We start from the raw sequence: 230,686 nt of genomic DNA on the forward strand, positions 1-230,686 counted from the left end.
TCCAGGCCAGCAGCAGAAAGAGAAGCAGCGTGACCAGAAACATATAAAAAAACTGCTTCGTGGCGATTCCCAAATGGCTAAACCGGGCAATGAGCTTCATAATCGGTTCTCCCTCTCGCAAACGCTTCATTCGGCCCGGCTACCCAGACGCTTCACGTCCGTCGGCGCAGCCCCCGCCCAGGTGCGGAACGTAGACGTGAAGTAGCGGTAGTTCGGAATGCCGACGGCTTCCGCCACTTCATAGACCTTCATGTCGGTCTCCCGCAGCAGCTTCATCGCCTTCTCCATCCGCAGCCGAAGCACGAGCTGATGCACCGACTCCCCGGTCTCTTCCTTGAACAGCCTGCCGAAATACTCGGGTCCGAGGCCAATTTGCGCAGCGACGATCGGCAGCGACATCGGCTCCTGCAGATGCGCCTCGATCCAGGCCCGCGCTTCCACGATCTCGCGGCGCGGCCCGGCTGCGGGGACGGCGCGCACGATACCGGCCCATCGCGCCTCCAGCTCTCCCCAATCCGAAGCGCCGACAAGCTCGGCATGCGGATCGGGAGAGCCAGGACGCGAGCGCGACAGCCACTCGGACGTCCACCCGGCGAGCCAGCGCTTGAGGGCGGCAGGGCGAAAACGGCGATCGGCGCACCACGGCCCGATCTCGTCCTGCATCGTCCGCAAGAGACGGTCGGCGTTCGCCCCGGCCTGGCCGAGCAAGCCGGACAGATGACGCCGATGCGCGGGCTCCAGCTCGGAGAGCGGTTTAGGCGAGCCTATTTTTATTCTTGGCGCGGAGACGGCATCGTAAAAATCCGCCTCCCGCCACCAGGACGCTGCCGCAAGAAGCGCCCAAACGTCCGCTCGGCTCACGGCCAAGCCGCCCACCGTCGCCGATAGCCCGATGCCACGCTTCCCGACCGGCGCCCCCTCCTTGCCTTCTGCTTCGGCCGGCAGCGATCCGAGCAGTCGTTCCAGGCGCAGCCCGACCGCCTCGGGCTCCTCGGCTTCCGAGAACCACAAGGCGTATTCGCCGCCTCTCATCGGAAACCAGGTTTTGCAAGACGGCGTACGCCGTTCGAAATCGAGCAGCGCCTCCTGAACGGACTCCTGCGCACTCGGGAGCTCGTCCTCCGTAGCCGTCAGCCAGAGCAGGACGAACCGCAAAGATTGCCGCTCGTCGGAGAAGCCTAAAAGCGTCCAATCTTCGGGCGCGATGTCGGCCTGCGCCGTCCGACGCTCTCTGCCGTTTGCGTCGGGGCGCTCCTTCAACCGCATCTCAAATCCTTTCGCCGCCTTCAGCTTGCGGAGCATCATTTCTCTGCCCAAGTGTATCCGCTCCCGCTGCAGTTTCTCGCCGGCCTTTCGAATCGCCCGCTTCAGCTCTTCCTCGTCCAGCGACACCTTCAGGATGTAATCCGACGCGCCGAGCGCGATCGCTTCCCTCGCATATCCGAAGTCGCTATGGCACGTCAGCAGTATGATCTGCGTGACGGGATGGCTTTTGCGCAGCTCCCGGATAAAGGTTAAGCCGTCCATAATCGGCATCGTAATATCGGTCACGACAATGTCCGGCGAATGCTTCTCGCATAGAGACAGCGCCTCCTCGCCATTTTCCGCCTCGCCGATCAGCGTCGCGCCGCAGGACTCCCACGGAAACGCGCGCAGCTCCTCGCGGATCGGATATTCGTCGTCCACAATCAATACGCCAATCGGTCTCATCGTCATATTCGCTCGAAGCCTCCCGCCCTCTCTCCTGTTTATATTTTTATGCGGGATATCTCCCGAAATGGCAAAACAAACAGGACGACGCAGACTTTTGTCCGCTTCGTCCCGATTGCGAGTGAGATTGCGAGTGAGATTGCGAGTGAGATTGCGAGTGAGATTAAGATCGAGATTGAAATTGTAATTTCCTTACTTATGGCGCCTTGCTTCCAGCGGGTGTCCGATCACTGGAAATTCTCCGATTCTCAGCTTGGCGCTTCCATAAGGAACAAGTTCCAGCTCCGTGATCGGTTGACCCTCCGCATTCGGGTGCAGCGGCGGCGTACCCGCGCTGTTGCCCTCCATCTTCCAATCGCGGATCAGCTGTCCATTCGTCTTGAGACGGACGGGCGATTGGCCGGCGCCGAACGGCTGATAGGCGATATCGGCCGTTTCGACCGCGAACTCGCTGCCGGACAACAAGCCGTATTTCCAAGGAGAACCGGGGTAAATCTCCCAGTCGTGGAACCTCTCCCGTTTCGTAATGAGCTGCCAGTTCTCCTGGATCGGCAGCGCGTAGACGAGCGGCCCCCTTTCGACGCTTGCCGCATACAAATTGCGCCCCGCGGTCTTAACCGTCATCGGCAGGCTCAGCGTCAGCCGGTCGCCGCTCTCCCAATGACGCGTCACCGTGGCATAGCCGTTCTCGATCTTGAGCTCGACGCGTTCGCCGTTCACCGTCAGCGCAGGATTCGCGCACCAGGCGGGAATGCGAAGCGAGAGACCGAACGCGACCGGCTCGCTCAGCTTGATCGAGATTGCGACCGAGTCGCGGAACGGGTAGTTGCCGGAAACCTCGAGCTCCGCTGCGGCGGCGCGCCCCTCACCTACCTGCGCTTTCACCGCGCAAGGCGCGTACGATACCGCCGCCAGGCCGCCCGCGCGGTCTGTCATCCACAGATGCGAGACGAATTTCGGCCAGCCTTGGTGCATATTCGACGTGCAGCAGCCGAAGTGCGGCTCAAGTCCGAACACATTCGCGTCTGCCCCGTTGCTCCAAGCGCGCGGCGCGACGTTGCACATAATCTGGTTCACCTGCTGATCGTACTGGTGGGACGTCCAATCGCCGGAGATCGCCGCGGGCAGGGCGTTAAACGCAACCTTCTCCAGAATGTCCCCGAACCGGCCTTCCCCGAACACGCGGGTCAGCTGTTCCATGGAGAACATATACTCCACGACGGCGCACAACTCGACGCCTTGGCTCGGATGCGTACCGGACAGCCACTCGTCGCCCGAAAACATGCCGTGGGCCTGCCCGTGGTAAGTCATCAGGCTGTCGATGCCGCGGTGCACGGCCTCTTTTTCCCTCGCGTCTCCCGTAAGTTCGAAGCGCACCGCCGGCGCCTTGATGCCCATCGCGACGTTAACCACGTGCGTCTTCAAATCCCACTGCTCGACCTTCCGCCAGAACGGAAAATCGTGGAACACATCGGTCCATCCTGTCGTCTGCCCGGCGACGAGCTCGGCAAGTTCGAGAAGAAAGGCGTCCTGCGTTTTCCGATGCAGCCACTGGATGCTCAGCAGCATCTCCATGCCGCGGGCCTCCGCCCACTCCAGCAAGGGTTGACCTTCGATCGTCTTGTGCGCGTAACGGAAAAACGACGTCATAAACGGGATGACCCGCGTATCCTCGGTTGCTTCCGCGTATTGCGTCATGACCTTGAGCATGATCATATAAGGCCACCAGTCATGATTTTTGTCTACGCCGCTAGCCATTTCCTTCATCCGCGGACCGAACGAGCCGTCCTCCCGCTGACTGGCGAGCGACCATTCGATCCAGCGCTTCGCCTTGGCGATGAGCCGCTCGTCCTCGAGCAGGTAAGCCAGCGGAAGCAGCCCGTCGACGTAGTAAGGACCCCGTTCCCAGCTTTCTCCTTTGCCGCCGAGCCAGCCGTTGTCGTCGCCGACGTCCGCCCAATGCTCGTCGAGATGGCCGGTCAATCCGTCCGCTTGAATGCGCAATTGATCGCGGAGCCACTCGCGGGGTTTTATCGCGCCGAGCGGCAGCGCTTCGAATGCCGTATGGTTTGCTGTCAAGAGTCTCGCACCTCGCTTGTTCGGTATGCGTGCCTGTTTTTCTAGATTCGACGCTTATGAATATAGCACGCAGTTCCCAAGCCCGCCGATAGCCTAACGCACACAAAAATTGTCCGATTGCAACCTCGCGCATTTTGTATGCAGACTTGCCACATCGTTTTCTTTATACTATAGAAAAGGCAAAACAGATGAGATACGTTCATCACTGGAGGCTGCCGGATGTTCCAATTCATCTCTCCGCCGTTGCCGCACTTTATCTACTGCGGGGAAGACACGTATCCCGCGGGAGGACGGCACTCCGACCGCTCGGGCATCGGCGTATTCGATCTGCTGCTCGTGACGCGCGGGTGTCTCTACTTGGCCGAGGAGTCGGCAGCGCTCGAGATCCCGGCGGGCTCGTTCGCCCTTCTCCGGCCGGACCGCGCGCATCGGTCGACGGCGCCTTGCCGGGAGGAAACCCATTTCTATTGGGCCCACTTCCAGACGCTCGGGAGCTGGCACGAGACGGATCGGGCGCTTACGCACGCCGAGCTTCGCCCGGACGACGAGCTCCACGAGATTCATCGGTTCGCGTATTACTTGCCGCGATCCGGGAAGCTGGCATCGCCGGAAGCCGCATACGCCTGGCTGCGCCGGTTGCTGTCCTTGCAGGCCGATACCTCCTCGTCTTCGCAATGGCGACAGCAGCTCGTCTTCCAGGAGCTGCTGCTGCGCCTGCAAGAAGATACGACGATGCCCGAGCGCGATTCCTACCTGACGATCGCCGAAGAGGCCGCGGCTTTCCTGCGAAGGAATTACCGGGATGCGTTTACGTACAAATCGATGTCGGAGACGCTTCACTTTCATGCCAACTATGTATCCCTCTGCATGAAGCGCGCCTTCGGCTATACGCCGCTCCAGTATTTGACGCGTTATCGCGTCGAACAAGCCAAGCGGCTGCTGATCGATACGAACGAACCCGTCGGCCGCATCGCCGAGGAGACCGGCTTCGGCTCGTTTCCATACTTCGTCCGCTGCTTCGCCAGGCAGGTCGGCACGACGCCCAAGTCCTTTAGGATGCGTTTTCGGCAAGGCTGATTTTGTCCAAGCAAAAGGCTCCGGAGAAGGAACGCTCCGGAGCCTTTTGCTTATCTCCCGTAAAACTTCTGATAACGCCGGATTTTCCTGAAGACCGCCCGATTGGGATGCTTGAGGAAAATATAAGGGTCAGGGCTCGTATTGACCTCGAGAATCCAAGGCTTCAGCGTTTTATCCATTGCGATATCCAGCCCGATCTCCGAAATGCCCGGGAATGATTTTCGGAGCGCCCGCCCGGTATGCACGCCAAGCCTTCCCAACGACTTCAGCTTGGCGTCTACGTCCCTGATATGGGGTTTTAGCAGCGCCTCTGCGGAATGTACGGTTCCTCCGTTGTGATAGTTCGTCACGATCTTGCCTTTGGCGGCCGCTCTTCCGATGATGCCTGTCGTTTCCCACCGTTTCTTCGGCGAATATTGGGTCATCACGCGCAGATCGAACCGGTTGCCGCGATGCTTCAGCAGATGAATGCCCCGCTGAACCAGATAGGCTTTTTTCCGGGTTTCTTTGCGAAGCGCATCGTACAGGGCCTCGAAGCTGGCATAGCGGGCAACCTTGCGTCCCGCCTGGTAGCGATAGCCGTCTCTGCCCTTCTCAACGCGCATGACGCCATTTCCGTAAGATCCGTGCACAGGCTTCACGTATACCATCCCGTAGCGGTTCAGCATGCGCTTTAACGTTCCGCCGGTCATTTTTGCCGTGGCAGGCAAAAAGCCCGATACTTGCTTATCCCGTTGAAGCGCGATCGTTTTCGCCCACTTGCTGGATATGCGACGGATCATCGTTTCGCCCCTCACTGTGTCGATTGAGTATCTCCACATCCTATTCGGACTCCCGCGTGCCGCATCGGACCGCTGTCCCTGAAAGTCATGAATGGGCAAAGACACGCCAACAGACCGCCGACTTCCTCCTCATGAAATGAAATGCTACGCACCGCCGTTTATTGTTAAATAAACGAAGAACACGATGGCCAATGCGAAACGATAATAGGCAAACGGCACAAGCTTAAATCGTTCAAGCAGCTTCAGGAACGTGAGGACAGCCAGAAAAGCGACTGCGAACGCGACGATGAAGCCGACCGCGAAAAAGCCGAAATCCGATGACGTCAAAGTGGAGTAGCTTTTCAACAATTCGTAGCCGCTCGCAGCGAACATCATCGGTATAGCGATCAGAAAAGAAAAATTCGTAGCCGCACGATAGCTTGTTCCCGTAAGCAGTCCGCCCGCGATCGTCGCCCCCGACCGTGAAAATCCCGGCCACAGCGCCAGGCACTGATACAAACCAATGATCGCGGCTTGTCTGTAGGTCAATTGATCCATCCCTTCGGCTTGAACCGCCGGTTGTCGTTTTTGGCCGAATATCATGAATACCCCGCCGAGAACGAGCCCGACCAGCACCGTGTAGGGCGAGAATAAATACGATTTGATAAACGAATGCAGGAGTAATCCAAGAACCATTGCCGGCAAGCAAGCCAGGATGACATGAATAAGATTTAGTCTGGACGACGTATTCGGCTGAGATTCGATCGAGGATCCGGTCCGGGCTAATCCGAATAAATTCAAGATGCGCCGCCAATAGATGACGGCCACTGCAAGAATCGCCCCCAATTGAATGATAATTTCGAACGTATCGGCTTTATCTCCCGCAAATCCGAGCAATTTCCCCGTCAATATAAGATGCCCCGTCGAAGAAACCGGCAGAAACTCCGTCAATCCCTCTACGATGCCCTGAATAACCGCATTCCCGATATTTTGCATGAACAGAATTCGCTCCTTTGCTTAATTGACGATGAAGTATCTATTCGCTATCTTAGAATCCGGGCCTCATGCATTCGCCTGATTCAGCGAGTCAAGCGAGTCTTGCAATGCGCTCTGACACTTGCCTTCGTTCGGCTGTTTTGCCCGCGTCGCAGCCAGGACGTCGTCGATCGTCCCGTCGATCCGGGTCCACGTTTTTCGATCGATTTTTCTTAACTTGGGTTCCGCTTTATCCCAATCATGCTCCAATTGATTCGCGTCGCTTTTCCCCGTAGCGAAATCGCCTGTGTTAACGGCCTGAAGCATCTCATTCTCGGTCGCGATGAAATTCGCCAATTGCCCGCTCAAACTCGTTTGGGACGCATCGACTTTCGGAACGATATGTTGAGCGCACCATTCGTATCCTCCGATTCCGGCAGCCAGGAATACGACCAGTGCCACAGCGGTTTGCAGGAACACGCTCTTAGAACTTTGATTGCCAGTCTTAGGCGTGTCCGTTTCCTTATTCGAGATGACGTCGACTTTCGATACGCCCAGGAATACGATAACCGCCACAATGGCGATCGAGAAAATGACGCTGGTGAGGGTAGCTCCGAGCGCAAGGCCGCCGTTCACTTTGGATTGCGACAAATAATCCCCCAGCGAGGCGCCAAGCGGACGGGTAAGAATATAGACGATCCAGAACGCCAAAATCTCGTTGAGCCTTGCCTTCCAGGCGGCAAAGACGATGGCGATCACAACGACGACGGCGATCCCCGTTTTCAGATAGCCCAGGCCGAGCTGTTCGGAGAACAAGTCGCCGACCGCGGTTCCAAGCGCGAACGTAAACAAGATCGTCAACCAATAGAAGGCTTCTCTTCTTACCGTGAAGATCGAATGAATCGAGAGCGTCTTTTCGCTCAAGTACCACAAGAGCAACGTTAGCGCCAACAATCCGCTAAATACGATCGTGCTCGTCTCGAGCGGCACGCCAAGCGCGTCCGTTAGATTATCCGTGACCAAAGTGCCGAAGACGCTGATCAGAACGACGGTAAGCCAATATAGAATCGGAACGTATCTCGTCGCTTTGAATTGAAGAAAAAGAACGACGAGAAACGCGACTCCCATCAAAACCGTCGTGAGCGTCAAACCCAGTCCCGCGTTTACGCTCAAAAAGTCGGAAAAAGTCTCTCCCACCGTCGTACATAAAACTTTGATGATCCAAAAGAAAATCGTAACTTCCGGTACTTTGCTAAGCCAGCTTTTGGACTCATTTCGATTAAGCGTCATATTATTTCCTCCTTCAGCTCAGGCACGTGTCCTATGTTAAAGGTAAAAAATAAACAATTTCTTAACTGCGGATTATTTTTAAGATTATTTCTCGACTTCGTACAAGTAGATTTTCCATGCGGCGGCAACGATAAAAAAGGCGTTGTCTCAAAAGGGTCATCAATCGTCCCCAGAGAAAGCCCCAGTTTTTTGAAAAAGAAAAAAGAAACCATTCTTTGGAAAATGGAAGTGTCGTGCAACCATTTACGAAAAGGAACGGTTTCTTTGGACGTTCAATCATGCATGGATCAACTTTATCTGCCAATGGATCTACTAGCTGCTTCACTTTAGAAGGGCTTTTGGGACAGCCCCAGGATCTCGCCGCTAAACGTGGAAAAAGAAACGCTGCACAGCGCCACTTGGCGGGACTTCGCCGCCAACCGCGGCCAAGAGACGCTGTACAGCGCCACTTGGCGGAACTTCGGCGCCAGCCGCGGCAAAGAGACGCTGTACAGCGCCACAAGACGGGACTTCGCCGCCAGCCGTGGCAAAGCAAGCTTTGGAGATAGCGCATTCCTGGGAGCTGGACTCTTACAGCCGGAAACGGTATCCCGCTCCCCACACCGTCTCGATGTAAGCCGGAGCCGAAGCGTCCTTCTCGATTTTCTCCCGCAGCTTGCGAATGTGGACGGTGACCGTCTGGGTGTCGCCCATCGCATCGATGCCCCAGAGACGGTCGAACAGATGATCCTTGCTGAACACCTGGTTCGGGTGCTGCGCGAGGAAATACAGCAGGTCGAACTCCTTGGTCGTCAACGCGACCTCTTCCTCCCGGATAAAAGCCTGCCTGGTGTTCGCATTGATACGGAGCTCGCCGATCTCCATATCCCCGGTCCTCGCATTGCGTCCGGTCAGCCTGTCGTAGCGGGCAAGATGCGACTTGACGCGCGCCACCAGCTCGGCCGGCTTAAAGGGCTTGCTCACATAATCGTCCGCGCCGAGACCCAATCCGCGAATGACATCGATGTCTTCCCTGCGCGCAGTCACCATCAGAATCGGGACATCGGACACCTCCCTGAGCGCTTTGCACACTTCGAAGCCGCTGAGCTTCGGCAGCATCACATCCAGCACGATCAGGTCGAACTTCCCCGTCATTCCTAGCTGCAGCCCTTTTTCGCCGTTATCGGCCAACACCGTTTGATAGCCGCTCATCTCCAGATAATCCCGCTGCAGCTCGGCGATGCTCGGCTCGTCTTCTACGATGAGGATCGTCTTACTCAGCGCCATCTGCCCCACCTCCTTCGATCGGAACCGTCAGGATCACCCGCGTTCCTTCACCTTCCACGCTCATTGCCCGTATATCTCCTTCATGCGCCAGCATGATCTGCATGGCGATGGCCAGTCCCAACCCGCTTCCGCCCGTACGCGAATTCCGCGACCATTCGGCGCGATAGAACCGATCGAATATGTGGGGCAGCGCATCCGCCGGAATACCGCTTCCGTTGTCCTCGATGACGATCGTCGCTTGACCGTTTTCCGTATAGGCGGACAGCCGAATCGACGGTCTCTCTTTGTCCATGTACTTCAAGCTGTTTTGGATGATGTTGCCTAGGACGCGCTTGAAGGAATCTGGGTCGATCTGGACGAGGACGGACGCCTGTACATTAAAGTCCGTCTGCAGTTCAACGCCGTTTTTTTCGAGTTCGAATCGAAGATCGTCCGACCAGTCGTTCAGCAGGCTGCGGACGGACATCGGCTGCATGCGGAAGGGAACCTTTTGCATGTCCAGCTTGGAATACAAAAACAGCTCGTCAATGAGCTTGTCCAGCTCGTCCGCCTTGGAAGCGATCGTTTTCATATATCGGTCATGCTTCTCCCGGGTATCGGCGATGCCTTCCATGATGCCGTCGACATAACCTTTAATGGCGGTAATGGGCGTTTTGAGGTCATGCGATATATTCGTGATGAGTTCTTTGCGATTTTTTTCGTATTGCATCTGCAGCAGGATCGACTCCTTCAACCTTACCCGCATCGTTTCGAAAGTGATCCCCAGCTGTCCAATCTCGTCCTTTCCCTTCACATCGATCGGCATGTCGAGCTCCCCCTCCGAGAATCGGCCTGCTGCCTGTCGCAGCGCGAGCAGGGGACGAATGATTCGGGTGGACATGTAATAGGTCAAGGCGATGTTCGTCAAAAGCAAGGCGGCGATGGCCGCGATGAATAAAATCGGAAACCACTTCTTGGCAAAATGAACGAGCGGATCGATCTTCGTAAGCAGGAACAAACTGACCGGCTTGTCGTCGGCCGCTTTAAGATCGTACTGCACGATCTGATACCATTCGCTGTTGTTTATTTTCACAGTTATTTCCTTGTGGAAATCGAAATGTTCATAGGGAGGCAGGCCCGACACTAAAGCAGGATCGTCCTCGATTTCGCTTGAAGCGAAGATCGCCCGATTGTCCTCGCGGACATAAATGGAAATTTGCCGCGAAGCGAGTCCGTCGGACAAATCCTGCAAATAAGAGGCGTCCGTCAGCAGCTGCGGATTTTGCGTCAGCGTTTGCTTGACCAGGCGATGATAATCGGCTTCCTCGATGCCCTCGATTTTGGATTCGTAAAACAATTTGATATTTTGAGCGTCTCCCCGGAAAACGATCAGCAGCAGTCCCGAGACGAGCACGAGAAACAAAAGCGGAAAAATGAGCATCGCCGCATAAGACCAGAGCAGTTTCCAACGGATCGACATAACGGCTCCTGCCTCCTTCTTCCTCCGACGATACCTCATAAATCTAAAGCCGCGATTTCGCTTTTATTAAGAAATGATTAATCGATTTCATTGAAACCTTCCGGCGCTTACCGACAACTTAGCATCCAGGTTTCCGAAACGCAACTATTAGATGCCGGATGCTCTTAACGGCTTCCGCAGCGGCTTATGAAGAGAGGATGATCAAACTTCGTCCGTCCGCATTGTATGCTTTGGCCATTTGTCGACTTTTTTGTGATAAAATAAAAAAATACGCGCGCAGGTAACGGATAGGATTGGGTTAATTTCGATCCGTACGGGGTAATTACCCTATGCTTATTTTTCCTGGCAGGAGAAAGGAGGTGTTGGTCGTGAAGCGCAACGAAGAAGACGTGCTTCTTCTCCAGGCGATGAAGGATACGCAGGACAAACGAATGTTTCAACGCTATCAGGCCGTTTTTATGTACAAGAGCGGGTATTCGGTCAAAGATATTCAAGGCGTCTCCCAGCTAAGCGAGAAGACGATATACACGTATATACGCTCTTACGAGCAATCCGGCCTGGAGGGACTGGCCATCGGAAGCTCGCCCGGCGCGCCTCGCAAACTGACTGCAGAGCAAGAGACGCGCTTGATCCAATTGATCACGTCCAAGCAGCCCAGCGAACTCGCGCTTGCCGAGCAGGCCCGGTGGACGCTTAGGCTCGTATCGACTTTGATCGAGCGCGAGTTCAACCAAACCTATACGCCCCGAGGAACGTCAAGACTTTTGCAGGATTTGGGGCTCATTCATTCGGAACCCAGAACGCCTCAGGCGCTCGGCGACAAGAAGAAAAGCCGCCCCCACCGCACGATTCGCATCCCGACGATTTTTCTGGTGCACAAGCCCCAAATGGACAGCGACTCGCATCTGCGGTTCATCGAGAACACGCTGCAGTTGCATCCGACGGGAAGAATCGCGCTGATGCTCGGTCCGGAGGAGCGGACGGAGCCGGTCGCCGAGGAAGATCTGTATGAGCTTATGTATTACCATCCGATAGGCAGACCGTGAACCGGAAGCGATCCGGTCCCTGACCCCTCGACAAGAGGTTGCCCCCGGTCGGCTTCGCGACTGCGGGACAGCCTCTTTTGATTCGCCGGTCTCTTAGGGGAGCCGGCCCGCGTCGAACAGCACTTCGAGCGATTGAACGCTGTCCCACGTTTTCTGAAGCATCTCGATCGATTCCGTATCGACGGGAATCGCGCTGCCGCGCTCCCGTTCCTCCAGCGCTTCGTCGGCAGGATTGCTTCTTGTATAAAAAATGATATGGTCCGCGTCCTCTCCCTTCTCCAGGAAAATCGACTCGACCACAATATTTTCGCTTCTCATCGTCTCGTAGACGAACTCCATTTTATTTACCTGCATATCTTTGACGAAATCTATGAATTCCTGGGTCATTCCCGGCTTGATTTTTACCTTCAGACATTGGACTTCCATGTGAATCCCACCTCTCTTCATGAATGGCGAGCGCTTAAGCGAGGTCAATCTGGTGTATTTAATTTTAGAATTAACCTTTCGCCTGCGGGATGAAACCGATGCCTTGCGGTCGGCGATATGTGCCGTTCCCTGCCAGCATTTTCTATCCAGCCGGTGTCCGTCACTTTTTTGCGACAATATTTTGCATATTTTTGAACAAATGCCTTACTTAATTCAAAAATGCTTTTTTCCTTATCGTGAAGGCTTTATTTAACCTTTTTACGGTCATTAGCGGCAAACCTTTTCGTTCACTAAAACAAACGGGGCGTTCCGTCCGCCTCAATTCTCGCCTTGACGCCGAGCTCCCTGTCCGGGCATCGCGTTCCATGGCCAGTATCGGACTGCCGAACGCTTGGCGTCCGCTCCATCAATCAGGAGCAAATTGAAGGCGCTTCGTCCGTAAGCTTCCGCCAGCCCTGGACCGCAGCGTTCGCCTACAGAAACTTCGCATCGTGTTTGCCGACGCGCACCGAAAAAACGAAAACCGTGCCGGGGTCGCCGGACGGTTCTACACGAATGCTGCCCTCCATGAGCTCGCACAAGGTTTTGGAAATCGCCAGTCCCAATCCGCTGCCGCCATACTTGCGGGGAGTCGAGGCGCTCGCTTGCGAGAACGGCAGAAACAGCCGATCGATCTCATCTGCGGGAATGCCGATGCCGGAATCCTTCACGGCGAATTCGAGCGTGAGCCGATCGTCCGTCTCCTCGAGCAGGCCCACCTGGATGCCGATGCCGCCCTGTTCCGTAAATTTGACCGCATTGCCGATCAGATTGATGAGAATCTGCTGCAGACGAGACCGGTCCCCCCTCAGAAGCGCGGGAACGCCGGGCTCGACGGCAACCGTATAGGCGAGTCGTTTTTCTCGTAGTTGGGCTGCGAACAGCTCCCCGACTTGATCGAGACAGTCCTCCAGCAAAAAGAGCTCCTGCTCCAGCTCCATTCGGCCCGCCTCGATCCGGGATAAATCCAGCACGTCGTTGACGATTTGCATGAGCGTATTCCCGTTTTTCGCCATGAGTCCGGCCAGCTCGGCTTGCTCGGGCGTCAGTCCCGACTCCCGCAGCAGGTCCAGCACGCCGATGACACCGTTCAGCGGCGTGCGGACCTCATGGCTCATATACGTTAAAAATTCCATTCTCGCCTGGGAACTGCGTTCGGCCGCTTCCTTCGCTTCGATTAACGCCCGCTCCGCTTCTTTGCGGCTCGTAATATCGCGCACCGCACATGCCAGCAATCCGGAACTGTCGACGGCGATGCCCCATTGAACCTCGCCGGGAAACGACGTGCCGTTCTTGCGACGCGTCTCCATCTCCGACAGCTGCCCGAACGGCGGAGCCCATGGCTCGCGCCCGTCGACGGCCGAGGGAAGGAGCAGCGATACATTCAGTCCTTTCAGCTCTTCCTTGTCGTACCCCGTTAAGCGCGCGACAGCGGGATTCGACTCCAGAATGACGCCCGACGCATCGAGCACCAGCATCGCATCGAGCGAGGTATCGGTCATGACGCGAGCCCGCGCCTCCGCCTTCACGAGCTGCCCGTTTATGCGCGAGAGCTGCCGGTTCATGCGCTCGAGCTCCCGTAATCTCGTTTTTTTCCGTGCATCGTGCAGACTGACAAAGTCCCGAACCTTAGCTTTGAGGACATCCGGGAAGATCGGTTTCATTAAATACGCAATGTCGTCCGCGGGGCAGTCTGGCGCCACATCCCCGTCATCCGCGCCGGTTCCGGACATGAATATAACCGGAATTTGTTTAAATCTGCGATATGATTTCATCTTGCCGGCCGTCTCGCATCTCTTCATTCCGTACGTCAGAACGTACGTCTGAACGTCGGTCAGGACGACGTCAATCTCCTCGCGCAGCAAACAGCGCAGCGCAGCGGTCCCGGAGCGAGCGTGTACGAAACGGTACGGCTCGCCGTCGAGAGCGGCTTCGATCGCGAGCAAATGCGCCGGATGTTCGACGACGACCAGGATGTTCGCTGAATAGCCCCTTTTCACCTGTTCCCCTCCCCTGCTGCGTAATGGATATTTGATATGCCGGGTTCCCTCGCCTTCATCCTTGCAGCGGCTTGCCGGTGAGCCGGACATTCTGTAGCAACGCGCAAGCGTCATTGTAGAATTAATTCCCAATTACTTATTATACGGGGTTAAGAATATAGGTTCAATGCGATATTCAATTCAGATTAAAAAGAATTGTGTATTTAATATTTACCTATCAGGAATAAAAGAATGGGTAGTTTCATAAGGAGTGGATAAATGCACCTCGAAAAAGCTAAAGACCTTTAAATACGCAAAAAAAATGCTTGCCATTAAAAACGTATGGCAAGCATTACGTGTCGAGGTTTAAACGCCTAACTGAATCTTAACCAATTCAATACGACGACGGCCGGAAGCAGCACGTACAGCGCCTTTGTCATCATTCCGTGCTTGCGGAACGGCACGGCGGACAGCATGAGCAGACCGCATATGGCGAAGGCTCCCGCTATAGCTGCCTCCCGTCCCTGAAAGTCGCCCGCCAGCATGAACGGACTCAGCAGCAGGAGCCAGCTGGCCGCAATCGTCGTCGGCACGCCCGTGTAGTAAGCATGGCGCCCGTCCTCCTCCAAGCCGCTGACGTTGAAATAGGCCAGCCGCCACAACCCGGCTGCGAGGTACAAAACGAGCGCCGCGATGCCTAAAGGAGACGTCACGCCGAGCGCATAGCCGGCGAACGCCGGAAGCACGCAGAAGCCGATCGCATCGGCCAGACTGTCGAGCTCCTGGCCGAAGTCCGACGATTGCTTGAGCTTGCGGGCGACGATCCCGTCCGCATAATCGCCCAAAATCGCCGCTCCATAAAGCGTAAACGCCAGCGGATACTGGCCCCTTGCAAAGAACGCCATCGCCAAGAGTCCGCAGACGGATACGCCGGTCGTTATGGCGTTCGCCAGATTCCAGTACCGCAGCGCCGGAAACCATTTTCCAATCAATGTTATCCCTCCTCGTTGCTCGGACTAAGCGGCAATGAAAGAGATGAGGACTTCAAGGCAGCAGCCCCCATAGCAAAGCAAAGAGCGGCGCGCCGAATAAAATATTGTCGTATCGGTCGAGAATGCCGCCATGCCCGGGCAGCAAGCTGCCGAAATCCTTGATGCCGAGCTTGCGCTTGAGCGCAGAAAACAGCAGGTCTCCCATATTGCCAAGCACCAGAATAAAACAGACGATGAGCAGCTGTCTGCCGACCGTAACGCCGGCCAGGGCCGGTATCCACCCGTTTAGCATCAGGACGCCCGCCAGCACGCCGGCCGCGCCCCCGATGTAGCCTTCGAGCGATTTGCCCGGACTGATCCTGGGGAACAGCTTCGTGCGGCCGAACTTCTTGCCGGCGAGCAGCCCGAAAGCATCGTTCATTTGCAGCAGCAGCAGGAAGGTCATGATGGCGGCCGCTCCGTCTTTGGACAACAGGGCCAGGCAGCCTGCACCGAGGGCGAGGACAAGGACGGCAAACGATGCGCCGAACGCCTGGCTCCGCACTTGGCGAGCCGGGGCCCAAAACGTGTATAGGGCAAGCGCAAGTCCGGTCGGCAGCACATAAACGCCGACCTGCGCCGCCTCGAGGAAAAGCGCTGCCGAAACTGCCGTTACAAGCGCGAGGAGCGGTATCGCCGCACTTGGTCGCCAGCCGCCGGCGGCCCGGTAATGCCGGGTCAGCTCGAGCAAACCGGCGAGCAGCACCAGGGCGGCGTACAAACGAAAGACCGGGTAGCCGGCCCAGAGAGCGAGACAGGTCGCATTTTGCAGCGCGATCAGCGTCAGCCCGCGCACGACGACCTCGCGCTTGCGTCCGAGCCATGCGGTTAAGGTGAAGAAGCCGATCATGGAAAGCGTCACAACGTAAAACGTTAGCAGCAATTTACATGCCTCCGATTAAAGCTGGAACGGCCGCGGCCGGTAATCGAACGCTTGAGCCGGAACCGGAAGACCGTAGCTTCTCAGCTGCTGCGCTCTCGTGACGACGGCCGCTCCCTCCAGCAGGTTGCAAGCGATTTGGACAACCGTGCGGTTTTGCGGCTGTTCGAGGAAGGAGCCTGCCGCCCAGGCGTTGAACGAACCCATCGCCGGCCCGCACCAGATCTGGTAATCGAGCTTGCGCTCCTGCGTCCCGTCGATCGCCCAGCGGCTCGCCTTGCCCAGATACCAGCGGAAAATCAAAGCCATCTTGTGCTTCGGATCGCGCGCCGCCCGCTCGAGCTGCCCCGGCTCGCGCTTTTCGAAAAACCGGGCGGTGTCCGCCCAGATTGAATCGAGCGGCGCCTGGAACACTTCCTTCTCCAGCTTCAGGCTCACGCTCTCCGGTATGTCCTCGATCCGGTTATAGCTGCGGTACAGGTCGAGCAGATGGAAGCCGCGGGCGCTGAATAAAGTGCCGCGCTTGAGCACCTGCACCTTGACGCCTTGCTCGAACATGTCGGCGGCCGGCGCCATGACGACGTCGGCCAGTCCCGCCGTGGCTAACATGGCGCGGCCCTCGTCCGACAAGCCCGACTCCACCGCCGATTGGTTGACGGAGCCGGTCATGACGTAGGCCGCGCCGAGCGCGAAGGCGGCAGCCACGGCCGCCGGCGTACCGAGCCCGCCCGAAGCGCCGACGCGAATCGGGGTTGCGTACTTGTATGCCTGCTGCAGATCGTCACGAAGACGCATAATGGCGGGGAACAGCGCCGTCAGCGGACGGTTGTCGGTATGTCCGCCGGAATCGGCTTCGACCGTAATGTCCTCGGCCAGCGGCACGTAGGCGGCCAGCCGCGCCTCCTCGGCAGTCAGCAGGCCTTGGCGGACGAGGTCCGCGAGCATTTTGTCCGGCGCCGGCGACATGAACGGACCGGCGACCTCGGGCCGCGAGATTTTCGCGAAGAGACGGTTGCGGCGGCGAATCGCGCCGGATGCGTCGAGCGCAAGTCCGCTGCAGGCGTAGCGGACGATGCTCGGCGTAAGCCCCATAAACGCGGAGGCCGACACCCGCGTGACGCCCCGGCGGAGATACAGATCGACGATTTGCGCCTCCATCGCCGGCTCGTTGGGCGTATGGATCAGATTGATGCCCCAGGGCAGCCCTAACGGATCCAGCTCGCTTTGGATCACATCGAGATTTTCCTGGACGCGCCCAGGCGGAAGGCCCGCCGCGCCGAAAAAGCCGAGCATGCCGGCCTTCGCCATGGCGATGACCATCCGCGCGGTCGCGATGCCGTTCGCCATCTCGCCCGCGATGTAGGCAAAGCGCACCCCGTGCGCTTGCGCGAACGCGCCTCCGCCCAGCCACTCGGGATAGAGCGCGGGCAGCATCGCGGCGAGCGGATACTTCGCCGTCTCCGCGTCGCTAGCGGGCGCAACGCTCCCGCCGAGCCCTACGCCTAAAGCGCCGTTCTCGCCGTAACGGACGACGTAGGCCGGCTCGCGCACGCGAGCGGCCAGCTGCGCAAGCTCCTCTCCGGCAAAAGCCGGCCCCGTATCGCCGGGCATCCATTTAAGCGTTGTCTGCATGCGTGTTTTTCCTCCGTTTCGTCACTTGCACCTTCGGCCCGGCTTGGCCGTACAACCAACCTGCAATCGAAGCGAGCCATTGTCCTGCGGGATCGTCCCGAACGCGAAGCTTCCCTGCCGACACGCCTTGCAGCAATGCCGCGGCTTCATCGCTGCACGCCGAGAGGCGCGCAAGCGACGCCAGCAGCACCGCTTGCTCATAAGGCACATGCGCAAGCTCCGTCAGTAAGCGGATTTGCTCGATCAACGCCGGGTCGCCGCCGTTTGCGCCCGGCGCGTCGCCCTTCTGCGCAGGCGTTCTTCCCGTACCGTTTAGCGCCTCCAGAATCACCTGCTTGCGTGCCGGCAAGGGCAGCGCCCGCAGCTCATCCGGAAAGATCGGACGTCCGATATTGTAATGCTGCCTGCCATATCCGACGGGGAACTCCAGCCGCGTCTCCGATTCTTCAGTCGGCAAGCCGCCCGCGAACCGGACAGGCACGATCGGAAGGTTGCCCTGCAGCGCCAGGTCCGTCCAGATGCCGCTTACGACCGTAACCTCTTTATTCTCGGCCCGTGCGCGCGTCCCCTCGACATGCACGAGAATCGATTCGTTTCCTTCCGTCATGCGGACGGCCAGGTCCTTCAACGTTTGCAGCATCGCCATTTGGTCTTCGCGGTCGACATGAACGATCGGAATCGTGAACCGCGCATTCGGATTCGCGCCCAAATGCGCGAGCATCCGGCCGATCCACGAGTCGCGGTGCTCCTTCTTGGCGATCGCCGCCACGGGACTTTGCGTCAGCCCTTCCGCCAGGCAAGCGAACAGCAGCGATTCTACGGCCGTCTGATGGTTCGCGAGATACAACACCGGTCCCCGGCTCGCTTGCGCGAACCGTACGGGATCTTCGACGACGAACCGGCCGACAAAGCTTGCGATCAGCGCCCGGTACAGGTCTTCGCCGAGCCAGGGGCCGCTGCCGAGCTTCCGCCTCCAGTAGCCCATCGCCCGCTCGATATCCCGGGCAGGCGCTTGAGAGGCGACCCGGATTTCCCGATCCTTTTCCTCCACCGCGATGGGATGGCGTTCATATGGATATACGGCGCTAACGGCGGAGATTGCGTTCTCGTCCACGTTTACGGTCGAAGGATGAACGCCGGCGATAAGTCCCACGTGGTCTTTGATTGCCACGAGCCGCGTCTGCTCCTTATAGCTCACCGAAGCGTCAATGCCGTATACGGCCGCCACCGTGCCCGCGAGCCAGTCCGATCCCCGCACCTCGGCCTCGGTCAGCTTTGTGACGCCCCCCTCGCTACGGGACAGCGCTATATTTTCCACATAAACCCGTTCTTGTAAAAATGCTTTCCGGCTCCGGCCGTCGCCGCGTCCGATCCGTCCCTTGGGCATCAGCACCTCGACGAGCCGCAGCTCCGCCCATAGCCGTTCGCCCCGATAGAGGCGGATCCGGAAAGCCGGGAAACGCGCGTCTCCTTCGAAGCCGTCGAAGCGAACCTCGCAGCGGACTTCGCCGTCGGTCGGCGTATCTCCGTAAAACCGGCATGCCGTCATCCGGTACGGATAAGCGACCAGATCGTCCCCAATCTCGGGCGCCCACAAGGTCAGCTCGTCATGCGGAATCGCGTGGGTCGCTCCGTCGAGCAGAAGCGGATTGAGGCACCCGATCGGAACGGACGCCGCACCGGCACCGGCTCGGTTTCCCTCCGCCGACAGGAGGGCGAAAGCCCCGTTCGTGCCGCGTACGATCGCGCTCGCGATTTGAAAGGCAGGTCCGTGGAATACCCGTCCGGATTCGTACGGATCGGCGACAGGCTTCGGCGCTTTAAGCGGCTCCAAAGGCCGGGAAGCCGCTTCGTCCGCAGCCGGATAGCGATCTGCCAGCTCGTACCGGCCTGACGCGATTTCCTCGAACCGGGACAACCGGGAATCCGGCGCATCCCGCCAGGCGTACAGCGTTACGTCGTAAAAGACGCTATTTTCGCGCGCATCCCGGTTCTCCGCCCGGCGCACTTCCGTTCGCAGCAGGCGGGGCCGGTCGAAGATGAGCCATCGCTTGAACTGCACGTCCGCCGCGCCTGCAAGGAAGCGATTCGGCTCGCGATTGCGCGCGGCCGTCGCCATGGCGTCCAGAATAAAGGTCGAAGGCATCGCCGGCGCGGTATACGTCGGGCAATGATCCCGAATCCACGGCTGCGCCTCCGGGTCGAACAGCGTTTCTACGACGACGAAATCCGTTTGCTCGCCGTTCGTCTCCTGCGCCGCCGCGCCGGTTCCGCCGTCGTCCACCAGCCGCATGCCCATGAGCGGAACATAGTAAATTTGCAGACCGTCCACCCAAAGCGACGCTTCGGCCTTCACATAGACGCCCCGCTCGTCGCGGCCCGTCTCCAGCACGTCGAGGTCCACGACAATCCTTTCCTTCTGGGGCGTCACCTGGCCTCTGTACTTCCAGACGATCTCCATGCCTGTGCCGAGCGCTTCAAAGCGCGGCTGCTTCATGCCAAGGTCCATGCCCTCCCGGAGCATATGGAACTGCAGCAGCTGAACCATCGCTTCGACGCCCAGGGAGCCCGGCTGCACCGGGTCCTGGTAGAAGTGCGCCTTGAAAAACCAATCGCCCGCATCGACCTTTTTCTCCGCTCTCGACCGGCCCAGGCCATGCTTGCCGCCTCGGCTCCAGTGGCCGGTCACGCGATCGATCATCAGCAGCTTGCCGCTCGCCAGACGCGCCCGCTGACTTTGGGGGCCGGCGTGGAATACGGCTGCGTCGCCGCGCAGATCCACCTCGAAGCCCGACGGCTCCTGCATTCGCGCAAGTTCGGCCTCTCCCGCGCCGAGACCGACCTGATTGGACAAGTCCTCAAGCGTGAAGTGGCCGAATACGGTCGACATGGTGAACACCGGCGCATCGGGCGCGTCCGCCAGGAAACAGTCCACCTGGAACGATTCGATATACGTATGGCCCATCCGCGACAGGCTCGTCAGGCTCACCCTTGTCCGCAGCGTGCCGGCGTCGGGGAGCACCTCGCGATGCATGGTCGCTTTGCCGTCCAGATTGCGGAAATAGGCGTCCCGCTCCGGCGATTCGGGAATGCCCAGATAAGACACCAGCCACCCGCAAGGCTGCAGCGCAGCCTCCAGCAGCACGCAGAAGGGCATCGTGCGGGAACCGTTTTCGGCAAAATACCACGCGTCCGGCGGGACGTCGTATTCGGCCACGATGACCGTGCCGGTCTTGGGCACGCCGAGCTGTCCGCCGGCCTCCGTCACGCGCGTCATGAAATGATAGGGCGGCCCCGGCAAACGGGGCACATGCTTGCCCTCGTCGTAAACGGCGTACCGGCTGCCGAACGCATGCGACGGCTTGCCGAAGGCGCAGGCGAGCAATGAGTAATAATCGAACGTGACGCCGCCTGACGTGGCTGCCCGCGGGTCGTTGCGAGTGCCGTCCGCCAGATGCCGAAGCTCGGTGTGCAGCGGAAAATCGGACACCAGCCGCACTGCAAGCCGGCTGCAGTGGAACGCCTTGCGTCCGTCCACCGTCAGCAGCACGTCTGCAATGACCGTCGGTTCAGGACCGTCCATGACCTCCTGGACGAACACCTCGTACACGAGGCTGCGGGATTCGGGCGTGACCTGGCCGCGGCAGATCATTTTGTACGGCAGCTCCGGCACCGGCTCGAAGCGCCAGCCGTCCTTGCGCAGCGTATAGCCGAGGCCTGCCAGATAGAAGGACATCGCCTGCACGCAGCCTTCGAGCATGAGCGTGCCCGGCATCGCCGGGTCGTTCTTGAAGTGCCCGGCAAAAAACCATTCGTCCCCGCTTAAGGCCGTCTCCGCACGGAGGTAGCCGCGGCGAAGCGGCCCGCCGCCTTGCTCGAACGCCGTCACCTCGCCGAGCAGCAGCATGCGGCCGCTCTGGATCGAAGGCGAGCAGGTATGCGTCTGCGCGAACGCAAAGCCTTCGCCGAAGCAGCCGTACAGGTCGCCGGCCGCGAAGGCGCGCACTTCTTCCGGCGTATATCGCGTTTTGACTTTACTTACGCGGGGCGCGTCAAGCCGCGCTTCCCGCCCGATTTCTACTTTGGCCGGATCCCAGATGACCCCCGCAGAATCGCGCAGTTCTTCTTTTGTGAAAAAGCCCGCCTGCCCCTGACGCATCGTCATCCTTCGGCGCCCTTGGCCGTCCGTGCAGTCGTAATTAAAAAAGAAAAGCCGGATATCCCCGTGCTTGGCATGCGAATCGACGCGAATGTCGTAGCTCAGCGTTTCGCCCGGCGCAGGGAGCGAGCCGTGGAACGTCAACTCGCAGCCGAGCAGCCGGTATGCGCGTTCTCCCCGGTTTAACATGTCGATGCCGAGCCATGAGATGAGCAGCAAATCCGCCTGCCCCGATTCGATCATGATGCCGAAGGGCATGCGCCCCTTGTGCAGGTACCAGGAATCGCTTTGCACGTCGGTTTCGGTTCGAATGGTGCCCCGGCCCATCGAGAGCGGCTCCCCCGAGAGCGCGACGACCCGGTCCGCGAGCAGCAGCGGCGGTTCCGGCATGCGCACCTGCACCGCATAGCCGTCCTGCCCGGCGAAGCCGGGACCGAAGACGTCGGATATGCGCCCGGACGCCAAAATTTCGAGCTGCTCGCGGGTGAAACGGATGGGCTGCGCTTCTGCGGACGGAGCCTCTGCGGACGGGGCCTCTGCGGACAGCGCCTCCGGGAGGTGCGACGCCGGCGCGTGCGCAGACGACGCGGCAGGATGGGCCGGTTTGGCAGGCGTTTGCGCGGATGAAGCGGCAGGATGGGCCGATTCGGCAGGCGCTTGCCCGAAGAAACCGGACGGTGTCGCCGCGGCAGCTGTCGCAGGTATCGCAATCATGGATGCAGGCGCATCCGTCAGCGACGCAGGCGTGCCGCGCGCCGGCTGCGGGCTGCTGTTATTCAGCAGTTGCATCAGCCGAAGCTGCATGCCGTTCTGCAGCAGGATGTATTGACGATGCGCGGACGCCATTCTGGCGTAATCCCCGGCGGGCGCGGGAATCGCGGTCGCAGCTGCCGGCTTAACGGCAGGCGCGAGAATCGCAGCCGCAGTTGCCGCCCCTACGGCAGGGGTTTCAGGCATCGCCGCCGGCGCCGTTTCGTGAATGATTTTCAATGGCTTAACCTCTTCCTGTCCGATTGCATGTCCCACATCCGGCATTATTGTCACTATATTCGGCAGGACAACCGGCGGAAGATGCGCAGAGAACGTCATGGCGGCGGTTTTCCCGTTCCTGCTCCGGTCCATGCTCCGTTCGGCCAACCGCGATTGCAGCCGCTCGATATTTACATCGACGCCGTGCGCGAACAGGCGCGCAGCCGCCGTCGTCGCCTGCTCCAGCGAATCGGCGCCGGGCTGATCCAGCCCGATGCACAGATGCTCGCGGCCCGCCAATATTCGGCCGATCCAGTCCGAGCATAGACTGCGGGGACCGTGCTCGACGAATACGCGCACGCCGTCTTCCCAAGCCTTCAGAATCGTTTTCGGAAAGTCGACGATGCCGGTCGCCATCTCCAGAAGCGCATCGGCCGCCCGGTCGGCGTCCGGCTCGTAGTGCGTCGCCGACACGCCCGAATAGAAACGCACGCCGGGCACCGGCCATGTCGGGCGACGGTGAATCTCCCGCCAGAGCGGCGCGATGACCGCCAGCTCCGGGCAATGCACGACCATGTCGTAGCCGAGCGGATAGGCAGGCGCCGGCCTCAGCTTGTCCAGCACGCGTCGGCAGGCGGCCGGCTCGCCGCCGATGATGCAATCTTCCGGCGCGTTGTGCATCGTAAGCCGGACGCGCGCCTCAGACGCAATCGCTTCGCGAATGGCGTCAGGCGATGCCATTACGCGCCAATTCTCCCATTCCGGCCGCGTCTCCCCCCATGCCTCCTGCAGAACGCGGTAGGTTCCGGCGAGCTCGCGGCTATAGATTCCGTGCTTCTGCAAGTCGCGGAATAATCCGTCCAGATTGTCCCAGGCGCCCATCGCCGCCAGCGCGTTCGTCTCTCCCGAAGACAGTCCGATGGCGGCCTGCGGTCTCAGCCCGAGCCACTGCTGCGTGAACGCCGCATGAATTTGCGTCAAATAGGAAGCTCCGCCAAGCATGGCGAGCGGGTCGGGCGCCCGGTCGGCCTGCTCCCCATAGACCCAGCCGGCAGCCTCGGCCGCCGTACGGAACCGGCCCTGGATCGCGACGCCCAATTCGGGAATCGCCGCCAGCAGCCCGCTCCCCATGCCCCCGTAAGCGGACGCCGCGCCCGAGAATACGAATGCAAGCTCGCCTCCCACGGGCGTCTCCGCGTAATGGATGCCCGGCCCCGCTCGAAACGGTCCGGATCCGGGAGCCGCGATCAGCCGCTCAAGCTCCCGCGCAGCCGATTCTCTTGCTGCCGACAGCTCCATGTCTCCGCGCGCGACGATCGCCAGACGAACGGCGCCTTGCGCCGATTCCGTTCCGTCGCGAAGCGATTGCAGCAGCGACCGGCGGTCATCGGCTGCATACGCATGCAGCATTGGCGCAAGGGAACCGCGAGGCACGAGCGGAGCGCAGCCGTCTCCTTCCGCAAGGAACACGGAGCCCGACGCGCCGCCGAACGCATGGACATCTACCCGTACGGTGCGTCCCTCATCTCCTCGCAGCCAAGGGCGCGGTCCTCGCCTGCTTCCGTACGGCAGCAAGCCGTGGTGCAGGGCAAGCGCGCCTGCCGCCACGTGCAGCAGCCCGGAAGCCGCGTGCGAATGGCCGAAGCGCGATGCAAGACTCACCGCGTCCCCGTCATCCGAACCAAGCAAAAGCCCCGGCTTCGCGGCGCCGCCGCCAGCTGCGGGCAGCACGGCATAGACCGTGTTGCCGTCGCGCCGGGCATCGTCCAGCCGCTTGACCGCCAACGCGACCGAAGCATCGCCCGGCCGCTGTTTTCCGCCCTCAAGCATGGCCGCAGCCGCTGCCCGGTGCACACTTTCGCAGCTGAGATCGACAGCCCCGACCAGGGCCGCGTCCAGCTCGCCGCTTCTTAAGGCGCGGGAAGCCAGCTCGAGCGCCGTAATTCCCGACAGCTCTTCGCTGGATACGGTAAAGCCCGGACCGGAAATTTTGAAATGCTTGTTCAGCCGGTTGGCGGGCACATTCGGCAGCAGTCCGACGACAGTAGAGGATTCCAAAGGTCCGTAGAAAGCATTTTGCAACGAGGCGACGTCAGCCCCCGACACCTGAAACCCGGACAGTGCCGCCCGCTTGCCGGCCCACTCCCCGATTCGCACCCGCGCGATATGCCGGGAGATCTCGGCATCGCACTGCATGCCGACGTATACGCCGACGCGGTCGCCCGTCAATCCGCCCGCTTCCGCCGCTGCATCGGCCGCCGTCCGCAGCAGCGTCACCTGCTGCGGCAACGCCTGCTTCAGGTCGACGGGCGGCACCGAAATGTCCTGCAAGTCGAGCGAGATGTCGCCGGAGCGGAAAGCCTCCGTTCCTTTTTGTCCGCGATCGCGATCGTCCGCCCCGAATAAGGCTGCCGCCCATTCCAAGGCTGTCCTGCTGCTGCCCGCGCTTACGCCGATGCCGACGATGGCCAGGTCAGCCTCCATGGGGCTTGCAGCTTCTTTTTCACGGGCGCGCTTCGTCGTCGCCGCTCTGCCTCCGGGCTCGTAACGTTCCACGATCAAGTGCGCATTGTTGCCTCCGAAGCCGAAGCCGCTCAGCGCCGCCCGCCGCGGGGCTTCCGACTGCCAAGTCTCTCCCGGCTGCGGCAGCCGAAAGGGCGTACCCTCCAGCAGCTTAACGGGTTCCTCCGTATGCAAGTGCAGGGTGGCGGGGTAGACGCCCTCCTCCATCGCGCGGAGCAGCTTCATCAAGCCCGCCATGCCCGCCGCCGTCACCGGGTGTCCGATATTGCCTTTGATCGAACCGATCGGAATGCCGCTTCGTCCGGCAAACACTTCGCTCATGCTCTGAATTTCTACCGCATCGCCAAGCGGCGTGCCGGTCGCATGGCATTCGATCAGCGATATGTCCTGCGGCTCGAGACCCGACATGGCATAAGCCTGGCGCATCGCGCGAATTTGGCCGTCCCTGGCAGGAGCGAGCATGCCGCCCTGCCCGCCGTCGTTCGAGAGACCGATGCCCCGAATGACTCCAAGAATACGGTCGCCTGCCTGCTCGGCATCGGCCAATCGCTTCAGGGCGATGAAGCCGCTGCCCTCGGAAGGCACAAGACCGTCCGCTTCCGGATGGAAGGGCCTGCTCTGTCCGCTCCGGCTAATCGCCTTCAGCGCACGAAAGCCCGTATGCAGAAATAACGCGTCCGTTCCGTTCACGGCGCCCGCGAGCATCAGGTCCGCGCTGCCGTCATGCAGCCGGTCGCAGGCAAGCTTGATCGCATAAAGCGACGAAGCGCAGGCCGCATCGAGGCAGAACGCGCCGGCGCCGAGGCCGAACGCCTGCGCAAGAAAATGCGCGGGATAGCCGGACATGAACCGGTTGACCGCATCCGGCGGTTCGCCGATCTCCTGCGCGAAAAGCGGCCTCGAAGCCTCCTCTTGCTGCGCCTGCAGCCATACATGCTCCGCATACCGCGACATCGATTCGGTCGGCAGCGAGAGATTGCCGATGACCGCGCCTGTCCTTTTATGTTTGCCGGGGCCGGCCGCCGGATCGGGGAGCGCCTGCGCGGCCGCATGAAGCATCCATTGGACCATCCGGTCCATTGCGCCGATCCGCTCCGCATCGACCTGTAGACCAAGCCGATCCCATTCCGCCCGGAAGCCGTTGATGTAGCCGCCGCGTGTCGACCACTCGGTCGCGTCCGAGCCGCGCCGGGAGGCTGCGCGGGACAGACGCCATCGGCCTTCTTCAGGCTCCGTCAGCGTCTCCCGCCGCTCGGCGACGATGCGCCATAATTCCTCCGGGTTCGCCGCGCCGGGGAACACGCAGCCCTGCCCGACGATCGCAATCGGCTCGAATCTCATGCTGCAATCTTCCTCTCACTCTTGTACTTGCTCCTGGTTTGGCACGATATGCATCTCAACGTCCCGAAGCTCGGCTGCCACTTCGCCTTGTTCATTCAGCCAGGTCAACTGCGAAACGGTCTTGTATCTCCCCCGACGCTCGCTCTGAAGGCGGCAGACGACAGGTTGATTAAGCGGTATGGGCCGGTAAGCCGCATACGACCCGATCTTGGTTGGAAGGGTCAGTTCGCCGAACGTGCGAATGCCCCATAGCCGCGAGAGCTGCAGCCCGCCGTCGATCATCGCCGGGTCGATCCCGCCATCCCGATCCGACCACGCCGTCATTGCATCATGCCCGAGCTTCGCTTCCGCGCCTTCGCTGCCTGACAGCGTCAGCTCGCGAATGACCTGGAAGGCCGGACCGTGAAAAAGCTTGCTGCCGTCGTAGACGTCGGACGGCTGCCAGTCCCATGGCTCGATTCCCGCATGAGGAAGCGGCAGCGGCTCAGTCGGGATCGCATCCCGCTCCATGCCCATTTCGACGTCGGCCGCATAGTGAACGCGGCCTCCCTCTCCCCGAAGTTCGAAGCTCAGCCAAGCTTGCGCCAGGCCGTCCGTCCGGTCGCTGCACGTCAAGGTCAGCCGCTTGCGCGCGCCGTCCTCCGCCGCAACGACGATCCCTTTCTTAACATTCAGGTTTGAACACCGCTTGACGTCAAGGTACGGATATGCGGCCTTGGCGGCGCGCACGAACCAGTCCATGGCCATCGCGGCCGGCACGACGGCGCTGCCGCCGATGCGATGGTCGTTCAGCCACGGCGCAAGCGACGCTTCCGGCAGAAACAATTCCGCGGTCCACGTTTTTTCCGACGCGCCTTCGATCAAGGTCGGCCTGTCCGCCGAGCGGCCGCCGATGACGACCTCCACAGGTCCGCCTGCGTCCGCCGTTTCCGCCACGAAAGCGGCGGTCCCCGCTTCCAGCGGAATCAGGTTGACGCCGCGCTGTTCAAAATGTTTCTTGAGCAGCGGACTGACCATCCCGCCGTCCCAAGGTCCCCAGTTGATCGACTTCACGATGCAGCCGGGGCCGCGCCGGATCGCCTCCGCTTGGGCGCACTTGTTCAGCACCTCGTTCGCCATGGCATAATCCGCTTGCCCGGCGTTGCCGCTACGCGCGGATACCGAGGAGAACAGGCAGATCAGCGTGAGCGGATCATTCTCCGTGACGGCCAGCAGCGTCCGCAGGCCCCCGACTTTCGTATCGAATACATAGTCGAATTGCTCGATCGTCTTGTCCGCGATCGCTTTGTCGGCCAGCACCCCTGCGCCGTGCACGATGCCGGTGACCGGCCCCCACTTCGCACGGATCGGCCGCAGCGCTTCCCGCAGCGCCTCCGCATTCTGCACGTCGACCGGTACATAGACGACCTCGGCGCCCAGTTCCCTCAGCGTCTGCAGATTGCCGGCAATCTCGCGGTTCATCACAATGCGCTGCACGCGCCGGCCGAGCTCTGCGAGACCGATGACGGCGCCCTCCGCCTTCGCCTGTTCGAGCAGCGCGCGCTTCATCCCCGCATCGTCGGCGATCCCCCTGCATACGGCGGGCTCCTCTTCGAGCGGCGTTCTGCCGAGCAGGATGAGGCGCGGGCGCTCCTTCCGCGCCAGCGCCGCGATCGCCGCGGCCGTAACGCCTCTTGCCCCGCCGGATACGAGCAGCACCGCGCGTTCTTCCGCGCCGCTATTGCCGCCGCTTGCCCGTGCGGCGAGCGCCGGATCCAGCTCCAGCACCGGCGTCACTCTCGATCCGCCGCGCTGCAGGCCGACCTCGACTTCGGGGCCGCCTTCGGCCAGCTCCCGAAAAATGCGATCCGCGGCCGTCTCTGCCGTAAGCCCTGTCCGGTCCAGATCGATCGCTTTGACGGCCGCCTTCGGCCATTCGCGCGCCGCCGTCTTAACGAGCCCCGTCAAGCCGGCCGTCCATACGCTCCGCGAAGCCGGCGCATCCGCCAGGCCGAACGAGCCGCCGGTGTCCTGCACCGTGACGAAGACGCCGCCCTGCTGTGCCATTTTCGCGGCCACCATTTTCGCCGCCTCGAAGGCACGGCGGTTGACCGAGAGCGCCTCTTCATCCGTGCTGATCGTCTTTAGCGCATCCAGCCATATGACAGCATCGGCTTCTGCGGATATTGCCGTTACCGCGCGTGCCTGCGCCCCTGCCGCCTGCATGCGCCCGGCAAGCGCCGAGGCAATTCCGGTTCCGTCGTCCATGATCTCAACGGCCGCGCCGTCCCACAGGCCCGGCATCGCGAGGCCTGCCGCCGGCGCCGGGGCGGCCTTCACCCCGTAACGCGCGACCGCGGGCCGATTGAGATCATGGATTACTACTTTTTTCCCGCGGACGCTCCGCCCTTGCCGAGCGCACGGTTCATGTAGTCGACGATTTCGCCAAGCGTGTTGAGCGCCGCCAATTCGCCCGGCTGCACGTCAGGCAGCGCCGGCAGCTGCTCCTGCACGGCGGACAAAATCTCGACGCGCTTGATCGAGTCGATTCCGAGTCCCGCTTCGAGCTCGATATCGAAATCCAGCATTTCGACCGGATAGCCGGTCTTCTCGGCCACCACCTCGAGCATGACCGACCGTACGTCGCTTGCCTGCGCCTGCGGTGCTGCCACAGCCGCAACCGGCGCCGCCGGCGAAGGAATCGGGGTCGGAGCCGGCGGCACGTAAGCCGGAGGCGCAGCAACGACCGGCGCCGGCGGCATGTAGGCCGGAGGCGCGGCAACGGCCGGCGCCGGCGGCACGTAAGCCGGAGGCGCGGCAACGGCCGGCGCTGGCGGCACGTAAGCCGGAGGCGCGGCAACGGCCGGCGCCGGCGGCATGTAGGCCGGAGGCGCAGCAACGGCCGGCGCAGGCGGCACGTAAGCCGGAGCAGGCACATACGGACTGGCTGCCGGCACGGCTGTCTGTGCGGGAACCGCAGCAGCGGCCGCCGCTTCAGGCATGGCCGCAAAAGCGCCGAAGCCGCCGGCTGCCAAGGCGCTCAGTCCGGCCAGCGAAGCTTCTACCGTGCGCAGGAAAGCGACGTGTCCGTCCGCCATCGCGCGTTGATAGGCGGCATGCGCCTCGACCGTCTGGCGCTGCATTTCGGTGATCGCACCCAGCAGAATGGATTGCGTAGTCGGGTAGGTAGACAATGTATTTTCCTCCTGATTATCGTAAGTTCGGGCTATCGTTGTATGTGAAACATCATGCTGTACGTGGGCTTCTATTTCGATTCCGAAGGCGTGACCGGTGGCAATCTCATGGCGACCGGCTGCATCGGCGAATATCGGACCCGGCGCTTCCCTCATCGGAGGCACGATAGCCGCAGTCGGCTCAGTCATCCGCAGCGCCGCGGCAGCGACCGGTGCAGTGACCGGCGCAGCGACTGGCGCAGCGACCGGCGCAGCGTCGGGCAACCTTGCCTCATTCGGCTTTGGAAGCGCCGGCGTACCGCCCTTAGGCGGATAAGGCCTTCCGCTGTTGACCCCGCTGATCGGTATCGTAAAGGCCGGCTTCGGACGGCTGCGCGGATCTTCCTCCTGTTTGTATTCGTCCCAGAACGGCGCAAGATCGACCGGAACGCCTGTGGCTGCAAGCCGACCGAGCGCATGCCACAACGCGTTCACGCCATGCTGTCCCTTGCGGTCGGTCGCTACGGCCACAATGTCCTTGTCCGGCAGACATTGCTCGACGAGCCCGGTGAGTACGGCGCTCGGCCCGACCTCAATAAACGTACGGACGCCGCGCGCATAAAGCGCCTCTACCGTCTCCGCGAACAGGACCGGCTGCGCGATTTGTTCGGCGAGCCGATCCCGCAAGCCGTCCGGCGACGAAGGGAATGGCTCGCCGTCCGCGTTGGACAAGACGACAGCCTCTCCCTCGCCGATCGGAACGTTCGTCATAAACGCGCGGAATTCGGGGACGGAGGAAGCGACGAGCGGCGAATGGAACGCCGTAGACACAGGAAGCCTTCTCGACCCGATGCCTTCGGCCGACAGCTTGTCCTCCAGGCGGCCGACTTCCGCCGCTTCGCCGGACACGACAACCTGGCTTGGACTGTTATGGTTCGCGCATGCGACCGCTGCGCCGCTCTCCGCAATGAGCTCGCGAACCCGCCCGACGGGCGCGAACACCGCGCTCATCGCGCCGCTTCCGGCAGATGCCGCAGCTGCCGCCGCCATGAGCTCGCCGCGCTTTCTCGCCGCCTGCAGCATGTCTTTCTCTTCCAGAATTCCCGCTGCGCTTAAGGCGGCAAGTTCGCCGAAGCTGTGACCGGCTGCGTATGCGGCCTGCACGCCCGCCTTGCGCAGCACCTGCAGAAGGGACTGGCTCATGGCGCCGATGGCCGGCTGCGCCCACTGCGTCTCCTGCAGCCGGCCGCGCTGCGCTTCGAGCTCTTCTTTGGCGAAGACGGGCCGCGGGTAGACGATCTCTTGCAGGCCGACGCTTGCGTCCATGTCCAGATCGGCCGCCTTGTCCCACACGGTCCGGGCTTCGTCGAACGCCAGCAGCAGCTCCGCTCCCATGTTCAAATACTGGCTGCCTTGACCGGGAAACAGCATCGCGACTTCGCCGGGATTCGCGTCATAGGCATAATAGATTCCGCCGTTGTCGTCGATCCGCCGCTCCGGATGGCGGTCGAGCTCCGCAATGGTCTTCTCGAGCTTCATGCGAAGCCCGCCCAGGTCGGAAGCTACGAGCGCCAGCCTTGCCGGCAGCTTCGAATCGTAATCGGATTGCGTCCGACGAGCCAGATAAGCAAGCAGCCCGTCATCCTCAGTCAGGCCGGATAGCAGCTCTTCGCACTGCGCAAGCAGCGACGACGGATCGCCTGCGCTCAGCAGGAGCAGCTCGGACGGCATGCTCCGCAGCTTCCAAGCTTGGCGGCCCGGACCGTTATACTCCTCCAGGGTCACGTGAAAATTGCTTCCCCCGAAGCCGAAAGCGCTGACCGATGCCCGTCTCGGATGCGAAGCACCTCTGATCCAGGGCCGGACTTTCGTATTCAAATAAAACGGACTCCCCGCAATATCCAGGTTCGGATTGGGCCGCTCGACCTTGATCGTCGGCGGCAGCACCTTGTGCCGGAGCGCCATGACGGCCTTGAACAAGCCTGCGGCGCCCGCCGTGCCCTTCGTATGGCCGATCTGCGACTTGACGGAACCGAGCGCGCACCATTGCCGGTCTTCTCTCTCGCCGTCGTTGAATACCGAAGCCAGTCCTTCGAACTCCGCCGCATCGCCGGCCTTCGTTCCTGTTCCGTGCGCTTCCATCAGCTCTACGGTAGCCGGCGAATAGCCCGCCATGTCGTAGGCGCGGCGAAGTGCCTTGGCCTGTCCTTTGGAGACGGGCGCGTACACGCTTTTGGACTTGCCGTCGGAGGATGTGCCGAAGCCTCTCAGCACGGCATAGATCCGGTCGCCGTCCCGTTCGGCGTCCTTGAGGCGACGCAGGGCGAACATGCACAGCCCCTCGCCGAGCATCGTGCCGTCGGCCTGATCCGAGAACGGTCGGCAATCGCCCGTCGGCGAGAGCGCCGGCGTCTGGCTGAAGCACATGAACATGAAAATATCGTTCAGCGTATCGACCCCGCCCGTAATGACGAGATCGGACTTTCCGGCCAGCAGCTCCATCGCCCCCATCGAGATCGAGGTCAGCGAGCTGGCGCAAGCCGCATCCACGATGCAATTCGTGCCCCCGAGGTTAAAATGGTTGGCGATTCTGCCCGCGATGACATTGCCGAGCAGGCCCGGGAAGGAGCTTTCCTTCCAGGGCACGTACTCGGCGGCGATGCGGTCGCTGATCTCCTGCACCTGATCCTCCGGCACGCCGCTTTCCCGCAGCGCCTTGACCCAGACCGGCCGCTGAATGCGGCTGCCGAGCTCGACAGTGAGCTCCGAAGCGGAGGCCGTGCCGAGAATGACGCTGATGCGATCCTTGTCGATCGCGCTGAACGGGCCGGAAGCGGCGTCCTCCAGCACGCTTTTGGCCACCATCAGGCCGAGGAGCTGGCTTGTGTCGGTAGCGGGGATGTTGCTCGGCGGCATCGAAAATTCCTTCGGATCGAACTGGACCTGCGGAATGAAGGCCCCCCGCTTGGCATAGGTTTTGTCCGGCGTCATGGGGGTAGGATCGTAATAATCCTCAATGAGCCAGTGCGTAGGAGGGATATCGGTCATGAGATCCCGGCCCGCCATAATGTCGTTCCAGAATCCCCGGTTGTCGGTCGATCCGGGCAGCAGCGCGCTTACGCCGACGATCGCGATCGCTCCGGATCCTTTTGCATCGTTCACTGGCAGTCCTCCTTAATCACGTTCGCGCAAGCATGAAATCGCCAGCTCATCGCTGGTCAAAACAACAGGTTCATCCGGAAATTGGGCCCCTTCCTCCGCGCAGACCGCCATAACGGCGCTGCCCATGCCGTACAGCCGCAGCGAACGGGGCATGGAGGCCATCGAGCCCGGATACGCGGGGTAAGCGTGCGCGAAGCCGCCTTGAATGACCACGTAAAAATCGCGCAGCGGCAGCGACATGCCTAGCCCCTCCGCTTTCATATAGCTCTCTTTGCAGGTCCACAGCTCATAGAAGCGGCGAAGCCGCTCCGGTTCGGGCAGCCCGAACAGCTGCTCTTGCTCCCGATCGGCAAAATAACGGCTTGCAATTGCGTTCGTATCGATCGGAGCCATCTGCTCGACGTCGATGCCGGCCGGCCGGTTGTGAAGGATGCACGCGACCCATTCGCCGCTATGGGACAAATTAAAATGAAAATCCGTCGCTTCCTTTATGTACGGCTTGCCGTATTCGTTCCTGGCAAATACGACGCCGCTTATCTGTCGCCCTAGTCGCTTGCGGAGCAAATACCGGATCAGCGACTCTGCGAGCAGCTTCCGGTCGCGATCAGCCTGCAGCCGGTAACGGCCGAGCCGGCTTCTCGTTTCTTCCGGCAGCTCCGATGCAAGGCCATCCGCGACTTCGGACGACAACGGTCCGGCGATGCGCACCGCAAAGATGTCGGGCATGGCCATTCTCCCTTGGCATATTAGATAAACTTTAGTAATCCGGGGACAAAACACGGTTATGTGCCCCTGAAACAACGACTTCCGTCAGACGAGCCGCGAGTCGTGGTTATCATGCATGCATTTTCTATTATAAGGGAATAATCCTCTATCGGGAACGATAAACATGTCGAAATGATAAGATAATTGTCACTTTGCGGAAGAAAAAACTACTCAAATAGTCTTATTTCACCCCGTCTGCATCCATGGGCTTTTAACCGCAATCACGATTTGCTAAGGGTCTAAAGCTTCAATTCAAAAAAACCGATCCCGGTCGCTTGACCGAGATCGGTTTTATTTCGTTTACAAGCATCCAGGTTCGTTATTTCTCTTTTAAAACTAACTTACCGTGACAGTGATTTTCGCTTCTTCGCCTTTATACACCGCTATAAGGTCCGTCGTTCCGGCATTTAAGCCTTGCACGATTGCGCTTGCTCCGCGCGACTGTAATAGCCGCGAGATATATCCGTCTTTGCTGTACCAAATGATACTGTCGGGATCTGTCACCGGATTGTTGTTGCCGTCCAGCACCTGCGCGCTGACCGTGCTGCTGCCGTATAAACCTAATGAAAGGTTGCCCGAGTTGATCTGAACCGTGTACGGCGTGTTGTTCGGGCCCGGATACGTATAACCTTTCGTATTGCCGAATGCTTGGCTGTTGAAATCGCTGCTGCCGCCTTCCCAGGCTGAATTGCTTCCGTTTACCAATTGAGGGTCCGTCCCCTGCACGCCAAGCACATATGCATCCGAGTTGATGACGTTCAATTGCCCGCCGGATAAATTATACAGAGACGTTCCGTTATTTTTGCCGATAATCGAATCGATGATATTGACCGTATCCGCGTCTTCGAGTCCGATCTCCGAGTTTTGACTGTTCCAGAACGTGCTGAAGTAAGCATCGACTTTACCGTCGCCGGTCACATGCAGATTGAGTGCGTCTCCGCTTCCGCCCCGCTTGAACGAATACCCGCCGATGGCACGGATCAGAGTCGCTTTTTCGGCCGACCACAACCGGTAGTTCCGCTTGTTGCCGAAAGAGATCGTATCGATATACACCGGATTTCTCGATTTATCGTCATAGCCGCCGTCCGTGCTGTCGAACGCCTTGCTGCGCAAATAAGTCAAATTGTACGACGCGCGCTCGGCCGTGAATCCGTCGCCGTTCCAATAGTTAGTGCCGTCCTGGTGCCAGCTGTTGCGGGCGGTCACGTCCTGGAACAAAATATCATGATCGAAAATGTAGGGGGACTCCGCCGGCGAATTCCCGACACTAAAGCCGAACGGGAAATTGCCCGAATACCAATTCGCCTTGCCTCCCGCGTCGGCATTGACGCCAATGACGCTCGCCAAATAATTTCCGTTGCGGAAACGAACGGCCCTTTTCGTATAATTGGTATAATTGCCGCCTTTCACGACGATATCGTGGGTACCCGCATTCAAGTTAGAACGTGTCGCTTTGCCCCAGAAGTATATGCCGTCGCTCATGTCATGAACGCTCACGTTATAGATGCGGATTCCTTCGCTCTGCCCGTTGACATAGATGCCGTAAAAATAGTTGCCGATGACGATATCCTGAATCTGCCAATAGCTGACGCCAAGCGGTACGTCTATGAATTTTCGCGAGCCCTGGCTGGCCAGCGTAAAATCGCCGATGAATTCAGGCAGCCCGCCGCCCGTATTCATGCCGAGCAGCTTCTTCATATGCAGGACATCCGTACCTCCGTTGGACAAGCTTAACGTCTGCGGCACCGTATACGTTCCGCTGCCAACGAAAAGCGTATTGGTAACGCCTGTCGCATTCCATGCAGCCTGCAGCCCGCCGGCTTGGTCGCCCTTGAATGCGTTGGCCCAGCTGCTCCCGTCTTTCGTCCCCGCCCCTTGCGGCGTCACATAGCGGTTGACCGGCTGCGGCGTCGTTGGCGGCGTCGGCGGCGTTCCGACCGTCGTCGCGGACAGAATCAAGTCACCGAATTCCGAGGTATTGTTCCAGTTACCCGCAGTGCCCGCCCATACGAGCTGCCCGTCACGGACGCCTCCGTTATCGTCATCGTTGACACCGATGTCGAAGCCGATGACGGTCTGCGCCGAAGGCGAGACGCCTAAGTTGATCCACGGGATGGCCAGCTCGATGCTATAACCGCCTGTTATCGCCGACCACCCATGCTTCACGCCGACGTTTTCGCTCAATTTCTCGAACAGACCAGTGTCGTTGTACCTTTTGCGGAACTGCCAGTCTTTTAAATCGTAAGTAGTGCCTCGATTATGATCGGCGTCGATAAATAGTTCAACCGAATCATCGTCGAAGGAGTCCGTCGACGAATCGTTGTACAGATTGCCGTCGAGCACCTTTACGCCTACATACAAATACTTGTCGTCCCACAGCGTCCCGTAGGTTACGGTATTGTCAGTCGTGCTTTGAACTACCTTGGATGCGCTTTGGGCGATCGTCCAGACAGACTCGTCCAGAACCCCGTTTACAGTAATCGGACTTAACGTTTTTTTGGCGGTAACGGTAGCGGCATTCGTAGTAAGAGCGTCAGAAACGGTGACATTGTCGAGCGTGAACGTGGAAGACGTTCCTCTCGTGCCGATTTTCCCTGCGGAAAAGGCGGTATCGGAAGCGCTGATTTTTTGTACACCATCCACAAATCCGGTTAAGTTAGCGCCATCTACCGATAATTTTAGGGTATATGCCGTGTTCAGATTAAGGGTCATCGCCGTTTCGGCGATAAGCGCAAAGGTTCCGTTTACTTTTTTACTCAGCTGTACGTTATCGTTCGAGCTGTCGATTCTTAAAATGTAAAAGTTATTATCATCGATGTATCTTGCGATAATACCCGCATTGCTGCCCGACAGCAGTTTTACTTTCGCTTCCACGGCATAATTCGTCCATCCGGCGTTTCCGGCAACGGCCATTTTCTCCGTAATGCCTCCGCTCGAATATTGCGCCTTGTAAACCATTGTGCTGTCCGATATGACGCTAAAATTAGTAGCTCCCCCTTTCACAACGGACCAACCGGCCGCATCTCCGTCTTCGAAATCGTCGGAAAACAATACGGCTGCGGATGCCGCTTTCGGTTGAACCAACCCACCCGAAAACGCGAAGCTGAACACCAATAAAACCGCCAACATCCTGTTGAACCCTTTATTCGACCTCATCAATTACACGACTCCCTTCGGATTTGAAATCATGGAAGCGATTACATTTTCTTGATTCCGATGACTCCTCCTGGTTCGGGAGCAGACCAAGGGGACTCCATTATCCCCAGTTGGCCGTGCAGCGGAACCGGAATACAAAAGCCGCCTGCTCGGGCACCTTGTCGGCATACAGACGAATGCGGTGAATGACGCGGGTGCGAACCGGGTTGGCGTCATTTCGGAGCACCTCATGCTTCGCAGTCAACAAGTCTGCCTCGTAGTCCATCACCGCCTTTCCCTGCCGCCCTTCCCAGATGATACAGCCCTGCTCGATGCGCGGCTCCGTCAGGCTGATAAAGGTTTCGGCGAGCCGGTTGTCGGACGCCCGGAAGACGAAAGCATCCGTCAGCGTCAGCTCGGCCTCCCCGCGTTCGGGATCGCAAGCCCATTGGAATGTCCGGCAGAAGGAACCCAGACCTGCTCCCTCCGGGTACGCTTCGGTCAGATCCAGCTTGACGGTCAGCGTCCGTTCGCGAATATCCGTTTCTCTGATCACCCCCTTGTAGGATTCCCCCGTCCCCTGAACGCAGCCGTTAATGAACGGTACAGTGTGACCATCCGAGGAAGCATGCAACTGCTCATATCGCTTCTCTCCAAAATAATCGCGGGTGTATGCGCCTTGTCCCAGGTCCACAAGCAGCGTCTCGCCTCCTGCATGCAGGAGGAAGTGCCCCAGATCGTTATGATTATGCGGCTCGTCGTTGTGCCCTCCCTTCGCAGCGAAAGCGAACAAGGTCCCGCCGAGCCTCCGTTTGTCTACAACCCAGCCCGCATCGGCGAATAGGTACGTGCCTGTCGTGCCAGGACGGTGGAAATGGGCCGGATCCGTCCAGAGCAGATTGCGGACCATCTGCGGAAACCGGTATGTCGAGTTCTCATGGAACCGGGCTGCCCTGGTCATCTCCGGAAGCGGTGCTTGGATGCGTTCGTACAGCCTGCTGTGCAGACCGGTGCTCAGGAACGGCTGCTCTACGCTATCCGAAAAGTTGACGGATTGCGGCGAAGTCAGCTCCACGGCAGCCGGGAAGCGAGCGATGGCGGCGATCTTGTCCTCCTGGAGCAGATCCAGCTCTCCTCCGGTATACGCCCTCAGCATCTCGGCGAAATAAACATAATATCCGAACCCGTATTCCCAGTAGCTGATTCCTTCTGTGCAGCAGCCGTCCGCCCCGAACCCTTCCAGGAAGCATGCCATCGCGCCGGCAAGCCGACCGATCATGCCTGCCAGACGCTCACGGTCGTCAACCAGGAGCAGCGCGGCCATTCCTACCGCTCCGGCACAGACGGAAGCCCAGTTGCTTGTGCGCCACTCCCAGCGGAAGGTGTATGCGGAGCTGAATACCGGCCCGAATACCCGGCGCTCGAGCTCCTCCTTAACCCGGTGCACGACCCAAGGATTGAGCCGGTCCTCGAGAAGATACAGCGTCTCGGCCAATGCATGCGCCGTCTCCGCCGCGAACAAGTCAACCGTCTGCGCCATCGGGACGCGCGATTCGACCAGCTGCTCGTAGGACCATGGCAGATGTGCGGGCAGCGCCCACGACTGCTCCTCGCAGATCGCCCAGATCAGATCCTCCAGCGTTTCGAGCACCGCTTCTTCCGGCAACAACCAAGCCGCAAGCGCCAGGGCAAGCAGCCGGCCCCGGCGGTCATAATAGGCCTGCTGGTATTCCGCACGCGTACCTTGCTTCACGAACAGATGAAACTTGGAAAACAGAAGCGCCGGAATCGGTTCCTGCCTTGCTCTGGCCGACGCCATCCGAATGTCCTCCATGAGCGGGGCGAAGATCTCGGACTGAACGATAGACTTCTTCCGTTCGTCGGTGAGCGGCACGCCCAGCAGGCGATCCCGGTCGTACGCCGCCGATCGTATCGCCGAATGGATACGATTGAAGCTGATCATGGATCCACTCCCTCCTCCGTATAGTTGTCTCCTTCGACGAATTCAGTTTGATTTTCTTCCGATATCGCGTCGCAGTCTATATTCATGAACTAACTAGCTGACCGCAAAGGCTGTTTAGCCAACGCTTATTCCGCAGGTCATACGAGGCTATTCATTCCTTCACATCGCTCCCTGCGCAAAAAACAGCGCCGCCTTTTTACAGGCCAGCGCTGAGCTTGAGTTTGCATCTATTCAATTATTGATATGCTCCCGGCATTTCTCTCCCGATACTGCCCGGGCGTAATGCCTTCAATTTTGCGGAAGTAGCGAATGAAGTTGGTCGGGCTCGTATACTTGAGCTTCTCGGCAATTTCCGTCACGGTCATGCCCGTCTCTGTCAACCAGCCCTTCGCCATCTCAAGCCGATGCTTCAGCAAGTATTCGCTGAAGTTCACGCCGGTCTCCTGACGGAACACCTTGCTCACATAATGAGGATGATAATGAATCCGGGAAGCGCATAGCTCCAGCGTGAGAAGCGTATCGAACTCCTCGTGGATCATCTGAATGACGGCATCGGATATATTTTGAAACTGGGAGCTGCGGCGCTCTTCCAGAACAGTGATGACCGGCGCGATCAGCTTCTGCAGAAACCACGCCTCCATCTCCTCCACCGTTCGGAGCTGGGACATCTGTTCAATGAGCGGTGCCTCTCCAACCGCCAGCTCGCTGAACGGAACCCCCTCCGCCTGCAGCAGGCCGGTAATCTCGGTCAGCAAACGGAATACGCTCAGCTGGTATTCCTGGAAGTGGAACGGCGGCCGCACCAGCTCCTGCATGAAATGACGCAGCTTCTCTTCGGCCTGCAGCCGGTACCCGCTTTTGATCGACGCAAGCAGCTCCTGCTCCAGCTTCAGCGGGTAATGAACCGTCTCGGCCGGTCCGGATACAACATCCTCACTATAAATAATGGCCTCGTTGCCGAGCCGTACCCGGTAGTTCAGCGCCTCCTCCGCCTCCTTGTAGGCGCGCGGCACGTCCGTCCACTGCGCTGCCGGCTTGCTCAAGGCAACGCTGACCGTCACGTCCAGATAGTTGGACGCCGCCTTCTGAATCGCTTCCGCCCACCGCTGCAGTTCGGCGCTCCATGCCTCCGGGTCGTCCTGCACCGTGCCCAGCACATTCAACTGGCTGCTGCCGGAGACGATCGGCGCCAGCCGGTTCGTCTGCGGGACGATCTCGCTGACCATATTGCTGATCGCGAACAGCAGCAAGTCCTGATCGTTGCGGCTGTACCGCGTTCCTTCCAGCGTATCGATCTCCACCGCCATCACCGTCATTTGACGCCAACCGGCCGCATAGCCGAACATGTCCAGCTTCTCGTCAATTTCACGCTTGCGCACATCGCCCAGAATGAGCTTCTGTACGAAAAACGCCTCAAGCTGTGCCGTGTAGCCTTCGATCTGGCTGGACATTCTCTTCTCCCGGTCGAGCAGCTTCGTCACATGCTGGCCGATCTGCTGAATATGATCCTCCTTGCGGTCGCCCGGATCCCCCGACTTGTCCCCCGATCCGACAAGCGCACTGTGGAGCATGCGGATCGGCCGGTACATATTGTTGGACCCGAACCAGGCGGCAAATAAGATCAAAAACAGAATGCCGGCGCTGATCCACCAGGTGAACTGCCCGATCGACCGGGATTCTTTGGTAATCTCGTCGATCGAAGCGGCTGCGACATAATACCATCCCGAGAAGGCGGAGTGGACGTAGGTCACCCCGTACGATTCGCCTCCCCGCTTCACGACCAGCTTCCCTTCAGGGGCGTCGCCGGACAACTTCTTCTCCAGCTCCGCATGGCCGAGCAGCTGCTGTACGGAGCCTTGATCCTGACCGAGCAACAATTCCATATGGCTGTCCAGAATTGCCGTGCTTCCAAGCGGGTTCGCCTGGAGCAGCAGTTTGCTAAGGTGCGAGTAGGGGATATCCACCACGACGAGCATGGCCGGGTTGGCTACGTAGAGCGGACTCTTTTTCAGAAACCGGATGCCGTGCTCATTTTTAATCCAAGTGGAATTCATGGAGGATTTCAGAAAGTTCTCGTAGGGCTGCAGTTCCTCTTCTTTATTGTCAAACGTGGCAATCCCCGCATTGTTAACACGCCAAAGGTATTGCATGTTGTACAACGTCACGTCGAATACGCCAGTCTCATAGATTTGCAGTTGGCGCATGCTGGATTCGAGCTCGCTGAACGGCCCGTACTTATTATAATCAAGCGGGATATTATACAGATCCGTGCCTTGCGGGCTGTTGAGGAACGCCACCAGGGCAGTCTCGACCGTCTTCATATTTTGCTCGACAGCAAGCTGGCTGTGCTTTAGAATCTGCAGATTCCCCGCTTCCACATACTTCTGAATCGTCGTGGAAGCGCGGAAATAAGACAGGAACCCAAGGATTGCGAGAGGTACGACGCCAAGGAGGAACCCATACACCAGCAATTTATTCAGATAAGTCATCTGGCGAAAGCTCATGGTCGTTCCTCCCTGTTACTGCGGCCTTATCGTTTACTTGCCTTGCGCCTTCTTATATTCTTCGGTGAGCTCTACGATGACCTGATCGCCGCCCGCCTTCTTCCAATCTTCAATCGCCTTCTGATAGCCGGCTTCGTCGAGTTGCCCCATAACGAACTTCACGATCGCATCCGTCTTCAGCTTGTCCAGCTCCGGCCCCTTCTCGTTTTTCGTATTCGAGATCAGGGGGCCGGCTACGTCATAGACGGCGATCTTCTCATTGGCTGCGACCATGCTGACGATCATTTCGGTGAACGGATTCTGCTTCAGAGGCGCGCCTACTTTCACGTGTGCGACAGCCAGCTCGCTGAACGCGGCGATTCCTGCTTTGGCATCTTCCGACTGCATTTCGTTAGGTACGACGAAGCCGTCTTCCATCTTATAATCTACATCTTTCATACCGCGATAGGCAATGGTCATCGCTTCGGGAGAGGACAGCTTGTCGAAGAAGCCAAGAATTCGGAGCAGCTCCTCTTCTGTTTTAATCGAGCTTTTGGAAAACAGGTACCCGCCGAGCGAGCCGCCTGTCGATGAGGCCCTTAAGCCATTAGGCCCCGGAAGGCCTTGAATGACGCCAATCTCACTCTTTGGATCTACCAGCTGCAGATCTTTCGGATAGTTCTTCACATTGCTATCGACAGAGATGATGATGCCGGCCTTGCCTTTCTTGAACAGATCCGCTTGCTGCGCGCCGTTGAGCAAAGCAAAATCCTGGTTAATCGCTTTGGCCGCGTACAGATCGCGATACCACTTCATACCTTCGAAAAATGCCGGCGTCAAGAAGTTAGGCACGACCTGATCGTTCATCATGCCGTTGTTCATAGGTCCGCCGAGATAAACGGAGATATCGCGGGACAACGCGTCAAGCGAGGCGGGTTCCGCATAGCCGATCGTGTCATTTTTACCGTTCTTATCCGGATCATTGTCCGTAAACGCTTTTGCCATGTTGGCCAAATCGTCAAGCGTCTTCGGCTCGGCGATTCCCAGATTGTTCGCCCAATCCTTGCGATAAGCGATAAGGTGTCTGGCCCCGTCACGGGACCGCGGAAGCAAGTAGATCTTGCCGTCATAACTTGTAAAATTCAACATCTCTTTGTTCAATTCACTCAGATTCGGGAACCGATCCAGGTAAGGTCCAATCTCCCAGAAAGCGCCGGCCCTCACCGCATTCACCACGTTCGTCACGCGGGCTGTATTCGTCAGCATCACCTGCGGCAGCTCGCCGGAGGCCAGGGTCGCGTTAAATTTATCGTTGTAGGCCGTTGCCGGAACCCATGTGAACTCCAGCTTCGTATTCGTCATCTTCTCCAGCTCGAGCTTCATCGGATTGTCGTCCTTAATCGGATCTGTGACCGTCTGGGACATAATCTTGATCGTCGTAGGCGATGCATCGGACGATGCAATCGGCGATGCACTCGCTGTGGACGGCTTGCCGCTGGCCGCGCCCGTCGAGGAGCCGGCATTGTCATTGTCGTTGCCGCATCCTGCCAGAAGTGTTCCTGTCAATGCCGTTGCCGCAGCGGCAACCGTAATCTTTCTCATCGTCGATCGTTTCATGAACGAATAGACCTCCCGATTGATATTTTTGTGGAATTGCCTGCTTACGAACTAACCTTTTACGGAACCGAGCATCACCCCTTTAGCAAAATGCTTTTGCAGAAACGGATACACGCACAAGATGGGAAGCGTAGCCACCGTAATGACGGCCATCTTGACCGTTTCCGGCGAAACCGCCTGTTCGGCTGCCGCCTCGGGGTTGTCGAGCCAGCCCTGCGATAGCATCACGATGTTGCGGAGCAGCACTTGAATCGGCCATTTGTCCGGATCGTTAATATAGAGCACCGCAGGCATGAACGTATTCCAGTGCCCTACCGCATAGAACAAGCTAAAGGTGGCGAGAGCAGGCAGGGAGAGCGGCAGCACGAGCCGGAACAAGATGACGAGGTCGTTCGCGCCGTCAATCTTGGCGGATTCCTCAAGCCCGTCGGGCATCTGCTGGAAAAAATTTTTCAGAATAATGAGATTGAACACGCTGATCGCCCCTGGCAGCAGCAAGGACCAGTAGGAATTCATCAGTCCCAGCACCTTGATGAGCAGGAACGTAGGGATCATACCCCCGCCGAACAGCATGGTGAACAAGATCATCATCATGAGCGGCTTGCGTCCGATCAGGTCCTTGCGGGACAACGGATATGCCATGATGGAGGTCGCGACGATGTTGATGAGCGTCCCGGCCGCCGTGATGAATGCCGTGACGAGCAAGCTGTGCACGATCCGGTCGTTCGCGAAGATGATCTGGTAGGCGTTCAGCGAGAAATCAGTCGGAAACAGGACAAAATCCTTCGTTAGAATCTCTCGTTCGGATGCAAACGAGGTCGCTACGATATGGACGAACGGAATGGTCGCAGCGAGCGCGAACAAGGACAGGACTGTAATGTTCAAATAGTCGAATATCCGGCCGGGGAATGTGTGGCGATGCTTCATAGCAGACGGCTTCCTCCCTTCTTATATAATTCCTTCCTCGCCGAACTTCTTGGACAGCTTGTTCGCAGCCAGCACAAGCACGAGTCCGACGAAGGACTTGAACAGCCCGACGGCTGTCGAATAGCTGAAGGCGCCTTGAACGATGCCTGACGTATACACGTACGTATCGAATATTTCGGCCACCCCCCTGTTCAAGGGATTTAACAACAAGAACATATGCTCGAAGCCAAGCTCCAGAATGTCGCCGATCTTTAAGATCAACAATATGATGATCGTACTGCGGATACAGGGCAGGGTAATGTGCCAAACCTGACGCATCCGGCTGGCCCCGTCCATCCTTGCCGCCTCGTAGAGCTGGGGATCGACCCCCGCCAGCGCAGCCAGGTAGATGATCGTCCCCCAGCCCGTATCCTTCCAGATCGACTGCAGGACGTACATCGGGCGGAGCAGGTCCGGATCCATCATAATGGTGAACTTCTGCAGTCCGATGGAAGCCATGACTTCCTGGAAAACCCCGTCCTGCATCTCGAAGATCACGTAGAATATGCCGACGATGATGACCCAGGACATGAAGTGCGGAATATAGATGAGCGTCTGAATGATTCGTTTGAACTTCGCCGTTCGCACCTCATTCAGCATGAGCGCAAATATAATCGGCATCGGAAATACGAGGGCGATGTTCAAGAGCGATAGCAGAAGCGTATTTTTCAGCAGCATGAAAAAGGTCGGATCGGTAAACAGACGGTGGAAGTGCTTCATGCCTACCCACTCGCTGCCCGTCATCCCCAGGAAGGGCGAATAATCCTGGAAGGCGATGACGATCCCCCACATCGGACCGTACTTAAATAATAGAAAGAAGATCACGCCCGGCAGCAGCATCAAGTAAAGCCAGCGGTCCATCATCATCTTGCGCAGCAGATTTTTCTTCCTCACAGCACCAGCAGCTCCAGCGCTTATCCGGTTCAACTCGGTATCGGCCGATTGATTGTAGACAGCCAAGATGATTCACTCCCTCATGTAACTTGCCTCTTCATGGTAGGAGGTAAATATCCTGACAGTCGATATTCATTTGTTCAAGCGTTTGGGAAAAACCGATAAAATCGGGCTTTTCACCGCATAAGTAATCATTTTTTCACCCGGCATGCACATCTGTTGACATCGGCTGCAAAGAAAGACACGGAAATGTCGGAAGCGTTCGCATAAAAGTGAATCTTTGTAAAAAAAGACCTGTGCTCATTATTACCTGAACACAAGCCACCATTTTCTCCTGATTCACGCTAAGAAACCGTTTCTTCACTGAACGTCGTTCCAGTGATCCGTATAAGTAGCGATACTCCCCTCGATATCAAATTCATTCGCATACATCAAGAAACGCACAAGCGACTGGGCGTCATCCGGCTCCTTGAAGCCCCCTCTCACGCTGCTAATGTCCGTCAATACGATAACGCGTGATTTTACTTTGTCTAGGAATGGCATGGTAATCCTTCTCCTTGCTTAAAGAATGGCCTGAATCGGCCGGTAATTGCTTCGTGGAGAACCCCATCCAGATCTTGCCACGTGCAATGGTCAAGATTGCAAGCGAGATTCAGAAGTAAGATAATAGAGAGAATTGCCTTCCTCGGATACATCTCCCGCTTCCTGCTTCAGCAAAGCGCGATTCGCGCCGTCTCAAGCAGGCTGATATTGGACTCCGTCGCACGAGATCAACCGTTTGATATCTATCCTGCGGCTTGATGCTAGCCCCCACGCCATGCTTGTCCTCTCCCTCGATGACACGAATAACTGTAAAGGAACTATTTTCAAAATACAACCCAGTGTTTGGGAAAAGGGGAGTCGGTATGACTTTCTACGATGTACTGCGAGAGCACCAGTTCGTTTACGAGCGGAAGACGAATCTGGATTATCCCAAAGTGTTCAACTCGCATCTGGGGTACGAGATCGTATGGGTGACGAGCGGCGTACTTGAAGTCATTCTGAAAAATCACCTGTATCACGTCAAACCCGGCCATATTCTAGTCTTCAATGCCTTGACGATGCACAAGTTTCATGTGCTGGAGCCGCCGTACGAGCGGCATCTGATCCATTTTCTTCCCAGTATCGTTCCGGAAGGCGCACGCGCCTTGCTGGAACCGCTCGAGCGGCTGGCCTATCCGAACCATATGCTTGATTTGCCCGGCGAGCAGGAGCGGCTCGCGGAGCTGTTCGGCAGGATCGGCCGCGAGTACGCGGCCGACGAGTGGCAGCGCAAAGCCGCGCTGCAGCTTTATTTGCAGGAGCTGCTCCTGCTGATCTCCCGGCAGCTTCGCAAATCTCCCGGGCGTCAGTTGGCAGCCGTGCCGCAAACGGCACGCGACAAGCTGGTCGGCCAAATCCTGCTGCTGCTCCACGAACGATACCGGGAACCGCTTTCGCTTGATCTCATGGCGGAGGCGCTGCATGTCAGCAAATATTATTTGTGCCACTTCTTCAAACGGGAGATGGGCACGACGGTGCAAGCGTATATGAAGCAAATTCGCGTCAATGAAGCCAAATCGCTGCTGCTGCACACGGCGTACCCGATTCACCTCATTGGCGATCAGGTCGGCTACCAGACGTCATCGCATTTCATCCGCAGCTTCAAGGCGCTTACCGGACTTACGCCTGAGCAGTTTCGGCGACGGTAGATGAGACAGCAATTCTGGACGATGAACGCCGCAACGGTGGATGACCGGAAGTGCACGTACTCGGATACAATGGGAGCGATATCACCGACGATCCGGAGGGTGCGCTGCTATGACATTATCTTATTCCACATTATCGACGTTGGCCGACCGCGTATTTACGTTTATGATCGCCGATCACGGCGGACATGCCGACCCTGTCATCCGCAATGCCGCAGATTGCCATGCCGGCGATTGGGGCATGGATATTCATCATTGGGACTGGAACCCCGGCGTCGGTCTGATCGCCATGTCGGCCTATTACGGCGCCGGTCGCGATGAGAAAGTGCAGGCTTGCTTGCGGGAATGGGTGCGCAACAACGCGCATAAACGCAACGACATTCAAGCCGTGAATGCGACCGCTCCTTTCTGTATTTTGCCTGATCTGTACTGGTGGACGGAGGATCCCGCTTACAAAGACATGGCCCTGGCATGGGGGGATTGGGTATTGGACCATGCCCACCGGACGCAAGCCGGAGCGCTGCAGCATACGGTCAATTCCGCAGCGAGCTATGACAAGCTAAAGGACCAGGTGTGGGCCGATACGATCTTCATGGCGGTGTTGTTCTTGGCGAAGCTAACCCGCCTGACCGGCAACACCGCTTATGTCAGGGAAGCGCTCCGGCAGCTCGAACTGCATCTAGAGGTGCTGCAAGATGCCGAAACCGGAGTGCTGTTCCACGGCTATGACTGCGCTACGGGCGATCATCTGTCCGGAGCCAGATGGACACGCGGCAATGCCTGGCTTGCGGTCGCTACCCCTATGATCGTAGAGGAAGCGCGGAAGGCCGGCGTGTCCGCATCCGCCGCCGTGCTGGATCGTTATGATACGCTCGTGCGCAGTATCGTCAAATACCAAGCGACCAACGGCCTGTGGCACACCGTGATGGATCGTCCTTCGTTCTATCAGGAATCGTCCGGCAGCGCGGGGATCGCCTGCGGCATCGCCAAAGCGGTGAAGCTCGGTCTTGTGGAGGCTTCTTATATGCGGTACGCGGAGCTGGGACTGCAAGGCGTCGTCAGCCAAATCGCCGACACCGGCGAAGTGCTGTCCGTGTCCGGAGGCACCCCCATTATGGACACCATTGAAGATTACAACGAGTTGACTTGTTATGCGACCCTTTACGGTCAAGGACTGACCCTCATGCTGCTTGCCGAATTTATGCAGGAAAGGAGCGAACAACGCCATGCCCTCTGACGCCAAGCTGCGCAAGCAAGCTTATCTTGCCGCTTCCGCCAAGGCCGATCATGCCGGCCACCGCTACAAAGTGGCGACTTCCGCCCTCAGCCGGCTTGCCCTCGGACTTCCTGCGGACGAAGAAGCATTCGTCCGGATGCTGGATACGGTCGATCGGCGCGAAGATTGCAGCGATTTTACCGTGAATGTGATCTTGCGAATGCTGGTTTTGTACGGCGACAGCGCGTTGCTCGGCGAAGCGCTGCTGGAGCGGATTCGGTCCACCCTTACCGGATTCGAATACTGGTACGATGCCAAAAGGAGCGAGCATTCCGGATCGCAATTTTTTGTCACGGAAAATCATGTCATGCTGTACCGGACTTGCCAGCTGCTCGCAGCTCAGCTCTACCCGGACGACTGGTTTGCGGCGCATGACCGGTACGGACATGAATTGGCCAAGCCGGCGGCGGTCTTTATCGCCGATTGGATTCGGGTGAAGGCGATGGTCGGGTTCAGCGAATGGGATTCGCATTGCTACATGTCTGAAAACTACTTGTCCGTTCTGAACGTATACGATCTGGCTCATGATGCCGAATTGCGTCTGATGGCCAGTCAATTGCTGGACCTCATGTCGTTCGGGATGGCGGTCAACTCCTATAAGGGCGCTTATAGCTGCACGCAGGGTCGGACTTATTCGGAAATGATTCTGGAGCCCGCCAACCAGTCGACGCAGCCGCTGCAATATTTGCTGTGGGGCACGGGCGAGCACGCGCGTCATCTTTTGCACTTAAGCGCTACTGCGCTTTCCACCAGCGGTTACGAGGCGCCCGAAGCTGTCGCTGCCGCTGCTTTGGACACTGCCACAATTGAAAGCCGTGAACAGCAAAGCTTCGATGTCGAGGATGGCGCGAAGCTGGGAAAAGGCGTTGCGACGGAGGAAGACACGTCCTTCTACTGGCAGAACATGGGCTACACGCACAAGGACTTAATCCGGACCAATATCGACATGGCGCGTAAATACGGCATTCCCGTCAATCACCAGTTGGAACAGGAAGCCGCTTATTTCGCGCAGTGCCAAGCGGCCGACATCGAGCCGAAGCCGTGCCGGGGCAGCACCTACTTAAGCCGCGTCAACAAAATCACCCGCCGCACGGGCGATTATATGCTGAGCTGCGCGCAAGATTTCCGTAAAGGGGAGAACGGGTTTCAGCAGCATATATGGCAAGCTTCGTTGGACGGGGGCGTGGTCGTGTTCACGAATCATCCGGGTACCGAAAGCGTGCGGACCGGCAGACCCGACTTGTGGACGGGCAATGACGTGATGCCTCGATCGATCCAACATGGATCCGTTGTCATTTCCATCTATCGGCTGCCTTCCGATGTGCGCTTGCCGTACACGCATGCCTTCTTCCCCAAGCGCCGGTTCGATGAAGTGCTGGAGCGGGGCGGCTGGCTGTTCGGTCGAAAAGGAGACGGTTATGTGGCGCTCTACTCCCAGCGCGGGTATCATTGGACGGAACGCTTGCCCGAAGAAGAGGTGCGCTGCGACGTGTTGGATAATGTATGGCTGTGCCGGGCGGGGCGCCTGGCGGAAGACGGCTCCTTCGAGACGTTCGTGGAACGGTTGCTGCAAGCTGAGCTGAGCGTGAGTGCACAGTCTACTGTGACGTGGCAGGATCCAGCCTACGGAGCAATCGCCTTCGGCTGGGAAGGCCCGCTGCAAGTGAAAGGCAGCGCCATTCCGTTCGACAATTATCCGCGGTTCGACAATCCGTATTGCCGGGCGGAGCGATATAGCGGGACGTACGCGATCCGTGCGGACGGACACGAGACGACGTTGCGATTTTAATCATACAGTCTCTCTTAACCATAACTAAAGGGGTAAAGCGTACGGGATTGCAGGTCAGAGCCTGCGTATTCGATGTGGACACTGCATTATTTTGCGGCCTGTTTCCTGGCAAACAACGCCAGTTTGGCATACATGTCTTCAAGCGTAAATCGGACGTCGACATTTCGGTAAACTCTGATCAGACGTTCTGCTTGATGATGAACATAATGCATCTCGGGCGTGATTCGCGGCGCGGGCATCGTAACGAAACCATCCGAGAATTCCAGATCGTCGAGAATGAGACTGACGGCAGGAGAGTCGCCGAGGCCCCAGCACTCGCCTCTTGGCCACCCGTGCGCGTTGTCGTCATTAAATTGAATGAGCTGCTCGAACAAGTACTTCCCGATCTCGCCGTGCGGACTCACTCTATCTTCCAATTCCGCCAGACTGACTCTCATCGAGCTGTACACATTTTGCGGTACTTGCCAAAGCGGGATAGGGGAGGCCATCACCACGTTAGCCGCGTGAACGTCATTGCTCAGGTTGAATTCGTGTCTTCCGTGCGGGTAGGGCCCTCCGCCGATCCATATGGCCGTCAATCGGTCCGCGATGCGAGGCTCCATCAGGTAGGCGGAAGCCAGGTCGGTCAACGGCCCAAGGAATACGACGAACAGCCGGTGAAGATCGTCCGAGAGCGCCTCGCGGATAATTGCCTCCGCGCCTTCCGAGACGACGGGCGTAAGCTCTTCCTTCAGCGCGTTTGGCGCCCCTTTATAGACCGGCACTTCTCCGGCATCCCCCATCAGACGAAGAACATGTTTGACTTCGGCGTAGCTTTCCTCCATCGATTCGGTTGTCCGCCCGGTACCGAAATGCGCCGCGATAATCCCCTTGTGAATGAACATCGGCGTGAGCAACGCATGCACGATCGCGTACTGGTCGTCCGCCTCATTTTTGGCGTCCGTGTTCATGAGCAGTCTTACTCGTTTCGGTTCCGGCACTTTGAAATTCATATCGATCCTGCTCCCGCTTTTGCTTATTATTGAATGGAAAACGCTCGTCGTTCATTGATTGGACAGATTAACGGTGTCGGCCGGCTGTCTTCTCAGCGCTGTCGGCGAGCACCCTTCGATTTTTTTGAACACCTGCGTGAAGTAAGAATAGTCCGAGAAACCCACCTGTTCGCTGATTTCATAGATGAGCTCATTCGTGCCCAGGATGAGTTCCTTCGCTTTTTCGATGCGCAAGCGATTGATATAATCTTTGAACGCGATACCGAATTCACGTTTGAAGAGGTGACTGAAATAGTTCGGCGTTTTACCGACATGCGCCGCAAGGGTCTCGACCGTGAGCTCCCGCGTATAGTTTTGGCGGATGAACGCGTCCGCGCGAGCCATATGCGGACTTAGTCCCTTGGACAGGCGCGAGGCCGACTCCTCGAACAACGATACGACGCAGGCTTTGAACTCATCGATGAGCAGCCAGCGCTCCTGGCTTTCGATGAACGCGATTCGCTTCTGAATCTGCTCGATGAGATCGGCCGGCAGATGGCGTGCCGTTACCTTCAGCATCTGCAGCAAGCTGCAGGCGTAAGCGGATACGCTTTTTCTGGCATACGCGCGCTCCTGCTTGAGCCGGTCGAACGCCAGGCTCACCGACGCCGCCGCCTCGGCCAGTTCTCCCCGCGACAGCTGCGCTAAAAATGCCGGATTGTCCAGCAATCCGACGATCGCCTTGTCCTCGACGGACGAGGTCGCATCGTAAATGTGCGCAGCGCTATTCCCCGCGTACAATCTCTTGGCTAACGCCAGACCGGCTTCGCGGTACAGCCGTCCCAGATCCGCCGCACTGCCGGGACCGCTGATGCCTGCCGAAAAGGAACTCCGGCATAAGGAATGGGCTTCCAGGTTCCACGCCCGGATCAGACCCGCGAGCTCGTTCGCAAAATGCGAATAGAACAAATAAGAATTCGTTTTCGTCTGAATGACAAAAACCATCGTCCCCTCTTTGGCGCGTAGGCAAATCCCGCGTTGCGCCAGCTCGCTGGATTGGAAGAGACGATCGAGTGTATCCATGGCGGCCCTGGTCGCATCCGCGTCGATCGTCCAATTCCCGTCGAGCTCGACGATCAGGCAGACGACTGAATCCGCCACTTCGAGTCCGAAGTATTGCTTCAACCCTTCAAGGACGACCGTCCGGTCCGTCAGAACGCCCGAGAGCAATTCGTCCGCAAAATTGGCTTTGTACGACGCCAGGTATTTGTTAAACTCTCGTTCAGACACGCGCTCCCGAATGATCTCCTCCTTGATCCGCTGGATCAAGGCGACTAAATGGCGCGCCCGGATGGGCTTCATCTCATAATCTACGGCGTCCAGCTGAATCGCCTTCTTCATGTATTCGAAGTCGCTGTAGCCGCTCAGAATGATGACTCGCGTTTCCGATCTGATCTCCTTGATTCGCTTCAATAGCTCGATCCCGTCGATACCGGGCATGCGGACGTCCGTCAGTACAATCTCCGGCAGCCGCTCGTGAAATAGTCGCAGCGCTTCCAGCCCGTTTGAAGCCGTCATCACCTCTTGAATCCCCAAGGAGGTCCAGTCGATTCCTTGCTCGATCCCCGAACGGATCTGCTCGTCGTCATCTGCGATCAACAGCTTCATCCTTGCTCACCTGCCATTTGTCGATTCATCGATCTGAGGGATGCGTACTTCTACTCGGGTACCGATCCCGATTTTACTCGTAAACGTGAGCCCGTAGGATTGTCCGTAGCTCAGTTTGATACGATCGTCGATATTTTTTAACGCGAATACATGTTTGGCTTCATATTCGCGTTCCATCCGATATCGGATTTGCATTTCGTCCGCGCCCGCCCCATTATCGGCTACGATAAAGCGAATTCCATCCGGAATTCGGGTCAGCTCCACCTCGATAAGACCGCCTTCGACCACCTGCTCCAAGCCGTGAACGATCGCGTTCTCCACCAACGGCTGCAGAATCAGCTTCGGCATTTTGCAGCTCATCAGGCTCGCGTCCATCTCGATGCGGAGCTGGATTCGGCTGCCGTACTTGTGTTTTTGAATAAACATATAGCTTTCCAGAAAGTCGAGCTCCTGGCGTATCGTAACCAGCGGCTCGCCATTGTTCAGGACATGCCTGAAGATCTCCGACAGCGCTTCGATTTGTTCGCTGACATCGTAGTTCTTCTTTTTGATCGCCAGCCAATGAATGGAATCCAGCGTATTGTACAAAAAGTGGGGGTTGATCTGCGATTGCAGCGCGGTGATCTCCGCTTCTCTTTGCTTGATTTTTCCTACGTAGACATCATTGATCGTTTCTTTTAATTGCTCGACCATCCGCAAAAATCCGTTGCCGATTTCCCCGATCTCATCCTTGGAGTCGATCGCCAGCGAAATATTGAAATTACCGGTCTTCAGTTTTGCCATTTCTTTACGCAGCTTTTGTAACGGCTTAATCAAGTACTTATGCTGGATGAGCGAGAACAAGAGGCCGAACAGGATGCATAACGAGATGACAACCAGCAGAACCGTATTAATCGTCGTAATCAATGTAGAGAAGGACTTCTGCGGAATGGCTTGCACAAGCGTCAAGTTCATTTCTTGTATCGTATAAAATAGAATGATTAAATTCTGACCCTGGATTCGGGTTGTAAAATAGCCGTCTTTAAGCCGCAACGCCTGCTGGATCGGTTCTACTTTACCGATATCATGGTGAAGAAGCTCCCTCTCCGATGCCGACAGAATGAAGCCATTCCGATCGATCAGGTAAATAAAAGAGCCGGCAACCGCGTTCATATTCCTATAAAAATCGTACAGTGTATTTTCGTTGAGCGAAAATTTCTCGTACCCGATCGTTCTGCCCAGCTTGTCGAAGTCCATGATCGCCCGATAATAGGAAATCTCGCCTGAAGATGTGGCCCAGAAGCCTTGCCCCTGCAGCTCCATCGCGCCGCGCTTGTCCGATGGGCTCATCTCGGGCACGTCGATTCCTCGTTTATAAACGAGTTCCCGATCGGCATATAAATGGATGGCATCGTAATAACGCTTCGAACCGACGACGTCGCCCACGAACGAATCGACGTCTAAATAGCCTTTCTCGTACTCGGACGAGCTCTTGTACCCGCTTTTTACAAATTGCTGGACCAGGTCATTGGACAAAATACGGACCGAAATGTCGTCCGTATCTTCAGCCAGCATCTCAAAGCTCTGTTTCGTCTGCTTCAGGGTTTGGAGCGCGCCTTCGCTTGCCTTGTTTAAGGTTAATTCGGCAAATCGGTTATTTAAATAAAATCCGACCAAGATCAAAGGCAGAACGATAAATGTCGCGATACATAGGTACAGCTTGACGATGATGGGCATGTCTTTGAACTTCACGGGCATCGCGACCTCGCTCGGGATTTCGCTCTAAAGATACGAATAAAACGGCACCGGACCGCCGAAGCCGCTTACTCATGATCAGATTAACAACATTCGCTCCCTTCCACAAGCTTACCCCTTAACGGCTCCGGCAGTCAGCCCCTGTACGAAATACTTCTGCAACGCGATAAAGAGAACGATCAACGGCAGCAGCGTCAAGCTGATCCCAGCGGCCATCAACGGCCAGTTGGTCGTGAACTGCCCTTGAAAATTGATGAGCCCGACGGACAGGGGAACCCCGCGTTCTGTCGTTAACGTGCTAATTTGCGCCCACATCAGTTCTCCCCAGGCAAAGCCGAAGTTAAATACCGTGATGGTGGCGACCGCGGCACCCGCAAGCGGGAATACGATACGGAACATGGTGCTCAATTCTCCGCAACCGTCCATTCTTGCCGATTCGAGCAACTCATTCGGGATCGACATAAAAAAGTTGCGCAGAATGACAATCGAGCCCGGCAGCATCCATCCCACGTATGCAACGACGATAGGCATATACACGACGTCGAACATTTTGAGCTTTGCCATGATCATATAGAGCGGAATAATCATGGATTCCCCTGGCAGGATCATCAGGATAAACAGGATACCGACGATCGCTCCCGAGAATGGCACGCGCAGCCGCGCAAGGGCATATGCCGCGAAGGTACCGAGTATGGTGGAGAAAGCCAGCGACAATACCGCGATCACGACGCTGTTGAAGAAGTGATCTCCGAATCGCCCCACCCTGAACGCTTCTGCATAATTTTCAAAACGAAATGCCTTAGGAAAGGACCATAAATTCGAGAACAATTCGTCGCTTGTCTTTAAGGAAGTGAAAATCGTGAATAGTAAAGGGTAGACATAGGCGATCGATATAAGAACGAGCACCAGGCGAGCGATCCACTTAGAACTCCGATTACTAGTACTCATATACGTCACCTCTGGCCAATTTCCGCATGACGAAAATAATGATGGCTACAAGAATGGTAAATACGACGCCGATCGCGGCGGCATAACCGAATTCATTGTAGAAGAACGCGACATCCAGCATCTGCTTGGGGACGGTCTTCGAATAGTCGCCCGGCCCGCCCTTCGTCATCGTCGCGATAATGTCGTAGGATTTAAAGGAACCGATCAGCACCAGCATCGATACCAAGCGGATAGTCGGCATAATAAGCGGCAGAACGATCAAACGAACTTGCTGAAAAAAGTTAGCCCCTTCCAGACGAGCCGCCTCGAACATCGAAGCCGGGATCGCGACCATCGCCGTATAGAGCAGCATCATGACGCCCCCCGAACCTTTCCAACCGCTGACGACGGACAAGGTGACCAGCACCAAGCCGGGCTCGCCCAGCCAAGCGCGGTCTAAACTTTCCAATCCCATCGCCCTAAAAATTTGATTGAAAAGCCCCATATCCGGGCTTAAAAGAAAAGCGAACAACAAACCGATGACGATAAAAGGCATCATATTCGGAGCGAAAAAAATTAACCGGAATACCGATCCTTCCTTTTTGCCCGTCTGATACACCAGCAAAGCAAGGATGAAGCCTAACAGGAGCGTAATCGCAGAGGAGAGCAGCGCGATAATGACCGAATATTTAAAGCCGTTCAACGTCGTGGTATCTTGGAACAGCTCTTTATAGTTGTCCAGACCGAGCATCTTCATGCTCGAAAAGCCGTCCCATTTGGCGAATGACAAGACCAGATTCCAGCCGATCGGAATGATCATCGTATAGGCGATGAATAAGATTGCGGGGATCACCAACGCAATCCCGAGTATCCGCGTCTTGTCATGCAAGGACTGTTTTTTTGCTAGCCGCTGCACCCGTATGTCCCCCTTCTGCCGGAACGATAACAGGGCATAAGCACGCGTGCCTTATGCCCGCTACCGTATATCGTGTTTATGGCTTGTTTATTTCTTATCCTTGATGGCTTCCAACCTCAATTTCTCAAGTTCCGCCAACGCGCTCTTCGGATTGAAAACGTAATTCGCCGGCATTTTCTGGTCGAGATATTCGTTTAATTTCGGCGAAAGCGTGAGTATTTCTTTTTCGGTATAAAGTTTGCTGGCATCCCTGCCGAACTTCGAAATATTCGGATCGGCGGCCGTCACACCTTTGATCGACACCGGGGAGCCGTTATCTACCCGGTGCTGCGCGACTTCAAGACTCGTCAAGTATTTCAGGATTTCGATCGACGCTTCCGGATGTTTGGCGTTAGCCGGAATCATGTACCCGTTGGAATCGCCCGGGATTTTCACGCGCGGACCCATATGCGGCCAGCTGACGACTTGTACGTTTTTCAAACCCGAGTTTTTGATCGCTTGATCGGAGAGGAAGTTGATCCACGCGACAATCGCGACTTTCCCGGACTTGAATCCGCTTAACACTTGATCCTGGGTCACGGTGAGCGCGCCTTTGCCCGGATACATATAACCGTCGTCGTACAGCGTTTTCACTTCGTCGAACGCTTTTACGACCGCCGGATCGGTAAACGGAATTTGACCTTGCGACCATTCATGCTCTTTGGCATCGTCCGGCCATATGGACTGCAAAAAGCTTCGATGCGTCCAGCTCGCCCAGGAATTCCCGAAAGGCGCGATGCCGAGCTTTTCCTTAATCGTCGTCAGCGCAGTCTTGAATTCATCCCAAGTCGGATAATCCGGCAAGGTGACGCCGGCTTGATCCAACAGGTCTTTGTTGGCCAGCATCGAGTAATAGACAGGGGTGATCGGCACGGCATAAACTTTGTCGTTATAGATGCCCTTCGTCAGAGCGCCGTCTACGAAAGCGTTCTTCCATTCGCCGTTATTGGCTTCCAGATACGGCGTGAGGTCCAGTGCCATATCGGCATTGACGAAGGTGTCCATCTGGCCGGGCCAATAGAAAGCAAGATCGACCGGATTGCCTGAGGCAATCGTGGTTTTAATCGTTTTTTCAGGATCGGAGACCGGTTTGAAGGTGATGTCGTATTTGTCTTTGAAATGCTCGGCAACCAACTTTTCTTCCGATTGTCCGATGGAGTCTCCCGGCCAGGCGATCATCAGCGTCAATTTCTGCTTTGCGCCTGCAGGCGCGGCGGCGGACGACGATGCCGGCGACGATGCCGACGGGCTCACATTGCCGGACGCCGAGGCAGATGGCGAACCGGAGGCTGAATTGCCGTTCGAATTACTTCCGCAAGCGCTTACGGCCAGTGCCATGCTCATTAACGAAGTCAGAAGAATGCCCTTTTTCTTTAAAGCAAGCATCGTTGACCCTCCCTGATTGATGAATGAATAGAATGCGCGCGCTTTCTAAATTGAATTATAAGTACCGCCGACTTCGACATACATGGCGTAAATCTACAATAACTTTAGATTTTCTTCGATTACATCCTTTAATCCGAGCCTTTCGCTCATCCGATGATTCTCTTCAGGCGAATCGCCGTCCATGCGCTGATCGGCAACAGGGACCCTTTCCTCACGATCTTCTTCTCCTTCGCTACGCAATTCCATACGTCGTAAATCTCGGCTTCATATTCAGGTTCCGATCCATCGTAAGGTCCGAACCAGAAGCTCTTGCCCGGCAAATCGTAGCGGCAAAAAAACAAATATTCGTCGATCCCTTTATGCAGCGCGAAATAATGGTGACCATCGGTATTTTTCGGATCCCTTTTCATTTCCTGAAAGGGACAAGACTCTATAATTTGCTTCATGAATTTCAAACGAGAACCGCTGTCTCCAACAAGTATTCCCCCGTAGGACCAAAAGAGATCCTGATCGTTGCCTTCCGTTTTAAATACCTCGCCATGAGAGGCATATCCGCCCGCCAAAGCCGATAGCCAATGACGCAGTACCGTCGTTTGCGCGTCGCTATTTCCCCACTCGTCTCTGATGTTTCCTTCGTATTGATATTCATCGTTGATGACAGGTTTACGATAGGCATTTTTTAATTCAATCATCAAGGTATAGGTGTCCGGATGTTGATACGACACATGGGTCAGCCAGTGCCTGTCCGGATAAATGTAGCCCAAAGGAAAGTTATGATTGGAAATCGGATGCCGGTAAGGGTCATTGGCGTAAATATAAGCCCCAAGCAGATCCCACTGCTTGCGATCCGTTCCGACGCAAAACTTCCCGTCCTCGGTCTCATCGATGTCATACTCGTTCGCAAGCGACCACCACACGTTCCGATAGGCGGCAAGACGCGAAATCAGATATTTAACGTAACGGACGTCATCCTCTTGCCGCATGCCTCGGTCGATCCCCCAACGATCGTAGGGGTGGAATAAAATCACGTCCGCTTCTATGCCAAGCTTCATGAGATCCTTCACGCGCTCCTCGAAATTTTGAAAATATGCCGGGAGCAGGGTCTGAAAATCGAATGCGTTCGAGGCGCCGGCGAACGGAAAAACCGGCGGGTCGTAGGATACGTTGACGTCGTTATCCCCTCCCCGATAGTACTTGGGAAACACGAGCATGCGAATCTTGTTAAAGCCATGACGGGAGAAGGATTCCAGCGTCTGCCGCCGGACCGCTTCCGGTCGGTAGGTCCAAGCGTACGCCGTCGTTCCCATCGCGAAAAACGGCGTTCCGTCCGCATAGTTAAAATGCATCCCGTTTACCCGGACTGGACCGTGATTGCCTTCCTGTGCCCCCGTACACGCGAAGGTTCCTGTTAATCCGTTAAATGCCTCCAGGTTGGACGACAGCCGGAAGCTGTAAATGCCTTCTTCTTCCGGCATGAAACGGACTTTCCAGCTCGATCCGCCATCATAGAACCCGGAAACTTTTTTTCGTTTTCCTTCCTTCTGAAAAGTAGCTTCCAGCCATACTTCGAGAAAGGGATTCGCGAACGCCTCAACAGATTGCAACGCAACCTCGAAAGCGCACCATCGTTCAACAATCGGCGAATAATCCATTGATCGGCACCTTCCTTTATAGCGCGCTATAAATAGCAGCCCTGAGCTTGTGGCCGCGAATTTCATCGTATTCCTTCGGCAAAAGCCCTTGCATATAGACGACCGACAGCTCTTCCTCAAGGTCAGCCGCCATCCAGGAGCCCGCCGCTCCCGCCCAGCCGAACTCTCCTGCCGTGCTGTTGCTTCCGCCCTTCGCCCGATCCGTCATCACCCGAACGCCAAGACCGTAGCCGTATCCCGGCCATGTCCCCGGCAGCGCCATGTCCGCCCGCTGCCTTGCATCCAGATGGTCGGTCGCCATGAGCTCGATCGTCTTGCGCCCCAGGATCCGGGCCCCATCAAGCTCGCCGCCGCGAGCCAGCATTTGCGTGAACCTTCCGTAATCTCGCAGCGTCGACAGAAGCCCATGCCCGCCGAATTCGATTGTCGTATCCTGCCGATTAAGCCATTCATTTTCCATATTCGGGGTTGGACCCTCCTCCGATGGCGCATACAGCGTCGTCAACCGGTCCTTCTTGTCTTCCGGAATCCGAAAGAACGTATCGTGCATGCCGAGCGGCTCGAAGATCTCTTCCTTCAGAAACTGACCGAACGGCTTGCCGGACAGCACTTCGATCAGCGCGCCAAGCATGTCGTGGCTGAAGCCGTAATGCCACCGGGTACCCGGGTCAAAGGCGAGCGGGATGTCCGCCAGTCGCTTGGCGAATGACCGCAAGTCAGGAATCTCCTTTAAAGACAGCTTTGAAACCTGGCGCTCGGTCTCCGTACGGTCCCCATACATGGTCAATCCGGAAGCCATCATGAACAAGTGCTTGACTTGAATCGGCGCAACGGCGGGCGAAGTGTACAACGTACCGTTCTCTCCCTGACGATAAACCGACGGATGCCGGAATTCGGACAAATACTCGGATAAGGGATCGTTCAGCAGGTAGAATCCTCGTTCATAAAGCATCAATGCAGCCGTGCACGTGATGACCTTGGTCATGGAAAAGAGCCGGAATATCGTATCGGGACCGATCGGACGCCGCGTTGCCAGATCGGCATAACCTGCGAAGCCTTCATAAACGGTCTCTCCCCGGCGGACAACCGAGCAAGAGCAGCCCGGCAGTCCCTGATCCACGAATCGCTTAAGAAGCGCATCCACGTGGCGAAAGGTATAGGTGCTCATTTTCTTCCCTCCATCGATTTAGCGTTTAGCTGTATGGACTCGCGAAATGCGCCGCCATTTGGATAATAACGGTCAATCTTGTCGCCCCATCTTACATGGAATGGGATGCCGTCCGGCACTTTGCCGGAGACCTCAAACGAAGTGTCCGTTCGAAGCCAGGCAATCGATACAATGCCGCTCGGCGTCGATAACTCGCCGCTCATCTCCCGAACATCCAGGGTATGAGGTTCGATCCGAAGCGCTTGCCAGCCAGGCCGCGTATTTTGAACGCCTAGCATACAGTGCGTGAACTCGTACAGCGGCAGCGCGCTCCAGGCATGGCAGTCGCTTCGCGGCTCCGTCGGCGTCTCGGGAAGCGTCGTCAAATGAAGCGATAACAATCCGACCCAAGACTGAAGCAGCTCGGCGGTCCGTTCATACAGACCGGCTTTCTCCAGCGCACGGAAAAGATAGAAGGCCATCGAGAACGAGCACTGCAGCGCCTTCGGATCGTCAAGCGCCCGGTTGAGCACTTGTTTCGCTCGGTCGCCGTCGCAAAGACCGGAGAGAACCGCCCAGACTTGCGCATGCTGGCTGTATTGCTCAAATGCCGGTCCCTCGCGGTACATCCCCCGTTCCTCCGACCAGCAGAGCCGTTCGATCCGGGACATCAGCCGTTTTGCGCGTTCCTCGTACTCCTCGCCGACTTGACTGCGACCTGTCGCAGCGCTGATTTTCGCCGCCGTGCGCAAGGCGCTGGCGTACATTAAATTATGGATGGCGGAAGGGCCTTCCTTGCCGGCTGTCGGCATCCCTCCCTCCCACTCCGCGACCCAATCGATGTATTCCCAGTAACCGATCTGCTCGACCAAGCCCGAATCGCCGATCTTGCGGTCGAACCAGTCCAGAATGGCGTCAACCGTGGGGCGATATCTTCTAACCGTATCGGCATCGCCTGTCTGCCAGTAGTAATCGTAGAGCATGTCGATATAATGCAGGGAGAACGAAGGGATAATCTGAACCATCGCGCTGGGATATCGGTTCTGCGTGATTCCTTCGGGAAGCAGCGCGTTGTGGAATTCCTCCAGCGCCTTTCGAACCAATCCGATATCTCCGCCGACACTGTAAGTGAACAAAGCCTGGAGCCGCGTATCCATGATAAACTGCATTTGCTCATAATAAGGACAGTCCTCATAAGTCTCGTGCATGCACATCTGCAGCGTCCTGAGACTGACCTTCCATAACGGCTCCACCCAAGATTCCGGCGAGGCGACGACCGACTTCGCCTCAAGCGGATAGGCGCTCTCCCTGTACCAGGGGCGCCGAAGCCGAAGCGGCTGCGCGCCTGTCCGCACCTCGATCCGGATGAACCGGAACGTTCTCAGCCAGAAAGGTTCGTATATCTCTGCCCTGCCGGACGGATCGTAGACATCCTCCATGCCCAAAATAACGCCGTTTGCGGCATCGTCGCGAACGGCATTCGCTTTGATGTCGTCGCGTTGAAAATACCTTTCGGCATACCTAAATACGATCCGCGAGCCTTCGCCCAGGTTTAACGGGTAGAAAAGGTAGCCGGTCGTAAGCTCGCCCGCGTCCAATTCAACGACTGCATGCGTGTGCGGCGGAATCTGTACCTCATCGTCCGCCGCGCTCAAGCTCGGAAAACAAAACGGCTGCAAATCGTCTTGGCGAATGGGCATCTCTCGCACGAATGGCCGATTTTCCTCGTACAACAAAGGAACGGGCCTTTCCAAGAGGGGAAGCTGCGGAACAATGTAGTAGGGGTACGGATCGGACCTGCCCAAGCAGGGATCGCCTTTCTCTGCCGCAAACCAGGTTCCGCCCGGCTCCTCCGCATGCTTCCAGCCTTCCGGGAGCTGCATCGCCATCACGCGTTCTGCGATCGCCCCCATAAAGATGGTATAGGAATCGTCGGAATAGAAAGAAACGGCATCGTCCGCCATCACTTGCCAATCCGCTTTGCCAGTGGTAAGGTCCGCCAGCGTCTCGCCGGCTTCGTTCAGACAGGTGCCGGCAACCGCCAGTCTCGGTCCGATCGGCAGCGAGGTCATCGAATAGAGGGGCTGATCCGAACTAGTCGAATCGTTCACCATATACGTATTGAGCGACCATACCTGTACGGCGAAGATGTTCGTCCCTGCACGAAGACTTGAGCTGACGTCCAGCGTCTCGTAATAATGCCTCCATCGATCTCCTTTGAGCGGCCCGGAGCCGATGGGCTGGCCGTTAATCCATAAGCGATAACGGGTATTGGCGCTGATCGATAGCCGCAAGGAAGAAGGCTCGTCCAGTCTAACGGCCAACCGGTAATAGTAAAATCGATTTTCCTTGGCATCCGGTGCGATTCCTTTCGCCTCGTAAGCTACTCTCGGCGGCTTCAACCAATATGCGCCTCGCAGCTTGTTCGCCGTATCGGGTTGCATGATAGCGTCCTCCTTCATGAAGCGCGTAAAAAGGTTTGAAACACTTAGATACTCAATATACAAGGCCTTTACCGGGATACCCATTCTAAAAATCTACAATTTCTTTTGTTTTTCTTTGGTACATGGATTTCGAAAAAGGATGAACGCTGGGAAGTATGAAAAGACTAAACTTTTTGTAGTTTTTTAAATATGGCGGTTTATGGGGTCTACCTATAATTGAAAGCGCATCCATTAAAAAAGACGCAGGAGGAGAACCATGAAATTTTTGCAGAAATCGAAAATGGCGGGCGTCCTCGGCCCGCGAAGCAGGCTGTTCGGGAATCTGACGCTTGCCGCTGCTATGTTGAGCACCTTATTCGCCCCAGTTTTGAGCGCTTCGGCCGAAACGGCGCCGCCCCCGTGCGAGGTCAAAGCGACGGGCGGGCCGATGTGGATCACCGGAGAATGCGTCGACCCGCAGTACGACAATCCCGTAATCGACAGCGAGACCGATCTGACTTCTCCGGTACCGGTTCATAAAGTCTCCGGCCACTTCGAGGGCACTGCCAAGAAATTCAATTTTTACTTCCCGCCGAAAAGCCAGTGGCAAGGCCGATTCTTTCAGTACGTGTACCCGCTGAGCAATGAAGAAGCCGAGGATAAGATCATCAGCTTCGGGGCGGACAGCGGGGCCTACACGGTGCAGACGAACGGCGGCAGCGGGTACCGCGTCGACGCAGCGGCAGCCAAGTTCTCCAAGATCGTAGCGGCAGCGTACTATGGAACGCACGAGCCCATCTATGGCTACATCTGGGGCGGAAGTGGCGGTTCCTACATGACGATCGGCGCCATCGAGAACGCCTCCGGCGTTTGGGATGGAGCCGTCCCCTTCATCCCTGCTGCCCCGACCTCCCTACCGAACAACTTCCTCATGCGGGCTTTTGCGCGCTTCGCGCTCGCGGACAAAGCACCGCAGATCGCGGACGCGGTAAGTCCGGGCGGGAGCGGCGATCCCTACGCCGGATTAGATGATGTAGAGCGATCGGTGCTTCAGGAGGTGACGAATCTCGGCTTGCCGCTGCGCGCCTGGATGGACAACCGATATATTCTCGCGCTGGACGATCCGAACGGCCTCCTTGGTTACGCAAGCATGATCAAGGCCTTTGATCCGACTTATGCCGACGACTTCTGGAGCAAACCCGGTTATCTGGGTACTGAGGAATCCGGTCTCGGCGATCGATTCCGCGCGGCTAGAATCGAGCAAACGGTGTCGGTTACGCAGGTTACTTATAATGCGGAGAACGTTCCGACAAGCTTTGCCGTGGATGAAGTTCCGGCAAAGCTGGATTATCCGAATCCCGATTTTACCCTTTATGCAGCCGACGGTTCGCTGATCGGAACGTTGAACGGTTCTCTGAATTCGGCCACGAAACGATTCACCCTTGTTGCCGGAAATCCAGACAACGTGTTGAAGGCTATCGCCGCCGGCGATAAGCTCAAGGTCGATAATAAGTGGTCCCTTGCGGTGCTCGCGTACCATCGTCACCAAGTTCCCAAGTCATCCGACTTCAAAGCGTGGGATCAATTTAAATCTGCCGACGGTACGCCCATCTATCCCCAACGATCTATCGAGGTCGGTCCGACCGTTGCCCAAAGCGTGACCGGCGGCGGTACCTACACCGGCGCGATTAACGGCAAAGTCATCATGGTCAGCAACCTGCTCGATGTCGACGCCTATCCTTGGGACGGGGACTTTTACAGCAAGCGGGTCCATGCGGCGCTTGGCGCCGGTTACGATGACCATTTCCGGCTCTGGTACAACGATTACGCGGATCACGTCGAGCCGCATAATCCGTTTCTCGTTAGTTATTGGGGTATCCTAGAGCAAGCTCTGCGGGATGTAAGCGCATGGGCGGAAAGAGATGTGCCGCCCCCGAATTCAAGCAGCTATGAGGTGGTCGACAATCAGGTTCGTTTGCCGGCGAACGCAGCGCAGCGGCAAGGGATACAGCCTGTCGTCGATCTTGCCGCAAATGGGTCTGCGATGGCGGAAATCGCTACCGGTCAAACTGTAGCCTTCACGGCCAAGGTCGAGCTCCCTCCCATGTCCGGCGAAATGGTATCGACGGAATGGGATTTCGAGGGCAACGGCAGTTTCACGACAGTTCCTGCGGGAGATTCTGCGATGTCTGTCGGTTCCTCAACCTATACCATTACATCCGCTTACGCCTACGCCAAGCCTGGCACCTTCTTCCCGTCGCTTCGGGTAACCACTCAGCGGGAGGGCGATAAAGACACAAGCTTCGCCAGGGTTCAGAACCTCGGCCGCGCCCGCGTCGTCGTCCAGAACGCGGGCAGCGATCAGGGCTCGGCTCCAGTCACGGCGAATCCGCCGATTCTGATCGGGGAACCGAATAAAATCAAGGCTAACGTACCCATGCTTAACGCTTCGGGTATTGCCTCAACGATTGTTGACGCTGAAGTCATGGCCAAAGCCTTAGCGGCCGCAGACGACATTCATGTCACGGTTCCGGGCGTGAAAGACGCTGCAGGCTATGCCGTCACCCTTCCGGCGAGCGCCCTAACGGAAGAAACTGGCGCGCACACCATTGAAGTAGAGACAGAGCTGGGGAGCGTCAAGCTGTCTTCAGCGATGTTCGCTGCCGCGCAGCTGAAAGGAGCAACGGAGGTCACCCTGTCCCTAAAAAAAGCCGATACGGATGGGTTAACCGATTCTGTGCGGGCCCAGATCGGCGATCGGCCTGTCTTGGAGGTCACGCTTACAGCCGGGGGCATCGTCGTGCCTTGGATTAATCCGGACGAACCTGTGACCGTGTTTATTCCTTATACGCCGAATGCGTCGGAATTAACGGATCCCGAGCATATCGTCGTATGGTTCATCGATAGTCACGGCGGCGCCACCGCAGTTCCATCCGGGCGATACGATGCCAAACGGGGCGGGATCACGTTCATGACCACCCGTCTCGGCAAGTACGCGGCGGCTTTTGTAACCAAGTCGTTCGGCGATATAACCAAGCAGCCGTGGGCCAGACAAGCGATCGAAGTCATGGCGTCCAAGGGGATTATTACCGGCACCTCGGCATCCGCGTTCGCTCCTGAAGCACAGATCCAGCGGGCGGACTTTATGCTCATTCTGGTCCGCGCGCTGGGTCTTACCGCGCGAACGGAAGACTCGTTCACGGACGTAAGCGCTGACGCATACTATGCTGAAGCATTATCGATCGCCAAACGACTCGGTGTCGCACAAGGCGTTGGCGGCAATCGGTTTAATCCGGAGGCCCCTATCACGAGACAGGACATGATGGTACTCGTCGACAAAGCATTGACTGCCGCAAACATACCGGCGACGCGAGGCACGTCAACGGATCTGGATGCGTTCGCCGACAAGTTCTCGGTTGCAGCCTATGCACAGTCAAGCGCAGCAACACTGTACAAGAACGGCATCATCAAAGGTGACGGCTCTAAAGTAAATCCGACCGGGTTTGCGACAAGGGCTGAAGCCGCCGTGCTTGCATACCGCATCTACAATTTGGGACTCAACTAAAAGAAAATCCCGCTCTTCCGCGCAAAGAGACTCACTAGCAGCCCAGCTTTGGCGATACTGACATTGCATTGATCGGAAATGAAAGGCAATAGCCCAACGAGCCCCATTTCCCGTGTCGTTTTCGCAATTCCCGATCCCAATTGTCGCCGTGTTAGCCTTGGCTATGCGCGAAAATGGAAAAGGCAGAGGGCGGCGTCCACGCGGCGCCCCTCTGCCTTTTTAATCGCCTTGACCGCCCGGCGCCGCCGTGCTCTGCCGAACGATGAGCCTGGGCTCGAGCGGCGTGAGCTTCCTCGCCGCGGCGCCTCCCATCAGCTCGCGGAGCACGCGCACGGCGGTTCGCCCTAGCTCCCCCGCTTGCTGCGACACCGTCGTCAGCTCGGGGATGACGTGGCGCGCCAGCAAAATGTCGTCGAAGCCGACGACGGACATGTCCGCCGGCACGTTCAGCCCTTGCTCGGCCGCCGTCTTGATCGCACCGATCGCGGTGAAGTCGTTTACGCAGCATACCGCCGTGGGCAGGTCGCGAAGCGACAGCAGCCGATTCATCTGCTCGCGGCCGGCATCGGCGGAGAAGCCGCCGGGAATCGTCCAGGCGTCGCGCACGGCCAGCCCCGCTTCCTTCATGGTCCGGCGGAAGGCACGAACCTTCACCGCCGTCGTCGACATGTGCCGGGCGCCGCCAAGAAACCCGATGCGCGTATGCCCGAGCCCGATCAGATGGCGCACGGCCAGCGTCGTGCCTGACGCCTCGTCCGTGGCGACGCGGGTCAAGCCGGCATCCTTGACGTCTCCGTTCAACAATACGAGCGGAATGCTGCGCGCATGCTCGGCGAGCTCACGGGCGAGCGCAGGATCGCATACTCTGAGATTCACGCGGCCGCCCATGAACAGGATGCCGTCCACCCGTTTTTCCCGCATCAAGTTGAGAAAATGCGATTCCTTGCCGTAATCCCCAAGCGTGTTGCAAAGAAAAAACGTATGTCCGGACGCAAGTCCCTCCTGCTCGATCCCGGAAAATACCTCGGGGAAAAACGGATTCGTGATATCGGGCAATATAACGCCGATGATGCCCGTCTCTTTTTTCGTCAGACTGCGCGCCACGGCGTTGGGCTGGAATTGATGCTTGTGCATGATCGCCTCGATCTTCGCGCGCGTCGTCCGGCTGACGGGCGCCGAACCGTTCAAGACGCGGGACACGGTCGCCACGGACACCTGGGCTTCTTCGGCGATATCGTACACCGTCACTTGCTGCTTCATTGAACCTTTCCTTTCCTCCGGCGAATCTTCGCGCACGTTTCTACGCAGCTCCTCTTTCGGATCATTCCTTTTGGCGGAAGGCCGTTACCGTCTCTCCCGTAACCTCCTTGAACACTTTGCAAAAATAAGAAGCGTCGTGATAGCCCACCTTGCCGGCAACTTCATACACCTTCAGCTGCATATCCCTCAGCAGGCGCTTCGCTACCTCCATGCGGACCCGATTCACATACTCGGTCACGCGCAGCCCGGTCTCGCTGCGGAACAGATTGGACAAATAATTTGCGCTGAAGCCCAATTGACCTGACAGGCCGGCGACGGAAATGTCCTCCGCGTAGTGACTTCGGATATACGCGATCGCCTGCCGAATCTCTTTGCGGTTTGCCGGCACCGCCTCGGACTCGGGGAATCGTTCGCGGCAGAACGCGACGAAATCCGCCTCCATGCGCCGGATCGGATCGAGCCGGTCAATGCTGCCCGAGAGCACGGACCACCAGTCCGGCACGGCATGCGGGGCCGGATCGGCGTGGTGATAGAGCGAAGCGTACAGATCGACGAGATGCCGCTGAAGTACCGCCTTCGCGGGCTTCGCGCGGGACAGCAGACCGAATTGGCAAACCGCAGCCGCCGCCATGTCTTCGCCCGAGCCCGACCGCACCGCGGCTTGCCAGCGCCGGGCCGCCTCCTCCGCCTCCGCTACTTGATTCGCGGGGGCCGGCGGCTTCGGCTCCGCTTCGAATAAGCGGCCCCAGCCTTCGTACACGGCAAGGAACAGCGCCCGCTCCGCTTCCTCGTACGCCTCGCGAAGTCCGTACAGACCGGCGCTGCCCCGGCCCGCGGCGATCGCGGCCGCCCTCGAGCAGCGGTCTTCGCCCTGACCGAGCCAACGTCCCGCCAGCTCCCTCGCCGCCCTGCCGCTCCCGCAGCCTCTCGCGCCGTCATCTGGCATGCCTACCACGAGCGCCAGCCTGCCGGATCGAATCGGGATCGCAAGCGTCGTTCCGCATTCGAGCTCGGCAGCCCCGTCCTGGGCGGCCTGCCGGATCCTATCGCCGTCCATCTCCTCGCATTCCCGCGACGCCAGAAGGATGAGCCTGTATTCGGCTGCGGGCAGCAGTTCGGCCAAGCCTTCATCCGGAGCGGGATGGGCATTCGCCTCTCCGGTCATCCACTGCTTCAGACGTGCCGCCTGCGCTTCCGACCGGTTTGCCCGCTCCTTTTCCCTGCTGGTCTGGAGCCTGCTCAGCTTCTCTTTGACTTGGCCCAACATCGCGACCATCGTATCCGGCTCCATCTCCTGCTTGAGCAAGTAGTCATCGGCGCCGAGCTTCAGCGAATCCTTCACGAATTGAAAATCGTCGTAGGAGCTGAGCATGACGATCACCGTGTCCTCGCCTCTTTCGTTAACGGCCTTCACTAAGTCGATGCCGTTCATCTCCGGCATGCTGACGTCGGTCAGAATCAGATCAAACCGCTGCGCCGCCATCCTCTCCAGCGCTTGCTTGCCGTTGACCGCCTCCGCCGCGATCCTGAAGCCGCTGCGCTCCCAATCGACCAGCGTCCTTATCGCGTGCCGATAGACGGCGTTGTCTTCTACGATCATCGCTTGGTAACGGCTCAAACAGCATCCTCCTCCCGCCGGTAGGGCAATGTCAGATAGATCGTCGTGCCGCGGCCTGGCGCCGTGTCGAACGACAGCCCGTAGCGCTCGCCGCACAGCGTGCGGATGCGCTCGTGCACATGGCGGACGCCGATGCCGTTGAGGCCCGGGTACCGCCGCTCCCTATCCGCTAAGAGCAAGGTCGCCGCGTAGTCCGGCTCCATGCCTATACCGTTGTCCGCGACCGCGATCCGCAGATCCGGTCCGACGCGCTCCGCGGCGATGCGGATGCGTCCGGCGCCCTTCGATATTTCCAGACCGTGCATGATCGCGTTCTCCACCAGCGGCTGCAGAATGAAACCGGGCACGAGCGCGTCCAGCAGGGCGCCGTCGGCGTCATAGCGGATCTCGAACGCATCGCCAAGCCCGATCTTCTGCAGATGCACGTAATCCCGTACGTTGGCCAGCTCCATCTCTAGACGCTCCAGTCCGCCGGAATGGCGGATCGACGACTTCAGCAGCCCGGTCAGCGCGCTCACCATCGACTCGATCTCCTCCTGGCCCCGGCTGCGGGCGAACCAGCGGATCGTCCCGAGTGCGTTGTACAGAAAATGCGGGTTGATCCTGGACAGCAGTACCGTGTATTCAGCCCGCTGCGTGGCGAGCCGCTCCTCGGACACGCGGACGACCAGCTCGTTGATCCGCGACACCATCATATTGAATCTCACGGCGAGCATGCCGATCTCGTCTCTCCCGGCGGGCTTCGCCTTGACGCTCAGATCGCCGTCCTCTACCTTCCTCATCGTGCGCTCCAGCAGCTTGATGTCTCTCGTCGTGCCTGCGGAAAACCAGAACGCGACCGCCATCGCGATAAAGATGAACAATACGCAGATGAAGACGATGATCGTTTCCAGAATGCGCGTCCCCTCCAGTAGCCGGGAGAGCGGGATGAAGCACAGGACGCTCCATCCGGTGTCCGAGGATTGAAACCGCATGAGCAGCGACTGCATGCCGCCGATCCTGACCGTTTGCCCATCCGCAAACCCGTAGCGCGAACCTTCGTCCGGCACCCTCAGCGCCTCGGATTCCGCGTTCGGGCTGCCCTTGTAGAGCGGCTCCCCGTTTTCGTTCAGAATGAACAGATTGTCCGCCTGGATGATGGAGCCGTCGGAGAGCAGACTTTTGAAGTAGGCTTTGTCGAGATGGAATACGATGACCCCGAAGCTTCGGTTGATCTGGTTGATGTCGAGATAATATCTGGAGAGCGCCACTTCGTCCGTGCCGTGCAGCGAAGCGGACCAATAGATGCCCGTCCGCGCATCCGCAAGCTTTTTTCGCGCGGATTCGGCGATCGCCCTCGCGTTCCTCTCGTTCAGGTCTCCGGTGACGGCGGCCGATCGCTGCCACCAATATAGCCGCCCTTGCTCGTTCATGATCGTAATGGAATTGATAAAAGGATTGTTGTTCCCGTACTGATAGAGCAGTCCGGCGACCCGGTTGAAGTCGAGCGCGTACCGGTCCTCTCCGGCCTGCGCTTCCTGCTCCGACACGATGTGCGTGAGCAGTTTGTCGTTCAAGAGGAACAGCGTCGAGGAGACGAAGTCCTTCACGTGGTTATCCACGTTTTTGGAATATTGGTCGATCACGTGTCGGGTCAGCTCCCGCGTATTCGCTTCGATAAAGTAGCGCGAGGCAAGCGTGGCCGCGGTGCCGATCGACAGCGCCAGCATCAGAATGATGACCATATTGGAGAGCAGAATCTTCCTGCGAATGCGCATATCGCGCAGTCGCCTCATCGGATTCAGCCGTTCATGAAGACGTCGCATCGCCGCCGATCATTCTCCCTTCGCGCCCGCCCGCGGGCGGATCCGGTCGAACGCCGCGTCGAGCTGGGCGATGCATCGGTCGACGTCGTGCCGCGGGTCGCCCAGCAGGCCGATCAGTTCGTTGCGGAACGCTTCGACGAGCTCAACGTTCACGAATTCGGGGTAAAAGGCGGAATAATCGAGCACGCGACCGGTCTGAATGTATTCGCGATCCAGTTCCTCGTACGCCGGATCGAAGTCGAGCTTCGCGTTCGGCGCGATCGATATCCCTTTCTTGTTGTCCTGCATGACCGCGGCCATCTCTGCCGAAGAGAAGTACCGCACGAGCGAGATCGCTTCATCCGCATGCCGGGATTTGGGATTGACGACGAAGCCGCCGGTCGTCTTCATCGCGACCTTTGACGAAGACGCGTCGTTCGTCGAAGGGAACGCGAACATGCCGATATCCGCATCCGGCTTGAACGATCGGACGCCGTCCACCGTCCAGCTTCCGTTCAGGATCATGGCTGCTTCGCCGCCGGCGAGCAGCTCGAGCGCTTCGTTCCAGTTCGTGCCGAACGGGTCGTCGCCGGTATAGGGGAACCGCTCCGCCAGCCTCCGAAGGACGTTCTTGAAGTTGCCCTTGTCGTCGGCGAACGAAGCCCTGCCGGCTTCGACATCCTCGATCCAGGTCGGCGCGCGGATGCCGGACGCGATCATGTCCGGCTGAATGTCCAGATTTAGCGTCCACATGTCCTGGTAACCGGCCGCGATCGGCTGGATGCCGGCCTGCTCGAGCTTGCGGCAGGCCGCGAGGAACGCGTCCCACGTCCGCGGGATGTCGCTGACGCCCGCCTTGGCGAACGCGGCGCGGTTGTAGAACACGCCGACGCCGTTGCGGTCGAACGGCACGGCCCACACTTTGCCGTCCTTCCCCTCCACGCCGCCGAGCAGCGTCGGATCGATCCCGGTCAATGCCGGATTCCCCGTCATGTCCATCGCGTATCCCGCATCGATGAACTCCTGAAGCATCTGGATGTTGTCCGTCATGTAGATGTCGGGCATCCGCTCGACGGCCGCCAGGTTGTGCAGCGTATTGGCGTACGTATTCCCGTCTTCCGATATCACCTCGACCGTTACGTTTGGATGCGCTTCCATATATTTGCGCGTGCCGATCTCAAGCCACTTGCGTGCCCCTTCTTCGCGAAAATGATGGTACCACGTCAGCTTGACGGCCGGCTCCGCGGCACCGGCCACGGTCCGCTGTTCGGACCGGGCGATATAGCTCCATATCGCCCAGATGAACGCACCTGCCGACAACAGCACGCACAATGCGGCGAGCCATCCTCTCGATCTCATCCGATATACCGGCCTCCTTTTCGCAGCAGATGCGCCCAGTATAGCACAAGCCGGCCGTCTTCAAATACGTCCCAAGCGGAAAATGCCGCCCTGGAAATCAAGCGGCATTTCCCCCGTCGGCTCTCGCCGCGGTCAGCCTTGCATTTGCTGCTTATAGGCGTCCAGCTGCTTTTGCAGCTCGGCCTTGACCTTGTCGTAGCCGGCCGCCTTCAGCTTGGACTTGAACGCCTCCACCGCCTTGGCCGGATCGCCGGCTTTGCCGAACGCGATCGACGGACCCATCTCGCCCGTGACCTGCGAGATCGCGGTCAGCTCGGCGTCGACCGGCGTTTTGTCGAAGACGAATTGGCCGTACGGGTAAGGATGCTTGATCTTGTCGTACTCGGCGTACAGCGTCGTCGGCAGTTGATCCCATACCGTGCTGCTCGGGATCTCCAGCTTGTCGTTGCGGCCGCCCCAGAAGTCGGAGTAGAATTCGTTTTTCTTCGGATCGTAGCCGGCCGGCAGCACGCGTTTGCCGTCCTTGATCTCGTACTGGACGCCTTCGATGCCGTAATTCAGCAGACGGTAGATTTGCTCGTCGTTGCGGATCAGGTCGTACGCCATGAGCGCGCGTTCCGGATTTTTGCTGTGGGCGCCGAGCGACGTGCCGCCGTGCGTGATCGACAGCTCCAGCAGGTTGCCATTCGTCCGCGCGAACGGATACATCTGCAGCTCGGAGCCCGGCTGCTCGCGGTCCATGTCGACGCGAAGCGTGCCGAACGTCTGCGTATGGTGCTGATCCAGCCCCGTTAGTCCGCCCTTCAGCAGCGTGCGCGTGTCTCCCTTGTAGTTGAGCACGTCCTCACGCCAGAAGCCTTTGTCCGCCCAAGACTTCATCTTGGTCGCGTAGTTCAGCATCGTATCCTCGTCGAAGATCGGGCTGACGACCGTGTACGGATCGTCGACGCTCTTGGTGGTGAATACCGGCAGCCATCCGGTCGAGATCGGCAGCTCCAGCTCCTGCGTATACGAATTGACCCATCCGCCGAACGTGCTGACCCCGGCCGTGGCGTCCCAAGGGATGACATTCTTTTTGTTGTCCTTGATGTATTGCAGGTACTTCTCGATGCCGTCCCAATCCTTGACCGGCTCGGTAATGCCCGCCTCCTTGGCCCAATCGCCGCGGTAGAAGAAGCCGTGGTTGACCCATTGCGTGTATGCGTTTTCTGGAATGAGCACGATCTTGCCCTTGTACTTGCTCTCGGCCCAATCTTCCTGCGGGATCGATTCCCACGTCTGCGGCGCGTACTTCGGCAGCAGGTCGTCCAGGTTCATGAACGCGCCCCGCTGCGCGTTGCCCCACGTGTCGAGCCAGTCGGTGCCGATCGTGATCAAGTCGACCGGGTCTCCGGAAGCCAGCAGCAGATTGTACTTCGTCTGCCAGTCCGCCCACTCGACCCATTTCCATTCCAGCTCCGCGTTGATCTTCTGCTTCATGAGCTTGTTGATCTCGGCGAGCGCGGCGTCGAACTGGCCGTTCTTCGGCTTGTCGCCTAATATGACGTAGCTGATCTTGACGAACTTGGACGTGTCCGCCGCGCCTGCGGCCTGGGATGCCGATGCCGAAGCTGTTGTCGTTGCGCCTGCGTTATTGCCGTCTGCGCCGGGACTCGCTTCCTTGCCATTGCCGTTCCCCCCGCTGCACGCCGCCAGGCCCGCAGCTAGCGTTAGCGCCGGTACGATAGCGCCGAGCTTTTTAACTTTGATCATGGTATTGCCTCCCCTTCGTTATAAATGGACGGCTTGCGAATCGCTGCTATGTGAAGGACGCGCTGCTTGCCGCCTCCCGGCACATCATTATCCTTTGACCGCGCCTACCGTGATGCCCTGTATGAAGAAACGCTGTACCAACGGATACAGCAGGATGACTGGGCCCGTCGCGACGACGGCCGTTGCCATTTTCATCGATTCAAGCGGCAGATCCCTCAGATCCACGTTGGAGGCCGCGGACGAATTTTTGATGAAGTCCGCGCTCGTCACGACGCCGTACAGAAACAGCTGCAGCGTGCGGTACTTCATGTCGGGCGACAGGAACAGCATCGCGTTGTACCATTCGTTCCAATAGCCGATCGCGATGAACAGACCGATCGTCGCGAGCGCGGGCGTCGTCATCGGCAGGATGAGCCGCAGGAAGATGGTGAAGTCCCCTGCGCCGTCGATCTTGGCCGACTCCGTGATGGCGTGCGGAATGGATCGGACAAAGCTTTTCATCATGATGATGAGGAAGGGAGACAGCAGACCCGGCAGCAGTACGGCAAGATAATTGTCCTTGAGCGCCAGGTACTGGTTGACGAGAAGGTAGAACGGGACGAGGCCGCCGGAGAACAGCGTGGTGAAATAGATGAAAAAGGAAATCCGGTTGCGGTAGTGGAAGTCGGGCCGCTGCAGCGCGTAACCGGTCATGGCGACGATGAACAGCCCGACAGCCGTGCCGACGACGGTGATGCCGATCGTGACCCAATAGGACCCGATGATAAGGTCGGGGTTCTCGAAGACGATCTTGTAGGCGAAGGTGCTGAACACGCGGGGCCAGAAATTGAACCCGTGCCTCGCGATCGAGCTCTCGCTCGTGAACGACGTGCCCACGACGAGCATAAACGGAAGGAAACAGGCCAGGGCAAACGCCCCGATGAACCCGTATCCGAAGATGCGGACCAGCAAGGTCGAGCCGTCCACCTTGATGGCCGTTCGCTGTGCCGACATGGCCGATCACTCCTTTCGCGTTTCTAGAAGAGCGAGTTGTCCGGGGACACTCGCTTGACTAGCCAGTTGGCGCTCAGCACGACGAAAAATCCGAACACCGACTGATACAGGCTCACCGCGCTGCCCATGGAGAAGTTAAAGTTGGTCATGAGCGAGCGGAATACGTAAGTCTCGATAATATCCGTGGTGGCGTACAGCGACGAGTTGTTGGCGCCGACAAGGTTGTAGAACAGTCCGAAGTTGCCCCGCAGCACGCCGCCGAGAGAAAACAGCAGCAGGATGATGAACGTCGGCTTGAGCCAGGGCAGGATGATGTAGCGGATCCGCTGGATCGCGTTCGCGCCGTCGATCTCCGCGGCCTCCACGATCTCCGAATCGAGCCCCATGACGGCGGCGAAGTAGACGATCGAGCCGTAGCCGGTCGACTGCCACAAATACGTGATGACGATGATGAACGGCCACAGGTGCGGATTGGAATACGTCTTCACGGGGTCGGCGCCGATCATCTTCAGGAAGCCGTTAAGCAGGCCGTAATCGTAGCTCAGGATGTTGTAGGCGATCAGGCCGATCAGCACGAAGGATATGAAATAAGGCAGGAACATGAGCGATTGCGACACCTTCTTGAACCACTTGCTGCGCAGCTCGTTCAGGAAGATCGCGACCGTAATCTGGAGCGCGTTGCCCAGCAGGATGAACATGACGTTGTACGCGATCGTGTTGAACGTCAGCCGCCACAGGTCGCCCGTCATAACGAGGAAGCGGAAGTTGTCCCACCAGACGAACGGGCTCTTGAAGATGCCGGCCGTGTAGTTGTACTGGATAAAGGCGAGATACAGGCCGGGCATGGGCAAATAGGAGAAAATCAGAAAGAAGGCGATGGCCGGCAGGCACATGAGCAGCAGCGTGCGGTTGGCGAGCAGCGTGCGCAAGGACGAGCGCCGCTTGGTCTTGGGCGCAGGCATTGCCGTTCCGGCGGCCGGACCGGGATCGTTCGCCGCCGCGGCGGTCGATACGTTCATGTGAATCCACTCCTTTTGTCGGCGATTAACGGATCATACGGCCGCGAACCTGAGCGCGCGCAGCACTCCCGGCTGACCCGGAACGACCGCTTCGACGAGCAGCCGCAAGCGCCGGTCCGCAGATTCTTGCAGCCACGCCCCGGGAACATAGAAGCTGTCCGGGCTGCCGCCGCTCATCGCAGGGCGCTCCTCGCCGCCCGGCAGCCACAGCCTGCCGACGAGGCGGTCTCCGGCGAACGCGGTCAGCTTGAGACAGGCGCCGTCCGCGGTCGCGCGCCAGCCGCCGCGGGGGCCTTCATCGGGCAGCGAAGCATACAGCCAGGCGACGCCGCCGGCTTTGAGCGCGTACGGGAATTCCGCGTGCGCGGCATCCGGCTCCGCGAGCGACGCGGAAGCGAGCAGCTCCCGCTCCCCGGCCGACCAGAGGCTGCCGAGGACGGCCTTGCCGCCCTCGAGCAGCACCGGCTTGCCGGCCGCGACGCCGAGGCGCCGTTCCAGCGCGAGCGTCAGCTGGCGCGCGCCTCCTTCCGCTCCGATCCACGGCGCGAGCGATAGCCATGGATCACCCGGCTCCACCGTGCCCGCTTCCGCGCCGTCGACGAATACGGTCAGACGGCTCTCCAGCCCAGGCACCCAGAGCGTCCGGCTGTCCAAGCCGGGCTCGAACGTCACCGTGCGGCGATAGTACTCGAGGGTACGCGTATCGTTCGGATGCCAGCCGCCGAAGCCGGCCATCGGCCAGCGTTCGTCGTCCGCGTCCGCCGCGACCCGTGCCGGATCGGGCGAAGGGTCGGTCGTCCGGCGATAGCGCCAGCCCTTGGACAGATCGCGCTCCGACGTTACCGCCGTCAAGCCCCGGATCCCCTTGGTCGCATGCAGCCGGAGCGCCGGCAGGCGCGGGTCGTCGAAGTTGGAATGTCCCCAGATCTCGACCCGGGCGGCGAGCTCGACCGGCGACCGACCTGCAGGCAGCGGCAGGTAGCGGCTTGCGCCGGCCGGCACGACCGTGCTCGCGTAGTCGCCATCCGCGTAGAGCGACACGATATCGCTGGCGCCTGCGGCGAGGAGTCCCGCAAGCGGCCGAGGCGATATCGAATCCTCTCCGCGCGTCATGCCGCCACCGGCAGCGGTGTATGAATACCAGGCGAATCCGCGATAAATGCCGCTCTTTTCCAAGCATTCATAACCTTCGGTCATTGCGGCGCTCGCCGCAGGCAGCGGCAGATGCGATTCGATCCCGCTCGCATGCCACGGCAGCTCAAGCGCCGGCGAGCCTCCTGGATCAACGGGCGGCGTCCCGAACGTCAGCCGACGCCGATCGGCATCGATCCCCTCGAGCAGGAGCGCGTCCCGCCTCGGAATGCCGAATACGTTCAGCCGCCGGCCGTCATCCCATGCGAGTTCGCAAGACGCTCGGATATGGCCGCCGAAGACGATCATACATCCGGTATCCGTCATGGATACGTCGGCCCCTTCGGCCGATACGACCGTCGGTTGCTCGGCGAACTTCAGCGACACCTTCCCGTCCGCGTCCTCAGCCGTATGGAAGACAAGTACGCAGCCATCCTCTCCGCCTGCTGCCTCGCACAACTCGGCCGTCGAGGAAGAGATCGCGCCTTCCACGCCCCATGGGGCCAGGCTCACCGCTTCGGGCAGCATGAGACACAGCTCCCGCGTCGTGTCCGACACGAAGACGAGCCTTCCGCCGCCTCGAAGGCCCAGTCGGTAAGGTCCCGCATCGAAGCCGCGTTCCCGCCATTCAAGGCGATCCGCCGCGTCCGAAGTCTCGTCGGCGTCAAGCGGCGCTGCTTCGGCGAGATCCTCGCCATAGAGGCGAAGCACCCGGCTGAGCAGCCTCCCCTCGTAGGCCTCCTCCCGCACATGGCCCTCCGGCGAGATCATGCCGCCGAAGTCGTAGTCGGACGTCATGAAGGCCATCGGCTTGCCCCAATTGTTGATCGAATTCGTGAAACCGAAGTCCGTCCCCGAAGCTTGAAGATAGGGACCGAGCAGCTTGACGCCGCAAGACAGCAGCCTTCTCAGCAGAAAGTGGCTCCGGTTCGTCTCGGTGACGAGCAGCGGCAATCCGCGCAGCGTCAGTTCGCGCTTATACGCCAGCGCGAGCGTCTCGAATTCGGGATCTCGGTTGTCCGGATAGAAGTTGCAGGTGGGCAAGATGTCTTCCGCATCGCCGCCGGCCTCGGTTAGCCCGCCTTGCCCCGCGCAGGCGATGAGCGGTACCCGGATGCCGTGGCCGAGCGCCAGATCGCGCAGTGCCGAGATATAGCCGGTTGGGTCCGCGCAGCTGTAAAAGTCGAGCTCGTTGTCCAGCTGCACGGCGACGACCGTACCGCTCGCGCCGAGCTCGAAGCGCTTCAGCAGCGGCAGGATCTTGTCGTACCAGCGGGCAACGTGCAACAGAAACACCGGATCGTTGTCTCTCAGACGGATGCCGTCCTTCGCCAGCAGGTATGCCGGCAGCGCGCCGCCGTCCCATTCAGAGCAGATATAGGGCCCGGGTCTTGCGACGACCCGCAATCCCGCATCCGAGGCAAGCGCGAGGAAGGCGGCGACGTCCCGCTCGCCGGTGAAATCCCAGATGCCCTCCTCCCGCTCATGATGGTTCCAAGGAAAATAAACGTCGATCGCGTTATAGCCGAACGCTTTTAGCTGCTCCATCCGCTCACGCCAAAGCGGGCTCGGAATACGGAAGTAAAACAACGATGCGCATAACAAGATTTCGCTTCTCCCGTTGATCGCCACACGGTCCGGCCCGAGCCTTACCTGCGATTCGCTCTGCGTTTGCGCCGTCATAAGATCCTCCTTCCGAAGTGTAATCGCTATCATGTAACCGGTTTCTATTTCAAATATTAAACGCTTACAATTTACGATTCATTAAACAAAACACCGATTTGCTGTAAAAAACTATCGACTTTGACAGCGCAAATTTTTATTTTTTTCCAAAAATCATTTATTAAATTACATTTTTAATAAAAATTCATGAGCGTATAGTAGGCGAAGACAGCTTCTAGGAGGTGGTCCATGTGTATCGATTGATTCAATAGGTGATTCAGTCATGTACCATCCAAATTGCATGAATTTGTAATCGCTTTCTCGCAAGAAGAGAGTACGCTGTCGACTACAGAAGGAGGTTGTATGATGAAAAAAATTAAAAAATCTAATTATGTAATGTTTTGCGTTTCGATTGTATTTTGCTTGATTGTAGCTTTACCGGGACTAGCCAATGCTGCTCCCATTCACGCCGGTCCACAATTTGTGGACGGCTATTATGCAGATCCTGACGTACAGATATATAATGGCACCTATTGGGTGTATCCGACTCGTTCGACGCAAGTTGGCGAATCCGACACTGGCGCAAAATCCGTTGATCTCTTTTCTTCCACAGATATGGTCAATTGGACAAAATACTCGAATGTCATAAGTTCGGCCAATATATCATGGTTGCAACATTCATTGTGGGCGCCGAGCGGGGCTTATCGCAATGGGAAGTACTACCTCTATTTTGCCGCTAACGCAATCAACGGCGATGGACAATTAGGCGGAATCGGCGTGGCAGTCGCTGATAACCCACAAGGTCCATATACCGATGCGATTGGCGCCCCCCTTATCAATGTTGTACGAAACGGTGCAGGCCCCATGGATCAAGATGTATTTATAGATGATGACGGTCAAGCGTACATGTATTACGGCAGCTGGGGCGAGTGTAATGTTGTAAAGCTTAACGCGGACATGAAGTCTTTGGGAACATGGTCTGACGGAACCGTCTATAAGAAAGTTACGCCCGCTAAAACTGGCGATAATGATTATTTTGAGGCGCCTAAAGTGTTCAAGAGAAACGGGATCTACTATTTGACTTATGCTGCGGGCGTTTGGGCGGATTCCTCTTATAAGGTCATGTATGCAACGTCCAGCTCTGTAACAGGACCGTTTGTACCGCAAGGGATTATGCTGCATACCGATACGACAACAGCAGATGGACCTGGTCATAACGGTATTGTTCAATCACCTGCAACAAATGATTGGTACATTTTTTACCATAAGCGTTATCTGAGCAGTTCACAACGCGTACTGGCATTTGATAAGTTTGAGTTTAATGCTGACAATACGATCAAACCAGTCGAAATGGCAGAAGAAGATACCTTCGATGACAGTACGGATACGGGATGGACCAAATATGGCGGCACATGGACCGTATCTGGCGGCCAGTATAGCGTAGCATCAAATCCGGGTGCCAAGGCACTTTTGGACACCAATTTCTCGGATGTGATCTATGAAGCTGATGTGACTCCGGGATCTACCGGCAATGCGGGTCTGATATTCAGAGTATCCAATCCTGGAACGGGTGCGGATGCTTACCAAGGCTACTATGCCGGACTCGATGTTCCCAATCAGAAGGTTTTGATCGGGAAGGCCAACAACAATTGGACATCGCTTTCCACTGCTTCTATGAGCTTAACGGCTAATACCAAGTATCATGTTAAAATTGTCGCACAAGATGCTTCCATTAAGGTCTATGTGGATGATATGGCGATACCTAAGATTAGTGTAACCGATTCAACCTATATGTCGGGCAGTGTAGGTGTTAGAACCTATGATTCAGCTGTCAAATTCGATAATATTTCAGTTCAAAGCAGCCGCTATGAAACAGAAAATTTATTGGTAAGCGCAACCTCAGGCGACAAACACGCCATGTTTGGGAATGGAACCGGCCGAGACCTCTATTTGAGCGGTGGATTTGGAACTGCACTGGACGCCAATGCAATCAACGACTTTGTGACATACACGGTGAATGTGCCCGAAGCGCGCAGCTACAGTGTAAGGATCGGCGTGAAAAAGGGAGCGAACCGGGGGCAGTTTCAATTGTCGGTCAACGGTATCAATCATGGTCCGGTTCAGGATTTATATTCCTCTGCATTTAGCTATGTGGAACTGAATGTAGCTACGATCACCTTCAGCTCGGCAGGCGACAAATCTTTTAAGTTTAACGTTGCAGGCAAAAATGGCTCAAGTTCAGACTATGACCTGTCCATTGATTACATTAAGCTAGTGCCAAACTGACGCAAAAATGCAAAGGTATGTAAAGCCGAAGGAGTCGTTTGAACATGAGTGACTATCGTCGTCTTTCCCATAATCATGACCTGAATTTACCTTCCTGGGGACCTTATGCCAAGCAGTATATCGGCATCTCCCATATTAACGATCCCTCGAAAGGCGTTCGTTTTGATTTAAGCTTGATGCCGGGATTCTATCGAAGAAAAATAGACATTCCTCATGTTTTATGGGAATCCGGGTATCACCCCTGGGAGGCTTCGCCCGACTTCAGCCATTTCTCTCACCGCCATGAGCTTGAATGGAAGGACCGCGTTTACGCGGATATATCGTTCAGCCGGATCGATGAGCAGAGCCGGCTTATCCGCGTTAACTTCGCCAATCAAACGGAGCAACCGCAAAATCTCGTGCTGCACGCTATGGCTTCGCTCCAGCCTCCCCGGCTGCCGGGACACGGCGAAGTCCAAATCTTCGCGGAAGCACGGCTTCCGTATGGCGCTAAGTGGGTAGATGCGCTGGATTATAAGGAATTGATCTTTGCCAAGCCGCGGCCCGCAAATGGGCTGGTGTACGACGGATTGTCGCGCGGAGAAATTCGCGGACAGCATTTTACGGGAGGATCGGCAATCGGTTCCCCGTTCGGAACGGATGCCGGAGATCTGCTCCGCTACGAGATAAACATCGAGATCCCTCTGAAGGACGCCGTGTTCGTGCTGCGCGGTCAAGCCGTACGGGGCGCGGAGCTCGAGCTGCGGATCGGGAAGCATGCGTACCGGCTTCCAATGGAACCATCGGGCAGCTTAACGTTATCAGAAATACATGTTGGGCGCTTGCCTGCAGGCAAAGTCGCCGTAAGTCTTCGCACACGGAGCGCTAACCCGCTTGTTCTTGACGGCTTTACGCTTGTCGAGCGGCAGACTTCCAAAGAGGTAACGTTCGCAGATCTCCCCTGGCGCATCAAACCGGAACTGCTGGAAGGGCCCGTTCCCGGCAGCCTGATTCTCCATTATCCGGATAGTCCCTGCTATTACGGCTTGTTGTGGAATGATCCCGACGCGGAGATCAGACAGTTCCTAAGCGACGAGCTAGATCGATTCGCCCGCCATACGGTGCACGATCATGTGAGTACGATTTTGCATGGCAATGGAAAAGGACATTATACGAATGTGTTTATGCGTCCGATTTCCCTAAACCCGGCATCCTCTCTTATTCTTCACGGCATGGTGTGCGACGGGACTTTGGAAGAAGTCCATGCCCGACTGGCAAGCTTTGCGTTGGATGCCGGCAGCTGCGAAACTATTTATCTAGCGGAACGCCAGAAGCTGAAGGCTTCTCCTGCTTATCCTTCGGGCGACCGTTATTCCTTCAGCCAGCAGCTTATGCGGGCAACCTTGCTGACAAATACGGTTTTCCCGGTCTATACGAAGCGTGCATTCATTCGTCACAACACCCCGGGGAGATGGTGGGATTCCCTGTACACATGGGATTCCGGGTTTATCGGACTTGGCTTCGCCGATCTCGACGACAGCCGGGCAATCGATTGCTTAAATGCTTATATGACGGAGCCGGGAGATGCTGAAGCTGCCTTTATTCATCACGGCAGCCCGGTTCCCGTGCAGCACTATTTGTTCCAGGAGCTGTGGAACCGCAAGCAGTCTCCTGCGTTCCTTAACTATTTCTACCCGAGATTACGGCAATACTACTTATTCCTCGCAGGCAAAATCAACGGTTCCACAACGGACGTATTTCAAACCGGACTGCTTCAAACCTGGGATTATTTCTATAACTCCGGGGGTTGGGACGATTACCCGCCTCAGAAGTACGTGCATGAACTAAAATTAGAACATCGAGCAGCTCCCGTCATTACAACGAGTCAGCTCATTCGAATCGCCAAAATCCTCAGGATGGCGGCGGCGACATCCGATCATTTGAAAATGGATGCCCAGGAATACGACAAGGACATCCGAAGATGGAGCGATGCCCTCAACGCTTATGCCTGGGATGAGGAAGCCGGTTGTTACGGCTATGTGCTGCATAATGAAGAAGGCGCTTACGAAGGCCTCCTGCGCCACGGCTCCGAAGTGAATTACAATAGCGGATTGGACGGTATGTACCCGCTTCTGGCAGGAATCTGCGATAAAGAACGTACCCGGCGTCTCATTGACACCTTGTTCCATGAACAACGATTCTGGACGCCGATCGGCTTATCCACCGTCGATCAAGGCGCTCCTTATTATCGGGCGGACGGCTATTGGAACGGCGCTGTCTGGATGCCCCATCAATGGTTTTTCTGGAAAACCATGTTTGATTACGGTCACCCGGACCTCGCCTACCGAATTGCAAACACCGCTTTGGAATTATGGAAACGCGAGACCGAAGCCACTTACAACTGTTACGAGCATTTTATCGTGCAGTCGGGGAGAGGCGCTGGCTGGCATCATTTCGGCGGGTTATCGGCCCCTGTGATTAATTGGTTTGCGGCCTATTATGAACTGGGCAAGGTGACGACAGGCTTTAACGTCTGGATGCTTCAGCAGCACTTCAAGGATGACTACACGGAATACGGCTCGGAATTCCATTATGCCGGACAAGCCAATCAGCCCTTTCATATCAGGGTCAATCTGGCCGAGGGCCTGTCATACGAGGCTGCCGGTACGGGATGCGACGTATGTTGCTCCTCTCATCCTGACGGAGGCGTGGAGCTCATCATAAGCAACTGCTTGCCATATGCGTCGTTGTGGATTCAGCCGGCTTAAATGAAATGAAAGGCCTGAAGCGCTCTTTATTCAGGCCTTTATCTTTGCATACTTCCTCAATGCCGGAATTTTCACGGTCACGGTCGTCCCATCATCGATCCGGCTTTCAATTGTAATCCCGTACTTCTCTCCAAAAAGCAGACGGAGCCTATTGTGAATATTGGTAAGTCCAATGCTTTGCGACGATTGGCCGACTAACGCGCGTTCCGGATACGCCGTGTCCAGCTTGGCCTGCAAGGCGGCCAGCTGCTCCGGCTCCATTCCTTTCCCGGTATCCCTAATACAAAAGCACACATCGCCCTGCGCATCCATGTGCCCGGCAACCTCAAGCCGCCCCCCTTGGTCCATCCGTTCAAGCCCATGATAGACAGCATTTTCTACAATAGGTTGAAGAATCATTTTGGGCGTACTCATCTCGAGCAGGCCCTCTTCGACATCGATGTTCATGTCGAATTTATATTCGTAACGAATAGAGATAATCTTCATATAGGCCTGAATACAGTCTACTTCCTCCTTGATCTGTACAAGCTCGTCTTGTTTGATGCTGTACCTGAAAATCTTGGACATGGATGACGTTATCTGCGCAATTTCCCTGCTTCCGTAATCCAATCCGATGCTGCTGATGCAATTCAGCGTGTTATACAGGAAATGCGGGTTGATCTGGCTCTGCAGGGCGGAAAACGCCGCCTGCTTCTGACTGAGCTCGGATTTGTACAATCTGGCTTGGGTATTAAACATATCTCGGGTCATTTCCTCCATCTCATCCATCATTCGATTGATGTCTCGGGCAAGCGACCCTACTTCATTGGTAGACCGGACTTTAATCCGGAAGCTCCTGTCCCTTCCCCCTACCCGTTTCATATCCAAAACAAGCCCCATCACCGGTTTCATCAGGCTATTCATAAAGAAAATGCCCATGATGATCAAAATGAGAATCATGCCAATCCCCACAATCATGCTGACTTTCCTCATGGGGTTCATGTCGGAAGTCAATTCGTGAACCGGTATCATACTCACAATCCGCCACCCGTCCGCTTGCTCCAAACCTTTGACCTGAACGAGAATTTGTTCTCCGTCGATGGTCGTTTTCACGCCGTTAAGCAGGTTGTCCTTATCCATAGACAATACATCCTTGAACAACGTGCCGCGAGCTTTCGCATTCGTGGAAGCAATGACCTCATCCTGGCTGTCCAGAATGTACAACGTGGAGTGCGGCGTCAATTCTGTATTTTCTACCAGCCCCCGCAGCTTGTCCATATTGACCATGATGGTGAAGTAACCCGTTATTTCGGAGAAATGGATTCCCCCTATCGATTCGACGATCGGTTCAATATAAAAAAACTGTTCCGATCCCGTGTTATCGTCTTTTAACGTAGTGGTGAACTGCCCCTTTTCCCGAAGCGAAGGGTCCTTCTTATACGTTCGGATGAAGCTGTCATAATGTTTGAGAAAGAAAATATCTCCGCCCGAGGAATTCAGACTGTAAAGCTGCTTCCCGCGAACGTCATCAATGACGATTCCGCTCACATACGAATTAAAGGATCTCATATAATCCATGAGATCCAGTGCATAATTGCCGCTATCAAAAGCCCTCTTGTAATCATCATCCACTACGGTATATTCCTGAATCAGTTTGCTGTTGACCGCAATGCCGGTGCTGACCCGGATATCATTAAAGACGGTATCAATTTTGCTTCGCGTTTGCTCAATCATCTGGTTTCCGAAATTGGCAGCCCTATTCTGGGTGAGATGAGAAAAGCTATAAAAGAAATACAACACCATAGCTGTAAATATAACGATCGCGAAAAAAAAGATAAGCCATATCTGATGTTTTAATTTCAGCCTGCTGGTGTTCATCTCTGCCGCTCCGTTCATCGTTAATAACTTTTTCTGAATTTTGAAGGGGTGATCCCGCAATGCTTCTTGAAAACTTTATTGAAATAGTAATAATCCACATACCCGGTCTGAATGGCGATCTCCTCAATCGATAAGTCGGTTTTCTTCAATAGCTCACGGGCTTTCTTAATTCGGAGCTCCGACACATATTCGGAGAAGGTTTTGCCGAGATTTTTCTTGAACAATTGACAGCAATACACTTGATTAATGTAGAACTGGGCGGATAAATCTTTCAAATACAATTTCTGTTCATAGTGACCGTCGATATAGGCTACCATCTTGTTGAAGTGCGACAAGATGACTCCTTCGTGCAAAGAGCGGTTGGTCCCTTGCCTGATGGAGGCGAGGACGTCATGCAAAAAGCTGCACAACGATTCGAAGTGTTGGAATCGTTCCTTAATTTCGGCATAATTAAGGAAATCCAGCTCCATATCTTTCAATTCCTCCGCATAAGCGTTGATCAGGATCCCGACGGCCTGATTCCATAAGTAAACAACTTCGCTCATGCCAAGCTGCCGATCCTTGAAGTAAGCCTGCAGCCCATTGATGTACGCATCCATGTCGCCAAGTTGATTCCCCTGTATGATCCGATGAATCTCATCGATACATGGTTTCACCAATTGAACCTTCGGCTCGTAATGAACGACTTTTGCACTTTCGTCCAAAAAAGCTTGGGAAGCGGACAGATCCGCTTCTTTAATCAGCTTGCTCATATGCGTTAGCTGGCTGGAAACGCTGCTGATGCCCACTGTATTCATGCCGGTATTTTTCAAAACGAATTCATCCCATACCAAACAAGCTTTATGTTCCGCCATCAAAACGATCAACTTTTTATTCGTTCCGGCTTCGACTTCCATAGCCGTAACAGGCTTTCTTTCCAAAGAGAGCAGCTTTCTGAAATTCAGATGATCGCCTTCGTAATCGATGGAAAGCACCTGGTAGTAACATTCATCCGCACCTTCGGGAAGCGGCAGATAACGTTTGATCTCTGCCGCATCGGGAGAGGTGAGCGCATCCAGCAGAAGTTGATTGCGTGCCGCGCTTCTTTTGGAGAAATGCATGGCAAGCTCCGCAATAAACGAATCTGCCATATCTACGTCCAGAGGCTTCAGGAAATAATTAAGCGCGCCGTAGCGCAGCGCTTCCTGAGCGTATTTAAATTCCGCATATCCGCTAACGACGACAAACTCAGTGTCCAATTCATGCGCTTTGGCTCTTTGCATAAGATCGAGTCCGGAAATGTCCGGCATCCGGATATCCGTAAATACCAAGTCAGGCTTCTGTGTCAGAATCGCATCCCATGCCTTGTAAGCGCTTGTAAATTGGCCTATAATTTCGAAACCGTTTTTCTCCCAGTCAAAGGCGTTGCGGATTCCTCGAATCGCCCACGACTCATCATCTACAATCATGACCTTGTGCATGGGTATCCCCCTGAACCTATAAATTTCTATCGAATGATAACAGAGCTTCCCGGCAATCGCAATTCAAAATACGGATAAACCACGGTGTCCAATGGTTTATCCGTATCCGATGACTTACTTGCTGCTCTCTTTAATTTCTTTGTAATGCTTGATGTTCTCATCTTGAACGGCTTTACCGCCAGCGTCCATATATTCTTTCACCAGCTTGTCGTACAAGGTATCGAATTCTGCCGGCTTGGCAACGATCAGCCTATCCATCATTTGCTTGTTCATATCATCCAGCGTTTTGCCATATTTGATGTTGGCTTCGTTCGGAACCCCATAGTAGAAGCTGGTAAAGCCGTCTGTCGTATTGATCTTGTATGAATCGACAGCCAATTTCTCATAGGTCTTATCTCCGGCTGCCAGGGCTGCTGCGTACGTTTTGACATTTTTTTCGATATCACCCAGCTCCGCGCCGTTTACAACCAGCGTATAATCCAGATTGAGATTGCTCATCTGCATATTTTCGCCGGTTTGCGCAATCCCTTGCGGGATGCCATCCACGGTGGTGTGGTTGACGCCTTCTTCGCCGAACTGCAGGAAGAACAACACTTCCGGATCAGCCATCCAGTTCAGATACTTTATAGCCAGCTCCGCATGTTTGCTGCTTTTCGGAATGAATGAGAAAATTCCGTTTTCATTATACGTCTCTTTTAAGTATTTTCCGTCCGCGTTCTTGAAGACATCGATAGGAACATAGTTCGCATCCGGCGCATTTTGTTTCAGAGGCTCGCGAATTTTTTGCACCATCGGATAATCCCAGTTGGCCCCATAGAAGCCTACCTTGCCGTTCGTTACGTCGGCATCCGCTTGCTTGGCCGTTTTGTCCAAAGCGAAGTCGGGGCTGATCAGTTTTTCCGAATACAGCTTGTTCAGCCATTTATATGCGTCCTTGTTGCCGGGCTTCAGCCAGTTGGGGGTGGTAACGAATTCTTCCTCCGACATGGGGCCCCAGAAGGATGGAACCAGATTGCCAAACGTGTAGTTCATGCCGGCAGCCGCTGTCGCCCAAGGAATCACCCCATTTATATTTCCAGGATTTTTGTCGCGGAAGGCAACAAGCGTATCGTACAATTCGTCCTTATTCGTCGGAACGGGCAATCCCAGCTTATCGAGCCAATCTTTGCGGATAAACAATCCGTTCCAGGCAAGCAAAGTCCGCTTCGCCGGAATGGACACTTGTTTGCCCTCGTATTTCCCGTAGTCAAGAACGGTATCCCCAAGATAAGATTTCAATTGCTGGCCATGCTTCTCGATCAATTCGTCCAGCGTATACAGACCATTGTTTTTGGCAAAACGGGTTACGGTTGTACCGTCATAAGTGATGGAAATATCCGGCGCTTCGTTGGCAGCCATCAACACATTAAGCTTGTCGACTTCTTGGGAACGAGGTACCGTAACATATTTTACAATGGCATGATTAGGCTTGCCGAATTTCTCGTTGACGTACTTGGTCCACGTATTGTTATTCAAGTCCGGCTGTCCCTGAATACCTCTGTCGAACACTTCTACAGTCAGGGTTTCTACCGGACCGGAAGCTGCTTCTGCTGCCGGAGATCCGCCGCTTGATGCCGCCGATTCATCATTGCCGTTATTTCCGCCGCAACCTGCCATAACACCGACCAGTAACGCTGTACTAAACAGAAGGCCTGCTTTTTTCTTTGTACCTGTACGCACTTGAAACCACCCTTTCAAATGATAGCTATTGAAATGATTCATACCGCAAATCCTCTTTACATCCACCAGCCCGACCCGGAATCCCCCCTTTCAATCCGGTCTTTATCCTTATCAGCCCTTAATAGCTCCTGTCATCACGCCGTCTACGAAATACTTCTGCAGCTTGGGATAGATGAGCAGAATGGGGATGGTCGTAAACATAACGCTGGCCGCTTTCAGCGACTCCGGCACAATAAAGGAACCGACGCTGCCTTCTCCGCCTTGTTGGCTGTCCAGTTGCTGATTGGCCGAAATAATCTGGTACAGCTTCATCTGCATCGGATACAGATGTTTGTCCGTAATGTAGAACAGCGCATCCTGGAATCCGTTCCATCTGTCCACCGCATAAAACAGGCTCAAGGTGGCGATAGAGGGCAGCGACAGCGGAAGCACAATTTTCATCAGAATGCCCAGATCCGAGCAGCCGTCGATAGCGGCCGATTCTTCCAGACTTTCCGGGAGGCTGGTGAAGAACGTCTTCAGGATGATTAAGTTAAACACGCTCATGGCGCCCGGCAACACCAAACTCCATACCGTATTCATCATCCCCAGGTTTTTAACCAGCATATAAGAAGGAATCAAACCGCCGCTGAAATACATCGTGAAGACTAGCGCGGACAGAATAAAGCTTCTTCCCATCAGCCTTTTTTTCGTTAATGGATACGCGCCGCAAATGGTCAGGAACATACTCACCACGGTGTAGAATACCGTAAGCAGAATACTGTAACCAAGCGTATACAGCATTTCCACGTCGCTTAAGATCGTTTTGTACGTTTCCAGCGTGAAGCCTACTGGCCACAGCCCTACTTTTTGAGAAATAATCGCTTCGTTAGAGCTTAAGGAAAGCGCAATCATATAGAGGAACGGAACGATACATGTGAACGATAACGCCACGATAAATACGATAATGACCCTATCCGCCAAGCTCATTTTTTTCTTGTTTCCCAAGCTGCTCGCCTTGCTCACCATATCCCATCCTCGCCCAATTTCTTCGCAATATAGTTAGCGCCGATCAGCAGGATCAGGCCAACGACGGATTGGAACAAGCCTACCGCTGTCGCCTGGGAGAAATCCCCCGAACTAATGCCAACTCTGTACACGTATGTACTGATAACGTCGGAGTAGTCGCTCACTAATGAATTGCCCATTACAAACGGTCGATCGAAACCGATGGACACCATCCTGCCAATCTGGAGAATGAGCAAAATATTAATCGTGGACTTTATGCCAGGCAATGTAATATGCCATACTTTGCGAAGTCTGCTGCAGCCGTCAATATCGGAGGCTTCATACAACTCTTTATTAATTCCCGTCATGGCAGCCAGATAGATGATCGTCCCCCAGCCGATTTGCTGCCATACGCCAACCGAGATATACGTCATTAACCAAGGTACCTTCTGCGACAGAAACTCGATTTTTGCAAGGCCGAGGTTGGCCAAGAACGTGTTGATCATCCCGCTGTTGGAGAACATCAGATAGACCATGCCGCCTATAATAACCCAGGACAAAAAGTGAGGCAGATACAACACGGTTTGCGAAAATTTCTTGAATTTTGCCACTCTTACTTCATTGAGCAGGATCGCCAGAATAATAGGCGCCGGGAAGCCCGCGATCAAGTCGTAAACATTCAGAAGCAGCGTATTCTTAAGCGCACGGTAGAAGCTGTCCTGCTGGAAGATGAACTGGAACACGTCCATCCCAACCCACTCGCTCCCCTTAATGCCCGCAAAAATGTTGTAATCCTGGAACGCCATAACGACGCCGTATATCGGGGCATATCTGAAGATCAGGATATATGCAAAGGGCAGCAGCAGGAGAGCGTATAACCATTTGTCTCTTTTAATGTTGTGAAGAAATTTGTTTTTCTTCTTCGTTGAAGCGTAGTCTTGTTCTAAAACCGCTTGCATTTCTCTCATCCCTCCGGCTGTATAAAGGAGCTCTTGTATTTTCATTATAGCTACCGGGGAAATTATAAAAATGTAATCGTTTTAATGAATTTGGTAATCACTTAAAATCGTATCGATATAAGTAATCCGGAACACAAACGAGCCTTGATTGCTCAAGGCTCGTTTGTGTTCCGGAGCTGCGGCAGGTATACAAGCATGAAAAATGGCAGCAATGTTACTTGGCGATTTTTGCGAAATATTCTAATGTTCTAACCAGTTGTGCGGTGTAAGACATTTCATTATCGTACCAGGCTACCGTTTTTACCAGCTGCTGGTCGCCAACTGTTAGAACTTTTGTTTGAGTGGCATCAAAAAGAGACCCCAATGTCATTCCTCTAACATCGGAAGATACGATCTCGTCCTCCGTGTATCCGTACGTTTCTGGATCTGATGCTTTTCTCATAGCGGCGTTAACTTCCTCAACCGTTACCTTGGTGTTCAAAACGGCTACGAGCTCTGTTACGGAGCCTGTTGCTACAGGTACACGCTGAGATGCGCCATCAAGTTTGCCCTTCAGTTCAGGAAGAACGAGGCCAATGGCTTTAGCAGCACCGGTGGAGTAAGGAACAATGTTCTCTGCAGCAGCCCGTGCTGCGCGGAAGTTTCCTTTTGACTCTGGCGCATCAAGGGTATTCTGGTTGCCTGTATAGGCGTGAACGGTGGTCATCAACCCGGACTGAATTCCAAATGTATCGTTCAAGGCTTTAGCCATGGGAGCCAGACAGTTCGTTGTGCAAGAAGCGCCGGAAATGACGGTTTCCGTTCCGTCCAGTGTTTCATGGTTTACGTTATATACGATGGTCTTCATGTCGCCTGTTGCCGGAGCGGAAATAACGGCCTTCTTTGCTCCGCCTTTCAGATGAAGCTCGGCCTTTTCTTTGGTAGCGAACAATCCCGTACATTCGAGTACGATATTTACGCCAAGCTCGCCCCAAGGGATTTCTTCAGGGTTGCGTTTGGCCAGCACTTTAATTTCTTGACCGTTAACAGTAAAGGCTCCATCATGAACTTCGATGTCACCATGGAAAGTGCCTTGTGTAGTATCATATTTGAGCAGATGCGCCAGCATTTTTGCGTCTGTTAAATCGTTTATCGCTACAACCTCGATATTTTCCACCTCTTGAATACGACGGAAAGCGAGTCTTCCGATACGCCCAAAACCATTAATGCCTACTTTTATTTTCATTGAATAGTCCTCCTGTTTCGTTCGAAGTAAGGTAAGTACTGAGCCGAAGCCAAACAAGTTTGCGCTTGGAATAGATTTATTTTAAAATAAAAGATACCGATCGGTCTCTTCACTATATCAGGATTAAAGACGTTGTCAAGGTTCGGCCGTCAAATTTGATATAATGTTAAATTAGAATAGATTAGGATCATTCGGAGGAACCTATGAAAAAAGGAGATCGAACAAGAGAGCACATTATTATGAAATCGGCAGCAATCTTTAATCAGAGAGGTTATGCCGGTACTTCGTTAAACGATATTATTGCCGACACGGGGATTAAGAAAGGGGGCATCTATCGACATTTTGCAAGTAAAGATGAGATTGCGCTTGAAGCCTACAATTACGCGGCCAGTTTGGTTAGCGGGAAATTTGCCGAGGCGGTCGACCAAGAGCAGTCTGCGTCAGGGAAGTTACTTGCTTTTTTTCGTGTCTATGAAGATGTTGTCGATAATCCGCCATTTATTGGCGGATGCCCCATGCAGAATACAGCAGTGGAAAGTGACGATACACATGCGGAGCTTCGTGATCGGGCAAGGCAAGGGCTGCATACCTATTTGGTTATGATGAAGAATATCATTGTTGACGGGATAAAAAGCGGGGAGTTCAAGGAAGATTTGGATGCGGATGCACTTGCTTCATTTGCCATTTCCTTGCTTGAAGGAGGCATTTTGCTTAGCAAATTGGAGGGGGATAATAAGCATATGCAAATGAATACAGCATGCTTTGCGTCCTATTTGCAGAATTGTTGTTTAAGTATTCGTTAATCTGTGGTCTTCTTTCATTCGCATAAATGATGAAGGTGTCCCTTAGTCAATGATTTCGGGACACCTTTTTCGAACTTACCTTAGACATAAATATTCCTTTATCGGACGCATAGGTGACCAGCTCCGTACGATTCTTTAATTTCAATTTAAAAAGAATGTCATTCAGTATAAATTTCACTGTATTTTCCGGTATGACTAACCGATCGGCGATTTCTTCGATGTTGAATCCTCTGCACAGATTTCTTAATACTGCCGTTTCCATTACACTTAGCAGGGGCTCTGCGCCATGCGGCATATTCTCGGTAACAAACTGCTTTAAAATTTGATATCCAAGCTCTCTCGGCAGCGTCGCATCTTCGATCAAGAGCGATCTCAGATACTCGTGAAAGGAAGCTGGATGCAGCGACTTGAGCAAGTAACCTTGCGCCCCGCTTTTCAAAGCTTCAAAAAAATACTCAACGTCAGCGCTTTCCGCTTGCAAAACGACTACCATTTGGGGATTCAATTTTTTCATTTCCTGAATGGTCTGCGTACCCTTCATATCGTGAAATTCAACCGCAACAAGCGCCACCTCCGGCTTTAATGAACCGGCAAGTGATATCGCATCCCTCCCGCAATCCGTTTCCCCTACAACCTCAAATAGCGGATCCAGCTCCAGCAGGTACTTGATCCGCTCTCTATGTTCTTGCGACGGTTCTGCAAGCAACACTCTGTTGATTTGGCTCACCGCTCCACAACCCCTTTATGGAACCTTACACCCTATGCCTGTTGCTATTGTCGCGTATTATGCGTTTCAGTCGAATGGCCCGAAGTGGTTATTTTCCTCAAATAATATGACCATTCGGTGTCAACGACATATGATAGCTCTTTTTAATCCCCCGTTTCGCCGATTAATTGTAACTCAACTTGCTTCATTTTATAAAAATAGCCTTTTTGCTCCATCAACGCTGAATACGATCCCGATTCGATCACGCTTCCTTGCTCCATGACTACAATCTGGTCCATTCCTTCCAAGCCATTAAGCCGATGACAGATTAGCAGTAGTGTATCTTCGGAAGCCTGTTCGTATAGGTGTGACAAAACATGTTGCTCTGTCACATAGTCCAGCGAAGATGTCGGCTCATCCAGCAGCCATAGCTTTCCCTTGCGAAGCATGGCTCGCGCCAGGGCCAAGCGCTGTTTTTCACCATCCGATAAATTTTCTCCCTTTTCGTACACGGGGTCCGTTAATGAAGTGGTCGGCAATTGTACTTTAGCGAGGATATCCAACAGGTCGCCGTCAGAAAGGTCCTCACCATCCAAGAGCAAGTTATCCCGGATCGTTCCCCGGAAAAAATGACTTTGCTGCAGCACGACATGAGCCGTTTTCCAAATGCTCGACGCCTCCAGCTCTTGTACCGATATGCCGCTCAGCCGCAAATCCCCGGCCGTCGGCGTACGCAGTTTGAGCAACAACTCGAGCAGCGTGGACTTTCCTGAACCGCTAGGTCCGACAATCGCCGTTTTGGTTCCCGGCGGAATTTGCAACGAAAAGTTGTTCAACGCCGGTCTCCACTCCCCTTCATACTGAAAGGAAACGCTGGATAACTCAATAGAAACGGCAACATCGGCATTCAGCGTGCGACTTGTCTGCACCGGCTGCATGGCAGGCGTCAATACTGCTTCCGTCAGCCGCTTGGCTGCATGTTCGCTGTCTTGCTTATATGCCGGCAACGTGGCCATAGCCGCTGCTTCTTCAAATACAGTTAATGAGGCCATGACAAGCATAGCCAGATATACGCCTGCCAGCGTTCCATCCGATATCAGATAAGCGCCAAGTGCCAGCACCCCCCAGGAAATCAGATAGGCGACAAAGGCATGCATCGATTGTCCGCGCAGCAGTTGTCCCGCCGCTCGCTGCTGCTTGGCAGCCAATGCGGCAGAAGCTTGTTGAAGTTGCCGCTCCCTCTGCGCAAGCTGGCCATAAACCTTAAGTTCGCGAAAACCGTATAACACCTCTGTTACTTCCGTAGACAACAACGCCCGCTGCTTGCGGATATGCCCATTCATATTCCGATATCCCAGCAATACGATTCCCGGCACGACCAATACGGTCCCCAGCAGACCGAGCAGCAACAAGCAAGCCATCCAGAAAGAAAAGGAGGCGGCAGCCAGCATTGTCGTCAAGAACACCATGGCAACAATGATCGGCGGATAGGCGACGCGTAAAAAATAGTGCTGCAAACTCTCTACATCCCCAACGATTCGCGCAAGCAGATCCCCGCTTCGTTTATTACTTAAAATGCCCGGCGTTAAAGGAATAAGCTTGGCAAAAAAGGATGTTCGCACACGGCTAAGCATAGAGAATGTCGCTCTGTGCGAATATAAGCGCTCGCCATAACGACTCATCGCTCGAATCAAACCAAGCAGCTTGACCAGCGAAGTAAGTACAATCAGCGTATACAGCGGAGGCGCAAACACCGTTTGCGAAATGAGATATCCGCTTGCGGAAAAGAGGACCACACCAGCAATACCGGCGACAAATCCGCCTAAAATCGAAAGAATAATATCCTTGCGCTCCCGAATCATAGCTTGGGACAAAATAGCCAACTCGCTCATCCCGGCACCCCTTTGCGTTGGACATCGACCATCTCTGCATACGCAGGCAGGCGGTGCATAAGCTCGTCGTGATGCCCCGAGCCCGCTAGGACGCCACGGTCCATAAACAAAATGTTGTCGGCATGTCGAATGGTATACAATCGGTGAGCCACCGTAATCATCGTCGCCGATGTTGCCAAGGTTGCAATCGAACGTTGCAGGATATCTTCGGTGAGAAGATCGAGTCCGACGGTCGGCTCATCGAACAAAATAATGGAGGGTCGCTTCAAAAAAGCCCGCGCTACGGCAAGTCGTTGCTTTTCCCCGCCGGAAAGTCCTCTACCGCCTTCACCGACGGGGGTATCAAATCCCTGCTCCAGTTGGGATACGACCTTCGAAAGACCCGCGTCCGCAGCCGCCGCCTCGATTTCAGCCCTGGAGACATTCCGCCCGGCACCGATCGCGATATTATCGGCGAAGGTACCTGCAAAAATGTAAGGATGCTGCGTAATGTAGCTTATATGTTCCAACCATTTCGTCTCATTCTGTTGAGTAAGCGGGTTTCCATTCACCAAAATGGTCCCCGACACCGGTTTTAGTAATCCCGCTATAAGATGGAGCAAAGTCGTTTTGCCGGATCCGCTATGACCAACAAGGGCAATATGATTTCCCGGTCCGATTGTGATCGAACCTGTATTCAGCTCAAATGAGTCGGCTGCATACTGAAACCGGACATTGTCCAGTTCAATGGCGGGCGGCATTGGAAACAGCTTCTTCGGGAATGTCCGGAGCCCGATCGGCTGATCCTTCGAATCGTTTCTATCGTTCGTGTCCGCGAGCATGGTTTCAACCTTGCGAATGGCCCCCATACTGGTTCGACCATTGTGAAAAGCCGTGCCTGAGCTTTTCAGCAAGCCGTAAAATTCGGGCACGAGCAACAAAACAAAAAAGGCCGTATGAAACGACATCGATTTGAAGACTAGCAGCTGAATGGCCAGTTCGAGAGCAACAATCCCGATGCCCAGCATCACAATCGATTCCAACAAGAGTGTATTCGTAAACGCAATCTTCAAAATATCCATCGTGGCGTCGCGGTATCTTAAGCTGCTGCGTTCGATTTCTTGCTGCTGACGGCGGGCCCGTCCGAATATTTTTAACGTAACGAGCCCTTGAAGGGAATCCAGAAATGTACCGGCAAACTCGGCCAACTGCGCATACTTTTCTTCTGATTTATTTTTCGTTTTCAGCCCCACCAAAATCATAAAGATCGGGATAAACGGGGCCGTAACCAGCATGATGATCCCTGAATTGGCATGTTGAGCAAACGTAACGACTAAGATCAGAATGGGGATCATGACCGTTTCCACCATACGCGGCATGTATTGACTGAAATAATGATCCGCCTCATCCACAGCATCCAGCGCAATACTGACCTTCCCCCCCGTTTGCCCTCGAAGAGAGGAAGACATGGAAGCATTCGTAAAATGCTGAAACACGGCTGCTCGCATATTTTTTTTAGCGGTTGCTGCCATTTGCAAACCAACCATCCCGTTCCCATATGACAACAGTGTACGTATCGCCATCACGGCCAGTAAGATGCCGAGCAGTAGGGCAACCGATGAAAAAGAGGCTTTCTCCACAAAAATCCGCTGGACGGCTTCAGCCAGCAATGCAGCCTGACTTACAATAGCGGCGCCTAGTGCGAGCGAGATGAATGCCAGGTAAATGAGACGTTTGCGTTGGGCCGTCATCTGTATAGCGATCAAGCTTTTTTTCCCCTCCACCAGGCTCAACTCCTTTATAGTAATAGCCTGCGAGCAATCAGCCTATTTTTTCCCTTTCACGTAATCTGCATCGAACAGGAACAGCTTGAAAACCAAAATAAGGGAAGGAATCAATAGACACATGCCTCCGATAAATACGACAACCAGCGCGAAGCCCATCGAGGATGAGGTGACGCCGCTCTGAATCGTAATGTAGGGATCAAGAATATAGGGATACTGCCCGATCCCGTAAGCGAAAAAAGCACAGAAAAATTGCAGCATGATGCAAACAAAGGCTAACCCATAGCGGCGACCGCGGTATAACAGCCACATCGCAATCATGAAAAAGGCAACAGAAAGCGCAAGCAGCCACCATAAATCCATCATATTTTGATAATGTCGCTCATTGTGTTGCCCCAAATAGATAAAGGCCGTCAGGGCGATAATAATCGTCGGTGTGCTCCAGAACATCGCATAAGTCCGCATAAGCTTTAGCGCAGCTTGATCTTCTGCCCGTGAAGCGTAAAACGCCAGAAAGCAGGCGCTAATAAACAAGACAGACACAATCGCCAATCCAACGATGCTCCACGACAACGGATTGGTAAATAAAGCCCAGTAATCCAGAGAAACCGTCTGATCCTGCTTTAAGATAAAGCCGCCCTCAGACAGGGCCAGCGCCACGGACAACGAAGCCGGGATCAGCAATCCCGATGCGCCGTACAAAAACAGATAGACGATATTATTTTTGGAACCATAGTTTTCAAACGCATAGAACGAACCGCGAATAGCAAGCAGCACGATCGCAATCCCTCCCGGAACGAGCAGCGCCGAGCCGTAGTAATAGGCTGTATCCGGAAAAAATCCGATCATGCCGATGTAGAAAAAAACGAAAAATACATTCGTGATCTCCCATACGGGTGACAAATAACGAGAAATCAGACGATTAATGAGAGGGTCCTGCTTGGTCAGGCGGGCATAAAAGGCAAAGAAACCGGCTCCAAAGTCAATGGAGGCAATAATAAGATACCCGTACAAAAACAGCCAAAGTACCGAAATTCCAATCAAATCGTAACTCATCAGGCATGCGCTCCCTTCCCTGTCCCCTGGTCGCCCGCATGCTGCGCCCACTTCTCCATCTCGGTTTCTGCCGGATTATTGTTGAATAAGCGCCGAAGCGCAAGAACGCTAAACACGCCTAATACGATGTAGAGAAGAAGGAGAAGGAAAAAAAGAACTCTCACGCTTGGCGATGTCGTCGCCGCTTCTTCTACACGCATATATCCTCGTAAAATCCACGGCTGCCGCCCCAACTCCGCGTAAAACCAGCCCAGCTCGACTCCCAAAAATGCGAGCGGCGCACTTAAAGCAAGCATGCGGAGCATCCATTTGTTGTGCTCATTGCGTTTTTTCCACAATGTAAATAGGAAATACAGAACGGATATGCCCAATAACGCAAACCCGATGCCGGCCATCAAGTCAAAAAAGTAATGTACAAGGAGCGGAGGTTGTTCATCCGGAGGAAATTCATTCAGACCTGTTACTTTCGCGTTAAAATTTCCAAAAGCCAGGAAGCTGAGAATCTTTGGCAGATGAAGTGCGCCTATTATTTTATGCTCGGCATTAAGCCATCCCAATAGAATCAAATCCGCGCCGCGCTCGGTCTCAAAATGCCATTCCGCAGCAGCCAGCTTTTCCGGTTGATGTTCGGCCAAGAACTTGGCGGACACATCTCCGGCAACCGTGTTTAGTGCGCCGAACAACAGGACAACAGTCATCATAAGCTTCAGTGCTTTTTTGTGATATCCTGTAACGCCCTTTCTAAGCATCGTAAATGCCGCAATCCCTGCCAGCAAAGCCGCTCCTGTTAAGTAAGCCGAGCTTAATACATGGAACACTTTGGAGAACGTCGCCGTATTCAGCATCGCTTGCACCGGGTTAACGGCTGTAAATTGTCCGCCTTGTATCGTAAATCCCCCGGGTTGATTCATAAAACCGTTCACAGTCGTGATAAAAACAGCGGACATGCCTGCCCCTGCGACAATGGGGATCGTGAGCAGCCAATGGATATAGGGGTTCCTGAACCGTTCCCACGTATACAGATAAATGCCTAGAAAGATAGCTTCAAAAAAGAACGCAAACACCTCCATGAATAACGGAAGCGCAATAACGTTCCCCGCCAACTTCATAAAATTCGGCCACACCAGTGCCAATTGCAGTGAGATCGCCGTACCCGTTACGACACCGACCGCGACCGATACAACGAACCCCCGCGCCCACCTCTTAGCCATCAGCGTGTAGTGAGAATCTTGCTTGCGGATGCCGATGAGCTCGGCAATCGCGATCATGAGAGGGATACCGACGCCAATCGTCGCGAATATCGCATGGAACCCTAGTGTCATTCCTGTCACCAGCTTGCTCCATAGAACCGTATCAACTTCCATTCCTTACTGCCTCCCCTCCAAAGCGATTTGCAATTCGAGTTGATTATATCTCTGTCCTTTTGCAGTTCAAGCGCGGTCACATCTTCTCCCTTAATCGTTCAAGAATGGAACAATTCTTTCCGACAACTCGATGAAAAATGCAAAAAAAGCTCGATCGGGCTATTGATCGAGCCTGCTTATCATGATAGCTTTATTCGTTTCTTTGGATCGACGATAGTGCTTTGGAGACCTATCTCCTACCTTCAAACCTTCCTCTCTTCATCATTGACCCATGCGACGGTTTGCGTTCCATTCGGCCATTGATTGCCCGCTATCGTGACGTTTTTGCACGCCTTAAGCTGAATGGGATATGCCATGACATGATGCGGCGGATATGAATCGCTTTTTTCAATGACGTTGTCGACAAAGCGGATTCCATCGACAGAATGACCGTATAGGATACCGGTATCGAACGTTACGAAGCGATTTTTCTCAATCGAAATATGGCGATGGTAGCATTCCTCGTACGCCTTCGGCCACTCAATCTCGGGATCGATGTCGATAACGGCCTTTCCCCACTCCGGACAGCAATAATTACAATCCGTGAATTCGTTATGGTGAATGATGACCTGCCTCACGGCTCCGGACTCGAACCAGTAATTGGCGTCTCCGGATATTTTAATGCCCGACCCCGGGGCGCTGATCTTGTTATGCTCCAGCCGTACATTGCCCGAAGTGGTGATCAAAAAACCGCGGGCGCGGTTCGCCCTAACCGTCGTATTCGTGACGGTTAAATCGGGTTGCCATAACGTATTTCCGACACCGTCATCCATTTCCATGTCTTCCGGCAGCTGCTGTTCAAATTCTAGCTCCACATAATCCTTATTTAGCACATTCAAGTCTTTTAACGTTAAGTTCGCATAAGTCAATAGCGAGTCGCGTCGCACGAATTCAAGCCGATCACCGGGATTGGCGATTTTGATTCCTTTCGCCATGTCGTGCGCGAGTTCAACCAACAGCCTATCATCGCCGAGCCTTTCGGTAATTCTGGCATAAATGCCGTGCACGTTGCATGGATCGTCCAATTGGTTTTCAAATAGACAATGGTCAAGCGTCACCTTGCCGCGACAATACACGAAGTGTGTGGCATCCGCGGTGGCGGTTACGATACGGTCCGAACCGGGTCTCCGCATCACATTGAATTGGTGCAAGTGGATATTCGTGCACCATTGCGCAAGGAGTCCCATGCCCGGTGCATGGTGCACGTTCACGGATGCCACGCTGACGTTTTCCCCGCCGCTGATGAAAAAAGCCGGATTTTCTCTTCTGCCGAACCGCATGACGATGAGATTACCGATCCGCGGGAGCTTCATGTTATCCCCTTGAAAAGTAATTACGCCCGGTCGCGATTGTTCGATGCGGACTTTACTGTAGTTCCCCCAGCTTAATTGATCGCCGCTTTGATAGGCAGGCGCGTTCGTCTGCTTGTCGAATTCGTTCAGTCCCCATACTTTTTCGGGTTTCCCGCCGAATGTAAACCATACCGCATGATCTTCGACTTTATAGTCGGTTCCCTCCGGCATTTGAATATCGAACGATTCATGGTCTGCGCGAGAAACCGTGCCCTGCGCAAACATCGGCTCCTCCCAATCGATGACAAGATTTCGAACAAGCACTTGGGAGCAGTTTTCAATGACGAATGGAATCATCGGACCATGAAAAATAAACTCCGATCCTTGTCCGTCGACCGTGAACCCGCTCCGATCCGCCAAGTGGAAAGCGATTCGCCGCAATCCTTCTTGATCGTGATTCGAGATAAACAGTTGTTTTTCTACCGCCTTATCGGGCCAAAAATGGTAGTTTCCACACGGAAATACGAGTACTGCGCCTTCAAGTTCCTTGCAGGAATCCAGAGCGGACCTGACGGCCAACGTGTTGTCAAACCCTTGTTCCGACTTCGCGCCAAACTGCTCCATTCGGATGATCAATTTTTCACCTCCGAGGAGGTGCGCCATTCATATTGAAACCGGTAGGTACCCGACTCTAATTCCAGCGTAACGCGGTTGTCGTGGAGTGCAACGATCCGAACGCCTTCCGCTTCGCCTAGTCGTACGCCGTGCTCCGTCACCCGATCCTGCAACGCGTTCGGCAATTCCAGCGTAGCCGTCGTATTCGGCGGAATCTTCACTTCAACGTTCATCTCCCCGTTCTGCAGCCTCCAACCGGACACGATCTCGCCGTACATGGATTGGTATGTCGCTTTGGCGTAATTAAGCCCTTCGTTCGGAAGCGGCTTGATCCGAATGTACTTAAACCCTGGTTTGACTTCAACGGTGTCTATACCCGCCACGTAGCGATAAAACCACTCTCCGATCGCGCCGAATGCATAATGATTGAAGGAATTCATATCCGCGCTCCAGAACGAACCGTCCGCTTTTCTGCCATCCCAATGCTCCCAGATGGTCGTAGCCCCTTGTTCGACGGAATACAGCCAAGACGGATAGCTGCGGGATAACGCCAACCGATAGGCCAAATCATTTCTGCCGATGTCAGACAGCGTAGGGCAAATATAAGGGGTCCCAAGAAATCCGCTAGTCAGCTTATACGCCGATTCCTCGATGAGCCGAATGAAGCTTTCCTCCACTTTCTTGCGAACCGGACCTTCGACTAATCCGAATTGAAGCGCTAATACGTGAGCTGTTTGCGTCGGGGACGATAGTCTTCCCGTGCGCGTAACGAACTCTCTATTGAAGCAGTCTCGAATGTTCACGAACAGCTCCTCGTACTTTGCCGCTTCCTCTCTTTTGCCTAACGCCCGCGCGGATTTGGCGAGCAAATTCGTAGAATGTGCGTAAAACGCGGTTGCGATAAAGTCTTTCGGCGTCGCGCCCGTATAGCTCCCCGCGGGAGCATCGAGTGCCAGCCAATCCCCGAACTGAAAACCGTCGTTTCGAAGATACGCCTGTTCCCCCGAATTTCTCAAGAACTCAACCCATGCTTTCATGCTGTCGTATTGTTCTTCCAACAACCGCAGATCCCCGTAGCACGCATACATCGTCCATGGGCAGATGACCGCCGCATCCCCCCATCCTGCCGCCGAATGCATCTCCCAACCCGGCAAAGTGTCCGGAATCGTGTTGGGTACGCCGCCACTCGGCAATTGATCCGCCTTCAAATCTCTTAACCATTTGGTAAAGAAAACGGCTACGTTCATGTTATGGGCCGCCGTCCGGACGAAAACCTGCGCGTCGCCCGTGTATCCCAATCTTTCGTCGCGCTGCGGGCAATCCGTCGGTACGTCCAGAAAGTTCCCGCGCTGTCCCCAGACGATGTTGCTTTGCAATTGATTGACCAGCGGATCCGAGCATTCGAATGTGCCCGTCTCTTCCAGGTCGGAGCTAATGACGTGCGCAGTAAAATAATCGGGCATCACGTCACCCGGATATCCGCTCACCTTCGCATAGCGAAAACCCTGGAACGAAAACCTCGGCTCATATCGTTCGTTCCCCGTCCCTTTGCATATATAACGGGTCATCTGCTTGGCTGAACGTAAATTATCGACGTATAGGTTGCCGTTCGAATCCAATACTTCGGCATGAGTCAGTTCAATAAGCCTACCCGCTTCCCCCGTCACCGAGTAAGAAACCCATCCGGTCAGATTCTGGCCGAAATCCAAGATCGTCTCTCCGCTCGGCGATCGCAAGACCCGCTCGGGTTGAAGCTCTTTTACGACTGCCGTCGGTACGTTTTCTTGCGGAAGCAGCATATGGTTGCCGCGTTTCATCGTTTCGACGGGCAGCCAATATCGATCGTCGTACGCCGGCATACTCCAGCCGTCCTTCTCGAGCCTGGCGTCATAGCTTTCTCCGTCATACAGGGAAGCCATGACGATCGGACCGGTCTCCGCCCGCCAGGAACCGTCCGTTACGACGGTTTGCATACTGCCGTCTTCGTAGGCGAGATGAAGTTCAAGCAGCGCTGCTCGGCGATTGCCGTAAAAATCTCGGGGATGGCCCCCGATTCTGCCTTTGTACCAACCGTCCGCAACGGTTATTCCGATCGCATTATCGCCCATACGGATATACGCCGTCACATCGTAGGTTTGCGTTTGAAGCCGTTTGTGGTAACTTGTCCACCCCGGCGCGAACAGTTGATCGTTTAAACGATTGCCGTTAAGCTCCAGTTCGTACAGTCCGAGAGCAGTCGCATAAATTCGGGCGGAGCGTAAGGGAGATTTCGTTTCGAAAGTTTTGCGGAAAAGGGGCAAAGCTTCCCCGGCACGATCATGCTTCCCTGGATCGAGCGTGATCCATTGTGCGGTCCACTCTCTGTATTCCAATATCCCCGTCTCGAAGAAGGCGGTCTGCCAGTCGCTTTCCCGGCCTTTAGCGTCCCAAGCACGCACTCGTAAGTGGTAGACTTGACGAGACGCAAGCGGACTTCCCCCATACGCGATGTGCACGGACCGATCCGAGTTCACCTCGCCGGAATCCCAGATCGGATTGCTGAAATACGGATCGTTCTCGGAGACTTGAATCCGGTAACCGCCTTGACGGATTCCCCTTCCTGTTCCGATAAGTTTCCAACTGCACCGGGGAACGCGCACGCCGATGCCGATCGGATTTCTCCTGTATTCGATGCGTAGATCCGTAATGCCGAAATCGATCGTTCCGGACCTTTGAGTATTCTCGATTAGGAAGGGATCAGCCTTTAACCGCACCGGCGACGAGTCCTTTCATCATATATTTTTGCGTGAAGAAAAACAGAACGATCAGCGGCAAAGTCGCCATGACGCACAGCGCGAATATCGGGCCGTAATCGATCGATTGGGTATTCGCTTTGAATTGGACGACTTGTGCCATCAGCGTCATTTTCGCGGGATTCTTCAAATAAAGCAGCGGACCGAAAAGATCGTTCCAGATTCCATAGATATTCAACATGATGAGCGTCCCCGTCGCCGGAAGCAGGAGCGGAAAAATAATCATCCAGAACGCGCGAAACTTTCCATACCCGTCGATGGCAGCCGATTCTTCGATTTCCCTAGGGACGGATTTCGTAAATCCGGCGTACATGAACGTCGCCATAGGGAGCGCGCCCGCCGCGTACAACAAGATCATGAAGGTGCGCGTATCGATCAGATGCAAGGCAACTCCCATTTTGAAGATCGGAATCATGCCCGTTTGCAGCGGAATTACCATGCCTGAGATGAAGAAATAAAAGAGAAACTGAAAGAACTTGCGCGGAATGCGCGCAATGACATACCCCGCCATGGAAGAGACAAAAACCATCAGCCCGATCGCTCCGGCACTAATAGCGAACGTATTGAAAAAACCGCGCAAAACGTTCACCTTTTCGATGGCTTTCTTGTAATGGCCCCAATAGAATGAATCTGGCATAGCCAACGGCTGATACAGTTGATCGGGAGATTTAAAACTGGTCAGTATGAGATAAAATATCGGATACAAAAACAGCAATGCGATCAATAACAATACAATCTCCAACATTAGGCTCGTACGGTCATTCCGCTTGGCGGAGCGCTTGCCCATCACATCTCCACCTCTTTGCGCCGCATGACCCTCAATTGAAGAAGCGTAACGGCCATAATGAAGATCATCAGAACGATCCCGCCCGCGATCGCATAGCCGTACGTATTTTCCCGGAATGCGGCATTATAGATGGCAAGCGTAAGGGTGTAGGAAGCCGAGCCGGGGCCGCCTCCCGTCATGATATAGGGAATATCGAACATTTTCAGGCCACCGACGATGGTCAAGAACACGACGACCGTTGTCGCGGGCATGAGCATCGGAAGCGTAACGTGCACAAACCGGTTGACCGCCTTGGCGCCGTCCATTTTCGCAGCTTCATACAAGTCCTGGGGAATGGCTTGCAGACCGGCCAAGTAGATCACCGCGCAATACCCAAGCCCTTGCCATTGCGTCAGGGCGATGATGGTCGGGAATACGGATCGCGTGTCTCCCAGCCAATCGCGTTCCCAGGCAAGCAGACCGATTCGTTCCAGCAAGTGATTAAGCAAGCCGTCATATTGCAAAATTTGACCCCATACGATAGAGGTAACCACAAGGCTTACGACGACGGGCAAATAAAAGGCGACTCTGAGCAAAACTTTCGTACGGAAAGAACGGTTTAGCAAGATCGCCAGCAGTAAGGACAAGGGGTTCTGAACGACGATTCCGAAGAGGGTGATCAAGATCGTGTTCTTGGCCGCCTGAAGCATTTTGGAATCTTCGAGCAAAAAGGCGTAGTTGTCCCAACCTATAAACTTGGCGGGACGGATGGAATCCCATTCCGTAAACGAATAATACACGCTTGATGCAAAAGGATAATAGACGAACGCTACGAACAACGCGGTTGCCGGAAGGATGAACCAAAAACCGGTCCACCACTCCCGGGTACTGGCTTTTAACATGATCTCACCCGTTTACTATTCGACCGGCCGCGCTAAGCGCCGGCCGGTCGAATTGGAATAGTTTTTGATTACTCTGCAGGAAGAATGACCGTTCCTTTGTCTTTCTCCAGCTTTTTCTGGGCTTCCGTCAAATCCTTCGGATCGAACTTGATGCCCGAGGCTACTTTCGTGAACGTTTCCACGAGCGACGTCATCGCGGAAGCAGGCACATAAATTTCATATCCCATGCCGGATTCCGTCTCGTCGACAACCTTCAATAAATCGTTTAACGCGGCGTTCGGATAGTCGAGCTGCATGCCTTGAATGGCCGGTACCGTTCCGCTGCCTACGTTAAACGGTCCATACACTTCCGGGCTCGCGATGACGCCGACCAAGTCTTTCGCTGGCTGCAGGTGCTTGGTTTTGGCGTTCACCGAAAGAGATTGGTCAATGCCTAATGACAGCTTGGCGTACCCCTTGTCCGTTCGGAACGGGAAGTAGCCGAGATCGAATGCGGTATGGCCTTTCGTTTGGAAATTCTCCTGCGCGGTGCCAGGCATCCATGGGCCTTGAACGATCATGGCCGCCTTCCCTGAGGTGAACAGCTCCGCGGATTGCGGCCAATCGATGCTAAGCGCCGTCTTGTTCAGGTAGCCCTTCTCGACCATTTCTTGCAGATGCGTCATGACCGCTTGAACTTCCGGCCCGTCCAGTCTCTTCTTGCCTTCGTAAAGATCTTTGCCGAAAGTCGGGCTGCTCTCGTTGCCATAGGGCTGCATCCACAGGTTAAAGGTCATGCTTGCGGTCCAAGCGTCCTTAAATCCGGCGGCAACCGGCGTAATGCCCGCCGCTTTGATTTTCGCGAATGCGCTTTCCATCTCCGCCCAGGATTTCGGTACTTCGATCCCGAGGTCGGCAAATATTTTCTTGTTGTACCAGATCCCGCTCGATGCGATGCCCATAGGCAGCGCGTATACCGTATCTTTGTACGAATACGCGCTTTTCGCTCCCGGATTCAGCTTAGACGCCCACGTCTCGCCTGACAAATCCGCCAAATATCCGACTTCTCCGAACGCAGCGGTTTTACCCTGATGGAAAAAAACGTCCGGCGCCGTATCCGAGGCCAGCTCTGCCTTCAGCTTATCCGCATACGTATCCCCAAGCGTAATATCCCATTGAATGGAGGCTTTCGGATATTTTTCTTTGTAAGCCTTCTCGACGTTTGCCTTGAATTGTTGCATGAAAGGCCGATCGTCGATGAACCAGGCTCCGATCCGGATCGTAAAGGAATCGTCGGTTCCGCCGGCCGAGCCGGATGAGCTTGCGCTTGCTTCGGAAGCGGCCGAGTCCGGTGCTGTCGAAGTTTGGGCATCGTTTGCTTTGTTTGCTCCGCATGCCGAGATCAGCGTGGCCAGCACGAGGGTCAGCGATGCGAGAAGCATTCTTTTTCTTTTCACTAGATTTGACCTCCTGATTGTCGAGTTCGGTTCGGCGTCGCCCGACGACGGCGCCTCCCTATTCATAAGCTTATACAATCGATCCGAGGATCGACATGTGTCTATTTGTCTTGAACTGTTCTGTATTTGTCTTTAAGCCTTATATTCACCGGGCGTTTTCCCGGTCATTTTCTTAAACAGCTGGCTGAAATGGGCGGCGTCCTTAAACCCCACCGCATAGGCCACTTCATAGTGCTTCAAGTTGGTCGTTGAAAGCTTCTCCTTGGCGATGCCGATCCGATGCTCCCATAATAAATCCCTAAAATTACGGCCCGTTTCTTTCTTGATGAGCCTGCTTAAATACGAATAATTAACGAAAAGCTCGTCCGCCAGCATTTGCAGCGTGATGTCCTCCATATAGCGGCTTTCAATGAACTTCATGGCGGCATCGATGTAATGAGCAGAAGCGCTTTGTCTGGCAGAACTTACGAGCGTTGCGGTTTTCTTCAGAAATTGTTCCATATATATCATCAAATCCGAAAGAATCGTAAAGGACAGAACGCTTTTGCGAACGGCGATCGTCTCCTCCGGGCTTGGTTGAATGCCGAAGGAATGCAGGGCTTGGCCCGCCGTCTCCACCATTTCCATACAGGCCTCCTGAATGCGCGTCTTGCTTATTCCTTCCAACATGAACGTTCTATTCAGGTTTTTTAAATAATCGGAGATTGGCGCTTCCTCTCCTTTGCGCAGCAGATCGGTCAGTTCGGAACGGTTCATCTCCGATTGCTCCCGCTTCTGTTCCCGCATCGAGAGCAAGGCGGAGTAAGCAACGATCGAATTCCGTCCAATCAGCATCCGGTAATCCAAGCAGCTTTTGGCTTGTTCAAGCCCTTTCGGAAGCTCTGCCGCGGAGGGCAAAAGATCGCTGATGCCGATCGAAACGCTGTAACCGAACGACCCTTGGATCGCATCCAGAATGTGCCGGGCAACCTCCATCGCTTCGTGCGCCGATTGTTCCTTCGGAACGGCCGGGGGCATGAACAAAACCAAATAAACGCCGCTTTGCGACAGGGACGACCAGTAAGGATGCGGGTGCAATGTCATGACGTCGGCGATGAATTCGCGTATGGCAAGGTTTGAAAACGATTTTCCCGTATCGGCCAGAATACCCGCATTGTCAATTTCGACGGAGAGGAAAACGGCCGATTGATTCATCGTTTCGAGCTCTCCGAGCAGACCGATCTTTTCCCGGTCCGGCGTCATGGGGGTCAACAGCGTCCGGATCCATTCTTCCTGTTGAACCCATTCCGGTCTCCGACGATTCAACCGATGATCTCTGATCCACTTCACACGTTCTACGAGTTCGTCTTCGTGGAACGGTTTCGTGATAAAATCTACAGCCCCTAGCTTGACGGCCTGTTTGGCATATTCGAATTCGCCATGCGCGGTCAGAAAGATCACTTTCATATCGGGGAAGTCTTCGAGGACTTGTCTAGTCAACTCGATGCCATCCATGTAAGGCATTCGAATGTCGGTTATTAACACATCCGGCGCGTCAGCGTTCGTTCTGCTTAACGTTTCGTAGGCTTCCCAACCGTCGGCCGCTTGTCCGACGATCTTGCAGCCAAGACGATTCCAGGCCGGGAGAGAGACGATATAATCTCTGACGGCTTTTTCATCATCTACGATAAATAGCTTCATGGTGCTTGGATCCCCTTTTCCGATGAAAAATCCGTTGACTCGTTCAATAGGATCGGCAAAAGCAGCGTTACGATCATCCCTCGTTCGCCTTGCCGCTTCTCAATGCCATAACGATCGCCGAAATGCAGCTTAATCCGGGATTCGATTCCTTTCAAGCCGGATCCCATCCCTTTGGAAACGCGGGGATGCGTTTGTGCTGAACCGCCGTTGTCCTCGATCTCGATCGCAAGATTAAACTGGCTCTCATAAGCTCTGATATCGATTCGGCCTACCCCGCGAATATGATCGATTCCGTGAATGAACGCATTTTCGATGATCGGTTGAAGAATAAGCTTCGGAACCTCGAGCCGTTTCAAGTGTTCGGGCAAGTCGATACTGTATTCGAATCGGTCCTCGAAACGATATTGATGGATTTGCATATAGGTTTTCGCGAATTTCATCTCTACGTCCAGAGAAACGAAAGCTTCCCCCGGCGAAATCGAAAAACGAATAATGCTGGACAAGCTTTTCACGACGTAAGGGATCCGTTCGATATTTTCTTTAGATTTGGCCAGAATGCTCACGTATTCCAGAGTGTTGTGCAAAAAATGGGGGTTGAAATAAGTCCGGATCGCAGCCAATTGGGCCTCCTTCTGCTCAAGCTCTGCTTTATAGACCTTCTGGATCAATTCCTTCGTTTCCAGAATCATCCGATTAAAGCTATGACAGAGCTGCGCGATCTCATCGTGGGACCCGAAGTTTTCGATTAACTGGTAGTTTTCTTTCTGCGCTTTGCGCATGAGTTTGCTTAATGTAGCCAAGGGGCTGGTGATTTTTCGCAGTACGTAATAGGTAATGACGATGACCGCGATCCAGGACGCAAGCGCGACCGCGACCGAGAAGACGGCCAGCCTTCGGATTCCGGCGCTCGCTTCGGAAACGGGAATGCGGCTTACATATTTAAAGCCCGTCCATTTCGATTCTCTTTCCGTTGTTATGGTGTCTCCCGTCGCCGGCGAGGGAAGGAGCTCGCCGATTGAGCGTTGAAGGTCGGAGGATAACACGACATTGCTTGCGCTCGTAATGAAAAAAGAACCCGTGTCGTAGGAGTCGTATAAAGAATTCACTTTGATCGGATCCAGCAGGACGACCAAATTTCCGAGAACCGTTCCCATTTCCGGATCGACAAGTTGCAAATTGCAGATCAGCCGACGATGATCGACGAAAAACGCCCACTCCGGAACGCCTTGCTTCTCGAACGGCATGATGACGATCGCATCGTAATATTGAATGTCGGGGCCGGCACCAGCATAATATTGTTTACCATGAACGTCGAAGAGATGAATAGAGTCGGCGAGATCGCCAATGTTCTTGCCCATGTCGTCCAGCTCGATTTGCAGCATTTCTTGCACCCTTTCCTCCAACGCCGCTCGTTCGGATGGCGCCAGCGGATACTTGTCCGGCGCCGAAGCGTTGCGAAGGAGAACGTTGACGAACCGATTGTCTCCGATGCCGGCAGCCTCCCTTGCGAATGCTTTAAAAACGCCGTCGATTTTATCCGAGGTCTCGGCCATGGTTTGCTTGAAAGACTGGTCGACATTATTTTCAATAATTCTTTTCGATGTCACGTAGAAGGTTGCGCTTACAATGATTAACGGTACCAGCGTTAAGAGAGAATAGATTAACATCATTTTGTAGTGCAATTTCGATCGAATGAACCGAACGACTCTCACTGGTGAACCTCTCCTTGTCATCGACCGTATTCGAATGCATGTATCCTCTTTATCCTCCCAGAAGGCGGCGGCAACCGTCAATGCGTTGTTTTGCTTTATCCATTCTGTATTTGACAAAGATAAGAGCTCCTTTCCGGAAGTACGGAAGGAGCTCCATCTTCATGTCGAACTTCGTCCTCTTATCGCAGCGAGAAGAGCTTTGCAACCTGGTCGCCCGTCAGCGCCCGGTCATATAATCGCAATTCGTCAATGTCGGCTTGTGCGTATTCGATATTCGAGGCAGATTGATAGCCGAGACGAATGGGGTTCGCTACGGTCATCAGTCCTCCTCTTATCTCACCGCTCATGCCCTCTTCCTCGCCGTCCACGTATACACGCGCATTTTTCCCGTCATAAGTAATGGTGACCTGATGCCATTGATCGGGCTGCAAGGGCCAATCAAATGCCGCAACCATACTGTACCAGCCCGTTTCCGGCGTATGCATGACGAAATGTCCCGCTCCGCTTGGCAAAATCGTCAATCTGAACGCATTGTCCGTATCTCCGCCTTCCTTGCCGATCAAGGAATAATTGAGCTTCGGGAGCCTTGTCATGTTCACCCATAGGGAGATGGTAAATTGCTCCTTGCCATCCAATGCTCCGCTATCGATTTCAGCATAATCGTCTACGCCATCCAGAGAGAGCGCGTTGCCGGCAACTCCACCGGGTATAATCTCCGCTCCGTTCTTCAACTGGGCCGGCGAACCGGACCCGGGAGATTCCACAGACGTATTGCCCGTCTTTTCGTCGAATTTCCATGTCGATACCGGCACGGGTAGTTCCCCCTCCTGGCCGGTCTGAACGAAGCAACGCGATTCCGCCTGCAAGGAGTCGGCGATCTTTTGCTGAATCACCGGATCGAGAACGGCATTTTTCTTATTCTTATTGTCTGGCTTCCCTTTCTTTTGCTTCTCGAGCAGCAGCACCCAATCCTCGTTGTTCGGCTTGGCGGGAATGCACCAGCTAGAAGTTTTTGCCTTGACCGTCTCCGGAATGCTGTAGTACACCCCTTGACGCGGGTCGAACCAGTAAGCGTTATATATCGCGGTGTTGTCCATTTTCTTCAATGTTCCGGTGGCTGCATCGTTGTTGTAAAAAAAGACGACATAGGTGTCGTTACCGTCCGATGACAGCAGCGATCGGGTAGTGTCCTTAAAAGAGGCCCAGGCTCCGTCGTTAAATCGAGGAACGAGCGCCCACCATTTCAGCGCACTATAAAATCTTTTGAAGTCGGTCAATTGATCTCCCGTTTTCAAATTCGCGCCGTCAAACCACCAGTAGTACCGGCCAGGCATCTCGGAAGCCGTTCCGAAGTCGTCCGGTTCTCCCTTTTTCGAATAAATATCGTTCCACACGCCCGCTGCCCCATACCCGTACCCGTACATTCCATACTGGAACGCTTTGTATGCCGCGCCCAATGCGCCTCTGTTATCGGTCCAAAATTGGTCGTAACCGCTTTCGTACAACACGGCGGGTTTGGATGGAGAAGCGTTCCAGAAGGATTTGGCTACCCTCATGCCGGAGAGATTGCCCTGCCATTGAACCGCCCAGCCGTCATGATACGGTTTTCCCGACCAACTGGAGCTCGCCGGCAGCGTCGAATTCGTACTTTCCATATGCGGCATGATCGGGTGTTTGTATGCGTCGTTGTCGGCCAGGCTCTGCCCCACGGCAAACCACTTGCCCATCGTTTCTTCGTTATAGTTCCCGTACATATTTTTGTCGATCTCTTGCGCGATCGTCCAGATCACCGGATACGCACCGAAGCGGGCCACCCAATAAGTCGCGATTCGAGCCATGTAGTCTTCGGTATAAATCGGATACTGCGACGGGTCGAGCGCCCATGTCACTTGCGCATTTGCGTGTACGAGTCCGCTGTCGGCGATATATTTGAACTTCCGATCCAGATTGCGGAAGCCTTCCAGATCGTCTGCCGTAAAGCCGTCGCTTAAATTCGCCGTTTTCTCTTCGTCCGCTCCGGTGTGCGTTCCGCCATGCGGCTGCCAGATTGGCTCCGATTGATATACGGTGAACCCTTGGTCCTTTCGTTTGTCGACCATGTACTTGAACTGCGAAGCGACTCCGGGCGCATTGGACGTGGAGAATCGCTCATGCGGCAGGATCCAATGCGTATCTCCCAAGTAAAAGAACGGCGTTCCGTCCGCATAACTCAAGTGCCTGCCACTGTCGCTTACCTTCAGAAATCCGTGCTTGTAGATATCCAGGTCACCTTTGTACTTCTGACTCAAAACTTGGCCGGCTTGATTGTGAAGCCCTGTATCGGACGGATCGGAAGCGGTGACCCGATAGCTCCACATCCCCGGTTCGGTCGGCGCGAACCGGATTTTCCACGTGCGTCCGCCATCCCAATAGCCGGGCCGAGTAATGATCGTTTGACCCGGACCGAAGAACGTCGCCGAAATTTGGACATCCTTGAACGGGTCTGAATAATCTTTTTTACTGGTCAATGTAATTTCCGCGACTTTCCACTGCTCGACTTTGACGATGGGAGAGGCATGGTTTGCGGATCCCTCAGGGGCGTTCGATCCGGCCCACAGTCCAAGCACAAGCAAACAAACCATCAATCTGGCTGGCAGTCTCCATTTTCGATTCATTCGTACGCGTCCTCCCCTATATCAATATATTGCAAATTCGTAGATTACAGGTTGCATCGTTCCGGAAGTAAAGTAGAGTCGCGCTTTGCTTCCAGTGACAGAAGGGAAGTTTACGGTCCTTGGCGTATTCGCATCGCCAATCGTCGTTCCCGTGTATGCCGTGGCCCATGAAGAACCGTTCCAGTATTCAATTCTGTAGCCTGTCGTGCGATTTCCGTATTCCGTGATTACCGCTTTGCTGAAAGTTACCGATTGTCCGAAATCAACCGATAGCCATTGCCCGGAGAACAATTGATTGCCGGCTTGCCAGTCGGTCGCGAGCAACCCGTCAAACGCCTGATCGGCGGATTGACCGGCATCGTACTGTGAAGAACTGCCGTAATTGGATATGGGTTTATTTAGGGCATGATTTCGATTCAGGAGTTCAAACTCGTAGATAATAGGTTGAAACCCTGTACCGCCCGTAAAAAATAGTCGAGCCTTACTCGCAGTTACGGTTGGAAATGTAACCGTGAGCGGCGAGCCATAATCGCCAATGGTCGTTCCCGTATAAGCCGCAGCCCACCCCGAGCCGTTCCAGTATTGAACCTGGAATCCCGTCGTACGCTGGCCATATTCGCTTATCACGGCGGTATTAAAGGTTAAATTGCTGCCGAAATCGACTTGTATCCATTCATTCGCATAATGCCCCGATGCGGCTTGCCAGTTAGAAGCGGAACCATCGAACGCCTTTGCGGCAGTTTGGCTGGCATCGTATTGCGAGGAACTGCTGTAAGTTCGATTAAGCGCCAAATTCTGAGCCAACAGTTTGTAATACGCAATGGATTGCGGACTGCTCGCCATCCCGCTCTTTACGGCAATGGCTTTCAGGACAATGGTCTCGGGGTAAGGCGATGTAACCAGCAAAGGACCGGTGTATACTGGACTTGAGGTCGTCGGCGTCGTTCCGTCGGTTGTGTAATGAATCGTTGCGCCGGTAGTGGTTGAAGTGATCGCTACGCCTTGCATGGAATCGTAGGTCCCTCCGCCGATGCTCATTTTCGGAGGATTCACCGTATTCGTGATCTTGGTAACCCATAATGTCCAATCTTCCGTAGAAGGTTGGACGGGAATGCTCCATTGCCCTGATGCGTTCGGAGAAAATCCTGGGTTTATCGTCGAATATTTTCCGGTACGCGGATTAAACCAGCTTGCCATATAGGTTTCTGAAGCATTCAAGCCATTCAGCGTACCGCTATAGGTCGTTGACGTTGAAGGCAAATATGCCACAATCGTTGACCGATCGACGTTTGTTTTGGCAGCCGGTCTTTGCGTTCCCGAGGGAGCCCCGATCCAGGAAATAACGGAAGCATCGGGTTTCAACGACCACCAAATCGCAGCCTCGAAGAAGTCTTTCATATAACGCATTTGTTCTCCGGCCGGCTTATCGATGGCATTGTACCAGGGGGTCGGGACACCGCCCCACACTTGCCAAGTGTCATTGCCGTCCCAAGTTGCTTGCCATAATCCTTCAGCGCCATAGGAGAACCCTGCACTGCCTGCCATATTCGCATTCCAGGCTGTTTCCCTCGTATAAGAAGAAGGTATACCGTTAATATTCTCATAATTGGCCTCGCCTTCAATTACAACTTTGGTCGGCGTCGCATTGTAATGATTCAACCAGTAACTTTTGTCCAGTAAAGCGCCGTGCCCTCCCTGCAGAAAATCGATATGATAAGCATTGTCATTGCGAAACGCAATCGTATTCGTGTAATCATTGTGAAGCGTATTGGCCCGTTTATATGCGTCTATAGCGTAGGTGTAATCGAGTACGTTTTTCCAACTGGCCGCGCTACCCTGACCATACTCCCCTCCGCCTGTCCACACCGTTGGATAAGCACCGTACCTGGCCACAATATACTTGGCCATTCTTTTGTAATCATCTTCGTTGCCGCTGTCCAGCAGCCTTCCCCAGTCGATGCCCAACGCTGCGACCAGTCCGTTTTCAACGGCATATTGAATGCGAAGATCGCAGTTTTGCCAGAAACCGGGGTTCAAGTCCGAAGCGAATCCGTTCCAATTCAATAGAGAATTCGTCCCGCTGTATACTTTAAATTCCCGAATGGACGGAACGCTGCCTCCGGCTGCTCCGGTGATCGAAATCCTAACATATCTGGCCGTCGCCGCTACGGGATCGGAGAAGCGATCTCCGGAAACGCCTGCCGTGCGGTCAACCAGCGTCGTGTAAGCGACATTATCGGCAGAACCTTCGATTTTGTAACTCCACGTGTCGTTCGCTCCGAATAAAGTGTCGATTTTACTAAGCGTCGTATTGGATTTAAGATCGATGGAAAACCACTGGGGATAAACGTTTGTGGCGGCCTTCCACATCGTCCCTTCTCGATTGTCCAGCGCTTTGGTAGGATGGGCCACGTAACTATCGTATAGGCTGCTCGAAGAAATAAAACTCGATGCATTCGCATCATACCGATTGTAATTCCAGACATGACCGCCCTCATTGTAGGTCCCGCTCGAACTCACATCGCCCTGCTCAAAAGCAAAAAAGTTCATCTGATAGACCGAATATCCTTGTTTAACCCGTTTATCCACCATTCCCTTATACTGCGATGACCATCTCGAATCATTCGAAGCGGACCATCTTTCCCGAAAAGACAGTCCCATCCAATGGGTGTCCGCCAACCAATAGAAAGGCGTTCCATCGTTGTAGGTCAGGTAGCGATTCGAAGAATCGGATTTTAAAAATCCATGTTTATAGATGCTCAAAGAGCCCGAATAAGGTTGGCTCACTACGGTTCCGGTTTGTCCGTGCAATCCCGTATCCGTCGGATCCGAAGCCGTAGTCGTAAAGGTCCAAGTGCCAGTTACGGTAGGCGCAAACCGGATTTTCCATGTATCCCCCCCATCCCAAAAACCCGGAATCGTTAAGCTTATGCCGCCGGGTCCGGTAAACGTGGCGCTGATATCTACATCCAAATAAGGGTTGGAGTAGCTTTTCGAGCTATGCAAGGTAATGTCTACCGCTTTCCACAGTTCGGCAGCATAGGCGGCGGCATACGCTCTCGGAGCTGAAATAGACAACTGACCTGCTACAAGCGAAATAAATAGGACCATCGAAGTCATCACCAGCATAACTCGGCTTTTCATTTGCGGATCTCGTCCTCCTCCGGATTGCTTTAGATTAGATGAGCTTCTTTTCTTATGATTAAGCGCTTTCAACAGTATCTTAAGGGAACTGCCTCTTCGTTTACATGTGTGTAATTTGCATTACCTATTCTATATTTTACTCTGCAATGCGTACTTGCCATGCCAGTTTGCCCCTTATAGGCTTCCTTCTTGGAATAAACGTTTGCACTCCAAATAAATTGATAATCAAGATCATGAATCGTGACTTTAAACCATTTATCGCCAATAGAATTACTAAATTATGGAACCACATACAAATGCGCTCCGACAATCGGACAACCGGTATAATTTAGCCCTTGTAAGGGAACGCTAGTTCGTATTAATATAAGAACAAATGTTCTGAAATTAACCTCGTCTCTCCGAGGATCAAGGAGGAGTCGCCATGCCGGTCAACATCGAAAAGTACGTCGGGCAAAGCGTGGAAATCATTTACGAGGACAGCAAGGGACGCTTCACGCAGCGGGTCGTCGCCGTATTCTCGGTACGCGGGGGCAAGGTGCGCGTGCTCGACTGGGGGAAGCGCGCGTTCCGCACGCTGTCGGCGAGCCGCATTCTCGGCGCCAAGCCGGTGAAGCACCATGCCTCATGAACGGACGATTTTCCTGATCGACGGCCAGTCCTTTTACGCATCCATCGAAAAAGCGCGCCATCCCGGCCTGATGCACAAGCCGGTCGCCGTCGGCGATCCCGCCCGGCGCTCCGGCATTATCCTCGCGGCTTGCCCGATCGCCAAGGCCAAGGGCGTCACGACGGCCGAACGGGTCGGCGAGGCGCTCGCCAAATGTCCGGATCTGATCGTCATCCGCCCGCGGATGCAGACCTACATCGGCATCTCGCTGTTCATGACGCAGATCTACGAAGCGTTCACCGATCAGGTCGAGCCGTACAGCATCGACGAGCAGTTCCTCGACGTCACGGGCTCGATCCCAGCCTACGGGCCACCGGAGCTGATCGCCGAGCTGATCCAGAATCACGTGAAGCTCTCCACGAATATCAATGTCCGCGTCGGCGTCGGCCCGACGAAGATTCTCGCGAAGATGGCGCTGGACAATTATGCAAAAAAAACGCCCGAGGGCGTATCCACGCTGACCTTCGACAAACTGGAGGACACCCTCTGGAAGCTCCCCGTCCACAACATGTTCATGGTCGGCTCCCGCATGACGCGCCATTTCACCCGCATGGGGCTCGCCAATATCGGAGACATCGCGCGGCTCGAGCTGGGAGACTTCAAGCGGCGAATGCGCCGCGAGATGAAAAAGCAGAGCGACATCCAGGCGGAATATTACTGGCAGACCGCGCGGGGCATCGATCCGAGTCCGGTCGTGGCCGGCATCCGCCACAAGCTCAAGTCGATCAGCCACGGCAAGGCGCTGCGCAGCGGCCTGTACCGCAAGCTCGAGGATATCGAGGTCGTCCTGCTCGAGCTCGTCGTCGAGGTATGCCGCCGCACGCGCCGGCACAAATGCAGAGGCAGCGTCGTCTCGGTCGGGGCCGCGGAGACGGACGGCACGCGTTCGTCCTGGTTCGGACGCCAGACCAAGCTGCTGCAGCCGACCGCGCTCACGCACGAGGTGGCCGCAGCGGCGCTCAAGCTGCTTCGCGAGCACTGGAGCGGCATGCCGGTCAGCCGCCTGACCATCTCGCTCGGCGGGCTGTCGGACGAAGGCGTCGACCAGCTCGACCTGTTCGAAGATCGGCAGGCTATTTTGCGGATAGAACGGGCTACGGATTACATCAAGGACCGTTACGGGAGCGATGCCATCATGCGGGCCTCCTCGCTGCTTGCCGCCGGCGTCGCACGCGAACGGGCCGAGCAGATCGGGGGCCACTACAAATGAGCAAACTCGACGGCAACGACCGCTGGAATGCCAAGCTGTTGCTCACCGAACATCACGAGCAGTACGAAGAAGAGCATGCCGTCTCCCCCAAGACGACCGGCCATCCGACCGCCGACGAGCTGCGGATGATCCGCGACGTCATCGTGCTGCCCCATATGCTCACGATGGTGCAGCGGGCCATGGAGGAGGGGGAGCGCTCGGGCAATCTGCTAAGCCGGGTGACGCTGACGGGCGCTCAAGTCGTGCTCAACCTGATCACCCGCGACCTTCACGAGCTCCGCCGGGAACTCAGCAGCCGTCGCATCCGGCTGCTGGACAGCGACGAGCAAGTCGACCTCGTTATTTACCATCGCTACGTATGCCGCGGCTACGAGGAACGATTCGGCATCGTCCGGGAGGTGCTCCGCTCGGAGATCAGCATGCAGCTCGCGCGGTACATGGGCGAGATCACGCGGCACCTGCGGCAGCTCGACAGCAAGGAAGCCCGGGAGGCCCGCCGTTCCCCCGTCGCCGCCAAAGGGACGACTTAAAGACTGCGCGCTTCGTTTATTGCGCAATGCCTTCCGTCCGCACAAGCGGTGCGTCCGACGAATCGGGCTCGCGCCGCGCATCGCGCAAGCCCCTGGAGCGGCCCCTGTTCTCAGCATTTCTCGTCCCGTTTCTTCGCATTGCGCTGCCGTTGCGGTATACTACTTCCCAAAGAGAACTGCCTCGGTGCGAAAAGAAAGAGGGTTGAACGCGATGTGCGGACGTTATACGATTACGATTTCGTTCGAGGAACTGCTCGCTTATTATGCGGCCGACGACTCCGCCGGCTCGCCCTACGGCCCCCGGTACAATATCGCGCCCGGACAGATGGTGCCGGCGATCGTGAACGACGGCACCCGCAACCGGCTCGGGCTGCTCAAGTGGGGGCTCGTGCCGCCTTGGGCCGAGGACCCGAAGGTCGGCAGCAAGATGCTGAACGCACGGGTCGAGACTGTCGCGGAGCGGCCCGCCTTCCGCGAGGCGCTGCGCCGCAAGCGATGTCTCGTCCCGGCCGACGGCTATTACGAGTGGAAGCAGACTGCGGACGGCAAACGCCCGATGCGTATCCGCCGCAAGGATCGCGCCCTGTTCAGCATGGCCGCAATCTATGAATCGTGGACCGCCCCCGACGGCTCGAGGCTGAGCACATGCGCCATTCTAACCGCGCCGGCACAGGGACATCTCGCGGACATCCACGATCGCGTGCCGATCATCCTTAATCGGCGGCACGAAGCGGCGTGGCTCGACCGCAACCTCCAGCGCGCCGACGAGGTGCTGCAGCTCGCGATTCCGCTGGATCCCGCGGAGTTGGCCGTCGACCCGGCCAACCGCCGGGTCGGCAACGTAGCCAACGACGATCCCGGCTGCCTCGAGGCGGAGGACGAACAAGGCGAGCTCTTCTAAAGGCTCGCGTGGAATGCCAAAAAGACCCTGATTCCCGAGGTTTTCCCGGGAATCAGGGTCTTTTCGGGCTGAGGGCCGCACATCGCCTGCCATGCAGGAGGCGATCGGCCCTATTGAGCCGCCGCGCGACGCATCGCCTGCCATGCAGAAGGCGATCGGCCCTATTGCGCCGCCGCGCGATGCATCGCCTGCTATACAGAAGGCGATCGGCCACATTCGGCCGCCACGCAATTCATCGCCAGCTACAAAGAAGGCGATCGGCCCTATTGCGCCGCAGCGCGACGCATCGCCTGCCATGCAGAAGGCGATCGGCAGGTCTGCCCTGCGTCGCCCGCTACCGGAACATCGCCCATAGCTTGATCAGATGGAGCGTGCTCTTCGGATCGATCTTTTGCGCGATGACGAAGTTCACCAGCTGTTCCTCTTGCAGATCGGTCAGCGGCTCGCCGAGCACTTTGGCGGACGACTTGACGAGACGTTTGACTTTGGGCCGATCCTGCAGATCGCTTTTGGTCACCCCGTCCAGCAGCGCCTTGACTCTATCCTTCGTGGCCGGATTTTTCATCTTCACCTTGACGCGCTCCACCAGATCCGGCCGAATGCCGAACTTTTGCCAACTCACGGCTGCCCACTTCCCTTCGCGAGGCTCCTATATTGTATGCGGCAGCCTAAAGGAAATGTCCGCGCAAAATATCCGCCCCGCAAAGACAAGCCTAATCCAGCGGCTCGCTGTAGTCCGGCGCCTCGCGCCGCAAGTAGTCGCGCAGCCCCGCGTACGCCTGCGCCGTCCAGAACGACGGCTCCGCCGTAAGCGCGGCCGCGTCGTCGCGCGCCTGCTCGAGCGTCTCGAAGTCGTTCATCAGGTTCGCGAGCCTGAACTCCGGCACCCCGCTCTGCTTCGTGCCAAAAAACTCGCCGGGCCCCCGCAGCTCCAGATCCCGCCGCGCAATCTCGAAGCCGTCGTCCGTATCCGTCATCGCCTGCATCCGCTCGAGCCCGTTTTCGGACTTCGGATCCGCGATCAGGACGCAGTACGACTGATGGTCGCTTCGCCCGACCCGGCCCCGCAGCTGATGCAGCTGCGAGAGCCCGAAGCGGTCCGCGTCCATCACGATCATAAGCGTGGCGTTCGGCACGTCGACGCCGACTTCGACGACGGTCGTCGAGACGAGCACCGTAGACTCGCCGGCCGCGAACTGCCCCATCGCCGCGTCCTTCTCCGCCGAAGTCATGCGCCCGTGGAGCAGGCCGATCGCAAGCTCCGGCATCGCCTGCCGCAGCTGCATATGCAGATCGATCGCGTTTTGCACGTCGAGCTTCTCTGACTCCTCGATGAGCGGGCAGATAAAAAACGTCTGCCGCCCGAGCTCCGCTTCCCGGCGAATGAAGCCGAGCACGCGGTCCATCTTGTCATGCTTGACCCAATAGGTCAGGATCGGCTTGCGTCCCTTGGGCCGCTCTCCGATCGTCGACACATCCATGTCGCCGAACACGGTGATGGCGAGCGTGCGCGGAATCGGGGTCGCCGTCATCATAAGCACGTCGGGATTCAGTCCCTTGCGCCGCAGAATGCTGCGCTGATTGACGCCGAAGCGGTGCTGCTCGTCCGTCACGACGAGCCCGAGCCGCCGGAAAAAGACGTCCTCCTGGATGAGCGCGTGCGTGCCGATCACGATATCGATGAGCCCCATCTGCAGCGAAGCCAAAAGATCCCGCCGCTCCCGCGCTCCCCGGCTCCCGGTGAGCAGCGCCACTTGAATGCCGTAAGGCTCGAACAGCTTCCCCAGCGACTTGGCATGCTGCTCCGCCAGAATCTCCGTCGGCACCATAAGCGCGCCCTGACAGCCGTCTTTGACCGTCGCGTACAGCGCGATCGCGGCCACGACCGTCTTGCCCGAGCCGACGTCGCCCTGCAGCAGCCGGTTCATCGCGTACGGCCGCTTCATATCGCGCGTGATCTCGTTGACGACGGTCTTCTGCGCCTCGGTCAGCTCGAACGGCAAATTCGCCGCAAACGCGCGAATGTCGTCGCTGCTGATCTTGTGCGCGATGCCGTCGGGCGCCTTGCGGTTCATCGCGCGGTAAGCCTGCAGCCGCAGCTCGAACAAAAACAGTTCCTCGTACACCATGCGGCGCCGGGCCTCCTGGCCCTCGCGCGTATTTTCCGGCCGGTGAATCCGGTGAATCGCTTCGCGCCTGGGCATGAGACTATGCTTGTCCAGCAGTTCCGGCGGCAGCAGCTCCGGGATCATCGCGCCGTACTGCGCCAGCGCGAGCTCGATACGCTGCCGCACCCAAGCTTGGGTCAGGCTGCCGCCGATCGAATAAACGGGCTGCAGCGTTCCGGTGCGGCCGGCGCCTTTGTCCGGGAACTCCGACTCCGACACCGTGAGCTGGCGCCGCCGCTGATCCCATTTTCCCGTCAGGACGATGTCCCGCCCGACCTCCATCTGATCCTTCAGGAACGCGCGGTTGAACCAGACCGCCGTCAGCAGCAATCCCTCCACCGTCACCCGGCAGAGCAGACGCGACTTGCCTCCGAACCGCTGCAGCGACGGCGGCGTCTCGATTCGCCCTTGCACGGTGATCTTCTCTCCGTCCTTCACCTCGTGGAGCGGCCGCAGCCGATAGTCCTCGTAGCGGAACGGATAATATTCGATCAGCTCGCCCACCGTAGAAACACCCAAGGCGTGAAGCTCCCCCGCCTTGGGGGCGCTCACGCCTTTGATCTTCGTGACCGGTATGGCGAACAGATCCGTCTCTTCTGCCGATCGATCGGCCATCCTCATCAACTCCGAATCGCGCCGCCGTCCCGGCGATCGTCCTTAGACGATATGGCCGGAGCCGGCGGGAAATACAAACAAGCCTGCCGTGCCGGGCCCGGCATGCGTGCCGATCACCGATCCGATCTCCGAACGGTGGAAGCCCGCAACGTTAAACCGGGTCCGAAGCACCTCGACGAGATCGTCGGCGGCCCCGGTGTCGCCAGGCGTATCGACGACCGCGAGATCGATCGCCGCTCCCGCCCCGAAGTCGGACTCCAGCAGCTCGACGATCCGAGCGACGGCGCGCTTCTGTCCCCTGACCTTGTCGATCGGGAAAATAACGCCGTCGTCGCCGATCGTCAGAATCGGCTTAATGTTAAGCAGCGTGCCGAGAATCGCCGCCGCCTTGCCGATCCGGCCGCCTTTTTGCAAATACTCGAGCGTATTCACGAGGAAATACAACTTCATCTCCTTGCGCAGTCGCAGCACCTCCGCGGCGACCTCTTCTACGGACGCGCCCTGCGCGGCCAGCTCGGCGGCCGACACGACCAGCGCGCCGTAGCCGTAAGAGGCCGACCTCGAGTCGATTACGGCGACCTTGCTGTCGTCGTCGAGCATCGACCTCGCGATCGTGGCCGACTGATAGGTGCCGCTCATCGCCGAGGACAGATGCACCGATACGACCGAATGGCCCTCGGCGATGAGTCGCTCGTACACCTCGAGAAACTGCGCCGGCGAAGGTTGGGAGGTCGTAGGCAGCGCGCTCGAGCTTTTCAGCTTGTCGTAAAATTGGGCGGGCGAAAGCGTCACGTTGTCCAGGTAGCTCTCTTCGCCGAAGATGACGCGCAGCGGCACCATCTCGATGCCCAGCCGCTCCCGCGTCGTCTGCGGGATGTCCGACGTGCTGTCCGTTACCAAAACAACCTTGCTCATCGTAGCCACCTCCCGCGTCTAATCCGACTTTTCCACCAAAATCAGGTACGGATACAAATGCTGTCCGCCCTCATGCCGTTCCACTTCCGCATCCGGATAAGCCTCGGCGAGCCAGGCCACGAGCCCGGCGGTATCGCCTTCCTCGGCGCCTTCTCCCGACAGCAGCATGACCGTCTCGTCGCCGCTCTCGAGCATCCGCTCCAGCAGGCTTTGGGTCGCGGCCAACACCGTCTCCTCCGAAGCGACGATCTGTTTGTCCAAAATGCCGATATACGCGCCGCCGCGAATGTCGATGCCGTCCATAACGGTATCCCGGACGGCTCGGGTGACCGAGCCGGTCAGCACGCGGTCGATCGCCCGCAGCATGCGATCTTCGTTGACGGATGCCGGCTGCTCCTCCTGGAACGCGAGCATCGCGGCCAGTCCCTGCGGGATGCTGCGCGTCGGCACGACCGTGACGGGCCGGTCCGCCAGCTCCTGCGCCTGCTTCGCGGCCATCAGGATATTCGAATTGTTCGGGAGGACGAAGATATGGTCCGCCGCGAGCGAAGAGATTGCCTGCACGAGGTCCTCCGTGCTCGGATTCATGCTCTGTCCGCCCGAGATGATCGCGTCCACGCCGAGGCTGCGGAACAGCTCGTCGTTGCCCGCGCCGACGCTGACGGCGACGACGCCGTAATCGGCCATCTCGAAGGCGACCGGATGCGCCGGCTCGATCGCCTGCGAAGCCGCCTCCGCCGCTCTCAGCTCCGGCATATCGGGAATGCCCGACGCCGCCTCGAGCCCCATCGGATCTGACGAGTCGCCCGCCGCTTCCGCGCCGGCAGAAGGATGCAGCAGCTCGCGATGCTGGTCGCGCATGTTCAAAATATGAAAATTCGTCAGCTCGCCGTACGCGACCGCCGCATTGAGCACGTCGCCCGGTCGGCGGGAGTGCACGTGAACCTTGACGATATCGCCGTCCGCGATCAGGATGATCGAATCTCCGTCCCGCTCGAGCGCCCTGCGGAAGGAAGCCTCGGAAAACGCGGTACGTCCCTGCAGGCGAATGAAAAACTCCATATCGTACGGAAATTGGATGGACTCGGTCGCAATCCTCGACTGGGCCGACGACGCTTGGGCCGCGGCCGCAACTTGCACCGGCAAGGGCGATGACGAGGCGGAGGCAACCGGCGCGTATGACGTCCACCCTCCCGCGTACGGGGCCGCTCCGGCGCCTTGCCGCTGCGCGTTCAGGTACTGCACGAAGCCTTCGTAAATGCACACAAGCCCCTGTCCGCCGGAATCGACGACGCCCACCTGCTTAAGCACCGGCAGCATATCGGGCGTGCGGGCCAGCGTCTCGGCCGCCTTGTCGAGCACTTCGCCCATCCACTCGGCGATATCCTCGGTGCGCCTTGCGATCGATTCGCCGTGCCTCGCCGCTTCGCGCGCGACGGTCAGAATGGTGCCCTCGACGGGCTTGACCACCGCCTTGTAAGCGGTATCAACTCCTTGCCTTAAGGCAGCTGCGAACAACGGCACGGTGATCTCCCGCTGGCCGGCGACCGCGCGGGCGAACCCGCGGAACAGCTGCGACAAAATAACGCCCGAGTTGCCGCGCGCGCCCATCAGAAGCCCTTTCGACAGCACTTCCGCAGCGCGGCCGATCTCGGGCGAAGGTTTATTTTTCAATTCGGCCACGCCGGCCGTCATCGTCAAGTTCATATTGGTACCCGTATCGCCGTCCGGGACGGGGAATACGTTAAGCGCGTTGATCAGCTCCGCCTGCTGCGAGAGTCGCTCCGCGCCGGTCAGTACCATGGCGGCCCAGTCGGTTCCGTTTAAAAGCTTCGTAGTCAATAAAATTCCCCTTTTCGAAGGCGCGACGCCGGCCTCTCCGGCAGGAGAGCCCGGCAAGCCAAGGTGAGATCGGATAATCGCGCAAGTGGTTACGATCCGGTCTTCGCCTAGCGAATGACGCGCACGCCCTGAACGAAAATGTTCAGACGGTCCACGGCAATCCCGACGACTTCCTCCAGCACGTACTTTACTTTGGATTGGATGTTGTGGGCGACCTCCGAGATCTTCGTGCCGTAGCTGACGATCACGTACAGATCCAGATGGAGCTCTTCCCCTTCGCGGCGCACTTCGACGCCCCGCGCGAGATTCTCGCGGCCGAGCAGCTCGGCGATCCCGTCCTTTAATTGCTTCCTGGAGGCCATACCGACGAGGCCGTAGCAGTCGAGCGCCGCCGAACCCGCGATGACGGCGATGACCTGATCGGCCACGTCGATTTTGCCGTTTTCCGTCGATAGCTGCATAGGCATGGCCACACGCTCCTTTGGCGGTTCTCGAACGCCGTCCGCATAGACGGCTTCATGGGTGAACCTTTTCCCATTGTACTATAAAAAAGAATCGGTTTGAAGTCAGCCGATGACATTGCAAGCCGACTAGGCCTGTGTTATGATAGGAAAAGTGTGTGTAAGGTCTGGTCAGGGAGGTGGATTTACATGGCTCGCAAATGTTATATCACGGGGAAGAAGCCGGGTGCCGGCAACAACGTTTCCCACGCCAACAATCATAACAAACGCTCTTGGGGCGTCAACGTGCAGAAGGTTCGCATTTTGGTGAACGGCAAGCCGAAGCGCGTTTACGTCAGCACTCGCGCCCTGAAGTCCGGCAAAGTCGTTCGTGTATAATTAACTGCCCGTTCGCTTTGGCGGACGACAGCCCATGGCAAAAGCACCTGGACATCCAGGTGCTTTTTGTTTTGCCGCGCCATATCCGCATGCGAGTGAGCTCGCGTCAATGTTCGATTATGAAACGTCCCGCGGCGCGGCATTCGCCCGGGCCGTCGGGCCCTAGCCGGCGCTGGGCGCGGCGAGGCGTCCCGGATCGCCCGCTCATGGCGGGGCTGCCCGTTCCGGGGACGGGTACACGAGCCTTGCAAGGCCGCGGGATCCATCACCCGGGAGGCATCAGCTTTTCTGAAACGTATTCAGGATCGCTTTGACGAATCCGCCCAAGAACTTCGGCAGCTTGATGGTGTAAAACTTCATCGTTCCCACCCCTCCTCCGGTCCGATGCGTTGCCCGCGGCCCTACGGGCCTTGCATGGGGCGGCGCAGCGCCCGGGGGCGCGCGCTGTTGATAAATGTGTATGCGCGCGCGGAGTTGTCCTATTCCTTGGGGCAAATTGAAAGGGACCGACCGAGGTCAGTCCCTTAGCGAAGCGATGGCAGCGGCGCGATCCGCGTGGCCGAACACGTAATTGCCGGCAACGAGCACGTCCGCGCCCGCTTCGCGCACAAGCTTGGAAGTCTCGGCATTGATGCCGCCGTCCACCTGGATGTGAACGTCGCCCCGGCCGCGCGCGACGAGCGACTGGCGAAGCTGCCGGATCTTGGACAGCATCCCGGAAATGAAGGATTGCCCGCCGAAACCCGGGTTGACCGTCATGATGAGGACGAGGTCGACGTCGTCGAGCACGTAGTCGAGCACGGACAGCGGCGTATGCGGGTTGAGCGCGACGCCCGCTCCCTTCCCGAGCTCGCGAATCGCGTGTACGGTCCGGTGCAAATGCGTGCTCGCTTCGGCATGCACCGTAATCCGGTCCGCGCCGGCCGCCGCGACGTCCGCGAGCAGCCGGTCCGGCGTCTCGACCATAAGGTGCGCGTCGAAGGTCAATGCCGTATAGGAACGGATCGCCGCGACCACGGGCGGTCCGAAGGTCAGATTCGGGACGTACTGCCCGTCCATAATATCGATGTGAATCCAGTCCGCGCCGGCGGCTTCCGCAACGCGAACCTCCTCCCCGAGCCGAGCGAAGTCGGCCGACAGGATCGATGGTGCGATAATTGCCATTGTGCTAGTACCTCCGCGCTTTTTCTTTCCATTCGGTCATGAATTCCTTGTAGTGTCGGTAGCGGCTCTCCGCGATGCCACCGCGCTCCAGCTCGGCCAGCACGGCGCAGCCGGGTTCGTGAATGTGCGTGCAGCCCCTGAACTTGCAGCCCTGCGCCAGCTCCCTAAACTCGCGGAAACACGAGCCAATCTCGTCGATCCCGAGCTCCTGAAAATCCAGCTGGCTGAATCCCGGCGTATCCGCCACGAATCCCCCGCTCGGCAGCTCGACGAGCTCTACGTGACGCGTCGTGTGCTTGCCGCGGCCGAGCTTTTCGCTGATCTCGTTCGTTTCCATCGTCAACCCCGGCACGAGCGCATTGAGAAGCGAAGATTTGCCGACGCCCGATTGGCCCGCGAATACGTTGACATGGCCGGCCAGCAGGCCGCGCAGTTCCTCGAGGCCGGTGCCCTGGCGCGCGCTGACGGCGAGGACCCGGTATCCGATACCCTCGTACAGCGCCACCGCGTCGTCGATATCCCGTCCGATTCTTCCCGCTTCCTCGGACCGCTCGGCCGCGTCGAGCTTGGTCAGCACGATGAGCGCGTCCATTCCCGCATGCTCGATATGCACGAGGAACTTGTCGAGCAGTTGCAGGTTGAGCTCCGGCCGAATCACGGAAAACACGAGCACGGCCTGGTCGGCATTGGCGACGGGAGGCCGGATCAGCGACGAGGATCTAGGCAAAATGCCATTGACCGCGCCTTCTCCGTTTTCCGTCTCCTCGTACACGACCCTGTCCCCGACGAGCGGAGATTCGCCCCGTTTTTTGAAAATGCCGCGAGCCCTGCACTGGATCGTCATATCGCGCTGCTCGTCGCTTACATAATAATAGCCGCTTAGCGCCTTGACGATGATGCCCTCGCGCTCGTTTACGGTCGGACGCGCTGCGTCGTTGCCCTTTTTTTTCATGGGTTAGCGCGTCCTTTGCCATTGTCCTCGCCATTGCCCTTATCCTTCTCTGGGCCTTTGCCGTTCGCTTTGCCGTTAGCCGCGCCTACGGACGTATTCTCGTTGCCGGGATCGTCTCCCGGAGGATTCGATCCGTCGTTCGTCGGTTGTTCGATCGTCCCGTCGGCCGGCGTATCGACCGGCGGCGTCGGCGTCTCCTCCGGCGGCGTCGGCGTAGGGTCCGGCGTCTGTTCTACGTCCGCGTACGGAACCCGGATTCGATCCAGGAACTGATCGTCGCGGTATACCGTGATCTGGCCTTCCTTGTCCGGCGACACGACAAGCTTGATCGGGAACGTCTGCGTCGTCTTGATCTTCTTCGTGCCCCACTCGCTATCGCCGCGGGCATCCGTCAGCAAAATCTTGACCGTGCTCGTCTGCCCCTCGACCGCGGGCGATACGGTTACGTTCCAGGTTTTCTCCTTGGCGTCCGCCGGGTATCCGCTGCTGATCCAGATCGTGACTTCCGTCCCCGGCGTCACCAGTTCGTTCTGCTCTGCGGGGAACTGCTTGAACACTTTGCCTTTGGTCGTGTAGCTCGGCTCCTGCAGCACCTTGTCATTCGGCAGCGACAGATTGCTCTTGGTCAGCTCCGCCCGCGCCTCCGACAGCGACATGCCGATCAGATTCGGCATCGGGAACGATTCGGGGCCCTTGCTGACGTTCAGCGTAATCGTATCCTTTTCCGGATCGTACGTGCCGCCGGGAGCCGGCGACTGACTGAGAACCGTGCCTGCAGGCGCCTCATCGTTGAATTTCTCGACTTTATCGACGTTCTTCGCCCCTTGGGCCTGCAGCGCCTCGACGGCGTCTTCGTACAGTTTGCCCGTATAATCGTCGAGCGTCGGCAATTCCTTGCCCAGGCTCACCGTCAACGTAATGAGCGACCCGCTCTTGACCGGCATGTCTTGTTTGCTCTGCCTGATGACGAGATCCTTGTCTACCGTCTCGCTCTGCTCGTAGAGGACCGGATCCGCGACCTTAAGGCCTGCCTTTTCCAGCTCCGCAGTTGCAACCTCGAGCGTCTTGTTCACGACAGTCGGCACCTGTACGTCCGGGGACACCAGCTGTCCTTTCAGCGCGAAAATGGCCCAAATGAGAATGGCGATCAAAATGGCGGCGATGACGCCAAATATGACGGGCAGCACCCATTTTTTGCGCTTGCGCTTTTCGGCGGCGCCTTCGCGCGTCTGCCTTTCTTCGGGGGGCCCGTTTTTTCTGGAGCCTTTGCCGGCGAGCGTCTCCTCGCCGGAAGAGCGCATCTCCGGACGGATCGCCGGAATGACGCGCGTCTGCTCCTCCTCGTCGGCATCGCTCGGGAAGCGAACCTTGGGCTCGTTCAGCCGCTGAGGCTGCAGGCAGGTTGCCAGATCGTCGAGCATATCCTGCGCCGAGGCATACCGTTCGAGCGGATTTTTGCGCATCGCGCGCAAAATGACGTTTTCCACGCTCTGCGGGATCGACGGATTGACGAGACGCGGATCCTCGAACGGCTCCTGCAGATGCTTCAGCGCTACGCTGATCGGACTCTCCCCGAGGAAAGGGAGCCGTCCCGTAAGCATCTGGTACAGCACGATGCCAAGCGAATAAATGTCCGACTTCTCTCCGGTGGCCACGCCTTTGGCATGCTCCGGGGAAAAATAATGGACCGAGCCGACGACGGATCCGGTCTGCGTAATCGTCGACGACGTGGCGGCGCGCGCGATGCCGAAGTCCGTCACCTTCACCCGGCCGTTCGTGCCGATCAGGATGTTGTGCGGCTTGATGTCGCGGTGAATGATCTGGCTCTGGTGCGCGTGGTCGAGCGCGTCGCAAATTTGCGAGGCGATGCGAACGGATTCGTTTACCGCCAGTGGCGCCCGTTCGCGGATAATCTCGTTCAGGTTCGCGCCGTCGATATATTCCATGACGATATAATGAGTGTCTTCTTCCTGGCCCACGTCGTAGATACTTACGATATTCGGGTGGGAGAGCGCGGCGGCCGACTGGGCTTCGCGCCGGAAGCGGCGCACGAACTCGTCGTCGTGCATGAACTGCTGCCGGAGCACCTTGACCGCGACGAACCGGTTCAGCAAAATGTCGCGGGCCTTGTATACGAGCGCCATGCCTCCGCCGCCCACGCGGCTGAGCAGCTCGTACCTGCCGCCCAACAAATGTCCGATCGCAGTCATGATGTTCCTCCATCCCGCGTCCCGGTACCCGCCTCGTATTCGATCAAGGCGACCGTCACGTTGTCGTCGCCGCCGGCGGTGAGCGCCAGCGCGATCAGACGGTCGGCGCGTTGATCCAGGGTGACGCCTTCGGTATTCATCGTATCGAGTATAAGGGCTTTGTCTACCAGCGCGCTTAAACCGTCGCTGCAGATCAACAGACGGTCGCCGGGCAGCATGTCGATCCGCTGCAGATCGACCGACACATCCGCATCGGTGCCGAGCGCGCGCGTAAGTACGTTGCGCCGGGGGTGGTTCGCCGCCTCCTCCCGGCTGAGCTGACCCGAACGGGTGAGCTCGTTGACGAGGGTATGGTCGTCCGTCAGCTGCTCGATGGCTCCGCCTCGGACACGATAGGCGCGGCTGTCGCCGATATGGCCGATCAGACCCTCCTGCTCGTCAAGAAGGGCAACGACGACGGTCGTGCCCATGTTATGATATTGGGGATGCGTAGAAGCGGCTTCGAACACCGCGGCGTTCGCCGCAAGGACGATGGCCTTGAGCTTTTCTTCCGCTTCGAAAGCCGAGAGTACACCCTCCCATGCGGACAGCGACTTCGACAGGCTGTCGACCGCCAGCGTGCTGGCGACGTCGCCTGCATTGTGTCCGCCCATGCCGTCCGCCACAGCGGCGGCCGTCAGGCCGCCCGGCGTCGTGCCGACCCAAGCTCTGTCTTCGTTCAGTTGCCTGACTCGTCCGATATGACTGCGCACAGCCGTCTTCAAACCCGTCACCTCGCCTGCTTCTCCATGTGCTTGGCTCGCAGCTGGCCGCATGCCGCCGCGATATCGTGCCCTTGCTCCCTGCGGATGGTCGCATTGATATTCCTGCGCTCGAGGATGCGATGGAATTCGAAAATATCGTCGCGCGGCGTGCGGACGTAATCCCGCTCGGGAACGTAGTTGACGGGAATCAGGTTGACGTGGCACAGCATGCCCTGCAGCACATCGGCCAGCTGCTCCGCATGCTCGGGACGGTCGTTGACGCTGCCGATGAGCGCGTACTCGAACGTGATGCGGCGCCCCGTTTTCTCAATATAATATTTGCAGGCGTTCATCACTTCCTCGAACGGATACCGTCTGTTAACCGGCATGAGCTTCGAGCGCAGCTCGTCGTTCGGCGCGTGGATCGAGATCGCCAGGTTGATCTGCGTGTTCTCGTCCGCGAACTTCAAAATGTTCGGTACGATGCCGCTCGTCGAAACGGTGATATGGCGCTGTCCGATATTGAGCCCCTTGGGATGGGTCATCGTCCGCAGGAACGTCATCGTCGGCTCGTAATTCTCGAACGGCTCGCCCGAACCCATAATGACGATGCTCGATACGCGCTCGCCCTCCGGATCCAGCAGCTGCTGCGCCTTGACGACCTGCGCGATAATCTCGCCCGCCGTCAGGTTGCGCTTCAGCCCGCCAAGCGTCGAAGCGCAGAACGTGCAGCCGATCCGGCAGCCGACCTGCGTCGTCACGCAGACGCTGTTGCCGTAGTTGTGCCGCATGATAACCGTCTCGATCGCATGGTTGTCGGCCAGGCCGAACAAAAATTTGACCGTTCCGTCCTTCGATTGAAGCTTCGTGATCTCGGTCAGCGTGACGAAGTTGAAGGCGTCCGCGAGCTTCTCGCGCAGCGCCTTCGGCAGGTTCGTCATGTCCTCGAACGTGCTCACCCGCTTCACGTACAACCAGTCGTAAATCTGGCCTGCGCGAAAAGCCGGCTCTCCCGCGGACTTCACCCAGTCCTGGAGCTGATCCAGCGTATAGTCGTAAATAAAAGGCTTCCCGTCAGCGGGAACGTAATCTTTATTTTTTAATCCAATCAAGGATAGTCACCACCATTCGCTCTATTTTACCATAAACGCCGCCTTCGCAGTAGAAGGCGGCTCATTGTCCGCTTGAAGGAGAAATGCTCGAATGAACGCTGCGCCGGGCTCGTGCGCCGCTCCTTCCTCGCGTAACGCGCCGTCCGTCAATCCGCCCGGACGAGCCGCGCGATGAAAAATCCGTCGCTGCCGAAGTGCTGGGGCAACAGCTGCGCCATGCCCGGAAAGTCGCCGCCTGCGATGCCGGCATCGCGGAGCGGCGCGAGCGTCTCTTCCGGCCAGCCGGGATCGAGCTTGAAGTGGGGATGGGTCGTCAGAAAATCGCTTACCGCCTCTTCGTTTTCCTCCGGCGCAATCGTGCAGGTACTGTATACGAGTCTGCCGCCCGGCTTCACCATCCGCGAAGCCGATTCGAGCAGCCGGCGCTGCAGCGACGCGAGACTCGCCACGTCTTCCTCCGTCTTGTTCCATTTAATCTCCGGCTTGCGGCGGATGACGCCGAGGCCGGAGCAAGGCGCGTCGAGCAGCACGACGTCCATCGAACCCGGCGCGAGACGCTCGGGCAGCGACAGCGCGTCCGATACGGTGGTAACGACGTTCGGCAGGCCAAGCCGGTCCGCCTGTTCCCGGATGAGCGCTTCCTTGTGCGGATGCACGTCGTTGGCGGTAACCCGTCCTTCGCCTGCCATCCGCTCGGCCAGGTGGGCGGCCTTGCCGCCGGGCGCGGCGCAGCAGTCCAGCACGTTCATGCCGGGCTGCGGATCGCAGACGGCGGCCACGAGCATCGAGCTCTCGTCCTGCACCGACAGGCGGCCGGACGTATACCACGGCGTCTGCGCCAGGCTGCCGGCGCGCGCCGCCACGATGCCGTCGGGCGACAGCTTCGACGGCTCGGCGTAGATGCCCGCGCCGGTGAGCTCCGCGAGCAGCGCGTCGCGCGTGCCGCGCAGCCGGTTCGCGCGCACGGACATGTGCGGCGGCTCGTTGCCCGCCGCCATAAGCGCCTCGGTGCCGGCTTCGCCGTAGGCGGCGATCCATCGCTCGGCCAGCCACAGCGGATAGCTGTGGGCGAGCGAGAGCCGCTCGGCGGCGGGGAGCTCCGCCGGCAGAGACGGCGCCACGCCTTCGCGCAGCAGGGCGCGCAGCGTGCCGTTCACGAGGCCGGCGATGCCGCCGTGGCCGCGTTTCTTCGCGATGCGCACCGCTTCGTCGGTGACCGCGTGCGCCGGTACGCGGTCGAGCCAGCGAAGCTGGTAATAGCTGAGGCGCAGCAAGCAGCGGACCCATGGCTCGACCTTGTTCGGCCAGCCCTTGACGCGCGCCGCCAGCACATGATCGATCGTCAGCCGGCGCTGGATCGTGCCGTAGACGAGTTCGGTCGCGAGCCCCGCGTCAGGGCGGGACAGTCCGGCATCGGTCAGCACGCGGTTCAGCTCCAGGCCGCTGAAGGCGCCCTGCTCTTCGACGCGCAGCAGCACGCGAAGCGCGACCTCGCGCGCCGTCTGCGGCTTGCGCGCCGCGGGCGGGTTTGAAGGTTTGGCGGCAGCGGGAGGGAGCCGGCCCGGCTGCTGGCCGGGTCGTTGGCCGGAACGTGAACCGGGACGCTGCGCGTACGCGGGACGTTGGGAAGACGTCGTCCGTTGGGCGGTTTTAGGTTGTTGGGCAGACGGCCGTTGCGCGGGCTCGGACCTTTGCGCCGATACTGGCTGTTGATCGGGCCGCTGCGCAGATGCTTGACCGGCACTTGGCACTGGTCGTTGGCCTCGATTTTGCTTGGTTGCCTGGCCGGGACCGGGCGCCGGTCGTTGGCCGCGGTTCTGCGCGGATGACTGGACGGGACCGGACGCTGATCGTTGGTCGCGGTTCTGATTGGAAGCAGCTTGCCTCGATTTTGAACCGCGTCGCCCATGAGCGGCCGCTCCCTGCGAATGGACATTGCCGCCGCGATAGGACGCTCCCTCTCTCTCTCCCCGCACGCCCGACGGTTTGCCGTTTTCCCGGCTTGGTGCCGTCGACTTTTGGGATCGATCCGGATTTATAGGTTGACTCATTATAACACCTCTTTGATCTGCTCCCCGGGAGCTCAAACGAGCCGACGACGCGCATTTCTGCCTATTTCTAGCATGCCCGCTCGCGCCGCTCTCATTTCATGCATTCAAATATAGCACAAAGTGCGCAAAGGTTCATATGAATAACCACTTTATTGCAGTTATGAGACGGCATGAGAAAAAAAGCGCCTATCGGGAAGAGAGCGAGAGTAGCGGGAACCGCGCGGTGGGAACCGTCTGCTGGTTCGATTAGGGAGACAATGAATAGCAGTTTACATCGTGAGGCGGAAAGTCGCCGTACTCCGCGGCAAGGCGTGCATCCGCTCAGGCCAACTTGTTTCTAACCGGGACTTCTGCAGCCAGGGCAGGCAGCAATCAGGCCGATTTGTTTCTGACTGAGACCTCCGAGGCAAGGCGGGTATCCGCCCAGACGGATTTGTTTTCAATTAAGACTTCTCGACCGGCTTAAGCAGTCGGCGATCTTTCCGTGACGGGACTTTTATCCGACCGTGCGACTGCCCAAGCCATAAAAAAACGACGCCCGGTTAACCGAGCGTCGTTCCCGGGGCCAGCCTGGCCCCTCTGGCGTAGTCCGCGGCGGACAGCCGCTTCTTGCCAGCCGGCTGCACCTCCGTCAGCACGACGCTGCCGTCGCCGGAGCGCACGCGGATGCCGAAGGCACCGCTGTCAAGCACCGTGCCGGGCGCAGCCGCCTTCCAGTCCGCCGCAAGCTTCGCGTCCGCCTCCGAAGGCACGGCGATGCCCCAAACTTTGAACACCTCGCCGCCGAGCATCGTGAATGCGCCCGCCATCGGAGACAAGCCCCGCACGCGGTCGAACAGCTGCCGCGACGTAGCGCCGAAGTCGAGCCGTTCGTCGTCGCGCGTCAGGTTCGGCGCATAGGTCGACAGCGCGTCGTCCTGCGGCTCGCGGGGCGCGTCGCCGGCGATGAGCCGCGGCAGCCACTCGCCGAGCAGCTCGGCCCCGGCCACGCTGAGCTTGTCGAACATCGTGCCCGACGTGTCGGCATCGGTGATCGGCAGCTCGACGCGGGCGATCATATCGCCCGTGTCGAGGCCTTCGGCCATGAACATCAGCGTGACGCCCGTCGACTTTTCCCCGTCGATGACCGAGCGCTGGATCGGCGCCCCGCCGCGGTAGCGAGGCAGCAGCGAGCCGTGCACGTTCACGCAGCCGAGACGCGGAATGTCGAGCAGCGACTTGGGCAGAATTTGCCCATAGGCCGCCGTCACGATCAGATCCGGCGCCAGCTCGCGCACGGCCTCGACCGCTTCCGGCGCGCGCATCCGCTCCGGCTGCAGCACCGGCAGGCCGCGCTCAAGCGCAAACGCCTTGACCGGCGGGGGAGTCAGCTCCCGCTTGCGCCCCTTGGGCCGGTCCGGCTGGGAGACGACCGCGACCACGCGGACGTCCTCACGCTCTAGCAACAGGCGCAGGGAAGGTACGGCGAAGTCCGGCGTTCCCATGAATACGATTCGGGTCATGCCTTACGCCTCGCCCTCTTCTGCCGGCTCAGGCGCGCGGCGCTCGTAGATCGATTCGGCTAGGTCGATGAACAGAACGCCGTTCAAGTGGTCGATTTCGTGCAGAAACGCTCTTGCGAGCAGCTCCGTGCCTTCGAACTCCACCGGATTACCGTTGCGGTCCTGCCCTTTGACCTTCACCTTGAGCGGACGGCGCACGTCGCCTTGGAGCCCCGGGATGCTGAGGCAGCCTTCCGGTCCGAATTGCTCGCCCTCGGAGGAGACGACCTCCGGATTAACCAGTTCGATCAGGCCGTGCTCCTCGTCCGCGTCGACCACGATCACGCGCTTGGAGACGCCTACCTGCGGCGCCGCCAGACCGACGCCGTCGGCATCGTACATCGTGTCGGCCATATCGTCGAGCAGCTTGTGCAGATTGGCGTTGAACTTCGTTACTTCCTGCGCTCTCTCGCGCAGCACGTCATCAGGATGCTTCACGATCAATCGAATCGCCACGCCATCCCCACCTTTCAGTCTATATCTAATGTAAAATGCCGATAAACATGCGTGCTTAAAGCATCATCTGCGGGTCAACGTCCACCCCGAGCTGCACGCCATGGCGCTTCGCGCCCTCCTGAAGTTCCTTCAAAACCTCGGCTGTCCAGCCGGGCACGTCGGGATTTCCCTGATATTTTATCATACATTGAAAACGGTAGCGATCCTTGAGCCGCGCGATCGGCGACGGAACAGGTCCGAGCACCTCGACGGCGATCCCGTCCGGACCGGGCCTGCCGTCCGCCTTTGCGCCGGCGGCGGCCGCGCGCTCCCGCATCCTGGCGGCGAACGTCTGCCCCATGGACAGCAGCAGCGGCACCTGCTCGTGCGTCAGCGTAAGCGTGAGCAGCCGCCCGTAAGGCGGATAGCCGAGCGCGCGGCGATGCCGGAGCTCCTGGTGCGAGAAACCGCGGTAATCGTGCCGCTCGACGGACGCGATCGACGCGTGCTCGGGCTCGTACGTCTGGACGATGACCTCCCCGGGAAGCTCGTGCCTGCCGGCGCGGCCCGCCACCTGCGTGAGCAGCTGGAACGTTCGCTCCGCCGCCCGGAAGTCCGGCAGCCGCAGCGCGGCGTCCGCGGCGAGCACGCCGACCAGCGTCACGTACGGAAAATCGAGCCCCTTTGCGACCATTTGCGTGCCGAGCAGCACGTCCGCCCGGCGCTCGCGGAACTCCGTCAGCCAGCGCTCGTGCGATCCCTTTTCCGTCGTCGTATCGACGTCCATGCGAATGACGCGGATGCCGGGAAACGTCGAGGCGAGCGCCTCCTCCACCTTTTGCGTGCCTGTTCCGAAAAAACGGATGTGCGGGCTTGCGCATGAAGGACAAGCTTCCGGTTCCCGCTCGGAATAGCCGCAATAGTGGCAGCGCAAATTGCGCGAGCCCCGGTGATAGGTCAGCGCGATGTCGCAGTGCGGACAAGAAGCCGTGTACCCGCAGGAGCGGCACATGACGAACGTCGCGTAGCCGCGGCGGTTGAGCAGCAGCACCGTCTGCTCGCCGCGCGCTAGCCGCTCGCGCAGCGCGTCCGCGAGCGCCCGGCTGAACATCGCGCGATTGCCGAGCCGCAGCTCCTCGCGCATGTCGATGATGCTAACGCGCGGCAGCGGACGGTCCGCGACCCGCTGAGGCAGCGGCACGTAGACGGGCACGACCTCCTCTCCGCGTCCCCCGATGCCCGGCGCGATCTCGATCGCCGCGCCGTACGTCTCGAGCGACGGCGTCGCCGAGCCGAGCACGACGGCCGCGCCGTGCCGCTGCCCGCGCCGGACCGCGACATCGCGCGCGTGATACTTCGGACTCTCTTCCTGCTTGTAGGTCGTCTCGTGCTCCTCGTCGATGATGATGAGCCCGAGCCGGGAAAAGGGCGCAAAAATAGCGGAGCGCGCGCCTACCGCCACCGTCGCTCTCCCCTCGCGGATCTTGCGCCACTCGTCGTACCGCTCGCCGCTCGACAGACGGCTGTGCAGCACGGCGACCCGCGCGCCGAAGCGACTCTTGAACCGCTCCACCATTTGCGGCGTGAGCGCGATCTCGGGTACCAGCACGATCGCTTCGCGTCCCTGCCGAAGCGCCTTTTCGATCGACTGCAGGTACAGCTCGGTCTTGCCGCTGCCTGTCACCCCGTGCAGCAGAAATACCCGGTGCGCCTCGCGGTCCACGGCGTCGGCAATGGGGGCGAACGCCTGCTGCTGCGCCGGCGTCAGCGGAAGCGGGGCCGACGGCTCGAAGCTGCGGCCGGCGTACGGATCGCGCTGCACGGTCACCGACTCGAGCTCGATCAGCCCTTTGTCGGTCAGGCTGCGGATGACGGCCGTCGTCGTACCCGCCGCCTCGGCCAGCGCCTGCTGGGCGATCGGCTCGTGATTCGCGAGCAAGTAGGCGAGCACGTCGCGCTGCTTGGCCGCCCTGCCGGGAAGCTCGAGCAACGCGCGGCGCAGCTCGGCCTCGGACGGCGGAACGACCGTCAGCACGGTTTTGACCGACAGGCGGTCCTCTACCTGCTGCCGCTCTTCCAGCTTGCCCTCCTTAAGCCAACGCTTGACGGCGGCTACGCGCTCCGGATGCTGCTGGAGCAGCTGCGACAGCTTCAGCGTGCCCTGCCGCTCCAGCGCCTCCAGCAGCTCCGGCTGCTCGAAACGGTCCAGAGGGGTCCACTCCGCGTTCGGCGCAGCGGAGATATACTTCTCGGTCCTGCCCTTCAGCGCGGCGGGCAGCATCGCCTGAAGCGCGACGGTGAGCGGGCACAGCCAGCGCTCGCTCATCCAGATTCCCAGCTCCACAAGCTCAGGCGACAAAGGCGGAACGGCGTCGAGCACGTCGGCGATCGGCTTCAACCGCCTGCGATCGACCTCCGAATCCTCGGGCAGCTCGAGGACGATCCCTTGGAGCGTCCGTCCGCCGAAGGGCACCGCCACCCGGCTGCCGACCTCCACCCAGCCTTCCAGATGCGCGGGCACCAAGTAGTCGAACGGCCGGTCCGCGTCGCGAGTAGGCACGTCTACGCTGACTCTGGCGACGCTCATGCCAGCGGGCCTCCGTCTTCGCCGGCGCGAAGACCCGGCGCGCGCGCGAGCGCGATCCGCCAGATGCGGCCGGCAGCCTCGCGCTTGGATTGGAGCGGCAGCGATTCGACGAGGCCTTCGGCGCCGTACAGGCTCAAGATGTTCGTATCCGTGCCGAATCCCGCGCCGGCCTCGGATACGTTGTTGGCGGCGATCAAATCGCAGCGCTTGCGGCGCAGCTTGTCCAGCGCGTAGCGTTCGACGTCGCCCGTCTCCGCGGCAAACCCGATAATATATGGCTTGTCCTTGCCCGCGCCGCCGCCTTCGAGCTTCCAGTCGCCGATCGCCTGCAGGATGTCCGGATTGCGGACGAGTTCAAGCGTCAGCTTATCCGGCCCTTTTTTCATCTTGACCTTCTCGCGCTGTACCGGCCGATAGTCCGCGACCGCCGCCGCCTTGATGACGACATCCATTGCAGGAAGCCGCGCCAGGACCGCGTCGTACATCTCTTGCGCCGATTCGACCCGCACGACCTCGGCGCCCGGCGGCGGCTCGAGCTCCGTCCGCGCCCAGACGACGGTCACGTCCGCGCCGAGCGCGCGTGCCTCCTCGGCGAGCGCGAAGCCCATCTTGCCGGACGAGTCGTTCGTAATATAGCGGACCGGATCCAGCCGCTCGATCGTACCGCCCGCCGTGATGAGCACCCGCTTCCCGGCAAGCGGCTTGGGACCGGCGAGCAGCTCGACCACGACCTGTACGATCTCGTCGGGTTCGGCCAGCCTGCCCTTCCCGACATAACCGCAGGCGAGCTGGCCGGTGCCGGATTCGACGAACCGCACCCCGCGGCGCGCAAGCGTGTCCAGATTGTCCTGCACGGCGGGATGCGCCAGCATGTGTACGTTCATCGCGGGCGCGATCAAGACCGGCGCCGTCGTCGCCAGCAGCGTCGTGCTCAGCATGTCGTCGGCGATTCCGTGCGCGAGCTTCGCGATGCTGTTGGCTGTCGCAGGGGCGACCACGACCAGATCGGCCGCGTCCGCCCAGTCGATATGCTGCACGACGGCGGCATCCCGTTCGTCGAATACGTCAGTCGCCACCGGATGCCGCGACAGCGTCTGAAGCGTCAGCGGCGCGATAAACTTCGTCGCCCCTTCGGTCATGATAACGCGTACGTTCGCGCCTAGACCGACGAGCCGGCTGCACAGCGTGGCCGCCTTGTAAGCCGCGATCCCGCCCGTGATGCCGAGTATGATGGTTTTGCCTGAGAGCGAATGGTTCATTTAGAGCGCCCCTCCCTCGCGATTCTGAAAAAAAAACAACCTCGAAGGGTTGTTTGCAGCCGTTTATGCTTCTTCTTCGTTCTGTTCCGCGGCCAATTCTTCTTCGGAGATCGCTTCGACCGTAATGTAGTCCTTGAAAATCTCTTCGAGCGCGACGCCTACGACCTTGTGGGACTTGGGCGCGTGCAGCTTGCTGGTCTGGCCCTCGCGCAGCGACCGCGCGCGCTTGGAAGCCGCGACGACCAATGTGTACTTGCTGTCTACCTTGCGGACGAGCTCGTCAATCGATGGGTACAGCATCTAATCACCTCTCCGGTATGTTCTGCTTTTCGCGCAGGCCCTCAAGCTCGACGAACAGCTCGTGCAGGAAGCGCTCGCGCTTGCAATGCTCGGCGATCATAATGCTCTCGATCCGGCGGCAAGCCGCGTCGATCTCGTCGTTGACCACTGCGTAATGGTAATGCTCCAGCAGGTTCATCTCTTCGACCGCGACGGAAAGCCGATGATCGATCGTCGCCTGCGTCTCCGTGCCGCGCCCCGTGAGCCGGTCCTTCAGCTGCTGCAGCGACGGCGGAAGCAGGAAGACGAGAACGCCCTCGGGAAACTTCTCCCGCACCTTGACGGCGCCTTGAACCTCGATCTCCAAAATGATGTCCTTGCCCTCGGACAGCGTCTTCTCAACGAAGTCGCGCGGCGTGCCGTAATAGTTGCCTACGTACTCGGCATGCTCGAGCAGCGCGTCGCGTTCAATCATATCCTTGAATTGCTCGCGCGTCTTGAAAAAATAATTGACGCCGTCGATCTCGCCCGCCCGCGGCGACCGCGTCGTCGCGGAGACGGAATAGGTCAGGTCCGGCAGCTTGCGGCGCAGCGCCGCACAGACCGTGCCCTTGCCGACGCCCGACGGACCGGACAATACGATCAGCAAACCTCTGTTCATGGACTTCCCCGATTCATTCGTCATGTTCGTCGTCTTTGGTGGACAGGCGATGCGCCACCGTCTCCGGCTGGACCGCGGACAGTATCACGTGATCGCTGTCCGTAATAATGACGGCGCGCGTGCGGCGGCCGTACGTCGCGTCGATCAGCATATGCCGGTCGCGCGCTTCTTGAATGATCCGCTTGATCGGCGCGGACTCGGGACTCACGATGGAGATGATCCGATTCGCCGATACGATGTTGCCGAATCCGATGTTGATGAGCTTAATCGCCATGCCACTATTCCCTCCGGTCCATGTCTTGCTGGCAGCGGCCGGATGATGCCGGATAGGCACCATTGTTGCCACTCGCGCGCTTCCGCATACCGCAATCGATGGAATACGCTTGGCACCGTCCGCGTGCGGCATATGTAGAACGCCGGTTCGCGGCAGGCCATATTGATTCATTTTACTTGATAATCGTTGGTCGGACAAGAGGCGCAGCCGCAATTGTCGGCATGAACGCCGCTTTTCTCCTTGACGTAACGCGTCAGCTCGACCGTCATCTCATAATGAAGGAACGGCGTCATGAGATAGATACCGTTAAAATGCTTCATCGCCGCGTCGAGCAGCTCCTTGGCGACCGCGATCCCTTCGGCCTTTCCTTCCGCCCCCTCGAGACCGCGCATCCGCTCGCGGACGGCGTCGGACAACTGGATGCCGGGAACCTCGTTGTGCAAATATTCGGCATTTCGCCCGTTCGCCAGCGGGAAAATGCCAAGGAAGATCGGCACGTCCAGATGCTTGGTCCCCTCGGCGATCCGCTCGATCAGACCGACGTCGTACACCGGCTGCGTCATGATGTAGTCCGCGCCGGCGGCCACCTTCTTTTCGAGCCGCTGCACCGCTTTGTCGAGATGCTTGACGTTCGGGTTGAACGCAGCCCCGATGACGAACTTGGCCTTCTGCTTGAGCGCTCGGCCCGAGAAGGCAATGCCTTCGTTCAACTGCTTGATCATCTTGATGATCTCGAACGATGTCAGGTCGTACACCGAGCTCGAGCCGGGCAGGTCCCCGAACTTCGCAGGGTCGCCGGTCACGGCCAGCACATGGTCGATGCCGAGCGCGTCGAAGCCCATCATATGCGATTGCGTGCCGATCAGGTTGCGGTCGCGGCAGGCGATGTGCACGAGCGGCCGGATGCCGACCCGCTCCTGTACGAGCGCGCCGAGCGCCATGTTGCTCATGCGCGTGACCGCCAGCGAATTGTCCGCCATCGTCAGCGCGTCGGCGCCGGCGTCCCGAAGCGCCGCGGCGCCGTCCATGAAGCGGCCGATGTCGAGATCCTTGGGCGGATCGAGCTCGACGATGACGGTGTGGCGCATGCGGGCGAGCTCGGCGATGTTGGCCGGCTCGCCCCTGCCGTCATCCGCCGATACCGACGGCTGCCGGGACGGCGTTACGACGACTTGTGCGGCGGTCGCAGGCCGCAGCGATTCGGCCAATGACGGCACGTAGCCGCGCAAGGCGGCGGCGATCTCCGCGATATGCTCGGGCGTCGTCCCGCAGCAGCCGCCGAACAGTCGGACGCCGTTGTCCGCGAACGCCCTGGCGTTCTCGCCGAAGTAGGCCGGGGAAGCGGAATAGACGACCCGGCCGTCCTCGTAGTCCGGCAGGCCGGCGTTGGGGAAGGCGCTAAGCGGCAGCCCGAGATCGAGCGGGATATTCTGAACGGCGCGCAATATGCCGTTCGGACCGCTGCGGCAGTTGAAGCCGACCACGTCGGCTCCCTCGTCCCTGAGCCGGCGCAAAGCCTCTCCCATCGGCACGCCGTCGCGCGTCACGGCCGGGTCGTCTACGGCGAACTGGCAAACGACCGGCAGATCGCCCAGCCTGCGCGCGATGCGCAGCGCCAGCATCAGCTCGTCGAGCTCGAAAAACGTCTCGAGCAAAATGCCGTCCGCGCCGGCGCCGACGAGCGCGCCGATCTGCTCCTCGTAGTCGCGGGTAATCTCCGCCGTCCGCGCGTTTTTGCGCTGGCCGGCCCGGATCGCGCCGACCGCGCCGAGCACGTAAGCCGCGTCTCCCCCTGCCTGCCGCGCGAGCGCGACGCCCGCCGCATTAATCTCGGCGGTACGCTTTTCAAGACCGAACCGCACCAGGTTGCCATGCTGCGCGGCGAACGTATTGGTCTCGAGAACTTCCGCGCCTGCGGCCGCGTAGCGGCGATGAACCTCAAGGATCATCTCGGGCTTGATCAGGTTATATTCTTCGAACGCGACGCCGATCGGGAATCCCAGCTGGTAGAGGTAGGTTCCCATCGCCCCGTCGCCGACGAGCGGCCGCTGGCTCAGCGCTGTGCGAAAATCCGGTTTCAAGAGGCTTCCCATCCTATCTATGTCATAAATGATCGTGCGCAGATTCGTTCTATTAATGTAGCATACTTCTTCCCGCGCGGAAATGGCAGTCGCGTCTTCGAAGCTTGAATATCCCTTTAAAAACAGCGAAAAACCCGGACAAGGTCCGGGTTCCCGAGGAACGCGAAGCGAATGCAGGCAGCAGCCAGGCCGCGGCGCCTCCGTCAGACCGTGCCGGTATACACTGCTTCGGCCGGACCGGTCATATAGACGCGGTTGTTGCCCTCGTTCCACTCGATGAACAGATCGCCCCCAGCCAGCGAGATCGTCGCCGAGCGGCCGGTCAGCCCGTTCAGCACGGACGAGACGAGCGTCGCGCAGGCGCCGGTGCCGCAGGCGAGCGTCGGACCCGCGCCGCGTTCCCAGACGCGCATGTCGACTTGCTCGGCCGAGTTGACCTTTGCGAATTCGACGTTGATCTTGCGCGGGAACAGCGGATGCGTCTCGAGCTTCGGTCCCCACTTGGCCAGGTCGAAGCCGACCGCGTCGTCCACGTAGATGACGGCGTGCGGATTGCCCATCGAGACGGCGGTGAACTTGAACTCGCGTCCGTCGATCTCGACCGATTGTCCGATGACGGGATTGGCATCGATCGTCGTCGGCACGTCGAGGCCGTTCAGGATCGGCTCGCCCATGTCGACGCGCACGCGGCGGACGAGGCCGCCCTCGACTTCGAGCTGCACGGGCTGCACGCCGGCGCCCAGCGTCTCGATCGTGATCGCTTCGCGGTCGATCAGACGGTTGTCGTACACGTACTTGGCGACGCAGCGAATCGCGTTGCCGCACTGTTCGGCCTCGGAGCCGTCCGAATTGATGATGCGCATCTTGAAGTCCGCGCTTTCGGACGGCAGAATATAGACCAGACCGTCTGCGCCGATGCCGAAGTACCGGTTGCAAAGCTTGACTGCGTGCTCCGCCGCGTCCGCGGGCAGCGACGCTTCGCCGTGCACCACGATGAAGTCGTTGCCGAGGCCGTGCATTTTCGTAAATTGCATAGGGGTTAGCCCTCCTGGTATGAAGTTCGGGATCGGACCTGTCCTTCCGTGTCCCTATCATACCGCACCGGGAGTTCGCTGCGCATACAGGATTCGCAAATTTGTTTGTACTTTTCCGCATCGAATGGCGCCGGAGCGGGCGTGCTCGCGAGTCCTTATAAGCCGCTACATGCCGCCTTGCCCGAGCAGCCGCTCCATCTCGCCCAGATGGCTCTCCAGCGTGATCGGGTTGTAGTTGCCCCAGGAATCGTTCATCACGTACGCCCGGCCTTCCGCCACCGCCCTTAGACCGTTCCAGTGCGACGTGCGCAAAATATAGCGTCCAGACGCTTCCTCCGACAGACCGCCGGCGTCCGGCAGGGCAAGACAGACGAGGTCGCCGGCATAACGGGGCATGTCCTCGATTACGATCCGCACCCAGTTCGCGGCCTTCGTGCCTAAGATGAGCGCGCGGACGGACTCCGGCGCCTCGTAGCCGAGCCCCCGGTAGAGGGTGTGGCCGAAGTGCCGGTCGAGATAAACGAACAATCCGCCGTGATGAAAAACGAACGCCGTCGCCGTTCGGCCCGCTCTGGCTGCGTCCCCCAGACGGCCGCGGGTCTCCTTCGCCTTGGCCTCGTAGCTCGAGATCCAGCGCTCCGCCGCCTCTCTTCTGCCGAGCAGATCTCCCATCCGGCGCAGCCTCGAGTACACATCCTCGTCCCAGGCAAATTCGAAGGCCGGGGCGACGCTGCCGAGCCCCGCCGACTGCGAGGAAGTCAGGTAGCTGGGAAACACGATCAGGTCGGGCTTAAGCGAGGTGAGGCGCTGCGGGTCCGGCGGACTCTCCATGGCGTCCACGCCCTGCGCGGCGTCTCCGAACAGCGGCAGGACCTCGGGACTGGAGGCGACGGGCTTGATGCCCAGCGTCAGCAGCTCGCCCGTATACTGAATGGCGTACACCCGGGGGCTGTCGGCCATTCGCAGGCGGTAGTCGCTGGGTGCGATGCCCGTCGCGCGCTTGAACGCCCGGCTGAAGTAATATTCGTCCCGATAGCCGCAGCGCTGCGCGATGTCCCGCACGCGCAGCCGCGTCTCGAGCATGAGCCGCTTGGCATGACTGATGCGCAGGTCCGTCAGATATGCGGACGGGCTTCGGCCTGTCAGCGCCTTGAACCTGGCGCCGAATTGCCAACGGCTAAGCCCCGATTGTCCGGCCAGCGCGTCCAGATCGACCGGCTCCCCGAAGGACCGCTCCAGCGCGGCCACCGCGGATCGCAGCCGGGCGCCGTCGTCTTCGGCAAGCCGCCCGGCCGCGCGGAGCGCGTTCAGCAGCGTCTGCTGGCAGTCGATGCCGGCCTGCATCCGGTCGAACGGGTCCGACGACCGCCAATCGGACAGTGCGCGCCCGAGCTCTCCCCAAGTGCTGCCGCCGCTGCACTTGACCACGTTTCTCGATTCCGGCCAGGGATCGCCGTCCCCCGAAGATGCCAGCGCGAAGCGCAGCTCGAATCCCCGGAGGCCGTTCCCTAGGGCGCCGATCAGCGCAACTTCCGCGCCTGGCGCGGCAAGCAGGCAATCGCCCGGCGACAGCGTGCCTGCCTCGTTCTCCGCGAGATACCGCCCGCTGCCGCGGACGACGGCCAGCATCTTAAGCTCCGGCGATGCCGGCGCGGCAATCTCGCCGTCGACGGCGGCTTCGCCGATATGGACGAGCACGGCTGCGGGAGCCGGACCGCCCTGGCTGCTTTGACCGCTCTGGCCGCCTTCCCGAATGATAAACGACATAGCGCGCACTCCATTTTAATTGATAATTATTATCAATTAATTATAGCAGCCGCAATGCTGTTTGTCCGCTGTTTCGAAGGCGACGGCTTAAGGTGCGAGCAGCTTCGCTGCCTCGTCCAGCTGCCAGTCCAGCGTAAGCGGGTCGTTCAGGCCCCAGCGTGCGGGCACAACGTACGCATGGCCGGATTTGACCGCGGGAAGCGTGTTCCACACCGGGCTGTCCTTCAACGCCTGCAGCGTATCCTCGCTGCCCGGGGACTGGACGAGCAGGATGCGATCGCCTGCGTAGTCCGGCAGCTTCTCGATCGAGATCTCCTTCCACAGCTCGGCCCCGCCTGCGAAGAGATCTCCCACGGACTCCGGCATGACGAAGCCGAGCGAATCGTACAGCGCAACGCCTACGCGGGCCGGACCGTATACATAAAGCTTCTTGTCGCCGTATAAAATGAACGCCGTCGCGGTCTCGCCCTCCGCGATGGCGCCCTTCAGCTTATCCCGGGTGTGTGCCGCTTTGTCCTCGTAGGCGGCAATCCAGGCGTCTGCCGCGTCGGCGCGCCCCACCAGATCGCCGAGCGTCCGCAGGCGCGCGAACTCGTCCGTGCCGTAAGCGATGGCGACCGTCGGCGCGATCTTGGCCAACTGCTCCAGGTCGCCCTTCTCGACAAAGTCCGGCACGACGATCAGATCCGGCGCCAGCGCGACGAGCTTCTCGGCGTTCGGTACGAGGTCCGCCCCGCCCACGTCTTCGATCGCGCTCAGTTGCGCCTCGGAGAGCGATTGCTTGGCGTTCGCATAGTTGGTCCCGATCATCGGCTGGCCGAGCGCAACCATCTCGGAGGCAAAGTAGTGCGCGACCAGCTTCTCGGGCTTGACGGGGATCTCGACCTGGCGGCCCACTGCGTCCGTATACGTTCGTGTGGCGGCTGCCGCAGAGGGCGACGCGGCGGCGGTCGATGCGGCGGCCGAAGGCGAATCAGACGCAGATGGCGAAGCCGCGGCGGACGACGCACCCGAAGCGCCCGCTTTGGCGTTTCCCCCGTTATTCCCGCAAGCGGTCAGTGCCGATCCAAGCATCAAGCCAATTCCAAGCAGCGCGACAGTCCACTTCTTTGATTTCATTTCTGACAGATCCCCTTCGCTATGAATGATAATCATTCTCATATGAATCGGAATCAGTCTACCGCATGCCCGGGCGGCGGACAATGGATAATTCGGCAGCGCAGGATGGACAAAATGAGAAAAGCCCGCCCCTCGCGCGTAAAAAACGCGTTCGGGACAGGCTGGCCGTTTGTAGGACGAGGCAGCGGCGAATAGTATCGCGACAATCGGACGATTAAGCGGAGAACGCGGATCAGCGGGCGATCGTCTTGACCGGGCCTGCCCCGCGGCCGCCGCCGTACGAGATGCGTCCGCCTGAGCGGCGGCGGCGCGACGAGCCCCACACGCTGCCGATGCCCATTGCGAAGGTCGGGATGCCTGCCGCCACGAAGACGAGCGCCCAGTCGCGCAGGTTGAGCGGCACGGTCTTGAAGATCGGCTGCAGCGGCTCGAAGTACAGAACGGCGAGCAGGAGCAGCAGCGAGGACAGCACCGCCAGCACGAGAAACTTGTTTTCAAAAAAGCGGCGGTGGAAAATGGAGCGCGAGCTCCGGCAGTCGAACACATGGATCAGCTGCGCCATGACGAGGGTGGCGAACGCGACGCTCTGCGCGTGGACGAGCGTCGCGGCATCCGCATCCCGTCCGCCCAGGGCAAGAACGAAGGCCGCCAGCGTGCAAGCGCCGATCAGTACGCCGCGGCTGACGATCTTCCAGCCGAGGCGCCGCGCGAAAATATTTTCCTTGGCGGACCTCGGCTTGTGCCGCATCAGGTCGCTCTCGGCCTGATCGACGCCGAGCGCCATCGCGGGAAGCCCGTCGGTGACCAGGTTCACCCATAGGATCTGGATCGGGATGAGCGGCAGCGGCAGCGCCGCCATCATCGCGAAAAACATGACGAGAATTTCGCCGACGTTGGAGGCCAGCAAATAGCGGATGAACTTGCGGATATTTTCGTAAATGCCTCTGCCCTCTTCGACCGCCGCGACGATGGACGAGAAGTTGTCGTCGGCGAGCACGAGCGCCGAAGCCTCCTTGGTTACGTCTGTCCCCGCGATGCCCATCGCGATGCCGATATCAGCCGCCTTGACGGCCGGCGCGTCGTTCACGCCGTCGCCGGTCATCGCGACGACATGTCCGCGGCGCTGCAGCGACTGTACGATGCGCAGCTTGTGCTCCGGCGATACGCGGGCGTAGACGTAGACGTCGTCCGAGATCTTGTCGAGCTGGTCGTCGGTCATGCCGGCCAGCTCCGCGCCGCTGACGGCCTTGCCGTCCCTGGGCAGAATGCCGAGCGTGCGCGCGATCGCTTCCGCCGTCATCTGATGGTCGCCGGTGATCATCACCGTCTTGATGCCGGCCGCCTTGCATCTGGCGATCGCGCCGGGCACCTCGCGGCGCGGCGGGTCCATCATGCCGCCGAGTCCGACGAAGACAAGCCCCTCCTCCGCCTGCTCTTCGGAATCGCAGGTCTCGCCGCCCTTGGCCTCCCGATACGCGAATCCGAGCACGCGCAGCGCCTCGCCGCCCATCTCCTCGTTGGCGCGCAGCACCTTTTGCCGCAGCGTTCCCGTGAACGGCACGACCTTGCCGTCCCACAGGACGTAGGCGCAGCGGTCGATCAGAAGGTCCGGCGCGCCTTTCGTGCAGATCAGCCGGCCGCCCTGATGCGAGACCAGCACCGACATCCGCTTGCGTTCCGCGTCGAACGGAAACTCCTTGACGCGCGGATACAACGCGTCGAGCGATGCCCGCGGCAGGCCCGACTTTGCGGCGAGCGCCAGCAGCGCGCCTTCCGTGGGGTCCCCCTTGACGTGCCAGTCCGCGTCCTCGAGCTCCTCCTCTTCGCTGCGCTCGGCCTTGCGGCCCCGGTTATCGGCAGCGCGGTCGGCTTTCGCCAGCTCCGCGTTATTGCACAGCGCGGCGACCTGAATCAGTCTTCTTAAGGAGGCGTCTCCCTTGACGTCGACGGCGTTTCCGCGTTCGATGAGCTGGCCTGCCGGCCCGTACCCTTCGCCGGTGACTTCGATGTCCCTGCCGCCGGTCCAAACCTTGGTGACGGTCATCTTGTTCTGCGTGAGCGTCCCCGTCTTGTCGGAGCAGATGACGGACGCGCAGCCGAGCGTCTCGACCGAAGGCAGCTTGCGCACGATCGCCTTGCGCCGGATCATGCGCTGCACGCCGAGCGCGAGCGCGATCGTGACGATCGCGGGCAAGCCCTCGGGAATCGCGGCGACGGCGAGGCTGACGCCGGCCAGGAACATGCCGTAGAGCGGCTGGCCGTGCAGCACGCCGGCGACGACGACAAGCACGGTGAGCGCCAGGGCGACGACGATCAATATTTTGCCGAGCTGCTCCAGCCGGTGCTGCAGCGGGGTCTCGGCCTCTTCCGTCTGCTGGATGAGGTCCGCGATCTTGCCCATCTCGGTGCTCATCCCGGTGCGCACGACGACGCCCCGGGCGGTTCCGCGCGTCACCATCGTGCCGAGATAAGCGCAGTTTTTGCGGTCGCCGAGCGGCAGCTCCGCCGCATAGAGCGGCATGGACTGCTTGGCCGCCGGGACGGACTCCCCGGTGAGCGCGGCCTCCTCGATCGTGCATTGACTGCTCTGCACGAGACGCAGGTCCGCGGGCACGCGGTCGCCGCTCTCGAGCAGGACGAGATCCCCCGGCACCAGCTCGCTGGCGGGAACCACCTGGAGGCTGCCGCCGCGGATGACCTTCGCGTTCGGCGCGGACAGTTCTTTGAGCGCTCTTAGCGATCGCTCCGCCCTGAATTCCTGATAAAAGCCGAGCAGGCCGTTCAAGACGATGATGGCGATGATCGTGAGCGCGTCCAGCATCTCGCCTAGCAGGCCCGATACGACCGTCGCCCCGGCCAGCACGAGTACCATGAAATCTTTAAATTGATTGAGCAGCAGCTTGATCGGAGACTCCCTGCGCTTCTCCGCCAGTTCGTTTTTCCCGTGTCCCGCCAGCCTCTCCTGCGCGGCGCTCGGCGCCAGCCCTTCCTTCGTGTTCGTCTGGAGCAATACGGCTAGCTCGTCTTCGCTTAGCTGATGCCAGGCCTTCCCTTCCACGACGGGTTCCTCCTCCCGGATATCGCCCTCCGGACGAAGCCGGACAGCCTACTAGCCTATGTCTATTCGGTCAAGCCCGGAAATATCCCCTTGTCCGTCTCCTTTCCGCTTCCGTTAGGCAGCACGGCAAGAAGGAAAGAGAGCGCACCTCATACTGATGCTCGCATAGACAGCCCATCTACGCGTAAAAACGTATCTCTTCGCAAACTTATGTCTAAATGCCCGGTTACACATAAGCCCCCGTATCTACTCAGATACTATCGTCCGCGAGCGCCGTCGTATGGAAAAAGTACGCAGCGCCGTAGAAACCTCAGCAGCAGAATGACGTTGCACTGAAAATCGCATATCTCAATGTAGCACTGGGCAGATAAGCGCAAAAAGGCACTAGCGTCACCGCAGAGACGCCCAGGAAGGTGCCGATAAGCGCAAAAAGGCACTAACGTCACCACAGAGACGCCGAGGAAGGTGCCGATAAGCGCAAAAAGGCACTATCGTCACCACAGAGGCATCCGAGAAGGTGCAGATAAGCGCAAAAAGGCACTATCGTCACCGCAGAGACGCCCAGGAAGGTGCAGATAAGCGCAAAAAGGCACTATCGTCACCGCAGAGACGCCCAGGAAGGTGCCGATAAGCGCAAAAAGGCACTAACGTCACCACAGAGACGCCCAGGAATGTGCCGAGAAGCGCAAAAAGGCACTACGTCGCGTGTGGTACCACTTTTTTTGCAATCGACTGACCCAAACGCCCTGCTACGCGGAAACACCTCGTATCTCCTCGCAAATTCATTGTCCGGGCGCCCGGTTATGTGGAAAACGCTTCGCTTAAGCGCTTGGCAGATGATAATATTCCTACGACATCGCCGTCGGCTCCCCGCCTTTCCCTTTGAGACCATCTGTGGCATCATAAAGTAACGGAATTTCCGAAAAACGCACCGGTCAGGAGTCATGCCTTTATGTCACTCGACGGCATCGTCGTACGCGCGCTCGTCCACGAGCTTAAAGAAATCGTGGGCGCCCGCATCGCCAAAATCTACCAACCGACCGAAAACGAGGTCGTATTGCATATCCGCGGCCAGGGCTTCGGCCGCAAGCTGCTGCTGTCCGCGCATCCTTCGATGCCGAGGCTTCATTATACGGAGCAGCCCTGGGCCAACCCCCAGGAGCCCCCGATGTTCTGTATGCTCCTGCGCAAGCATTGCGAAGGCGGCATTATCGAAGCGGTCCGCCAGCTTGGCGCCGAGCGGATCGTCGAGATAGACGTCCGGCATCGGGACGAGCTCGGCGACCTGTCGCTCAAGCGGCTCGTCCTCGAGATCATGGGCCGCCACAGCAACCTGGTGCTGCTCGATCCGGCGACGGGCATCGTCCACGACAGCATCCGGCACGTGACGCCCGCCATCAGCAGCTACCGGGTCGTGCTGCCCGGCGTCCGATACGTGCCGCCCCCGGCTCAGGATAAGCACAATCCGCTCGAAGCGACCGCGGCCGACGTTGCAGTGGCCCTTTCCAAAGCTGCCGGCTCCCCGCCGGCAGGCGCCTTGGTCGAAGCGTTCACGGGACTCAGCCCGCTGCTCGCCAAGGAGATCGCCTTCCGAGCCGGCGGTCGCGAAGCCGACATTCCTGCCGCCTTCGCTGCGCTAATGGCCGATGCAGCCGCCCATCGCTACGCGCCGTCCATCGTGGAAGAACCGGCCGGCCGGACCCTGTTTCACGCCCTGCCGCTTACGCACGCGCAAGGCGAGCCGCGCGGCTGCGATTCCATGCACGCCTGCCTGGAGACTTACTATATCGACAAGGCCGAGCGCGATCTCGTCCGCCAGCGGACCGTGGATCTGACCCGCTTGCTGCAAAACGAGACGGCCAAAAACGTCAAAAAGCTGGAAAAGCTCCGCCAGACGCTCCAGGATGCAGAAGGGGCCGACAAGTACCGCCGGCTCGGCGAGCTGCTGACCGCGCATTTGTACGCGATGAGCAAAGGGGATAAGCAGGTCGAGGTGACCGATTATTACGAAGAGGATCAGCCGACGGTCAGGGTTCAGCTGGACCCGCTGCTGACGCCGAACGAGAATGCGCAGCGCTATTTCCGCAAATATACGAAAATGAAAAACAGCCGGGACGTCGTTACCGAACAGATCGAAGAAACGGAGCGCGAGATCGCCTATCTCGACTCGGTGCTGCAGGGTCTGGATACCGCCACGCCGGCGGATATCGAGGAGATCCGCGCGGAACTGACGGAACAAGGCTACATTCGCGCGCGCGGCGGCCGCAAAGGCGACCGCGGCAAAAAGAAAAACGACCGGCCCGCCCTCCTTTGCTATACGTCCAGCGAGGGCGTGCCGATCTACGTGGGCAAAAACAATACGCAAAACGATTACGTAACCAACCGTCTGGGCCAGCCGAGCGATACTTGGCTGCACACCAAGGATATGCCGGGCTCGCACGTGCTCATCCGCGCAGTCGATTACGGCGAGCAGACGCTTAAGGAAGCGGCCATGCTGGCCGCGTACTACAGCAAAGGCAAGGAGTCGAGCCTCGTGCCGGTCGATTACACGAAGATTCGTCTCGTCCGCAAGCCAAGCGGCGCAAAACCGGGATTCGTCATTTACGAAGGACAGAAGACGCTGTTCATCACGCCGGACGAGTCGCTCGTGCGCAATCTTCCAAGCGTCGTCAAAAAGGCTTAAGCCCCCGCTCGTCCGCGCGATGATCGTCCGGTTCGCGATTCAGCGGCCCTTGGCAGGCCAGAACGGAAGGTCCTCGAACTCGACCGCCACGACCGTGTTCCATTCGTCCAGCAGCGCTTGCGGCAGGTCGATCGAGAGCCGCCGGACGCTGTGATGCCCGTCGACGCCACCCGAGAACCCGCTGATGACTTCCGTCCGGTAATGGAGCGGCTCGCCGGTCTTAACCAGCCTGACGTCCCGAACCCGGCCGCCCATCTCGCGCAGCTCCAGCGGGAAGCGGGGAATATCCCTGACGTGCAAGTACACGATGTTTCCCTTGACGGTCGTCGGACCGTAGAACGCCGGAGGAAAGTGCGCCGGCGTTCTTAGCGTGCCGAAAATGCTCTCGCCGGAATGCCGCAGCCAGGCGCCAATCTCTTCCAGCCGCGCGAGCGCAGGCTCCGGCCAGGTGCCGTCCGGGCGCGGTCCGACGTTCAGGAGCAGGTTGCCGCCTTTGGTCGCGACCTCGAGCAGCGTGTCGAGCAGCGCCACGGGCGGCTTGTACGTATCGGGATCGGAATGGTAGGCCCATTGATGATTCATTGTCAAACACGTCTCCCACCATTCCTCGGGCGGATGGAGCGGCACGAACTGCTCGGGCGTCTCGTAATCGCCGGCGTCCGGCAGCCGGTCGTTGATGACGAGATGCGGCTGGAGGTTCAGCATCATCCGCTTCACCTCGTGGCTGCGCCAGCGGTCCGCGCCGAAGCCCGGCACATCGAACCAGATCAAGTCGATGCGCCCGTAGTTCGTCAGCAGCTCCCGCAGCTGTTCGACAAAACGTTGATGAAACGACCACCAGCGAATAGGATCGTAAACGTTCGGCTTAGGAGACTGGAGCCACGACGCGATCGGGATCGTCGCGAAGTCGGGATCGTGCCAGTCGATCGTCGTAAAGTATAGGCCCACTTTAAGCCCCTCTGCCCGCATCGCTTCGACGTACGGCGCGATCAGGTCGCGCTTCGGTCCCCGCCGCACGGCGTTGTAATCGGTCGTCTTCGTGTCGAACAGGCAAAACCCGTCATGATGCTTGGCGGTCAGCACGACGTACTTGGCCCCGGCCTCCTTCGCCGCGCGCGCCCAGGCCTGCGGATCGTAGCGATCCGGATTGAATTCGTCGGCCAGCGCCTCGTAAGCTTCGACGCCGATCCCTTTGTCGCTCTTGTCGAGCAGCGGCCACGACGCTTCGATCTCCCTGAGGGAATACGGTCCCCAGTGGATAAAAAGGCCGAATCTCGCTTCGTCGAACCACTGCGCTTCCGGATGCGATGCTCTCATGTCCGGGACGCTCCTTCCGATGCGGCAACGCGCAAGCGAATGCGCCGCGACCGCTTATTTAACGCGATACTCATCAAAGTAACGGGGCAAAATCGTCGTGGACGCGCCGGGCAGCTCAGGCAGCTTGTAAAAGCCGTTCTCCACCTCGATCGGCTCCTCGAAAATATGCCGGATCCATGGGATGTACTCGAGCATGACCGCGTTCGGCGTCGCCGCCACGAGATGCTGGTGAATCTGTCCCATATCCCCGACGTGCGGGCAGACCGGCAGATCGAACGCGGCGGCGAGGCCTGCCACCTGCAGCCACTCAGTCACGCCGGCGACCCGCGTCACGTCCACCTGCACGTATTCGACGGCGCCCTGCGCGATATAATCGCGGAACGCGTATTTGTTGTACACATGCTCGCCGAGCGCGATCGGCACGTTCAGTTCGTCCGCCAGCTTGCGGTGTCCCGGGATGTCGTCCGGATTGAGCGGCTCCTCGAGCCAGATCAGGTCGAACTGTTCAAGCTTTTTGCCCCATGTCATCGCCGTCGTGATGTTCCATTGCTGATTGACGTCGATCATGAGCCCCGCCTCGTCGCCGATCGCCTTGCGGACCGCCTGCACCCGGTCGAAGTCCTCGCGCGGGTCCGGCTTGCCCACCTTCATCTTCACCGCCGTAAAGCCCTGCTCCAGCATCGCCGTCATGTCCGCGATCAGCCGCTCCTTGCTCCAGTTGAGCCAGCCGCCGTTCGTGTTGTACGCTTTGATCTTGTCCGGCTTGTGCCCCCCGAGGTACTGCCAGAGCGGCTTGCCGGCCGCCTTGGACATGATGTCCCACAGCGCGACGTCCACGGCCGCCAGCGCCATATGCGTAATTCCGGCGCGTCCGATCCAGTGCATCGGCCCGAAGCGGAGATCGTCCCAAATGCGTCTGACCATAAAAGGGTCTCTGCCAATGAGCGCAGGAGCATAATAGCGGTCGATCGTGCTAGCTATCATCTCATCGCCCTTGGCGGTCGTCCCGGTATAGCCGTAGCCGACGATGCCTTCGTCCGTCTCGATGCGGACGCCGGTGACGCCCCAGTGCGTCGCGACGTTGATGGCATCGGTGATGGGCGGGGTGATCGGCACGTGCAAAATGAAGCTTTCGGCTTTCGTGATTTTCATGGATATCCTCCCTAGTTTAAAAGTGCGGCATTCGGGCTCGTTCTCCCGCTTGTCGTCGACCGTATCAATAGCCGAGCGAGGCGCCGCCGTCGACAGGCAGCGCGACGCCGGTGATGAACCGGGCGCCATCGGAGGCGAGAAACAAAGCGGCGTCCGCAATCTCCTCCGACGAGGCAGGCCGGCCGAGCGGATGCATGTCGGCGAGCAGCCGGCTCGTCGCGTCCGGATCGGGCTGCCCAAGCCGCCACTGCTCCAGCAGCGGCGTCATGACGCCCGCGGGGCAAAGGCAATTCACGCGGACGCCGTCCGGCGCATAATCCAGCGCAAGCGCTTTCGTCATCGCGATGACCGCACCCTTCGTAGACGCGTAGACGGCGTTCTGCTTCTGGCCGACGAGGCCGTTAAGCGAAGCCATGTTCACGATGTTGCCCTTTGAGCGGCGCAGTGCGGGTATCGTATGCTTGATCGTCAAGTACACGCTCTTCAAATTGATATCGATGACGCGCGTCCACTCCTCCTCGCTTACCTCTTCTAGCGGCTTGGGCAGGATCGTCGCGGCGTTGTTGAGCAGCACGTCGATTGTGCCGTAGGTCTGCAAGACCTCCGCCACGGCGCGCGCGACATCCGATTCCGACGAGACGTCGGCGCGTACCGCGCAGGCTCGCCCGCCTTCGGCCACGATCGCGTCCGCGACGCGGCGCCCGTTGTCCGCGTCGATATCGACTACCGCGACGATCGCGCCTTCGGAAGCGAACCGCCGTGCGGCGATCTCGCCGATGCCCGAAGCGGCTCCCGTAATGAGGCATACCTTCTCGTTTAGCAGCATGGCCTATCCTGCCTTTCTCCGGTTGCTGGTTGGTAGAATAAAAATAATAAATCGTGTACGATTTTAAAAGTATCATACATGATTGATTCCGTAAAGGGGAATCGTTCCCCGTTGTATCTACGAAAAACTGTCGCGCAGACGCTGCCTTGCGCGCTGCAAATGCCGCTCCAAGGCGGCTGTCGCTTCGTCCATATCGTCCGCAAGCAGCGCGCTCAATATCCGGGCGTGCTCCTCTCTTTCGTCTGCGATCGCGATCGTAAAGTTCAGCAGGTTCAAATAGCGGTAAATCCGCTCGATCAACGACACCACCATACGCTGCAAATTCTCATTGTCGGCATACGCCAAAATCGTGCCGTGCAGCCCTTCGTTCATCTTGAACATGCGGCTCGCGGTTTCCTGGCCCGCGTCCGCTTCCTCTTGGGCAGCCGTCGTCTCCGCCAAAATCCTGCGAAGCCGATCCTTCGGGATACGGGTTGCCGCCTTGCGCAGGGCGAGCGACTCCAGAGAAGCGCGGATCTCGAAGATCTCGTCGATGTCTCTCGCGTTCATCGCGGCCACGAACATGCCCTTGAACGGGACCACGGAGACGAGCCCCTCTGACGACAGCCGCGAGAGCGCCTCGCGGATCGGAATGTTGCTGACGCCGAGATCTCTCGCGAGCTTGTCGATATTGATTTTGTCTCCTGCGGACATTTCATGGGATAAAATGCGTTTTTTAAGCAGCGTATACAGCTCGTCGGCGAGGACGTATCGGTTCAAGGAAGGCGGATTGTCCGGCATAGGCTCACCCTTTTTAACGTTTGCTCCATTTTATCATACACGATACATGCCGCGCGCCTGTTTATAACCCGTCTTCCGCTAAAATCAACCGGTTGTCCCGGATGTCCGCATCGACGCAGGCAGCCAAGCGAATCGCGTCATCGAGCTTATCGAAACCTGCGCCCTGCGCCGCACGAACCTCGTTGCCGACGAATGCAAGTCCCCGCGTCCCGTGCGCCTCCAGCACAGCGGCATCGCGCGTCTCGAAGCGATTGTCCAGGATGCGAATACCCTGGTGTACCGGCCGCTCGGCAAGCGGCTCGGGAATCGCGGGTATTATCGCGACGACCGGACAGCCGGCATCGCCGCAATCGACGAACCGGTTGCCGCGAATCGTCAGATCGCGCACCGGGCCGGACTCGAACCAGGAAGACGCGTCGCCCTCGATCCAAACGGCGCTCATCCGCGTTCGTTCGAACGTATTGTTTTCGACGACAGCCGGACGGCGCGTCGTCAAGAGGATGCCGCGCGTCGGAATGCGCGCGAACCGGTTGCCGGCGATGAGCACCTCAGGCGTCCAGGTTACGTTTTCCACGACGTCACCCTCGCCGACCGCTTCTGGCGCCGGCTCCGCCAGCGTCAATTCAAGCAGGCGGTCGCCGAGGCGCTCAACGCCCGCGACCGTACCCGTGCCGAGAGACGTCAGCGTGCCGGAGCCGGCGAACTCGATCTCGTCCCCCGATCGAAAGGCTGCGAAGCCGTAGCTCTGCGGATGCATGAATCGCAACCGGAGCCGGTTCGCCGCGGACCTGCCCTCAATCCGCATGTAAGTGCCGTGTACATTGATCGCGTCGTCGTGGGCGCCGGAAAACAGGCTGTCGGCAATGGAGATTTTACCCTTGCAGCCCATCAGATGAACGAAGTCCGCAAATGCGGCGACGGTGCGGCCCGTCTCCGGACGAGGCGCGAGCGTGAGCCGCGAGAAAGTAAGACGCTCGCTGTACTGCCCGACGATGCCGAGTCCGTGCATAAAGTGCAGGCCAACCTCCTCCATCTTTACGTCCCTGCTGTTCAGCAGGAATACGCCGACCTGGTCGCGGACGCCGTCGCGACATTGCAGCACGAATCCAGGTTCGATGCCGATCAGCGTCGCCGCTCCGGGTCCGCCAAACCGCAACCGAACGAGCCCTGGCTCCTCCTCCTCCGCCGCGGAAGCCGCTTCGATCACATTGTCGATCCGCCAGGTCGCGTCGCGGACCGGATCGAATGCCTGCATGGGACCCTCATGGAACGTCCAGCCGTCTCCGGCCCAAAACAGCTTGCCGTCGTCGATAATATATCGGCTGTCCGGGTGCGCCTCCAGCGTCATCCAGTCCGCGCCGACGCCGGTCACCTTCGCCTCCGTCACCGTCGGCGACGCGTAATCCATCCGCAGGTTGCGGATCTCGACCCGCTCGCAGCCGTCGAGGGCCAGCATCGTCTGCTTGCCATGGAAGACGAAAAGCGCGCCGCCCCCGTCGATTATCAGGTCTTGCGCGTTTTTCAAAAAGATGCCGATCGTCTTCGTGATATCGGGATTTTCGGCTGCGCTGGCCGTATTGGTTATAAAATAAGGCGCTCTGGTCGCTTCCGCAGGATAGAAGTCGTAGCGTTCCGGCTTACAGACCAGCAGCGCGGGCCGCCCTGCTGCGGAAGCCGCGGCGATCGCGCCGCGCATCGCGACCGTCGCATCCTTGCCGGAATCCGGCCGCGCCTCGAAGTCTTCAAGCCGGAAGAGGGCCCGGCTTGACGATTGTGACGCAATGGCTTCCCGCCCGTTTTTCGGTTCCGTTCCGCGACCCCTAGCCTCTCCCGCCAGTCCCCATCCTTGCTTTCCTTTCCTGCTTTCCATCGGATTGCCCCCTTTTAGTGATGAAGCTCAAGTTGTTTGCCGCCTCGATATAGAGCGCAGGGAAATGCCCGTCCGGCTTCCCCGGCAGGCATTTCCCTGGTCTCGACATCTTGTTCAGGCTTTCGAACGCGTCAACATGACCGGCGTTCTCGGAGCCAGCCGCAGCCGGATCGATCCGTCCGCCAGCTCGAACGGCACCGGCGCTCTGCCGCCGTCCTCTTCCAGCCGGACAGCCGCGATGCGTGTCTCCTGCCAGTCCGACGGCAGCGGCCAGGACCGATCGGCGCCGTGCCTGCTGTACAGGTAGATGCGATCTCCCAGCGGGATGAAGCGATCGTCGTCGTCCGCGATCGCGAGCCGGTCCCAGCGGACCGCGAGACGCTGCTCCTCTTTTCCGATATTCACCGTCACGCCGTCTGCATACCGGATGTACACTTTCTTATCGTCCTCCCGCCATTCAACCATCTCGCGGGTCAGATAAAACTGATAAAGCAGCGAACCGAGAAAAATAATGTCGAGGATGCGGTCCCGACCCGCTTCGAAATCGCTCGCGTGAAACTGCTCGCCGAGCTGCCGCGTCGGCGCTCCCCGGTACAGCACGTCGGCGTCGAACGACGCGCCTTTGCCCCAGGCGACCGCGTTCATGTCGACGCTACCCCCGCCGACGATCTTGCCGTGATAATGAAGGGAAGGCGAATAATGCCAGTAAGCGCCGAACAATCCGCCGTCCTCGACCGGCATGCCGTTCTGTCCTTCCGTCGACACGTCGATGCCGCGCTCCCGGAAATAGGCCAATATCGGCTTCATGCCGCAGACGAGTTCTTCCAGCGGACCGATATAACCGTCCGGCTCCCAGCTGGCGTTCGTATTGCGGAACGCATCGACCTGCACGGTATGCGATACGGGAACCATCCGCAAAAAGTCGTCGATCCGCCGGAAGACGTCCCCGCTCTCCACGTCCTTCGTATGACTCATATGGTAGGCGCGCTGCTTGGCCGTATCGAGCCACACGCGCGCCGAACCGTCCGGATCGCGGCTGAGCAGATCGGGATTCCAGTCCGGTGCGTCTACGTACGCGTCGTCCAGGTTAATATGATAGCTCACGATGCAGTTGTACCGCTCGCGCGCCACGCGGACGAGCTCCTGGAGCTCTTCTGAAGCCCGCTCGGGATCTTCGGCCAGCTTCGGATTGATTCGGTTCATGGACGGATACCCCGTATCGTGGCCGTCGAACTGCCAGCCGGTCAGGTAAGCGATCTGAGGCATGCCGTCCGTCACGTGGCAGATCATGCGAATAATCTCCAGCGTCTCCTTGAAGGTCGTCAGCACGCCGCGCTCCTTCTCCGCGTTGAACACCTTATACCAGATTCCCTTCGTGTACATCGGATCCGCGTCGGGCAGCTGCCTGTTCATCCAAAGCTGGTAGTCGCATTCGTCGGCGATGCCGTCCCCGTTCATATCCTCCAGAAATACGATCTTCAGCTCCAGCGGCTCCATCGTCCGGTTGCGGACGCGGTACTGGTACGTATTCGGGCCGATCGCGAAGCTCCCGGAGCGGCCGGGGTCGCGCTTGTGTCGCGACAACCGGCTGAGCAGCGGAATGACCGGATAATTCGTCTGTACGAAGCAGCACAGGCGGCCGTCGTACAGGCATGCGTGCATCGTCGGCACGTCGGCGGCGTCCGGAATCGCATCGCCGATTTTGTCGCTGGCCCGCGTTCTGTCGTACAAGCCTCTGCCTCCGCCCGGAATCAGCTTCCAGCTCTTCTGCCGGATCTCCGTCCGATCGAAGGCGAAGTCAGTCTCGTCGCAGGAGAGCAGCGGCTGACCGATCCAATCCAAACGTACCAGCCGCTCGCCGGGATCGTCGGTCACCGCGACAGTCAGCTTTAGCGCAGCCTCTTCCAGACGAAAATCGATCGCCAGCTGCAGGCCTGTCCGCTTCAACATCAGGCTGTAATGAAGGGATGTCCTGTCGGCGGATGGCGAGCGCACGATCTCCCACTCGTCCCAGCCGGTCTCCGCTCCGTTGACGGCCAATCGCCCCTCGGGCCCGCTGCCGCCCAGCTTCGTTCCCGTCGCTTTGTACGTATACCGCTCGACTGCCGGCCATTCGTACAGGCGAACGGCCAGCCGGTCGTTCTCTATTTCAAGCATATGATCTCTCCACTCCCGCTTTTGTTACGGATTGCCCAGCTTCTGCTTTAACTCCGCGTACTGTCTCGTATACTCCGCCTCGAGCTTGGCGATGTCGAGTTGATCGGCGACCTTCTCGAAGCTCGCGAACGTCGACTCGAACTCGGCATCCGAATGCGCGAATACGAGCTTCGTCACATAGTCGGCTTTTAGCGACTTGATCTTCGCGTCGATGACCCCGAACTCGCCCGCGCTGTCGATCTTGAAGTTGAATTCCGGGAAAAACTTCATCTTGGCGGACATGAGCTTATCGTAAGCGACCTTCTTCTCGTCGAGCGGATTCCACTGCACGGCATTGGTGACGGCCCAGTTGGCGATCAGCACGATCGGCTCGCCGAATCCGACCTGGCTCCACGTTCCGCCCCAATCCTTGTTCAGCGCGTCCGAGAAGCTTTTCGTATAGGTCGGCTTGCCTTCCTGGAAGTAATCGTTCGGAACCGCCGAGTCGAAGTAGAAGTGGGGACCGTCGGACAGGCTCTTGAAGTCGTCCGCGCCTTGTCCCTGGATGCCGAAGAAAAAGTCCTCCTGGCCTTCCTTGGACGCCGCGTACTCGAGCAGCTTCATCGTGCGTTCCGGATTTTTGTTGCTCTTCGGAACGACGAGCGCGAGCCACCCCGTCGGGATCGTCGGATACATATAGCTCTGGAAAGGCGGCAGCACCTCAAATTGCGTGTCCGGATTGTCCTTGGGCGGCGCGGCGTTTTCGGCCGTCGAATTGTACGCCCATACGATCGCGTCGCCGGCCGCGACCTTTTGCGCGGTCACATCGTTCGTGTTGACGAACGATTCCTTCGTCAGCAGGCCCTTGCTTGCCAGCTCATAGCCGAACTTGAGCGTATCCTTCCACTTCGGGTCGTGAATCGTATTTTTGACCTCGCTGCCGTCCACATAGTAAGGGGCGACGCCGAATTGCGGATTGAACCAGCTGAGATCGCCTGCATGCTGGCTTTTATCGCCGATATAAGGGATTTTATCCGGATGCTTGGCAGCCATTTGCGCAAGCGCATTCATGAACTTCTCGGGCGTGGACGTGTCCGGCCGGCCGATCTCGTCGTAGTAATCTTTGCGGACGACGAGCTGCGGCAGCCACACCGGCGCAAGCCCCGCGTTTTTCTTCGCTTCATCCAGGTATCTTTCCGTCTGGTAGCCCGATACGAGCTTGTACGTTTTGCCGTCCTTTTCCTTGAAGTTGGTCAGCAGCTCTGGCCCGTATTGCTCGTTCAAGATCGTGCCGAGATCAGGCGCGTATTTTTCGATCAATTCGTCCATCGAATACAAATAATTGCCGTCGATCAGCTGCTGGAGCATTTTGTTGCCGGCATCGACGACCATCACGTCGGGCAAGTTGTTGCTCGCGATCATCAGCGCGATGTCTTTGCCGTCTCCGTCGTCCTGAACCGGCTTTTTGACGTTGAAATGAACGCCGGTCTTTTGCTCGATCCGCTGCGCGCCCGGCCCGGTCCAGTCGCTGTACCAGCCTCGGTCCGAATACAGGCTGAGCGTGACCGGCGATGCATCGCCGCTTGCGGCAGCCGAGCCGGAAGCGGACGATTCGTTCGTTCCCGCCGCGCCGTTCGTACCGGGCGCACTTGCGGCACCCCCGTCGTTATTGCCGGCGCACCCTGCGAGCAGCGCGGCTCCCATGCAGACGGCAAGCAGCGCGGACATGCCCTTCGCTTTTTTCCCCATTTTCGTTTCCTCCCCTGATCTGTTCTACATTTATATCGAAAGGCCCGAAGACCTTTAGATACCGAAACGGATGTCAAGCCTTGATCGCTCCGACCATCATGCCCTGGACGAAATATTTCTGGATGAACGGGTACACGACTGCGATCGGCAGGATCGTGACGATTAACGTTGCGTACTTGATCGCAAGCAAGGTGGACAGCGGATCCATGCGCATGCCCGGAGACATGTTTTTCATATTGTCCATGATCGAATTGTCGGACAGCATGCGGACGATGATCGTCGGCAGCGTCCACAAATTTTGATTCGATACGAAGTAAGCCGAGGAAAACCAGTCGTTCCAGTGGTTGACGGCTACGAACAAGGAGACGGTCGCCAGCACGGGCTTGGACAGCGGAAGCACCAGCCTAGCGAAAATGTAAAAGTCCCCCGCCCCGTCCACCTTGGCAGACTCTTCGAGCTCGCCCGGCAGCTGCCGGAAAAAAGCCATGAAAAGCAGGGCGTTGTAGATGCTGAACAGCGCCGGAACGATATACACCCAAAAGGTGTCGAGCAGGTGCAGCCGCTGGTACAGCAAGTAGCTTGGAATCAGGCCCCCGCTGAAATACATCGTTACCAGGCCCACGATCGAGTAAACCTTGCGCAGCGCGAGCCGATCCTTGGACAGGGCGTACGCGCCCAGAGCCGTAAACAAAACGCCGGTCAGCGTCCCGATCGCGGTACGCGCTGCCGTGATGAGAAACGAGCCGAATAGATGGTCGTTTTTGAACACGTAAGCGTAATTCTCCAGCGTGAATTTGCGGGGGAACCAGTAGAGGCCGCCGCTCGCTGCGTCGATCGGATCGTTGAGCGAATAGACGAGCAGGTAATAAATCGGATAAAAGGTCGCCAGTAGCGCAAGGACAGTGACGACGATCACGAATACGTTGACGGCCTTGTCCTCCGCCGTAAGCTTGATGCGGGCTTGCATATGCGTTCATCTCCGTTCGCAGCGATATTAGAACAAGCGGTTGCCGGATACTTTTCCCGAGAACCAATTCGCGACGAGCACCAGTACGATCGCCATGACGGATTGGAAAAAGCTGACGGCCGTCGCGTAAGAATAGCGGGTAAGCTCCAATCCCATCTGCAGCGAATAGTACTCGATCACGTAAGAGGTTTCTTTGTTGAAGGAGTTGCCCAGCAATACCGATTGGTCGAGATTGCCGCTGAACAGCGTTCCGACGTTTAAAATAAACAGAATCGAAAACAACGGGATCAAATTAGGCAGCGTGATGTAAAAAATGCGCTTGATCCGCCCGGCTCCGTCCATTTTGGCCGCCTCGTACAGATCGGGGTTGATGCCCGAGATCGCGGCGAGATAGATGATCGCGCCCCAGCCGACGCCTTTCCAGATGCCGATCACGACGGACAACGGGCGGAACAGGCCGGGCTCCGTCCAAAATTCGATCGGATGCTTCGTCAGATGGAGCAGCATCAGCGATTGATTGACCATGCCCTTCGGGTCCAGCAGAAAAATCCACATCGACGCGACCATCGCGAACGAGATGAAGTTGGGCAGATAACTGCTCGTCTGAACGATTTTTTTGAACCGCAAAAACGGAATCTCGTTCACGATCAGCGCGAAAAGCAGCGGCGCCGGAAAAACGATAAGCATATTGAGCAAGCTTAGAATGACGGTATTTCTCATCGCCATGTAAAAGCTCGGGTCGGCGAACATCTCGCGGAAATGAGCGAGCCCGATAAACCGGCTGCCGAAAAACCCGCCCGACAAGTTAAAATCCTGAAAAGCGATGACGTTCCCCGCGATCGGCACATAAGCGAAAATCAACAAAAATGCCATGCAGGGCAACACCATCAGTTGAAGCGCGAGCTGCGACCTGAACGTCCCGAGTCCGCTTCCGCCGATTTTTTTGCGTTTTCCAAACGCGTCCTTCATCCTTGCTTCCCTCCCTTCAAACAGCATAGCACCGGGCGTACGTACGCTAACAGGTGACGGGAATAAGGTTTACTGATACAGGACTAAGGCGTTTATCCTGCAGTGCGAATGCCGCAGCCTTCAGACAAGCGCGGCCTGCAAAATGCCCCTCCAGCCCGCGAGGGCCGAAGGGGCTTGAATGGCTTTCATTTACTCGTCAAGCTCGGTACTTCCGTCGGGCAGCACGGGGTGAATCAGCACGATGGTCGTACCTCTCCCGGGCTCGCTGATTGCCTCCAGGCCGAACGGTTCGCCGAAATAATGACGCAGACGTTCGTGTACGTTGATCAGGCCCAGTCCGCCTTCCCGGTCTCGCTTCGCTGCCGCCGACGGCTCGAGCAGCGTCCCGCGGATGTCCTCCGGGATGCCCGGACCGTTGTCGGAGATCCTGAACTCGATCCGGCAGTTCTCCAGCCCGCCCTGGACGACGATCATGCCTTCCTCGCCCATATCGGCTATGCCGTGCCGGATCGCATTCTCCACGAGCGGCTGCAAAATAAGGCGCATGAGCGGCAGCTCCAGTAAAGCGTCGTCGATTCGGAAAATAACCGGTATCGGCGCGTCGCGGCGCGCCTTCTCGATGTTCAGATAGGCCTGGAGCAGCGCAAGCTCCCTGCGGACCGTCGTAATCTCCTTGCCGCGGTTCAGCGTCAATCTGAATAACGAGGCGAGCGAGCTCGCGAGCTCTCCGATCTCGCCCGCCTGCTTCTCCTCCGCTTTCCACCGGATCGTGTCGAGCGTGTTGTATAAAAAGTGGGGATTGATCTGGTAGTTCAGCACTTCGAACTGGAGCTGCTTTTTTCGCTTCTCGGACTCCTTCGTCTCCTTCAGCAGACGCTGGATCTCCCGGATCATGTTGTACATGCCTCGGTAGAGCCAGCCTACCTCGTCGCGCCTGTCGGCGAAGCGCGATTCGGCTACGGCCGTCTCGCTGAAGCTGTGACGAACGATATCTCTCATTTCGCGGACGAGGGAGCTGATCGGGTTCGTGTATTTAACGGTGATGTAGCCCGCCAACGTGATGGATAACGCAAAATAAAACAGCAGAAAGGTAAAATTCAACCGGCTCAGCACCGAGACGGGATTGTCCAGATCCTTAAGCGGCGTGACGCTTACCAGCTTCAGTTCGTTCTCGAGCAGCGGTACGACGTTGACAAGGGACGGCTGCCCGTCGTATCTCAAGGTCGCGGAATGTTCGGGAAGCAGAGCCGTTCGGCGCAGCGCTTCGGCCGGCGGCCGGTCGTCGTAACGGCCGTCCGTGGCGTACACGATCCGGTCGTCCTTCGTCAGCAGCCATATCCGCTGATGCGGAAATTGCTTGACCGGATCGATGAAACTCGACAGCATGGAAGGCCGAATGTCCATGACGACAACGCCAAGCGGCGCAAATGTCTTTAGACTGTGCAGCCGCTTGATATCGCTCAGCGTCGGTTCCAGCGCCGCTCCTGGCAGCTCCAAGGGCGCGAATACCTTCCAAAAGGCGCGTCCCTCCCGTACGATATCGCGGTACCAAGCCTGTGAAGCCACGTCCTGCGTGCCGTAGGCCGAATGCATATAAGTAGGCATGGAAGCCGGATCCAGCGGCAGCACGCGAATCTTGAACAGTTGATTCGAATAATTGACGCTGTCGATGTAAGAAAGCAGCTCGTCCGCGAACGCGATCTCGTCCGTTCCCTGACGGACGCCGCGGGCCATCAGCTCCTGCAGCTCGTCCGAAGCCATCAGCTTGTCCTGTTCGTTCTGCACATAATGGAAAAAGGAATGCAGATTCTTTCCGGTGAGCACGACGGCATCCAGATTGGTTTGCCGTATCGTTTTTTCCGATTTAGACAGCGCGATATACCCGACGAGTAAAAACGGCACGACGATCAGCACGAAAAAAACGAACAGGACCCGGTACCGCATCGACAGCCGCGTCAAGCGGATCGGTTTAGTCATCGGCCGGTATGCCCCATTGATTGCGGTACTCCTTGGGCGTCGTGCCGGTAAGCCTTCGGAACAGCCTGGAAAAATAGACGGCGTCTTTGTAGCCGACCATGCCGCCGATCTGATAAATTTTCAGGCCGACGTCCTTGAGCAGCTCCTTTGCCTTTTCCATGCGCAGCCGGGTGATGTAATCGAGCACGGTGCAATCGTGACTTTTCTTGAAAAGCGTGCTGAGCCATTCGGGCGTCACGAATACATGCTCCGCGATCGCCTGGACGGTAAGCGGCTCTGTAAAATGTTCGCGGATATATTTCTCAGCCTGCTGCAGCACCTGGCTTCGCGGCGCCTCTCGGAGCGCCTCGTGCACCTGCAGGAGCTGTGCCTCGGCATACGACTGCAGCGCCTCGACGGTATCGTAAGCCTGGATTTGCTCCCACAGCAGAATCGGATTGCGCCGCCAATGCTCCTCCTTCCAGCCGGCCTTGCGCGCCGTCTCGAACAGCTCGAGCAGCCAATCGAACGTACGCCGATGGAGATCGCGAACGCTTCCGGGGTGCCATTCTCTCACGAGCCTCGGAAAATGAGACATTGCCTCGGTAACGTCGGCGTCTTGTCCGTAACGAAGCAGGTCAACGAGCGGCTGCGCTCCGGACAAAGCGTCGACCTCGCGGTAACCGCCCGCTCCCTGCGCTTCTTCATCCGCCGAACCGTACAGCCGGATTCGATTGAGCTTCTCCAGCGCGTTCCTGTACAGTTCGTCTGCCGGCGTGCCGGCAACTCCGGCGACTGCGGCGACGGTGACCCCGATCTTTACGAAGGTCCGCATCCGCTCCCCGAGCAAGCGCTCAAGCTCGTCGAGCCAGCTCTGCCCGGCGTCTTCCGCAGCTGGCGGCTCTCCGAAAATAACGATCCACCTGTCATGCCGCGAAGAGCGGAATCTCGCGTACGGCCCGATGCGGGAAGCATATTCGTATAGCGAAAACTCCGCCACGTTGCCGATGGCAAAAAACGCCAGGCCAGGATCGGCAGCGCCGAGCTGCGGGGGATGCGGCACGCGCAAATTGTCCGCTTCGAGCACCAGCACGGCCAGCCGATCCGATGCCAGCCACGACAAGCCGCGGGACTCCAGTTCCAGTCGCAGCGCGGTCGCCGCCTCGACGCGGGACGGCCCTTCCGCGAGCCGCTGCAGCAGCTCCTCCTGCAGCCTCGGCAGGGCATTGTCCATAAGTCGCAGACGCTCGTGCTGCCGCTCCTCCCGTTTCAGTCTTTCCAGCGTCCGGGCCGCGGCCGCGGCCAGTTCCGCCATATCGACCGGCTTAAGCAAGTAATCGACGACGCCGTAGGCCATCGCCGCGCGTGCATATTCGAAGTCGTCGTACCCGCTAAGGACGATGACTTTACCTTCAAAAGCCAAAGTGTCGTACAGCTGCGCAATTAACGTCAGACCGGACATTTTTTTCATCCGGATATCCGTGACGACAAGCCGGATATCCGGATCGCCCGCTACCAGGTCAAGAGCGCCGGTACCGTCGTCGGCTTCCAGCGCCTGCCCGCAGCCGAGCTCGCCCCAGATCGGATGCCGCGCGAGGCCAATACGAATCGCGGGCTCGTCCTCCACGATCAACACCTTGTACAAGTCTGTTCCTCCTTGCCGGGATCTGGCTGTATAGACGGCAACGTATCTATCGTTCCACCGTTTTATTGTTCGCCATGCCCCGGCCGAAGTCAACGATGACAATCCTAAGCTTTACTTGGACAGATCTAATGATAGAAGCCGGATAATCGGATGGAAGGAGCCAGCGACTCGGCCCGATCTTCCCCGTCGTTGACAGCGAACTCGACGAACAGCAGATCGATCGGCCCGAGGCTCCCTACGTGTTCCCGCAAGCGCGCCGCGCCAAAGGAAGAATCCGTACCGCCGACGCCGGCGTTGAAGATCGAGACGCGATCGGCGAGGTAAGCCCCGAAACGGCCATATTGTCGTGTCCTCCTTAGAAAACGGGACTCCTCCATGAATGGAAGAGTCCCGCACTTTATTAGCTAGCGCTGCCGAGCAATCAGTCTGCGGCCGCTTCGAGCAGGTCAGCCAGCGCCCAATGCCCGGCAGGTACGTCGGTCCACTTGGAGACGCCGCCCGCCTGTGCTGGCTCGCGGCCTAGCACGCGGTTCAGCAGCACGACCGCTTCGGCGCGCGTCAGCGCCTGGCCCGGACGGAACTTGCCGTCCGCGTAGCCGCCGATCCAGCCCGCGCCCTGCGCCTGCTTGATCGAAGCCTCGGCCCAGTTGCCGTCCGTATCGCGGAATCCGGCGCCCGGCGTTCCCGATGGTTGCGCGAGCTTCACGGCCAGCGCGGCCATCTCGGCGCGCGTGACCGCCTGATCCGGACGGAACGAGCCGTCCGCGTAGCCGTTCATAAGCCCCAGCTTGCCGACGGCGGCGATGTCCGCCGCAGCCCAGTGGCTTGTTGACACGTCCGTGTAGGACTTGGCTTGCCCGTCGGCTGCGCTGTTCGAATCCGCGGCGAGTCTCGCGACGATCGTCGCGATCTGCGCCCGCGTCAGCGCGGCGCTTGGTCTGAAGGTTCCGTCCGCAAAGCCTTGAATGTATGCTTGATGAGCGGTTGTCGGCTGATCGCTAAGCTTCAACAGCGTGAAGGTGCTGAATTTGTTCACGGTAATCTTAAATCCTTTGCCCGCGCCCAAATCGACGATCTCGCCATGTTTCAGTTCGGTCGAACCGTCGCTGTGTTCGACGAACACGCCCAGTCGGTTCGCGCCGGAGCCGGCGGCTTCGCCGAGCGGCAGCACGAGATCGACGTCTTTGCCCTGCAGATTCGTATCGATCGACAGCGGGCGTCCTGTGACGGCAGCCGTATCGCCGTACGCGGCCTTGACGACGCTCGAGGCGTTCGCGCGGCTTTGAGCGGCGGACCGGTCCGCCTCGCTCTTCAGCGGCTTGATCGTAAATACGAGATCCCAGCCGGCGGCGTTCAGCGACGCTGCCGGAATGACGATTTTGGAGCCGCCGATCGACAGGCCAAGGTCCAGCTTGCCGTCCGCGAGCAGCTTGGCGATGTCCGCCGGTATCGTCACTTTGGTCTCTGACACTTCGTCCTTGGCATCGGGAACGGCAAGCGTAATCGTTGTCGCGCCCGCCGCCGCTTGCTTGGCGATCGCATCCTTGACCGCCGCGCCCGAGAAGGACAATTCGTCCCGCTTCGTGCCACTTGCGAGCATCGTTCTGCTAACGTCTACGGAAACCTGTGCGCTACCGGAGCCGCCACCGACGCTGCCTTGCACCTTTTCAGGCGCAGGAGTCGCAGTCGCAGGGCCGGACGGCGTCTGCGGCACGACGTCAACGCCGGCTACCGTATACGAAAGACCGTCGGCAAGCAGCAGCTGCCCCGATTTCTTAACGACCTTGACCGTATGCGAGCCGCTCGCGAGTCCGTCGAGATGGAATACGTTCTGCTGCAGCTTGAGCGCATCGCTCTCGGCGCTGCCCGTTCCTTTGGATACCCCGTCCACCAACACTTCGAACTCTCCTTGCGAAGGACCGGTCGGCATGCGCAGGGCGAACCCCGCTCCTTTAAACGTATAGCTGTAAGCATCACCGTTTTCAGTCGCATAATGGATATCGCTGAACGCATCGCCCTTGAAGCTGAACGAGAGCTTCGTTGCGCCCGCAGGCAGTCCGGCCAGATAGGCGGAGCGAATCGTCACCGTATCGCCGCTTATCGTATAATCGGTGCCCGCGGACAGCGTCGCATTGCCGTTTTTCACAGTCGCCAGGCTGCCGCTGTCGCGGAGCAGGGTTACAGTCGCATCCTCGGGCCGCGCCGGGTCGAATCCGATCTCTTCTTCGCCGAGAAGGCTGGGCTTTTCAATCCGAAGCGCGTCGAGCAGCATGAACTGGCCGTTTTTCTTGACCGCCTTCAGCGTGTGCTGGCCGTTGGTCAGTCCCGAGACGCTGTACACGGTCTGGAAGCCCTGGCGAACCGCGCTGCGCGTATCGACCGTAGAGACGAGCTGTCCGTCCAGATACACTTCTATATCGCCTTGGGAATTGTCTTTTTCCGTGACGATGCCGATCCCCGTGCCGGAGAAAACGTAGGTAAACGAATCGCCGTTGTTTTCCGTAAACTGCACGTCGCCTTGGTAATCGCCGTACGGACGGCCGCTGTTGTTGTTCCAAGAGCCGCTGTACGCGATGCCTGCATCGCTATTGTTGACGAGCACGTAACGAAGGCCGGACGTATCGGTTACGTTTACCGTCAGCGTTTGAGACGCGCCGCCGCTGAACGCGAACGTCAGCTGCGCGGCCCCGACCGGCAGAGCGGCCAGATACGATTTCTTAATCGTGACCGTCGTTCCGGCGACGGTATAATCCGTGCCCGACGTCAATGCGGCTTCGCCGTTTGCGATGCCGACGAGCGTATTGCCGTTCAGCGTGAGCGTCGTCTCGATGTCGGTTTGATTCGCAGACTTCTTATCGAAGGAAGCCGTCTTCGGGTTGATCGCGCTGCTCTGTCCGCTGATCGCAACCGTCTTCGCTTCTTCGTCGCCGCCTGTGAAAGCGAAGATAAGGGTCGATTCGCCCGCAGCGAGCCCCGCAAAGGCATCCTTTTTAACCGTGATTGTGCCGTTCGAAACGGTGTAGTCCGCAGGGCTTGCGAGCGCGCTGCCGTTCAGCGCCACGCTCTTCAGATAGCGGGCGTCGACCTTCAGCGCGGTTGTGACATCCGCCGGCTGATCCGAGTCGAACGTAGCGTCAGTCGCATCGATGAGATGATCGACATGCACCTTGAGCGCGTCCAGCAGCGCATAGCCGCCGGACTGCTTCACGCCCTTCACCGTATGCGTCGCGCCGTCAAGACCGTCGATCCGGTAGACGGTCTGCTGTACCGAGCGTCCGTCGTCGTTGTACGTATCAGCGGTGCCCTGGAGCGCGCCGTCCAGGAAGATGTCGACATTGCCCTGGGAGCCTTCCTTTTCGGTAATATAGTCGATGCCCGTACCCTTAAACGTCAGTTGAAACGAATTGCCGTTTCCTTCCGTCCAGTGAACGTCGTTCGAATAATCGCCGACGCCCCGGCCATCGCTGTCGTTCCAGCCTCCGTTATACTGCACGTCCGCGTCGTCGTCGTTCACCACGTAATAATGATCCGCGGCCGTCAACGCCTGCGCGTTCTTCGATTGATCCTGCGCCAGGCCGGCTTCCTGCCGTGCCGCCGCAGTCAGTCCCGGCGCCGCGCTCCCCACGTTCACCGTCAGATCCTGCGACTCGGCCGACACTTCTTTGCCGCCGTTGCGCGTCCAATTTCCTTCGTAGACGAAGCCGGTGTCATCGTCGTTCACGAACGACGTTCCGCTTTGCGCCGTTACTTTGAACAGGCGCGACGCATGAGGATCTACGCTTTCCGCCGTATAGCCCTTCTCGAACGTGCCGAGCTCGCTGTGGCTCCACAGATCGCGGACCGATGCCGGACCGTCCAGCCCGATATCGCCCCAATTCACGGCAATCGATTCGGCTTTTGTGCCCAGGTTGAACACGGCGACATTATAAGTGCCGTCTCCGTTGTTCGCGTACCATACCTGCTGGCTCGTCGCGGTCGATACGGGATGCGCCGGGCGGCCCGCCTGATCGACGGCGATCACTTCGTCATTGGTCAGCAGCTGGAGGCCGTAGCTGTCCAGACGTGTCAGATCGTTGCCCGTATATAGCGGCGCAGCCGATACGGCCCAGAACGTCATCGCCGTCTGGCGCTCGTCCTTGGTGAGGCCGTCCATCGCGCCATTGCCTACGTTCAGGGAGTCGAAGTCGTTCCAGCCGGTGCGGGGACCCGCATCCCGCCACCAGATCGCGGCGTCGGGGAACAGCCGGGCGATGTTGGCCCACTGCGTCAGGCCGACCTTCGGGTCGTACGACTCGACGTCCCAGTTGACGCGCCAGCCGTTGGCGTACTTTTTCCACACGTCCGCATAGTTATGGTCGAGCGCCCAGGACAGCTCGAACCAGATTTTGTTGCGGGCAAGCGCTTTGGACCAGGCGGCCACGTCGTCCCGTGCGTCGATCGACGTATCGTTGTGGCCGGAGCCCGGCGTCACGCTGTCGAACTTGACGAAGTCGATGCCCCAGGAGCCGATCAGGTCCGCGATCGAATCGATGTATGCCTGCGCGCAATCGGGATTCGTGTTGAAATCGATCTTGTAGCCGATATTCCAGTAATCCGCGTACTGAATCGGCTGCTTCGTGATGTCCCGGATATGACAGCTTTCCGTGCCGTAAATCGGCAGGTTGGCCTCGTATGCGGCGGGAGACAGACCTGGAATCAAATAGATGCCGATCTTCTGTCCGTTGGCGTGAACGTAGTCGATGACGTTCTGGAAGCCGTCCGGGTACAGCGTCTCGCTCGGAATCGGCCGGGCGTACTCGTCCATGCCGCCGTTCCAGCCCGCGTCGATATTAATGTAATTGTAACCGTGAGATTGGAGCTTTTCATGCATCGCATCGGACATTTGCTTGATCTTCGCCGCCGATGTCCAGTTGCCTGACGGACCGTCGTACACCTGCATGCTGTAGCTGCTCCAGCCCATATAGGGCTTCTGCGCCAGCTCTTTGTCTGCAGCGACGGCCCGGTTCGCACCCGGCGCGACGAAGCCGAGCTGCGCGACAATCGTGCCGGCGAGCAGCAGGATCAGGCTTTTTTTCTTAAAAATTCGATGCAAACGGATCAGCTCCTTTTCGAATGGTAAAACCCATCTTTAAGCAGGCGTCAGCCGAAACAAGGTTCCCGCCGTCGCATGCCATTCGAGCAGCGCGCCGGACGCCGTCTCTTCAGTTCCGTTCCGCTTAACGGCGACGTCGCCCGTCCAAGGATTGTGCATCCGGAGCGGGGCGCCCGCCTCGCTGACAATCTCCACCCATTGCACGCAGCCTTTTTCGAAGGAAGCGCTTACGAGGAAGCCGCCGACGGCCCGCAGCGTAGCGAACGAAGCCGGCAGATGCTTGGGCCAGTTGGGGAACAGTCGCAGAACGCCGTTGTAGCTCTGCAGCAGGCATTCATTGATGACGGCGGGCAGCGCGAAATTTTCGAACCAGATCCCCATTTGGCCCATGTAGTCGAACGGCGTCGTATCCGAATAGCGGCCCCCGGCCTCGAGCAGCTTGTCGGTACAGGTGCCGTTAGGCAGCATGCAGTAATCGATCTGCCGCTTGAACCGTTCGAGATCGAGCATGCCAAGACGCGCGCCGGCCATCGCGTAAAACACCAAATCGTTGCCGCCCTCGTTGCGATGGTTGAGGTAGCTGTTCGCCGCGATCGCATAGTCGTCCGGCGGAGAATGCAGGCCATGGTCCTCGCCCGGAAACACCGTTGCGACGCCATTCGGTACGTTGTATACGACCTCCGGGTCCTCGCCCGGCACCGACACGTACACGGTTCCCCGCGCCGACCGGGCGGTCGGATAGTCGGGGAAATGCGCCAGCACCTCTTCCACTTCCGCGAGAAGCTCCGCCTCCGCTTCCGTCCGCCCGAGCGCCGCGCAAGCTTGCCGGAAAGCATGGAACAAAAACTTCGTCAGCGTCAGATCGACGATGCAGTCCCGGTTCAAACGAAAGCCCGGCGTCAGCTCGTACAGCTCCGGCGCGACGGTCGGATAAACGTGATAGCGGTCGTCGCCCCAGGTTTCGCCCCGCGCGTCCGGCCGTTTCATGTAATCGACCATGAACAGCGCGGCATCTCGAATCGGGCCAAAGGCGCGACCGGCCAGAAAATCGAGATCCATCGTGTACAGGTAGTGCCACCAAAGGCTCTGCACGGTCCATGGCGTCTCGCAAATCTCCCAGCCCCAGTGCGGGACGGGATAAGGCATCATCGTCATCTCGACAGGGTAGGCGGAGTGCGGATAATACGCCCCGCGCAGGCCGTAATATTCCCGGGCCCATTTGCGGCTGACCGGTCCGATCCGTTCGACCATGTCCACATAGGCAAGATGCTTGTCGACATGGTTGCTCGAGAAGGCAAGCCAGAACGGCTGCTGCGTGTTGTAGTTCATATGGTAATCGCCATGCCATTCGGAGCCGATCTTGCCGTAGCTCCAATTGGCGAATAAGCCCGGACAGATCGCGTCCGGAGAGACGGCGCAGTTGAAAAAGTACAGATTGCGGTACCAGATCCGCTCAAGAAACGCGTCGCCGAGCGCTACGCCCGAGCGCGACCAGAAACGCGACCAGCTGTCCGTTGCCTGGGCGAATGCGCTTGCAAAATCGGCGTCGCCGTCCTGCTGCGCCGCTTCCGGCTCCGGCACGTCGGCGTCGAGTCCCTCGTCGAGCGCGACGCGCACCTCGAATCTCCCCTCCGCCCGTACCGGGTTCAGCAGTCCTTCCCAGGAGGAAGCGCCCGCATGCAGGCCGGCAGCCGGTTCGAATGTCGCCGTCAGACGGAAGGCGCGGTCGTTTGCTTGTCCGCCATCCTTCGGCTCCCCGCCGACTGCGGCGGGCAGACGCTGGCGGAACGCCATCAGCCCCCGCGGTGCATCCATAAAGGGCGACGGCGCAGGCAGCTCTTGCGGCGTCTCGGGATCGGCGATCAGCTTGACGCGGTTGAACACGATCGGTACGTCTTCCGGTCCGCCATCCGTTCTGAGCGCCAGTCGCAGCGCGTCCTTATCTTGCTCGACGAACGTCAACAGCTGAACTTGCCTGCCGTCCGCGAGCAAATCGATCTCGCACATGCCGTCGTGAATGCGCAGCGTGTGGCCGAGCACTTCGACCCGCCGCCGGTCGAAGCCGAGCAAGAGCGAACCGCACGGCATCGGGCGCGGATACGGACGGGCGTAATTGGCGGACGCCATTTCCACGTACTCGCGATACCACGGATCCTCGGAGAGCGAGCTGTAATGCGAGGGAATTTCTTTAAGCCGCGCGAACAGGCTTTCGAAGGTGCCGATCTTTTCTTTGTTGTTTTCCGCGATGCGGATGTCCCATACGTTGTTATGTCCGAAGTGAATGACGATCGCGTCGGGCCGGGTCGTGACGACGGCGCCGAGCTTGCCGTTGCCGAGCAGCGCGCCTTCGAAGAACGTCGCGGCCGGACGATCGTACCGGATGCCGTGAGCGGCTGCCCGTTCCATGACGTTCAAGCGGTGTCCTCCATTGCAGGTTTAATGCGTTGCTTACGCGGTTTCACTAGCCCGCCTCCCCTCGAATTCCTATTTCGGGCATGACGAGCCAGGCCTTCCGGCTTTGCGGCCAGAAGGCCTGTGCTGCGCGTTACTATGCGGCCTGATTCGTGCTTACTTCGCGGCCTTGTCGTACGCTTGCTGCAGGATTTCCAGGTAGCGGTCCAGCTTCAGGTCTTTCAGACCTTTCACGTAGCTGTCCCAGTCTTTGTTCAGATCGAGGTTGCCCGTGATGAATTGAAGCTCGCTGCGCTCGATGTAGTTCTTGAGGTTGGTCTGCAGAATGCTGGCTTCGTCGGTCAGCGACGGATCGATCCACAGCGACCAGAGCGGGAACAGTTCCTTCGGCTCGTGGCCTTGATACTCGAGGGTCGCTTGGTACAGTCGGCGCTCGTAGCCGGCCGAATCGTAGATGTCCGTAGCAGAGACGAAGCTGTCGCGGTATTCCTTCGGTTGGTAGAAGTGAGCGACGCCGCTCCAGCCCGCATTGCGAGGCGCTTCGCCTTCGGTCGCCGGGATCGGCTTGAACTGCGCCTTGACGCTCTCGTCCAGAGCCACGTCGTCCGGACCCGGCTTCTCCCAGTCGATGCCTTCCATACCCGATGCGCCGTTCGTCTGTCCTTCCGGCGTGAACATATAGTCGACCATCTTGATCAGCGCGACCTGCGCTTCCTTGCTGGCTTTGTTCGTGATGACGAACTTGGCGCCCGGATCGACGCCGCCGCCGTCATGCGTCGCCAGCGAGCCGTGCGGACCGGTCAGCGGAGGCAACGCGTCGTAGTCGGCGGAGAAACGGTTGCCTTTGTCGATGTTGACGAAGATGGCCGGGTGCATGCCTGCGCCTGCGCCGAGAATTTGCGCGTCGCCGTTCTCGCCGATCTTCTTGAACGCTTCGGCGTTTTGCGTGAAAGCGCCCGGATCGATCAGCTTCTCGTCGTACAGCGACTTGATATAAGCGAGGCCTTCCTTCCACTCCGGCGTGATGGCCGCGGAGACGACCTTGCCGTCCTTCAGGTTCAGATAATTGCGGTCGTCGTCATAGACGAAGCCGTTCATCAGATAGGGCACGACGCGGACGCCGAAGTCTTCGATCGAGCCGCTCAGCGGCACTTCGTCCTGCTTGCCGTTGCCGTTCGGGTCCTTCGTCTTGAACGCTTCGAGCATCGCCTTGAACTCTTCGGTCGTCTTCGGCGGCTGGATGCCGAGCTGCTTCATCCACTTGGTGTTGACCCACATCTTGTTCGGATACGAGCAGTGGAAGCACTGCGTATAGGAGACGAGGCCGTAGATGTTGCCGTCCGGAGCCGTGATGTATTGCTTCAGGTCGGGATGGGCTTCCATCGCCGCCTTGATGTTCGGACCGTACTGGTCGATCAGGTCGTTCAGCGGGACGATAACGCCTTGCTTACCGTACTTGAGCAGATCCGCTTGCGAGAAGTGATCGATGTAGGAAGGCAGGATGTAGGCGTCCGGATAGTCGCCGCTCGCCAGCGAGATCTGGCGTTTTTCCTTCGCGCCGTCGGACGGATTCAGCTGCCAGTCGAACTTGATGTTGAATTTATCTTCGATAAACTTGGAAAATTTGTTCGTGGTCAGGTCGATGCCGGACTCCTGGATCGAGAATACTTTGATCGGAACCGGCGCGGCGGATGCCGAATCGCTTCCCGACGCGGATGCGGAAGCGGATGTGGACGAGGATGAGGCGCCGCCCGAGGAGGCGGACGAATTGTCGTTTTTCGTGCAGGCCGCGAGTGCCATGCTGAGGGCGATGACGATCGCCAGCAGACTTACGATTCTCTTTTTCAAGTGGGTCGCTCCCTTTTCTTGGATAGTTGCATGCAATGATTGCGGCAGCGTGCTACATACGCATCCCCCCTCTCACATTCGCCGCCGTACGCCGTTATCCCTTCACGGAACCGACCAGCATGCCCTGTACGAAATAGCGCTGCACGAACGGATAGATGACGAGCACGGGCAGCGTCGCTACGACGATAAGCGAATACTTGAGCAGCTCGGAAAGCTGCTGCCGCTCGACCATTTTCATCGCGTCCATCATGCCGGAACTGTTGTTCTGAATGATGATGCTGCGCAACACGAGCTGCAGCGGGAACAGGTTGGCGGACTTTAGGTAAATGAGCGCGTCGAAGTAAGCATTCCACTGACCGACGGCGTACATGAGCACCAGCACGGCGAGGATCGGCTTGGAGAGCGGGATGACGACGCTGCGCATGAAGCGCAGATCGCTGCAGCCGTCGATCTCGGCGGCCTCGGCGAGTTCATCGGGTATCGAAGCCTGGAAAAACGTGCGGGCGATAATGACCTGCCACACCCAGATCGCGTTCGGGATGAGCAAGGCCCACCGGGTATCGATCAGGTGCAGCGACTTGACGACCATGTAGGTCGGGATCAGGCCGCCGCTGAAAATCATCGTGAAGGTGACAATTATCATGATGGCGTTGCGTCCGAAAAACGTTTTGCGCGACAGCGGATAGGCGATCATCACCGTAAGCGCGACGCTGATCAGCGTGCCCGCAGCCGTGTAAAAGATCGAATTGCCGTATCCCGTCAAAATGGCCGGCGTGTTGAACAGCGTCTCGAAGCCCTTGAAGGAGATGTCCACCGGCCACAGGAAGACTCTTCCCGACGTGACGGCCGCGGGGCTGCTGATCGAGCTGCTCAGAATGTAAATAAGCGGATACAGGACGGCGATCAGGACGATCGTGAGGATCGTATAGACGACGGCCATGAACAGGCGGTCTCCCGTCGATTCCCGAATCGAAGTTCGTTTCGTTGCGGCTTGTGCTTGCATGTGCGCGAATCTCCTTTCTACCAGATGCTGCTATTCGTGAGGCGCTTGGCGATGCCGTTGACCAGGAGCAGCAGCACCAGATTGATGAATGAGTTGAACAGGCCGACAGCGGTAGCGAAGCTGTAGTTGGCGTTCAGCAGGCCAATGCTGTAGACGTAAGTTGCGATAATCTCCGAAGTCGACTGATTCAGCGGATTTTGAAGCAGGTACACTTTTTCGAAGCCGATCGCCATGACGTTACCGACGTTCAGGATCAGAATGACGACGATCGTGGGCAGGATGCCCGGCAGGTCGACGTGAACGATCTTCTGGAACCGGGACGCGCCATCCACCTTGGCCGCCTCGTACAGCGTCGGATCGATGCCTGCCAGCGCAGCGAGATAGATGACTGCGGAGTAGCCGGCCGTCTGCCAGATGTCGGACCAGACATAGATCGAACGGAACATGCCGGGTTCGCCGAGGAAGTTGATCGAATCGAAGCCCATATGGTTCAAGGCAACGTTGGCGAAGCCGAGTCTGGGCGCCAGGAACAGCATGATGATCGACACCATGACGACAGTCGAGATAAAGTAAGGCGCGAACGTCACGAGCTGCACGATACGCTTGAAGCGGCCGCTGCGAATCTCGTTAAGCATCAGCGCAAGCAGGATCGGAATCGGGAAGCCCGCCAGCAGCAGGTAGCCGCTCAGCAGGATCGTATTGCGGATTAGATCCCAGAAGATCGGGTTATCGAAAAAGAGCTTGAAGTTCCGCAGGCCTACCCAGGGACTGCCCCAGATGCCTTTAATGACGTTGTAATCTTTGAAGGCGAGCACGGCGTTCGCCATCGGGTAATACTTGAAAATCAGAAAGAATAAAAGCGGCGGCAGGACGACCAGGTACAGCTGCCAATGTTTCTTGAAGCTTTTCCTGGCTTCGAGCGTCCGGCTCCTTTTCACCCGCTTGCGGATCGGCTGCGGCTGCGCGTTGCCTTCCCATGCGATTTCTCCATCCATCGTCGACGATCCCCTCCTATCGTTCCCTAGCGCCGATTTTGCTTGGCAGCGCTTTCTACAGGTCCGATGATAGCGCAACCAAAACGCCGACCGGAAGGTACAAATCGGTATTTTAGCGTACCAAAAACCCGATTTAGAGGAGCCGATTCGCCTTAGAACGGCCCATTTTCCGCGATCTGACGCGGGGACGGGCCATCGGGAAAACGGTACGGTCGATCGGGACGCATAAAAGCGGGATTTCGCGTGAACGGGCTTATTTTTTCGTTTGTCCTTGCCGTTCAGCGCCCAAAGTAAAAACCGCCAGGGAAGTTCCCTGACGGTCGGTTGAGCGATCGTACGCTATAAATTCAATCGAATGACTGCCGGAATGCGCTCGGCGATACGCCCGATACCCGCTTGAACGCCCGGCGGAACGAATGCGAGCTGTTGTAGCCGACCTTGTACGCGATCTCGTCGATCGTCGCGCTCCGGTCCCGCAGCAGCTCGGCCGCGTGATCCATGCGAATTTTCTCCAGGTAATCGGACAAATTCGTTCCCGTGACGTCCTTGAACAGCTGCGAAATGTATTTCTCCGGCCGCTCCACTTGCTCGGCTACCTTGTAAAGCGTAAGCTCGGCGTCGGAATACTTTTCCGCGATATATTTCTTGATCTCCTCGACCGTCTTGTGGTGCAAATCGTTTTTCTTCGCGGCCACGACGCCGCACAGCGTATCGGTTATTTGTCCGATCTCGTCGCGGACCGCCTCCAGCGAATCCGTCTCCTGGATCGCCAGCGTACGGTTTTTGACCGATTCGAACGGCTCGGCGGATTGGAAGGCTTTCTGGTCGAGCACCTTGAGCAGCGTTCCTTTTAATTCGCCGATCAGCTGCCGCTTCATGTCCGGCGAGAGCTCCCGGCTTTCGGCATTGCGCGCGAGCAGCTCCTCCACCATCCGGCGCGCTTCTTCCCTTTCGCCCGCACGGATCGTACCGATGAGCCGAAGCTCGGTCTCCAGCGGATAATAATAGGTCGCGCTCGTAGGCAGGATGTCGCGATGCCGCAAAATATCCTTGCGGACGGCGTAATCCGCGTACTCGAGCGTCTCCCGCGCTTGCTCGCACGAACGGCTGACCTCCAGCGCCGTGCCGAAGCTTTCGCCGAACGCGGCGGTGACGGAAATTTTGTACTCGTCGAACAGGCGGGCGGCGAGCGGCCGCAGCATGTCCTCGATCTCGCGTTCCCCCGCTTCCTCCGGCTGCTCGGGCACATAACCGAACAAGGCGGCCACCCGGTCCGAGCCCATATCCGTCATTTGCAGATCGGGGAACAGCTCGCGCAGGTTTTGCTTGACGAGCAATCGCGCTGCGTTCAATTCGTTCAATATCTCGACCGTGTCCATGCCCGAATAACCTTCGACGCGCAAGATTCCGACCGCGCCTGAGGCGAAGCCGAATCTTAGGCCGGCTTGGTCCGCCGCGGCCTCGGCCTCGTCGCGCGTCGTGAATTCGCCGGCGAGCAGCCGCTTCAGGTAAGCGTCCTGCACGAGCGGGAGCTGCCGGTCGAGCTCGCTTTGCAGCCATTTGTTGTTGGTCAGCATATTGGCGACATTGCCGTGCAGAAAATCGTAGGCGTTGCCGAGCGGCGGCTGGTCCTTGGCGAATTGGTCGCGAAATACGCCGAGCAGCCGGTTAATCGGCGCGCTGTTCCGGTAAGACAACACGATGCCTGCCAGCAGCCCGACGACAAGCGCGACCGCCGTCACCGTCCAGCTGATGAATTTAATGTGGTTCGCGTTTTCCATGAGCACGGCCTTTGGGATGCCCGCGCGGTACGTCCAGCCCGTCTTGTCCGATTGAATGGCGATGACCAGATCGTCGCCGTAAAATTGGCTCTGTTCGTCCGCTCGCAAACCGTCCGTCCCGTTCAGACGGACGATTTCTTTTTCCTCGATGCCCTGCCGGCTGATCGTCTTGCCCTCGCGGTCGCTGATGTATGTCCAGCCGCCATAACGATCTTTCAATCCCGTCAGCAGGCTCTGAATCGTCTTCTCGTCGATAATAACGACGACGGTAGCCGGAGAGACCTCGTTAAAGCTGTCCAATGGAAGCGATTGCATATAAGAAATGACCGATGTCTGTCCGTCGCCGTCTTCGAAGGGGCTGAGCGGCAGGATCTCCCGGCTGTGGGGCTTGTTCAGAATCGTATTGCGCCAGTCGTCCAGCGTCATATTGCGATAATGTGCGGTCTCGTAATAATGCTCGGGACGGAAATAAGCGGATCCCGGCGTCAGCACGACGTTATAATTTCGCAGATAAATGTAGTAGTTCCGCAGGAAGTCGTTGGTCTGGCCGAAAACCATGACGCTTCTCAGCACGTTCCAGATGCTGTACAGATTGACGTCGCCGTCGCTCTTTTTCTCGTTCATCAGCACGAACAGATCCTGATTCAGCGCCAGCTGCCGGGTGAACCCCTCGACCTCGGCCATTCTGCGCTCCAGCAGCTGCTGCGCGTTCTGCAGCTGGGTGACGCCGTTCTCGATCGAGATCGACTGCGTGACTTCGATCGAAGTCCGGTAGGACATATAACCCGCGATGCTGGGCAGGATCAGGATGACGAGATAGGAGAGCAGAAAGTTCCGGTAAATCCTCGAATGCTTCGGCAACGTCCGACCCCCCTTTTTCTAGTAGCACCATTATACACGAAAGACAACTACCGGTCCGCCGAATGAAGCAGCCCCGTAGTTGTCGCAGCCTTGCGTACTATGATTCGGTTCAGTGCGCCGTCGATGCGAGAAGCCCGGCATCCAAGACGACGGTTTCGCCGGCCCGCAGGTTCAAACGGATCTCCCGGCCCCCGTATCGCAGCGCCGCCTGCAGCGCAGAGCCGGCCCGGATCGTCGCGCTCGTCAGCGCGCCGTCCGACCAGACGAGATCGACCTCCGCATTGCCTCTGGCCCGGAGCCCCCGGATGCTTCCGGTATGCCAGCTCGCCGGGAGCGCGGGCAGCAGATGGATGGCCCCCCCGTGACTCTGCATCAGCATCTCCGCGAAGGCGGCCGCCCCGCCGAAGTTGCCGTCGGCCACGAAGATATTGCTCTCCGCGCCTGCGATGCCGGCTTTGGAGTAGGTCAGCAGATTGTCGAAGCATAGCCGCCCGATCAGATAGGACAGCTGGCGCAGCGCCAGTTCTCCTTCGCCGAGTCTAGCGAAGCCCCCGGCGAACAGCGCGAGCGTGAACTCTACGTCCTCGAGATCGGCCGCGTCCATTCGGTTCGCAAGCGTACGCTTCGCCGCCTCCGCCAGCTCCGGCGTATCGTGGGGAGTCACCTGGGCGCCCGGGAAAAGCGCATGCAGGTGCGAAACGTGCCTGTGGTCCGGCTGCGCCTCGCCGTAGTCCTCGAGCCATTCCTGCAGCTGGCCGCCCGCGCCGATCTGCAGCGGCGGCAGCAGGCTCAGTGCCTCGCGAAGCCGGACTTGAAGGTCTTCGTCCGTACCCAGCCGATCGGCGGAGGACAGGCAGAACGCGAACAGGTCGCGCACGAGCACCTGATCGAGCGTGGCGCCCATGGACAGTGCATAGCTGCGTTCCCGGCCGTCCCCGACGAAGAAACTGTTCTCCGGCGAATTGGAAGGCCCGGTCACGAGCCACCCCTTCTCCGGGTGGACGCTCATATAATCCAGGAAAAATAGCGCCGCCTCCTTCAGCACCGGATACGCGCTTCGCCGCAGGAAGTCGTCGTCGAGCCCGTATTCGTAATGGACGCGCAGCTGCTCGGCCAGCCAGAGGCCGCCGGTCACGTTCAGCCCCCATGAATAATGCCAGCCGGGCGCGGTAAAGCCCCAGGCGTTGGAGAACACGTGCGCGACCCATCCCGGCGCGGCGTAAAAGTCGCGTGCGGTACGCCGTCCAGCATCGGCCAGACGCTCCACGTAACGCAGGAGCGGCAGGTGACACTCGGCCAGGTTGGCCGCTTCGGTCGGGAAGTAATTCATCTCCGTATTGATATCAAGATGATAATCGCAGCTCCAAGCCATGCGGTTGGCCTCGCCGTCGTTCCAGATACCCTGAAGGTGAAGCGGCAGCGCCGAATCCTCGCGCGAGCCGGCGATCGTCAGGTAACGTCCGTATTGGAAAAACAGGGCGAAAAGGCCGGGGTCTGCGGCCCCCTCGCGCAAACGGCTCATCCGCTCGCCGGTCGGCAGCCGCATCGCTTCGCGCCTGTCGCCGAGAGAAACTTCTACGCGGCCGAACAGCCTGCGGTAATCGGAGATATGATCCTCGCGCACCTTGTCGTATCCCTTGGCAATCGCCCGCTCGACGGACGCCGCGCCTTCGGTGCGCCAATCTTCGCCTACCCTGTCGTAATCCGTGCTGGCGGCGACAAAAATCCACGCTTCGTCCGCTTCCTCGACGACCAGCCTTCCGCCCACGGCCGTTATTTGCCCGCCGCGCGCGACGACCTGGACCCGTCCCTCGGCCCGCACGCCGCATTGGCCGTCGCTGTGCATCGTCTCCGTCGCCCGGCCGGCGAAGGCGAGAATGCCCGCAGCCACATCCGTCGTAGAAGCGAAGCGCTCCGTCCGGCCCTCGAGCGCCAGCGCGAAGGATACGCCTCCCGATCGGACGCTTGTCAACCTGCCGGCGATTACGCCGTCCGCATGGCTTGCCAGCGCTTCGCGGCGGATGCCCGCTTGATCCTCGCATGCGAACCCGTAAAGGGCGGTCTCCAGATCGAGCTCCCGCGTTACTCCCCCGCCGATGGCGTCCGTGAACGTCAGAATCAGATCGCACATCGGCATATTCGTGCCGAAGTTCCCTTTTTCCGATTGCAGCAGCGCTGCGGCCCGGTCCTCGCCGGCGGCATAATCCCCGCTCCAGAAAACATTTCTGAGCGCTTCAAGGTCAGCCTTATTGCGCGGCGCAAAAGGCGTCTCCTCTGGCTTGCCCGACCAATAAGTCGCTTCGGTCAGGCTCCAAACCTCGCGCGCCGCGTCCCCATATATGACGGCGCCCATTTTCCCGTTCCCGAGAGGAAGCCCCTGCTTCCAGCCGTCGGCGCCCTTGTCGTACCATAGTTTCGTATCGCTCATCGTCCGTTCACCCTTCGCGTTTCTATCGCTTCGGCCCATGGGGCCGCATTGCGATTTCATTTGTTCGATCGTCCGCATACGGACGCCAATGCTTTTCATATCGTCACCGATATCGTACCATGAGAAGAGCGTTTCGTATTTGTTAGCGCATCCACCAATTTGACGATTCATCCGGTCATTTTTTATTTTACTGGGAGGCTCCGATATGAAAAAGCTGTCCGAAATGACGCCATACCTGGGCGATCTGATGCCTTATGTCTACGACGGCAGCGCAAATGAAGGGCTTCGCGTATGCAGCGTGTATGCGATGCATCTGTTCCCGGAGGGCGGCGGGGAGATGGAGGTCGAAGGCGTCAGGCATCCGCTCGACAAGCGAGCGCTCGTCTTTTTGCGGCCCGGCCAGCCCCACGCGTTTCATATCTCGCCGGAGCGGCCGCTTTCCTCATTCAATTTGTATTTCGATTTATGGGACACCGGGGCCCCGGTGTCGCTGAACCGGATTTTTATTTACGCGCCCGAGCCCTTCCGGCTTGACGCCGTCTCCGTCGCTTGCCCGTGCGCCGAGTTGGAGTCCCTTCCTTGCGTGTCGTCGCTCCAGGACGACCCGCAGCTCTACGAGGAGCTGCTGCGGATTGTCCGGGTATACGAACAATCCCGCTACTATCGCAGCGAGATTCTGAACAGCATGATGTACGCGTGGATGCTGAATTGGTACAATGCTCGCCATACGCGGCGGCCGAGCGATTACCGGATCGTGAAGCTGCTGGAGCGTCTCGAAAGGGATCCAGGGAGGCGCGAGAGCGTCGGCGAATGGTGGGAGATGTGCGGACTAAGCCGCACCTATTTTCACGAGCTGTTCCTTCGGGAAACGGGGTTCACGCCCAAAGCCTATCAGCATCGTCTGCGGATGCGGAGAGCGGCGATTCTGCTGCGGGAGAGCGACCTCACGATCACCGCAGTCGCGGACAAGCTTGGCTATCCGTCGATCCATCCGTTTACGCGCCACTTTGGCGCCTATTACGGCGTCAGTCCGATGCAGTACCGCCGCCGTCCGGCAAGCCCGACAGGCGTGCCGCCCGCCGATCCTTCGCCCGTTCTCTAAGATCGCGAACGACGTCCGCATCCGCCGAGCGCCAGCCGATCGGACCGTGATACACCCGTCCCTTGCGTTCGCCGTGAAAGTCCGATCCGCCCGTCGCGATGATGCCGTACCGCTGCGCCATCGCCGCGTAGCGCCGCTCGTCTTCGTCCGAATGGTCCGAGTGGTAAGCCTCCACGCCGTCCGCGATGCCTTCCCGCAGCAGTGCTTCCACGGCTTCGTCCGCGCCGTACAGCCCGGGATGGGCGACGACGGCGGCGCCGCCCGCCTCGTGAATCCAGGCGATCGCTTCGGCCGGCGCGATCCGCGGCGGCAGGACATAAGCCGGCTTGCCCTCGGCCAGATAGCGGTCGAACGCCTCCTGCAGCGAACTTACCGCTCCGATCCGGACGAGCGCTTCGGCGATGTGCGGCCGGCCGACCGTCTCGTCGGGCCCTCTGTCCCGGCCCGCCGCGTCGAGCACCGTCTCCCAGGAAAGACGCACGCCCAGCTCGTTGAGCTTCGCCACGATCAGCTCGTTGCGCGAATCGCGCACGCGGCGCTGGGAAGCGAGCCGGGCCAGGAATACCGGATCCCGGTCGTCCGCATAGTAGCCCAAAATGTGAATATCCTGGCCGTTCTGCGCGGTGCTGATCTCGACCCCGGGCACGACCTCAATGCCGTATTCCTCCGCCGCTTGCCTGGCCTCGTCGAGACCGGCTACCGTATCGTGATCGGTAATGCCGATGGCGGAGAGGCCCGCCTCCGCCGCCATGCGGACGTTTTCGGACGGCTTGTGAAGACCGTCGGAAGCGGTCGTGTGCGTATGCATGTCCGCTCTCTTCAAGCTTGTATCCCCCTTAAATATTCTAGCAGCGAAGCGCCTGCGATCGGCAGGTCCGACGATTGCTGGCGAACCGCATAAAACTGCCGGCGAAACGAAACGCCGCGAATCTTCACCGGCGCGAGCAGCGAGAGCGCGGCTTCGTGCCGGATCGTCCATACCGACACGAAGGACAGTCCCAATCCTGCCTCGACGGCCGACTTCACGGCGCCGGTGCTCCCGAAGTCGCTCACGACCCGCAGATCGGAAGGGTGCGCGCCGTGGCGGAGGAGCTCCTCCTCCATCACCTGGCGCGTTCCGGAACCTGTCTCCCGCAGCACCATCGGCTCCTTCAGCACCTCCTCCAGCTCGACCTCGCTGCGCGAAGCGAACGCGTGCCCCGCCGGCACGACAAGCACTAGCTCGTCGTTCATGACCGGCTCGGCAATCAGCCCGGGCCCTTCCGCGCGCCCTTCGACCAGCCCGAAGGCGAGGCCGTGGTTCTCGATCTCCTCGATAATCTCCGCCGTGTTGATGATGCGCATGCTCAGCGACAGTTCGGGATATCGTCTCAGAAAAGGCGCGAGCAGCCGCGGCAGCACGTATTCGCCGATCGTCAGGCTTGCGGCGAACTTGAGCCTGCCCTTGAGCTGCTCGGCGTGCGCGGCCATGACCGCGTCCGTCTCCCGCATCAGCTCCATGGCCTTGCGCGCTTGGGGCAGCAGGGCGCGGCCGGCATCGGTCAGCTCCAGCTTTTTGGCCGATCGGTGAAACAGCTTGGCTCCGAACCGCTCCTCGAGCGCCTGAATCTGCATCGTCACCGCAGGCTGCGTCATATGCAGCGTCTGGGCGGCGGCGGAGAAGCTTCCCCTTTCCGCCACTGCGTAAAAGGTGTGGAGCTGATGCACGTTCAACGCCATAATTGTAAAATTCCCGCCTTCCGAACATTTGAATGCATTATATCATAATCGGCCGCGGCGATCTTCGTCGCGTCGAAAACGCAAAAAAAAGCATGCCTCACGGCATGCCTTAATAAGAATAGGTTTAGCGGCGTTTACGGTTGTTCTTGATCAGCGTCATGCGACGCGAATGACGCAGCCAGGAATAGTACGTCTTTAAGTCCCGCAGCTCCATCGTCTCCGACATTCTGCCGAGAAAGGTAACGACGATCATCTTGTGGAGCGGATTGCCGATCAGGTCGACTTCCTTCTCGGAGACGGAGAACTCCGCCACGAAAACGAGGTCGTCGTCGATCGTGTAGACGTCCTCTTCGTTGCGATAGTAGGATACGACGCGTCCCTCTTTCAGACACTGCCATAAAAACTCGGCGATATCGGAAAAGCCCGTCTTTTCGGATTCGACGCGGTCGGTCCAGCGAACGCGAGCATGATTCGTAATGATGATGTCCGCGACTTTTTTATCCCCAAGCTCAACGAAAAAAGGCTCGTACGTGCTCCAACGCTCCGTTTGCTTGTCTTTCACGGGACTTCCCTCCCTCGCTCGCATGAGCCAAAAGGCCTATTAAGGGTTTGAGATGTTAGGCATATATATACATTCTATCGCAATTATTCCCGTACATTCAACATTAAAAAAAATAGATTCCATACTTTACATTTTTTTAATAATTCGGTCACGCCCGGTCTATAAAAAAAGAGCGCCGCCCGGTCGCCGGCGCGGCGCTCCAATCGCTTGTGACTCGCTCAGAGCCCGTAAAACCGGGTCTTGTCCGGCACGTTGCTCTCGTACTCGGTCTTGATCTCGCCCCGGTAGGAGCGCTCGATCTTGCGGACGTAGGGCAGCCGCTGAAGGTTGCGCACCGTGTCCTCCGAGGTATCCGCGTCCATATAGAGGACGGCGTAATTCATCTTGCGAGACATATAATGCAGGCTACCGTACTTGTCCAGCGCGCGCGCCGCCTTCCAGTCGCTGAACCATACGATGTAGCCGATCCGTTCGGCGAACATGACGCTCCTCCGTTCTGCAGGCCGGCCGAAGCCGGCGTTCGATATTATCCGCAGCCCCCGCTGCCGCAGGAGCAGCTGCCGCCGCTCCCGCAGCCCGATGCCTTGGGGTTCGGATCGTTATCCGGCACCTTGATCGTCTCGGACACCGAATGCGCGATCAGCAGCGACACTTCGTGAAGCAGCAGGTCGACCGCGCGCTCCGCTTCCTTGAAGCGGCGGACCTCCTCGATCTCTTCGAGCTTCGCCTCGGCCGCGTAGACTTGGTCCAGCGCCTCGTGGTAATCCGGGTGAAAATGACCGAACCGCTCGCACTCGCTGAACTTGTCCTTGGCCTTGAGAAACTCGCGAATGCGAAGCTGCGCTTCGCCGCTGCGCTCCACGGAGCGCTTCCAGTATACGTAATCCTCCGTCAACGCGGAGTGCTTTATCAGATCTCCCAGCTCGAAGGCGCGTGCCGCGATCGCCGTAAGGTCGGCCGCGGGATCCGGCGAATAGCCGACGGACGCCTCCGCCGCAGGGAGGGATTTTACCATGGTCAAGACTTAACCACCTGCCCCTTATGCGCTTGGGATACATGGTCTATCATATCACATATTGCTATCGGGGGGTCAAGTGATCGGGCGGGCGCCGTCTGCGCGCTGCGGATCGGGCAGCGATACCATGAGCGGACCGATCTCCCCGGCTTCGATAACGATCGGACTGTCGGCGAGCGCAGGCTTGCCGCTGCCGGCCGTCCGGACGAACGGCCTGCCCCAGACGCGCCAGCCGCCTTGCCCGCAAAGCTCGACGCGCTCGGGCGAGAAATCGATCCATGCGCTACCCTTGCTTAACCGCAGTCCGGCTCGCCAGCCGATCGCCCGCTCTACGAGCTCTTTGCGCGTAGAGACGTGATAGGCGGCCGGCTGCCGCAGCCAGCCGGGAGGGACGCCTTCCGCGCCTGGGTAGAGCCTGTTTGAGAGCGTCGGCGGCCTCGCGTCCCAGACGCGGGCTGGCTCGGCTACGATCGCACGATCCGCCGCCCCCCCCTCCCCGAAGATATCGTTGTCCGGCCGCTCGCCGAAGCGCTTGTCGCGTTCCTTTGCAACGCCGGCATCCGGCCTGCCGACCGACTGGGGCTGCGGCTTTTCCGATGGCGGCGCAGCTTCGGGGAGCGACGCCGGCTGCGCCTGTACCGCCAGCGCTGCCTCGAACCAATCGCGCAGCGCGACGTCCACGGCGCCGGGAAGCGGCGCGCCCGAGCCGCGTTCCAGCGCGGACCGCGCCTGCTCGAGGCTTATCCCTCCCGTCTGCGCGCGGCGGCAAGCGTCCGCATCGATCCGGTAGACGGCGACCACGTCCTCGGACAGGCGGCGCGCCAGCAGCTCGAGCTCCCAGCGGGAGGCGGGCGGCACCTCTGGGGGCACGATCGCCTCAAGGTCCGGCATGAGCTCATAAGTATCGTAGCCCCCGCTGCCTTCCTGCGTCTCATGCAGCCGTGCGGGGTCCGTCTCGATGATCCATCGTAAAGCCGCCCCCTCCGTTCCGCTTCCGGTCTCCATCCAGCCCGCTGCCCGCAGGAACCGGATCCAGGCCTCCGCAGCCGAGGCGGCCTCTTCCGTCGGCAGCGCCTTCGCGATATCCGCAGCCAGATACCAGCGCATCGGCAACAGATCGCGCAGCGCTTCTGCAGCAAGCCAGGCGCCCGGCCGCTCCGCCGGGAGCAGGCAGTCTGCGGCGCGCTCGAGGAGGCGAAGCTCCCCTTCGGCGGCGGGCAGCGCGAGCCAGTCCTTTGCGGCCTCGTCCGGCTCCGCCGCGATCGACTGACCGCGCCGCTGTAGCATTCCGATCGCGCTGCCCAAACGGAGCGCCAGCACGACCGCTGGGGGCAGCGCCTCCCAAGACGGCGGTACGACCTGCGGCGGGATGTCGTCCGGCGCAAGTCGCATGGCGGAAGCCACTTTGGCGGCCTCCTGCTTGCGCGGCGCGCCCTTGGCCGTGAGCGGCAGGCCAAAGCGTCGGATCGCCGACCACCCGGCGATCAGCTCGTGGGACAGCGGCGAGGCGGCCGCATCGCAGCCGTCCATCCAGATCTCCTCGGGCAGCGGCTCGATTCGCAGCGGGAGCAGCAGCCTGCGCCACACCGCGCACGTATCCGCGGGCAGAAGCAGCAGCCGGTCTCCCCACGGCCGGTCCATCGCGAAAACGATGCCGTCGCGACGGAGCAGCTGGACGGCGAGCCGCAGCTCGGCTCCCGTCCAGCCGAACGGCGGCTTGCCGCCTTCTTGCGCGAGCTTCTCCTCCGGGAACGGCGCCGGGCCGAAGCGCTTGACGATCAGCGCAAGCGTGTCCCGCGCAACCGGCGGCGCCGCCTCGGCCCACTCGGCCGAACGACGCGGATCCGCCAGCACCTCTTGCAAGCTCCTCCCCTCCGCAAGCCTTCCGGCCGTCCAGGGACCTTCACGCAGCCAGCCTAAGGCGGCTTCGGGCAGCTCGTCGACGATTTCCCGCGTATTCATCGTAAGCCTTCCTTGACTGGCGCCTCCGCCGCGCCCTCGGCGCCCGCCCAGCGCCCCACCTCGTAGCGGTAGCCCTGCTGGATCAGAAACTGCTGCCTGCGGCGCGCGTATTCGACCTCGTCCGTATGCTCGCTGACGAGCGAATAAAAAAAGGCAGCTTCCCCGTTTTTCTTGGGCCGCAGGATGCGCCCGAGGCGCTGCGCCTCCTCCTGCCGCGACCCGAAGCTGCCGGAGATTTGGACCGCGACGGCGGCATCCGGCAGGTCGACCGCGAAGTTCGCCACCTTCGACAGCGCCAGCGCGCGCAGCTCCCCCCGGTTGAAGCGGTCGAACAAGTCCTGCCGTTCCCGGTGCGGCATGTCGCCCGTCACGAGCGGCAGCCCCAGCTCCCGCGACATGCTGCGGAGCTGATCGAGATATTGCCCGATCACGAGCGCCTGCTCGCCCTCGTGGCGAGCCAGCAGCGCGCGGACGACCTCGGCCTTGCGCGGATTTTCGCCCGCGATCCGGCTGCGCGCGCGCGCGGTGGCGACCGCGTACCGCCCGGCGCATTCGGCATCGAGCGGCACGCGCACCTCGCTGCAGGAGGCTTCGGCGATCCAGCCAGCCTCCTCCAGGCTTTTCCACGGCGCCTCGTACGCCTTCGGCCCGACGAGCGCGAACACGTCTTTCTCGCGGCCGTCCTCGCGCACGAGCGTCGCGGTCAGACCGAGCCGGCGCGTCGCCTGCAGCTCGGCGGTCAGGCGGAAGACGGGCGCCGGCAGCAGGTGCACCTCGTCGTAAATGATAAGGCCCCAGTTGCGGTCCTGGAACAACCGCCAATGGGCATTGCCGCCGCCTTCGCCGCCGCGGCTGGTCAGCACCTGGTAAGTGGCGACCGTCACAGGACGCACCTCCTTGCGCTCCCCCGTATAAGCCCCGATCTGTTCGTCGCCGAGCGTCGTCGCGCGTCGCAGCTCGCGAATCCACTGGGTGACCGACACTGTGTTCGGCGTCAAAATCAGCGTCTCGCAGGCAAGTCGCGCGACCGCGCCGATGCCCACCCACGTCTTGCCGGCGCCGCAGGGCAGTACGACGACGCCGCTTCCGCCGGAGACGGACCGGGCGACATCAACGCCGGCATCCGAGGAAGTTTCCGCCGCGGAAGCCGTTGACGCCGCCCTGCCGAGCAGCGCATCGACGGCGGCTTGCTGGTAGTCGCGCAATGCGGGCGCCGCTCCGCTGTGGCACAGCGCCAAAGGCAGCGGCTCGCCGCTTCGGTAGCCCGCATCGTCGATGACCGGGTACCCGGCCAGCGCCAGCTCGCGCTTGAGCCAGCCTCTGGCATCGGCGCGGACGACCGCGTAGCCGCCGTCCGCGGATAGACGCAGCCAACCGGACACTGCCTTCAGCGAAGCGACGGCCGCGAGCAGCGCGGGATCCTTCGCGCGCAGGCGAAGCTCCCCCTCGTGCAAGCCGAGCCTCAGCTGCCCGTATCTGGCGAACTGCGCCGCGAGATCGCGCTCCAGCGCGGCCGGCACGCCGTATCTGGACAGGACGCGCAGGCTGCCCAAGGCGCGCGCGGCCGTCCAGCCGGAAGCCGCCGCGTTCCACACGGTGACGGGCGTGATGCGGTAAGTGTGCAAATGCCCGGGGCGCTTCTGAAGCTCCGCGATCGCGCGAAGCAGCGCCTGCGCTTCGCCGAAGCCGGGCAGCCGCTCATCCAGCAGCAGCGTGCCGTCCGATTGCGCGATGATCGGCGCGGCGGTCGTTCGTGACAGCGTCATAGGGCGGTCGCCTCCTTTTTATACCAAGGATGCCCCGAACCCGGCGTTTATAAGCAGCGCGTCTCCCCGGACCGCCCTTCCAGGCAGCAAAAAAACAAGCAGCCCCCTTCGCACATATGGCGAAAAGAGCAGCCTGTTTGTCCGTTCCAACACCTCGGAAATGAACGGCCCCGCCTTCCTGGCGTCCGCCTAGCAAGGATATCGTTCGTCCCAAACATTACGACTGCGGCACATCCGCCGCCGCATCGTCCGCCACTGCGATCAGCAGCTTGATCGCATGCCGCAGCGCGCGCTCGTCGATATCGAAGCCCGGATGGTGGTGCGGCGCGGATGATCCGTCGGTCCGGCCTGCGCCGACGAAGAAGAAGCAGCCCGGTCTCTCCTGCAAATAATAGGAAAAATCCTCGCCGGCCATAATCCGTTCGCACTCGCGAACCTCGCCTTCTTCGTGAACCTCCGCGGCGACGCGCAGGACGCGCGCCGCCTCCCGCGGATCGTTGACGACCGGCGGGTAGCCTTCGTAAAATTCGAACGTATAATCGACCCCGTGCTGCCCGCAGGCGTGACGGATAATGTCGTCCATGCGGCTGCGCACCAGCTCGCGCACGCGCGGATCGAAGCTGCGCACGGTACCGCTCAGCTTGCAATTGTCCGCGATCACGTTGCGGGCCGTGCCGGCGCGAATCTGCCCGATCGACAGCACCGCGGCCTCGAGCGGATCGACGCTGCGCGAGACGACGGTCTGCAGCGCCACGACCAGGTGGGCGCCCGCAACCAGCGCATCCCTCGCCTCATGCGGCAGCCCGCCATGGCCGCCGCGACCGCGGATCTCGATCTCGAACTCGTCGGGCTCCGCCATGAGCGGACCCGGACGGGTCGCGATCGTGCCGACGGGCAGCGGCGTCCACAGATGGATGCCGTATATGACGTCCACCCCGTCCAGCGCGCCGTCCGCGATCATGCCGACCGCGCCGCCGGGAAGCACCTCCTCGGCCGGCTGGAACAAGAAAACGCGCGTCCCTGCCGTCTTCTCCCGGTTGTCCGCATAATACTTGGCTGCCGCCAGCAGCTGCGCCGTATGTCCGTCATGTCCGCAGGCATGCATGACGCCGGGTACTGTAGACGCATACGCGACATCCTTGGCGTCCTGGATCGGCAGTGCGTCGATATCGGCGCGCAGGGCGACGGTTCTGCCCGGCAGCGCCCCTGACAGCTTCGCGACGACGCCGGTACCGGCCACTCCGCGCCTGACATCGAGTCCCCAGGATGCCAGCAGATCGGCGATCATCGCCGTGGTATTCGTTTCCTTGAACGACAGCTCGGGATGCTTGTGCAAGTGCCTGCGCCATTCGACGGCTTGCCCATGCAGCGACTGCAATTGTTGTTCATCGATGCTCACAGCGTCCGTCTCCTCTCCGTGTCTCTATATTGTTTCTTATTGTAACAGATTGCCGTCCGATCCGACACGGCGCCGGCCCGATCCGACGCTTGCGCGAGGGCGGAAGAACGCTTGCAGAAGGTGTCCAAACCGTCTATGATGGAGGGTGGAAAGAAGCCTTGCCGCAATTTTCAAAGGAGGAACTTGGGATGTTAATTGAAAATACCGGATTGAACGGAACGCAGATCGATCTGGCCACGCTGGACGAGTCGGCCGAGAAAGTGGGCTTCATCCGCTGGCAGTGGGAATATACGCGCGCTACATACGATCTGAAGCTGACCGACGCAGGCACGAACAGCGACTACTTCCTGCGCTTCAGCACGCGCGCCGTCGAAGGCCGGCTGGAGAATCCGGACGCCATTCTGGCGATCGAAGCGGTCTATATCGGACGCGCGACGTTCCCGCACGGCCTGGAGTACGAGTCGCCGGTGCCACAGCCCATCCTCAACACCGCTACCCTGCGCCTGAACGAGCTCAGACAGCTGCTCGCTTGACCTGCCGGAGCGACAGATGAAGACCTCCGAAGGCTCGCGGGGCGCACCCGACTTTCTGCTGATGATTTTGACGCTGGCGCTGGTCGGTTTCGGTCTGGTCATGGTTTTCAGCGCGAGCTCCAGCATGGCGGGGGCGACGGAGAAGTTCGGCAACGACGCGCTATACTTCACCAAGCGGCAGTTCATGTTTGCGGGACTCGGCACGTTCCTGATGCTCGTCATCATGAACGTGCCTTACGCCAAGTTCAAGAAGCTCTTTTTGCCCCTTATGCTATTCACGATCATGCTGCTCATCATGGTGCCGTTTTTCTCGGCGATCAACGGCGCGAGCAGCTGGATTCGTTTCGCGGGGGTAGGCATCCAACCTACGGAGCTCGCTAAGCTCGCTGTAATCCTGTATCTGGCGGCGATCATTACGAAAAAGCAGGACAAGTTCCGCGAGTTCAAGCGGGGACTGCTTCCCGTCATGATCGTGGTGGGCTTTATCGTCGGCTTGATCATTTTGCAGCCCGACTTCGGCTCGAGCGTCATCCTGCTGCTCACGGCGACGATCATTATCGTCGCGGGCGGTGCCAACCTGAAGCAAGTGCTGTTGTCGGCAGTCGTCCTCGGCGGTTTGGCCGCGCTCGTGCTCAGCATCTACTTCCTCGCCACCGGAGACGACGGCGGTTATCGGATGGAGCGGATTACCGCATACCGCGATCCGTTCTCGGATCCGCAAGGCAACGGCCTGCAGCTGCTCCGTTCGCTCGAGGCGTTCGGTCACGGCGGCTTCTGGGGCGCGGGCCTCGGCAACAGCGTGCAGAAGCTGTTTTATTTGCCCGAAGCCTATAACGACTTCATCTTTTCGGTCATCGCGGAAGAGCTCGGCTTTTTCGGCGTGACACTTTTTTTAATTTTTTACATGCTGTTCCTCTGGCGCGCGCTCATCGTCTCTCTGCGTTGCCCCGATATTTACGGCACGCTCGTCGGCGTCGGCCTCGTATCGCTCATCGGTATTCAGGCGCTTATCAATATGGGCGGCGTCAGCAACGCGATTCCGATGACGGGGGTCACGCTACCTTTTATCAGCTATGGCGGCTCTTCGCTATTGTCGCTGATGATTGGGATGGGCATTCTGCTCAGCATCTCCAGAGAATACAACCGGGTCGGCGTTCAGCGCCCGGAACCCCGCAAAAAAAGCGCATCGCTGCACGTATGAGCAGCAATGCGCTTTTTTTTGTTGTCATTATTATGTAAGCGCCGCGTTCACTTGACCCGAACGGTGAGCGCCTCTTCCTGTTCGACGCCGGCTTCGTCCTTGAAGGCCACGCCTTCGACCTTGACGTTCACTTCGACGACGCGCAGTCCGGTCATATTCTCGACGGCTTCACGTACGTTCTCTTGAAGGCGTCGTCCGACCTCCTGGATCGGACTGCCGTACAGCACGACGATGCGCAGATCGATGGCGGCCTCGAGCTGGCCGACTTCGACGGATACGCCCTTCTGCGCGTTTTTGCCGCTCAGACGCTTGGCCAAGCCTTCTGACATGCCGCCGGACATTGCAGCGACGCCGGGCGTCTCCAGCGCGGCCAGGCCGGCGATCGTCGCGACGACGTCATCGGAGATTCGTATGAGGCCTTCCTGCAGTTGTTCGCTCATCCGCGGACCACGCTCCCGTTAAGATATTGACTACATTGTAATGGAAGATGAGAGCGCGCGCAACCAATTGGGTATTGTACAAGTAGGGCCGCATTGGATATATTAAGAAATGCCGGTTAGATACATAATTTTCCGACTCGAGGTGTTCCAGGTTGAAAAAGCTGTTTTTCCCGCTCTTGGCCGTCTTTTTCGTGCTGAGCGCCATCGCGCATTATGCGCACATGAATACCGTGTTCCAGTTCGTCGTGTCGGCGATCGCGGTCGTATTCGTAGCCGGCTTTCTCGGCAAGTCGACTGAAGCCGTCTCCCATTATGCGGGACAGCGCCTAGGCGGATTCCTTAACGCGACGTTCGGCAACGCGGCGGAGCTCATCATCGCCATCTTCCTCGTCAAGGAAGGCCTGTTCGAAATGGTGAAGGCGAGCCTCACCGGCTCTATCATCGGCAACCTGCTGCTTGTTCTGGGCGCCAGCGCGTTCGCGGGCGGACTCAAGTTCAAGGAGCAAAAGTTCAACGTTCACTTGGCGGGGCAAAACGCATCGCTGATGCTGCTCGGCGTGATCGCGCTGTTCGTCCCGGCGATCTTCGTCAAAACCGAACATATCGGCAGCACCGACGCGTTCCGAATGAGCGAGATCGTCTCCGGCCTGCTCATCGTTGCCTACGTCGGCTGGCTGATCTATTCGATGATCACCCACAAAAGCTTCCTGGAGGACCATGCGGATACGCAAGCCGCCCATGGAGAGGTGCCTACTTGGTCCAAGGGCCGCTCCATCCTGTTCCTGGTCGTCGCGACCGTCATGGTCGCCTTCGTCAGCGAATGGCTGGTCGGCACGCTCCACACGTTCACCGCCGATTACGGCATGTCCGAGCTGTTCGTAGGCGCGTTCATCGTGGCCATCATCGGCAACGCGGCGGAACACAGCGCGGCGATCATGCTCGCCATGAAAAACAAAATGGGCGCCGCAGTCGAGATCGCGGTAGGCAGCAGCCTGCAGATCGCCTTGTTCGTGGCCCCTGTCCTCGTCTTCGTCAGCCTGCTGTTCACGGAGCAGATGGACCTGATCTTCACCACCGTCGAGATCGCGGCGATCGCCGTGGCGGCGCTGATTACGACCTCGGTATCGCGCGACGGCTCCACGACCTGGTACGAAGGCAAGCTGCTGCTCCTTGTCTATATCATGCTCGGCGTCGCGTTTTACTTTATCTAAGCACAATCTAAGCGCGCCCAAAGAAAGACCCTGTCTCTCGGCTGCAGGCTGAGAGACAGGGTCTTTTTGCGAGGACAATCAGGCGTCGAGCTCGGCCTTCTGCGCCAACGCTTCGTATAACAGCGCCAGGTTGCGCTCCAATTGACTGATCAATTGCTTGCCTTCCGTTTCTTCTACGAGTCCCGCTCGTACCGCAAAGTCGACCGCCCGAGAAAAGCCGTACATCTGGGTGTCCAGCACCTCTTCGTAAAGCGGGCATTTGCGGGTCGCCAGGTTCTCCATTTGGATGGCGATCAGTTTCTCGATCTTGCCGGCGTCGTCCTGCAGGAGGCGAAGCGCCTTCTCGTTCAGATTCAACATGACATCCGATGAAGCCATTCCCACTCCCCCTGTGCCAATCATGCCGATTCAATTTCAAACGGCAAAGCCGCCTTTTATACGCGATATAATTCTTCACTATCCATATTAGACGAAAAGCGGCCCAAGCACAAGGACAGGAAGGAGAAAGAAGGCGGCAATCCCAAGCGAAACGATCGCTTCAGCCGTTATTCCGCCGCAGCGAGTAGCGCCGGACGAGAAGGAGCAGACCGCCCATGCCGACGAGCAGCAAAAAAGCCGTTACCGCCTCGCGCTGCACGAAAAGCGCGCTCTCCCGCCAGTGCTCCCCGAGGAGCACGCCGATCAGCTCGAACGTACTCGTCCAGGCGAGCGCGCCCAGCGAGGCGTAGAACAGGAACGGACGGTACGGATGCTTGCCGAGACCGATAAACAAGGCGGTCATATGCCGAAGACCGGGCACGAAGTAACCGACCAGAACGAGAACCTGCCCCCACTTGGAAAAGCGCGCCTCGTGCCTCGCGAGCTTGTCCGGCGTCAGCCGCAGCAGCGGGCCGAGCTTTGTCAGCAGCGGCCTTCCCAGCCATCTGCCCAGCAGGTAGCTAAGCGACATGCCGGTTAAGCTTCCGCCGATGGCCGCCAGCATCGTGAAGCCGAGCTTCATATGCCCCTGCGTCATCAGGTAGCCCGCTGCCGTCAACAGCGCTTCATCCGGCACGGGGATACCGACCAGGCCGAGCGCCATCGCGAGAAACAATCCGACGTAACCGTATTCGAACACGAGCCCCAGCAGTGAATCGGTCATGGAAAGTCTGCATCTCCTGGTGAGGGCAGCGCGCTGCCCGGATATGTATGCGAATTTGCGAAGGGTCTCTTGAAGACAAACACCCCGTCCGCATGGACGGGGGAAGCCGATATGGGCTATGCCGGGTACGATCCGCCCGCAGGCGTCAGTCTACGATCGAGACGTTCAGGTTGTGCTTGGCGAACACTTCGCCCAGCTCCTTCTTCGCCTCGTCCGCATCGGGCCCGTGAACGTGCAGCTCATAAGCATGTCCGCCCACAAGTGTGGTGAAAAGGCCCAGAATGCTTTTAACGTCGATGTACTTGTTGTCGGCCTGAAGCACGATCGAAGAACGGAACTTGTTCGCAGTTTGTGACAATTCCACGATTGCAGCGTTGTTAGTCAAGGCAATCCCTCCAAGAATTAGGGTTCACGATTTCATATCCCATCATACTCTGTATCGCGGAACGGTGGCAAGGGGTAAACGCTTCATTTCAGATTGTCCGGATTTAATCCTTCCAGTTCGGGAAGGACAAACACGCCGTCCTTGCGGATCAAAACGTCGTCGAAGTAGATCTCGCCGCCGCCGTATTCGGGGCGCTGGATGAGGACGAGGTCCCAATGGATGGCCGAGCGGTTGCCGTTGTCGCAATCCTCGTAGGCTTGCCCCGGTGTGAAATGCAGGCTTCCGGCGATTTTCTCGTCGAAAAGCGTGTCTTTCATCGGGTGAAGGATGTACGGATTGAACCCGAGGCTGAATTCGCCGATATAGCGCGCGCCTTCGTCGGTGTCGAGCAGCGCGTTGATGCGCTCGTCGTCGTTTGCGGTCGCCTTGACGATTTTGCCGTTTTCGAACGTAAATGTGATGTTTTCATAAGCGAATCCGTTGTAGACGCTCGGCGTATTGTAAGCGATCGTGCCGTTGACCGAATCGCGCATCGGGCAAGAGTATACCTCGCCGTCCGGAATATTGCGGGCGCCCGAACATTTTTTAGCGCCGATGCCCCGGATCGAGAAGGATAGTTCGGTTCCCGGCCCTGTAATCCTCACCTTGTCCGTCTTTTTCATCAGCTCGTGGAGGGGATCCATCGCTTTGTCCATTTTGGCGTAATCGAGATTGCAGACGTCGAAGTAAAAGTCCTCGAACGCTTCGGTGGAGCGGCCCGACAGCTGCGCCATGGAGGCGTTCGGGTAGCGGAGCACGACCCACTTGGTATGCTTGACGCGCTGTTCCAGATGAATCGGGTGACGGTGTACGCTGTCGTAGAGCGCCATTTTGTCCTTGGGCACGTCGGACAGCTCGTTCACGTTGTCTCCGGAACGGATGCCGATATAACCCTGCATGCGCTTCATCCGGTCCATCTCGTACGCGGCCCACGTCTCGACCATCTCGGGACGGGCATGTCGCAGCAGCTCCCGCGTGACGGAGCGGTCCTCGATCTCCACGTGCGGGTATCCGCCGCGCTTCGCGACCTCCTCGACGAGCGCCTTAAGCAGCTCCCGCTCCGGTCCGATCATCTCGATCAGCACATGCTCGCCGGGCTGCACGTTAACGGAATATCCGGCCAGATTAGCCGCCAATTGTTGAATTCGCGCGTCGCGCATCGATATGACCTCCGATTGTCTATAGTCTTAAGCGTGCTAACATTGTACCACCGCGGACCTCACATTCAAAAATCCGTGCAAGACAAAAAGGACAAGCGATGGAGTCCCCTCCGACTTGTCCTTGGGCGTGCCGCCGGTTGCGGTCAGCCGACCGTCACGCAGTTGCGTCCCTGGTGCTTGGCTTCGTACAGCGCCATATCCGCGCGGTAGAACAGCGATTCGACGCTGATCCGCTCGTCGCCTGCAGACCACTCCGATACGCCGCACGACACCGTCACCTTGGGCGCGGTCTCCTCCTCTACGCGGCTGCGGATACGCTCGGCAACCTTGAGCGTCTGATCGAGACTGAGCTGCGGCAAATAGATAGCGAGCTCCTCGCCGCCCCAACGCGCGGCAATATCGCTCTCCCGAATCGCGCTGCGGATGATGGAGCTGACCTGGATCAGGATCGCGTCGCCCACCTGATGGCCATACGTATCGTTGATTTTCTTGAAATGGTCGATATCGACGACGATCAGCGAACCCGAAGCGTCCTTCTCCTGCTTGCGCTGAATCCGTTCGTTCAAGTAGTGACGCGCATACAGCCCTGTCAGATTGTCCGTGATGACCATTCGCCGCACTTCGGCGTGCAGCGATGAATTCGACACCGCGAGCCCGATATGCGCGGACAGCACCTGCAGCAGCTTATAGTTCTCGTAGGAAAAATGGTTCGGTTGACGATGCGTGACCATGATGGCGCCGATTACTTCGCCGTTGAGCAGCAGCGGAGAGGCGATCAGCGAGCGCGAGCGCGTCGATTCGAGCAGCCTGGATCTGACCGGCGTCGCCGAGTGGTAATCCGACAGAATAATCGGCTCCTTGGTCGCAAGCATGACGCCGCAAAAGCCGTAATCGATCGAGAAAACGTCATTGTTGAGCTCAGGTACGTTGGACGAGATGACGCTGAAGTGATTCAGCTGCATATCGAGCTGCATGATGAAGCAAAAGTCCGCGTTAAAAATCGACATCAGCTCGGACGTCGCGAACTGAATCGTATCCGACAGCCGCAGACTGCTGTTGAGGCGCTGCGTCAGCTCGTTGATCAGGCGCAGCTCGCCGATCAGCACGTTCGCCTGCTCGTGCATTCGCGCCTTCTCGAAGGCGGTGCCCGCACCGCTCGTCAGCGTCGAGACGAAGCGCATGTCGAGATCGTCGAACGGCTCGGCCGACAGGTCGAGCCGGAGCACGCCATACACGCCCTGCTTGCCCGCCAGCGGAAACGCGATCCGGCGAAACTCGCCGATGCCGTCCTCGCGCCGCTCGCCGTCCATAAACGCTCTCCAGCAGAGATCCATGTCCTGGTGGTGAAAGGCAAGCGGCTGCACGCGCTCGTTGATGCTGCTGTAATCCTGGGACAAAAAGAGGTTCGTCCTGCATGTCGGATACATCTGCTCGAGACTGCTGAACACTTCGGCCAGCACGTTCTCCACGTCGATATGGTCGTTCATCCGTCGCATAATCTCCAGCAGCCGGTCCTTGCGCCGGTCTTCCCGTCTGGCGCGATTGGACGCGTGCAGCTGGCCTTCGACGAACAGATGCTCGAAACGGCGGTACAGGCAGCTCTTGAAATGCAGGGCCGCGGCCTGCAGGAGCTTGAGCTCGCCGGCGCCCGCCGCGCCGGCGGGCGCCGAGCAAACGATCGCGGCGCAGACGAACCCGGTGGATCGGCTGAATATCGGGACGGCCAGCGTATCGCGGCTCCTCAGCGCAGAATGCTCGTGCTCTTCGGCGCGCAAGAGAGCGGGCCTGCACGATTCGAGCGCCATGCCCGTCGCGGTCGGTCCCGCCGCCTCCCGGCGCCACGAGACCGGCAGCCCGACATTCGCGGATGCGCCGGTGACGGCGACTTCGGTATAATCGGGGTGAACGAGGGCGATCGGCCAGCCGGACAGCCATGGAAAGCCCTCGCTCTGTTCGACCCAATCGCCGAAGCTTTTTTGCAACAGCTCATGTATATAAGGAAGATCGGCTTCCGTTAGATCCTGTCCCGCTATCCAAGACGGCAAGTCATCCGTAGCGCGCTTGAGCTCGACTGCCGCGCGATGATGATGTCGAACCGAGTCTAAATTTTCCCTTGGTTGAACCATCCCGGACCCTCCCTCGCCGCGCTTCTATATTAACTATACAATGGACTCATGATTTTTGCACTAGAAAGCGAGCAAATATCGGGACTTGCGTCTTGCGTCTCTACACTTATATAACTCGCTTGTTTTCCGAGAAAAGCAAGCACCATTTAAGTTGTCCAGCTGTAAGCGTGACGACCTTGACATTCGCCTTGTTTTTCTTATAATATTTATAGTTGAACATTGGGCTCTTTGTTTGTGTCACCCTCACGAACGGTTCCCTCGGCGGGCAGCGGCTGAACTTCTTGCCGGGAAGAAGATTTTCTTCTTTATGGAATGCGTTCGGCGCAACGACAACCCATTTTCAAAAATTCCCTTTTGAAAAAGGAGTCACACATTCATGTCCAGATATACCGGTCCTAAATTTAAACTGAGCCGCCGCCTCGGCATTTCCCTGAGCGGTACCGGCAAAGACCTCAAGCGCGCGTTCCCTCCGGGGCAGCACGGCGCGAACCAACGCCGCAAGATCAGCGGCTACGGCCAGCAATTGCTCGAAAAGCAAAAGCTGCGCCACATGTACGGCCTGAACGAAAAGCAATTCCGCAACCTGTTCGATCGCGCTTCCAAGCTGAAGGGCAAATCGGGCGAAAACTTCATGTTCCTGCTTGAGAGCCGTCTGGACAACCTGGTATACCGCCTCGGCTGGTCCAACTCCCGCGCAGGCGCGCGCCAACTCGTGTCGCACGGTCACGTCACCGTTAACGGCAAGAAGGTCGACATCGCTTCGTACACGGTACAAGTCGGCGACCTCATCGGTCTTCGCGAGCGCAGCCGCGGCCTGAAGGCGATCAAGGAAGCTTCGGATTCCCGTCATCACATCGCCGGCTACCTGGACTTTAACCAAGCCGCTATGGAAGGCAAGTACGTTCGCCTGCCTAGCCGCGAAGAGCTGTCCCAAGACATCGACGAACAACAAATCGTCGAATTCTACAGCCGCTAATCGTATTGCTATCGCAAGTATGCGCTCCGGCCCAGCCGGAGCGTTTTTTTATTGGCGTCCGGCCTGCGCCGCATTTAAGCCCATGGCATGCAGAAGCGAAATGACGCACTGACGAAAGCGCATAAGAGCCTATCGTTTGGATTGGAGCTGCAGTCGCAACAAACCCGTCCGCCGAAGCGGACGGGTTGACTTATGTTCGATGATGAGAACAGGAAAGTTCGATTGGCCGGACTAACCGTTCGTGCCCTGCGTTCCGTCCCCCTGCTGCGACAGCGCGACCGGCGCGGTTGCTGGCGTCGCTGCTGGCGTCAGCGCATGTTTGCCCGGCTGGGTCAGCCGCTGTACGAGCTGTCCGATATCGATACCGGATACGCTTTTGAGCATTTCCGGCGCGGTCGCCATAAGCGAAGTCACGTAATTGCTGACGCGCGCCGCCCCTTCGCCGTGCCCCGTGTCGACGACGGTAAGCTTGTCGATCGACGAGATCGGCTCCGCCACCTTTCCTGCGAGCTCCGGCAGCATCTTCACGATAATGTCGAGGACGGCCGCCTCGCCGAACTTCTCGAACGCCTGCGCGAGCTTTTCCTTCGCTTCCGCTTCGGCCAGACCGCGCAGCCGCACGACTTCCGCATCGGCCGTACCTTTCGCCCGCGCCGCTTCGGCCTCCGCCAAGCCGTTCAACCGCTTTTGCTCGGCATTTGCCTTGGCCTCCGCCTCGATGCGGTACTTGTGGGCGTCCGCTTCGTTGATCTGCCTCGCCTTATCCGCTTCGGCCGCCTGAACGACCGCATAACGGTCGGCGTCGGCTTTTTTCTTGACCTCGGCGTCGTACTGCTTTTCCCGGCGCAGTATCTCCTTGCCCTCCAGGTCGATCTCCCGCTCCTTGCGCACGATCTCGACCTGCATCTGCTCCTCGACGACGCTTTGCTTCGAACGCGCCTCTTGAATGGAATAGGCTTGGTCGGCTTCGGCCTTCGCCACGTCCGATTCCTTCTTAAACGAAGCGACCTTCAGCTCCTTTTCCTTCGTCGCTTCGGCGACGTTCGTGTCGCGCAGCAGCTCCGCCTTCTGGCCCTGCTCCTCCGCGGCGGCCTTCTGAATCCGCGAGTCCCGGATCGCTTCGGCTTCGGCAATATCTGCATCCCGCTTGACGGCCGCGATCCGCGGCTTGCCGAGCGCTTCGAGATAACCGTGCTTGTCTCGGACATCCTTGATGGTGAACGAGACGATCTGCAGGCCCATCTTCTTCAGGTCGCGCGCCGCTTGTCCCTGAACCTCCTGCGCAAAGCGCTCGCGGTTCCGGTACACCTCTTCTACGGTCATCGTACCGAGGATGGCGCGCAGATGGCCTTCGAGCACCTCTTGCGCTTCGCTGCGCAGCGCTTCCGTCGGCTTGCCCATGAATTGCTCGGCAGCCGTCGCCACGTCCTCCACCGCGCCTCCGATCTTAATGATCGCTACCGCGTCGGTCAGCACCGGCACGCCTTGCTCCGTGTAAACTTCGGGCGTGCTCACGTCGAGCTTGTGGGACAGCAGCGACAGAAACTGGGCTTGCTGGAATATCGGCAATATAAAAGCGCCTCCGCCTCGCACGATCTTGATCCGGCGGCCCGATTCGTCCACGGATACGTTTTTACTGCCGAGAAAAGAGCCGGTCACGATCATGGCGAGGTCCGGCGCCACTGTCTTGTACCGCGCCCAAAACGCGAGTCCGAGCACAAGCAGCACGGCGACAACGATGATCGGGATATAAAGCGCTTCATCGATCGATTGCATTTGCATTCTCCTCTACATCAATAAGTAGGATTCCCCTTGTTACTCCATCCGCGATACGCCGAGCACATCGTCCTTCACTCGCACGACCACGACCTTCGTCCCTTCGGCCAGCGTTTCGCCGTCGAAGCTCTCGGCAATGTGATTGGCGTTGCCCGCGCCGACCCGAACGAGCACTTCGCCGAATCCGACGGCCGGAATCGACGTGATGACCTCGGCCCGCTTGCCCTCCAAATCCCGAATCGAGTACGCAACCGAATTTTCGCTGTTCTTCATCGGCCTCACATAAACGAAATGCATCGCCAGTCCGCCGAGCGCCGCGGCCGCGGCCGCGAAAGCGTACACGCCTCCGGACGGAAGCGCGGAATAGCGGGCCAGCAGCAGCCCCGCGCCGCCGAAGATCGTGATCCCCCCCGCCAGGACGACGGGCTCAAACAGATCGTGAGGGAGAAAATCGAACGCGCCTCCGAGATCGCCGACGATCAGCGTAACCAATGCCATCAGCACGCCGAACGCCAAACAGCTCCAGAACAAAATCTCCACGCTTCCCTCTCCTTCTGCGCCAGAATCCGTAATCGGCGACATTAATACATACGACAAGCATTTCCAAAAGTTGCTCCCCTCCTCCTGTTATCGGTCAATGGGAGAAAAAATTGGAAGAGCTTGTCCCTTTTTAACCTGCGAATCGGCTCGAACGGAGATGCGGGAGGTCAAACAATCGCCTATTGTGCTATAATAAGACTGTTTTGTTGAAGGAGGATACATAAATGAGCGATACCAAGCAGCCTTCCAAGAAGCCGAAACGAAAAAAACGCTCGCCATGGGTCATGGCCGCCAAATTGTTCACTTATACCATATTGTGGCTGGTATTCTTCGCCGTATTGGCAGGTCTGGCGGCAGGCGGCGCCGTCGGCGGATATATCGCAGCGTTGGTCAAGGACGATCCGATCCGATCGAGAGCGTTAATCGAGGAAAAGATCAACGAAAACAATGCAACCGGTTTCGTCTATTTCCGCGACGGAACGCTGATCGGCCAGCTTCGAACCGAGGAAGACAGGCAGCCGATCACGTACGACAAGATTCCGCAGGTCATCATCGATTCGGTTCTGTCCATCGAGGACAAAAATTTCTTCAATCACGTCGGCGTCGATACCAACGGTCTGTTCCGCGCCGTCAAGCAGCAGTTGCTCAACGAAGACGTGCAGACCGGCGGCAGCACGATCACGCAGCAGCTGGCACGCCGCGTATTCTTAAGCCTCGACCAGACGCAAAGCCGCAAAGCCAAAGAGATCTTCCTGTCCCTGCGGCTCGAGCGCTTCCTGGGCAAGGAAGAGATCCTCACCGCTTACTTGAACAAAATTCCTTACGGCAACGGCGCGTCCGGTTACCAGTTGTACGGCATCAAGGCCGCCAGCAAAGGAATATTCGGCATCGAAGATCTAAGCAAGCTCAACCTGGCGCAGGCGGCTTACCTGGCCGGGCTGCCGCAGCGTCCTTCCGCTTATTCGGCCTTCACGGGCAAGGGCGACTTCAACGAAGCCAACTTCAAGCGGGCACTCGCCCGTCAGAAGCTGGTTCTGCAGAAGATGCTCGAATACGGCAAGATCAACCAGCAGCAATATGACGAAGCGATTGCCTTCGATATTTACGGCTCGCTCGCCAAGCCGACGGAAAAGGCCTATAACACTTATCCGTATCTGATGCTAGAGGTCGAACGTCAGGCGGCCATGCAGCTCGTGCTGCAGCAAAATCCCACCCTGACCATCGACGACCTCAAGAAAAAGGAAAACGCCTCTCTCATCGAAGACGCGCGCGAGCAGCTGCTTCGCGGAGGCTATAAAATTACCACGACCATCGATAAAAAAGTGTACGATACGATGCACAAGGTGGCGGAGGATCCGAAAAACTTCTCGCCGGACAGCAAGACGAAGGGCGTCGAGCAGACGGCCGCCGTCATGCTGGACCACAAGACCGGCGCGATTCTCGGCATGATCGAAGGACGCGACTTCCACATCGAACAGCTCAACTTCGCTACGCAGATGGAACGGCAGCCCGGCTCGGCCATGAAGCCGATCGGCGCCTACCTGCCGGCAATCGACAAGGGACTTATCAGTCCGGCCAGCATTTTGGACGACGCGCCGATCATTTTGAAAAACAGCGGCTCGAGCTTGCATATTCCGAAAAACTCGAACAACCGCTATTCGGGTCTCGTAACGGCCCGGTACGCGCTTAACCAATCGCTCAACCTGCCGGCGCTCAAGGTGTTTCTCGACAAGGTGACAATCAAGGGCGCCTGGGATTTCGCGCGCCAGCTGGGCATCACGACGCTCGTGCCGGAAGACGACTATGCGCAGACCGGCGTTATCGGCGGTCTCAAATACGGCGTCACCGTCGAGGAGCTGACCAACGCGTACGGCGCGATCGCCAACAAAGGCGTGTTCAACGATGCGTACCTGATCGAAAAAATGAAGGATTCGTACGGCAACATCGTAATCGAGCACAAAGCGGCGCCAAAGCGCGTCGTCTCCGAACAATCCGCGTATCTGATGACCGATATGCTCCGCACCGTCGTCACGGACGGAACGGGCAAATCCGTCAAAAACGGATTTAATAACTACGGCAAGATTCCGATCGTCGGCAAGACCGGCACGACCTCCAACTATGCGGACGTCTGGTTCGAGGGCTTCACGCCGGATATTACGCTGGGCGTCTGGGCGGGCTACGAAAAGTCGGTTAACACGCTCTCCACCGACGGGCACGCGCGCGCCAGAGAAATCTGGACCAAGGTCATGAACGAAGTGACCGAAGCCAGACCCGATCTGTTCCCGACAAAGGAATTCAAGAAGCCGGAGGGCATCGTCTCGATGACCGTATCCAGCGTCAGCGGCAAGCTGCCGACCGATCTTACCCGCTCCGCAGGCAAGCTTGTGACGGATATTTTCAACAAGAAATACATTCCGACGGAGGAAGACGACGCCCTTGTCGCCGTCAAGTACATCTCCTACAACGGCGTAAACTATAAGCCGTCGCCGGAGACGCCGGAAGATATGCTCCGCGAATCGATCATGACCAAGCGGGAAAAACCGCTCGACGCGCTGATCGAGGAGCTGAAGGCCGCGCTGGACAAGGTGCCGGCTTCGAGCCGGAAGGCGTTGTCCTATTATTTGCCGAGGGATGCCTCGGGCGGTGCGCCATCGAAGCCGGATCCGCGCGTGGACGACGGCTCGTCCCCGAGCGCGCCGGGCAATATCACGGTCGAACAGCTCGGAGGCGGTAAAATGCGCATCTCCTTCAGCAAAAGTCCCCAAGCGGACGTCGTCGGCTACCGACTTTATCGCTCGGTAAACGGCGGTTCGTATGTCAAAACAGGCAGCTCGGTGCTGACCGGCGAAGACACCCGTTTCATCGACTATTCGTCCTCCGGCAGCGTTCGGTATGCAGTAACGGCCGTCGACGTCGCAGGCAACGAATCCGGACGCAGCGAATCTTCCTCGTCCGGCGGCGGTAGCACTGGCGGTGGTACCGGAGGCGGCGGAGACGGCGGCAACAGCTCCGATCCGGGCGACGCAGGCACGCCGCTCGACGGTCAGGGCAACGGCCAGGTTGACCCGGTCACCAACGGCGGCGCACCTTCCAACGACCCGGGTCAGGCGCAGCCTGCCGCGCCGTCCGGCCTGGCCGCTCAGCCCTCTGCCGGCGGCGTGACGCTCAGCTGGAACGCCAATCCCGACGCCGACAAAGTCTCGCGTTACGAGGTATGGTACAGCGCCAGCGAAAAGGGCAACTACCGGCGCGTCGAGTCGACCCAATCGACTCAGTACGAGCTGTCCGGCAATAACACGGCCGGATGGTACCGCGTGCGTGCGGTCAACGATACCGGCGCCTCGGACGCCTCGCCTTCTGTCGAGGTCAAGAACAGTTAGCGATCCTGCGCATTAAAAAAAACGCTTCGGCATCGTCAGCCGAAGCGTTTTTTTCCATTTTCCATTTTCGGTTGCCGTTTCATCGATGGGCGCGATCTTGCCAAATCCATCTCTTCTTCAATTATAAGAAAGCCGCCCTTCGGAGAATCGCTTCTCCAAAAGGACGGCCTCGTTCCATGTGATCAGTCTTCAATCGTAGACAGGTCGCCGGTCGGGAGATTGAGCTCCCAAGCCTTGAGGACACGACGCATGATCTTGCCGCTGCGAGTCTTCGGCAGTTTGTCCTTGAACTCGATCTCGCGCGGCGCCGCATGCGCGGACAGTCCGACCTTGACGAACTTGGAAATGTCCGCCTTCAGTTCCTCGGAAGGCTCGAAGCCCTCACGCAGCGAGATGAACGCCTTGATGATCTCGCCGCGGAGCGGATCGGGCTTGCCGATGACGCCCGCTTCGGCGACGGCCGGATGCTCGACCAGCTTGCTCTCGACCTCGAACGGTCCTACGCGCTCGCCGGACGTGTTGATGACGTCGTCGATCCGGCCCTGGAACCAGAAGTAGCCTTCTTCGTCCATGTATGCGGAGTCGCCGGACACGTACCAGCCTGGGATCCGGAAGTATTCCTCGTACTTGGCCGGATTGTTCCAGATCTTGCGCATCATCGATGGCCAGGGCGTACGGATCGCGAGGTTGCCCATCCGCATCGGCGGCAGTTCGTTGCCCTGATCGTCGATAATGGCCGCCTGAACGCCGGGGATCGGCCGGCCCATGGAACCGGGCTTGATCTCCATGCTCGGATAATTGCAGATGAGCTGTCCGCCCGTCTCCGTCATCCACCACGTATCGTGGATACGCTGGTTGTAAACTTTGAGCCCCCAACGAACGACCTCGGGGTTCAGCGGCTCGCCGACGCTAAGCACATGGCGCAGGTTGGACAGATCGAACGGGCGGACCGCATCGTCGCCTGCGCCCATCAGCATGCGGAAGGCGGTCGGCGCGCTGTACCAGACGGTAACCTTGTACTTCTCGAGGGTGGCGTACCAGTCCTGCGGGCTGAAGCGTCCGCCGCGGATGACGTTGGTCGCTCCGTTCAGCCAAGGCGCGAATATGCCATACGACGTGCCGGTTACCCAGCCCGGATCGGCCGTACACCAATACACGTCGCCTTCCTTCAGATCAAGTACGATGCGTCCGGTATAATAATGCTGGATCATGGCATTTTGCACATGGTAGACGCCCTTCGGCTTGCCGGTCGAGCCTGACGTATAGTGCAGAATCAGGCCGTCTTCGCGCCCGAGCCACTCGATCTCCGCCGACTCGGAAGCCTTTTCCATCTCGCTCTTGAAATCTACGATCCCGTCGCCTGCGGCAACGCCTTCGCCGAACACGATCAGATGCCTCAGCTCCGGCAGCTCGGCGCGCGAGATGCGCGGCAGGAGAGCCGGCGTCGTCACGATTGCGACCGCGCCGCTGTCCTGCAGGCGATCCCGGACGGCCGTCTCCATGAACGCTTCGAACAGCGGACCCACGACGGCGCCGATCTTCAGCGCGCCAAGCAGTGCGAAGTAAAGCTCAGGCGTGCGCGGCATAAAGATGAAAACGCGGTCGCCCTTGCCGATGCCGAGTCCGCGGAGCACATTGGCGAAGCGCGCGGAATGCCGGGACAGATCGGCGAAAGTATAGCTCTCGTCGCGCTGTGCATCGCTATAGTGCAAAGCGATCGTATCGCCTCTGCCCGCCTCGACATGGCGGTCGATCGCTTCGTACGCCATATTGACCTTCCCGGTCTTGGACCAGGAAAAGTGGTTTTCGATGTTCTCCCAATCGAAGTTGCGCACCGCGTCCTCATAAGATTCGAGATTTGCGGTTGTCGCCGTAACGGCCAATTTTTCATCCTGACTTAACGTCATTACCGATCACCTTCCCGTTGATTTGCTGCAAACCCGATGCTAAGTATACGAATGCGCTTACACGAAGAACAAAGCCCTGGAGGCTTGCTTTTGCCATTATACCATGCGCGCGTCATACCAACGCAACAAAAGGAGGGAAATTTTCTCCATGACATAGGCAACAATGTCAAAAAAGGCATGTGAAATCGGCATAAAGGCATGCGTATTCGGCAAAAAGGCATGCGTATTCGGCAAAAAAAGCGCGCGGCAGCGGCTTTGCTGTATAATGCTGTATAATGAGAATCGTCGAACCCCCTCGCGCAACACATACTCGAATCTGCAAAAGGAGCGTGCGGCATGGAACATTACAAGCGCTATCAGCGCGTTGCCAGGCCCGGACGGGCGGGTCCGATCGTCATTGAAGGCCCGGTCGAGCCGGAGCGGCTGAAGGGCTATCGGCTCCACGACAAGCTCGACGCTTTCCGTAGACCCAGAGAACAGCATGAGGCGCTCGTGGAGATCGCCGGACTGCCCGAAGGCCGGATCATCATCTCCCGCGAAGATGATATGATCGTCGGCTATGTCACCTTCCACTATCCCGACGAGCTCGAGCGCTGGTCCGAAGGCGGCATGGACGATCTGATCGAGCTGGGCGCCATCGAGGTGGCGGACGAGTACCGATCGCTCGGCCTCGGCAAAGCGATGATCGTCGCGGCGTTCGCGGAGGAGCAGCTCGACAATGCCATCGTTTATACGACCGAATATTACTGGCACTGGGACCTGGAAAAAAGCGGATTAAACGTCTGGCAGTACCGAGAGATGATGGAAAAATTAATGAAGTCCGTCGGCATGGTATGGTTCGCGACGGACGATCCCGAGATTTGCGCGCATCCGGCCAACTGCCTGATGGTGCGCATCGGCAAGGACGTGCCGCTGTCGTCGGCCGAGCAGTTCGACCGCGTGAGATTCCGCCAGCGGTTTATGTATTGACGAAAGGCAGGCGACCCCTGTGTCATCGAATAGCGATCACGCGCGCTGGATCGACTGCAGCGCCGTAAAGCGGTACTCGTTTCGCGAAGATCATCCTTTTCACCCGATCCGGCTCGCCCTGACCGAGGAGCTGCTCGAGGACTGCGGCGCGCTGGGGCCCGAAGACAAGCTCTTGCCGACCGCAGAAGGCGCGGCCGAGGCCGTGGGCGCCATTCACCGGGCCGACTATATCGAGACGGCACGAGCGCTCAGCGTCGCGGCCCCGGCCGTTTCCTACCAGGACTTGGCCGAGCAGTACGGCCTCGAAGAGGACGGCGATACGCCCTATTTCCCCGGCATGCACGACGCCGCGCTGGCCGTCGTTCAAGGCTCGCTGAGCGCTGCCGAGGCAGTCATGTCGGGGGCGACCAAGCATGCGCTTCATCTGGGCGGCGGCCTGCATCACGCCTTCCGCGAGCGGGGCGCGGGCTTCTGCGTCTACAACGACGCCGCTTGCGCCATCTCCTGGATTCACCGCAAATACGACGCCAAGGTGCTGTACATCGATACCGACGTGCATCACGGCGACGGCGTGCAGTGGAGCTTTTATACGGACCCGGACATTTTTACCTACTCGATTCACGAGACGGGCAAGTTCCTCTTCCCGGGCAGCGGGTTCGCGCACGAGCGTGGCGAAGGCAGCGGCTACGGCGCCAGTCTCAACATTCCCGTGGAACCGTATACAGAGGACGAATCCTGGCTGGAGAGCTTCGAGGCCGGCCTCGCCCAGGTCATGCGCGCGTTCAAGCCAGACGTCGTCGTCAGCCAGCATGGCTGCGATGCCCACGCGCTCGATCCGCTCGCGCACATTCACTGCAGCATGCGAATCTATCGCGAGATGCCAAGGCTCATTCACCGGCTGGCGCACGCGCATACGGACGGACGCTGGGTCGCGCTCGGCGGCGGCGGCTACGAGCATTGGCATGTCGTGCCCAGGGCATGGAGCTTGCTGTGGCTGGAGATGAGCGATCATCCGCTGCTCGCATCCATCGACGCGTCCCCGGACGGCGGGCTTCTCCCCGCCTCTTGGCCCCGGCTATCGTCGCCCAGCCGGCCCGCGGACCTGCCGACAACCTGGCTGGACGATACGTCGCTGTGGTCGCCGATGCCTCGCAGGTCCGAGATTTCGGCCAAAAACCGCGAGATCGTGGCCTTGGCGCTTCAGCATCTGGGCTGACCGGCGCAACACGATTGTGGAACCGTTTCTATAATAAGCATACGAAAAGACAGCGGGCGCCCTCCGGCTTGACCGGACGTGACACCCGCTGTCTTCAGGCTCCTCATTAAGATCACAGATGCTGCAGCATCTCGTTAACGATCGCGAACGACCGGTTGGAGGCTGTCACCGTGAACGCCGCGAAGTTGACGTCGGCCGAGCCGTCCGCCTTGTCCGAGATGGACCGGATGACCACATACGGCACCTCGTTCATCGCGCATACCTGCGCAACGGAAGCGCCCTCCATTTCCACGCACGAGCCTTGAAGCTCGTCCCTCAGCCGCACGACCAGGTCTCTGTCGGCGATGAACTGGTCTCCCGAGAGCACCTTGCCGGTCTTGATATGGCCGGGGAACAGCTTGTCTCCAGCCTCTCGCGCCGCCTTGATCAGAGCTTCGTCCGCAGGCCAGTCCGAGACCTCCTGGTAGGGAATGACGCCGCGGGCGAAGCCGAGCGCGGTCACGTCGATATCGTGCTGCAGGCTGCTTGAGGATACGACGATGTCCCCGATATCCAGTGCGGGATCGAGCGCTCCCGCCACGCCCGTGAATATGACCTTGTCTGCGCTGAAGCGGTCGATGAGCACTTGCGTGCAGATCGCCGCGTTGACCTTGCCTACGCCCGACTTGCACACGACGACTTTGTGTCCGTGCAGGCTGCCCGCCACATAACGAATGCCGGAGCGCTGCAGCTCCACTGCGTCCTCCAGCGCGCCTAGCAGCAGGTCGATCTCTTCCTGCATGGCGCCGATGATGCCTATCATGCGCATATCTCCTTCGATTCGAATAAGAAGCCCCGCAGCGGGCGATAAACCCCGCGCAGGGCGATCAAGCTGGTTATGGACCGATCGGGTCGAACGACGGCAATTAGCCGCGCGGCGCGACCGAATTGCGAACGATCAGCTCGTGATGAAGCGTTACTCTTGCCTGCTCGACGTTTTCTTTTTTCATCAATTTGGTGAGCAAACGCATCGAAACCGCACCGATGTCGTACATCGGCTGGGCGACGGTCGTCAGCAGAGGACGGACCATGGAAGCCATGCGGATGTTGTCCACGCCGATGACGGAGAAGTCCTCCGGCACCGACAGTCCCGCATCCTGGATACCGTGGATGGCGCCGATCGCCATCTCGTCCGTAGCCGCGAATACGGCCGTCGGACGTTCTCCCAGCTCGAGGAAGTACTGGACGGCCTCGATGCCGGACTCGTAACGGTAATTGCCGACGCGCACGAGCGATTCGTCGAGTGCGATGCCGCTCTCCTCAAGCGCGCGCTTGTAGCCCTGATAGCGAGCATAACCGTTGGCCGGATCCTGCAGCGTGCCGCTGATCATCGCGATGCGCGTATGGCCTTCGCCGATCAGCTTGCGGACCGCGTCGTAAGCCGCCGTCTCGTGGTCGATGTCGACGGACGGCATCGTGCCCTTCTCGTCGGTCGTCGCGCAAAGCACGATCGGCACGTTGGACGTATTAAACGCCTGGATATGCTCGTCCGTCACGACGCCGCCCATGAACAGAAGCCCGTCCACTTGCTTCTCGAGCAGCGTGTTAATGACGCGTATCTCCTTTTCCTTGCGCTTGTCGGCGTTGCACAGGATGATGTTGTAATGATACATGTTGGCGATATCTTCGATGCCGCGCGCGACCTCGGCAAAATTCGCGTTCGCGATATCGGGGATAACGACGCCGACCGTCGTCGTCTTCTTGCTGGCCAGACCGCGGGCCACCGCGTTCGGCCGATAGCCGAGACGCTCGATCGCTTCGTACACTTTTTTTCTCGTCTGCGGCTTTACGTTAGGATTGTTATTGACGACGCGGGATACCGTCGCCATCGATACGCCGGCCTCGCGGGCTACGTCATAGATAGTTACCGTCACATCTCACCGCTCCATTTGCTCATGTCAGGTCTTTGTCCGATTGGAGGACCCGTCCATGGTATATTAAGGTAATGATACGACAAAAGGGGCGTTTCCGCAATGGCAAACCCCGACATCCGTCGCGCTTTGAGCCTTACGAACCGACGCGTTCGTTCAGAAATTCCGATGTTATGCGCCAGTGCGATTCGTCCCATACGGCGTGTCCGTCGCGGACCAGAATCGCCTGCGGCGACTTGTGCTGCACCTGCAGCGCTTCCGCGATCGCATTGCTCACGGGGCGCTCCTCGATCACGTGCACGATGGCGACGTCTACGGGCATTTCGCCGCGTCCGCCGAGGAAACGGTCCAGCTCATCGTGCGCACCCGCGCTGATCGGGCAGGAGGTGCTGTGCTTGAAGACGAGCAGCGGTTTGCTCGACGTGTTCTTAAGCGCTTCTTCCCACTGTTCGACAGTCTGCAGTCTTTTCACATCCGACATCGCATGCATCCTCCTTGAAAATAAGTTTCATTGATTTTCATGGTATCAGAAATGAAAAAGTTTCGCAAAAAAAAGAAAAGGAGCGCGAGCGCTCCTTCATGATTTCTCTAGGATATGTATTGTCCGTTAAGCTGCGAGAGCCTTCCCTCCAGCTCGCGCTTCCAGGCCAAATCTCCAAGGGAGGCGGCGATCAGCAGCAGATCGAGCAGTTCGTTCGTCCGCTCCTCAGTCAGCCTTGCGATTCTGGCGGCACTCAGCGGCATACTCGAAGATGCGGCCTGACTCAGCATGCCGGCCCATTCGTGCACTTCGTCGAAACGAATTTCCCGCGGCAACGGTTTGGCGCCCAAATCAGTCAACAGGCGGCTCAAATCCGACTTGACGCCCGGATAGACTTCGTTGCGCGAGCAATGGCTGCAGGCGTAAACGGGTACGCCGGCAATGCTCACCGTCTTGGAATAAAAGACCTTGCGGAGACCGAGCGCCATCGTTTCCCCGCATATACACCGTTTGTACAACCGACTCTCTCCTTACGCGCCGCGCGCGCGGTTCCAAAATCCCCGAGTGGGACGATGAAAAAATATATTCGGCGGACGCTCCGCCAACTCCTCCTTAGCAAACGACTGTAAATTATGGAAATGAATCGGTATTAAAACTATACCATCTAAACGGATGAACGCGTCGGACAATTGTGCTAGGATAGAGTATATTTATGCGCACCCGCGCCGATGAAATGCCGATCTGGGAGGAATCGAATTGACCGAAGCCAAACGCATCATTTGTCTGATCGACGACGAGTTCGAAGACCTGGAATTGTGGTATCCGGTATACCGCGCACGCGAGGAAGGCGCAATCGTCCTGTACGCAGGCCCGGAGAAGGGACGCAAGCATATCGGCAAATACGGCGTGCCTGCCGTCGCCGATTTGTCCTATGAGGAGCTGGACGCGGCTCGCTGCGACGGCCTGCTCGTGCCCGGCGGCTGGGCGCCGGACAAAATTCGCCGCAGCGAGCGCGTGCAGGCTTTCGTGCGGGATATCGACGCCGCCGGCAAGCCGATCGGCCAGATCTGCCATGCGGGATGGGTGCTCGTCTCCGCCAAGATCCTGCAAGGCCGCAAGGTCACGTCAACCCCCGGCATCCGCGACGATATGGAAAATGCGGGCGCGATCTGGTTCGACGAGGCCGTTGTCGTAGACGGCAATCTGATCTCCGCGCGGCGTCCGCCGGACCTGCCCGAGTATGCGAAGGCATTTTGCGACGTATTGTACGGAAGACAGTCCTGATTGTATTGATATCGATAGGGGCCATTAAAAAGAGGCATTAAAAAAGATCCGTAAACGGTGCGGCAGCCGCCCGTTTACGGATCTTTTTTGTGTATGCAGCCCGGTCCTACCGTTTTCCCGGATGGAGCCGCTCGTCTTGGACGGCGGCGCCTGCGTGGAACCGCTCCAGCCGTTCCTTGATCTCGGCGGCCGTCCCGAGCGCGAACAGCTCCTCCGTCACTTTTTTGCAGGCCATGGCATTCGTGCGCAGCATTGTCGCCTTCACCGGCAGCACAGATTGCACGGACATGCTGAGCATCTGAATGCCGAGCCCGACCCAGAGCGGGATCGCCCGGACGTCTCCGGCCATCTCCCCGCATACGCTCACGGGAACGCCGCTGCGGGCAGCGGACTCCGCGACGATGCGAAGCATGCGAAGCACGGCGGGATGGTACGGTTCGTACATATGGTTGATCTGATCGTTCATCCGGTCCACCGCGAGCGTGAACTGGATCAAATCGTTGGTGCCGATGCTGAGGAAAGCGACCTCCTTCGCCAGCAGATCGGCGATCATCACCGCGGCCGGCACCTCGATCATCGCGCCGGTCGGCAGTCCGCCGCGGAAGGGCAGCCCTTCCGCCGCAAGCTCCCGCTCGGCCTCGGCCAGCAGCGCATTGGCTGCCCGCACCTCGTCCACCGATGCGATGAGCGGATACATGATGCGGATGTTGCCGAAGACGGCCGCCCGCAAGATCGCGCGCAGCTGCGTCTTGAACAGGTCGCTCCGATCCAGGCTGAAGCGGATCGCGCGGTAGCCGAGAAACGGATTGTTTTCTTCGGGCATATCGTAGTAATCCAGCTGCTTGTCTCCGCCGATATCGAGCGTGCGGATCGTCAGCGTGGCGCTCCCCAGACGTTCGGCCGCCGCCTTGTACACCTCGAACTGTTCGTCCTCCGTCGGGAACCGCGAGCGGTCCATGTAGAGAAACTCGGTGCGGAACAGGCCGACGCCGTCGGCGCCTCGCGAGAGCGCCGCGTCCAGCTCCTTGATCGAGCTGATATTAGCCGCCAAGTACAGCCGCTCGCCGTCCGGGGTGACCGACGGCACCTGAACGAGCTCCTGCAGCCGCTCCTTGGCATCCAGATGCTGCTTGCGAAGCTCCGTATATCTGCCGACCGTCTCCGCGTTCGGCATGACCGCAAGCGTGCCCGCTCCGCCGTCCAAAATGAGCAGATCGCCCGTTACGATCGGCTCAGACAGCTTGCCCTCGACGCCCATGACGAGCGGGATGCCGAATGCCCTGGCCATGATCGCCGAATGCGAGGAGGCACTGCCGATCATCGTCACGATGCCGAGGACGACGTCGGGCTTGAGATGGATAAGCTGGGACGGCGTCAGCTCCCGCACGACAAGTATAAAAGGCTGGGCGTCCGAAGGCAGCGCGATCTCGGGGGCGCCGAGCAGATGCTTGAGCAGCCGGTTGCCGACGTCCTTGATGTCGAGCGCCCGCTCCTTCATATACTCGTCGTCGAGCAGGTCGAACATCGTCACGAAGTGATCGATCGCTTCCTTGACCGCAACCTCTGCCGCCTTGTACTGTCGCTGGATGATGCCCTGGATCTCGTTCATGAAGACGGGGTCGTCCAGAATGGCCAGATGCGCGTCGAAGATGCTGGCCTCTCCGGCGCCGACCGCTTCGTCGAGATCGTTTTTCATTTGTCGGATCTCGGTTTTCGAACGTTTGACCCCCTCGTAAAGCCGTTCGAATTCGAGCGCGAGGTCGAGCGCGTCGATCTTCTGTTCGGGCAGCTCCCATTCCCAGTTGGGCAGCACGAACGCCTTGCCGATGGCGATGCCCTCCGAGCCTCCGATCGCTTGGATCATAACTCCGCCCCCCCGTTTTCTCTCTCTCTTACGACGACCGACATGACCGCGGCCTGCCCCTTTTTAACCGCCTTGAACGGCGCAAAGCGCCAGGAGCGGACGATGTCCGAGTTGGTGATGACCATCGGAGTCGCCAGCGACTTGGCATGCGCCTTGAGCGTCGGCAGATGAAACCGGATGAGCGGCTGCCCGGGCATGACCTCGTCGCCTTCCTTGACGAGCGCCGTAAATCCTTCCCCGTTCATCTGGGACGTGTTGATCCCGATGTGGAGCAGCACCTCGAGTCCTTCCGGCGTCTCGATTCCGATCGCGTGCTTGGTCGGATACAGGTGTATGATCTTCCCGCGCACCGGCGCGACCAGCTCTCCCTTTTCGGGAAAAAACGCGACGCCGTTGCCTACGAGTTTCTGCGCGAAAATGGGATCGTCCACTTCCTCGAGCGGGATCATGCGTCCTTGCAGCGGCGCATGGAACTGTACCTGATGCACGTCGAGCTGCATCAGCTTGACGATCTCGCCGCGGATCAGATCCGAGTAAGTGCCGAAAACGACCTGCACGTGACCGCCGCCAAGACGGATGACGCCCGCGGCGCCCAGATGCCGCAAGCTTTTCGTGTCGACCCGCCTGTCGTCGTTCAGCGTCAGCCGCAGCCTGGTAATACAAGCCTCGATCCGCGAAATGTTGTCCTTGCCGCCGAGCGCCTGCAGAACAAGCGGCGCCCTGTAAGGAATATCTCCGCCCCAATCGTCCAGTCGGGTGGAGTCCTCGCGTCCCGGCGTAGACAGCTGGAACCTGCGGATGCTCCAACGGAACAGCACATAGTAAAAAACGGCGACCGCAAGGCCGATCGGAATGATCAGCCAACCTCGCTCCGACAGCCTGAAATTAATGATATATTCGAGCGCTCCCGCGGAGAAGGTGAACCCTTCGCGAATGCCCAGCTCGTAAGTGAGCCACATAATGCCGCCGGACAGCAGCGCGTGCACGATAAAAAGATAAGGCGCGACGAATAGAAAAGCGAATTCGACCGGCTCGGTCACGCCCGTAACGAAAGCCGTCAGCGCGGCTACTCTAAACTGCTTGGCGGTCTTGGGCTTAAGGTCTTCGCGCGCCTCGTGGATGATCGCGTAGGCGATGGCTGGCAATGCGAACATGATGACCGGATACAATCCGGTCATATAGACGCCGGCAGTCGGATCCCCGGCAAAAAATCTCGGCATATCGCCGAAATAGACGCTGCCGTCGGGCGCCGTATAGTCTCCGATCTGGAACCAGAACAGATGATTAAGCAGATGATGCAGGCCGAAAGCGACCAGAATGCGATGCAAAAACCCGTATAGAAATATGCCGAAGCCGCCAGCGGAATTCACCAGTCCGCCGGTCGCGCCGATCCAGGCGAGCAGCCCCTGGCCGATCCCGATCATAAGCCAGGCGAAAACGAAAGAGAAGGCGCTCATGAATATGGGAACGAATCGGGTCCCTCCGAAAAACTGGAGCGATTCCGGCAGCTGGAACGACTTGAAGCGTTCGTTGGCCCAGCCGGACAACATGCCGATGACGACGCCCGCGAACATGGAGGGCTGGACGCCGCCGGGGTCGTAAGCTTGCGTCACCGCGCCGAAAATGATCATGCCGACCAGGGACGCCATGCCGGCGTGCACGGATTGATTCGACAAGCCCAGGGCGATGCCGACCGCAAATACATAAGGCACGTAAGCGAAAATGGCCATCCCCGCCGAATGCAGCAGCACCGGCGCCGACTGAAGGCCGACGGAGTCCCAGGGCAGCCGCGACAGCATGAGAAAAATGGCCGCCGCGGGCAAAACCGTCATCGGCAGCATCATCGCCCGGCCGAGTCTTTGCAAATAGCCGATTCCGAACATGCGAGCATTCCTTCCTCCTCTCCCGCGGATGGTACAAGCGAATCAGTCTTACAAAAAGAAAGGACGGACCGCAGCGCTCATGGCTTAAGGCGCGGCCCGCCCGCGAGATGAGAATGTCCGGTCAGCTTTCCCCTTACGGAAGCAGGATGGAATCCTCGACCTTGATGCAGCGGTCCATAACTACGGTCAGGCCGCCGGACGCCGCGATCGCCGCAGCCTCTTCGTTCACGATGCCGAGCTGCAGCCAGAGTACCTTGGCCCCTGCGGCGACCGCCTCTTCCGCAATAGGCGGCGTGTGCTCCGGACGCCGGAACACATTGACGATATCGACGGGCTCTGGAATGTCCGCAAGGGACTTGTAGCATTTTTCGCCGAGAATCTCGGCTTCCTTCGGATTGACGGGGATAATGCGATAACCCTTCGCTTGCATGGCGGCGGACACCATATGGCTGGTCTTGTCCGGATCGCCGGACAGGCCGACTACGGCAATGTTTTTCGTCTCCTGCAGGATGCGTTTGATCTCGTCGCGGCTCGGGTTCGCAAACGGCATGCTCATCTACCTCCGTAGCATAAAATTAACGTTAGCCCGCCGGCTTATTCGGTCCAGCGCACGTTGGCGCCCAGCGCCGTCAGATGGTCGAAGTAATTCGGATACGACTTGGCCACGTGGTGCGCGTCCTTGATCGTAAGCGGCGCCTTCGCGCGGAGCCCGACGACCGTAAGCGCCATAATGACGCGGTGATCGAAGTGCGCGTCGATCGTCACGCCGCCCTCTACGCCCTCCGGACGCCCGTGAACGATGATCTCGTCCCGCTTCTCTTCGACGTTCGCGCCCGCTTTGCGCAGCTCGGCCAAGTAATCTGTAATGCGGTCGCATTCCTTGAAACGGAGATTTTCGACATTGTAAAAGCGGGAGGTGCCCTCGGCGAACACGGCTGCGGCCACCATCGCGAGCACGCCGTCCGTGAATTCGTCTCCGTCGAATTCGACGGCGCGGAGCTTGCCGTTGCCCTGGACGTGCACGACGCCGTCCTTATGCGTCAGCGGCGTTCCCATCGCCTTCAGCACGTCGACGACGGCCCGCTCGCCCTGCTTGCTCTCCTCGAGAAGCCGATGCACGACGACGTCGGAATCGGTGACCGCCGCAGCCGCCAGGATCGCTGCCGAGCCCGGATAATCGCCCTGTACGACATATTCCTGCGCGCGGTATCGCTGGCCGCCCGGCACCTTGAAATGCATCAGATCGCTTGATGCTTCGACGACGATGCCGGCCTGGGCCAGCACTTCGAGCGTCTGGCCGACGACGACCTTCGACTTAAGGTCGTTCAACACCTCAATCTCGCTGTCCTCCGCCAGCAGCGGCGTCAGGAACAGCAGCGCGCTGAGGAATTGGGAACTCACGCTGCCCGATACCTGGATCTTGCCGCCGCGAACGGCGTCTCCGCCGCGGATCGTGATCGGCAGCTTGCCTTCGCGATGATCGATCTTTGCCCCCATACGTTCAAGCGCGGTGATCAGATCGTCATGAGGCCGCTTGCCGAGGGACTCAGGATATTTGTTGACGAACGTGACCTCGGGCAGCAGCGCCGCCACTGCCATCAGGAAGCGCAGCACCGCGCCGGCATTGCCGACGTCGAGCTCCTTGACCGGCTTCGGATGGTTGCCGAAGCCCGTTACCACGATCTTCTCTTCGTCTTCTTCGAGGACGGCGCCCAGGTCCCGCACGCAGCGGCGCAGCGCATCGCTGTCTTCGCTGTGCGCCGGATAGCGGATGACGCTCGTGCCCTCCGCCAGTGCGGCGACGAGTAGGTACCGGGTCGTATAGTTTTTGGACGATAAAGCTTGAATCTCGCCCGCGAGCCGCGGGGTCGGTGTAACGATCATATCCATGTGGCAGCGCTCTCCTTCCGTTTATGAGGGGAAATCGGTTATGTAGGGTGGTTCCTGCCGCGCGCGAGTTGACTTGCGCCGCGTCGTGTCCGTATGATGGGACTGAAGCTAAATGAGCGATGGAGGACAAATCCAGATGAGCACATATGAAACAACGACGGTCGAGCAATTGAAGGCCAGGATCGATGCCGGCGAAAAGCTGCATCTGATCGACGTCCGCGAGGACGACGAGGTCGCTGCGGGCATGATCCCGGGCGCCAAGCACATCCGTCTCGGGACGCTGCCGGACAGGCTGTCCGAGATTCCGAAGGACGAGGAAGTCATCTTCATCTGCCGAAGCGGCGGAAGAAGCGGCAGAGCCTGCGAGTATTTGAGCCAGCTCGGTTACGGACGCACGGTCAATATGACCGGCGGCATGCTGGCCTGGAACGAGCTTTAAGCCAGAAGGAGCCTTAGGGACGCGAGTCGCGCAGCAGCGCGGATTGCGTCTTTTTTTCGGTTTTCGGTCGGCCGGCGAATGCCTCGCCCCTCATCATAGCATATTCGGCGCGTTCCTACCTGAAGGAACTTGCAGCCGCATATCGCAGGGACGGCCGAAGGAGTCCCGGACTAGATGGGCTCGATCGGCCGTCCTGTTGATCGCTTATGCGGGCTTCACATTAATTGTGCAGCCAGTTGTGGTGGAACGTGCCTTCTTTGTCCAACCGCTTGAACGTATGCGCGCCGAAGTAGTCGCGCTGCGCCTGCAGCAGGTTGGCGGGCAGACGCTCGGAGCGGTAGCTGTCGTAATAAGCCAGCGCGCTCGCGAACGCAGGTACCGGAATGCCGAACTTGACGGCCGACGAGACGACTTCGCGCCATGCGTCCTGGTAAGATTCGACGACGTCCTTGAAGTACTCGTCGAGCAGCAGGTTGCGAAGGCCCGGATCGCGGTCGTAGGCATCCTTGATGTTCTGCAAAAAGCGCGCACGGATAATGCAGCCGCCGCGGAAGATCATCGCGATGTTGCCGTACTGCAGATTCCAGTCGTACTCCTCGGATGCGGCGCGCATTTGCGCGAAGCCCTGCGCGTAGGAGCAGATCTTGCTGGCGAACAACGCCTTGCGCACGCTCTCGATGAACGCTGCGCGGTCGCCGGCGAACGCCGTCTTGGCCGGTCCCTTCAGCACTTTGCTGGCGGCGACGCGTTCTTCCTTCATCGCGGACAGGAAGCGCGAGAAGACGGATTCGGTGATGATGGACAGCGGCACGCCCAGGTCGAGCGAGCTTTGGCTCGTCCACTTGCCCGTGCCCTTCTGACCGGCGGAGTCCAGGATGACGTCGACCATCGGCTTGCCGGTCTCCGGATCCTTTTCAGCGAAAATGTCGGTCGTGATCTCGATCAGGTAGCTGTCGAGCTCGCCCTTGTTCCACTCGCCGAAAATCTCGTGGAGCTCGTCCGGCTGCACGCCGAGAACGTCCTTAAGCAGCTGGTAAGCTTCGCAGATGAGCTGCATGTCGCCGTACTCGATGCCGTTGTGGACCATCTTGACGTAGTGGCCGGCGCCGTCCGGACCGATATACGTACAGCATGGATCGCCGTTCACCTTGGCGGAGATGCCCGTCAGGATCGGCTCGACCAGCCTGTAAGCTTCCTCAGGACCGCCCGGCATGATCGACGGCCCCTTAAGCGCGCCCTCTTCGCCTCCGGATACGCCGGTTCCGATGAAGTGGAAGCCGCGTTCGGTCAGATCGTTGCTTCGGCGCTGCGTGTCCGGGAAGTAGGCGTTGCCGCCGTCGATGATGATGTCGCCTTTGTCGAGATGAGGCACGAGCGATTCGATCGTCGCGTCCGTGCCCGAACCGGCTTGGACCATAATCAGAATTTTACGGGGCTTTTCCAGCGAAGCCACGAACTCCTCCACCGTGTATGTAGGCACGAGGTTCTTGCCCTTGCCGTCCGTATTCATGAGGTCGTCCGTCTTCTCCCGCGAGCGGTTATAGACGGCTACCGTAAAGCCGCGGCTCTCGATGTTGAGCGCCAGGTTGCGTCCCATGACGGCCATGCCGACGACGCCGATATTTGCATTAGACATGTTTCGAGTCCTTTCTCCAAGCCCTTAAGCCGTTATTTTCTGCGCGTTTTCAGCCAGTCCTTATTGTACTCTTTTTGCCTGAAGATGAAAACCGGTCCGCCAGGCGCTCGTAAAACGGCGGCGCGCCGCGCTTTTGCGGGCTACTCGGCCTCGGCAGCGCCGTTCCAAGAGAAGTCCAAGACGTCAAGGAACGCCTTGGCCAACGCGATATGTCCAGTGGCGCTCGGATGGACGCGGTCCCAGGCGATCGTCGCCGGGTAGATGTGCGCGAGGATCTTGTCGAACGCAGCCTGCGTATCGACGAACAGCGTGCCGTGATTTTCGGCGATTCGCTTCACGATGCCGCCGTACAGATCCATCGTCTGGCGCATGGCGTCGCTGCGGTTCGGCTCGAGATAAAACGGCGTCATGAGCACGATGCCTTTCACATGGGTAAGCGTCTTTTCGACCAACTCGCTAAGCGTCTCCTCGTATTCTTCCGCGTATACGTGGGACTCCTTGATGTACGGCTGATCGTACTGCCGCCAGACATCGTTGGTTCCGATCATGACGGAGACCCAGTCCGGCGACAAATCCAGCACGTCCGTCTGCCAGCGTCCCGCCAGATCGCGAACCGTATGCCCGCTCGTGCCGACGTTTACGATCCGCACCGCGAGCTCCGGATAGATGCTCTGCAGCAGCCCCGCCGCAACGGAGACATAGCCGGTGCCGAGCCCCGCGCCCAATCCTTCGCCGAACGGTCTGCCTCTTCCGCAATCCGTAATCGAGTCGCCGATCATGACCAGCTTGTCATTTGAAGATAGCTTCATTCGAATATCCTCCTCCGGATTCGTTCCCTATCCTTCATGTACGCACTCGCGTTCTGCCTTATTTTTCATGTCATCATAGCCATCCCACATTTTAACCTGTTGATGCGTCGCAGGACAACACCAAACCTTCATTTTGGCAGCAAAAACGGGATGAAGCATCAACACGCCTGCTTCATCCCGTTTCGTTCTTGCATCCTGTTTTAGCGTGGATCGAAGGTCTAAAGCTCAAGCTGCAGACTCTCCAGTCTCATCGAGGCGAGCTTGGCCTTGGAGGCTTCGACGCCTTCCGCGTCCCCCGACTGGATCGCATCGTGCAGAACGGCGAGCTCGTAGTCGATCTCAAGCCGCAGAACGCCCGCGCGCTGCTCGGCACGCCTCGATTTGTAAGCCTGAATCATATCTTCTACCGTGATCTGAGGGCGCTTCTGGAATATAATCCGATGCTCCATGCCTGACACCTCCACGAGACGTATAATTTCGCCGAACATAATATTCTCTATCAACAAGTGACGGTCCCGAAAACGCTTGACGACGGCGTGACCTCTCGAATCGTTGATCAGCTTTTCCAGCCACATCGCGAACTTCTCGTCCTTGACCAAATAATCTCCGACCATCTTGTAGCGTCCGCTGGTTCGCTGGAATCGCAGCTTCAGCAGTCTCCTCCCCGTGCGGACCGATACGAGAAAAAACGACTCGCTCTCGTTCCAGTACAGGGAATAGCCTTCTTGGATCAAATCCCGAATCAAACTCTGAATCTGTCCGCGATCGAATCGAAGCTCCAAATTGCAATATTCGACTTCATGGCTGCGGTTCACGGCCATCCCCCCCTCCTGCGATATGGGCAGCGATCGAGTTGTTGACCGAATGTTCAGATAATTTGTTCTTACTCTTATCTTATACTTCATCTTATGTTATGGCAACTTGGTTTCTTGACTATTTTCCGGTATAGTGAGGGCAAAATAGCAACCGAAATTTGCCTCAAGAGGTGACTAGCATGTCCACACTACTTAACGCCGGATTCGCGGGTTTTACGGATTCGGACTTCGACGCCATGACCGTCCCGGGTCTGGAAGGACGGATGGAAGCGATCATCCGGCAGGTCAGGCCCAAACTAGAGGGTCTCGGAAACGCGCTGGCCCCCTATTTGGCGGACCTGTGCGCGGAGCCTATGTATCCGCACGTGGCCAAGCACGCCAGGCGGTCGGTCAATCCGCCGAACGACACTTGGGTCGCGTGGTCTCGTCATCCCCGCGGTTACAAAGCGCATCCCCATTTCCAGGTCGGACTGTGGCCCACGCATTTGTTCATTCAGTTCGCCATCATCTACGAAAGCGGCAACAAAACGGTGTTCGCGGAACGCGCTGCCAGCGAGCTCGATTCGATCCGCGCGGCGATCCCGGCTTCGTTCGTCTGGTCCAAGGACCATACGCTGCCTGACGGCATCCCGCATGCGGAGCTCTCTGCCGATTCGTTGACCGAATGGCTGGCCAGGCTCAAAACGGTCAAAGCGGCGGAGATCACCTGCGGTCTTCATATCGCGCGCGGCGACGATCGACTGCAGCATGCGGACAGTCTGCTGCGGACGGCCGAGGATACGATCCGCCGGCTGCTGCCGCTGTACAAGCTATCCTTCTAGCAGAAGCCTTGGCTGTCGTCCGCCTACTCATTCATACACCAAAATTCGCCAAAGCCAAACAGCCGACAACGCAAAAGCAGCCCCTCCGAGTACGTGAGGGGCTGCTCTTTGGGTTGTCGGCGAATCAGGCCGCGGCCGATTGGCTTGCCGCGCGCCGCTGGCGCTTCGCCTTGCGGAAGTGCAGCAGCTCGTAGACGCAAGGCACGAGCACCAGCGTCAGCAGCGTCGCGACGACGAGGCCGCCGATGACGACGATGGCAAGGCTCTGCGACACGATGCTGCCGCTCTCCGACGTGCCGAACACCAGCGGCAGCATGGCGCATACGGTGGCGATGGCCGTCATGAGGATAGGACGCATCCGCGTGCCCGCCGCTTCGATCAGCGCTTCGCGGATCGGCATGCTTGCCTCGTTTTTCTTGACGCGGTCGATAAGCACGATCGCGTTCGTGACGACGATGCCGATCAGCATGACGACGCCGAAGATCGCGGTAAAGTCCGGCGTCACGCCGGTGACGATCAGGCCGAGCACGGCGCCGATCGGCACGAACAGGATCGAGGCCATGATCGCGAGCGGCGCCCGCAGCGTCTTGAACGTGAATACCATGATCAGGTAGACGATGCCGATCGAGACGAGCATCATCATGAAAAGGCTCGCAAAGTCGGCGTTCTGATCGGCGGACGCGCCCCCTACGAACAGCTTCGCGCCATCCGCGGGCTTGATGTCCTTCATCGCGTCCGAGATCTTGCCGCCGACGATCGACAGCTGAGCCGCCTCGACCGTCGCGCTGACGCGGATATACGTCTTGCCGTCCTTCCGGTAGGTTTCGGTCGGCTGATCGCTCTTCACCCATTCGGCGATCTGGGACAGCTTCTTCGGACCTTCGTCCGTCGCGACCGTCAGATCGTTCAGCTCGGCGGACGCGCCCGGCACGAGCAGCGGCTCGAGCGAAACGGCGAGCAACTGGCCGTCCTTGACGACGCTGCCGAGCGGCACCGCGTTCAACATGCCCTGCAGCTGCGATGCGATATCCGAAGCTTTTGCGACCGTAGGGTCGACCTGCAGTGTATACACGGTCTTGCGTTCCTGCTGGTTGCTGGCGACCTTGAGCACGTCTTTAATCGGCTTGATCTTGGCCATGACAAGCTCCGCCGTCTTGTTCAGCGCATCCCGATCGTCTCCCACAATATCGACGAATACCTGGCTGCCTCCGCTGCCGAACATGAGCGAGCCCGCTGATGCGGTCAGCTCGGCGCCAGGATAGCTCGCGCGCTCGTTCTTGACAGCCTCGATGATTTTTTCGGCGTCGGCCTTCGGCTTCATCTGAATCGTATAGTCAACCTGGGTAGGCGACTTGACGTTGCCGTACATGGCGGCGTCCCCGCTGTTGCCCATGTCCATGTTGACCCATTCTTGCCCCTCCTGCTTCATGAGGAACGCCTCGAGCTTCTTGCCGCTCTCGAGCACCTCGTCGACCGGCGTATCCTGCGGGTACGACAGCTGCACGCTGACGCTCGAGGCGTCTGAAGAGTCGATGGCGCCTTTCGGCAGGCTGAAGTAAGTCGCGATCGAGCCTACAAGCAGAAACAGCGCGATGAGCAGCGGCAGCCACTTGTGCTTCAGGTTCCATTCGAGAAAACCGCCGAAACGCTTGGAAGGCTGGTGCTCCTTGATCTCGGAACGCTTGAGCAGTCCCGCGCTCATAAGCGGGATAACGGTCAGCGCGACGAGCAGCGAGGACAGCAGCGAATAGGTAACGGTTAAGGCGAATGGCAAAAGGAACGACTGCAGCGAGCCGCGGAGCAGGCCCATCGGCAGGAAGACGGCCACCGTCGTGAGCGTCGAGGCGGTAATCGCCGTGGACACTTCCTTGGTCGCGTCGATGACGAGCGAGACGGAAAATTTCTCCTTCTGGAGCCTGCGGAAAATGTTCTCGATGACGACGATGCTGTCGTCTACGAGCCGACCGACGGCGACGGCGACGCCGCCCAGCGTCAGAATGTTGAGGCTGATGCCCGACAGGTCGAGCAGGTAGAGCGTCAGCCCGAGCGACAGCGGAATCGATACGATCGTGACGAGCGTCGCGCGCAGGTTGCGCATGAACAGCAAGATGACGACGGTGGCGAACAGCGCGCCCATCAGTACTTCGCGCATCATGCTGTTCACGGAGTGAACGACCTGGTCCGAGGTGCTCATGATGAGCTTGAGCTCCATGCTGCCGTCCTCTTCCATCAGCCGGTCGGCCGTCTTCGCGACGTCCTTGCCCACGCTGACGGCATTCGCGTTGGCGCCTTTGGACACGACGATCATAAGCGCGTCCTTGCCGTCGATGCGGCTCACGCTCTCCTGTTCGTCGGACTGGGTCACGCTGGCGACGTCGGACAGCTTCACGCCCGGCGCCACCGGCAGCTTGGCGACGTCTTCCGCGCTGCCGAGCTCGGCGCTCACGTTCAGGTTGACGGCTTCGCCGTCAAGCACGGCCGCGCCGACCGATGCCGACGCCGTACGCCCCTGCAATACCCCGTACAAAGCTTGTGCCGGCACGCCCTTGGCGGCGAGCTTAGCGGCGTCCGGCTTAATGACGATGCTCGGGCTCGACTTGCCAGACAGCTGAACCTGGCCTGCGCCGTCGATCGCCCGGAAGGCGTCTACCGCGCGCGCTTCGGCCTTGGCTTTCTCCGCATCGCTCAGGCCGTCTTTAAACGTCAGCGACAGGAACGAGATCGGAATCATCGATGTGTTGTACTGGATGACGTACGGCTTCGATACGCGCTCGGGCAGTTGAACCGCTGCCGCCGCTTTTTCGACTTCGTTCTTCGCCGCCGACATGTCGGTTTTCGCGTCGAAATTCAGATTGACCTGCGAGTAACCGTCTCCCGACGTCGACAGCATGCTCGTCTTGCCCTTGATCGCGGACAGCGCCTGTTCGAGCGGATCCGTCACCTCCCGCTCCATGGTGGCCGTGTTATAGCCCGGACCGATGACGCTGACCGTCACCTGCGGGTTGTCGGCTTCGGGCAGGAATTCCATGGGCAGCTTGAAGTAGCTGAACACGCCCAGGCCCAGCGTCATCACGACCAGTATGACGACCGCCGCCTTGTTTTTGAATACGCCTTGAATGAATGAACTCACGATAAAAATAGCCCCTCTCCTCTTGCTTGCATCAGCTACGATCAAGCATAAGGGAGAAGGAGCAGCGGGCGACAACGGCCAGAGACCGGACCTTTACTCAGACTTAAGTCTGAGAAGGAATCGGACCCGGGCCGCTTCCAATGTCTTCCTGAAGGCAAACAAAAACCGCCCCAGGAGGCGGTTCGAACAATTGCGCGTTCAAGTATTCGCAGATCAGGCTTGCTGCGAACGGGACGAGGCGCGGTCGGAGCTGCGATAGCCGGCAAGCAGGCCAAGCGCGCC

General features: G+C 58.4%; 162 protein-coding genes (2 of these 162 running past the window's edge). 26 read left to right on the forward strand and 136 right to left on the reverse strand.

Annotation, left to right across the window (positions count from 1 at the left end; translation table 11 throughout):
- The 3 genes from KB449_RS15210 to KB449_RS15220 form a co-directional block, all read right to left on the reverse strand.
- Positions 1-100 carry the beginning of a cache domain-containing sensor histidine kinase gene (locus KB449_RS15210; protein WP_282909190.1) on the reverse strand. 1,646 nt of this gene lie to the left of the window's left edge, so 100 of the gene's 1,746 nt are visible here — the first part of the coding sequence; it begins with the start codon at positions 98-100; the stop codon falls past the left edge of the window.
- Between the two features lie 26 nt (positions 101-126).
- On the reverse strand, positions 127-1,716 hold the full coding sequence (locus KB449_RS15215; RefSeq protein ID WP_282909191.1) for a response regulator transcription factor: 1,590 nt from the start codon (positions 1,714-1,716) through the stop codon (positions 127-129).
- A 186-nt stretch (positions 1,717-1,902) separates the two neighbouring features.
- On the reverse strand, positions 1,903-3,789 hold the full coding sequence (locus tag KB449_RS15220) for a beta-L-arabinofuranosidase domain-containing protein (protein WP_282909192.1): 1,887 nt from the start codon (positions 3,787-3,789) through the stop codon (positions 1,903-1,905).
- Between the two features lie 219 nt (positions 3,790-4,008).
- Here KB449_RS15220 and KB449_RS15225 point away from each other — a divergent pair, with 219 nt between their 5' ends.
- The gene (locus KB449_RS15225) at positions 4,009-4,866 is read left to right on the forward strand and encodes a helix-turn-helix transcriptional regulator (protein WP_282909193.1); all 858 of its coding nucleotides are present in this window, start codon (positions 4,009-4,011) and stop codon (positions 4,864-4,866) included.
- A gap of 50 nt (positions 4,867-4,916) precedes the next feature.
- Here KB449_RS15225 and KB449_RS15230 read toward each other — a convergent pair whose 3' ends face one another.
- From KB449_RS15230 to KB449_RS15255, 6 genes are all read right to left on the reverse strand, one after another.
- Positions 4,917-5,648 (reverse strand): YheC/YheD family protein, encoded by a 732-nt coding sequence (locus KB449_RS15230; RefSeq protein ID WP_282909194.1) that lies wholly within the window; start codon positions 5,646-5,648, stop codon positions 4,917-4,919.
- Between the two features lie 144 nt (positions 5,649-5,792).
- Positions 5,793-6,623 (reverse strand): undecaprenyl-diphosphate phosphatase, encoded by an 831-nt coding sequence (gene bacA, locus KB449_RS15235; RefSeq protein WP_282909195.1) that lies wholly within the window; start codon positions 6,621-6,623, stop codon positions 5,793-5,795.
- Between the two features lie 66 nt (positions 6,624-6,689).
- Positions 6,690-7,892 carry a COG4705 family protein gene (locus tag KB449_RS15240; RefSeq protein ID WP_282909196.1) on the reverse strand — a complete coding sequence of 401 codons (1,203 nt, stop codon included), beginning with the start codon at positions 7,890-7,892 and terminating at the stop codon, positions 6,690-6,692.
- Positions 7,893-8,218: 326 nt separating this feature from the next.
- The gene (locus KB449_RS15245; protein WP_282909197.1) at positions 8,219-8,392 is read right to left on the reverse strand and encodes a hypothetical protein; all 174 of its coding nucleotides are present in this window, start codon (positions 8,390-8,392) and stop codon (positions 8,219-8,221) included.
- A gap of 70 nt (positions 8,393-8,462) precedes the next feature.
- Positions 8,463-9,158 (reverse strand): response regulator transcription factor, encoded by a 696-nt coding sequence (locus KB449_RS15250; protein ID WP_282909198.1) that lies wholly within the window; start codon positions 9,156-9,158, stop codon positions 8,463-8,465.
- Positions 9,145-10,617 carry a sensor histidine kinase gene (locus KB449_RS15255; protein ID WP_282909199.1) on the reverse strand — a complete coding sequence of 491 codons (1,473 nt, stop codon included), beginning with the start codon at positions 10,615-10,617 and terminating at the stop codon, positions 9,145-9,147. Before KB449_RS15255 ends, KB449_RS15250 begins: the two co-directional genes overlap by 14 nt.
- 368 nt (positions 10,618-10,985) lie before the next feature.
- On the opposite strand from KB449_RS15255, the gene KB449_RS15260 reads away from it, so the two are divergent.
- A complete protein-coding gene (locus KB449_RS15260) occupies positions 10,986-11,663 on the forward strand; it encodes a helix-turn-helix domain-containing protein (RefSeq protein ID WP_282909200.1) in 678 nt (225 codons plus the stop codon).
- 93 nt (positions 11,664-11,756) lie between these two features.
- Here the strand turns inward: KB449_RS15260 and KB449_RS15265 are convergent, their stop codons facing one another.
- The 16 genes from KB449_RS15265 to KB449_RS15340 all read right to left on the reverse strand — a co-directional run bounded on the left by KB449_RS15265 (position 11,757) and on the right by KB449_RS15340 (position 45,322).
- Positions 11,757-12,089: a DUF6176 family protein gene (locus tag KB449_RS15265; RefSeq protein WP_282909201.1), complete on the reverse strand. Its 333-nt coding sequence runs from the start codon at positions 12,087-12,089 to the stop codon at positions 11,757-11,759.
- A gap of 473 nt (positions 12,090-12,562) precedes the next feature.
- Positions 12,563-14,128: an ATP-binding protein gene (locus tag KB449_RS15270; protein ID WP_282909202.1), complete on the reverse strand. Its 1,566-nt coding sequence runs from the start codon at positions 14,126-14,128 to the stop codon at positions 12,563-12,565.
- Positions 14,129-14,481: 353 nt separating this feature from the next.
- The gene (locus KB449_RS15275; RefSeq protein ID WP_282909203.1) at positions 14,482-15,099 is read right to left on the reverse strand and encodes a CDP-alcohol phosphatidyltransferase family protein; all 618 of its coding nucleotides are present in this window, start codon (positions 15,097-15,099) and stop codon (positions 14,482-14,484) included.
- A 52-nt stretch (positions 15,100-15,151) separates the two neighbouring features.
- On the reverse strand, positions 15,152-16,021 hold the full coding sequence (locus KB449_RS15280) for a phosphatidate cytidylyltransferase (protein ID WP_282909204.1): 870 nt from the start codon (positions 16,019-16,021) through the stop codon (positions 15,152-15,154).
- 15 nt (positions 16,022-16,036) lie between these two features.
- Positions 16,037-17,650: a PfaD family polyunsaturated fatty acid/polyketide biosynthesis protein gene (locus tag KB449_RS15285; protein ID WP_282909205.1), complete on the reverse strand. Its 1,614-nt coding sequence runs from the start codon at positions 17,648-17,650 to the stop codon at positions 16,037-16,039.
- Positions 17,634-26,642, reverse strand: a complete 9,009-nt coding sequence (locus tag KB449_RS15290; RefSeq protein WP_282909206.1) for a beta-ketoacyl synthase N-terminal-like domain-containing protein — start codon at positions 26,640-26,642, stop codon at positions 17,634-17,636. Before KB449_RS15290 ends, KB449_RS15285 begins: the two co-directional genes overlap by 17 nt.
- Positions 26,643-26,657: 15 nt before the next feature.
- Entirely contained in the window at positions 26,658-28,925 is a 2,268-nt protein-coding gene (locus tag KB449_RS15295) for an SDR family oxidoreductase (RefSeq protein WP_282909207.1), read from the reverse strand.
- Between the two features lie 77 nt (positions 28,926-29,002).
- Entirely contained in the window at positions 29,003-32,956 is a 3,954-nt protein-coding gene (locus tag KB449_RS15300; protein ID WP_282909208.1) for a beta-ketoacyl synthase N-terminal-like domain-containing protein, read from the reverse strand.
- Between the two features lie 12 nt (positions 32,957-32,968).
- Entirely contained in the window at positions 32,969-33,682 is a 714-nt protein-coding gene (locus KB449_RS15305; protein WP_282909209.1) for a 4'-phosphopantetheinyl transferase family protein, read from the reverse strand.
- Positions 33,683-34,057: 375 nt separating this feature from the next.
- Positions 34,058-36,634: a sugar-binding protein gene (locus KB449_RS15310; protein ID WP_282909210.1), complete on the reverse strand. Its 2,577-nt coding sequence runs from the start codon at positions 36,632-36,634 to the stop codon at positions 34,058-34,060.
- Positions 36,635-36,977: 343 nt separating this feature from the next.
- Complete coding sequence (locus tag KB449_RS15315) at positions 36,978-38,819, reverse strand: heparinase II/III family protein (RefSeq protein WP_282909211.1); 1,842 nt, start codon at positions 38,817-38,819, stop codon at positions 36,978-36,980.
- A gap of 227 nt (positions 38,820-39,046) precedes the next feature.
- Complete coding sequence (locus KB449_RS15320) at positions 39,047-41,323, reverse strand: helix-turn-helix domain-containing protein (RefSeq protein ID WP_282909212.1); 2,277 nt, start codon at positions 41,321-41,323, stop codon at positions 39,047-39,049.
- 33 nt (positions 41,324-41,356) lie between these two features.
- On the reverse strand, positions 41,357-42,919 hold the full coding sequence (locus KB449_RS15325) for an extracellular solute-binding protein (RefSeq protein WP_282909213.1): 1,563 nt from the start codon (positions 42,917-42,919) through the stop codon (positions 41,357-41,359).
- 51 nt (positions 42,920-42,970) lie between these two features.
- Positions 42,971-43,846 (reverse strand): carbohydrate ABC transporter permease, encoded by an 876-nt coding sequence (locus KB449_RS15330; protein WP_282909214.1) that lies wholly within the window; start codon positions 43,844-43,846, stop codon positions 42,971-42,973.
- 21 nt (positions 43,847-43,867) lie between these two features.
- Entirely contained in the window at positions 43,868-44,752 is an 885-nt protein-coding gene (locus KB449_RS15335) for an ABC transporter permease (RefSeq protein ID WP_282912822.1), read from the reverse strand.
- Positions 44,753-45,139: 387 nt separating this feature from the next.
- On the reverse strand, positions 45,140-45,322 hold the full coding sequence (locus KB449_RS15340; RefSeq protein WP_282909215.1) for a nucleoside hydrolase-like domain-containing protein: 183 nt from the start codon (positions 45,320-45,322) through the stop codon (positions 45,140-45,142).
- A gap of 362 nt (positions 45,323-45,684) precedes the next feature.
- Here KB449_RS15340 and KB449_RS15345 point away from each other — a divergent pair, with 362 nt between their 5' ends.
- The 3 genes from KB449_RS15345 (at position 45,685) to KB449_RS15355 (ending at position 49,571) form a co-directional block, all read left to right on the forward strand.
- Entirely contained in the window at positions 45,685-46,509 is an 825-nt protein-coding gene (locus KB449_RS15345; RefSeq protein ID WP_282909216.1) for a helix-turn-helix transcriptional regulator, read from the forward strand.
- A gap of 109 nt (positions 46,510-46,618) precedes the next feature.
- Positions 46,619-47,743, forward strand: a complete 1,125-nt coding sequence (locus tag KB449_RS15350) for a glycoside hydrolase family 88/105 protein (RefSeq protein WP_282909217.1) — start codon at positions 46,619-46,621, stop codon at positions 47,741-47,743.
- Positions 47,733-49,571 (forward strand): hypothetical protein, encoded by a 1,839-nt coding sequence (locus KB449_RS15355; RefSeq protein ID WP_282909218.1) that lies wholly within the window; start codon positions 47,733-47,735, stop codon positions 49,569-49,571. The genes KB449_RS15350 and KB449_RS15355 overlap by 11 nt, the downstream gene beginning before the upstream one ends.
- 86 nt (positions 49,572-49,657) lie before the next feature.
- Here the strand turns inward: KB449_RS15355 and KB449_RS15360 are convergent, their stop codons facing one another.
- The 9 genes from KB449_RS15360 to KB449_RS15400 all read right to left on the reverse strand — a co-directional run bounded on the left by KB449_RS15360 (position 49,658) and on the right by KB449_RS15400 (position 62,455).
- Positions 49,658-50,563: a nucleoside hydrolase gene (locus KB449_RS15360; protein ID WP_282909219.1), complete on the reverse strand. Its 906-nt coding sequence runs from the start codon at positions 50,561-50,563 to the stop codon at positions 49,658-49,660.
- 51 nt (positions 50,564-50,614) lie between these two features.
- A complete protein-coding gene (locus KB449_RS15365) occupies positions 50,615-52,210 on the reverse strand; it encodes a response regulator transcription factor (protein ID WP_282909220.1) in 1,596 nt (531 codons plus the stop codon).
- A gap of 6 nt (positions 52,211-52,216) precedes the next feature.
- The gene (locus KB449_RS36505) at positions 52,217-53,941 is read right to left on the reverse strand and encodes a sensor histidine kinase (protein WP_282909221.1); all 1,725 of its coding nucleotides are present in this window, start codon (positions 53,939-53,941) and stop codon (positions 52,217-52,219) included.
- Positions 53,942-54,055: 114 nt separating this feature from the next.
- Positions 54,056-54,772, reverse strand: coding sequence for a carbohydrate ABC transporter permease (locus KB449_RS15375; protein ID WP_282909222.1), 717 nt, complete (start codon positions 54,770-54,772; stop codon positions 54,056-54,058).
- A 109-nt stretch (positions 54,773-54,881) separates the two neighbouring features.
- Positions 54,882-55,787 carry a carbohydrate ABC transporter permease gene (locus KB449_RS15380; protein ID WP_282909223.1) on the reverse strand — a complete coding sequence of 302 codons (906 nt, stop codon included), beginning with the start codon at positions 55,785-55,787 and terminating at the stop codon, positions 54,882-54,884.
- 87 nt (positions 55,788-55,874) lie between these two features.
- Positions 55,875-57,212: an ABC transporter substrate-binding protein gene (locus KB449_RS15385; protein WP_282909224.1), complete on the reverse strand. Its 1,338-nt coding sequence runs from the start codon at positions 57,210-57,212 to the stop codon at positions 55,875-55,877.
- Positions 57,213-57,358: 146 nt separating this feature from the next.
- Positions 57,359-58,930, reverse strand: a complete 1,572-nt coding sequence (locus KB449_RS15390; protein ID WP_350356226.1) for an apiosidase-like domain-containing protein — start codon at positions 58,928-58,930, stop codon at positions 57,359-57,361.
- Positions 58,881-60,032 carry a serine hydrolase domain-containing protein gene (locus tag KB449_RS15395; RefSeq protein ID WP_282909226.1) on the reverse strand — a complete coding sequence of 384 codons (1,152 nt, stop codon included), beginning with the start codon at positions 60,030-60,032 and terminating at the stop codon, positions 58,881-58,883. Before KB449_RS15395 ends, KB449_RS15390 begins: the two co-directional genes overlap by 50 nt.
- Positions 60,029-62,455 carry an alpha-L-rhamnosidase-related protein gene (locus tag KB449_RS15400; RefSeq protein ID WP_282909227.1) on the reverse strand — a complete coding sequence of 809 codons (2,427 nt, stop codon included), beginning with the start codon at positions 62,453-62,455 and terminating at the stop codon, positions 60,029-60,031. Before KB449_RS15400 ends, KB449_RS15395 begins: the two co-directional genes overlap by 4 nt.
- 256 nt (positions 62,456-62,711) lie before the next feature.
- Between KB449_RS15400 and KB449_RS15405 the strand changes: the two genes are divergently transcribed.
- Positions 62,712-65,999 carry an S-layer homology domain-containing protein gene (locus KB449_RS15405; RefSeq protein WP_282909228.1) on the forward strand — a complete coding sequence of 1,096 codons (3,288 nt, stop codon included), beginning with the start codon at positions 62,712-62,714 and terminating at the stop codon, positions 65,997-65,999.
- Between the two features lie 219 nt (positions 66,000-66,218).
- Here the strand turns inward: KB449_RS15405 and KB449_RS15410 are convergent, their stop codons facing one another.
- The 8 genes from KB449_RS15410 to KB449_RS15445 form a co-directional block, all read right to left on the reverse strand.
- Entirely contained in the window at positions 66,219-67,259 is a 1,041-nt protein-coding gene (locus KB449_RS15410; RefSeq protein ID WP_282909229.1) for a LacI family DNA-binding transcriptional regulator, read from the reverse strand.
- Between the two features lie 61 nt (positions 67,260-67,320).
- Positions 67,321-68,877, reverse strand: coding sequence for a response regulator (locus tag KB449_RS15415; protein ID WP_282909230.1), 1,557 nt, complete (start codon positions 68,875-68,877; stop codon positions 67,321-67,323).
- The gene (locus KB449_RS15420; RefSeq protein ID WP_282909231.1) at positions 68,874-70,682 is read right to left on the reverse strand and encodes a cache domain-containing sensor histidine kinase; all 1,809 of its coding nucleotides are present in this window, start codon (positions 70,680-70,682) and stop codon (positions 68,874-68,876) included. The genes KB449_RS15415 and KB449_RS15420 overlap by 4 nt, the downstream gene beginning before the upstream one ends.
- A 9-nt stretch (positions 70,683-70,691) precedes the next feature.
- Positions 70,692-72,020, reverse strand: a complete 1,329-nt coding sequence (locus KB449_RS15425; protein ID WP_282909232.1) for an ABC transporter substrate-binding protein — start codon at positions 72,018-72,020, stop codon at positions 70,692-70,694.
- A gap of 132 nt (positions 72,021-72,152) precedes the next feature.
- Entirely contained in the window at positions 72,153-73,772 is a 1,620-nt protein-coding gene (locus tag KB449_RS15430; RefSeq protein WP_282909233.1) for an ABC transporter substrate-binding protein, read from the reverse strand.
- A gap of 87 nt (positions 73,773-73,859) precedes the next feature.
- Positions 73,860-74,765 carry a carbohydrate ABC transporter permease gene (locus KB449_RS15435; RefSeq protein ID WP_282909234.1) on the reverse strand — a complete coding sequence of 302 codons (906 nt, stop codon included), beginning with the start codon at positions 74,763-74,765 and terminating at the stop codon, positions 73,860-73,862.
- 23 nt (positions 74,766-74,788) lie between these two features.
- Positions 74,789-75,727 (reverse strand): ABC transporter permease, encoded by a 939-nt coding sequence (locus KB449_RS15440; RefSeq protein WP_282912823.1) that lies wholly within the window; start codon positions 75,725-75,727, stop codon positions 74,789-74,791.
- Between the two features lie 90 nt (positions 75,728-75,817).
- Complete coding sequence (locus KB449_RS15445) at positions 75,818-78,598, reverse strand: beta-galactosidase (RefSeq protein WP_282909235.1); 2,781 nt, start codon at positions 78,596-78,598, stop codon at positions 75,818-75,820.
- A 345-nt stretch (positions 78,599-78,943) separates the two neighbouring features.
- On the opposite strand from KB449_RS15445, the gene KB449_RS15450 reads away from it, so the two are divergent.
- Both KB449_RS15450 and KB449_RS15455 read left to right on the forward strand, forming a co-directional pair.
- Entirely contained in the window at positions 78,944-80,863 is a 1,920-nt protein-coding gene (locus tag KB449_RS15450; RefSeq protein WP_282909236.1) for a family 43 glycosylhydrolase, read from the forward strand.
- 701 nt (positions 80,864-81,564) lie between these two features.
- Positions 81,565-83,610 (forward strand): MGH1-like glycoside hydrolase domain-containing protein, encoded by a 2,046-nt coding sequence (locus KB449_RS15455; RefSeq protein WP_282909237.1) that lies wholly within the window; start codon positions 81,565-81,567, stop codon positions 83,608-83,610.
- 30 nt (positions 83,611-83,640) lie between these two features.
- On the opposite strand, the gene KB449_RS15460 is transcribed toward KB449_RS15455, so the two are convergent.
- The 6 genes from KB449_RS15460 to gap form a co-directional block, all read right to left on the reverse strand.
- The gene (locus KB449_RS15460; protein ID WP_282909238.1) at positions 83,641-85,467 is read right to left on the reverse strand and encodes a cache domain-containing sensor histidine kinase; all 1,827 of its coding nucleotides are present in this window, start codon (positions 85,465-85,467) and stop codon (positions 83,641-83,643) included.
- Between the two features lie 20 nt (positions 85,468-85,487).
- Entirely contained in the window at positions 85,488-86,927 is a 1,440-nt protein-coding gene (locus KB449_RS15465; RefSeq protein ID WP_282909239.1) for a response regulator, read from the reverse strand.
- Between the two features lie 114 nt (positions 86,928-87,041).
- Positions 87,042-88,688 (reverse strand): extracellular solute-binding protein, encoded by a 1,647-nt coding sequence (locus KB449_RS15470; RefSeq protein WP_282909240.1) that lies wholly within the window; start codon positions 88,686-88,688, stop codon positions 87,042-87,044.
- A gap of 69 nt (positions 88,689-88,757) precedes the next feature.
- A complete protein-coding gene (locus KB449_RS15475) occupies positions 88,758-89,654 on the reverse strand; it encodes a carbohydrate ABC transporter permease (RefSeq protein WP_282909241.1) in 897 nt (298 codons plus the stop codon).
- A complete protein-coding gene (locus KB449_RS15480; protein ID WP_282909242.1) occupies positions 89,648-90,592 on the reverse strand; it encodes an ABC transporter permease in 945 nt (314 codons plus the stop codon). Before KB449_RS15480 ends, KB449_RS15475 begins: the two co-directional genes overlap by 7 nt.
- A gap of 214 nt (positions 90,593-90,806) precedes the next feature.
- Entirely contained in the window at positions 90,807-91,817 is a 1,011-nt protein-coding gene (gap, locus tag KB449_RS15485; protein ID WP_282909243.1) for a type I glyceraldehyde-3-phosphate dehydrogenase, read from the reverse strand.
- 203 nt (positions 91,818-92,020) lie between these two features.
- Between gap and KB449_RS15490 the strand changes: the two genes are divergently transcribed.
- A complete protein-coding gene (locus tag KB449_RS15490; protein ID WP_282909244.1) occupies positions 92,021-92,620 on the forward strand; it encodes a TetR/AcrR family transcriptional regulator in 600 nt (199 codons plus the stop codon).
- Between the two features lie 46 nt (positions 92,621-92,666).
- On the opposite strand, the gene KB449_RS15495 is transcribed toward KB449_RS15490, so the two are convergent.
- From KB449_RS15495 to KB449_RS15560, 14 genes are all read right to left on the reverse strand, one after another.
- Positions 92,667-93,347, reverse strand: coding sequence for a response regulator transcription factor (locus tag KB449_RS15495; RefSeq protein ID WP_282909245.1), 681 nt, complete (start codon positions 93,345-93,347; stop codon positions 92,667-92,669).
- Positions 93,348-93,490: 143 nt separating this feature from the next.
- The gene (gene cydC / locus KB449_RS15500) at positions 93,491-95,218 is read right to left on the reverse strand and encodes a thiol reductant ABC exporter subunit CydC (protein ID WP_282909246.1); all 1,728 of its coding nucleotides are present in this window, start codon (positions 95,216-95,218) and stop codon (positions 93,491-93,493) included.
- On the reverse strand, positions 95,215-96,948 hold the full coding sequence (gene cydD / locus KB449_RS15505) for a thiol reductant ABC exporter subunit CydD (protein WP_286672421.1): 1,734 nt from the start codon (positions 96,946-96,948) through the stop codon (positions 95,215-95,217). Before cydD ends, cydC begins: the two co-directional genes overlap by 4 nt.
- A gap of 75 nt (positions 96,949-97,023) precedes the next feature.
- On the reverse strand, positions 97,024-98,037 hold the full coding sequence (locus KB449_RS15510) for a cytochrome d ubiquinol oxidase subunit II (RefSeq protein WP_282909248.1): 1,014 nt from the start codon (positions 98,035-98,037) through the stop codon (positions 97,024-97,026).
- A complete protein-coding gene (locus KB449_RS15515) occupies positions 98,037-99,401 on the reverse strand; it encodes a cytochrome ubiquinol oxidase subunit I (protein WP_282909249.1) in 1,365 nt (454 codons plus the stop codon). The genes KB449_RS15510 and KB449_RS15515 overlap by 1 nt, the downstream gene beginning before the upstream one ends.
- A 242-nt stretch (positions 99,402-99,643) precedes the next feature.
- Positions 99,644-101,368 (reverse strand): right-handed parallel beta-helix repeat-containing protein, encoded by a 1,725-nt coding sequence (locus tag KB449_RS15520; protein WP_282909250.1) that lies wholly within the window; start codon positions 101,366-101,368, stop codon positions 99,644-99,646.
- Positions 101,365-104,100 carry a family 78 glycoside hydrolase catalytic domain gene (locus KB449_RS15525; RefSeq protein WP_282909251.1) on the reverse strand — a complete coding sequence of 912 codons (2,736 nt, stop codon included), beginning with the start codon at positions 104,098-104,100 and terminating at the stop codon, positions 101,365-101,367. Before KB449_RS15525 ends, KB449_RS15520 begins: the two co-directional genes overlap by 4 nt.
- Complete coding sequence (locus KB449_RS15530) at positions 104,084-104,863, reverse strand: carbohydrate ABC transporter permease (protein ID WP_282909252.1); 780 nt, start codon at positions 104,861-104,863, stop codon at positions 104,084-104,086. Before KB449_RS15530 ends, KB449_RS15525 begins: the two co-directional genes overlap by 17 nt.
- Positions 104,864-104,925: 62 nt before the next feature.
- Entirely contained in the window at positions 104,926-105,807 is an 882-nt protein-coding gene (locus KB449_RS15535) for a carbohydrate ABC transporter permease (RefSeq protein ID WP_282909253.1), read from the reverse strand.
- A gap of 68 nt (positions 105,808-105,875) precedes the next feature.
- A complete protein-coding gene (locus KB449_RS15540; RefSeq protein WP_282909254.1) occupies positions 105,876-107,243 on the reverse strand; it encodes an ABC transporter substrate-binding protein in 1,368 nt (455 codons plus the stop codon).
- A 132-nt stretch (positions 107,244-107,375) separates the two neighbouring features.
- A complete protein-coding gene (locus KB449_RS15545; RefSeq protein WP_282909255.1) occupies positions 107,376-108,923 on the reverse strand; it encodes a response regulator transcription factor in 1,548 nt (515 codons plus the stop codon).
- Positions 108,920-110,530 carry a sensor histidine kinase gene (locus KB449_RS15550; protein WP_282909256.1) on the reverse strand — a complete coding sequence of 537 codons (1,611 nt, stop codon included), beginning with the start codon at positions 110,528-110,530 and terminating at the stop codon, positions 108,920-108,922. Before KB449_RS15550 ends, KB449_RS15545 begins: the two co-directional genes overlap by 4 nt.
- Positions 110,531-110,814: 284 nt before the next feature.
- On the reverse strand, positions 110,815-113,289 hold the full coding sequence (locus KB449_RS15555) for an apiosidase-like domain-containing protein (RefSeq protein ID WP_282909257.1): 2,475 nt from the start codon (positions 113,287-113,289) through the stop codon (positions 110,815-110,817).
- A gap of 21 nt (positions 113,290-113,310) precedes the next feature.
- Positions 113,311-116,433 carry an apiosidase-like domain-containing protein gene (locus KB449_RS15560; protein ID WP_282909258.1) on the reverse strand — a complete coding sequence of 1,041 codons (3,123 nt, stop codon included), beginning with the start codon at positions 116,431-116,433 and terminating at the stop codon, positions 113,311-113,313.
- Between the two features lie 421 nt (positions 116,434-116,854).
- On the opposite strand from KB449_RS15560, the gene KB449_RS15565 reads away from it, so the two are divergent.
- From KB449_RS15565 to KB449_RS15580, 4 genes are all read left to right on the forward strand, one after another.
- Positions 116,855-117,061, forward strand: coding sequence for a hypothetical protein (locus KB449_RS15565; protein WP_282909259.1), 207 nt, complete (start codon positions 116,855-116,857; stop codon positions 117,059-117,061).
- On the forward strand, positions 117,051-118,310 hold the full coding sequence (locus tag KB449_RS15570) for a DNA polymerase IV (RefSeq protein ID WP_282909260.1): 1,260 nt from the start codon (positions 117,051-117,053) through the stop codon (positions 118,308-118,310). Before KB449_RS15565 ends, KB449_RS15570 begins: the two co-directional genes overlap by 11 nt.
- A complete protein-coding gene (locus KB449_RS15575) occupies positions 118,307-118,840 on the forward strand; it encodes a YhjD family protein (protein WP_282909261.1) in 534 nt (177 codons plus the stop codon). Before KB449_RS15570 ends, KB449_RS15575 begins: the two co-directional genes overlap by 4 nt.
- A gap of 184 nt (positions 118,841-119,024) precedes the next feature.
- Positions 119,025-119,741 carry an SOS response-associated peptidase gene (locus KB449_RS15580; protein WP_350356227.1) on the forward strand — a complete coding sequence of 239 codons (717 nt, stop codon included), beginning with the start codon at positions 119,025-119,027 and terminating at the stop codon, positions 119,739-119,741.
- A gap of 334 nt (positions 119,742-120,075) precedes the next feature.
- On the opposite strand, the gene KB449_RS15585 is transcribed toward KB449_RS15580, so the two are convergent.
- The 5 genes from KB449_RS15585 to KB449_RS15605 all read right to left on the reverse strand — a co-directional run bounded on the left by KB449_RS15585 (position 120,076) and on the right by KB449_RS15605 (position 125,748).
- Positions 120,076-120,363 (reverse strand): stage VI sporulation protein F, encoded by a 288-nt coding sequence (locus tag KB449_RS15585; protein WP_282909262.1) that lies wholly within the window; start codon positions 120,361-120,363, stop codon positions 120,076-120,078.
- 91 nt (positions 120,364-120,454) lie between these two features.
- Positions 120,455-122,524, reverse strand: coding sequence for an ATP-dependent DNA helicase RecG (recG, locus tag KB449_RS15590; RefSeq protein ID WP_282909263.1), 2,070 nt, complete (start codon positions 122,522-122,524; stop codon positions 120,455-120,457).
- A 42-nt stretch (positions 122,525-122,566) separates the two neighbouring features.
- A complete protein-coding gene (locus KB449_RS15595) occupies positions 122,567-123,439 on the reverse strand; it encodes a DegV family protein (RefSeq protein WP_282909264.1) in 873 nt (290 codons plus the stop codon).
- Between the two features lie 18 nt (positions 123,440-123,457).
- Complete coding sequence (locus KB449_RS15600; RefSeq protein WP_282909265.1) at positions 123,458-125,281, reverse strand: DAK2 domain-containing protein; 1,824 nt, start codon at positions 125,279-125,281, stop codon at positions 123,458-123,460.
- 107 nt (positions 125,282-125,388) lie between these two features.
- On the reverse strand, positions 125,389-125,748 hold the full coding sequence (locus tag KB449_RS15605) for an Asp23/Gls24 family envelope stress response protein (protein ID WP_090115427.1): 360 nt from the start codon (positions 125,746-125,748) through the stop codon (positions 125,389-125,391).
- Between the two features lie 183 nt (positions 125,749-125,931).
- Here KB449_RS15605 and rpmB point away from each other — a divergent pair, with 183 nt between their 5' ends.
- The gene (rpmB, locus tag KB449_RS15610; protein WP_282909266.1) at positions 125,932-126,120 is read left to right on the forward strand and encodes a 50S ribosomal protein L28; all 189 of its coding nucleotides are present in this window, start codon (positions 125,932-125,934) and stop codon (positions 126,118-126,120) included.
- A gap of 279 nt (positions 126,121-126,399) precedes the next feature.
- Here rpmB and spoVM read toward each other — a convergent pair whose 3' ends face one another.
- The 20 genes from spoVM to KB449_RS15710 form a co-directional block, all read right to left on the reverse strand.
- Positions 126,400-126,480, reverse strand: coding sequence for a stage V sporulation protein SpoVM (gene spoVM, locus KB449_RS15615; protein ID WP_040711006.1), 81 nt, complete (start codon positions 126,478-126,480; stop codon positions 126,400-126,402).
- 156 nt (positions 126,481-126,636) lie between these two features.
- A complete protein-coding gene (gene rpe / locus KB449_RS15620; protein WP_282909267.1) occupies positions 126,637-127,284 on the reverse strand; it encodes a ribulose-phosphate 3-epimerase in 648 nt (215 codons plus the stop codon).
- 4 nt (positions 127,285-127,288) lie between these two features.
- The gene (gene rsgA, locus KB449_RS15625) at positions 127,289-128,236 is read right to left on the reverse strand and encodes a ribosome small subunit-dependent GTPase A (protein WP_282909268.1); all 948 of its coding nucleotides are present in this window, start codon (positions 128,234-128,236) and stop codon (positions 127,289-127,291) included.
- Entirely contained in the window at positions 128,233-130,446 is a 2,214-nt protein-coding gene (pknB, locus tag KB449_RS15630) for a Stk1 family PASTA domain-containing Ser/Thr kinase (RefSeq protein ID WP_282909269.1), read from the reverse strand. The genes rsgA and pknB overlap by 4 nt, the downstream gene beginning before the upstream one ends.
- On the reverse strand, positions 130,443-131,210 hold the full coding sequence (locus tag KB449_RS15635; RefSeq protein ID WP_282912825.1) for a Stp1/IreP family PP2C-type Ser/Thr phosphatase: 768 nt from the start codon (positions 131,208-131,210) through the stop codon (positions 130,443-130,445). Before KB449_RS15635 ends, pknB begins: the two co-directional genes overlap by 4 nt.
- A gap of 5 nt (positions 131,211-131,215) precedes the next feature.
- The gene (gene rlmN, locus KB449_RS15640; RefSeq protein WP_282909270.1) at positions 131,216-132,301 is read right to left on the reverse strand and encodes a dual-specificity RNA methyltransferase RlmN; all 1,086 of its coding nucleotides are present in this window, start codon (positions 132,299-132,301) and stop codon (positions 131,216-131,218) included.
- 146 nt (positions 132,302-132,447) lie between these two features.
- Positions 132,448-133,779, reverse strand: a complete 1,332-nt coding sequence (rsmB, locus tag KB449_RS15645) for a 16S rRNA (cytosine(967)-C(5))-methyltransferase RsmB (RefSeq protein WP_282909271.1) — start codon at positions 133,777-133,779, stop codon at positions 132,448-132,450.
- Positions 133,731-134,237, reverse strand: a complete 507-nt coding sequence (locus KB449_RS15650) for a hypothetical protein (protein ID WP_282909272.1) — start codon at positions 134,235-134,237, stop codon at positions 133,731-133,733. Before KB449_RS15650 ends, rsmB begins: the two co-directional genes overlap by 49 nt.
- A gap of 657 nt (positions 134,238-134,894) precedes the next feature.
- Complete coding sequence (fmt, locus tag KB449_RS15655) at positions 134,895-135,854, reverse strand: methionyl-tRNA formyltransferase (protein WP_282909273.1); 960 nt, start codon at positions 135,852-135,854, stop codon at positions 134,895-134,897.
- A gap of 3 nt (positions 135,855-135,857) precedes the next feature.
- The gene (gene def / locus KB449_RS15660) at positions 135,858-136,349 is read right to left on the reverse strand and encodes a peptide deformylase (RefSeq protein WP_217592356.1); all 492 of its coding nucleotides are present in this window, start codon (positions 136,347-136,349) and stop codon (positions 135,858-135,860) included.
- Between the two features lie 55 nt (positions 136,350-136,404).
- Positions 136,405-138,915: a primosomal protein N' gene (gene priA, locus KB449_RS15665; protein WP_282909274.1), complete on the reverse strand. Its 2,511-nt coding sequence runs from the start codon at positions 138,913-138,915 to the stop codon at positions 136,405-136,407.
- Entirely contained in the window at positions 138,912-140,174 is a 1,263-nt protein-coding gene (gene coaBC / locus KB449_RS15670; RefSeq protein ID WP_282909275.1) for a bifunctional phosphopantothenoylcysteine decarboxylase/phosphopantothenate--cysteine ligase CoaBC, read from the reverse strand. Before coaBC ends, priA begins: the two co-directional genes overlap by 4 nt.
- Before the next feature lie 63 nt (positions 140,175-140,237).
- Positions 140,238-140,474 carry a DNA-directed RNA polymerase subunit omega gene (gene rpoZ / locus KB449_RS15675; protein WP_277567184.1) on the reverse strand — a complete coding sequence of 79 codons (237 nt, stop codon included), beginning with the start codon at positions 140,472-140,474 and terminating at the stop codon, positions 140,238-140,240.
- A 4-nt stretch (positions 140,475-140,478) separates the two neighbouring features.
- Entirely contained in the window at positions 140,479-141,114 is a 636-nt protein-coding gene (gene gmk, locus KB449_RS15680; RefSeq protein WP_277567183.1) for a guanylate kinase, read from the reverse strand.
- Between the two features lie 13 nt (positions 141,115-141,127).
- Positions 141,128-141,388, reverse strand: coding sequence for an extracellular matrix/biofilm regulator RemA (gene remA, locus KB449_RS15685; protein WP_027084220.1), 261 nt, complete (start codon positions 141,386-141,388; stop codon positions 141,128-141,130).
- Positions 141,389-141,555: 167 nt separating this feature from the next.
- Positions 141,556-143,469 carry a bifunctional homocysteine S-methyltransferase/methylenetetrahydrofolate reductase gene (locus tag KB449_RS15690; RefSeq protein ID WP_282909276.1) on the reverse strand — a complete coding sequence of 638 codons (1,914 nt, stop codon included), beginning with the start codon at positions 143,467-143,469 and terminating at the stop codon, positions 141,556-141,558.
- Positions 143,470-143,672: 203 nt separating this feature from the next.
- Positions 143,673-144,503 carry a diaminopimelate epimerase gene (dapF, locus tag KB449_RS15695; protein WP_282909277.1) on the reverse strand — a complete coding sequence of 277 codons (831 nt, stop codon included), beginning with the start codon at positions 144,501-144,503 and terminating at the stop codon, positions 143,673-143,675.
- Positions 144,504-144,668: 165 nt separating this feature from the next.
- Positions 144,669-146,270, reverse strand: a complete 1,602-nt coding sequence (locus KB449_RS15700) for a helix-turn-helix domain-containing protein (RefSeq protein WP_282909278.1) — start codon at positions 146,268-146,270, stop codon at positions 144,669-144,671.
- A gap of 87 nt (positions 146,271-146,357) precedes the next feature.
- Positions 146,358-147,389, reverse strand: a complete 1,032-nt coding sequence (locus KB449_RS15705) for an ABC transporter substrate-binding protein (protein ID WP_282909279.1) — start codon at positions 147,387-147,389, stop codon at positions 146,358-146,360.
- Between the two features lie 232 nt (positions 147,390-147,621).
- Positions 147,622-150,447 carry a calcium-translocating P-type ATPase, SERCA-type gene (locus tag KB449_RS15710; RefSeq protein WP_282909280.1) on the reverse strand — a complete coding sequence of 942 codons (2,826 nt, stop codon included), beginning with the start codon at positions 150,445-150,447 and terminating at the stop codon, positions 147,622-147,624.
- A gap of 952 nt (positions 150,448-151,399) precedes the next feature.
- Between KB449_RS15710 and KB449_RS15715 the strand changes: the two genes are divergently transcribed.
- Positions 151,400-153,130: an Rqc2 family fibronectin-binding protein gene (locus tag KB449_RS15715; RefSeq protein ID WP_282909281.1), complete on the forward strand. Its 1,731-nt coding sequence runs from the start codon at positions 151,400-151,402 to the stop codon at positions 153,128-153,130.
- A gap of 39 nt (positions 153,131-153,169) precedes the next feature.
- Here KB449_RS15715 and KB449_RS15720 read toward each other — a convergent pair whose 3' ends face one another.
- The 19 genes from KB449_RS15720 to KB449_RS15810 all read right to left on the reverse strand — a co-directional run bounded on the left by KB449_RS15720 (position 153,170) and on the right by KB449_RS15810 (position 184,917).
- Positions 153,170-154,447, reverse strand: a complete 1,278-nt coding sequence (locus KB449_RS15720) for an alpha-L-fucosidase (RefSeq protein ID WP_282909282.1) — start codon at positions 154,445-154,447, stop codon at positions 153,170-153,172.
- Between the two features lie 54 nt (positions 154,448-154,501).
- Complete coding sequence (locus KB449_RS15725) at positions 154,502-155,599, reverse strand: mandelate racemase/muconate lactonizing enzyme family protein (RefSeq protein ID WP_282909283.1); 1,098 nt, start codon at positions 155,597-155,599, stop codon at positions 154,502-154,504.
- Positions 155,600-155,663: 64 nt separating this feature from the next.
- The gene (locus KB449_RS15730) at positions 155,664-156,425 is read right to left on the reverse strand and encodes an SDR family NAD(P)-dependent oxidoreductase (protein WP_282909284.1); all 762 of its coding nucleotides are present in this window, start codon (positions 156,423-156,425) and stop codon (positions 155,664-155,666) included.
- Positions 156,426-156,542: 117 nt separating this feature from the next.
- Positions 156,543-157,205, reverse strand: coding sequence for a GntR family transcriptional regulator (locus KB449_RS15735; protein ID WP_282909285.1), 663 nt, complete (start codon positions 157,203-157,205; stop codon positions 156,543-156,545).
- 61 nt (positions 157,206-157,266) lie between these two features.
- Complete coding sequence (locus tag KB449_RS15740; RefSeq protein WP_282909286.1) at positions 157,267-159,075, reverse strand: right-handed parallel beta-helix repeat-containing protein; 1,809 nt, start codon at positions 159,073-159,075, stop codon at positions 157,267-157,269.
- Positions 159,076-159,189: 114 nt separating this feature from the next.
- Positions 159,190-161,232, reverse strand: coding sequence for an endo-alpha-N-acetylgalactosaminidase family protein (locus KB449_RS15745; RefSeq protein ID WP_282909287.1), 2,043 nt, complete (start codon positions 161,230-161,232; stop codon positions 159,190-159,192).
- 24 nt (positions 161,233-161,256) lie between these two features.
- The gene (locus KB449_RS15750) at positions 161,257-162,960 is read right to left on the reverse strand and encodes an extracellular solute-binding protein (RefSeq protein ID WP_282909288.1); all 1,704 of its coding nucleotides are present in this window, start codon (positions 162,958-162,960) and stop codon (positions 161,257-161,259) included.
- Positions 162,961-163,033: 73 nt separating this feature from the next.
- The gene (locus KB449_RS15755; RefSeq protein WP_282909289.1) at positions 163,034-163,927 is read right to left on the reverse strand and encodes a carbohydrate ABC transporter permease; all 894 of its coding nucleotides are present in this window, start codon (positions 163,925-163,927) and stop codon (positions 163,034-163,036) included.
- A gap of 27 nt (positions 163,928-163,954) precedes the next feature.
- Complete coding sequence (locus KB449_RS15760; RefSeq protein WP_282909290.1) at positions 163,955-164,896, reverse strand: ABC transporter permease; 942 nt, start codon at positions 164,894-164,896, stop codon at positions 163,955-163,957.
- 189 nt (positions 164,897-165,085) lie between these two features.
- Positions 165,086-166,873, reverse strand: a complete 1,788-nt coding sequence (locus KB449_RS15765; RefSeq protein ID WP_282909291.1) for a cache domain-containing sensor histidine kinase — start codon at positions 166,871-166,873, stop codon at positions 165,086-165,088.
- Positions 166,866-168,488 carry a helix-turn-helix domain-containing protein gene (locus KB449_RS15770; RefSeq protein WP_282912826.1) on the reverse strand — a complete coding sequence of 541 codons (1,623 nt, stop codon included), beginning with the start codon at positions 168,486-168,488 and terminating at the stop codon, positions 166,866-166,868. Before KB449_RS15770 ends, KB449_RS15765 begins: the two co-directional genes overlap by 8 nt.
- A gap of 134 nt (positions 168,489-168,622) precedes the next feature.
- Complete coding sequence (locus KB449_RS15775; RefSeq protein WP_282909292.1) at positions 168,623-168,874, reverse strand: SGNH/GDSL hydrolase family protein; 252 nt, start codon at positions 168,872-168,874, stop codon at positions 168,623-168,625.
- Positions 168,875-168,918: 44 nt separating this feature from the next.
- Entirely contained in the window at positions 168,919-173,589 is a 4,671-nt protein-coding gene (locus KB449_RS15780) for a X2-like carbohydrate binding domain-containing protein (RefSeq protein ID WP_282909293.1), read from the reverse strand.
- A gap of 36 nt (positions 173,590-173,625) precedes the next feature.
- Entirely contained in the window at positions 173,626-175,995 is a 2,370-nt protein-coding gene (locus tag KB449_RS15785) for a glycosyl hydrolase family 95 catalytic domain-containing protein (RefSeq protein ID WP_282912827.1), read from the reverse strand.
- A 162-nt stretch (positions 175,996-176,157) separates the two neighbouring features.
- Positions 176,158-177,849: an extracellular solute-binding protein gene (locus tag KB449_RS15790; protein WP_434082509.1), complete on the reverse strand. Its 1,692-nt coding sequence runs from the start codon at positions 177,847-177,849 to the stop codon at positions 176,158-176,160.
- Between the two features lie 94 nt (positions 177,850-177,943).
- Positions 177,944-178,852, reverse strand: a complete 909-nt coding sequence (locus tag KB449_RS15795; protein ID WP_282909294.1) for a carbohydrate ABC transporter permease — start codon at positions 178,850-178,852, stop codon at positions 177,944-177,946.
- Between the two features lie 17 nt (positions 178,853-178,869).
- Positions 178,870-179,847: an ABC transporter permease gene (locus KB449_RS15800; protein ID WP_282909295.1), complete on the reverse strand. Its 978-nt coding sequence runs from the start codon at positions 179,845-179,847 to the stop codon at positions 178,870-178,872.
- Between the two features lie 347 nt (positions 179,848-180,194).
- Entirely contained in the window at positions 180,195-182,489 is a 2,295-nt protein-coding gene (locus tag KB449_RS15805) for an AraC family transcriptional regulator (RefSeq protein WP_282909296.1), read from the reverse strand.
- Positions 182,490-182,598: 109 nt separating this feature from the next.
- A complete protein-coding gene (locus KB449_RS15810; protein WP_282909297.1) occupies positions 182,599-184,917 on the reverse strand; it encodes a glycoside hydrolase family 95 protein in 2,319 nt (772 codons plus the stop codon).
- 205 nt (positions 184,918-185,122) lie between these two features.
- Between KB449_RS15810 and KB449_RS15815 the strand changes: the two genes are divergently transcribed.
- The gene (locus KB449_RS15815) at positions 185,123-186,019 is read left to right on the forward strand and encodes a helix-turn-helix transcriptional regulator (protein WP_282909298.1); all 897 of its coding nucleotides are present in this window, start codon (positions 185,123-185,125) and stop codon (positions 186,017-186,019) included.
- Here KB449_RS15815 and KB449_RS15820 read toward each other — a convergent pair.
- From KB449_RS15820 to KB449_RS15855, 8 genes are all read right to left on the reverse strand, one after another.
- On the reverse strand, positions 185,943-186,842 hold the full coding sequence (locus KB449_RS15820) for a PHP domain-containing protein (protein ID WP_282909299.1): 900 nt from the start codon (positions 186,840-186,842) through the stop codon (positions 185,943-185,945). The two genes, KB449_RS15815 and KB449_RS15820, sit on opposite strands and share 77 nt — an antisense overlap.
- Positions 186,839-187,738: a LysR family transcriptional regulator gene (locus KB449_RS15825; protein ID WP_282909300.1), complete on the reverse strand. Its 900-nt coding sequence runs from the start codon at positions 187,736-187,738 to the stop codon at positions 186,839-186,841. Before KB449_RS15825 ends, KB449_RS15820 begins: the two co-directional genes overlap by 4 nt.
- A gap of 124 nt (positions 187,739-187,862) precedes the next feature.
- Positions 187,863-188,300 carry a hypothetical protein gene (locus KB449_RS15830; RefSeq protein ID WP_282909301.1) on the reverse strand — a complete coding sequence of 146 codons (438 nt, stop codon included), beginning with the start codon at positions 188,298-188,300 and terminating at the stop codon, positions 187,863-187,865.
- A gap of 218 nt (positions 188,301-188,518) precedes the next feature.
- Entirely contained in the window at positions 188,519-188,782 is a 264-nt protein-coding gene (locus tag KB449_RS15835) for a YlbG family protein (protein ID WP_217592333.1), read from the reverse strand.
- Between the two features lie 44 nt (positions 188,783-188,826).
- Positions 188,827-189,315, reverse strand: coding sequence for a YlbF/YmcA family competence regulator (locus KB449_RS15840; protein ID WP_282912829.1), 489 nt, complete (start codon positions 189,313-189,315; stop codon positions 188,827-188,829).
- 75 nt (positions 189,316-189,390) lie between these two features.
- Positions 189,391-191,277 carry a hypothetical protein gene (locus KB449_RS15845; protein WP_282909302.1) on the reverse strand — a complete coding sequence of 629 codons (1,887 nt, stop codon included), beginning with the start codon at positions 191,275-191,277 and terminating at the stop codon, positions 189,391-189,393.
- Positions 191,274-193,043 carry a DNA repair helicase XPB gene (locus KB449_RS15850; protein WP_282909303.1) on the reverse strand — a complete coding sequence of 590 codons (1,770 nt, stop codon included), beginning with the start codon at positions 193,041-193,043 and terminating at the stop codon, positions 191,274-191,276. The genes KB449_RS15845 and KB449_RS15850 overlap by 4 nt, the downstream gene beginning before the upstream one ends.
- Before the next feature lie 217 nt (positions 193,044-193,260).
- Positions 193,261-194,442: a M20 metallopeptidase family protein gene (locus KB449_RS15855; RefSeq protein WP_282909304.1), complete on the reverse strand. Its 1,182-nt coding sequence runs from the start codon at positions 194,440-194,442 to the stop codon at positions 193,261-193,263.
- 188 nt (positions 194,443-194,630) lie between these two features.
- Here KB449_RS15855 and KB449_RS15860 point away from each other — a divergent pair, with 188 nt between their 5' ends.
- Both KB449_RS15860 and ftsW read left to right on the forward strand, forming a co-directional pair.
- Positions 194,631-194,975: a YugN family protein gene (locus tag KB449_RS15860; RefSeq protein ID WP_282909305.1), complete on the forward strand. Its 345-nt coding sequence runs from the start codon at positions 194,631-194,633 to the stop codon at positions 194,973-194,975.
- A gap of 16 nt (positions 194,976-194,991) precedes the next feature.
- Positions 194,992-196,176 (forward strand): putative lipid II flippase FtsW, encoded by a 1,185-nt coding sequence (gene ftsW, locus KB449_RS15865; protein ID WP_282909306.1) that lies wholly within the window; start codon positions 194,992-194,994, stop codon positions 196,174-196,176.
- Positions 196,177-196,223: 47 nt separating this feature from the next.
- Here ftsW and KB449_RS15870 read toward each other — a convergent pair whose 3' ends face one another.
- Positions 196,224-196,616, reverse strand: coding sequence for an Asp23/Gls24 family envelope stress response protein (locus KB449_RS15870; protein ID WP_282909307.1), 393 nt, complete (start codon positions 196,614-196,616; stop codon positions 196,224-196,226).
- 152 nt (positions 196,617-196,768) lie between these two features.
- Between KB449_RS15870 and cax the strand changes: the two genes are divergently transcribed.
- The gene (gene cax / locus KB449_RS15875) at positions 196,769-197,827 is read left to right on the forward strand and encodes a calcium/proton exchanger (RefSeq protein ID WP_282909308.1); all 1,059 of its coding nucleotides are present in this window, start codon (positions 196,769-196,771) and stop codon (positions 197,825-197,827) included.
- Between the two features lie 78 nt (positions 197,828-197,905).
- On the opposite strand, the gene KB449_RS15880 is transcribed toward cax, so the two are convergent.
- The 5 genes from KB449_RS15880 to KB449_RS15900 all read right to left on the reverse strand — a co-directional run bounded on the left by KB449_RS15880 (position 197,906) and on the right by KB449_RS15900 (position 202,678).
- The gene (locus KB449_RS15880) at positions 197,906-198,205 is read right to left on the reverse strand and encodes an Fpa/YlaN family protein (RefSeq protein WP_282909309.1); all 300 of its coding nucleotides are present in this window, start codon (positions 198,203-198,205) and stop codon (positions 197,906-197,908) included.
- Positions 198,206-198,365: 160 nt separating this feature from the next.
- Positions 198,366-198,968, reverse strand: coding sequence for a DedA family protein (locus tag KB449_RS15885; RefSeq protein WP_282909310.1), 603 nt, complete (start codon positions 198,966-198,968; stop codon positions 198,366-198,368).
- Between the two features lie 145 nt (positions 198,969-199,113).
- Positions 199,114-199,353 carry an HPr family phosphocarrier protein gene (locus KB449_RS15890; protein WP_282909311.1) on the reverse strand — a complete coding sequence of 80 codons (240 nt, stop codon included), beginning with the start codon at positions 199,351-199,353 and terminating at the stop codon, positions 199,114-199,116.
- Between the two features lie 83 nt (positions 199,354-199,436).
- Entirely contained in the window at positions 199,437-200,552 is a 1,116-nt protein-coding gene (locus KB449_RS15895) for an aminopeptidase (RefSeq protein ID WP_282909312.1), read from the reverse strand.
- Between the two features lie 143 nt (positions 200,553-200,695).
- Entirely contained in the window at positions 200,696-202,678 is a 1,983-nt protein-coding gene (locus KB449_RS15900) for a GGDEF domain-containing protein (protein ID WP_282909313.1), read from the reverse strand.
- A 376-nt stretch (positions 202,679-203,054) separates the two neighbouring features.
- On the opposite strand from KB449_RS15900, the gene rpsD reads away from it, so the two are divergent.
- Positions 203,055-203,654, forward strand: a complete 600-nt coding sequence (gene rpsD / locus KB449_RS15905) for a 30S ribosomal protein S4 (protein ID WP_282909314.1) — start codon at positions 203,055-203,057, stop codon at positions 203,652-203,654.
- A gap of 231 nt (positions 203,655-203,885) precedes the next feature.
- On the opposite strand, the gene floT is transcribed toward rpsD, so the two are convergent.
- Positions 203,886-205,430: a flotillin lipid rafts scaffold protein FloT gene (gene floT, locus KB449_RS15910; protein ID WP_282909315.1), complete on the reverse strand. Its 1,545-nt coding sequence runs from the start codon at positions 205,428-205,430 to the stop codon at positions 203,886-203,888.
- A 39-nt stretch (positions 205,431-205,469) separates the two neighbouring features.
- A complete protein-coding gene (locus KB449_RS15915; RefSeq protein WP_282909316.1) occupies positions 205,470-205,970 on the reverse strand; it encodes an NfeD family membrane protein in 501 nt (166 codons plus the stop codon).
- 224 nt (positions 205,971-206,194) lie between these two features.
- Here KB449_RS15915 and KB449_RS15920 point away from each other — a divergent pair, with 224 nt between their 5' ends.
- The gene (locus KB449_RS15920) at positions 206,195-209,350 is read left to right on the forward strand and encodes a penicillin-binding protein 1A (RefSeq protein WP_282909317.1); all 3,156 of its coding nucleotides are present in this window, start codon (positions 206,195-206,197) and stop codon (positions 209,348-209,350) included.
- A gap of 182 nt (positions 209,351-209,532) precedes the next feature.
- On the opposite strand, the gene acsA is transcribed toward KB449_RS15920, so the two are convergent.
- Positions 209,533-211,257: an acetate--CoA ligase gene (gene acsA / locus KB449_RS15925; protein ID WP_282909318.1), complete on the reverse strand. Its 1,725-nt coding sequence runs from the start codon at positions 211,255-211,257 to the stop codon at positions 209,533-209,535.
- A gap of 336 nt (positions 211,258-211,593) precedes the next feature.
- On the opposite strand from acsA, the gene KB449_RS15930 reads away from it, so the two are divergent.
- Positions 211,594-212,226, forward strand: coding sequence for a GNAT family N-acetyltransferase (locus KB449_RS15930; RefSeq protein ID WP_282909319.1), 633 nt, complete (start codon positions 211,594-211,596; stop codon positions 212,224-212,226).
- A gap of 19 nt (positions 212,227-212,245) precedes the next feature.
- Positions 212,246-213,442 (forward strand): acetoin utilization protein AcuC, encoded by a 1,197-nt coding sequence (locus KB449_RS15935; RefSeq protein WP_282909320.1) that lies wholly within the window; start codon positions 212,246-212,248, stop codon positions 213,440-213,442.
- Positions 213,443-213,554: 112 nt separating this feature from the next.
- Here the strand turns inward: KB449_RS15935 and KB449_RS15940 are convergent, their stop codons facing one another.
- The 4 genes from KB449_RS15940 to KB449_RS15955 all read right to left on the reverse strand — a co-directional run bounded on the left by KB449_RS15940 (position 213,555) and on the right by KB449_RS15955 (position 216,351).
- Positions 213,555-214,244 (reverse strand): 5'-methylthioadenosine/adenosylhomocysteine nucleosidase, encoded by a 690-nt coding sequence (locus KB449_RS15940; protein ID WP_282909321.1) that lies wholly within the window; start codon positions 214,242-214,244, stop codon positions 213,555-213,557.
- Positions 214,245-214,347: 103 nt separating this feature from the next.
- Positions 214,348-215,355: a catabolite control protein A gene (ccpA, locus tag KB449_RS15945; RefSeq protein ID WP_282909322.1), complete on the reverse strand. Its 1,008-nt coding sequence runs from the start codon at positions 215,353-215,355 to the stop codon at positions 214,348-214,350.
- Positions 215,356-215,488: 133 nt separating this feature from the next.
- Positions 215,489-215,833, reverse strand: a complete 345-nt coding sequence (gene ytxJ / locus KB449_RS15950) for a bacillithiol system redox-active protein YtxJ (protein WP_282909323.1) — start codon at positions 215,831-215,833, stop codon at positions 215,489-215,491.
- Positions 215,834-215,940: 107 nt separating this feature from the next.
- Positions 215,941-216,351, reverse strand: coding sequence for a hypothetical protein (locus KB449_RS15955; protein WP_282909324.1), 411 nt, complete (start codon positions 216,349-216,351; stop codon positions 215,941-215,943).
- 232 nt (positions 216,352-216,583) lie between these two features.
- Between KB449_RS15955 and KB449_RS15960 the strand changes: the two genes are divergently transcribed.
- The gene (locus KB449_RS15960; protein WP_282912830.1) at positions 216,584-217,117 is read left to right on the forward strand and encodes a type 1 glutamine amidotransferase domain-containing protein; all 534 of its coding nucleotides are present in this window, start codon (positions 216,584-216,586) and stop codon (positions 217,115-217,117) included.
- Positions 217,118-217,223: 106 nt separating this feature from the next.
- Here KB449_RS15960 and ptsP read toward each other — a convergent pair whose 3' ends face one another.
- From ptsP to aroA, 4 genes are all read right to left on the reverse strand, one after another.
- A complete protein-coding gene (gene ptsP / locus KB449_RS15965) occupies positions 217,224-218,981 on the reverse strand; it encodes a phosphoenolpyruvate--protein phosphotransferase (protein WP_282909325.1) in 1,758 nt (585 codons plus the stop codon).
- Positions 218,978-220,864 carry a glucose PTS transporter subunit IIA gene (locus KB449_RS15970; protein ID WP_282909326.1) on the reverse strand — a complete coding sequence of 629 codons (1,887 nt, stop codon included), beginning with the start codon at positions 220,862-220,864 and terminating at the stop codon, positions 218,978-218,980. The genes ptsP and KB449_RS15970 overlap by 4 nt, the downstream gene beginning before the upstream one ends.
- A gap of 133 nt (positions 220,865-220,997) precedes the next feature.
- Entirely contained in the window at positions 220,998-221,414 is a 417-nt protein-coding gene (locus KB449_RS15975; protein WP_282909327.1) for a CoA-binding protein, read from the reverse strand.
- 44 nt (positions 221,415-221,458) lie between these two features.
- On the reverse strand, positions 221,459-222,754 hold the full coding sequence (gene aroA, locus KB449_RS15980) for a 3-phosphoshikimate 1-carboxyvinyltransferase (RefSeq protein ID WP_282909328.1): 1,296 nt from the start codon (positions 222,752-222,754) through the stop codon (positions 221,459-221,461).
- A 136-nt stretch (positions 222,755-222,890) separates the two neighbouring features.
- Here aroA and KB449_RS15985 point away from each other — a divergent pair, with 136 nt between their 5' ends.
- Positions 222,891-223,193: a rhodanese-like domain-containing protein gene (locus KB449_RS15985; protein ID WP_282909329.1), complete on the forward strand. Its 303-nt coding sequence runs from the start codon at positions 222,891-222,893 to the stop codon at positions 223,191-223,193.
- 220 nt (positions 223,194-223,413) lie between these two features.
- Here KB449_RS15985 and gndA read toward each other — a convergent pair whose 3' ends face one another.
- The 3 genes from gndA to KB449_RS16000 form a co-directional block, all read right to left on the reverse strand.
- Positions 223,414-224,829 carry an NADP-dependent phosphogluconate dehydrogenase gene (gene gndA / locus KB449_RS15990; RefSeq protein WP_282909330.1) on the reverse strand — a complete coding sequence of 472 codons (1,416 nt, stop codon included), beginning with the start codon at positions 224,827-224,829 and terminating at the stop codon, positions 223,414-223,416.
- 140 nt (positions 224,830-224,969) lie between these two features.
- Positions 224,970-225,638 carry an SGNH/GDSL hydrolase family protein gene (locus tag KB449_RS15995; RefSeq protein ID WP_282909331.1) on the reverse strand — a complete coding sequence of 223 codons (669 nt, stop codon included), beginning with the start codon at positions 225,636-225,638 and terminating at the stop codon, positions 224,970-224,972.
- A 218-nt stretch (positions 225,639-225,856) separates the two neighbouring features.
- Complete coding sequence (locus tag KB449_RS16000) at positions 225,857-226,453, reverse strand: hypothetical protein (RefSeq protein WP_282909332.1); 597 nt, start codon at positions 226,451-226,453, stop codon at positions 225,857-225,859.
- A gap of 179 nt (positions 226,454-226,632) precedes the next feature.
- Here KB449_RS16000 and KB449_RS16005 point away from each other — a divergent pair, with 179 nt between their 5' ends.
- Complete coding sequence (locus tag KB449_RS16005) at positions 226,633-227,274, forward strand: DUF1054 domain-containing protein (RefSeq protein WP_282909333.1); 642 nt, start codon at positions 226,633-226,635, stop codon at positions 227,272-227,274.
- A gap of 124 nt (positions 227,275-227,398) precedes the next feature.
- On the opposite strand, the gene KB449_RS16010 is transcribed toward KB449_RS16005, so the two are convergent.
- Entirely contained in the window at positions 227,399-230,404 is a 3,006-nt protein-coding gene (locus KB449_RS16010) for an efflux RND transporter permease subunit (protein WP_282909334.1), read from the reverse strand.
- Between the two features lie 213 nt (positions 230,405-230,617).
- A protein-coding gene (locus KB449_RS16015) for an MFS transporter (protein ID WP_282909335.1) crosses the window boundary here: on the reverse strand, positions 230,618-230,686 show its final stretch. The gene runs 1,116 nt beyond the window's last position; only the last 69 of its 1,185 coding nucleotides appear in the window; its start codon lies beyond the right edge, outside the window; its stop codon occupies positions 230,618-230,620.

The sequence above is a fragment of the Cohnella hashimotonis genome (assembly GCF_030014955.1).
GTDB lineage: Bacteria > Bacillota > Bacilli > Paenibacillales > Paenibacillaceae > Cohnella > Cohnella hashimotonis.

Excerpts from the sequence above, each read along its gene's own strand:
- KB449_RS15215 (WP_282909191.1), bottom strand. The coding sequence starts at position 1,716 with ATGACGATGAGACCGATTGGCGTATTGATTGTGGACGACGAATATCCG.
- KB449_RS15225 (WP_282909193.1), top strand. The coding sequence starts at position 4,009 with ATGTTCCAATTCATCTCTCCGCCGTTGCCGCACTTTATCTACTGCGGG.
- KB449_RS15230 (WP_282909194.1), bottom strand. The coding sequence starts at position 5,648 with ATGATCCGTCGCATATCCAGCAAGTGGGCGAAAACGATCGCGCTTCAA.
- bacA (WP_282909195.1), bottom strand. The coding sequence starts at position 6,623 with ATGCAAAATATCGGGAATGCGGTTATTCAGGGCATCGTAGAGGGATTG.
- KB449_RS15240 (WP_282909196.1), bottom strand. The coding sequence starts at position 7,892 with ATGACGCTTAATCGAAATGAGTCCAAAAGCTGGCTTAGCAAAGTACCG.
- KB449_RS15250 (WP_282909198.1), bottom strand. The coding sequence starts at position 9,158 with ATGGCGCTGAGTAAGACGATCCTCATCGTAGAAGACGAGCCGAGCATC.
- KB449_RS15255 (WP_282909199.1), bottom strand. The coding sequence starts at position 10,617 with ATGTCGATCCGTTGGAAACTGCTCTGGTCTTATGCGGCGATGCTCATT.
- KB449_RS15265 (WP_282909201.1), bottom strand. The coding sequence starts at position 12,089 with ATGGAAGTCCAATGTCTGAAGGTAAAAATCAAGCCGGGAATGACCCAG.
- KB449_RS15285 (WP_282909205.1), bottom strand. The coding sequence starts at position 17,650 with ATGCAGACAACGCTTAAATGGATGCCCGGCGATACGGGGCCGGCTTTT.
- KB449_RS15290 (WP_282909206.1), bottom strand. The coding sequence starts at position 26,642 with ATGAGATTCGAGCCGATTGCGATCGTCGGGCAGGGCTGCGTGTTCCCC.
- KB449_RS15295 (WP_282909207.1), bottom strand. The coding sequence starts at position 28,925 with ATGCCGGGCCTGTGGGACGGCGCGGCCGTTGAGATCATGGACGACGGA.
- KB449_RS15305 (WP_282909209.1), bottom strand. The coding sequence starts at position 33,682 with ATGCCCGACATCTTTGCGGTGCGCATCGCCGGACCGTTGTCGTCCGAA.
- KB449_RS15310 (WP_282909210.1), bottom strand. The coding sequence starts at position 36,634 with ATGGCCGTTGCCGGAAACGCCGGATGGACGAATTATGCCGTGGAAGCG.
- KB449_RS15315 (WP_282909211.1), bottom strand. The coding sequence starts at position 38,819 with ATGATCAGCTTCAATCGTATCCATTCGGCGATACGATCGGCGGCGTAC.
- KB449_RS15320 (WP_282909212.1), bottom strand. The coding sequence starts at position 41,323 with ATGAGCTTTCGCCAGATGACTTATCTGAATAAATTGCTGGTGTATGGG.
- KB449_RS15325 (WP_282909213.1), bottom strand. The coding sequence starts at position 42,919 with ATGAAACGATCGACGATGAGAAAGATTACGGTTGCCGCTGCGGCAACG.
- KB449_RS15330 (WP_282909214.1), bottom strand. The coding sequence starts at position 43,846 with ATGAAGCATCGCCACACATTCCCCGGCCGGATATTCGACTATTTGAAC.
- KB449_RS15335 (WP_282912822.1), bottom strand. The coding sequence starts at position 44,752 with ATGATGATGGACCGCTGGCTTTACTTGATGCTGCTGCCGGGCGTGATC.
- KB449_RS15340 (WP_282909215.1), bottom strand. The coding sequence starts at position 45,322 with ATGCCATTCCTAGACAAAGTAAAATCACGCGTTATCGTATTGACGGAC.
- KB449_RS15345 (WP_282909216.1), top strand. The coding sequence starts at position 45,685 with ATGACTTTCTACGATGTACTGCGAGAGCACCAGTTCGTTTACGAGCGG.
- KB449_RS15350 (WP_282909217.1), top strand. The coding sequence starts at position 46,619 with ATGACATTATCTTATTCCACATTATCGACGTTGGCCGACCGCGTATTT.
- KB449_RS15355 (WP_282909218.1), top strand. The coding sequence starts at position 47,733 with ATGCCCTCTGACGCCAAGCTGCGCAAGCAAGCTTATCTTGCCGCTTCC.
- KB449_RS15360 (WP_282909219.1), bottom strand. The coding sequence starts at position 50,563 with ATGAATTTCAAAGTGCCGGAACCGAAACGAGTAAGACTGCTCATGAAC.
- KB449_RS15365 (WP_282909220.1), bottom strand. The coding sequence starts at position 52,210 with ATGAAGCTGTTGATCGCAGATGACGACGAGCAGATCCGTTCGGGGATC.
- KB449_RS15385 (WP_282909224.1), bottom strand. The coding sequence starts at position 57,212 with ATGCTTGCTTTAAAGAAAAAGGGCATTCTTCTGACTTCGTTAATGAGC.
- KB449_RS15390 (WP_350356226.1), bottom strand. The coding sequence starts at position 58,930 with ATGAAATTCGCGGCCACAAGCTCAGGGCTGCTATTTATAGCGCGCTAT.
- KB449_RS15395 (WP_282909226.1), bottom strand. The coding sequence starts at position 60,032 with ATGAGCACCTATACCTTTCGCCACGTGGATGCGCTTCTTAAGCGATTC.
- KB449_RS15400 (WP_282909227.1), bottom strand. The coding sequence starts at position 62,455 with ATGCAACCCGATACGGCGAACAAGCTGCGAGGCGCATATTGGTTGAAG.
- KB449_RS15405 (WP_282909228.1), top strand. The coding sequence starts at position 62,712 with ATGAAATTTTTGCAGAAATCGAAAATGGCGGGCGTCCTCGGCCCGCGA.
- KB449_RS15410 (WP_282909229.1), bottom strand. The coding sequence starts at position 67,259 with ATGAAGCAGCAAGTGACGGTGTACGATATCGCCGAAGAAGCCCAGGTG.
- KB449_RS15420 (WP_282909231.1), bottom strand. The coding sequence starts at position 70,682 with ATGCGACGTCTTCATGAACGGCTGAATCCGATGAGGCGACTGCGCGAT.
- KB449_RS15425 (WP_282909232.1), bottom strand. The coding sequence starts at position 72,020 with ATGAGATCGAGAGGATGGCTCGCCGCATTGTGCGTGCTGTTGTCGGCA.
- KB449_RS15430 (WP_282909233.1), bottom strand. The coding sequence starts at position 73,772 with ATGATCAAAGTTAAAAAGCTCGGCGCTATCGTACCGGCGCTAACGCTA.
- KB449_RS15435 (WP_282909234.1), bottom strand. The coding sequence starts at position 74,765 with ATGTCGGCACAGCGAACGGCCATCAAGGTGGACGGCTCGACCTTGCTG.
- KB449_RS15440 (WP_282912823.1), bottom strand. The coding sequence starts at position 75,727 with ATGCCTGCGCCCAAGACCAAGCGGCGCTCGTCCTTGCGCACGCTGCTC.
- KB449_RS15445 (WP_282909235.1), bottom strand. The coding sequence starts at position 78,598 with ATGACGGCGCAAACGCAGAGCGAATCGCAGGTAAGGCTCGGGCCGGAC.
- KB449_RS15450 (WP_282909236.1), top strand. The coding sequence starts at position 78,944 with ATGAAAAAAATTAAAAAATCTAATTATGTAATGTTTTGCGTTTCGATT.
- KB449_RS15460 (WP_282909238.1), bottom strand. The coding sequence starts at position 85,467 with ATGAACACCAGCAGGCTGAAATTAAAACATCAGATATGGCTTATCTTT.
- KB449_RS15465 (WP_282909239.1), bottom strand. The coding sequence starts at position 86,927 with ATGCACAAGGTCATGATTGTAGATGATGAGTCGTGGGCGATTCGAGGA.
- KB449_RS15470 (WP_282909240.1), bottom strand. The coding sequence starts at position 88,688 with ATGAATCATTTCAATAGCTATCATTTGAAAGGGTGGTTTCAAGTGCGT.
- KB449_RS15475 (WP_282909241.1), bottom strand. The coding sequence starts at position 89,654 with ATGGTGAGCAAGGCGAGCAGCTTGGGAAACAAGAAAAAAATGAGCTTG.
- KB449_RS15480 (WP_282909242.1), bottom strand. The coding sequence starts at position 90,592 with ATGCAAGCGGTTTTAGAACAAGACTACGCTTCAACGAAGAAGAAAAAC.
- gap (WP_282909243.1), bottom strand. The coding sequence starts at position 91,817 with ATGAAAATAAAAGTAGGCATTAATGGTTTTGGGCGTATCGGAAGACTC.
- KB449_RS15490 (WP_282909244.1), top strand. The coding sequence starts at position 92,021 with ATGAAAAAAGGAGATCGAACAAGAGAGCACATTATTATGAAATCGGCA.
- cydC (WP_282909246.1), bottom strand. The coding sequence starts at position 95,218 with ATGAGCGAGTTGGCTATTTTGTCCCAAGCTATGATTCGGGAGCGCAAG.
- cydD (WP_286672421.1), bottom strand. The coding sequence starts at position 96,948 with ATGACGGCCCAACGCAAACGTCTCATTTACCTGGCATTCATCTCGCTC.
- KB449_RS15510 (WP_282909248.1), bottom strand. The coding sequence starts at position 98,037 with ATGAGTTACGATTTGATTGGAATTTCGGTACTTTGGCTGTTTTTGTAC.
- KB449_RS15515 (WP_282909249.1), bottom strand. The coding sequence starts at position 99,401 with ATGGAAGTTGATACGGTTCTATGGAGCAAGCTGGTGACAGGAATGACA.
- KB449_RS15535 (WP_282909253.1), bottom strand. The coding sequence starts at position 105,807 with ATGTTAAAAGCCAGTACCCGGGAGTGGTGGACCGGTTTTTGGTTCATC.
- KB449_RS15545 (WP_282909255.1), bottom strand. The coding sequence starts at position 108,923 with ATGAAGCTATTTATCGTAGATGATGAAAAAGCCGTCAGAGATTATATC.
- KB449_RS15555 (WP_282909257.1), bottom strand. The coding sequence starts at position 113,289 with ATGAATCGAAAATGGAGACTGCCAGCCAGATTGATGGTTTGTTTGCTT.
- KB449_RS15560 (WP_282909258.1), bottom strand. The coding sequence starts at position 116,433 with ATGAAAAGCCGAGTTATGCTGGTGATGACTTCGATGGTCCTATTTATT.
- KB449_RS15565 (WP_282909259.1), top strand. The coding sequence starts at position 116,855 with ATGCCGGTCAACATCGAAAAGTACGTCGGGCAAAGCGTGGAAATCATT.
- KB449_RS15570 (WP_282909260.1), top strand. The coding sequence starts at position 117,051 with ATGCCTCATGAACGGACGATTTTCCTGATCGACGGCCAGTCCTTTTAC.
- KB449_RS15575 (WP_282909261.1), top strand. The coding sequence starts at position 118,307 with ATGAGCAAACTCGACGGCAACGACCGCTGGAATGCCAAGCTGTTGCTC.
- recG (WP_282909263.1), bottom strand. The coding sequence starts at position 122,524 with ATGGCCGATCGATCGGCAGAAGAGACGGATCTGTTCGCCATACCGGTC.
- KB449_RS15595 (WP_282909264.1), bottom strand. The coding sequence starts at position 123,439 with ATGAGCAAGGTTGTTTTGGTAACGGACAGCACGTCGGACATCCCGCAG.
- KB449_RS15605 (WP_090115427.1), bottom strand. The coding sequence starts at position 125,748 with ATGCCTATGCAGCTATCGACGGAAAACGGCAAAATCGACGTGGCCGAT.
- rpmB (WP_282909266.1), top strand. The coding sequence starts at position 125,932 with ATGGCTCGCAAATGTTATATCACGGGGAAGAAGCCGGGTGCCGGCAAC.
- spoVM (WP_040711006.1), bottom strand. The coding sequence starts at position 126,480 with ATGAAGTTTTACACCATCAAGCTGCCGAAGTTCTTGGGCGGATTCGTC.
- rpe (WP_282909267.1), bottom strand. The coding sequence starts at position 127,284 with ATGGCAATTATCGCACCATCGATCCTGTCGGCCGACTTCGCTCGGCTC.
- rsgA (WP_282909268.1), bottom strand. The coding sequence starts at position 128,236 with ATGAAAAAAAAGGGCAACGACGCAGCGCGTCCGACCGTAAACGAGCGC.
- pknB (WP_282909269.1), bottom strand. The coding sequence starts at position 130,446 with ATGACTGCGATCGGACATTTGTTGGGCGGCAGGTACGAGCTGCTCAGC.
- KB449_RS15650 (WP_282909272.1), bottom strand. The coding sequence starts at position 134,237 with ATGTCCATTCGCAGGGAGCGGCCGCTCATGGGCGACGCGGTTCAAAAT.
- fmt (WP_282909273.1), bottom strand. The coding sequence starts at position 135,854 with ATGACCCGAATCGTATTCATGGGAACGCCGGACTTCGCCGTACCTTCC.
- priA (WP_282909274.1), bottom strand. The coding sequence starts at position 138,915 with ATGAGCGTCGCCAGAGTCAGCGTAGACGTGCCTACTCGCGACGCGGAC.
- coaBC (WP_282909275.1), bottom strand. The coding sequence starts at position 140,174 with ATGAACCATTCGCTCTCAGGCAAAACCATCATACTCGGCATCACGGGC.
- rpoZ (WP_277567184.1), bottom strand. The coding sequence starts at position 140,474 with ATGCTGTACCCATCGATTGACGAGCTCGTCCGCAAGGTAGACAGCAAG.
- gmk (WP_277567183.1), bottom strand. The coding sequence starts at position 141,114 with ATGAACAGAGGTTTGCTGATCGTATTGTCCGGTCCGTCGGGCGTCGGC.
- remA (WP_027084220.1), bottom strand. The coding sequence starts at position 141,388 with ATGGCGATTAAGCTCATCAACATCGGATTCGGCAACATCGTATCGGCG.
- dapF (WP_282909277.1), bottom strand. The coding sequence starts at position 144,503 with ATGCAATTTACGAAAATGCACGGCCTCGGCAACGACTTCATCGTGGTG.
- KB449_RS15700 (WP_282909278.1), bottom strand. The coding sequence starts at position 146,270 with ATGTCGTTTATCATTCGGGAAGGCGGCCAGAGCGGTCAAAGCAGCCAG.
- KB449_RS15705 (WP_282909279.1), bottom strand. The coding sequence starts at position 147,389 with ATGAAATCAAAGAAGTGGACTGTCGCGCTGCTTGGAATTGGCTTGATG.
- KB449_RS15715 (WP_282909281.1), top strand. The coding sequence starts at position 151,400 with ATGTCACTCGACGGCATCGTCGTACGCGCGCTCGTCCACGAGCTTAAA.
- KB449_RS15720 (WP_282909282.1), bottom strand. The coding sequence starts at position 154,447 with ATGAGAGCATCGCATCCGGAAGCGCAGTGGTTCGACGAAGCGAGATTC.
- KB449_RS15725 (WP_282909283.1), bottom strand. The coding sequence starts at position 155,599 with ATGAAAATCACGAAAGCCGAAAGCTTCATTTTGCACGTGCCGATCACC.
- KB449_RS15730 (WP_282909284.1), bottom strand. The coding sequence starts at position 156,425 with ATGCTGCTAAACGAGAAGGTATGCCTCATTACGGGAGCCGCTTCGGGC.
- KB449_RS15735 (WP_282909285.1), bottom strand. The coding sequence starts at position 157,205 with ATGCCGGACAATCCGCCTTCCTTGAACCGATACGTCCTCGCCGACGAG.
- KB449_RS15740 (WP_282909286.1), bottom strand. The coding sequence starts at position 159,075 with ATGGAAAGCAGGAAAGGAAAGCAAGGATGGGGACTGGCGGGAGAGGCT.
- KB449_RS15745 (WP_282909287.1), bottom strand. The coding sequence starts at position 161,232 with ATGCTTGAAATAGAGAACGACCGGCTGGCCGTTCGCCTGTACGAATGG.
- KB449_RS15750 (WP_282909288.1), bottom strand. The coding sequence starts at position 162,960 with ATGGGGAAAAAAGCGAAGGGCATGTCCGCGCTGCTTGCCGTCTGCATG.
- KB449_RS15755 (WP_282909289.1), bottom strand. The coding sequence starts at position 163,927 with ATGCAAGCCCGCATCAAGCTTACGGCGGAGGACAAGGCCGTCAACGTA.
- KB449_RS15760 (WP_282909290.1), bottom strand. The coding sequence starts at position 164,896 with ATGAAGGACGCGTTTGGAAAACGCAAAAAAATCGGCGGAAGCGGACTC.
- KB449_RS15765 (WP_282909291.1), bottom strand. The coding sequence starts at position 166,873 with ATGACTAAACCGATCCGCTTGACGCGGCTGTCGATGCGGTACCGGGTC.
- KB449_RS15775 (WP_282909292.1), bottom strand. The coding sequence starts at position 168,874 with ATGGAGGAGTCCCGTTTTCTAAGGAGGACACGACAATATGGCCGTTTC.
- KB449_RS15785 (WP_282912827.1), bottom strand. The coding sequence starts at position 175,995 with ATGGAACGGGCAGCCGCTCACGGCATCCGGTACGATCGTCCGGCCGCG.
- KB449_RS15795 (WP_282909294.1), bottom strand. The coding sequence starts at position 178,852 with ATGCAAGCACAAGCCGCAACGAAACGAACTTCGATTCGGGAATCGACG.
- KB449_RS15800 (WP_282909295.1), bottom strand. The coding sequence starts at position 179,847 with ATGGATGGAGAAATCGCATGGGAAGGCAACGCGCAGCCGCAGCCGATC.
- KB449_RS15810 (WP_282909297.1), bottom strand. The coding sequence starts at position 184,917 with ATGAGCGATACGAAACTATGGTACGACAAGGGCGCCGACGGCTGGAAG.
- KB449_RS15815 (WP_282909298.1), top strand. The coding sequence starts at position 185,123 with ATGAAAAAGCTGTCCGAAATGACGCCATACCTGGGCGATCTGATGCCT.
- KB449_RS15825 (WP_282909300.1), bottom strand. The coding sequence starts at position 187,738 with ATGGCGTTGAACGTGCATCAGCTCCACACCTTTTACGCAGTGGCGGAA.
- KB449_RS15835 (WP_217592333.1), bottom strand. The coding sequence starts at position 188,782 with ATGTTCGCCGAACGGATCGGCTACATCGTATGGTTCAGCGACTGGAAG.
- KB449_RS15840 (WP_282912829.1), bottom strand. The coding sequence starts at position 189,315 with ATGGTAAAATCCCTCCCTGCGGCGGAGGCGTCCGTCGGCTATTCGCCG.
- KB449_RS15845 (WP_282909302.1), bottom strand. The coding sequence starts at position 191,277 with ATGAATACGCGGGAAATCGTCGACGAGCTGCCCGAAGCCGCCTTAGGC.
- KB449_RS15850 (WP_282909303.1), bottom strand. The coding sequence starts at position 193,043 with ATGACGCTGTCACGAACGACCGCCGCGCCGATCATCGCGCAATCGGAC.
- KB449_RS15860 (WP_282909305.1), top strand. The coding sequence starts at position 194,631 with ATGTTAATTGAAAATACCGGATTGAACGGAACGCAGATCGATCTGGCC.
- ftsW (WP_282909306.1), top strand. The coding sequence starts at position 194,992 with ATGAAGACCTCCGAAGGCTCGCGGGGCGCACCCGACTTTCTGCTGATG.
- KB449_RS15870 (WP_282909307.1), bottom strand. The coding sequence starts at position 196,616 with ATGAGCGAACAACTGCAGGAAGGCCTCATACGAATCTCCGATGACGTC.
- KB449_RS15880 (WP_282909309.1), bottom strand. The coding sequence starts at position 198,205 with ATGGCTTCATCGGATGTCATGTTGAATCTGAACGAGAAGGCGCTTCGC.
- KB449_RS15885 (WP_282909310.1), bottom strand. The coding sequence starts at position 198,968 with ATGACCGATTCACTGCTGGGGCTCGTGTTCGAATACGGTTACGTCGGA.
- KB449_RS15895 (WP_282909312.1), bottom strand. The coding sequence starts at position 200,552 with ATGCGCGACGCGCGAATTCAACAATTGGCGGCTAATCTGGCCGGATAT.
- KB449_RS15900 (WP_282909313.1), bottom strand. The coding sequence starts at position 202,678 with ATGGTTCAACCAAGGGAAAATTTAGACTCGGTTCGACATCATCATCGC.
- rpsD (WP_282909314.1), top strand. The coding sequence starts at position 203,055 with ATGTCCAGATATACCGGTCCTAAATTTAAACTGAGCCGCCGCCTCGGC.
- floT (WP_282909315.1), bottom strand. The coding sequence starts at position 205,430 with ATGCAATCGATCGATGAAGCGCTTTATATCCCGATCATCGTTGTCGCC.
- KB449_RS15920 (WP_282909317.1), top strand. The coding sequence starts at position 206,195 with ATGAGCGATACCAAGCAGCCTTCCAAGAAGCCGAAACGAAAAAAACGC.
- acsA (WP_282909318.1), bottom strand. The coding sequence starts at position 211,257 with ATGACGTTAAGTCAGGATGAAAAATTGGCCGTTACGGCGACAACCGCA.
- KB449_RS15930 (WP_282909319.1), top strand. The coding sequence starts at position 211,594 with ATGGAACATTACAAGCGCTATCAGCGCGTTGCCAGGCCCGGACGGGCG.
- KB449_RS15940 (WP_282909321.1), bottom strand. The coding sequence starts at position 214,244 with ATGATAGGCATCATCGGCGCCATGCAGGAAGAGATCGACCTGCTGCTA.
- ytxJ (WP_282909323.1), bottom strand. The coding sequence starts at position 215,833 with ATGTCGGATGTGAAAAGACTGCAGACTGTCGAACAGTGGGAAGAAGCG.
- ptsP (WP_282909325.1), bottom strand. The coding sequence starts at position 218,981 with ATGATCCAAGCGATCGGAGGCTCGGAGGGCATCGCCATCGGCAAGGCG.
- KB449_RS15970 (WP_282909326.1), bottom strand. The coding sequence starts at position 220,864 with ATGTTCGGAATCGGCTATTTGCAAAGACTCGGCCGGGCGATGATGCTG.
- KB449_RS15975 (WP_282909327.1), bottom strand. The coding sequence starts at position 221,414 with ATGCCGTTTGCGAACCCGAGCCGCGACGAGATCAAACGCATCCTGCAG.
- aroA (WP_282909328.1), bottom strand. The coding sequence starts at position 222,754 with ATGGATATGATCGTTACACCGACCCCGCGGCTCGCGGGCGAGATTCAA.
- KB449_RS15985 (WP_282909329.1), top strand. The coding sequence starts at position 222,891 with ATGAGCACATATGAAACAACGACGGTCGAGCAATTGAAGGCCAGGATC.
- gndA (WP_282909330.1), bottom strand. The coding sequence starts at position 224,829 with ATGTCTAATGCAAATATCGGCGTCGTCGGCATGGCCGTCATGGGACGC.
- KB449_RS15995 (WP_282909331.1), bottom strand. The coding sequence starts at position 225,638 with ATGAAGCTATCTTCAAATGACAAGCTGGTCATGATCGGCGACTCGATT.
- KB449_RS16005 (WP_282909333.1), top strand. The coding sequence starts at position 226,633 with ATGTCCACACTACTTAACGCCGGATTCGCGGGTTTTACGGATTCGGAC.